The organism is Tatumella saanichensis (assembly GCF_000439375.1).
GTDB classification, from domain to species: domain Bacteria; phylum Pseudomonadota; class Gammaproteobacteria; order Enterobacterales; family Enterobacteriaceae; genus Tatumella; species Tatumella saanichensis.
Map to the genome: position 1 here is coordinate 57,672 of NZ_ATMI01000001.1, position 192,428 is coordinate 250,099.

The 192,428-nt window shown below is 51.9% G+C and carries 169 protein-coding genes, 4 tRNA genes and 1 other RNA gene (1 of these 174 only partly in view); 115 read left to right on the forward strand and 59 right to left on the reverse strand.

Annotation, left to right across the window (positions count from 1 at the left end; translation table 11 throughout):
• Window positions 1-40, forward strand: the end of a protein-coding gene (locus DW47_RS0100275; protein ID WP_029684307.1) for a LacI family DNA-binding transcriptional regulator. It extends 959 nt beyond the left edge of the window; the window shows 40 of its 999 coding nt (coding positions 960-999); its start codon lies off the left edge, out of view; the stop codon is at window positions 38-40.
• Window positions 41-74: 34 nt separating this feature from the next.
• Here the strand turns inward: DW47_RS0100275 and narI are convergent, their stop codons facing one another.
• The 7 genes from narI to nirB all read right to left on the reverse strand — a co-directional run bounded on the left by narI (window position 75) and on the right by nirB (window position 11,172).
• Entirely contained in the window at window positions 75-755 is a 681-nt protein-coding gene (gene narI / locus DW47_RS0100280) for a respiratory nitrate reductase subunit gamma (RefSeq protein ID WP_029684308.1), read from the reverse strand.
• The gene (narJ, locus tag DW47_RS0100285) at window positions 752-1,441 is read right to left on the reverse strand and encodes a nitrate reductase molybdenum cofactor assembly chaperone (protein WP_029684309.1); all 690 of its coding nucleotides are present in this window, start codon (window positions 1,439-1,441) and stop codon (window positions 752-754) included. The genes narI and narJ overlap by 4 nt, the downstream gene beginning before the upstream one ends.
• Window positions 1,438-2,973, reverse strand: coding sequence for a nitrate reductase subunit beta (gene narH / locus DW47_RS0100290; protein WP_029684310.1), 1,536 nt, complete (start codon window positions 2,971-2,973; stop codon window positions 1,438-1,440). Before narH ends, narJ begins: the two co-directional genes overlap by 4 nt.
• The gene (locus DW47_RS0100295) at window positions 2,970-6,710 is read right to left on the reverse strand and encodes a nitrate reductase subunit alpha (protein ID WP_029684311.1); all 3,741 of its coding nucleotides are present in this window, start codon (window positions 6,708-6,710) and stop codon (window positions 2,970-2,972) included. Before DW47_RS0100295 ends, narH begins: the two co-directional genes overlap by 4 nt.
• Window positions 6,711-6,790: 80 nt before the next feature.
• A complete protein-coding gene (locus tag DW47_RS0100300; RefSeq protein ID WP_029684312.1) occupies window positions 6,791-8,182 on the reverse strand; it encodes a NarK family nitrate/nitrite MFS transporter in 1,392 nt (463 codons plus the stop codon).
• A gap of 114 nt (window positions 8,183-8,296) precedes the next feature.
• On the reverse strand, window positions 8,297-8,638 hold the full coding sequence (gene nirD / locus DW47_RS0100305; protein ID WP_029684313.1) for a nitrite reductase small subunit NirD: 342 nt from the start codon (window positions 8,636-8,638) through the stop codon (window positions 8,297-8,299).
• Window positions 8,635-11,172 carry a nitrite reductase large subunit NirB gene (gene nirB / locus DW47_RS0100310; protein WP_029684314.1) on the reverse strand — a complete coding sequence of 846 codons (2,538 nt, stop codon included), beginning with the start codon at window positions 11,170-11,172 and terminating at the stop codon, window positions 8,635-8,637. The genes nirD and nirB overlap by 4 nt, the downstream gene beginning before the upstream one ends.
• Window positions 11,173-11,377: 205 nt before the next feature.
• Between nirB and DW47_RS16155 the strand changes: the two genes are divergently transcribed.
• The gene (locus tag DW47_RS16155) at window positions 11,378-11,803 is read left to right on the forward strand and encodes a hypothetical protein (protein ID WP_038026898.1); all 426 of its coding nucleotides are present in this window, start codon (window positions 11,378-11,380) and stop codon (window positions 11,801-11,803) included.
• An 82-nt stretch (window positions 11,804-11,885) separates the two neighbouring features.
• Here DW47_RS16155 and treF read toward each other — a convergent pair whose 3' ends face one another.
• Together treF and DW47_RS0100325 are read right to left on the reverse strand one after the other, a co-directional pair.
• Window positions 11,886-13,544 (reverse strand): alpha,alpha-trehalase TreF, encoded by a 1,659-nt coding sequence (gene treF / locus DW47_RS0100320; RefSeq protein ID WP_152473120.1) that lies wholly within the window; start codon window positions 13,542-13,544, stop codon window positions 11,886-11,888.
• Between the two features lie 170 nt (window positions 13,545-13,714).
• Window positions 13,715-14,566, reverse strand: coding sequence for an SDR family oxidoreductase (locus tag DW47_RS0100325; RefSeq protein ID WP_029684317.1), 852 nt, complete (start codon window positions 14,564-14,566; stop codon window positions 13,715-13,717).
• A gap of 92 nt (window positions 14,567-14,658) precedes the next feature.
• Here DW47_RS0100325 and DW47_RS0100330 point away from each other — a divergent pair, with 92 nt between their 5' ends.
• The 3 genes from DW47_RS0100330 (at window position 14,659) to DW47_RS0100340 (ending at window position 16,603) form a co-directional block, all read left to right on the forward strand.
• Window positions 14,659-15,072: a winged helix-turn-helix transcriptional regulator gene (locus DW47_RS0100330; protein ID WP_029684318.1), complete on the forward strand. Its 414-nt coding sequence runs from the start codon at window positions 14,659-14,661 to the stop codon at window positions 15,070-15,072.
• A gap of 217 nt (window positions 15,073-15,289) precedes the next feature.
• Window positions 15,290-16,087: a siderophore-interacting protein gene (locus tag DW47_RS0100335; RefSeq protein WP_029684319.1), complete on the forward strand. Its 798-nt coding sequence runs from the start codon at window positions 15,290-15,292 to the stop codon at window positions 16,085-16,087.
• 15 nt (window positions 16,088-16,102) lie between these two features.
• On the forward strand, window positions 16,103-16,603 hold the full coding sequence (locus DW47_RS0100340) for a PadR family transcriptional regulator (protein ID WP_029684320.1): 501 nt from the start codon (window positions 16,103-16,105) through the stop codon (window positions 16,601-16,603).
• Window positions 16,604-16,610: 7 nt separating this feature from the next.
• Here the strand turns inward: DW47_RS0100340 and DW47_RS0100345 are convergent, their stop codons facing one another.
• Both DW47_RS0100345 and acuI read right to left on the reverse strand, forming a co-directional pair.
• Window positions 16,611-16,901, reverse strand: a complete 291-nt coding sequence (locus DW47_RS0100345) for an Rdx family protein (protein ID WP_029684321.1) — start codon at window positions 16,899-16,901, stop codon at window positions 16,611-16,613.
• A gap of 35 nt (window positions 16,902-16,936) precedes the next feature.
• Window positions 16,937-17,932, reverse strand: a complete 996-nt coding sequence (gene acuI, locus DW47_RS0100350) for an acrylyl-CoA reductase (NADPH) (protein ID WP_029684322.1) — start codon at window positions 17,930-17,932, stop codon at window positions 16,937-16,939.
• Between the two features lie 535 nt (window positions 17,933-18,467).
• Between acuI and DW47_RS0100355 the strand changes: the two genes are divergently transcribed.
• Complete coding sequence (locus DW47_RS0100355) at window positions 18,468-20,618, forward strand: ornithine decarboxylase (RefSeq protein WP_029684323.1); 2,151 nt, start codon at window positions 18,468-18,470, stop codon at window positions 20,616-20,618.
• A 38-nt stretch (window positions 20,619-20,656) separates the two neighbouring features.
• On the opposite strand, the gene mltC is transcribed toward DW47_RS0100355, so the two are convergent.
• From mltC to mutY, 3 genes are all read right to left on the reverse strand, one after another.
• Window positions 20,657-21,733, reverse strand: coding sequence for a membrane-bound lytic murein transglycosylase MltC (gene mltC / locus DW47_RS0100360; protein WP_029684324.1), 1,077 nt, complete (start codon window positions 21,731-21,733; stop codon window positions 20,657-20,659).
• A 67-nt stretch (window positions 21,734-21,800) separates the two neighbouring features.
• Window positions 21,801-22,073, reverse strand: a complete 273-nt coding sequence (locus tag DW47_RS0100365; RefSeq protein ID WP_029684325.1) for an oxidative damage protection protein — start codon at window positions 22,071-22,073, stop codon at window positions 21,801-21,803.
• Entirely contained in the window at window positions 22,073-23,158 is a 1,086-nt protein-coding gene (mutY, locus tag DW47_RS0100370) for an A/G-specific adenine glycosylase (protein WP_029684326.1), read from the reverse strand. Before mutY ends, DW47_RS0100365 begins: the two co-directional genes overlap by 1 nt.
• Window positions 23,159-23,318: 160 nt before the next feature.
• Here mutY and trmB point away from each other — a divergent pair, with 160 nt between their 5' ends.
• The 3 genes from trmB to DW47_RS0100385 all read left to right on the forward strand — a co-directional run bounded on the left by trmB (window position 23,319) and on the right by DW47_RS0100385 (window position 25,162).
• Window positions 23,319-24,038: a tRNA (guanosine(46)-N7)-methyltransferase TrmB gene (trmB, locus tag DW47_RS0100375; protein ID WP_029684327.1), complete on the forward strand. Its 720-nt coding sequence runs from the start codon at window positions 23,319-23,321 to the stop codon at window positions 24,036-24,038.
• On the forward strand, window positions 24,038-24,379 hold the full coding sequence (locus DW47_RS0100380; RefSeq protein WP_029684328.1) for a YggL family protein: 342 nt from the start codon (window positions 24,038-24,040) through the stop codon (window positions 24,377-24,379). The genes trmB and DW47_RS0100380 overlap by 1 nt, the downstream gene beginning before the upstream one ends.
• 66 nt (window positions 24,380-24,445) lie before the next feature.
• Window positions 24,446-25,162, forward strand: coding sequence for a DUF2884 family protein (locus DW47_RS0100385; protein ID WP_029684329.1), 717 nt, complete (start codon window positions 24,446-24,448; stop codon window positions 25,160-25,162).
• Between the two features lie 43 nt (window positions 25,163-25,205).
• On the opposite strand, the gene hemW is transcribed toward DW47_RS0100385, so the two are convergent.
• The 12 genes from hemW to metK all read right to left on the reverse strand — a co-directional run bounded on the left by hemW (window position 25,206) and on the right by metK (window position 35,830).
• Window positions 25,206-26,345, reverse strand: a complete 1,140-nt coding sequence (gene hemW, locus DW47_RS0100390) for a radical SAM family heme chaperone HemW (protein WP_029684330.1) — start codon at window positions 26,343-26,345, stop codon at window positions 25,206-25,208.
• Entirely contained in the window at window positions 26,338-26,931 is a 594-nt protein-coding gene (rdgB, locus tag DW47_RS0100395) for an RdgB/HAM1 family non-canonical purine NTP pyrophosphatase (protein WP_029684331.1), read from the reverse strand. The genes hemW and rdgB overlap by 8 nt, the downstream gene beginning before the upstream one ends.
• A gap of 19 nt (window positions 26,932-26,950) precedes the next feature.
• Window positions 26,951-27,505 carry a YggT family protein gene (locus DW47_RS0100400; RefSeq protein WP_029684332.1) on the reverse strand — a complete coding sequence of 185 codons (555 nt, stop codon included), beginning with the start codon at window positions 27,503-27,505 and terminating at the stop codon, window positions 26,951-26,953.
• A gap of 14 nt (window positions 27,506-27,519) precedes the next feature.
• On the reverse strand, window positions 27,520-28,224 hold the full coding sequence (locus DW47_RS0100405) for a YggS family pyridoxal phosphate-dependent enzyme (RefSeq protein ID WP_029684333.1): 705 nt from the start codon (window positions 28,222-28,224) through the stop codon (window positions 27,520-27,522).
• Window positions 28,225-28,824: 600 nt separating this feature from the next.
• Entirely contained in the window at window positions 28,825-29,208 is a 384-nt protein-coding gene (locus DW47_RS0100410) for a protease inhibitor I42 family protein (protein WP_051150779.1), read from the reverse strand.
• 87 nt (window positions 29,209-29,295) lie between these two features.
• On the reverse strand, window positions 29,296-29,712 hold the full coding sequence (gene ruvX / locus DW47_RS0100415; protein ID WP_029684335.1) for a Holliday junction resolvase RuvX: 417 nt from the start codon (window positions 29,710-29,712) through the stop codon (window positions 29,296-29,298).
• Window positions 29,712-30,275, reverse strand: a complete 564-nt coding sequence (locus DW47_RS0100420) for a YqgE/AlgH family protein (RefSeq protein ID WP_029684336.1) — start codon at window positions 30,273-30,275, stop codon at window positions 29,712-29,714. The genes ruvX and DW47_RS0100420 overlap by 1 nt, the downstream gene beginning before the upstream one ends.
• 69 nt (window positions 30,276-30,344) lie before the next feature.
• The gene (gene gshB / locus DW47_RS0100425) at window positions 30,345-31,292 is read right to left on the reverse strand and encodes a glutathione synthase (RefSeq protein WP_029684337.1); all 948 of its coding nucleotides are present in this window, start codon (window positions 31,290-31,292) and stop codon (window positions 30,345-30,347) included.
• Window positions 31,293-31,382: 90 nt separating this feature from the next.
• Complete coding sequence (gene rsmE / locus DW47_RS0100430; RefSeq protein ID WP_029684338.1) at window positions 31,383-32,114, reverse strand: 16S rRNA (uracil(1498)-N(3))-methyltransferase; 732 nt, start codon at window positions 32,112-32,114, stop codon at window positions 31,383-31,385.
• A gap of 128 nt (window positions 32,115-32,242) precedes the next feature.
• Complete coding sequence (locus tag DW47_RS0100435; protein WP_029684339.1) at window positions 32,243-32,752, reverse strand: SprT family zinc-dependent metalloprotease; 510 nt, start codon at window positions 32,750-32,752, stop codon at window positions 32,243-32,245.
• Window positions 32,753-32,844: 92 nt separating this feature from the next.
• Complete coding sequence (locus DW47_RS0100440; protein ID WP_029684340.1) at window positions 32,845-34,242, reverse strand: sugar porter family MFS transporter; 1,398 nt, start codon at window positions 34,240-34,242, stop codon at window positions 32,845-32,847.
• Window positions 34,243-34,678: 436 nt separating this feature from the next.
• Complete coding sequence (gene metK, locus DW47_RS0100450) at window positions 34,679-35,830, reverse strand: methionine adenosyltransferase (RefSeq protein WP_029684341.1); 1,152 nt, start codon at window positions 35,828-35,830, stop codon at window positions 34,679-34,681.
• A 611-nt stretch (window positions 35,831-36,441) separates the two neighbouring features.
• Here metK and speA point away from each other — a divergent pair.
• The 10 genes from speA to DW47_RS0100500 all read left to right on the forward strand — a co-directional run bounded on the left by speA (window position 36,442) and on the right by DW47_RS0100500 (window position 48,840).
• Entirely contained in the window at window positions 36,442-38,418 is a 1,977-nt protein-coding gene (gene speA, locus DW47_RS0100455; RefSeq protein ID WP_029684342.1) for a biosynthetic arginine decarboxylase, read from the forward strand.
• Window positions 38,419-38,613: 195 nt separating this feature from the next.
• Window positions 38,614-39,534, forward strand: coding sequence for an agmatinase (speB, locus tag DW47_RS0100460; protein WP_029684344.1), 921 nt, complete (start codon window positions 38,614-38,616; stop codon window positions 39,532-39,534).
• 64 nt (window positions 39,535-39,598) lie between these two features.
• Window positions 39,599-40,006, forward strand: coding sequence for a YidB family protein (locus tag DW47_RS0100465; RefSeq protein ID WP_029684345.1), 408 nt, complete (start codon window positions 39,599-39,601; stop codon window positions 40,004-40,006).
• A gap of 350 nt (window positions 40,007-40,356) precedes the next feature.
• Window positions 40,357-42,348 (forward strand): transketolase, encoded by a 1,992-nt coding sequence (tkt, locus tag DW47_RS0100470; RefSeq protein ID WP_029684346.1) that lies wholly within the window; start codon window positions 40,357-40,359, stop codon window positions 42,346-42,348.
• Window positions 42,349-42,655: 307 nt separating this feature from the next.
• Window positions 42,656-43,678 (forward strand): erythrose-4-phosphate dehydrogenase, encoded by a 1,023-nt coding sequence (gene epd, locus DW47_RS0100475; RefSeq protein ID WP_029684347.1) that lies wholly within the window; start codon window positions 42,656-42,658, stop codon window positions 43,676-43,678.
• A 50-nt stretch (window positions 43,679-43,728) separates the two neighbouring features.
• Window positions 43,729-44,892 (forward strand): phosphoglycerate kinase, encoded by a 1,164-nt coding sequence (pgk, locus tag DW47_RS0100480; protein ID WP_029684348.1) that lies wholly within the window; start codon window positions 43,729-43,731, stop codon window positions 44,890-44,892.
• Between the two features lie 93 nt (window positions 44,893-44,985).
• Window positions 44,986-46,065: a class II fructose-bisphosphate aldolase gene (fbaA, locus tag DW47_RS0100485; protein ID WP_029684349.1), complete on the forward strand. Its 1,080-nt coding sequence runs from the start codon at window positions 44,986-44,988 to the stop codon at window positions 46,063-46,065.
• 284 nt (window positions 46,066-46,349) lie between these two features.
• The gene (mscS, locus tag DW47_RS0100490) at window positions 46,350-47,219 is read left to right on the forward strand and encodes a small-conductance mechanosensitive channel MscS (protein WP_029684350.1); all 870 of its coding nucleotides are present in this window, start codon (window positions 46,350-46,352) and stop codon (window positions 47,217-47,219) included.
• A 143-nt stretch (window positions 47,220-47,362) separates the two neighbouring features.
• Window positions 47,363-47,986 (forward strand): LysE family transporter, encoded by a 624-nt coding sequence (locus tag DW47_RS0100495; RefSeq protein WP_029684351.1) that lies wholly within the window; start codon window positions 47,363-47,365, stop codon window positions 47,984-47,986.
• 101 nt (window positions 47,987-48,087) lie between these two features.
• Window positions 48,088-48,840 (forward strand): oxidative stress defense protein, encoded by a 753-nt coding sequence (locus DW47_RS0100500; protein WP_029684352.1) that lies wholly within the window; start codon window positions 48,088-48,090, stop codon window positions 48,838-48,840.
• A gap of 19 nt (window positions 48,841-48,859) precedes the next feature.
• Here the strand turns inward: DW47_RS0100500 and DW47_RS0100505 are convergent, their stop codons facing one another.
• Entirely contained in the window at window positions 48,860-49,774 is a 915-nt protein-coding gene (locus tag DW47_RS0100505) for a LysR family transcriptional regulator ArgP (RefSeq protein ID WP_029684353.1), read from the reverse strand.
• Window positions 49,775-49,960: 186 nt separating this feature from the next.
• Between DW47_RS0100505 and rpiA the strand changes: the two genes are divergently transcribed.
• Window positions 49,961-50,626: a ribose-5-phosphate isomerase RpiA gene (rpiA, locus tag DW47_RS0100510; protein ID WP_029684354.1), complete on the forward strand. Its 666-nt coding sequence runs from the start codon at window positions 49,961-49,963 to the stop codon at window positions 50,624-50,626.
• 233 nt (window positions 50,627-50,859) lie between these two features.
• A complete protein-coding gene (gene serA, locus DW47_RS0100515) occupies window positions 50,860-52,098 on the forward strand; it encodes a phosphoglycerate dehydrogenase (protein WP_029684355.1) in 1,239 nt (412 codons plus the stop codon).
• 51 nt (window positions 52,099-52,149) lie between these two features.
• Here the strand turns inward: serA and DW47_RS0100520 are convergent, their stop codons facing one another.
• The 3 genes from DW47_RS0100520 to zapA all read right to left on the reverse strand — a co-directional run bounded on the left by DW47_RS0100520 (window position 52,150) and on the right by zapA (window position 53,396).
• A complete protein-coding gene (locus DW47_RS0100520; protein ID WP_029684356.1) occupies window positions 52,150-52,761 on the reverse strand; it encodes a 5-formyltetrahydrofolate cyclo-ligase in 612 nt (203 codons plus the stop codon).
• 82 nt (window positions 52,762-52,843) lie between these two features.
• Window positions 52,844-53,027, reverse strand: a non-coding RNA gene (gene ssrS, locus DW47_RS16760) — 6S RNA.
• A 39-nt stretch (window positions 53,028-53,066) separates the two neighbouring features.
• Entirely contained in the window at window positions 53,067-53,396 is a 330-nt protein-coding gene (gene zapA / locus DW47_RS0100525; protein ID WP_029684357.1) for a cell division protein ZapA, read from the reverse strand.
• A gap of 165 nt (window positions 53,397-53,561) precedes the next feature.
• Here zapA and DW47_RS0100530 point away from each other — a divergent pair, with 165 nt between their 5' ends.
• The 14 genes from DW47_RS0100530 (at window position 53,562) to trhA (ending at window position 68,844) form a co-directional block, all read left to right on the forward strand.
• Window positions 53,562-54,140, forward strand: a complete 579-nt coding sequence (locus DW47_RS0100530; protein WP_029684358.1) for a YecA/YgfB family protein — start codon at window positions 53,562-53,564, stop codon at window positions 54,138-54,140.
• Window positions 54,141-54,189: 49 nt separating this feature from the next.
• A complete protein-coding gene (pepP, locus tag DW47_RS0100535) occupies window positions 54,190-55,515 on the forward strand; it encodes a Xaa-Pro aminopeptidase (protein ID WP_029684359.1) in 1,326 nt (441 codons plus the stop codon).
• Between the two features lie 18 nt (window positions 55,516-55,533).
• Window positions 55,534-56,712, forward strand: a complete 1,179-nt coding sequence (ubiH, locus tag DW47_RS0100540) for a 2-octaprenyl-6-methoxyphenyl hydroxylase (RefSeq protein ID WP_029684360.1) — start codon at window positions 55,534-55,536, stop codon at window positions 56,710-56,712.
• A gap of 12 nt (window positions 56,713-56,724) precedes the next feature.
• On the forward strand, window positions 56,725-57,933 hold the full coding sequence (ubiI, locus tag DW47_RS0100545; protein ID WP_029684362.1) for an FAD-dependent 2-octaprenylphenol hydroxylase: 1,209 nt from the start codon (window positions 56,725-56,727) through the stop codon (window positions 57,931-57,933).
• Window positions 57,934-58,151: 218 nt separating this feature from the next.
• Entirely contained in the window at window positions 58,152-58,808 is a 657-nt protein-coding gene (pncA, locus tag DW47_RS0100550) for a bifunctional nicotinamidase/pyrazinamidase (RefSeq protein WP_029684363.1), read from the forward strand.
• A gap of 15 nt (window positions 58,809-58,823) precedes the next feature.
• A complete protein-coding gene (locus DW47_RS0100555; protein ID WP_084689008.1) occupies window positions 58,824-59,642 on the forward strand; it encodes an ABC transporter ATP-binding protein in 819 nt (272 codons plus the stop codon).
• Entirely contained in the window at window positions 59,635-60,426 is a 792-nt protein-coding gene (locus tag DW47_RS0100560) for an ABC transporter permease (protein WP_029684365.1), read from the forward strand. Before DW47_RS0100555 ends, DW47_RS0100560 begins: the two co-directional genes overlap by 8 nt.
• A 50-nt stretch (window positions 60,427-60,476) precedes the next feature.
• The gene (locus DW47_RS0100565) at window positions 60,477-61,454 is read left to right on the forward strand and encodes an ABC transporter substrate-binding protein (protein ID WP_029684366.1); all 978 of its coding nucleotides are present in this window, start codon (window positions 60,477-60,479) and stop codon (window positions 61,452-61,454) included.
• Window positions 61,455-61,507: 53 nt separating this feature from the next.
• On the forward strand, window positions 61,508-62,419 hold the full coding sequence (locus DW47_RS0100570) for a nucleoside hydrolase (protein ID WP_029684367.1): 912 nt from the start codon (window positions 61,508-61,510) through the stop codon (window positions 62,417-62,419).
• A gap of 371 nt (window positions 62,420-62,790) precedes the next feature.
• Window positions 62,791-63,885, forward strand: a complete 1,095-nt coding sequence (gene gcvT / locus DW47_RS0100580; protein ID WP_029684368.1) for a glycine cleavage system aminomethyltransferase GcvT — start codon at window positions 62,791-62,793, stop codon at window positions 63,883-63,885.
• A 23-nt stretch (window positions 63,886-63,908) separates the two neighbouring features.
• Window positions 63,909-64,292: a glycine cleavage system protein GcvH gene (gene gcvH / locus DW47_RS0100585; RefSeq protein WP_029684369.1), complete on the forward strand. Its 384-nt coding sequence runs from the start codon at window positions 63,909-63,911 to the stop codon at window positions 64,290-64,292.
• Window positions 64,293-64,392: 100 nt separating this feature from the next.
• The gene (gcvP, locus tag DW47_RS0100590; protein ID WP_029684370.1) at window positions 64,393-67,269 is read left to right on the forward strand and encodes an aminomethyl-transferring glycine dehydrogenase; all 2,877 of its coding nucleotides are present in this window, start codon (window positions 64,393-64,395) and stop codon (window positions 67,267-67,269) included.
• A 246-nt stretch (window positions 67,270-67,515) separates the two neighbouring features.
• Window positions 67,516-68,046 (forward strand): GNAT family N-acetyltransferase, encoded by a 531-nt coding sequence (locus DW47_RS0100595; protein WP_029684371.1) that lies wholly within the window; start codon window positions 67,516-67,518, stop codon window positions 68,044-68,046.
• A gap of 144 nt (window positions 68,047-68,190) precedes the next feature.
• Complete coding sequence (trhA, locus tag DW47_RS0100600; RefSeq protein WP_029684372.1) at window positions 68,191-68,844, forward strand: PAQR family membrane homeostasis protein TrhA; 654 nt, start codon at window positions 68,191-68,193, stop codon at window positions 68,842-68,844.
• A 186-nt stretch (window positions 68,845-69,030) separates the two neighbouring features.
• On the opposite strand, the gene ygfZ is transcribed toward trhA, so the two are convergent.
• Window positions 69,031-70,011, reverse strand: coding sequence for a tRNA-modifying protein YgfZ (gene ygfZ, locus DW47_RS0100605; RefSeq protein ID WP_029684373.1), 981 nt, complete (start codon window positions 70,009-70,011; stop codon window positions 69,031-69,033).
• A 407-nt stretch (window positions 70,012-70,418) separates the two neighbouring features.
• Here ygfZ and sdhE point away from each other — a divergent pair, with 407 nt between their 5' ends.
• Window positions 70,419-70,703, forward strand: a complete 285-nt coding sequence (sdhE, locus tag DW47_RS0100610; protein ID WP_029684374.1) for an FAD assembly factor SdhE — start codon at window positions 70,419-70,421, stop codon at window positions 70,701-70,703.
• The gene (locus DW47_RS0100615; protein WP_071846596.1) at window positions 70,666-71,094 is read left to right on the forward strand and encodes a protein YgfX; all 429 of its coding nucleotides are present in this window, start codon (window positions 70,666-70,668) and stop codon (window positions 71,092-71,094) included. Before sdhE ends, DW47_RS0100615 begins: the two co-directional genes overlap by 38 nt.
• Window positions 71,095-71,100: 6 nt before the next feature.
• Here the strand turns inward: DW47_RS0100615 and fldB are convergent, their stop codons facing one another.
• Both fldB and DW47_RS17775 read right to left on the reverse strand, forming a co-directional pair.
• Complete coding sequence (fldB, locus tag DW47_RS0100620) at window positions 71,101-71,619, reverse strand: flavodoxin FldB (RefSeq protein WP_029684376.1); 519 nt, start codon at window positions 71,617-71,619, stop codon at window positions 71,101-71,103.
• 245 nt (window positions 71,620-71,864) lie between these two features.
• Entirely contained in the window at window positions 71,865-71,999 is a 135-nt protein-coding gene (locus DW47_RS17775; RefSeq protein WP_277618929.1) for a hypothetical protein, read from the reverse strand.
• Between the two features lie 48 nt (window positions 72,000-72,047).
• On the opposite strand from DW47_RS17775, the gene xerD reads away from it, so the two are divergent.
• The 23 genes from xerD to DW47_RS0100735 all read left to right on the forward strand — a co-directional run bounded on the left by xerD (window position 72,048) and on the right by DW47_RS0100735 (window position 100,002).
• Window positions 72,048-72,962 (forward strand): site-specific tyrosine recombinase XerD, encoded by a 915-nt coding sequence (xerD, locus tag DW47_RS0100625; protein WP_029684377.1) that lies wholly within the window; start codon window positions 72,048-72,050, stop codon window positions 72,960-72,962.
• 28 nt (window positions 72,963-72,990) lie between these two features.
• Window positions 72,991-73,695 (forward strand): bifunctional protein-disulfide isomerase/oxidoreductase DsbC, encoded by a 705-nt coding sequence (gene dsbC / locus DW47_RS0100630; protein ID WP_029684378.1) that lies wholly within the window; start codon window positions 72,991-72,993, stop codon window positions 73,693-73,695.
• A gap of 3 nt (window positions 73,696-73,698) precedes the next feature.
• Window positions 73,699-75,435, forward strand: a complete 1,737-nt coding sequence (gene recJ, locus DW47_RS0100635; RefSeq protein WP_029684379.1) for a single-stranded-DNA-specific exonuclease RecJ — start codon at window positions 73,699-73,701, stop codon at window positions 75,433-75,435.
• 140 nt (window positions 75,436-75,575) lie between these two features.
• A protein-coding gene (gene prfB, locus DW47_RS0100640) for a peptide chain release factor 2 (protein ID WP_161606684.1) occupies window positions 75,576-76,674 on the forward strand; the annotation gives its coding sequence in 2 pieces (ribosomal slippage) (window positions 75,576-75,650 and window positions 75,652-76,674; 1,098 coding nt in all).
• A gap of 9 nt (window positions 76,675-76,683) precedes the next feature.
• A complete protein-coding gene (lysS, locus tag DW47_RS0100645; protein WP_029684381.1) occupies window positions 76,684-78,204 on the forward strand; it encodes a lysine--tRNA ligase in 1,521 nt (506 codons plus the stop codon).
• A gap of 907 nt (window positions 78,205-79,111) precedes the next feature.
• On the forward strand, window positions 79,112-80,248 hold the full coding sequence (locus tag DW47_RS0100650; RefSeq protein WP_029684382.1) for a polysaccharide export protein: 1,137 nt from the start codon (window positions 79,112-79,114) through the stop codon (window positions 80,246-80,248).
• Window positions 80,248-80,682, forward strand: a complete 435-nt coding sequence (locus tag DW47_RS0100655) for an arsenate reductase/protein-tyrosine-phosphatase family protein (RefSeq protein WP_029684383.1) — start codon at window positions 80,248-80,250, stop codon at window positions 80,680-80,682. The genes DW47_RS0100650 and DW47_RS0100655 overlap by 1 nt, the downstream gene beginning before the upstream one ends.
• Before the next feature lie 18 nt (window positions 80,683-80,700).
• On the forward strand, window positions 80,701-82,857 hold the full coding sequence (locus tag DW47_RS0100660; protein ID WP_029684384.1) for a polysaccharide biosynthesis tyrosine autokinase: 2,157 nt from the start codon (window positions 80,701-80,703) through the stop codon (window positions 82,855-82,857).
• 115 nt (window positions 82,858-82,972) lie between these two features.
• A complete protein-coding gene (gene wbaP / locus DW47_RS0100665) occupies window positions 82,973-84,403 on the forward strand; it encodes an undecaprenyl-phosphate galactose phosphotransferase WbaP (protein ID WP_029684385.1) in 1,431 nt (476 codons plus the stop codon).
• Between the two features lie 17 nt (window positions 84,404-84,420).
• Window positions 84,421-85,650 (forward strand): EpsG family protein, encoded by a 1,230-nt coding sequence (locus DW47_RS0100670; RefSeq protein WP_071846598.1) that lies wholly within the window; start codon window positions 84,421-84,423, stop codon window positions 85,648-85,650.
• A complete protein-coding gene (locus DW47_RS0100675) occupies window positions 85,637-86,542 on the forward strand; it encodes a capsular polysaccharide synthesis protein (protein ID WP_161606685.1) in 906 nt (301 codons plus the stop codon). Before DW47_RS0100670 ends, DW47_RS0100675 begins: the two co-directional genes overlap by 14 nt.
• Entirely contained in the window at window positions 86,539-87,519 is a 981-nt protein-coding gene (locus DW47_RS0100680; protein WP_029684389.1) for a glycosyltransferase family 2 protein, read from the forward strand. Before DW47_RS0100675 ends, DW47_RS0100680 begins: the two co-directional genes overlap by 4 nt.
• 8 nt (window positions 87,520-87,527) lie before the next feature.
• On the forward strand, window positions 87,528-88,286 hold the full coding sequence (locus DW47_RS0100685) for a glycosyltransferase family 2 protein (RefSeq protein WP_038026934.1): 759 nt from the start codon (window positions 87,528-87,530) through the stop codon (window positions 88,284-88,286).
• Window positions 88,279-89,340, forward strand: a complete 1,062-nt coding sequence (locus tag DW47_RS0100690) for a glycosyltransferase family 4 protein (RefSeq protein WP_051150782.1) — start codon at window positions 88,279-88,281, stop codon at window positions 89,338-89,340. Before DW47_RS0100685 ends, DW47_RS0100690 begins: the two co-directional genes overlap by 8 nt.
• A 1-nt stretch (window position 89,341) precedes the next feature.
• On the forward strand, window positions 89,342-90,226 hold the full coding sequence (locus DW47_RS0100695; RefSeq protein WP_029684392.1) for a beta-1,6-N-acetylglucosaminyltransferase: 885 nt from the start codon (window positions 89,342-89,344) through the stop codon (window positions 90,224-90,226).
• 6 nt (window positions 90,227-90,232) lie between these two features.
• Window positions 90,233-91,147, forward strand: a complete 915-nt coding sequence (locus DW47_RS0100700) for a GT-D fold domain-containing glycosyltransferase (protein WP_051150783.1) — start codon at window positions 90,233-90,235, stop codon at window positions 91,145-91,147.
• A 38-nt stretch (window positions 91,148-91,185) separates the two neighbouring features.
• Window positions 91,186-92,475 carry an MATE family efflux transporter gene (locus tag DW47_RS0100705; protein ID WP_029684395.1) on the forward strand — a complete coding sequence of 430 codons (1,290 nt, stop codon included), beginning with the start codon at window positions 91,186-91,188 and terminating at the stop codon, window positions 92,473-92,475.
• 193 nt (window positions 92,476-92,668) lie between these two features.
• Window positions 92,669-93,676, forward strand: a complete 1,008-nt coding sequence (locus tag DW47_RS0100710; protein ID WP_029684397.1) for an NAD-dependent epimerase — start codon at window positions 92,669-92,671, stop codon at window positions 93,674-93,676.
• 611 nt (window positions 93,677-94,287) lie between these two features.
• Window positions 94,288-95,493, forward strand: coding sequence for a mannose-6-phosphate isomerase, class I (gene manA, locus DW47_RS0100715; RefSeq protein ID WP_051150788.1), 1,206 nt, complete (start codon window positions 94,288-94,290; stop codon window positions 95,491-95,493).
• A gap of 320 nt (window positions 95,494-95,813) precedes the next feature.
• The gene (gene manX / locus DW47_RS0100720) at window positions 95,814-96,776 is read left to right on the forward strand and encodes a PTS mannose transporter subunit IIAB (RefSeq protein ID WP_029684399.1); all 963 of its coding nucleotides are present in this window, start codon (window positions 95,814-95,816) and stop codon (window positions 96,774-96,776) included.
• Between the two features lie 44 nt (window positions 96,777-96,820).
• On the forward strand, window positions 96,821-97,621 hold the full coding sequence (locus DW47_RS0100725; RefSeq protein ID WP_029684400.1) for a PTS mannose/fructose/sorbose transporter subunit IIC: 801 nt from the start codon (window positions 96,821-96,823) through the stop codon (window positions 97,619-97,621).
• Window positions 97,622-97,633: 12 nt separating this feature from the next.
• The gene (locus DW47_RS0100730) at window positions 97,634-98,482 is read left to right on the forward strand and encodes a PTS mannose transporter subunit IID (RefSeq protein WP_029684401.1); all 849 of its coding nucleotides are present in this window, start codon (window positions 97,634-97,636) and stop codon (window positions 98,480-98,482) included.
• A 353-nt stretch (window positions 98,483-98,835) separates the two neighbouring features.
• Window positions 98,836-100,002 (forward strand): nucleotide sugar dehydrogenase, encoded by a 1,167-nt coding sequence (locus tag DW47_RS0100735; RefSeq protein WP_029684402.1) that lies wholly within the window; start codon window positions 98,836-98,838, stop codon window positions 100,000-100,002.
• Window positions 100,003-100,162: 160 nt separating this feature from the next.
• Here DW47_RS0100735 and rfbA read toward each other — a convergent pair whose 3' ends face one another.
• From rfbA to DW47_RS0100765, 6 genes are all read right to left on the reverse strand, one after another.
• On the reverse strand, window positions 100,163-101,032 hold the full coding sequence (gene rfbA / locus DW47_RS0100740) for a glucose-1-phosphate thymidylyltransferase RfbA (protein WP_029684404.1): 870 nt from the start codon (window positions 101,030-101,032) through the stop codon (window positions 100,163-100,165).
• 10 nt (window positions 101,033-101,042) lie between these two features.
• Window positions 101,043-102,110, reverse strand: a complete 1,068-nt coding sequence (gene rfbB / locus DW47_RS0100745; protein WP_029684405.1) for a dTDP-glucose 4,6-dehydratase — start codon at window positions 102,108-102,110, stop codon at window positions 101,043-101,045.
• 292 nt (window positions 102,111-102,402) lie between these two features.
• On the reverse strand, window positions 102,403-103,794 hold the full coding sequence (locus DW47_RS0100750) for a 6-phospho-beta-glucosidase (protein ID WP_029684406.1): 1,392 nt from the start codon (window positions 103,792-103,794) through the stop codon (window positions 102,403-102,405).
• Window positions 103,791-104,129 (reverse strand): PTS lactose/cellobiose transporter subunit IIA, encoded by a 339-nt coding sequence (locus tag DW47_RS0100755; RefSeq protein ID WP_029684407.1) that lies wholly within the window; start codon window positions 104,127-104,129, stop codon window positions 103,791-103,793. Before DW47_RS0100755 ends, DW47_RS0100750 begins: the two co-directional genes overlap by 4 nt.
• Complete coding sequence (locus DW47_RS0100760) at window positions 104,116-105,417, reverse strand: PTS sugar transporter subunit IIC (RefSeq protein WP_029684408.1); 1,302 nt, start codon at window positions 105,415-105,417, stop codon at window positions 104,116-104,118. The genes DW47_RS0100755 and DW47_RS0100760 overlap by 14 nt, the downstream gene beginning before the upstream one ends.
• A gap of 15 nt (window positions 105,418-105,432) precedes the next feature.
• Window positions 105,433-105,735: a PTS sugar transporter subunit IIB gene (locus tag DW47_RS0100765; RefSeq protein ID WP_029684409.1), complete on the reverse strand. Its 303-nt coding sequence runs from the start codon at window positions 105,733-105,735 to the stop codon at window positions 105,433-105,435.
• Between the two features lie 438 nt (window positions 105,736-106,173).
• Between DW47_RS0100765 and DW47_RS0100770 the strand changes: the two genes are divergently transcribed.
• Window positions 106,174-107,361, forward strand: coding sequence for an MFS transporter (locus DW47_RS0100770; protein ID WP_051150784.1), 1,188 nt, complete (start codon window positions 106,174-106,176; stop codon window positions 107,359-107,361).
• On the opposite strand, the gene DW47_RS0100775 is transcribed toward DW47_RS0100770, so the two are convergent.
• Complete coding sequence (locus DW47_RS0100775; protein ID WP_029684412.1) at window positions 107,352-108,278, reverse strand: LysR family transcriptional regulator; 927 nt, start codon at window positions 108,276-108,278, stop codon at window positions 107,352-107,354. The genes DW47_RS0100770 and DW47_RS0100775 overlap by 10 nt on opposite strands.
• An 87-nt stretch (window positions 108,279-108,365) precedes the next feature.
• On the reverse strand, window positions 108,366-108,854 hold the full coding sequence (locus DW47_RS0100780; RefSeq protein ID WP_029684413.1) for a nuclear transport factor 2 family protein: 489 nt from the start codon (window positions 108,852-108,854) through the stop codon (window positions 108,366-108,368).
• Between the two features lie 223 nt (window positions 108,855-109,077).
• Between DW47_RS0100780 and lysA the strand changes: the two genes are divergently transcribed.
• On the forward strand, window positions 109,078-110,343 hold the full coding sequence (gene lysA, locus DW47_RS0100785; protein WP_029684414.1) for a diaminopimelate decarboxylase: 1,266 nt from the start codon (window positions 109,078-109,080) through the stop codon (window positions 110,341-110,343).
• Between the two features lie 16 nt (window positions 110,344-110,359).
• Here lysA and galR read toward each other — a convergent pair whose 3' ends face one another.
• On the reverse strand, window positions 110,360-111,376 hold the full coding sequence (gene galR / locus DW47_RS0100790) for an HTH-type transcriptional regulator GalR (protein WP_029684415.1): 1,017 nt from the start codon (window positions 111,374-111,376) through the stop codon (window positions 110,360-110,362).
• A 515-nt stretch (window positions 111,377-111,891) separates the two neighbouring features.
• Here galR and DW47_RS0100795 point away from each other — a divergent pair.
• The 7 genes from DW47_RS0100795 (at window position 111,892) to lplT (ending at window position 126,358) form a co-directional block, all read left to right on the forward strand.
• The gene (locus DW47_RS0100795) at window positions 111,892-113,625 is read left to right on the forward strand and encodes a penicillin-binding transpeptidase domain-containing protein (RefSeq protein ID WP_029684416.1); all 1,734 of its coding nucleotides are present in this window, start codon (window positions 111,892-111,894) and stop codon (window positions 113,623-113,625) included.
• A gap of 243 nt (window positions 113,626-113,868) precedes the next feature.
• On the forward strand, window positions 113,869-115,107 hold the full coding sequence (locus DW47_RS0100800; RefSeq protein WP_038026910.1) for an efflux RND transporter periplasmic adaptor subunit: 1,239 nt from the start codon (window positions 113,869-113,871) through the stop codon (window positions 115,105-115,107).
• Complete coding sequence (locus DW47_RS0100805) at window positions 115,107-118,295, forward strand: efflux RND transporter permease subunit (RefSeq protein WP_029684418.1); 3,189 nt, start codon at window positions 115,107-115,109, stop codon at window positions 118,293-118,295. Before DW47_RS0100800 ends, DW47_RS0100805 begins: the two co-directional genes overlap by 1 nt.
• On the forward strand, window positions 118,292-121,384 hold the full coding sequence (locus tag DW47_RS0100810) for an efflux RND transporter permease subunit (RefSeq protein ID WP_029684419.1): 3,093 nt from the start codon (window positions 118,292-118,294) through the stop codon (window positions 121,382-121,384). The genes DW47_RS0100805 and DW47_RS0100810 overlap by 4 nt, the downstream gene beginning before the upstream one ends.
• 12 nt (window positions 121,385-121,396) lie before the next feature.
• On the forward strand, window positions 121,397-122,836 hold the full coding sequence (locus DW47_RS0100815) for an efflux transporter outer membrane subunit (protein ID WP_051150785.1): 1,440 nt from the start codon (window positions 121,397-121,399) through the stop codon (window positions 122,834-122,836).
• Window positions 122,837-122,991: 155 nt separating this feature from the next.
• Window positions 122,992-125,169: a bifunctional acyl-ACP--phospholipid O-acyltransferase/long-chain-fatty-acid--ACP ligase gene (gene aas, locus DW47_RS0100820; RefSeq protein WP_029684422.1), complete on the forward strand. Its 2,178-nt coding sequence runs from the start codon at window positions 122,992-122,994 to the stop codon at window positions 125,167-125,169.
• Complete coding sequence (gene lplT, locus DW47_RS0100825; protein ID WP_029684423.1) at window positions 125,156-126,358, forward strand: lysophospholipid transporter LplT; 1,203 nt, start codon at window positions 125,156-125,158, stop codon at window positions 126,356-126,358. The genes aas and lplT overlap by 14 nt, the downstream gene beginning before the upstream one ends.
• Before the next feature lie 35 nt (window positions 126,359-126,393).
• Here lplT and DW47_RS0100830 read toward each other — a convergent pair whose 3' ends face one another.
• The 4 genes from DW47_RS0100830 to mutH all read right to left on the reverse strand — a co-directional run bounded on the left by DW47_RS0100830 (window position 126,394) and on the right by mutH (window position 129,513).
• Complete coding sequence (locus DW47_RS0100830; protein ID WP_029684424.1) at window positions 126,394-127,434, reverse strand: NADP(H)-dependent aldo-keto reductase; 1,041 nt, start codon at window positions 127,432-127,434, stop codon at window positions 126,394-126,396.
• A gap of 229 nt (window positions 127,435-127,663) precedes the next feature.
• A complete protein-coding gene (locus DW47_RS0100835; protein ID WP_029684425.1) occupies window positions 127,664-127,888 on the reverse strand; it encodes a YgdI/YgdR family lipoprotein in 225 nt (74 codons plus the stop codon).
• Window positions 127,889-128,037: 149 nt separating this feature from the next.
• Window positions 128,038-128,754: a TerC family protein gene (locus DW47_RS0100840; RefSeq protein WP_029684426.1), complete on the reverse strand. Its 717-nt coding sequence runs from the start codon at window positions 128,752-128,754 to the stop codon at window positions 128,038-128,040.
• Window positions 128,755-128,826: 72 nt separating this feature from the next.
• Entirely contained in the window at window positions 128,827-129,513 is a 687-nt protein-coding gene (gene mutH / locus DW47_RS0100845; protein WP_029684427.1) for a DNA mismatch repair endonuclease MutH, read from the reverse strand.
• Between the two features lie 684 nt (window positions 129,514-130,197).
• On the opposite strand from mutH, the gene rppH reads away from it, so the two are divergent.
• The 11 genes from rppH (at window position 130,198) to recD (ending at window position 145,618) form a co-directional block, all read left to right on the forward strand.
• The gene (gene rppH / locus DW47_RS0100855; protein ID WP_029684429.1) at window positions 130,198-130,725 is read left to right on the forward strand and encodes an RNA pyrophosphohydrolase; all 528 of its coding nucleotides are present in this window, start codon (window positions 130,198-130,200) and stop codon (window positions 130,723-130,725) included.
• A gap of 12 nt (window positions 130,726-130,737) precedes the next feature.
• A complete protein-coding gene (ptsP, locus tag DW47_RS0100860; RefSeq protein ID WP_029684430.1) occupies window positions 130,738-132,984 on the forward strand; it encodes a phosphoenolpyruvate--protein phosphotransferase in 2,247 nt (748 codons plus the stop codon).
• Window positions 132,985-133,119: 135 nt separating this feature from the next.
• Window positions 133,120-134,001, forward strand: coding sequence for a prolipoprotein diacylglyceryl transferase (lgt, locus tag DW47_RS0100865; RefSeq protein ID WP_029684431.1), 882 nt, complete (start codon window positions 133,120-133,122; stop codon window positions 133,999-134,001).
• Window positions 133,998-134,792, forward strand: coding sequence for a thymidylate synthase (gene thyA, locus DW47_RS0100870; RefSeq protein WP_029684432.1), 795 nt, complete (start codon window positions 133,998-134,000; stop codon window positions 134,790-134,792). Before lgt ends, thyA begins: the two co-directional genes overlap by 4 nt.
• 189 nt (window positions 134,793-134,981) lie before the next feature.
• Window positions 134,982-135,440, forward strand: a complete 459-nt coding sequence (locus tag DW47_RS0100875) for a prepilin-type N-terminal cleavage/methylation domain-containing protein (RefSeq protein WP_161606686.1) — start codon at window positions 134,982-134,984, stop codon at window positions 135,438-135,440.
• On the forward strand, window positions 135,440-135,997 hold the full coding sequence (locus tag DW47_RS16160; RefSeq protein ID WP_038026914.1) for a prepilin peptidase-dependent protein: 558 nt from the start codon (window positions 135,440-135,442) through the stop codon (window positions 135,995-135,997). The genes DW47_RS0100875 and DW47_RS16160 overlap by 1 nt, the downstream gene beginning before the upstream one ends.
• Entirely contained in the window at window positions 135,994-136,443 is a 450-nt protein-coding gene (locus tag DW47_RS0100885; RefSeq protein WP_029684435.1) for a DUF2509 family protein, read from the forward strand. Before DW47_RS16160 ends, DW47_RS0100885 begins: the two co-directional genes overlap by 4 nt.
• Window positions 136,406-136,723: a prepilin-type N-terminal cleavage/methylation domain-containing protein gene (locus tag DW47_RS0100890; protein ID WP_029684436.1), complete on the forward strand. Its 318-nt coding sequence runs from the start codon at window positions 136,406-136,408 to the stop codon at window positions 136,721-136,723. The genes DW47_RS0100885 and DW47_RS0100890 overlap by 38 nt, the downstream gene beginning before the upstream one ends.
• Before the next feature lie 86 nt (window positions 136,724-136,809).
• Window positions 136,810-140,181: an exodeoxyribonuclease V subunit gamma gene (gene recC, locus DW47_RS0100895; protein WP_029684437.1), complete on the forward strand. Its 3,372-nt coding sequence runs from the start codon at window positions 136,810-136,812 to the stop codon at window positions 140,179-140,181.
• 39 nt (window positions 140,182-140,220) lie between these two features.
• Window positions 140,221-143,775: an exodeoxyribonuclease V subunit beta gene (gene recB, locus DW47_RS0100900; RefSeq protein ID WP_029684438.1), complete on the forward strand. Its 3,555-nt coding sequence runs from the start codon at window positions 140,221-140,223 to the stop codon at window positions 143,773-143,775.
• Entirely contained in the window at window positions 143,768-145,618 is a 1,851-nt protein-coding gene (gene recD, locus DW47_RS0100905; RefSeq protein ID WP_029684440.1) for an exodeoxyribonuclease V subunit alpha, read from the forward strand. Before recB ends, recD begins: the two co-directional genes overlap by 8 nt.
• Window positions 145,619-145,662: 44 nt before the next feature.
• Here recD and argA read toward each other — a convergent pair whose 3' ends face one another.
• From argA to DW47_RS0100930, 5 genes are all read right to left on the reverse strand, one after another.
• Window positions 145,663-146,991: an amino-acid N-acetyltransferase gene (gene argA / locus DW47_RS0100910; protein ID WP_029684441.1), complete on the reverse strand. Its 1,329-nt coding sequence runs from the start codon at window positions 146,989-146,991 to the stop codon at window positions 145,663-145,665.
• A gap of 263 nt (window positions 146,992-147,254) precedes the next feature.
• Window positions 147,255-147,331 (reverse strand) — tRNA-Met (locus tag DW47_RS0100915).
• A gap of 28 nt (window positions 147,332-147,359) precedes the next feature.
• Window positions 147,360-147,436: transfer RNA gene (locus DW47_RS0100920), tRNA-Met, on the reverse strand.
• Between the two features lie 29 nt (window positions 147,437-147,465).
• Window positions 147,466-147,542, reverse strand: a tRNA-Met gene (locus DW47_RS0100925).
• Between the two features lie 33 nt (window positions 147,543-147,575).
• Window positions 147,576-147,652, reverse strand: a tRNA-Met gene (locus DW47_RS0100930).
• A 199-nt stretch (window positions 147,653-147,851) separates the two neighbouring features.
• Between DW47_RS0100930 and mltA the strand changes: the two genes are divergently transcribed.
• The gene (gene mltA / locus DW47_RS0100935) at window positions 147,852-148,952 is read left to right on the forward strand and encodes a murein transglycosylase A (protein ID WP_051150787.1); all 1,101 of its coding nucleotides are present in this window, start codon (window positions 147,852-147,854) and stop codon (window positions 148,950-148,952) included.
• 87 nt (window positions 148,953-149,039) lie between these two features.
• Window positions 149,040-149,855 (forward strand): tRNA cyclic N6-threonylcarbamoyladenosine(37) synthase TcdA, encoded by an 816-nt coding sequence (gene tcdA, locus DW47_RS0100940; protein ID WP_029684443.1) that lies wholly within the window; start codon window positions 149,040-149,042, stop codon window positions 149,853-149,855.
• On the opposite strand, the gene csdE is transcribed toward tcdA, so the two are convergent.
• Entirely contained in the window at window positions 149,834-150,274 is a 441-nt protein-coding gene (gene csdE, locus DW47_RS0100945) for a cysteine desulfurase sulfur acceptor subunit CsdE (RefSeq protein WP_029684444.1), read from the reverse strand. The genes tcdA and csdE overlap by 22 nt on opposite strands.
• A gap of 4 nt (window positions 150,275-150,278) precedes the next feature.
• The gene (gene csdA, locus DW47_RS0100950; RefSeq protein WP_029684445.1) at window positions 150,279-151,484 is read right to left on the reverse strand and encodes a cysteine desulfurase CsdA; all 1,206 of its coding nucleotides are present in this window, start codon (window positions 151,482-151,484) and stop codon (window positions 150,279-150,281) included.
• Between the two features lie 206 nt (window positions 151,485-151,690).
• Between csdA and DW47_RS0100955 the strand changes: the two genes are divergently transcribed.
• The 4 genes from DW47_RS0100955 to rlmM all read left to right on the forward strand — a co-directional run bounded on the left by DW47_RS0100955 (window position 151,691) and on the right by rlmM (window position 154,897).
• On the forward strand, window positions 151,691-151,918 hold the full coding sequence (locus DW47_RS0100955) for a YgdI/YgdR family lipoprotein (protein WP_029684446.1): 228 nt from the start codon (window positions 151,691-151,693) through the stop codon (window positions 151,916-151,918).
• A gap of 541 nt (window positions 151,919-152,459) precedes the next feature.
• Window positions 152,460-153,374, forward strand: coding sequence for a transcriptional regulator GcvA (locus tag DW47_RS0100960; protein ID WP_029684447.1), 915 nt, complete (start codon window positions 152,460-152,462; stop codon window positions 153,372-153,374).
• Window positions 153,375-153,411: 37 nt separating this feature from the next.
• Window positions 153,412-153,801, forward strand: coding sequence for a DUF423 domain-containing protein (locus DW47_RS0100965; protein WP_029684448.1), 390 nt, complete (start codon window positions 153,412-153,414; stop codon window positions 153,799-153,801).
• Window positions 153,794-154,897 (forward strand): 23S rRNA (cytidine(2498)-2'-O)-methyltransferase RlmM, encoded by a 1,104-nt coding sequence (gene rlmM, locus DW47_RS0100970; protein ID WP_029684449.1) that lies wholly within the window; start codon window positions 153,794-153,796, stop codon window positions 154,895-154,897. Before DW47_RS0100965 ends, rlmM begins: the two co-directional genes overlap by 8 nt.
• Before the next feature lie 3 nt (window positions 154,898-154,900).
• Here the strand turns inward: rlmM and xni are convergent, their stop codons facing one another.
• From xni to queF, 3 genes are all read right to left on the reverse strand, one after another.
• The gene (xni, locus tag DW47_RS0100975; RefSeq protein WP_029684450.1) at window positions 154,901-155,665 is read right to left on the reverse strand and encodes a flap endonuclease Xni; all 765 of its coding nucleotides are present in this window, start codon (window positions 155,663-155,665) and stop codon (window positions 154,901-154,903) included.
• Window positions 155,666-155,738: 73 nt separating this feature from the next.
• Window positions 155,739-157,103, reverse strand: coding sequence for a nucleotide 5'-monophosphate nucleosidase PpnN (gene ppnN, locus DW47_RS0100980; RefSeq protein ID WP_029684451.1), 1,365 nt, complete (start codon window positions 157,101-157,103; stop codon window positions 155,739-155,741).
• Window positions 157,104-157,285: 182 nt separating this feature from the next.
• The gene (gene queF / locus DW47_RS0100985; protein ID WP_029684452.1) at window positions 157,286-158,131 is read right to left on the reverse strand and encodes an NADPH-dependent 7-cyano-7-deazaguanine reductase QueF; all 846 of its coding nucleotides are present in this window, start codon (window positions 158,129-158,131) and stop codon (window positions 157,286-157,288) included.
• A 60-nt stretch (window positions 158,132-158,191) separates the two neighbouring features.
• Here queF and syd point away from each other — a divergent pair, with 60 nt between their 5' ends.
• The 7 genes from syd to mazG all read left to right on the forward strand — a co-directional run bounded on the left by syd (window position 158,192) and on the right by mazG (window position 165,582).
• Window positions 158,192-158,743, forward strand: a complete 552-nt coding sequence (syd, locus tag DW47_RS0100990; protein WP_029684453.1) for a SecY-interacting protein — start codon at window positions 158,192-158,194, stop codon at window positions 158,741-158,743.
• Window positions 158,744-159,321: 578 nt separating this feature from the next.
• Complete coding sequence (locus DW47_RS0100995; RefSeq protein WP_029684454.1) at window positions 159,322-159,651, forward strand: YqcC family protein; 330 nt, start codon at window positions 159,322-159,324, stop codon at window positions 159,649-159,651.
• Window positions 159,651-160,424 (forward strand): tRNA pseudouridine(65) synthase TruC, encoded by a 774-nt coding sequence (truC, locus tag DW47_RS0101000; RefSeq protein WP_029684455.1) that lies wholly within the window; start codon window positions 159,651-159,653, stop codon window positions 160,422-160,424. The genes DW47_RS0100995 and truC overlap by 1 nt, the downstream gene beginning before the upstream one ends.
• On the forward strand, window positions 160,424-160,870 hold the full coding sequence (locus DW47_RS0101005) for a flavodoxin (RefSeq protein WP_029684456.1): 447 nt from the start codon (window positions 160,424-160,426) through the stop codon (window positions 160,868-160,870). Before truC ends, DW47_RS0101005 begins: the two co-directional genes overlap by 1 nt.
• A 267-nt stretch (window positions 160,871-161,137) precedes the next feature.
• Window positions 161,138-162,454: a 23S rRNA (uracil(1939)-C(5))-methyltransferase RlmD gene (gene rlmD, locus DW47_RS0101010; protein ID WP_029684457.1), complete on the forward strand. Its 1,317-nt coding sequence runs from the start codon at window positions 161,138-161,140 to the stop codon at window positions 162,452-162,454.
• 32 nt (window positions 162,455-162,486) lie between these two features.
• Window positions 162,487-164,721 carry a GTP diphosphokinase gene (relA, locus tag DW47_RS0101015; RefSeq protein WP_029684458.1) on the forward strand — a complete coding sequence of 745 codons (2,235 nt, stop codon included), beginning with the start codon at window positions 162,487-162,489 and terminating at the stop codon, window positions 164,719-164,721.
• 60 nt (window positions 164,722-164,781) lie between these two features.
• On the forward strand, window positions 164,782-165,582 hold the full coding sequence (gene mazG, locus DW47_RS0101020; RefSeq protein WP_029684459.1) for a nucleoside triphosphate pyrophosphohydrolase: 801 nt from the start codon (window positions 164,782-164,784) through the stop codon (window positions 165,580-165,582).
• A 66-nt stretch (window positions 165,583-165,648) separates the two neighbouring features.
• Here mazG and DW47_RS0101025 read toward each other — a convergent pair whose 3' ends face one another.
• Window positions 165,649-166,101, reverse strand: a complete 453-nt coding sequence (locus tag DW47_RS0101025; RefSeq protein WP_029684460.1) for a cupin domain-containing protein — start codon at window positions 166,099-166,101, stop codon at window positions 165,649-165,651.
• Between the two features lie 428 nt (window positions 166,102-166,529).
• On the opposite strand from DW47_RS0101025, the gene pyrG reads away from it, so the two are divergent.
• From pyrG to queE, 3 genes are all read left to right on the forward strand, one after another.
• A complete protein-coding gene (pyrG, locus tag DW47_RS0101030; RefSeq protein ID WP_029684461.1) occupies window positions 166,530-168,167 on the forward strand; it encodes a glutamine hydrolyzing CTP synthase in 1,638 nt (545 codons plus the stop codon).
• 87 nt (window positions 168,168-168,254) lie between these two features.
• A complete protein-coding gene (eno, locus tag DW47_RS0101035; protein ID WP_029684462.1) occupies window positions 168,255-169,556 on the forward strand; it encodes a phosphopyruvate hydratase in 1,302 nt (433 codons plus the stop codon).
• Window positions 169,557-169,748: 192 nt separating this feature from the next.
• Window positions 169,749-170,420 carry a 7-carboxy-7-deazaguanine synthase QueE gene (queE, locus tag DW47_RS0101040; RefSeq protein ID WP_029684463.1) on the forward strand — a complete coding sequence of 224 codons (672 nt, stop codon included), beginning with the start codon at window positions 169,749-169,751 and terminating at the stop codon, window positions 170,418-170,420.
• A gap of 46 nt (window positions 170,421-170,466) precedes the next feature.
• Here queE and queD read toward each other — a convergent pair whose 3' ends face one another.
• The gene (queD, locus tag DW47_RS0101045; RefSeq protein ID WP_029684464.1) at window positions 170,467-170,829 is read right to left on the reverse strand and encodes a 6-carboxytetrahydropterin synthase QueD; all 363 of its coding nucleotides are present in this window, start codon (window positions 170,827-170,829) and stop codon (window positions 170,467-170,469) included.
• Window positions 170,830-171,109: 280 nt separating this feature from the next.
• Between queD and cysJ the strand changes: the two genes are divergently transcribed.
• From cysJ to rpoS, 16 genes are all read left to right on the forward strand, one after another.
• Window positions 171,110-172,924: an NADPH-dependent assimilatory sulfite reductase flavoprotein subunit gene (cysJ, locus tag DW47_RS0101050; protein ID WP_029684465.1), complete on the forward strand. Its 1,815-nt coding sequence runs from the start codon at window positions 171,110-171,112 to the stop codon at window positions 172,922-172,924.
• On the forward strand, window positions 172,924-174,636 hold the full coding sequence (gene cysI, locus DW47_RS0101055) for an assimilatory sulfite reductase (NADPH) hemoprotein subunit (protein WP_029684466.1): 1,713 nt from the start codon (window positions 172,924-172,926) through the stop codon (window positions 174,634-174,636). The genes cysJ and cysI overlap by 1 nt, the downstream gene beginning before the upstream one ends.
• An 11-nt stretch (window positions 174,637-174,647) precedes the next feature.
• Window positions 174,648-175,379 carry a phosphoadenylyl-sulfate reductase gene (locus DW47_RS0101060; protein WP_029684467.1) on the forward strand — a complete coding sequence of 244 codons (732 nt, stop codon included), beginning with the start codon at window positions 174,648-174,650 and terminating at the stop codon, window positions 175,377-175,379.
• Between the two features lie 170 nt (window positions 175,380-175,549).
• Window positions 175,550-176,962: a siroheme synthase CysG gene (cysG, locus tag DW47_RS0101065; RefSeq protein WP_029684468.1), complete on the forward strand. Its 1,413-nt coding sequence runs from the start codon at window positions 175,550-175,552 to the stop codon at window positions 176,960-176,962.
• Window positions 176,963-176,972: 10 nt separating this feature from the next.
• Window positions 176,973-177,881 (forward strand): sulfate adenylyltransferase subunit CysD, encoded by a 909-nt coding sequence (gene cysD / locus DW47_RS0101070; RefSeq protein WP_029684469.1) that lies wholly within the window; start codon window positions 176,973-176,975, stop codon window positions 177,879-177,881.
• Between the two features lie 10 nt (window positions 177,882-177,891).
• Window positions 177,892-179,322: a sulfate adenylyltransferase subunit CysN gene (gene cysN, locus DW47_RS0101075; RefSeq protein ID WP_029684470.1), complete on the forward strand. Its 1,431-nt coding sequence runs from the start codon at window positions 177,892-177,894 to the stop codon at window positions 179,320-179,322.
• Entirely contained in the window at window positions 179,322-179,927 is a 606-nt protein-coding gene (gene cysC / locus DW47_RS0101080; RefSeq protein WP_029684471.1) for an adenylyl-sulfate kinase, read from the forward strand. The genes cysN and cysC overlap by 1 nt, the downstream gene beginning before the upstream one ends.
• A gap of 46 nt (window positions 179,928-179,973) precedes the next feature.
• A complete protein-coding gene (locus tag DW47_RS0101085) occupies window positions 179,974-180,297 on the forward strand; it encodes a DUF3561 family protein (protein ID WP_029684473.1) in 324 nt (107 codons plus the stop codon).
• Window positions 180,298-180,457: 160 nt separating this feature from the next.
• Window positions 180,458-180,775, forward strand: a complete 318-nt coding sequence (gene ftsB, locus DW47_RS0101090; RefSeq protein WP_029684474.1) for a cell division protein FtsB — start codon at window positions 180,458-180,460, stop codon at window positions 180,773-180,775.
• Window positions 180,776-180,784: 9 nt separating this feature from the next.
• Window positions 180,785-181,501, forward strand: a complete 717-nt coding sequence (gene ispD, locus DW47_RS0101095) for a 2-C-methyl-D-erythritol 4-phosphate cytidylyltransferase (RefSeq protein WP_029684475.1) — start codon at window positions 180,785-180,787, stop codon at window positions 181,499-181,501.
• Window positions 181,501-181,980 carry a 2-C-methyl-D-erythritol 2,4-cyclodiphosphate synthase gene (ispF, locus tag DW47_RS0101100; protein WP_029684476.1) on the forward strand — a complete coding sequence of 160 codons (480 nt, stop codon included), beginning with the start codon at window positions 181,501-181,503 and terminating at the stop codon, window positions 181,978-181,980. The genes ispD and ispF overlap by 1 nt, the downstream gene beginning before the upstream one ends.
• Window positions 181,977-183,026: a tRNA pseudouridine(13) synthase TruD gene (gene truD, locus DW47_RS0101105; RefSeq protein ID WP_029684478.1), complete on the forward strand. Its 1,050-nt coding sequence runs from the start codon at window positions 181,977-181,979 to the stop codon at window positions 183,024-183,026. Before ispF ends, truD begins: the two co-directional genes overlap by 4 nt.
• Window positions 183,007-183,768 (forward strand): 5'/3'-nucleotidase SurE, encoded by a 762-nt coding sequence (surE, locus tag DW47_RS0101110; RefSeq protein WP_029684479.1) that lies wholly within the window; start codon window positions 183,007-183,009, stop codon window positions 183,766-183,768. The genes truD and surE overlap by 20 nt, the downstream gene beginning before the upstream one ends.
• The gene (locus DW47_RS0101115) at window positions 183,762-184,388 is read left to right on the forward strand and encodes a protein-L-isoaspartate(D-aspartate) O-methyltransferase (protein WP_029684480.1); all 627 of its coding nucleotides are present in this window, start codon (window positions 183,762-183,764) and stop codon (window positions 184,386-184,388) included. The genes surE and DW47_RS0101115 overlap by 7 nt, the downstream gene beginning before the upstream one ends.
• 146 nt (window positions 184,389-184,534) lie before the next feature.
• A complete protein-coding gene (gene nlpD, locus DW47_RS0101120) occupies window positions 184,535-185,686 on the forward strand; it encodes a murein hydrolase activator NlpD (RefSeq protein WP_029684481.1) in 1,152 nt (383 codons plus the stop codon).
• Window positions 185,687-185,734: 48 nt separating this feature from the next.
• Entirely contained in the window at window positions 185,735-186,724 is a 990-nt protein-coding gene (rpoS, locus tag DW47_RS0101125; protein ID WP_029684482.1) for an RNA polymerase sigma factor RpoS, read from the forward strand.
• Window positions 186,725-186,848: 124 nt separating this feature from the next.
• On the opposite strand, the gene mutS is transcribed toward rpoS, so the two are convergent.
• Window positions 186,849-189,410 (reverse strand): DNA mismatch repair protein MutS, encoded by a 2,562-nt coding sequence (mutS, locus tag DW47_RS0101130; protein WP_029684483.1) that lies wholly within the window; start codon window positions 189,408-189,410, stop codon window positions 186,849-186,851.
• Between the two features lie 1,014 nt (window positions 189,411-190,424).
• On the opposite strand from mutS, the gene DW47_RS0101135 reads away from it, so the two are divergent.
• From DW47_RS0101135 to DW47_RS0101145, 3 genes are read left to right on the forward strand one after another with little or no spacing between them, the layout of a single operon-like run.
• The gene (locus DW47_RS0101135) at window positions 190,425-190,889 is read left to right on the forward strand and encodes an STM2901 family protein (protein ID WP_029684484.1); all 465 of its coding nucleotides are present in this window, start codon (window positions 190,425-190,427) and stop codon (window positions 190,887-190,889) included.
• On the forward strand, window positions 190,883-191,209 hold the full coding sequence (locus DW47_RS0101140; protein WP_029684485.1) for a DUF1493 family protein: 327 nt from the start codon (window positions 190,883-190,885) through the stop codon (window positions 191,207-191,209). The genes DW47_RS0101135 and DW47_RS0101140 overlap by 7 nt, the downstream gene beginning before the upstream one ends.
• Window positions 191,210-191,227: 18 nt before the next feature.
• Window positions 191,228-191,713: an Hcp family type VI secretion system effector gene (locus tag DW47_RS0101145; RefSeq protein ID WP_029684486.1), complete on the forward strand. Its 486-nt coding sequence runs from the start codon at window positions 191,228-191,230 to the stop codon at window positions 191,711-191,713.
• Window positions 191,714-192,428: the final 715 nt, after the last annotated feature.

Here is a 192,428-nt window from a genome sequence, read left to right on the forward strand (position 1 = left end):
GGATCTCGGCTACACAATATTCCGCGGCGATACCCTGTAAAACGCAGGCAACATTCGCGCTGCCTGCGGACGGTTCAGCGCCGGGAGCGTACCAGCTGATAGCGGCGGGTAAGATACTCCAGCGGCACACTCCAGATATGGACCAGTCGGGTGAACGGGAACAGCAGAAACAGCGTCATTCCCAATACCAGATGCACGCGGAAAATCAGTGCCACGCCGTCCAACGACTGGGCGGCATTCCCACGGAACGTCACAATGCGTTGTGCCCAGCTTGCCAGCTTCATCATTTCCGTACCGTCTAGGTGTTGGGCTGAGAAAAACAGCGTACTTAATCCGAGTATCCCCTGAATTAACAGCAATGCGAGGATTAAAATATCGGCAGGAGTTGACGTGGCACGCACCCGGGGCCGGAACAGTCGCCGTTTCAGTAGCAGTAATCCACCGATCACTGTCAGCAGACCAAACAGACCACCCACCGACATCGCCAGCATCTGTTTGGTTGCCGCAGACATCAACGGCTCATAGAGCCAGTGCGGTGTCAGTAACCCGACCAGATGGCCGAAGAAGATCCCGAGAATACCGATATGGAACAGGTTGGATACCAGTGTCAGTCCTTTTTTATCCAGCATCTGGCTAGAGGCTGCCCGCCAGCTGTACTGACCATAATCGTAGCGTAACACGCTGCCGACCAGAAATACCGTACCGCACAGGTAGGGGTAGAGGTTAAACAGAAATCCGTTCAGCCAGTCGCTCATTTAACACCTCCTGAAGATAAGTCGAGATAACGGGGCGCAACCTGATGGCGAAAGCGTTGACGGTGCTGTTGCTCCGCACTCTGTTGACATTGCGGGTCTCCGATAAATTTCACCTGTTCTTCTTCCCACAGAGCATCCAGTGCTTGCGGAGTATCGTCACGGGCTTCAGAGGCGATAGTTTGCTTTAGCATTTCACGTTTATTCGCCTGACCACAAAATGCCAGTAGCGGTTCAAAAAGTTCCTGGAACGGGCTTTCTCGCTGACTAAGACGGGCACTGAGCAGTGCCAGTAATGGCGCGATATCTTCCAGTCCTTGGCGACAGTGTTCAGTCTCACACAAAGACAGATATTCGAGATAGACAGGCAGGTAATCCGGCAGCTCACGGCTAGCGGGTTGCAGCCCCGCAGCCTGATATTGTTCCATCAGATCGACCATCGCTTGACCCCGATCCCGGGATTCTGCATGAACATGTTCAAACAGCAGTAGCGAGGTCGCACGTCCGCGATCAAAGGTGTCACACCACTCTTGCTGGCGATCGAGCAGTGGGGCACTGAAATAGTCGCTGCTGAAGGTCAGTAGAGACGGGCAATGTTCTGCGGTCAGGGCAATCAATGCTTGCTGCTCTTCCCAGAGTTCCTCTGTTGGGTAGTCCAGCAACAGACTGATCAGCTTGATCATGGTCATGGGCGATCTCCTGTTTTACCAGAGACATCAATGGCATCAATGCGGCGACTATTAAACAGATTAAACCGACTGTCACTGCCCTGGCAGCCATCACCAAAGCTGAATCCGCAACCGTTTTTCTCCGCAAAGGCATCCCCGCCCATCTCACGGTGGCCTGAGGGCACCACAAAACGGTCTTCATAATTGGCGATAGCCAGATAGCGATACATCTCTTCCGCCTGTGCCACACTCAGACCGGTTTCCACCAGTGCCCGGGTGTCCTCACAACCTTCCACCGTCTGCGCCCGTTTATAATGGCGCATTGCCATCATCCGTTTCAGGGCAGACAGGACTGGTGCAGTATCTCCGGCAGTCAGCAGGTTAGCCAGATATTGCAGCGGGATACGCAATGCTTCTACGGCCGGTAAAACGCCCTGATAGTCAATGGCTCCTGATTCTGCCGCTGACTGAAGCGGTGACAATGGCGGGACATACCAGACCATCGGCAGGGTGCGGTATTCTGGGTGCAACGGCAGGGCTAACTGCCACTCCATCGCCAGCTTCCATACCGGTGAACGTTGTGCCGCATCAAGGACATTTTCCGGGATCCCCTGACGACGGGCTTCGCGCAAGATGTCCGGATCATTAGGATCGAGGAAAATATCCCGCTGGCGATGATAAAGATCCTGTGGGCTCTCTGTGCTGGCGGCGTCGGCGATTTTATCGGCGTCATACAGCATCACCCCCAGATAACGGATACGCCCGACGCAGGTTTCGGAACAGACCGTCGGCATGCCGGCTTCGATACGCGGATAACAGAAAATACACTTTTCCGACTTACCGCTTTTCCAATTGAAATAGATCTTTTTATAGGGACAGCCGCTGATGCAAAGCCGCCAGCCCCGGCAGCGATCTTGATCGATCAGCACAATGCCATCTTCTTCGCGTTTATAAATTGCCCCGCTCGGGCAGGTTGCCACACATGAAGGATTTAGGCAGTGTTCACAGAGACGCGGTAGGTACATCATAAATGTGTGTTCGAACTGGCCGTAGATCGCTTTTTCAATATTGGTAAAGTTTTGATCCGCAGAGCGTTTGGCAAATTCGCCCCCGAGGATCTCTTCCCAGTTCGGGCCGGATTCGATCTTATCCATCCGCTGACCGGTGATCAGGGAGCGTGGCCGAGCGGTGGGCTGATGTTTACCCTGTACAGCGTGATGCAGATGCTGATAATCGAAGGTAAAAGGCTCGTAATAGTCATCGATCCCCGGCAGGTATGGATTGGCGAAAATCTTACTCAACACGCCGACTTTGCTACCGAGGCGTGGCGCCAACTTGCCGTTGATTTTTCTGATCCATCCTCCCTGCCATTTTTCCTGATCTTCCCAAGCACCGGGGTAGCCGGTACCCGGCTTACTTTCAACGTTATTAAACCAGGCATATTCCATCCCTTCACGGCTGGTCCAGACGTTTTTGCAGGTAACGGAGCAGGTATGGCAACCGATACATTTATCGAGGTTCAGTACCATGCCGATCTGTGAACGTATCTTCATTGATGATCCTCCTGTACCTGATCCCTGCCTTCATCATCCAGCCACTGAATATTTTTCATTTTGCGCACCACAATAAATTCATCACGGTTAGAGCCGACGGTACCGTAGTAATTGAAGCCGTAGCTTTGCTGAACATAACCGCCGATCATATGGGTCGGTTTAGGACTGATGCGGGTCACCGAGTTGTGGATCCCGCCGCGCATCCCCGTGATTTCCGAGCCGGGAATATTGGTGATGCGTTCCTGTGCGTGGTACATCATGGTCATCCCTGCCGGAACACGCTGGCTAACCACCGCGCGGGCGGTGAGCGCACCGTTACTGTTGAAGGCCTCTATCCAGTCGTTATCCGCGATCCCCATTTCCCGGGCATCCTCCTCGCTCATCCAGACAATGGGTCCGCCCCGCGATAAGGTCAGCATCAGCAGGTTTTCGCTGTAGGTGGAATGGATCCCCCATTTCTGATGCGGGGTCAGGAAGTTAAGGACTTTTTCCGGATAACCGTTGGAAGGAATATGCTGCATATCTTCCACACTGCGGGTATTAACCGGCGGCCGGTAGCTCACCAAGCTTTCGCCGAAGGCCCGCATCCACGGATGGTCTTGATAGAGTTGTTGGCGACCACTGAGAGTGCGCCACGGGATCAGTTGATGCACGTTGGTATAGCAGGCGTTATAAGAGACGTGTTCGTCCTCAAGGCCAGACCAAGTAGGACTGGAAATGATTTTCCGCGGTTGGGCCTGAATATCACGGAAACGGATTTTCTCTTCCTGCTTGGGCAATGCCAGTGGGGTATGATCACGCCCGGTCAGTTCACCTAACGCTTTCCAGGCTTTGACGGCGACCTGTCCGTTGGTTTCCGGGGCTAGCGTCAATATCATCTCTGCGGCATTGATCGCCGTTTCCAGCTGTGGTTGCCCTTTACCGGCACCTTCACTGCGGCACAGGTTGAGTTCACGTAACAACGCAACTTCAGGGTCGGTATTCCAACTGATCCCCTTACCGCCATTACCGAGTTTTTCCAGCAGCGGTCCGACGGCGCCGAAACGTTCGCTGAGGGCAGGATAATCACGTTCCACCACCATCATATGCGGGGCCGTTTTACCCGGCTGTAGCTCACACTCTCCCTTATGCCACTCTTTGACATCGTAGGGCTGTGCCAACTCCGCAGGGGAATCATGCTGTATTGGCAGTAATACCAGATCTTTTTCCACGCCGAGATGACCGGGGCAGAGGGCAGAGAACTGACGAGCTAGTCCTTTGTAGATATCCCAGTCACTGCGGGATCCCCACACCGGATCAACGGCCGCAGACAGTGGATGAATAAACGGATGCATATCCGAGGTATTCATATCGTCTTTTTCATACCAGGTCGCGGTCGGTAATACGATATCGGAGAACAGGCAGGTACTGGACATCCTGAAATCCAGTGTCACGAGAAGGTCCAGTTTGCCTTCCCGGGCCGGGGTCTGCCAGTCCACCTCCTGCGGTGACAGTCCTGGCTGATCCACGGTCTGTTGTCCCTGAATACCACTGTCGATTCCCAGCAGATATTTCAGCAGATATTCATGGCCTTTTGCAGAGGAGCCTAGTAGATTCGAGCGCCAGACAAACAGGTTACGCGGATGGTTATTACCGCTGTCCGGTTGTTCGCTGGCAAAGCGTAACTGACCCTTTTTGAGCGCCTGACAAGTGAAGTCTTCCGGGCTCATACCGGCGCTGGCGGCACGAGCTGCCAGCGTTAGTGGGTTAGTATTCAGCTGCGGTGAAGAGGGCAGCCAGCCCATACGTTCGGCACGGACATTGAAGTCGACCAGCTGGCCACGGAACGCTTTAGGATCGGCCAGTGGTGACAGTAATTCCTCAACTTTGAGTTTTTCATAGCGCCATTGGGAAGAGTGATTGTAGAAATACGAGGTACTGTTCATATGACGTGGCGGGCGTGACCAGTCGAGAGCAAATGCCAGCGGCTGCCAACCGGTCTGCGGTCGCAGTTTCTCTTGGCCGACATAGTGGGCCCAGCCGCCGCCGCTTTGACCGATACAACCGCAGAAGATCAGCAGGTTGATCAGACCACGGTAGTTCATATCCATATGATACCAGTGGTTCATCCCGGCCCCGACGATGATCATCGAACGACCATGGGTTTTATGGGCCGTCTCGGCAAACTCTCTGGCGATACGGATGATTTGATCGCGGGGCACGCCGCACAGCGCTTCTGCCCAAGCAGGGGTACAGGCGCTGACGTGGTCATAACCCGCCGTCGCCTGTGCGGGTTCCAGCCCGCGATCAACACCGTAATTAGCCATCACCAGATCATAGACCAACACCACCGGCTGTTGTGTCCCGTCTGCCAGTGTTAGCCAGCGGGCAGGAACGTTACGGCGGATCAGCGGCGACTGCTCGACATGTCGGAAATGGGGCGATGGCTGACCGCCAAAGTAAGGAAAATCGACCTCTGCCAGATGCTGAGAGTGATCGCGCAGGGTCAGCAGTAACTCACAGGACTCACCGGCGGCGCTGGCTTCAAGGTTCCATTTACCTTTCTCACCCCAGCGGAAACCGGCAGAGCCATTCGGGACCACCGGTTCCCCTCGGGTGTCCAGAGCCACCGTTTTCCAGTCCGGATTATTGCTCTCGCCGAGGTTATCCACCAGATCTGCGGCTCTCAGTAAGCGTCCGGCACTGTAATGACCTCCCTCCTGGGGTTCTAGCATCACCAGCATTGGCATATCGGTATAGCGGCGGCAGTAATTCAGGAAGTAATCGCTGGGATTCTGCTGGTGAAATTCGCTCAGAATGACATGACCCATCGCCATCGCCAGTGCGGCATCGGTGCCCTGTTTCGGCGCCAGCCACTGGTCGCTGAGTTTGGCCACTTCTGAGTAATCGGGAGTGATCGCCACCGTTTTGCAGCCCTTGTAGCGGACTTCGGTAAAAAAGTGCGCGTCCGGAGTCCGGGTCTGAGGCACATTTGAACCCCAAGCAATAATGTAAGACGCGTTATACCAGTCTGCTGACTCCGGCACGTCGGTCTGTTCACCCCAAGTCATCGGTGATGCTGGTGGCAGGTCACAGTACCAGTCGTAAAAACTGAGACAGGTTCCGCCCATCAATGACAGATAGCGACTCCCGGCGGCATAGGAGACCATCGACATGGCAGGGATCGGTGAAAAGCCGGCTACCCGATCCGGACCATAGGTTTTGACGGTCCAGATATTGGCGGCCGCGATCAGTTCATTGACTTCCTGCCAGTCGGCACGGACGAAGCCTCCTTTACCACGGGCACGCTTAAACGCCGCCGCTTTCTGATCATCATTGATAATACTTTGCCAAGCATCCACCGGATCGCTGAACTGCTGTTTTGCTTCGCGCCATAGGCTGACCAGAGCTTTACGGATCAGCGGATATTTCAGACGGTTGGCACTGTAGATATACCAAGAATAACTGGCACCGCGCGGGCAGCCTCGCGGTTCGTGGTCCGGCATATCGGGCCGGGTACGCGGATAATCCGTTTGCTGGGTTTCCCAGGTCACCAACCCGTTTTTGACATAGATTTTCCAGCTACATGAGCCGGTGCAGTTGACGCCGTGAGTTGAACGTACCACTTTGTCGTGCTGCCAGCGCTGGCGATATCCCTGTTCCCAGTCACGATTACTGTTCAGGGTCTGGCCGTGATCGCCGGCGAAGGTGCTCTGTTTCTGTTTAAAATAACGCAGTTTATCCAGTAACTTACTCATATTGTTCTCCGTACACTCCCGGACTGTTGATCATCAGGCAACGCCTGACACCGGAACAATGTCGCCCTCTGGCGGCAGGGTTATTGCTGCGCATTCTGTTTCCTGCCATAGACACACCAGGTCACCAGCAGGCAGATCACATAGAACAGTAAAAAAAGTTTCATCGCGCCCACCGGCGAACCGGTCATCGCTAACGATGTGCCAAAGGCTTTAGGAATAAAAAAGCCGCCAAAAGCGCCGATAGCGGAAATAAAGCCGAGGGCCGAGGCTGTTTCGGTGACCGCAGTCTGTTGTGCCTGAGCGTCATCCGCACCGGCATGGCGACAGCGAGTCAGGGTTAACTGGCGGAAAATCACCGCAATCATCTGGAAGGTGGAGCCGCTGCCCAGCCCGGCGGTGAGGAATAGCCCCATAAATAGGAGGTAGAATGCGATAAAATGCCCCGAACCCGGTGCCGCATCAGGCAGGGTGAAAAATAGGGCGGCACTGAATAGCGCCATAAACAGATAGTTGACCAAGGTGACACGCACACCGCCGAATTTATCGGAAATCATGCCGCCAAACGAGCGGGCCAGTGCGCCGATAAAAGGCCCAAAGAAGGCCAGTTTCAGGATATCAACCTCCGGAAACTGCGTTCTGGCCAGCATTGCGAACCCGGCTGAGAAACCGATGAAAGAGCCAAAGGTTGTCAGATAAAGCAGACTCAACAGCCACATATGCCCGCGTTTCAGTACCGGCAGTTGTTGACGAATCGACATCCGGGTACCGGGTATATCATTCATTCCGAACCAAGCGGCGAGGGTCGCGATAATCAGTAACGGCACCCATACCCAGGGCGCATTGGCCAGCCACATGATCGAACCGTCTTCTAAGGGGATACCTTTACCGCCCATCAGCGAAAACAACGGCAGAAATAACACCAGCGGCGCAGTCATCTGCATCACGCTGACCCCCAGATTCCCTAGCCCCCCGTTGATGCCCAGTGCGCTGCCCTGACGTGCTTTGGGAAAGAAGAAGCTGATATTTCCCATGCTGGACGCAAAATTAGCGCCAGCAAAACCGCATAACAGGGAAATCACGATAAACGTGGAATAAGCGGTAGCGGTATCCTGAACGGCATAGCCTAGCCACAGGCAGGGGATGATCAAAATGAGTGTCGAAATAGCCGTCCACTTACGGCCACCGATCAGCGGCACCATAAACGAGTAGGGAATGCGTAGGATGGCACCGGATAAGGCGGGCAGGGCGGTCAGTAGAAATAGCTGGTCGGTGGTAAAGCGGAAACCGGCTTTATTCAGGTTAACCGAGACGGCGCTGAAGAGCATCCAGACGCAGAAGGACAGTAGTAGTGCAAATACTGAGATCCACAGATTGCGCTGTGCAATTTTTTTTCCGGTTTGCTCCCAGAATACCGGGTCTTCCGGTTGCCACTGACGGAGCAGTCCGGAACATGCTTTCTCTGATGATGACATAAGTAGCCTGTAAAAAGATGAACAGAAATTCCGGACGCCTTTTACGCCGGGGCTAAGGTTGCAGGCTGTTGGTGTTATAGTTATCGGAGAGCGCTCATCGGCCCTCTCTCGGGATTACTCAGGGTTGGTCGTTAGGGCGATCTGCACCTGATGGTCGCAGACCCGCACCGGGTAAGCGGTGACCGAAAACTCCCTCTCCTCAAGGCAGTAACCATCATGTAGCCGAAAACGCTGTTTTTTCAGCGGGCTGGCGACCCACAGTTCTCCCTGGTGTTCGGCAATGAGGCCGCGGCTCAGTACACTGGCAGCAAAAAACGGGTCAATATTACTCAGGGCAAATATCTGCTCATCCGAATAAGGACGAAACAGGGCGATCTGCCGGTCAGCGATCAGGGCGCAGACACCGGTGCCCGGCAGAATATCGTCTACCGGACAGACGGTTTTCCAGATGCTCATTGGCTCTCCTCTTCTCTGATGGCGATCCGCTCCTCTGGTCTGGCCGGACGGTGCTGCATCCCGACCGGGACGCTCTGTACCAGGCTGTCGCGTAACGGACTGTTAATAAAGTGGTGGAAGCGCTTGAGGGCCTGTGGCTGGTTAAGGGTTTCCTGCCATTCGCAGCGGTAGCTTTCACGCAGGGTCTGCATCAGCTGTTCAGCCGATTCCGCCATCGATAGATGATCTTCGATGATCACCTTTTGCAGATAGCGGATGCCGCCCTCCAGATTTTCCAGCCATACCGAAGTCCGCTGTAATTTATCGGCCGTTCGCAGGTAAAAGAACATAAAGCGGTCGATATAGCGCAGCAGGGTGGCTTCATCGAGATCGGCGGCCAGCAGATCGGCATGGCGGGGTTTCATCCCCCCGTTGCCGCAGACAAACAGGTTCCAGCCTTTCTCTGTGGCAATCACACCGATGTCTTTACTTTGAGCTTCGGCACACTCTCGGATACAGCCCGAGACGCCAAACTTCATCTTATGAGGAGTGCGGATACCTTTGTAACGGTTCTCTAGCATGACCCCCAGGCGGGTACTGTCACCGACACCGAAACGACACCAGCGATTACCGACACAGGTTTTCGCCATCCGTAATGCCTTAGCATAGGCATGGCCTGTTTCGAAACCGGCGGCCAGCAGCTGTTGCCAGATCGCCGGTAAGTCATCCTGATGTGCGCCGAACAGCGCAATTCGCTGGGAACCGGTGATTTTGCTATAGAGGGAATATTGCTGTGAGACCTCACCGAGGATCATCAGCTGGTGCGGCGTAATCTCACCGCCGGGGCTGCGTGGGATCACCGAATAGGTGCCATCTTTTTGCAGGTTAGCGAGGAAGTTATCGTTACTGTCCTGTAACGGGACCAACGCAGGTTGCAAGATAAACTCATTCCAAGCAGAGGCTAGCAGGCTGGCGACGACCGGTTTACAGACTTCGCAGCCATAGCCTTGTCCGTGCTCTGCCAGTAAGGCGTCAAAGGTACGGAGATTACCGGTACGGATCAGATGAAACAGTTGCTGACGTGACCAGGGAAAATGCTCACACAGATGCTGACTTACCTCGACTCCCTGACGGGAAAGTTCTGTATTCAAGACCCGGGTCAGCAGCGGCAAACAGCCACCGCATCCAGTTCCTGCCCGGGTCGCCGATTTCAGCGCCTCAACGGTATGATGACCTGCGGCGATCCCTTTGAGCAGCTCCCCTTTGCTGACATCATAACAACAGCAGATCTGAGCGCTGTCAGGCAGGCTGTCAGTACCAGAAAGGGCTCGTGGTGCGCCATTATTTTCTGGCAGGATCAGTTGTTCAGGATTATCGGGTAACAGACTACGGTTTTGGAGACGTTGGGCAAAATCGGCATAGTCAGCGGTATCTCCCACCAGTACTGCTCCCAGCAGTTGTTGCTGGTCAGCACTGACGATCAGACGCTTATAGATCCCTTTCTGTTCATTAAGATAGACATAGCTCAGAGAGTCAGCACTGCACCCTTGAGTATCCCCCAGACCGGCAACATCCACGCCTAATAATTTCAGTTTGGCATGGGTTTCCGCGCCCTGAAACAGGGCGCGCTCACCGCATAGGTTGGCTGCCGCTATGCGTGCCATCTGATAGCCAGGCGCGACCAGACCATAACATTGTTGCCGCCAACAGGCACATTCGCCAATCGCATAAATGGCAGGATCTTCTGTCTGACAGTGGTCGTTGATCAGGATCCCGCCGCGTTCTCCGATCGGCAGTCCACACTGACGAGCCAGATCATCCCGTGGCCGGATCCCGGCGGAGAAGACGATAAAGTCAGTCTCGAGCTGACAGCCATCGGCAAAATGGAGGGTTTTGCGTGGCTGATCGTGGTGTGAGGTGATTTGCAGGGTATTTTTTCCGGTATGCACCCGTACCCCGAGTTGTTCGATCTTTTTACCTAGATGTTTCCCCCCGGCACTGTCCAACTGTTCAGCCATCAGGACTGGGGCAAATTCTACGACATGGGTTTCCATACCAAGATTTTGCAAGGCACCTGCGGCCTCCAGCCCCAGTAATCCCCCGCCGATCACCACACCGCTTTGGCTGCGGGCAGCACAGGCTTTAATAGCCTGTAAATCTTCGATAGTTCGGTAAACAAAACAGTCACTGTCTTCCCGTCCGGGAATTGGAGGGACGAAGGGAGAAGAACCGGTGGCGATCACCAGCAGGTCATAAGGGGTGATACGGCCCTGAGCGGAATGGATCTCTTTACGCTGCCGGTCGATCGCCACTATCGGTTCATGACTAAAAACGCGGATGGCGTATTTTTCATAGAATCCGTCATCCACCAGCGATAGCGCTTCTTCGTCAGGGAGGGTAAACCAGGAGGAGAGATGCACCCGATCATAGGCTGGGCGCGGCTCTTCACCAAACAGAGTGATATCAGGAAGTGGGTCGCAACGTTCGGTAAGTTCTTCGAGAAAACGGTGGGCGACCATACCGTTACCTATGATACACAGCCGGATATTACGCATCAGGGCCTCGGGGAAATGAGCAGAATATGCACAGTACGACAGACCCGGATAAGCAGTATTGATGCAAGTCAAATGCCATTTTAATTGGGGTTATTACTGTAAAATGGCGATTAGGTAAGAGAATTCCGTATTATCCGAGGCTAACTTGTCAGGATCAGGATTGGCTGCTAGGTTTTTTATAGAACCTCATAACAAGGACATAATGATGAAAAAGACATTAACCGCAGTTGCTATTTCTATGACTTTCTTCACAGCGCACGTATTTGCAGAAACAACTTCTCAGCAGTTGCAGGAGCAAACGCAGCAGCTGAAGAATAGTGCATCAGAAACCTCGCAGCAGGCACAGGACCGTACCAGCGAAGCGGCCCAGAAAGCGAAACACCGCCTGCAGGAAAAAAATGAGCAGACTGTCAATAAGCTGAAAAACGGTGGCCACACCAGCAATACTGATGCGATGAAAGAGAAGTCGCAGAAAGCGTGGAACCGCACTAAAGAGCACACGCAGAAAGGCTGGAACAAAACCAAAGAAACCACCCATGAGGCTGCAAACAGTACTCAGGAAGGTGCCACTAAGCTGTGGAACAAAACCAAAGACGCGGCCAACAGCGCTAAAAGCTCTGTCACTAACTAATATTACCCGCTCGGTCGTGACCGAGCCCAAAAGCCTCCGCAGGTACTGCCTGCGGGGGCTTTTTTATGGCTGACCGCTAGCCTTATTTCAGATAGCGTCCGTAAGTTTTCATCAACTGACGGGTCACACCGTTGGTCCAGCCAAAGCCGTCCTGGAGGGCGTACTCACCGCCACCGCCGCCGGTGGCGGTTTCACTGCCGATATTGTATTTCTCAACCAATTTATCGTGTTGATCATAGAAACGGGTCACCGTTTTAAGCCAATTCACGGCGATGTCCTGGGCAAGTCGGGTTTCGCCGTAGGCTTTCAGCCCTTCGATCGCCATCCATTGCAGGGGCGCCCAGCCATTCGGTTTGTCCCATTGCTCGCCGCTCTCCACTAATGAGGAGAGCAGTCCACCAGGACTGAGTAATTGTTCACGTACCGCTTTGGCCAGTCTTTTCGCGTGGGCGGGTGTGGCAACTCCGGTAAACAGCGGCACCAGTGCCGCGGCAGAGAAGGTGCCCGCTCTGGCCTGTCGCCAATCATAGTCAATATAGACACCCTGTTGTTCATCCCACAAATAATGGTGCATCGCTTTGCGGCGGGCATCCGCTTTTGCTTGCCAGGCTCGGGAAGTGAGGATCTCCCCTTCGTCTTCCGCCAGTCGGACAATGGTGGTTTCCAGTTTGTAGAGAAACGCATTCAGGTCGACAGGGATAAACTGGGTGGTTCGAATACTGGCTAAGCGGTCTGGCTCTCTCAGCCAACGGGAGGAGTAGTCCCAGCCTGAAGCCGCGCCAGCGCGCAGATCACGATAGACTTCATTGGCGGGACGGCCGGAGGATTTAGCGGTGGCAATATCTTCCCGCCAAGCTTCGTCACGCGGGGTGTCGCGGTCGTCCCAATAGCGATTAAGCAGCGAACCGTCAGGCATGCGAACCACATACCGGTAAGCCTGGTCGGGCATTAGGGAACCGGCACCGTCCATCCAGTAGTGATATTCTTTGATCAGGTTTTCCAGATAGCCGCTGCTGCCTGTCAGCCCGGCATCCTCAAATAACTCCACCATCAGCGCAAACACCGGTGGCTGGGAACGACTGAGATAATAGGTACGGTTACCGTTTGGCACATGCCCGTAATTGCCGATCAGCCAGGAAAAGTTATCGGCCATATCCTTAAGCAAATCTAGTCTGCCACTCTCCGCCAGTCCCAGCATGGTGAAGTAAGAATCCCAATAATAGACTTCGCTAAAGCGACCGCCAGGGACCACATAAGGTTTCGGCAGCGGCAGTAACGAAGACCAGGGCTGATGTTTCAAAGGTTCGCGCACCAACACCGGCCAGAGATCATCGATATGCTGGCAGATCGGTTTACCCGGTTGCTGGTGGTTGTAAACATCATGGTCTGAAGGTGGGGTAAAGTGTTGCTTAACAAAATCCTCTAAGTCGAACTCTTTACCGCTACGCCGAAGGTCGCGGTAGAGGATCAGGATATCGAGCGGATCACCCACCGGCGAACAGTCGGCAAAGGTTTTACTGTCCGGAAAAATATGCGCATTTTGTACATGCTCAAACAGTTCCAGATAGCGATCGGAGGGGGTGAGGGCGTCAGCCGCCGGCATACCATCGATAATACCGGGTTCTGGTTCGTAATCGTTCATCCCTTCGAAATGTAATTCATGGGGATCGTTCAGATACTCCGGTTCGTAGTCCGGATCCTGCGGATCATCAGACTGATGTTTTGGTAATGTAGTAATAATTGCCTCCTCATCAGTATCGTCGCTCAATCGTTCAAATATTAAACATTAAGTATAGACAATCCTGAATCGCCGCTAGCACTAAAGTCTAAAACTGTGTAATAAATCGTAGCGGTGGTGCGGAGATAGTGATTACAGACAGCCGATGACCGGCTGCCCGCAGTAGGGAAAAATTATTTTAGGGTATCGCGGATGGTGTCGGCGTAAGGGGTAGTGGCTCGGCCAATCAGCGCACTTAGGGTATAACTGTCATCATAAAGCCCACCCTGTGCTGCGCCGTGATCGGAATCGGCTAGTAGGTCCGCCAGTGCCTCCGGTAATCCGGCCTGTTTCAGGGCGGCGGCAAATTCTGTCTGTGACAGGTTAACGTATTCCACTTTTTTTCCGCTCTGGCGGGCAATTTCGGCAGTGAACTCGCTGAGGGTATAGGCATTATCTCCGGCTAACTCATAGATCTTACCCGTCTGATCGTCCGCCAGCAGGACTTTAGCGGCCGCTTCGGCGTAATCTTGGCGCGAAGCGGAGGCAATTTTGCCGTCCGCGGCGGCACCGATAAAGGCATGATGCTCCAGTGCCGGGGCAATGCTGGCGGCGTAGTTCTCACTGTACCAGCCATTACGCAGTAAGGCGTAGCCGATACCGGAAGCCGCCAGTTTGGCTTCGGTGGCACGGTGTTCGGTGGCTAAGCCGAGTGGCGAGCGGTCGGCATGCAGCAGACTAGTGTAGGCGATAAACTGCACACCGGCGGCTTTGGCGGCGTCGATCACTGCCGCATGTTGTGCTTCGCGCTGGCCGACTTCACTGGAGGAGATCAACAGCAAACGGGTGACACCTTCTAAGGCCGGTTGCAGGGTCTCTGGACGGTTATAATCAGCCTCGCGGAGTATTAAACCGTCCGGCAAGTGTTTAGCCGCCTGCTGTGGCTGGCGGACCAGCGCAGTCACACGGTCGGCAGGCAGAGTTTTCAGCAGTTCATGAATCACTTTACGGCCCAGTTGGCCGGTTGCTCCAGTAATCGCAATCATCATTTTTTCCTTAACAGATGTGGTTAACTGCGGATCACTATAGAATAGACAATTACTTTTAGTAAGTACTTACACAAAGGTTAGTTCACTCAATGACAGACACTTTGCACCAGAAATTTTTACGCGGCGAATTGCTCAATGCCCGCTGCCCGTCACGGGATATGCTGAAAAGGGTCACCAGCCGCTGGAGTTTGCTGATATTGCTGGCCCTAAAGCAGGAGGTACTGCGGTTCAGCGAATTACGCCGACGCATCGGTGGTGTCAGTGAAAGGATGCTGGCCCAGACTCTGCGTAATATGGAACAAGACGGCTATATTCAGCGTAATGACTACCAAGAGGTCCCGCCACGGGTGGAGTATTCGCTGACCCCTTTTGGTCGAGAGGCGGAACAGAAGATCTCTGCGCTGGCGGAATGGATGGAAGACAATGTGTCGGTGATTACTCAGCACCGTCAGCAGTTTGAGCAACGCCAACAACAGGAGCAGACGGACGTGACGCAGTCCTAAGCTGAAAAAGCACATAAAATGCGATCTAAATTGGTTTGGATTTAAGTTAACTCACTGTAATTAAGGTTTTTTTACACGATGAGAGCTAATCGAGGTCATTATCTTTGGCTAGGGTTATTGATTCTAAGATATATCATAGATAGATTATGGTAAGTAAATGAGAATCATTAACATATCCAGGCATCAATCACCGCCTGGTGTCGAGGAGCAGAATTTTATGGCTGATGAGTTAACTTCAGGTCGCCGTTTACCGAAGCGGGTACGTAACGAACTTCATTTCCGCCGTATGAGCGTGGCGGATAAACAACTGATCGCCGATCAATTTTGGCGTGTCACCTTTCACAGTGAACAACTGGCGGGCTTTGATTCACCGGGCTTTGATGATCACAGTAAACTGTTCTTTCCTCATCCGCAGAGCGGAGAACTGCTGCTGCCGCAGGCCACTGAAGAGGGGATCCTGTGGCCGGAAGGGGAGCGTCCAGTGGCCCGTGACTATACGCCGCTGTTTTTCGATGGGACATCAACGCTAACCATCGATTTTTATCGCCATGAAGCGGGCGTCGCCAGCGAGTGGGCTGAGCAGGCTGCGGTGGGTGATCAGTTAGCGGTCGGTGGCCCACGGGGTTCTCTGATTGTCCCCGTAGACTATGCGACCCAAGTGTACGTGTTTGATGAAACCGGCTTACCGGCGATGCAGCGGCGTTTGGCGCAGGTGCAAGGTAACAAACAGTTACTGCTGGCTTTTTGCGATGAGACGTTGGCAGAGGCGTACCTCGGTGAGTTGCCCGCTGGGACGGAACTGATCTGTCTGGGGCATGGCCGCATGGACAGTGACGGCGTGGCGGAATGTCTGACTCATGTTCAGGGGCTGACATTACCCACAGACGATTATTTTATCTGGTTGACCGGAGAAGGCGACTCAGTAAAAGCGCTAAGTGACTACTTTACCGAGCAACGCAACTGTCACCCTAGCCTGGTTCGGGCTGTGGCCTACTGGCACCGCAAAGAGGAATAACCCCAGGATGCGCCTATGAATATTGTCAGAAATGGTCTGCTGCAACGCAAGCGCCGTGAAAAACTCTTAGATGCCGCAGAAATGCGGCTGTTGATCCTCAGTATGTTGCATCAGCAACCGGCCCACGGCTATGAGTTGATCAAAGCTATCGAAGCCCTAGCCCAAGGGGAATATAGCCCCAGTCCGGGGATCATCTATCCGGCGCTGATGTTACTGGAAGAGATGGAGGCCATTGTCCCAGTGGACAGTGACAGTGCCCGTAAATGCTTCCGTCTTACGGCAGCGGGTGAGCAGCAACTGACTGATAATCAGTCGCAGCTTGCGCAGATCAGCGAACGTCTAAAAATGCTGGCAGTGGTGGGGAAACATCGGCGCACACCGCAGATGGAGAGGGCTGTCCATAACTTGAAGATGGCGCTCAATACCCGTTTGGCAGAGGCAGAAATTTCACAGCAAAGCTTGTATGCGATCATTGATGCGCTAGATGAGGCCGCCAAACGTATCGAACGTGCCTGACACCCAGTTATTTGCTGGCCGGTTTATCGTTATGCCCAAGTTCCCGTTGTGGCCAGCAAAGGTCGCGTACCCGCTGTTTCAGCACTTTTGCCTCCGGGAAGCCACCGTCGCGCTTTCTCTCCCACAGCAGGGTGTCTGCGGCGTAGATTTCAAATACGCCGCCTCGGCCCGGTTGCAGGGTCACTGCTGCCAGATCATCGCCGAAGGTACTCAACAGTTCTTGCGCCATCCAAGCAGCACGTAGCAGCCACTGACATTGGCTGCAGTAATGGATCCGTATTGCCGGTTTTTCTGTCATCATTATTCTCCAAGATAGGTTTTTAGCCCGCTGGGCTATTCGTCGACCCGCTGACAATCGACGACTCGTCGGCCACGGATTTTACCGTTTAATAGCTGATCAGCAGTGCAGATTGCCTGTGATAGCGGGATCACCTCGGCAATCTGCGTGGTGAGATCTGGGGTTAGCACGCCAGCCAGTCGCTGCCAGGCCTGCAAGCGTAACGGCATCGGACACATCACACTGTCGACACCGCACAGGGTAACGCCACGTAGGATAAACGGAGCCACGCTGGTAGGCAGATCGAGTCCTTGTGCCATGCCGCAGGCGGCCACCACGCCGTTACGCACGGTCCCGGCCAGTACATTACTGAGGGTATGGCTGCCAGCAGTATCAATGGCAGCCGCCCATTGTTCACGGGCCAGCGGTTTAGCCGGTTGACTGAACATCTCTCGAGGCAGAACACGACTGGCCCCAAGGGTGTCACACAGATAAGCATGATTTTCGCTACGGCCGCTGACTGCCGCAACGTGATAGCCAGCTCTCGCCAGCAGCAGGGTGGCAAAGCTACCGACCCCGCCACTGGCTCCGGTAACCAGTACCTCACCACTCTGTGGGGTAATGCCTTGGCGTTCCAGCGCCATCACACACAACATGGCGGTTAAGCCCGCAGTCCCGACAGCTATCGCCATCAGCGGTGTCAGGGCATCAGGTAACGGCGCCAGCCAGTCGCCACTGACCGCAGCCCGTTGGGCGAGACCTCCGGGATGACTTTCGCCCACCCCGTAACCGGTCACGATCACCTGATCACCCGCTTTCCAGCGTGGGTCGGCACTGGCAGTGACTTCTCCCACGAAATCAATGCCTGGCACCATTGGAAAGTGGCGGATCACCGGGGCTCGGCCACTGATCGCCAGTGCATCTTTATAGTTGAGGGCCGAGTAGAGAACCTTAACCGAAACCGGCGCATCCGGCAGCTGTGTGGTGGCTAATGTTGTCAGTGCAGCCCGATAACCTTGGTCATCATTGTCAATCCATATTGCCTGATACATAACTGCTCCGTAAATTGAGTGGTCGCCCCACTAGCCGCTTAGTGAGGAAAATATGCATAGATAATCATTATGAATGAAAAATAATCGGCTGTGAATTTTAATTATCATTAATAATCAATCATTTAAGATGATGTATGGTGGGTCGGGAGGGGTGATTATCCCTTGCCTGTACCCTATAAAGGTGACATGATGAGCGCCGCTTATTTTATGACATCATCACCGACTCTGAGAGGCTGTTAGGTTGAACGTTGCCCTTAGTGCTGCACCACATCGATTAACCCTACAGCGCGACCCGTTAGCGTGGCTCTCGGGTATCTGCCGGAAAACCCGTTCTTTCACCATGCGGTGAGGCCAGTCTTTGGCTGCCTGTTGGGCATGAGTAAAAACAGAGGCTATTCTGATTTTACTGATGTCTATCATCCCTGACTGTATTTCAGTTCACAGCCGGAAAAAATCTGACATTATTCGCCGAGGAATTTTCCTCATGCCGTGCCGTTGCGCACCCACTCATCCTTGACCTTTGGGGATTTGTGTCATGACAGTTTTGAAAATTGCGGCCAGTGCCGTTCTGCTCCCGCAGATTTCCTCCGCCCGCCCGCTAGTGGCGCTGGACGAGACCGATTTTACCGATATCGCTGCCGTGGTCCTGACCCCGGCTGACGCCAGCCGTGGAATGTTAGCCCTGCTGAATCGCAGCGGCTTTGAGTTACCGGTGTTTATTGCCAGCGATGATCCGGAGACAGCATTACCCGCTGGCATCCAGGCAGTCTATCAGCCCACTGAGAGCGGCCACCTCGCCCTAGAGCAAGCCGCCAGCGATTATCAGGAAAACTTACTGCCGCCGTTTTTCGATACTTTGACCCGTTACGTGGCGATGAAAAACAGCACTTTTGCCTGCCCAGGACACCAAGGTGGCGAATTTTTCCGTCGTCATCCGGCTGGCCGTCAGTTCTATGATTTTTACGGTGAGAATGTTTTCCGTTCGGACATGTGTAACGCCGATGTACGCCTCGGGGATCTACTGATCCACGAAGGATCTGCCAAAGATGCGCAGAAATTTGCGGCCAAAGTGTTTAATGCCGATAAAACCTACTTTGTGCTGAATGGCACCTCCAGTGCCAATAAAGTGGTCACCAATGCCCTGCTGACCCCGGGGGATCTGGTGCTGTTCGACCGGAATAACCATAAGTCGAATCACCACGGCGCACTGCTCCAAGCCGGGGCGACACCGGTCTATCTGGAAGCGGCCCGCAATCCGTTTGGATTTATCGGCGGCATCGATGCCCACTGTTTCGATGAAGGCTATTTACGCCAGCAACTGGAAAAAGTGGCTCCGCAGCGTGCCCATGAAGCGCGGCCTTTCCGGCTGGCGATCATTCAGCTCGGTACTTATGACGGCACCGTATACAACGCCCGTCAGGTGGTGGATAAAATTGGCCACCTGTGTGACTACATTCTGTTTGATTCTGCTTGGCTCGGCTATGAGCAGTTCATTCCGATGATGGCCGACTGTTCGCCGCTGTTATTGGAACTGAATGAAAATGATCCGGGGATCTTTGTGACCCAGTCCGTGCACAAACAGTTGGCCGGTTTTTCACAGACCTCGCAGATCCATAAAAAAGATAACCACATCCGCGGTCAGCGCCGTTTCTGTCCACATAAGCGGCTGAATAATGCCTTTATGTTGCACGCTTCCACCAGTCCATTTTATCCGCTGTTTGCGGCCTTGGATGTGAATGCCAAGATCCATCAGGGGCAGGCTGGACGCCGTATGTGGCAGGAGTGCGTGACCCTAGGCATTGACGCCCGTAAAGCGATTATCCGCCGCTGCCAGATGATCCAGCCGTTTGTGCCGGAAACCGTGGATGGACAGCGCTGGGAAGAGATTGCTACCGAAACCCTGGCAACCGATCGTCGTTATTTCAGTTTTGAACCGGCGGCCCGATGGCACGGTTTCTCGGGGTATGCCCGCGACCAATATCTGATTGATCCCTGCAAGTTGTTACTGACCACGCCGGGCATCGATGCCGCCACCGGTGAATACAGCGAGTTTGGTATTCCAGCGACTATTCTGGCCCATTACCTGCGTGAAAACGGGATCGTCCCAGAAAAATGTGACCTGAACTCGATCCTGTTTCTGCTGACGCCAGCAGAAACCCCGCAGAAGATGGCACATCTGGTGGAGATGCTGGCGCAATTTGAGCAGCATGTGGCCGACGACGCCTTGCTGGAGGAGGTGTTGCCGACGGTTTACCGCAAGTATCAACAGCGTTATCAGGGCTACACTCTGCGCCGACTGTGCCAAGAGATGCATGACCTCTATGTGAGCTATCAGGTAAAAGATCTGCAAAAAGCCATGTTCCGAGAACAGAGTCTGCCAGCAGTGGCGATGAATGCGCAACAGGCTCATCATCAGTACCTACGCGGAGAAGTGGAGCTGGTTCCCCTCAGTGAGGCGGCTGGGCGCATTGCGGCAGAAGGGGCGTTACCTTACCCGCCGGGCGTGTTGTGTGTGGTACCGGGCGAAGTGTGGGGCGGAGCAGTACAGCACTATTTCTTGGCGCTTGAAGCAGGCATTAATCTGTTACCAGGCTTCTCGCCGGAACTGCAGGGTGTGTATATCCGCGAGGATGAACAGCACCATGAGCGTTTATATGGTTGGGTACTGCTGGAGGCTAACGGCTGACCGCCAAGCTGCCGGACCCGAGGTCCGGCAGCCGTTGATCAGTAGCGGTAGTAGCTGCGCTCAGCGCTATTCACTTTATACAGGTAGCGACGCGATTCCATCGCCGGGTGGTTGTTGACCAAGGTCTGGTAAACCTCATCCGGTGACATGGCGTTGATCATATCCAGTGCGCGGCTTTTATTGGATGAAAACACCTTCAACACGCTGCCAGCTCCGCCATTGTAGGCGGTGATCACCGCATAACGACGGGAAACCGGGTTCTGGATCCCTGCCAGATAGCTTTTCTGCAATATCGACAGATAAGCGGTCCCAGCATCAATATTATTTTCTGGGTCCAGCAGATAGCCGCGGCTCGGTTTACCCCATTTTCCTTTCATGCGGAACACATCCACACCGGCGGTATGCTGTACCACCTGCATCAGCCCCAGCGCATCGGAATTACTCACCGCATAGGGGTTGAAACTCGATTCAATCTGCATAATCGCCAAGATCAGTGACGCATCAACGCCATAAAGCTCAGAGGCACGGCGCACCAGCGGCAAGTATTTATGGGCACGTTTATTCAGGTGGTTCGGGACCATCGGAATATCGACGGACCAGATCACATGCAACCCAGACATGCGGCGTTTCAGCTTGTACTTAATTAAGTAGTCAGCAAAGTTGGCGGCCCGGCCCGGCCAGCGAATGGCATGACCGGTATTATCTACCACTTCACCGTACAGCAGCGGCTGCTGGCTGAGTTTGATATCGTTAGCATCAGAGTAAAGGTCGACATTACCGGGGTTTTCACTGACCAACAGGGTGTTGATAATGGCCTGACGGAGGCTGGCCATCGGGTCAGTTCCGGAAATGGTCTCGATAGTAATATTACCGCTTTCGAAGTTAATATGGCTGCGGGTGTAGTAGTTATCGCTGTATTTCACATAGTCCTTAGGACCGGCGATAAGCACTTCGTTGATCCCCCAGATATTCTCAATGTTATGGGCAAACTGGCCCATAAGAATATCAAAACCATTGGTATCCTTGACCCAAGCTTCGTTAAACGCGGGGGGCTTATGGCTGGAACAGGAAACCAGTAACGGGGCAATGACCAGGAGCGGATACAGTTTTTTCATAGTTTCTGTGTTTCAGTCTATCTGGCTGGGGGAGATAACAAACAGCCCCCGCTAAGAGGGCATCCGGTCAGGGGGCCGGCGGTGTATAACCTTCAATATGAACGTCTTTACCTTCAAACAAAAAATTCACCATTTCCTGCTCCAGCACTTTACGGTCATCGGCATTCATCATATTGAGCTTTTTTTCATTGATCAGCATGGTCTGCTTCTTCATCCATTCCTGCCACGCCGGTTTGGAGATCTCCTGAAAAATACGCTTACCCAGCTCGCCGGGATACAGTTGAAAATCTTGGCCTTCGGCATCGCGTTGCAGGTAGGTACAAAAGATTGTGCGGCTCATTATTCTTCCTCTTTAGGCTTACGCGAATGTAAGGCCAGTTGCTGCGGGTGTTTCAGTTCATGTAACAGGCGTTCTACCGGGGCGGCCAGTCCTACCGCGGGAGCCCGGGCTAAGTTATACCAGAGCGCGCCGCTTTCATCCATCGCGGAGCCAAATTCCGCATCCTGTAGCAATAAGGGAATAATCTCCAAGTGAAAATGGCTGAAGGTATGCCGGAAGGCGGTCATTGGCTGTAATTCGCCACGGATGCCACGCTCATCCAGCCAAGCCTGCATGCCTTGCTGATGGTCAAATTGCGGAAAGCTGTATAAACCGCCCCAGATCCCGGTTGGGGGACGCTGTTGCAGCAGCACATTGTCGCCTTGTTGTAGCAGTAAAAACCATGCCGTTTTCACCGGAAGGACCTTTTTCGGTTTTTTCCCAGGGAAGTTAGACCATGACTGATTAGCATAGGCGATACATCCCGACTGTAACGGACAGAGTTCGCACTTAGGCTTCGAGCGGGTACAGACCATGGCGCCGAGGTCCATCATCGCTTGGTTGAATTGGCTGACGCCTTCCGCCGGGGTAACTTGTTCACTGAGTGTCCACAATTTTGTTTCGACCTCACGTTTACCGGGCCAACCTGCCACTGCATAGCAGCGAGCCAGTACCCGTTTGACGTTTCCATCGAGGATCGGGTAGTGCTGTCCAAGGGAAAGTGACAGGATTGCACCCGCCGTTGAACGGCCAACGCCGGGTAAGGCGGCGACATCGTCAAAGTTTTGTGGGAAAATACCTTGGTGTTTCTCTGCAACCTGACAGGCGGCTTTGTGCAGGTTACGGGCGCGGGCGTAATAGCCGAGCCCGGTCCACAGGTGCAGAACCTCATCCAGCGGGGCGGCAGCTAGGTCGTTCACCGTCGGAAACTGCGACATAAAACGTTGGAAATAGGGGATCACAGTCGTAACCTGAGTCTGCTGTAGCATCACCTCAGAGAGCCAGACTTTATAGGGAGTTTTGTCCTGCTGCCATGGCAGGGTCTTGCGCCCGTACTGCTGGTACCAGTCTAGGGTGTATTGCGCAAAAAGCGAAGGTTGCATCATAACAGCAAATATTTCCACAGAAGCTAAGCTAAGATCAGGGCAGGAATTCCAGCACAGACCTGCCGGAGAGTAAACATACAGTTTGCAAAGGCTTGCTTCCGTGGCCGAACTTTGCATAATTCCCGCTTTTCCCGAATAAGGTAAACAAACAGGCATTCTTATGATCAATGATGTCATCACGCCGGAATTTGACGAAGAAGGGCGTCCGCTACGTCGTATCCGTAGCTTCGTCCGTCGTCAGGGACGGCTGACGAAAGGCCAGCAACACGCACTGGATCACTACTGGCCGCAGATGGGCGTGGAATTCACGCCACAGCCGCTCAACTTTGCCGAACTGTTTGGCCGTGAGTCACCGGTAGTTCTGGAAATCGGTTTTGGTATGGGGGCATCGCTGGTCACCATGGCTGAGCAGAATCCGCATCAGGATTTTCTTGGCATTGAAGTGCATGCACCGGGTGTCGGTGCCTGCCTTGGGAGCGCCCATGAAGCAGGGGTCAGTAATCTACGCGTGATGTGCCATGACGCGATGGAAGTGCTGGAGACCATGATCCCCGATAACTCGCTGCGCATGGTGCAGCTGTTTTTCCCAGATCCGTGGCATAAAGCACGGCATAACAAACGGCGTATTGTGCAGGTGCCTTTTGCTGAACTGATACTGCGCAAACTGAAACTTGGCGGGGTGTTCCATATGGCCACTGACTGGGAAAACTATGCAGAGCATATGCTGGAAGTGATGAGCAGCATTCCCGGTTATCGCAACCAGTCTGCAGAAGGAAATTATGTACCCCGTCCGGACAGCCGTCCATTGACGAAATTTGAACAGCGTGGTCATCGTCTTGGTCACGGTGTTTGGGATTTGATGTTTGAGAGGATTAAATAATGGCAGTACAACGCAGTCGTCGTCTACGTAAGAAAATGCACCTCGGCGAGTTTCAGGAACTGGGCTTCTCCGTTAGCTGGAAATTCGCCGCGGGCACCTCTGAAGCAGATATTGATGCGACTTTAGATGCCTTTGTCGATGAAGTGATTGAACCAAACGGCCTGGCTTACGATGGTAGCGGCTACCTGCAGTGGGAAGGCTTAATCTGCCTGCAGAAAACCGGCAAATGCACCGATGAACAGCGTAAAGTGGTACGCGAATGGCTGGAAGCCCGTCAGCTGTCTGACGTTAAAGTGACTGAGCTTTTTGATGTTTGGTGGGATGAAGCGGCAGAGATCTGATCCGTTTTTGCGGTGACCGGTACTGATAGGTCACCGCACCCGTTAATCGCCGCAACAGGAGTGAGCATGCTACGTAACCTTATTGCCGTTGGAGTTCTTCTGGCTTTTGCTCAGGGTGCCCGCGCGGATTATGAATGTCCTGTTAAACCGCAGGATGATATTACTGTCACTCAGGCCAGTGTAGAGGCCAGCGGCAGCGACGGTGATCTGGTGATCACGCCACAGGGCTCCATCACCTTCAATGGCCATGCGGTCCAGGCGGATGCAACCCTGCGTCAGCAGGCGATTAACTGGCAGGCGGCGGTGCGCAAGGACCTGCCGTGGATCGATCAGGGGGCGCACACCCGCCTAGATAACGCCCGCGCGGCACTGGATAAAATCATCGTTGAGAAGCTAGGGGCCGACAGCCATGTCCGTACCCGGCTGACCACGCTGGATACGCAACTGAAAGCGCAGATGAACCGGGTGATCGAGCATCGTAGTGACGGTTTGATGTTCCATCATCAGGCGATTGATCAAGTTCGCTCTGAAGGGGATAAACTGGTGCAGAGTACCATGGGCGGCATCCTGCAGGATAGCCTGAATGAATTGGGCAGCAGCCAGTCATCAGGCAGTAATCCCCTACAAGCACTGATGGGGAATCTCGGTGGTTTGCAGCAATCAGTGCGCAGTCAGATGAAAACCCAAGAAGCGGATTTCCGTCAGTTCGGCGAGCAGGTCTGCCAGCGGGTGACCGTGCTTGAGAAACAGCGCACGGCAATTTTTCAGCAATTGAAAAAATAACCGCTACTCTGGCAGCCTCCATTGGGAGACTGCCGTTTATCAATTATTCCCCTTCGAGAAATAATTCCAGCAGGCTATTTAGGAACAGGCGTCCTTTTTCAGTTACCTGCCAATGATGGGGCGTTTCGGTCAGGTAACCCTGTGCCAATGCACTGTCTAAGGCCGGACGAATATAGCTCTCTTCAAGGCCAGTATAACGACTGAATTCTTCGCGCGGGCAGGGCTCGGTCAGTCGGAAACGGTTCATAAAATACTCGAACGGCTTCTCATCATCGGTCACCGTATAACGCTTATCCAGATACTCGCCGCGCATAAAACCGCGTGGATGACGGGTTTTCACGCTGCGGATGATCTCACCGTCAGGCTGAGTTAATTTACCGTGGGCGCCACAGCCAATCCCCAGATAGTCACCAAAACGCCAGTAGTTAAGGTTATGTTCACATTTTAAGCCTGGTTTGGCATACGCAGAGGTTTCATACTGCTGATAACCGGCTTCGGTGAGTAAGCGGTGCCCCTGTTCGAAAATATCCCAGAGGTCATCTTCGTCTGGCAGAACCGGCGGACGTGAGGCAAACAAGGTATTTGGCTCGATAGTGAGCTGATACCAAGAGAGGTGTGGCGGAGATAACTCAATGGCTTGACGCAGATCCTCCAACGCCTCTAGCAATGACTGGTCCGGAAGACCGTGCATCAGGTCGAGGTTAAAACTGCGCAGGCCCAGACCTGCCGCCAAGTGTGCGGCGCGCTTTGCTTCATCTGGGCCATGGATACGCCCCAAGCGGGTCAGTTTTGGCTGGCTAAAGCTCTGCACGCCGATGGAAATACGGTTAACCCCTGCCCGTTGATAGCCACTGAAACGGTCGGCTTCGACGGTACCTGGGTTAGCTTCCATGGTGATCTCTGCCTGCGGAGAGACCGGCAGCCGCTGGCGGACGCCATCCAGCAGCATCTGCATCGCCTCACTGCTTAACAGGCTCGGGGTACCGCCACCGATAAAAATAGTGGCGATTTCGCGCCCGGAGGTCAGGGCAATATCGTTATCCAGATCAGCCAGTAAATGGCTGACGTACTCGCTGTGCGGCACTTCCCCTTTCAGTGCATGGGAGTTGAAGTCACAGTATGGGCACTTCTGTACACACCAGGGGATATGGATATACAGGCTCAGCGGTGGCAGGTTACCCATCTCGCAGCGCATCCAATAGCAGTGCTAGCGCTTGGCCACGATGAGACACCGCCAGTTTCTCAGGCTTGGTCATTTCGGCAGCCGTTTTGCCCTGTTGGGGCACAAAGAATACCGGGTCATAGCCGAAGCCGCCTTCACCGACAGGCTGGCGGGTGATCATCCCCGGCCAGCGTCCATGAAATACCAGCGGTGTCGGGTCATCCGCATGGCGCAGATAGACCAGTACACAGTGGAACGCTGCCTGACGCTGCGCATCGGCCACGTCCTGTAGGGCTTCTAGTAACTTTTCCACATTCTGCTGATCGCTGGCTTCAGTGCCTGCGTAACGGGCAGAGTAGATCCCCGGCGCGCCGCCGAGACTCTCCACCGCCAGTCCAGAGTCATCGGCAATAGCCGGTAATCCGGTTTCACGGGCGGCATGGCGTGCTTTCAGCAGCGCATTTTCGATAAAGGTCAGGCCGGTCTCTTCCGGGCCTTCCACGCCGAGATCGGTCTGGGCAACAATTTCCAGACCAAATTCTGCCAGCGGCTCTGCCAGCTCACGGACTTTTCCGGCATTACCGGTTGCCAGGACGACTTTTTGCATCATTATTCAGCCTTCAGAATTACAGCAGGTACCACAGTCCTGGGAAGATATCCATGCCCAGGAAATTCAGTGCGTAGAGGATCAGCACAACGATCATGGCAGAGAAATCAATACCGCCCATCGCTGGCAGAAAACGGCGGATCGGTGCCATCAGCGGTTCGGTCAATTGGATCAGCACCAGATCCATAGCGCCGCGTCCCTGACTCACCCAGCTCATTAATGAGCGCACCAATATTACCCAGAACACCAAGTTACCGGCAGCTTTCAGCAGCGACAACACGCCGATCACTAGGTTGAACAGGCTTAGGGAGAAGCCACCTGACTGGATCAATACCAGCAGCGGGAATTTAAGGGTAGTCAGCACCAATGCTAGCAGCAGCGAGGCGGTATCCACAGGGCCGATGGCGGGGATCAACCGGCGTAGCGGGCGGATCACCGGTTGGGTTAGTTTAACGATAAACTGGCTCAGTGGGTTATAAAAGTCACAGCGGGCGATCTGCATCCAAATGCGCAGCAGTAGCACCATCACATAGAGATCAATAACCGTTTGCACCAGAAATGTCAGAGTGTTCATGTAAGTCCTCAGTGTCAGGAAGCAGCATCTGGATAATGGCGGGCGCCAAAAATGGCAGACCCGACACGTACCAGGGTGCTTCCGGCTTCAATTGCGGCTTCCATATCGTCACTCATCCCCAGAGACAGGGTATCAATGCCGGGGTAAGCCGCCTGTAATGTCTGTAACGCCTCAGCCATTTGCCGGCAGACAGCCAGCTGAGCCTGATACTCTTTTTCCGGTGCCGGGATCGCCATCAGGCCCCGTAACCGTAGATTCGGCAAAGCGTTAATTTCCGCCGCCAGTCCCTCAACGTCATGCAAGGCAATACCTGACTTGCTGCTTTCGTCGCTAATATTCACCTGGATCAGCACATTCAATGGCGGTAGCGCCGCCGGGCGCTGATCGTTCAAGCGCTGTGCTAATTTCAGTCGGTCGAGGGTATGGCACCAGTGAAAATTCTCGGCCACTAATCGGCTCTTATTCGACTGTAGTGGCCCGATAAAATGCCATTCTGTATCGGTCAGGTCACCGGTTTGGGCGATTTTATCGACCCCTTCCTGGACGTAGTTTTCACCGAAGCAGCGTTGACCTGCCTGCCAGGCTTCCCGGATATCACTCACAGGTTTGGTTTTACTCACGGCCAGCAGGGTGATCTGTTGGCGATCACGGCCGCAATGCTCGGCAGCGCGGCTGATACGCTGCTGGACTTGCTGTAAATTATGCTGAATGGACGTCATAACCGGACTGTTTACTGGAATTGGAGGAAATTGTGGCCCTTAGTGTAAAGCATAATGCCTGATGGTGAAGTGTTATCTGCACTGTGACTAAGTGAACCGCTGTATAGTAAAAATCATACCATACGGCAATCGGTGTGTCTCAAGCTTGGAATAGGGAGCGTATATCGGCGTTATGCATAGTATGAGGACTGAAGCAGAGACGCTTGAGGGAACTGAGGGGCTTAATCTCGTCGCGGAATGGGTTTCTTGAACGAGTCCCCAGTAACTCCGTCTCGCAACATGAATCGAAGGTTTGTGACGAGGCTAATTTAAATGGCATACATCATTGGCTATTATTTCGACAATTCTGGGACAGTTGATGAGGAACTCTGATATGCCAACTCGCGAAGTTGAGTAATCTTTGACTTAATAAAGCGAATAATCAGTTTTTTCTGCACGATAAAAATATTTTTGGTAACTCCCGAAACGTAGTCTCAGAACACAAAACGCTGTAGCGGCAATCGTATTCCGCTAGACGGCCTCTAGAAGAGGTTTCAGACCGGCAGGGTAGCCGGTTTCCGATTGAGAGTAAGCCGCGGGCTATGCTGAGCGGCCCTAGAGTTACTTTTGTGAGTTGGCGGCACTGAACTCTAGGCGGATCTGTTTTTCTTGCCAGCTACTGCGGTCAAACGGGCGACCATAAACCAGCTTTAGGGTCGAGTTGCCCGGTTTTTCCGCCAGTAGATAGAAACGCTGCTGACCGCTGCAGCCGGTCATACCCGGTTGGCAGTGTGCCGCGGCTTGGTAGCTGCCGGGAACCAGTAATATTCCTTCAGGCAGACCGCTGATCATCCATTGATAGCCGGTACTCGGGTTGGCCTCCAGTGACAGTTCGGCTTGTTTGCCGACCACGCCCTGTACTCGGGCAGGGACCTCTGCGGCTAGCGCGCTAACACTGCTGAAAGCGGCCAATAGGCTGACTGCGGCACTAAGATAACCTTTCATCGTAAATCTCCTTCCTTGAACAATGAGGTGACAGATCTCCGCGCTATGCGGCGGCGGGCAGGACAAGTATACGGCGGTTCGGCCGATTCAGTGATAGTCGAACCAGCTTTCCAGAATAATTACCGCAGATCCGGAGTCCACATTGCCTTTGCTGAGGGCACGATAACCGCCTTGCTCGAACAGTCCGGCGCGGGCTTCGACGGTACTTAATCGCTCATCCTGTAATTCCACCGCAACACCAAAGCGACCATGCAGACGATTGGCAAATTTGCGCGCTCGGGCAGTGAGTGGCTGTTCGGTGCCATCCATGTTCAACGGCAGACCGACGACTACTAAATCGGGCTGCCACTCTTTCAATAGTTTTTCGATCAGCGCCCAGTCTGGCACACCGTCCTGGGCCTTGAGGGCTTTCAACGGACGCGCGGTGCCGGTCAGTTGCTGGCCGACGGCCACACCAATGCTTTTAGTGCCGAAGTCAAATCCAAGCAGAGTTTTCGCTGACATCAGGCATGTCCTGCATGAGCGGCGATCTGCGCGATATCTACGCCGAGGCTTTTCGCCGCGCTGCGCCAGCGTTCAGAAATAGGGGTGTTGAACAGGATATCGGTGTTAGCCGGGACGATGAGCCACGCATTATCCAAGATCTCTTGCTCCAACTGCTCTTCTTCCCAGGTACAGTAACCCAAGGCGACGATCACATTTTCCGGTTTCTGTTCGCTACCCAGTGACTCCAGTACATCTTTGGAGGTGGTCAAAATAGTGTTGTCAGAAATCGTGATACTGGATGAGAACGACTGGGCAGGGGTGTGCAGAATAAAACCACGATCTTCTGCCACCGGGCCGCCGTTATACACCGGATAATCTAGGGTCCGCTGGTGTTCCGCATAGTCGGGGGTGATCTCTAATTTGTCCAGTATGCCCTCGATCGTCAGGTCTTCCATCGGCTTATTGACGATAAGGCCCATTGCACCCTCGTCATTGTGCTCGCACACATAGACAACGGTACGTTTAAATACTGGGTCCTCGAGGGATGGCATCGCGATAAGGAAATGGTGTTGTAAATTCATGCTGGCTCAGTGTGGTAATTTCAGACAATCAACCGGCAGCGAAGGGCTGCCGGTCAGGGGTGACAGACATCAGCCTTTGAGGCGTTTTTCAATCGCATCCATCAACATGCCGGTCACTGAGATCGGGAAAGCCGCTTCGATTTCGCGGACACAGGTTGGGCTGGTGACGTTAATTTCTGTCAGGCGGTCACCAATAATGTCCAGGCCGACAAAGATCAGGCCTTTCTCTTTCAGTACCGGTGCCACTTTACGGGCAATCGCTAAGTCAGTGTCGCTCAGCGGACGGGCTTCCCCGCGACCACCGGCCGCTAGGTTACCACGGGTTTCTCCCGATTTCGGGATACGGGCCAGGCAGTAAGGCACAGGTTCACCGTCCACTACCAATACGCGCTTATCACCTTCTTTGATAGCAGGTAGATAGTTCTGCGCCATACAGTAGGTGGTCGCCTCATGGGTCAGCGCTTCACAAATCACCGAAAAGTTAGGGTCATCTTGTTTCACACGGAAGATTGAGGTGCCGCCCATACCATCCAGTGGCTTCATGATGATATCGCCATGTTCCTGCCAGAACTCGCGCAGTTTATCCTGACTGCGGGTCACCAGGGTGTCCGGGGTTAGATCGGCAAACCAAGCAGTGAACAGTTTTTCGTTGCAGTCACGCAGGCTCTGCGGTTTGTTGACGATCAGTGTGCCTTGTTCTTCAGCACGCTCAAGGATATAGGTCGCGTAAATAAACTCGGTGTCAAACGGCGGATCCTTACGCATCAGGATAACATTCAGGTCCGCCAGTTTGATCTCCTGTTCGCTGCCAAACTGGTACCAATTATCGTAATTCTGCTCGACGGTCAGTATCCGAGTCCGTGCCGAGGCAACACCGCCACGCAGGTGCAGGTCATTCATTTCCATATAATGGATTTCATAGCCACGACGCTGTGCTTCCAGCAGCATTGCAAAGCTGGTGTCTTTCTTAATATTGATGTCCGCAATCGGGTCCATCACGATGCCAAGCTTAATCATTATTTTCTCCTCGGAAGGCAGCACTGACTACCTTAATCTTCACTGATAGTACCCTTTCAGCCACAGCGGGGTTTTACCGCAGGTGCCGGGTTATCCTAAGTCGCCGAACCTTACCTGCAGGGCAGTGATCACGGTCAGCGCGGCGGTTTCGGTACGTAGTACCCGTGGCCCCAATAAAATATCGGTAAACCCTTGTCCGGCAGCCATCTCGATCTCATCACTGCTCAGTCCCCCTTCAGGACCGATCAGCAGACGCACACGACTGACCGGTAGCGGCAGAGTATTGATACTTTGGCTAGCCCGCGGGTGCAGGTTGAGCTTCAAGCCGGTTTCGGGTTCGGCGCACCAGTCGCTGAGTGACATCACAGGACGAATTTCCGGCACCCGGTTACGCCCAGATTGTTCGCAGGCGGCAATGGCAATTTTCTGCCACTGTTGACGTTTTTTCTCAAGACGTTCGGCGTCCAATTTTACGCCACAGCGTTCAGACAGCAGTGGGGTGATTTGGTTAACCCCCAGCTCAATGGATTTCTGGATAGTAAATTCCATTTTCTCACCCCGTGACATCACCTGGCCGAGATGCAGAGACAGCGGTGATTCACGATCATCGCTGACGGCGTCGGCCAACTGCACGGTGACACGCTTTTTATCTGCGTGGACAATGGTTGCAGGGAATACCTGATTACTGCCATCAAACAACTCTAGAGATTGACCACGGATCATTCTCAATACCCGGCCGACATGGTTTGCGGCGTCTTCACTCAATTCAGTTTCACAGTGACTGACTAAGGTTTCAGGGTGATAAATGCGGGGGATACGCATGAAAAATCTACCAGTTCAGGGCCGCCACATAGCGTGCAGCCAGTAATAAATGTTAAGGATGTCCAGTGTCCCTGTCCCTGAGGATAAGGTCAACCGTCGGACAGGTTTTTTTGGTGTCCGCTGGCGGCTTAGGCGGAGTCAGTAGGATCTGGCTTCAGTTCGCCATTGCAGTCATTACAGCGATAACGGGTCTCGCCGCGCAATACTTTGTTATGGCGACGCACGGTCAGCCGATGGCGACGACAGGCGCACCGATAAGCAAAGGTTTTTTGTAGGGACTCGGTATCAAAACGGTGGGTACTCTTGGCGGGGACACCCAGTACGGTCTGCATCATCCATTTCCATTCCCGGCCATGGGGAGCCACCCGGCCAAAGTGTTTCCACACCAACAGGTGAGCCAGTTCGTGCGGCACTACTTCATCGACAAAGGCTTGGCCGTTTTCCATCAATAACACCGGATTAAGGCGGATCTGCCAAGACTGCAGCCAGGCAGTGCCAGCCGTGGTCCCCCGTTGCTGATACAGCACTTCGGGTAACGGATACTCTTTTTCCAAATGTTGATTGGCGAGGCTGAGGTGATGGCGCAATGAGCGCATCACCGCCTGCTGCAGGGCGATGGGCAGACGCAGAGTTTTCATCGGGGCAGCATAATCCCCGGACGGGCGGAATTCAATGGGGCAGAAACAACACAGGCAACGTTGCCGTTGCCTGTGAGAGGGGGCGGGACTGGTTAATCCTGCTGACCGATGTGACGTAATTTCTTACCTTGCATCAGGTTACGTTCAATGTGTTCCAGTGAAACGTTTTTAGTTTCAGGGATCAACCACAGGGTCAGTACGATAAACGCCAAGTTCAGCAGCGCATACACACCGAAGGTCGGTGCGTTACCCAAGGTATTGAGCAGCGTCAGGAAGGTGGCGCCGACAATCATGTTGGCGATCCAGTTGGTGGTCGTGGAGACAGTGATCCCGAAATCGCGGCCTTTCAGCGGCTGAATTTCTGAACACAGTACCCAGATCAGCGGACCGGCGCTCATAGCAAAGCCGATAATAAACATCAGCAGCATGGCAATTGCGAAGTACTGCGCACCGACAGAATGGATACCAAAGTGCAGCATACTGCCGAGGATACCCATACCGGCTGCCATAACGATAAAGCCTAAAATCAGGGTTGGTTTACGGCCCCAACGGTCAACCAGACCGATTGCGATAAAGGTCGACAGTACGTTGATCAGACCGACGATCACGGTGCCCCACATTTGCTGATTGGTGTCAGCAAAACCGGCGATTTCGAAAATTTTCGGCGCGTAGTACATGATGACGTTCATGCCGGTAAACTGCTGCATCACCTGTAACAGGATGCCTAGGTAAACCGCACGGCGGAAGTTACCGTTATTTTTAAACAACGACCAGCCGGTTTGTTTAACTTTCAGGCTTTCACGGATCTCATCAAGCTCACGTTTCGCCTGCTCGCTGGTGTCACGCAGACGGTCGAGTACCCGTTTGGCATCTTGGAAGTTACCGCGAGCCGCCAGCCAGCGAGGGCTGTTCGGCAGGAAAATCACCCCGATGAGCAGCAGCAGGGCAGGGATAGTGATCACTCCCAGCATCCAGCGCCAGTTACCGGTATAGCTCAGCGCGGTATCTGATAGGTAGGCCCCAAGAATACCGATGGTGATCATTAACTGATAAAGGGAAATCATACTGCCGCGGATATTTCCCGGCGCGATTTCAGACAAATATAGCGGTGCCGTATAGGATGCTACACCTACCGCCAGCCCCAGCAGCACACGGGCAGCGATCAGCATTTCCGGGCTAGTGGAGAGTGCAGAGAACAGCGAGCCGACGACAAACAGGATAGCCCCTGCCATCAGACTCTTTTTACGTCCTAGGTGCGAAGACATCCAGCCACTGCCGATAGCACCGATAGCGGCACCAAACATCATTGAGCTGACGATCCATTCCTGCTGGTGTGCGGAAACATTAAATTCTTTGGCAATGAATGGCAGGGCCCCGGCGATGACGCCGATATCCAAACCAAACAGTAAACCTGCTAGGGCCGCAAGGAAGCAGACGAACAAGGTCATCATTTTGTTCGATGTTCTGCGTTTGTGGGTGTTATCAGGCATTTGAGCCTCCACTATTAACAATCATTATTGTAGTAATGTTAAAGAAAATTTCCGGATTTTGCCGTGAGCAGGATCACAGTGATGTAATCGGTTACATCTGCTAAACGGTTATTCAGGATAATTTATGGTGAAAAACACGATCAGTACCCGGCTTGGTCAGACAATGTGCCGGAATAATAAAGTTCCGGATTATAAACTTGCAGTAGCGGGCCTATGCAACCTGTTTTTTTGACCGGAATTCTCTTGTTATAGACCGGAATAAAGCAGAATGAAAGTGGCTGTGAGATGTAAACGCTACCACGCTTAATAATTCACAAATATTAGCCTGAAATTCACAGCAAACGCCGATCACTGTGATCGTCGGAGGTTCGGAAAAAAGCAGAAATTTCTCAGGAGAGATAACAACAGGGCAGAGAAATCTGCCCTGTGAGGGGGATTACAGACCGGCAGCTTCGCGTAATGCGTCAGCTTTGTCGGTTTTTTCCCATGGGAAGTGCTCACGACCAAAGTGACCGTAGGCAGCCGTATCGCGGTAGATTGGGTGCAGCAGATCCAGCATCTGGATCAGTCCGTAAGGACGCAGGTCGAAGAACTCGCGCACTAACAGGGTCAGCTGCTCAGCAGGCACTTTTTCGGTACCGAAAGTTTCAACCATGATAGAGGTTGGTTCGGCAACACCGATGGCATAAGACACTTGGATCTCACAGCGGTCAGCTAGGCCGGCCGCCACGATGTTTTTCGCGACATAACGTGCCGCATAGGCCGCCGAGCGGTCAACTTTTGATGGGTCCTTACCGGAGAAAGCACCGCCACCGTGACGGGCCATACCGCCGTAGGTATCAACGATAATTTTACGACCAGTCAGACCACAGTCACCCATTGGGCCGCCGATCACAAAGCGTCCGGTCGGGTTGATAAAATATTTGGTGGCGCTGTTCAGCCACTCAGCAGGCAGTACTGGTTTGATGATGGTTTCCATCACCGCTTCCTGGAGATCTTTCTGACCGATTTCTTCTGCATGCTGGGTAGACAATACTACCGCATCGATACCGACAATTTTGCCGTCATCGTACTGGAAGGTCACTTGGCTTTTCGCATCCGGACGTAACCACGGCAGGGTACCGTCTTTACGGACTTCCGCTTGGCGCTGCACCAGACGGTGTGCATAGGTGACTGGCGCTGGCATCAGCACATCGGTCTCGTTGGTGGCATAACCGAACATCAGACCCTGGTCACCGGCACCCTGTTCCAGCGGATCAGCGCGGTCAACACCTTGGTTAATATCTGGAGACTGCTTACCGATGGTGCTCAGGACCGCACAAGAGTTAGCATCAAAGCCCATATCGGAGTGAACATAACCGATATCGCGGACGGTTTTACGGGTGATATCTTCGATATCCACCCATGCGCTGGTAGTGACTTCACCACCGACCAGCACCATACCGGTTTTTACGTAGGTTTCGCAGGCGACACGTGCCTTAGGATCTTGCTCCAGAATGGCATCCAGCACTGCATCAGAGATCTGATCAGCAATTTTATCGGGATGCCCTTCTGATACGGACTCGGATGTAAATAGGTGTTTTGCCATGAGTTCTTTACCTTACTCTGTGGTTTCAATTCTACAGCATAGCGAACATCAGCAGTGCTCAGTTTCGCTTCTTAAGACAAAGCCGTGAGCGGTTCAGGGTGCGCCTTACGGCACAGGCTGGATACACTGCCAGGTAGTTATTACGTGCAGAGAGCGATTATTAGACGGAAAACCATCCGGACGTCTATTTTAGGTCACAGTTTTGGGGAAACGCCACCCCTTTTTAAATATTAAGGCGTTACAGGCTGTAAACATAATGGCACAGCCAGCCGCAACAGGGCGTTTTGGTCGGTGATCAGCCGCGCCAAAGACAGAATTTTCTGGTTGTTAGCAAAACGGGGCAGAGATTTGGCAAGGCTCTCCCTGCTGCTGACTCGCGTTGGGGGATATCCCCCGTGAGGGCAGCACTGTTGGCAGACAGCGGACCGTCGCCTCCTTGTATTATTCGGCAACAGAAATCGCGCCGCTCAGCAAAGAGATAGCGTGTTTTCCTCTCTTTTCCGCCGGGACTCTGTGCTATAAATGATGCATGAAACTGTTACTGCAATCAGGAGAAGCCTCCATGCGGAATAACAGCCGTTTGACTTATTCATCAACACTCGAGGTTCGCAATGTCTGACGACATGAAAACGATCAAGGGTTCGTCAGCAGGCGAACAGGGGGAATTGCGTTCCATGCAGGAAGTCGCGATTAACGATACCGAAGCCAGCCGCATGCTGAAGACCTACAACATTGCCTGGTGGGGGAATAACTACTACGACGTCAATGAACTGGGCCATATCAGCGTCTGCCCGAATCCGGAACAACCGGAGGTGCGTGTTGACCTAGCTAAACTGGTGAAAGAGCGGGAAGCTCAGGGCCAGCGCCTGCCAGCACTGTTCTGTTTCCCGCAAATTCTACAACACCGTCTGCGCTCCATTAACGCCGCGTTCAGCCGTGCCCGCGAATCTTTCGGTTATAAAGGGGACTACTTCCTAGTCTATCCGATCAAGGTTAACCAGCATAAACGGGTGATCGAGTCACTGATTAATTCCGGTGAGCCGCTCGGACTGGAAGCTGGCTCCAAAGCCGAGCTGATGGCGGTATTGGCCCATGCCGGTCAGACCCGTTCGGTGATCGTCTGTAACGGCTATAAAGACCGTGAATACATCCGCTTGGCATTGATCGGTGAAAAACTGGGCCACAAAGTCTATCTGGTGATCGAGAAGATGACCGAGGTGCGTCTGGTATTAGAAGAAGCTGAACGTCTCAACGTGACCCCGCGTTTGGGCATTCGCGCCCGTCTGGCCTCACAGGGCTCCGGCAAATGGCAGTCCAGCGGCGGCGAGAAATCTAAATTTGGACTGTCAGCCACCCAGGTCTTGCAGTTGGTAGACATTATGCGCAACGCGGGCCGCCTCGACAGCCTGCAACTGCTGCATTTCCACCTTGGCTCACAGATGGCGAATATCCGTGACATCTCCACCGGGGTGCGTGAATCTGCGCGTTTCTATGTGGAACTGGCGAAACTGGGCGTTAATATCAAATGTTTCGATGTCGGCGGCGGTCTAGGTGTCGATTACGAAGGTACACGTTCTCAGTCTGACTGCTCGGTCAACTATGGCTTGAATGAATACGCCAATAACGTGATCTGGGCCATAGGTGATGCCTGTGACGAGCATGGTCTTGAGCACCCAACAGTGATAACTGAATCTGGGCGTGCCGTCACGGCACACCACACGGTACTGGTGTCGAACATCATCGGTGTGGAACGTAACGAATTCACTACGCCACAGGCGCCAGCAGAAGATTCACCGCGCCCAATTGTCAGCCTGTGGGAAACGTGGCAGGAGATGCACGAGCCGAACGTACGTCGTTCGCTGCGTGAATGGCTGCATGACAGCCAAATGGACCTGCACGATATTCATACCGGCTATTCGGCGGGCACTTACGACCTCACCCAGCGGGCCTGGGCGGAGCAGTTGTATCTGAGTATCTGCCACTATACCCGCCTGCACCTGGACCCGAGCAACCGTGCCCACCGTCCGATTATCGACGAACTGCAGGAGCGGATGGCGGACAAAATTTACGTCAACTTCTCATTGTTCCAGTCGATGCCGGATGCTTGGGGGATCGACCAGTTATTCCCTGTACTGCCGCTGGAAGGCCTGAATAAGTCTCCGGAGCGCCGTGCGGTACTGCTGGATATCACCTGTGACTCGGACGGCACTATCGATCATTATATCGACGGTGACGGTATCGCCACCACCATGCCGATGCCGGATTATGATCCAGAGGACCCACCGATGCTGGGCTTCTTTATGGTCGGCGCGTACCAAGAAATCCTTGGGAATATGCATAACCTGTTCGGCGATACCGAAGCGGTAAATGTCTATGCCTATGATAACGGTGAAGTAGACGTGGAAATCTCCGATGAAGGGGATACCGTGGCGGACATGCTGGAATATGTGCAGCTCAATCCACGCAAGCTGCTGGATCTGTTCCAGAAGCAGGTGAAAGAGACCGATATCGAGGCCGAATTGCGTGAGCAGTTCCTGTCGGAATTCGAAAGCGGTCTCTATGGTTACACCTATCTGGAAGACGAGTGATCGCTCAGTGATGACCGGCGGTAAGCGGACGCACGCTTAGCCATTGTGGTTATCACTGTGAATGACGATAATCAGTCTATCGCCCTTGTGCATCGGGTTTAACGACACACAAGGGCTTTTTTTCGCCGTAGTCTATTCAGGCGGCGGCATCTCTGCGGCGGCATAGTCCGTCGTAGAAAGGAGAGAGGAACCACTATGTACCATACCCTGGGTAATGAATACGATAACTCCCTAGTGTCTAACGCCTTTGGATTTATGCGCTTCCCCCTGAATTTTCAGCCTTATGACAGTGATGCGGAATGGGTGATCACCGGGGTCCCGTTTGACGCCGCCACCTCTGGTCGTCCGGGCAGCCGTCTTGGACCGGGTGCCATCCGCCAGATTTCCACAAACTTGGCCTGGGAAGGTTGCCGCTGGCCGTGGGATTTTGACCTGCGTCAGCGCCTAAAGGTGATCGACTGCGGCGACCTGGTCTACGCATTTGGTGATTCTCAGGATATGTCCAGCAAACTGCAGGCCCATGCGGAAAAGCTGCTGGCCAGCGGCAAGCGTATGCTGACCTTTGGTGGCGACCACTATATCTCCCTGCCACTGTTGCGTGCCCATGCTAAGCATTTCGGAAAAATGGCGCTGGTGCATTTTGACGCCCATACCGATACTTATTCTAACGGCCCGACCTTCGATCACGGCACCATGTTCTACCATGCGCCGAATGAAGGGCTGATTGATCCGAACCACTCGGTGCAGATCGGTATCCGTACCGAGTACGATAAAAATCTCGGCTTTAACGTGCTGGATGCGGCGCAGGTTAACGACAGCTCGGTGGCGGATATCCTCGCGGAAATTAAAAAGACCGTTGGTGATTTACCGATTTACCTGACCTTTGATATCGACTGTCTGGACCCAGCTCATGCACCGGGCACCGGCACCCCGGTGATTGGCGGCTTGACGTCGGATAAAGCCACTAAGCTTATCCGTGGCCTACAGGGCATGAACATTGTCGGGATGGATCTGGTGGAAGTGGCTCCGGGTTATGACCATGCCGACCTGACGTCACTGGCGGCCGCCACCCTGGCACTGGATATGTTACATGTACAGGCTGCGTCAAAACCATGATCCGCAGTCTGTGCTATGCTAGCCACGTTGAACTATTCGCGAGCAATTAAACAAGGAGAACGCCATGGGTTTACTGGATGATGTATTAGGCTCTCTGACCGGCGGTCAGCAGAACAAACTGGGACAATTACAGGCTGTCTGGAACTGGGTTCAGGAGCAGGGCGGCGTAGAAGTGCTGATCCAGAAGTTTCAGCAGGGCGGTCTGGGAGAGATTATCTCAAGCTGGCTGAGCAACGGCTCTAACCAGTCGGTTAGCAGTGACGATATTAAATCCTCGCTGCCGACGCAGGATCTGGAGTCACTGGCCGGTAAGTTGGGAACTGACGTCAGCGGCGCTTCAGGTGTCCTGGCCCAGCTGCTGCCAGAACTGCTGGACAAAATCTCACCACAGGGCGAAGTTCACCCAGAAGCCAGCGGCAGCAACAGTCAGCTGGATTTAGGATCTCTGGTTAACAGCATCTTTAAGAGCTAAAAAACTGACCGAGCCTATGGCGTACTCAAGGTATGCCACGACGACAGGGTGCCACAGCCGACTGTGGCACCGTGCTAACCACTGTGAAATCAGGGGCAGTTAGCAGATAACTGACCGTGCAGCGCCGGGCACTAGCATAATCTTTTGTGATCTCCGGCGCTTTTTCTCCCGCATTTCAGAGGCCTCTGATCTCCTGCACTTTCAGCCGCACAATTCGCCCGTTACGGCATATACTTTTGCCCCGTTTTTCATGTACATTGAAGGACGAACGTTTTTCGGCCTTGCCTGATAATTGTTGATTTTCAATGTATTGGTAAAGGGAAGGCCATTATCCGATCTGGAGCTTACGCATGCCCTCACATAAAGAACTCGCCAATGCGATTCGTGCCCTCAGTATGGACGCAGTACAGAAAGCCAAATCCGGTCACCCGGGTGCCCCTATGGGTATGGCTGATATCGCCGAAGTGTTATGGCGTGATTTCCTGAACCACAACCCGCAGAACCCATCATGGGCTGACCGCGACCGCTTCGTGCTGTCTAACGGCCACGGCTCAATGCTGATTTACAGCCTGCTGCACCTCACCGGTTATGATCTGCCGATCACCGAACTGGAAAACTTCCGTCAGCTGCACTCCCGTACCCCGGGTCACCCAGAATACGGTTATACGCCGGGCGTGGAAACCACCACCGGTCCTCTGGGACAGGGTATCGCCAATGCTGTCGGTTTCGCGATTGCAGAGCGCACCCTGGCTGCACAGTTTAACCGTCCGGGTCACGACATCGTTGACCACTATACTTATGCCTTTATGGGTGACGGCTGCATGATGGAAGGTATTTCCCATGAAGCCTGTTCACTGGCAGGGACCTTAAAACTGGGCAAGCTGGTCGCGTTCTATGATGACAACGGTATCTCTATCGATGGTCACACCGATGGCTGGTTCACCGATGATACTGGGATGCGTTTTGAAGCCTACGGCTGGCATGTGATCCGTGGTGTTGATGGTCATGATCACGATGCAATCCGTCGCGCCGTTGAAGAAGCGCGCAGCGTTACCGATAAGCCGTCACTGCTGATCTGTAAAACAGTGATCGGTTTCGGTTCGCCGAACAAAGCCGGTACCCATGACTCTCATGGTGCGCCGCTGGGTGATGACGAAATTGCACTGACCCGTAAGCAACTGGGTTGGAACTATCCTCCTTTTGAAATTCCTGCAGACATCTACTCTGCCTGGGACGCGAAAACTGCGGGTCAGGAAAAAGAGCAGGCGTGGGATAAGAAATTTGCCGCCTACAGCGCCGAATTCCCAGAGTTGGCGAAAGAGTTCAGCCGTCGTACCTCTGACAAACTGCCGGAAAACTGGCAGCAAGAATCGCAGAAGTACATCGAAGAACTGCAGGCAAACCCTGCCAGCATCGCCAGCCGTAAAGCTTCTCAGAACGCCATTGAAGCCTTCGGTAAACTGCTGCCAGAATACCTGGGCGGCTCTGCTGACTTGGCACCAAGTAACCTGACTATGTGGTCCGGCTCTAAACCGATTAACACTGACGCTGCGGGTAACTATATCCATTACGGTGTGCGTGAGTTCGGTATGACTGCCATTGCTAACGGTATCGCTTTGCACGGTGGTTTCCTGCCGTACACCGCGACTTTCCTAATGTTTGTGGAATACGCCCGTAACGCCACCCGTATGGCAGCCCTGATGAAAATTCGTCAGGTGCTGGTCTATACCCATGACTCTATCGGTCTGGGTGAAGACGGCCCGACCCACCAGCCGGTTGAGCAGCTGGCCAGCCTGCGTACCACACCAAACATGAGCACTTGGCGTCCTTGTGATCAGGTCGAATCTGCAGTGGCGTGGAAATACGCGATTGAACGTCAGGACGGGCCTACCGCGCTGATCTTCTCTCGTCAGAACCTGACTCAGCAGCCTCGTGATGCTCAGCAGTTAGCCAACGTTGCCCGCGGCGGTTACGTACTGAAAGACTGTGACGGTCAGCCAGAACTGATCCTGATCGCCACCGGTTCAGAAGTGGGCCTGGCGGTGGATGCTGCTGCGAAACTGAGCGAGCAGGGCCGTAAAGTACGAGTCGTCTCCATGCCTTCGACCGATGCGTTCGACAAGCAGGATGCGGCGTACCGCGAATCTGTACTGCCGGCAGCGGTGACCGCTCGTGTGGCTATCGAAGCAGCTATCGCTGACTTCTGGTACAAATACACCGGTCTGAACGGCGCTATTGTTGGCATGACCAGCTTTGGTGAATCTGCGCCAGCGGATCTGCTGTTTAAAGAGTTTGGTTTCACCGTCGATAACGTGGTGGCGAAAGCCAACGCATTGCTGTAAGGCGATCGCGTTTAACGGTTTACATAAAGCATGGCAGTGACTGCCATGCTTTTTTTTCATCTGGTGTAAGCCGTTAGTGCCGATGTTTTTTTATGCAGTCAGCGGGGGAAAGTGTGAGGTGGCTCTGATAAAAACAATTACAGTTGATCTCAGTCATTCCCGTTGCCGGCCGCATCCTTTATTCTCGGCTGAAGCGTTTCAGTCGGGGTTTTGCAACGGGCTGCCTAGGGTAGGACGTTGTGTTCACTGGTTGCCGCTCATGCCTCTTGTTAGAGGGTGATGCCGCAGAGAAAGTAATGGTAGTCAAATGACCCTCAGAATAGCGATTAATGGTTTTGGCCGGATCGGCCGCAGTGTGCTGCGGGCCTTGTATGAAACCGGTCGTCATATGGAAGTGACCGTGGTGGCCATTAATGAACTGGCTGACAACGAAGGCATTGCCCATCTCCTGAAATATGACACCAGCCATGGTCGCTTTGCCTATGACGTCCATCTGGAAGAGGATGATTTACTACGTGTTGGGCGTGACCACATCCGCCTGCTGCATGAAGCATCCATTGCTGACCTGCCGTGGCAAGAACTCGATATCGATATCGTGCTGGACTGTACCGGCGTCTATGGCAGTCGCGCCGACGGGGAAGCCCATTTGACCGCTGGGGCAAAAAAAGTGCTGTTCTCTCATCCCGGCGGAAACGATCTCGACCGTACTGTGGTCTATGGTGTTAATCACCATGAATTACAGGCGGATGATCGGATTGTCTCCAATGCCTCCTGTACCACCAACTGTATTATTCCGGTGATTAAACTGTTGGATGATGCATTCACTATTTTGTCTGGGACGGTCACTACTATCCATTCATCGATGCATGATCAGCAGGTGTTGGATGCGTACCACCCAGACTTGCGCCGGACACGTGCCGCCAGCCAGTCGATTATTCCGGTGGATACGAAATTGGCGGCTGGGATTTCACGTATTTTCCCTAAGTTTTCAGACTGTTTTGAAGCGATTGCGGTGCGTGTTCCCGTGATCAATGTCACTGCGATTGACCTGAGTGTGACATTGGAAAGCGCCGTGACCGCGGGGCAGGTTAATGAGCTGTTGCAAAACGCATCCGGCGGAATTTTTCGTGGTATAGTCGATTACACGGAGCTGCCGTTGGTATCGATTGATTTTAATCATGATCCGCACAGTGCCATCGTCGACGGTACTCAGACACGGGTCAGCGGAAAGCACCTGGTGAAAACCCTGGTATGGTGCGACAACGAATGGGGCTTTGCTAACCGTATGTTAGATACCACTTTAGCGATGGCCGCAGGTAATTTCAGGTAAGGCGCGACAGCGCTGGATAAAACTTACGAGAATCAATAAGAGGATTCACCATGTCTGTAATCAAAATGACCGATCTGGATCTAGCAGGTAAACGTGTACTGATCCGTGCCGACCTTAACGTGCCGGTGAAAGAGGGTAAGGTGACCTCTGATGCCCGTATCCGTGCCTCATTACCGACCATTGAATCTGCCCTGAAGCAGGGTGCCAAAGTTATGGTAACCTCGCACTTGGGTCGTCCGGTGGAAGGCGAATACAACGAAGAATTCTCTCTGCTGCCGGTGGTGAATTATCTGAAAGATAAACTGGGTGGCGCCAAGGTGACCTTGGCAAAAGATTACCTCGATGGCGTCAATCTGGAAGCTGGTGAGCTGGTGGTTCTGGAGAACGTTCGCTTCAACAAAGGCGAGAAAAAAGACGACGAAACCCTATCCAAAAAATACGCGGCACTCTGCGATGTGTTCGTGATGGATGCATTTGGTACTGCTCATCGTGCGCAGGCCTCCACCCACGGTGTCGGCAAATTCGCCCCTATCGCCTGTGCCGGTCCACTGCTGTCAGCGGAGCTGGAAGCGCTGGGCAAAGCTATGAGCAATCCGGCCCGTCCGATGGTGGCAGTGGTCGGTGGCTCTAAGGTCTCTACCAAGTTTGATGTACTGCAGTCACTGGTGGGTATTGCGGATACCGTGATTGTCGGTGGCGGTATTGCCAACACCTTCGTCGCCATTGATAACAATGTCGGCAAATCTCTGTACGAACCTGATTTTGTCGAGGCAGCGAAAAAACTGCGTGACCAATACGGCATCCCAGTGCCGACAGATTCTCGCGTTGGCACAGAGTTCTCCGAAACTGCGCCAGCAACCGTGAAGAAAGTCAGCGAAATCAAAGATGAAGAAGAGATCATGGATTTCGGTGATGAAACCGCTCAGGCGATGGCGACAATCCTCAAAGAGGCGAAAACCATCCTGTGGAACGGTCCGGTCGGGGTATTTGAGTTCCCTAATTTCCGCAAAGGCACCGAAATTGTGGCCAATGCGATTGCAGACAGCGATGCCTTCTCGGTCGCCGGTGGCGGCGATACCTTGGCAGCCATCGACCTGTTCGGTATCGAAGATAAAATCTCGTATATTTCCACCGGTGGTGGTGCCTTCTTGGAATTTGTCGAAGGTAAAAAATTACCGGCAGTAGCCATGCTGGAAGAACGCGCAAAACAGTAATTGTGGCAGGTCACGGCCGAGTAATACCGGTGGTGACCGATTTCAGCCCGCTGGTCGGGCTTCCGTTTACGGCCAACGAAACAGGACAACCCTATGTCTAAAATTTTTGATTTCGTAAAACCAGGTGTAGTGACCGGTGAAGATGTTCAGAAAATCTTCCAGGTAGCTAAAGAAAATCACTTCGCACTGCCAGCGGTAAACTGTGTCGGTACCGACTCAATTAACGCTGCACTGGAAACTGCCGCTAAAGTGAAAGCGCCGGTGATTGTCCAATTCTCTAACGGCGGTGCCGCGTTTATCGCCGGTAAAGGCTACACGTCTGATAAACCTCAGGCGGCGGCCATTATGGGGGCGATAGCCGGTGCTCATCATGTCCATCTGATGGCGGAAGCTTACGGTGTGCCGGTGATCCTGCATACCGACCACTGCGCCAAAAAATTACTGCCGTGGATCGACGGTCTGCTGGATGCCGGTGAAGCGCACTTTGCCAAAACCGGTAAACCGCTGTTCTCCTCTCATATGATTGACCTGTCAGAAGAGTCGCTGGAAGAGAACATCGAAATCAGCGGTAAATACCTGGCGCGTATGGCGAAAATGGGGATGACCCTGGAGATCGAACTGGGTTGTACCGGCGGTGAAGAAGATGGCGTGGATAACTCCCACCTGGATAACTCGGCGCTCTACACTCAGCCGGAAGACGTGGATTACGCCTACCAGAAACTGAATGCGATCAGCCCGAATTTCACCATCGCCGCCTCATTCGGTAACGTACACGGTGTCTACAAACCCGGTAACGTCCAGTTAACGCCGAAAATTTTGCGTAACTCTCAGGATTATGTCAGCGAAAAACATGGCCTGCCACACAACGCCCTGAACTTCGTGTTCCATGGCGGCTCCGGCTCTTCTGCAGAAGAGATCAAAGAGTCTATCGGCTACGGTGTTATCAAAATGAACATCGACACCGATACTCAGTGGGCCACCTGGGACGGGATCCTGCAGTACTACAAAAAGAACGAAGGCTACCTGCAGTCTCAGCTGGGTAACCCGGAAGGCGATGATAAGCCAAATAAAAAATACTACGATCCACGTGTTTGGCTGCGCGCCGCACAGAGTTCCATGGTGACCCGCCTTGAGCAGGCATTCCATGAACTGAACGCGGTTGATCGCCTGTAATCTGACGAAAATAAAACAAGGTCTGCCTGCGGGTGGACCTTTTTTGTTTCAGCGCAGAAGATGGCGAGGCTGTGCTGGTAGGTTTGATAGCGGACAATCACCGCCCCCAGTTCATAGGCTTGCAAGCTCCCTCGGCGGCAGTCTGGGGTAATAATTTCTGAAAGCGCCCCCTTAGGGAGTCTCGCGGTTTGGCATTCGACCATTTATTGTTTACCCTTTGCCACAAGCTGCCGGATTAGCAGTTTAACGATCAAACCTCAGGAATATTAAAACAGGATCATCCCATGCAAGACTTAAATGTCGCAAACAGCCTGCATAGCGCTGGCTCTTGGTTGGAACGTAATCAGGAGTTGCTGCTGAGCTACGCGGTCAATATTGCCGCCGCTATTGCCATTCTTTTTGTTGGTTTCATTGTCGCCCGAGTGATTTCTAACGGTCTAAACAAGGTGCTACGCGCCCGCAGTATTGATCAGACCGTCGCTGACTTTCTGTCAGTACTGGCTCGTTATGTGATCATTGCCTTTACTGTGATTGCCGCACTGAGCCGTGTTGGCGTGCAGACCGCTTCGGTGATCGCGGTATTAGGTGCTGTCGGTTTAGCCGTCGGCCTGGCACTGCAAGGTTCACTGTCAAACTTTGCGGCCGGTGTCCTGCTGGTGACTTTCCGTCCGTTCCGTGTCGGCGAATATGTGGATATCAGCGGTGCTGCCGGGACCGTACTCAGCGTGCAAATCTTCTCAACAACACTGCAGACCTCTGATGGCAACATCGTGGTGGTGCCTAACGGTAGCATCATTTCCGGTAAGATCATTAACTACAGCCGCGAGCCGTTGAGCCGCAGCCAGTTTATTATCGGGGTTTCTTACGAGTCTGACATTGATGAAGTGTTTACGGTGCTGCGCAACGTGGTTGCAGCAGAAAAGCGTGTCATCAAAGAAAAACCAGTAGTGGTTGCCCTGAATGAAATGGGGGCCTCTTCCCTGAATATTGTCGTCCGTTGCTGGACCACCTATAACGACCAAACTCAGACCTATTATGATCTGATGGCGGCGTTCAAACGTGCGTTAGATGCGAATAATATTGGTCTGCCTTACCCGCAGATGGATGTGCATCTTTACAACCCGTCAGCATCCAAGGCGGACAGCGCGGAATAAGCCCGTGACCAGCCTGCAGGCCCCTGTAGGCTGGTCTTTCTCGCTGATTATTATTTTTTCTGATTGCCGATAAGTTTTTTCCATTTCCTTTTTCTGTTCGATCCCGCGACACTCTGCCGATTTTCTTAGTGTAGAGGTGCTCGATGTTATTCTGGCTACAAGGTTTTACCCTAGGCGCGGCCCTTATCCTGCCTCTCGGCCCGCAAAATACCTTAGTGCTGAATCAGGGGATCTTGCGCCAGCACGCCCTGACTGCGGCGTCCTTCTGTACTCTCAGCGATATGCTACTGATCGGCGCAGGGGTATTTGGCGGCAGTACGCTGCTACAGCACTCACCGCTGGCCTTACAGCTGATTAGCTGGGCCGGAGTGCTGTTTCTGCTGTGGTATGGCTGGGGTCGGCTTAAACAGCTGTTTGTCAGCACCGATGCGGCTTCGGCAACACCCCCGGTCTCTCGGCAGCGGCTGCGACTGTTAGTTACCTTAATGGCGGTCACCTGGCTCAACCCGCATGTCTATCTGGATACTTTTGTGGTGCTGGGCAGCTTGGGGAGCCAAGTCCCAGACGCACAACGGCTGTGGTTTGCCGCCGGGGCGATGAGTGCCTCAGTGCTGTGGTTTTATGCGCTGGCGCTGCTATCGGGGATACTTTCCCCTTGGTTGCAACGCCCATTGGCTCGCCAAGGGATTAATCTGCTGGTCGCGGTGATGATGTTTTGGCTAGCGATACACTTGGCACTGGATGCTTTGGCTATGCTCACCGCCTGATGTAAAGCTTTGTCTGACGACGAACTTTCTTGCGTGGTCTGACTCCAATAACCGGTAACCGCCCGCCGGAGGTCCGGACGGGGTTAACAGGGAGGATCTACATGAAACTGAACCCTTGGCTCACCTGTGTAATAGTGGCGGGTAGCCTCACTGCCGTACCGGCGCTGGCCATTGATGTGCCAAACAAGCCGCATATCAGTACCTCTGGTCGGGGACTGGTTGAAGTCGCACCGGATATGGCAATCCTCAATATTGTGGTTGAACTGACCGCCTCGACGTCCAGCAATGCCAAGCAGCAGGTGGATCAGCGGGTTGCCCGCTACTTTGACTTTCTGCAGCAACAGGGAGTGGCGAAGCAGGATATTGATGCCGCCAATATCAATACTCAGCCGCAATATGATTACAGCAAACAGAGTAAGCCGATATTAACGGGCTATCAGGCCACCCGCCAGATCACGGTAAAGGTACGGCAGATCGACAAACTCAATGATCTGCTTAACGGGGCGTTGAAGCAGGGGCTAAATGAGATCCGTTCGGTGACGCCGCAGGTCACTGATCCGGGGCGTTATCAGCAGCAGGCACGAGATTTAGCCATTAAGGATGCCATTGCGCAGGGCAGGGCGCTGGCGGTCGGTTTCGGCGATCAGCTAGGGCCGGTATGGAGCATTGACTACAATGCCCGTGCGCTGGCTGCACGTCCGGAACCGCGGATGTACGGGCTGGCGAAAGCCAGTGCCGATACGACTCCGCAACAGACCTACCAGAAAAATGCCATCAGCTTTGATGATAAAGTGAATGTGGTGTTTGAATTGCTGCCGAGCAAAGCAAGCACTTCGGCACAGTCACAGCCCTGAATAGGGCCGTGACAGCCAATTAGATGGTCGCTGCCGGATACTCGTCCTGACGCAGCACTCGATGGCCATGTTCCAGTAGCGCATCGGTGACACTGCGCATTAAGCGGCTTTCTGGCGCAAAGCGGTGCCAGTAGAGCATTCGCCGCTGATAGAGCCCAGGGGTGAGGTCGACTAGCTCTTCCCGGGCCAGTTCATTACCGATTTGCAGGTGTGGGATCATACAGCAGACCGAACTCTGTCTAGCCAATTGCACAAAGGCTTCTGAGGAGTTAACGATGTGGCAGGGCACACTGCCCGGCGGTAAATCAAAATACTGCTGTAAAAAGGCTTGATGCATATCATCCAAATGGTCAAACGCCACCGCAGGGGCTTTCAGCAGCGCGTTGCGTGTCACCCCGTTAGGGAAATAGCGGCTGGCAAACTCCGGTGAGGCGACAAACAGGTAATCCAGCGCTCCTAATTGATCCACCAAACAACTCGGCAGGGCTTGGGGTTGAATACTGACCGCACCCACTACTTCGCCACGCCGCAGACGCTCCTGGGTACGGCTCTCATCTTCGACCTGTAAATTGAGGCGTACCGGTGAATCCGCCAGCACATCCTTGAGGGCCGGTAACAGCCAGGTTGCCAAACTGTCTGCGTTGACTGCAATCGACAGCAGCAGCGGGGTGGTGCTGCCGGATCCGTCCGCCAACCACTGCTCTTCCAGCATTTCCACCTGATGAAGCAAAGCCAGCAATTTCTGGCCTTGTTCGGTCGGGCGCGGCGGCACGGTACGCACCAGCAACGGCTGACCAAACAGGTTCTCCAACTGCTTGATACGTTGCGAAACTGCTGACTGGGTTATACATAATTTTTGCGCAGCGCGTTCAAAGCCGCGCTCTCGTATCACAGCATCCAGGGCCTGAAGGGTTCGATAATCCGGGCGTTTCATGTTGTTTTTTATTCTCTTTTCAGGGAGATGCTCCCTGGCTGTGGCTCGGTTGTGTGCAAACAGGCGCTGTCTGATACTGGCCAGCCGACCGCGAGCTAAAACACAGAATCCGTCACCGGAGTGCGTTTTTTCCTGTCGCTTGCTTTATACTGGTGCCTCGATCAGCGCCTACAGGTTTAACATATCATGACCCGGGATGAATTAAAAAAAGCAGTGGGATGGGCAGCACTGAAGTATGTCCGCCCTGGAAGTGTGGTGGGTGTCGGCACCGGTACCACCGCTGCACATTTTATCGATGCACTGGCCAGCATTAAACACGATATCGAAGGGGCAGTGTCCAGTTCTGAAGCCTCCACCGAAAAACTCCGTGCTTACGGTATTCCGGTATTTGACCTCAATAATATCGACCAGCTGTCCGTGTATGTGGACGGTGCCGATGAGATCAACCCACAGATGCAGATGATTAAAGGAGGCGGTGCTGCGCTGACCCGTGAAAAGATCATCGCCGCGGTGGCAGAGACCTTTGTCTGTATCGCCGACCAGACCAAACAAGTGGATGTGCTGGGGCATTTTCCCTTGCCGGTCGAAGTGATCCCGATGGCCCGTGCCTATGTCGCCCGTCAGTTGGTGAAAATGGGTGGCCTGCCGGAGTATCGCCAAGATGTGGTCACGGATAACGGAAACTGTATCTTGGATGTCTATAATCTGAGCATTGTTAATCCGGCCGAGCTGGAGCGAAAAATTAATGCCCTACCTGGGGTGGTGACTGTCGGGTTATTTGCTGACCGTGGTGCCGATGTGGCGCTGATCGGCACCGACAACGGAGTGCTCACTCTGACCCGAGGTGGATGAGAAGGTTTTTTTTACGGCAAATTTTAGTGATTTATATCAGGTTAAAAGCAGGAGGTAACTCATCCTGCTTTTTTTTATAGGTAAACGTTTTCTTTTTATCAAATTCTGCTAAAAGGGCAGCATAGTGCTCACTGCCAGCGCTGCGGGTTTCTGTTGCTGATGGCGTAGATTTTGTTATGTTGACAGAAGAAATTCTTATAATCGTCTTAATCTCGTCAAAATAAGGTCAGGCAATGGCAAAGGTATCACTGGAAAAAGATAAAATTAAGTTCCTGCTGGTGGAAGGTGTTCACCAGACAGCGCTGGATAATCTTCGTGCTGCAGGCTATACCAACATCGAATTTCACAAAAGTGCGCTGGACAGCGAGTCACTGAAAGAGGCGATTCGTGATGCACACTTTATCGGTATCCGTTCTCGTACCCACCTGACCGAAGAGATCCTCGCCGCGGCAGAAAAACTGGTCGCTGTCGGTTGTTTCTGCATCGGGACTAACCAGGTTGATCTGGACGCCGCTGCCAAACGTGGCATCCCAGTGTTTAACGCGCCGTTCTCTAACACCCGTTCTGTCGCTGAACTGGTGATCGGTGAACTGCTGCTGTTACTTCGCGGTATCCCTGAAGCTAACGCCAAAGCACACCGTGGTATCTGGAACAAAAATGCCAAAGGGTCTTTTGAAGCCCGTGGTAAAAAACTGGGTATCATCGGTTACGGTCACATCGGTATGCAGCTGGGCGTACTAGCCGAAAGCCTCGGCATGCACGTATTCTTCTATGACGTGGAAGATAAACTGCCGTTAGGTAACGCGACTCAAGTTAAACAGCTAAACGACCTGCTGGGCATGAGCGATGTGGTTACCCTGCATGTGCCTGAAACCCCGAACACCCAGAATATGATCAGCACTGAACAACTGGCAGCGATGAAAAAAGGCGGCCTGCTGATCAATGCCTCCCGCGGTACCGTGATTGATATCCCAGCACTGTGCGAAGCGCTGGCCAGCAAACACCTGAGCGGGGCGGCGATCGACGTCTATCCGGAAGAGCCTGCCAGCAACAACGATCCGTTCCTGTCACCGCTGCGTGAGTTTGATAATGTCATCCTGACGCCGCATATCGGGGGTTCCACCGAAGAAGCTCAGGAAAACATCGGGGTTGAAGTCTCCGGCAAATTGATTAAGTACTCTGATAACGGTTCAACCCTGTCAGCGGTGAACTTTCCAGAAGTTTCTCTGCCGGCACCGGCCGCCAGCGCCAGTCGTCTGCTGCACATCCACGAAAACCGTCCAGGTGTGCTGACCGCGATTAACCAGATTTTTGCCGAACAGGGTATCAACATTGTCGGCCAGTATCTGCAAACCACGCCGTACATGGGTTATGTTGTCATCGATATTGATGCGCCTCAGGACGTGGCGGATAACGCACTGCAACTGATGAAAGGCATTCAGGGTACCCTGCGTGCTCGCCTGCTGTACTGATTAGCCAGACTGCGCTGAGTATCTGCAAAGCGGGGACATTGTCCCCGTTTTTTATGCCCGTTTTTCAGAGGCGGGCGGCCACTGATGGATAGCCGAAGGCGTGATGACCGCCGGCAGAGGAATATCCCAGTGCTCCACGGGTAAGCTGTCCACTTGCTGGCAGTCATGGGCCAGCCCCACCGGTTGAAAATGATAGTCTTGGTATTGCTGTAGGGTACGGTCATAAAAGCCACCGCCCATCCCCAGCCGTTGCCCTTGTAAATCAAAAGCCACCAGCGGAACCAACATCACATCCAGTTTATTCAGCGGGATCACCTGACGAACGTCGGTCAGCGGTTCTTGAATGCCAAAGCGGTTAGGGCGCATTACCGACTGCGGGGTATAGCGTAAAAATAGCAGTTGCCCGGCAGAGAAGGGGTGCAGGATCGGTAAACAGACTTGCTGGCCGCGCTGCCATAACGCTTCGATCAACGGGCGGGTATCCAGCTCGCCATCAAAAGAGAGAAACAGGGCCACGCAGCAAGCCTGCTGCAGGGGCGGATACGCGAGCGCCTGAGCGGCGGCCTGCTGTGCGGCGACCTGCTGCTGCAAAGGCGTAAGTGCCTGACGCTGACGGCGAACGGTTTCACGGATCTGTTGGCGAAGAGACGGTGTTGTAGTCACGAGGTATGCCTGAGGGCAGGGAACAAGTGAAATTACTGTAGCACAGGGAAAAGACTGACTGAAGGACTCAGGGGGAAGCGTTGGGATCTCCGGAATGCCGCTGCAGGCTGTAACCCTTGAACCCTTGGTTCAAGGTGAACATGTCGTCATTAAAATTAGGCTTCCCGGACGGACCGGGCATGCACACAGATAATGAGGCGCCACATTCTGTTGGTATGAAATATCGGCTCAGGGGACTGGCCCGCTCGCAAACATTCCAGAGAAAATGGACTTCAAGAAAAGTGTAGCACAGGTTCCTTGAAGTGTTATTCGAATTTTGAACCCGGACGGTCGCTGATCCTGCCCTGCTCAACCAGTGCCTGTTCAATGGTCTGTTGCAGCATACGGATACGCTGTTCCATATTGGCAGCATAATCACGGGTTTTGTTTTTTTCCTGGGCCAGCTCATGGCAGATATTTAACGCTGCAATAAACACAAGCTGTTCAGTATTGTTCACCCGGGTACGGACCTTAAGGTCCTGCAACCGCTGGTCAAGGTCAGCTGCAGCCGCGTTCAGCGCTTCTTGCTGTTCAGGCGGACAGTTAACTCGTAAAGAACGACCAAAAATTTCAATATCTACTGGTTGCGCAGACATGTCACCTTCCTGACTGATTACATTGCCCGCCACCGGGATACGCTATCGGGGAACGGGGGCCACTATATAGACCTGAATAATAACTTACAACCCCTTTTCTGGAATCCTTCAGGCTGCTAGTGGTAGCATACCATGAACTTAACTTTCCAACATTGATGAATAACTATGTCCTTACAGAACGCACTACCATCCTACGCTGCACTGTCTGCCACCCTCGCGTCTCAAGGCGTAGGGATGACAGCGGCAGAAATGCACGGCTTGATCAGTGGCATTATCTGTGGTGGCAATCAGGATCACAGCTGGAAAACCTTACTCCATGACCTAGCGAACGACGGCCTGGCCTTTTCTCAAACCCTGTCACAGCCCCTGCAGGAGATGCGGGATGCAGTGCGTCAGACCTTGGAAGATGACGGCTTTATGTTCCGCCTCTATATGCCGGATGATAGCCAGACCAGCGTCTTCGAACGAGCAGATGCCTTGGCAGGCTGGGTCAATCACTTCTTACTGGGGCTTGGTGTGACGCAACCTAAACTGGATAAAGTTACCGGTGAAGCCGGAGAGGCCATCGACGACCTGCGCACAATCGCCCAGTTAGGCTACGATGAAGACGAGGATCAAGAAGAGCTCGAACAGTCGTTGGAAGAAGTGCTCGAATATGTCCGTATGGCGGCGGTACTCTGCTTTGAGACCTTTAACCGTCCGCAGCCCACTGCGCCAGAAGTCCGTAAACCGACCTTGCACTAATTGACCGCCGGTGTCGCAACGACCGGTGTAACAGGGAGTGATAACGATGATTACCCAGGAAAATTACCAGCGCCGCCGTCAGGCCTTATTGTCACAGATGGTGCCGGGCAGTGCCGCGTTAATTTTTGCTGCACCGGAAGTGACTCGCAGCCGCGATACAGAGTATCTGTTCCGCCAGAACAGTGATTTCTGGTACTTCACGGGTTTTAACGAACCTGAAGCATTGCTGGTATTGATCAAAAGTGATGAAAATCATAACCACAGCGTGTTGTTTAACCGTGTGCGTGACCTGAATGCAGAAATCTGGTTTGGCCGCCGTCTCGGGCAAGACGCCGCTCCGCAACAGCTGGGTGTCGATAAAGCACTGCCTTGGGACGATATCGGCGAGCAACTCGGACAGTTACTCAACGGCCTGGATGTGGTCTACCACGCACAGGGCGAATATCCGTTTGCCGACACACTGCTATTCACTGCTTTGGAAAAACTGCGCAACGGCAGCCGCCAGAATTTGTCAGCGCCTGTGACCCTCACCGACTGGCGTCCGCTGGTGCATGAGATGCGTCTGTTTAAAGATGCAGAAGAGGTCGCCATCCTGCGTCAGACCGGCAAAATCAGTGCACTGGCCCATCAGCGGGCGATGGAAGTGTGCCGTCCGGGGATGTACGAATACCAGCTGGAAGGGGAAATTCACCACGAATTTAGTCGTCACGGTTCCCGCTATCCTGCCTACGGCACCATTGTCGGTGGCGGAGAGAACGCTTGTATCCTGCACTATACGGAAAACGAAAGTGAGTTGCGTGACGGCGATCTGGTGCTGATCGATGCTGGCTGTGAGTTACACGGTTACGCCGGTGATATTACCCGAACCTTCCCAGTGAACGGCCGTTTCAGCCCAGCGCAGCGCGAAATCTATGACATTGTGTTGGATTCGTTGCAGACCGCACTGTCACTGTTCCGCCCTGGCGTCAGTATCCGTGAGGTGAACGACCAAGTGGTACGGGTGATGGTCACGGGGTTAGTGAAGCTCGGGATTATGCAAGGGGATATCGACACCCTGATCGCCGAAAATGCACACCGCCAATTCTATATGCATGGCCTTGGTCACTGGATGGGGCTGGATGTGCATGATGTCGGGGATTACGGCTCTCCGGCACGGGAACGTCTGCTGGAGCCAGGAATGGTGCTGACCGTCGAACCTGGCCTGTATATTGCCCCAGATGCTGAGGTTCCCGCGTGCTACCGGGGGATCGGTATCCGTGTTGAAGATGATATCCTGATCACTGATCAAGGCCATGAAAACCTGACCGATTCTGTAGTAAAAACAGCAGACGATATTGAAGCGCTGATGGCCCGCGCCAAACAGTCGCATCACTGACAGGGTAAATAACGCAGCATGAGCATGATTATTGCCGGAGGAGGGATGGCAGGCGCGACACTGGCGTTGGCGATCTCTCATCTTACACGGGGCCGACTGCCGGTGACCCTGATTGAAGCCTCTACTCCCGGGGAACGTACCCATCCGGGCTTTGATGGCCGGGCGATTGCCCTGGCGGCCGGAACCTGCCAACAACTGAATGATATCGGTGCCTGGGCCGATCTAGCGGACTGTGCCACGGCAATCACCGATATCCATGTCAGTGACCGCGGTTTTCCCGGCCAAGTTGGCATGACGCGCGGGGAGTATGGTTTACCTGCCCTCGGCTATGTGATTGAACTACACAATGCCGGTCAGCGGCTGTTTAACCGCTTACAACAGGCTGCGGGAGTCACTCTAGTCTGTCCGGCGCGGGTCGAGAAAGTCAATCGCACTTCAGAGCAGGTGACAGTTACCTTGGATAACGGCCAGCAGCATTCGGCACAATTATTGGCCGTAGCGAATGGCTCTGGCTCGGCACTGGCGGCCAGCTGCGGTATTCGCTGGCAGCGTGAGGATTATCAGCAACTGGCAGTGATTGCCAATGTGACCACCAGTGAATTACCCGCCGGTAGAGCTTACGAGCGTTTTACTGATCAAGGGCCGTTGGCGCTGTTACCGATGTCCGGAGATCGTTACTCTCTGGTGTGGTCGCATCCGTTGGAGAAACGTGATGACGTCATGGCCTGGAGTGACCAGCGGTTCCTCAGCGAGTTACAGCAGGCTTTCGGCTGGCGTCAGGGGCGTTTTACCCATTGCGGTAAGCGAGATTATTATCCACTGACCTTGCAGCGGGCCGAACAGGTCACCAGTCACCGCTTGGTGGTCACCGGCAATGCGGCGCAGACCCTGCACCCAATCGCCGGACAGGGGTTTAACCTGGGGCTACGTGATGTGATGACACTGGCGGAAACTGTAGCACAGGCCAGCGCCGCTGGGCGAGATATTGGCGACTATGCGGCCTTGCAGCACTACCGTGAACGTCGCGGGCCGGATCGTCATAAAACCATCGCCATTACCGACGGGTTGGTGCGGCTGTTCTCCAATCAGGATCTGCCGCTGGTGGCTGCACGGAATATAGGATTAGCAGTCATGGATAATCTGCCATGGCTGAAACATCAGCTGGCCGGGCGTACCCTGGGCTGGGTAAAACGTTAAGAGAGAGTACTGATGCAGAGCTATGATGTTGTGATCGCCGGTGGCGGAATGGTAGGACTGGCGGTTGCCTGCGGACTGCAGGGCAGCGGGCTGCGTATTGCCGTGCTGGAAAAGACCGCTTATACCCCGACGCCGTTAGCAGATACCCCGTCGCTACGGGTGTCGGCGATTAACCGTGCCAGCGAAAAACTGCTCAGTCACTTAGGGGTCTGGCAGGATATTCTGGCGATGCGTGCCAGCGCTTACCACGGCATGGAAGTGTGGGAAAAAGACAGCTTTGGGCATATCCGTTTTGATGATCAACATCAGGGGATGACCAGCTTGGGGTATATCGTCGAAAACCAGGTGATCCGTCAGGCACTGTGGCAACGCGCCAGCCAGAGCAGCGATATCACCCTGATTACTCCAGCTAGCCTACAACAGGTCGCCTTTGGTGATAACGAAGCCTTTGTAACCCTGGAAGACGGCAGTATGTTGACTGCTCGCTTACTGGTTGCGGCGGACGGTGCCGACTCTTGGTTGCGGAAAAAAGCCGATATCCCGTTGCTATTCCGTGACTATCAGCATCATGCACTGGTAGCGAATATCCGCACTGAACAGCCCCACGATGCGGTTGCCCGGCAGATCTTCTACGGAGAAGGTATCTTGGCGTTTTTGCCAATGAGTGATCCGCATTTGAGTTCTATTGTTTGGTCCTGTGAACCGCAGCAGGCAGAGCGGCTGCGCGGCATGTCCGACGCAGAGTTTAATCAAACCTTGTCGGTGGCGTTTGATATGAAGCTGGGATTATGTCAGGTCGAGAGCGAACGTCAGACCTTCCCTCTAATGGCCCGCTATGCACGACAATTTGCCGCCCACCGGCTGGCACTGGTGGGTGACTCGGCGCATACCATTCATCCGCTGGCCGGGCAGGGGGTGAACCTCGGCTTTATGGATGCAGCTGAGCTGATCGGCGAGGTTCGTCGCCTTCAGCAGCAGGGTAAAGATATCGGTCAGCACCTTTATCTGCGCCGTTATGAGCGTAGCCGTAAGCACAGTGCCGCCACCATGCTGGCATCGATGCAGGGTTTCCGTCAGCTGTTTGCCGGTAATAACCCTGGGCTAAAACTGTTGCGCGATATCGGCCTGAAAATGGCAGATACGCTACCGGGGGTAAAACCGCAGTTACTGCAACAGGCGATGGGGTTGCATGATCTTCCCGATTGGCTAAAACAGCAATAATCCTCAATAGCCTGCCGATGTGGCAGGCTTTTTATTACCCACCAGTACTCCCGTTCGTTCCTTAGATAAGAAAATCCTGTTACGACAATCAGTTAACCTGCTGGCATACTGCTGTGTATAAGTTAATCGCTTTACCGGCTGAGCTCTGGTTATACTGCCAGAGTGATATCACACCGGCCAACGGCGGCGGACGTGTTTTGCGTTACGGGGATCGAGCTATGTCGTTATCTGATACCACTGCGCCCCGGGTCAGCATTGACCGGCACAGTGCCTTAATCGTTGTAGATGTACAAAACTGCTTTGTCACTGGGGGAAGCTTAGCGGTTCCCGGCGGCGAGACCATTATCCCGTTGATTAACCAGCTGGCATCCCAGTTCAGTCAGGTGGTTCTGACCCAGGATTGGCATCCGCACAATCATCTCTCTTTTGCGGCCAATCATGCTGGCAAACAACCGGGGGAGAGTATTGATACCGCCTATGGCCTGCAGCAACTGTGGCCGGTGCATGCGGTGTGGGAAACAGAAGGGGCGGCACTGCATGCTGATCTGGATATCCCCCACGCTGGGCTGATTATCCGCAAAGGTTGTGACCCGCAGATCGACAGTTACTCGGCATTTACCGAGGCTGATCGTACCACCACTACCGGCTTGGCCGCTTACCTGACAGCCCGTGGCATCACTTCGGTATTTGTGGTGGGGCTGGCGACAGACTTCTGTGTGGCAATGACCGCCATTGATGCTTGCCTAGCTGGTTTCACTACCACCGTGTTGGAGAATGCCTGCAAAGGTATCGATGTTCACGGCTCACTGGCGGCGGCCCGCGAGCAGATGCGCAATCAGGGTGTGATATTGGCTGACTCCTCAGCCATTCTGTGACGAGAGGAGACGATAATGAGGACATTAACTGAATCGACAGTAGAGACAGTGCCACAGCCACGAGCGCAGCGGCTAGAGATCCGTAATCTGACGGTCCGTTACGGCGAGATCACTGCTCTCAATGATGTCAGCCTGCAGGTGGAGGATGGCGAGTTTATCTGCATCCTCGGAGCTTCCGGTTGCGGTAAAAGTACTTTATTTAACGTCATTTCCGGGCTGTTACCGGCCACTTCAGGGCAAATCTATCTCGATGGCGAGGATGTCACCCGCAAGCCCGGGCAGGTCGGTTATATGCTGCAAAAAGATCTGATGCTGCCGTGGCGCACCGTGCGCGGCAACATTACCCTTTCGGCGGCACTGACTCGCGGCGTCAATGCCGCTGATAATCAACAGGCAGAAACCCTGGCCCGCCGTTATGGGCTCGGCGATTTCCTCGACCACTATCCCCATGCGCTGTCTGGGGGAATGCGCCAGCGAGTCGCGATGATGCGCACCGTCGCGGCCGGTAAAGAGGTGATGCTGCTGGATGAACCCTTCGGGGCGCTGGATGCACAGACGCGCTTCAGTATGCAGGAGTGGTTGCTGCAAATCTGGCGCGACCTGAAACGTACCGTGCTGTTTGTCACCCATGATGTCGACGAAGCCATCTTTCTGGCAGATCGCATTGTCGTGATGACCCCACGGCCTGGACGTATTGCCGAAATTATTCCGGTTACCTTGCCGCGGCCACGCACCCTCACTGATCTCACCGATGATCGCTTTGTTGCCTTGAAACGGCGCATTATGGGCAGACTCTATCAGGACGAACAGGCCGCAGGAGGTCAGCATGGGTGAGAAACCGTTATCCACCGGACGCGCCATCTTGGTATGGCTGGTCTCCCTGTGTCTCATTATCGTGGCTTGGCAGGCAGTGATCTGGATCTCCGGGTTACCAGCCTATGTGATCCCGTCACCGGCCAGTGCCTTTCATACCTTGCTAGCTAATGGTCAGCGCCTGAAAATTCTCACCGTACAGACCCTAAGCGAAACGGCCATGGGCTATTTACTAGGGGCGGTGGCCGGTTTTGTGTTGGCACTGGTGATGGGGCAGATTGCCCTGGTACGGCGGCTGATCATGCCAGCACTGATCGTCTCACAGGCGGTACCGATTGTGGCGATTGCGGCACCGCTGGTGATTATCTTCGGCTTTGGCATGATGCCGAAATTGATCATCGTTGCTTGGATTGTGTTTTTCCCTGTGCTGGTCAGCGTGCTGGACGGTATGGCCGGGATTGATCGTGACTTACTTAACCTAGCACGCTTAATGGGCGGTACACCGCTGCGGGTATTTCTCAAGGTGAAGCTCCCCGCCTGTGTCGGGCCGCTATTTTCTGGCCTGAAAATCGGTGCCACTTATGCCGTCACCGGGGCGGTGATCGGCGAGTGGACGGCCTCGGCCAATCAAGGGCTTGGCACCTATCTGCTGAGCGCCAATGCGCGCATGGATACCGCCGGAGTTTACGCGGCGATGATCCTGTTGACCGCCATTGGTGTCGGCTCCTTTCTGATTGTTCTCGGGCTGGAAAAACTGGCAACCCCGTGGCGCAGCCGTACCAAGGCCCCTTCCTATTTGCGTTAATACAGAGGGGCGGTGCCCCTCGTGACGTCCCTCTGACAGGAGTAATTACCGTGAAAGCAGCGATAACAGGTAGTCTAGTAGTCAGTGCATTACTTTGCGGGCTGAGTGCCGGGGTCGCCCGCGCCGACGCTCTGACCCCCATCCGGTTTGTTTACGATTGGGCCGGTGCCGATCATGAACTGATCCCGCTGGTGGTTGGACAGGAAAAAGGTTTTTATCAGCAGGCTGGGCTGGATGTAAAAGTGATTTTCCCGCCGGACTCCCAAACTACGGCGCGGATGTTGGCGCTAGGTCAGGCTGATGTCGGCCTGAATGCCACCACCGATGTAGTGTTTGCTGCCGATCAGGGCCTGCCGGTGATTGCTGTCGGCCTTTACTCACAGCATAACAACTGGGGGCTGTTTACCCGTCCGGGTGTACCGATATCGCTTAAGGATTTGAAAGGCAAATCCATCGCCATTTATACCGACTCTTGGAGCAAGGCGATGTTACCGTTTGTGCTGAAAGCGGCCGGTTTGCAGGAGAACGATGTTCGGCTGATTATCGCTCAGGACGATGACGTGCCGTTACTGCTCTCCGGGAAAGTGGACATCGCCACTAATACCAGCAACTTTCTGATCCCGTCAGTCGAACTGGCGCAGAGCAAAACCCCGGGCGCGTTGATCGGTAAACAGGCCGGAGTACCAGATGTGCCGGTATGGGCCTATACCGCCTCCACCCGCTATCTGCAGGAACATCCGGATACCGCCAAAAAATGGATGCAGGCTACCATCAAAGCCACCGAATGGGCAGCCGCCCATCCGCAGCAGGCGGCTGAAATGCTGCATACTGCCTATCCAGATAGTGGTTCTGTGGCCCTCAGTACCCGTGCTTGGCAGATCATTGCGCCGGACATGAAAGGCCCACAGGGCTATATGATGCAGAATGATGACAACTGGCTGCCGATCGCCCGCGCTCTTAAGGCGACCGGTCAGATCAACAGCGTACTGCCTGCCAATAAATACTATACCAATCAGCTTGTTAAATAATCAGCTAGCCTAAACAGCCCCTGTGACCTACTGGTCACAGGGTTGGAGGGAATATGGAGAAAATCATTATCGACTGCGATCCCGGCGTGGATGACGCGGTGGCGTTAATGCTGGCGTTTTCGGCTCCAGAGCGGTTACAGGTGCTGGGGATCACCACGGTGGCGGGCAATTTGCCCTTGCCGCAAGTGACCGAAAATGCACTGCGAGTACTGACGTTTCTGCAAGTGGAGCAGGTCGACGTTTATGCCGGGTGTTCACGGGCAATCTTTCCTGGGCCACCATTATACTCGTCGGTACACGGCGATGATGGACTGGGAAACAGTTCCTTAGCTGCGGCGAGCCGCCAGACTGCGACACAGCACGCCGTCGATTTTATTATCGATGCCGTGCAAGCCATGCCAGGGGAGATCACTCTGTGTATGCTTGGGCCGATGACTAACCTTGCACTGGCGCTGATTAAAACTCCGGAGATTGCGGGCAGTCTCAAACAGGTTGTCGCCATGGGCGGGGCGCTGTTTTGTCCGGGTAATATCACCCCGGCAGCGGAATTTAATATCGCCTGTGATCCCCATGCAGCGCAGGTAGTCCTCTCTTCGGGAGTGCCACTGACCCTTTACGGGCTGGATGTCACTCGCCAAGCGCTGATCACCCCAGAACGGCTGGCGGCACTGCGCCAATCGGGTTCCCGACAAGCTGAGGTGGCAGCAGAAATGCTGACTGCGTATGGCGCCGGCGATCCCTGTCTGCACGATCCTTGTGTGATTGCTGGCCTACTCGAACCGGACTGCTTTACCCTGTTACCGGCGCGGGTGGTGGTGGACTGTCAGCAGGGGATTAACTACGGCAGAACCGTAGCTTGGTCTGGGGCCAAATACCTGGCAGATAGCCAGCCAAACCTGCGGGCGGCCACCGCCATGGATGATAATAAACTGTTCCAGTTACTGACATCGGCACTGAGCCACTGATTGCACCAATTTTGTTCTTCGTTTGATTTATTCTAATTTTACCCGTGGCTTTGCCTTAGTTTTTCTAATCCTAAAAAACCTATTGGCGGAGTGATCTTATGGCGGGTAATTTTTTTTATGAGAAGCAGATCCTGAAAAAGAGCCAGTTTCAGCGTGGATCCCTGCGTTCCATCACATCTTTACTGTAGTGCCGCGTAAAAAACACCAAGCACTAATTTAGTGCAATGGCCGTTATGGCATTATTTCTCTTATAGTCAAAAAAATCATTCAATGGTAGATTTTTTAGTAAGGGTAACGTTTGCGCGGGCCGATTTTCCGCGAGCAGAGAACGGGACATAGGGCTTCAACCTCTTACTTCTGACAGGATGGTTATGACTCAGCACACCCCATTGTTTGACCAGCATCAGGCCTGTGGCGCGCGGATGGTGGATTTTCATGGCTGGATGATGCCACTGCACTATGGCTCACAGATCGAAGAGCATTTGGCGGTGCGTCAGGATGCCGGCATGTTCGATGTTTCCCATATGACCATCGTTGACCTCACTGGCGTACAGGCCCGTGAATTCCTGCGCTATCTGCTGGCCAACGATGTGGCGCGTCTTACCCAACCAGGTAAAGCCCTGTATACGGCGATGCTGAACGCCTCCGGTGGCGTGATTGATGACCTGATTGTCTACTTTATGACGGAAGATTTCTTTCGCTTGGTGGTCAATTCCGCTACCCGTGACAAAGATCTGGCCTGGATCGCGCAGCATGCTGCCGCTTACGGCGTTAGTCTCCAAGAGCGCCGAGACTTGGCCTTAATTGCTGTTCAAGGGCCACAGGCGCAGCAAAAGGCGCAGACCTTACTGACTGACAGCCAGCGCCAAGCGGTTGAAGGACTGGCACCGTTCTATGGAGTGCAGGCAGATGACCTGTTTATCGCCACCACTGGTTATACCGGTGAATGCGGTTACGAAATTGCCCTTCCGGCAGAGCAGGCGGCAGACTTCTGGCAGCGTCTGCTGGTCGCCGGTGTCAGACCGGCGGGACTGGGAGCACGGGATACCTTACGCCTCGAAGCAGGGTTGAACCTGTATGGTCAGGAGATGGACGAAGGGGTTTCCCCTCTGGCCGCTAATATGGGCTGGACCATTGCTTGGCAGCCGGAAGACCGTCAGTTTATTGGCCGCGAGGCCCTCGAATTTCAACGCCAGCACAGCAGCGAAAAGCTGGTGGGCTTACTGCTTAAAGAGAAAGGGGTACTGCGCAATGAATTACCAGTACTGTTCACCGGTGAAGACGGAGTGCAATATCAGGGGGTTATCACCAGCGGATCTTACTCGCCAACTTTGGGCTACAGTATCGCACTGGCCCGCGTACCGGCGGCCATTGGCGATCACGCGGTGGTACAGATAAGACAGCGTGAAATGCCTGTCAGCGTCTGCAAACCGGTATTTGTCCGCGCTGGCAAAGCGTTAGTTTAAAACTTTATTTCAGGAGAACAGTGATGAGCAATGTCCCGGCTGAATTAAAATACCGTGAAAGTCATGAATGGGTGCGTCAGGAAGCGGACGGTAGCGTGACCGTCGGTATTACCGAGCACGCACAAGAGTTGCTGGGCGACATGGTGTTTGTCGACCTACCCGACGTCGGGGCGAGCTTTGCACAGGGCGATGACTGCGCGGTCGCGGAGTCGGTCAAAGCTGCTTCAGATATTTATGCGCCGTTAAGCGGTGAGGTATTGAGCGTCAACGAAGCCCTGCGCGATCAGCCAGAGCTGGTGAACAGCGCCCCTTATACCGCCGGTTGGTTATTTACCCTCAAACCTGACAGCGACAGCCTAGACGGTCTGATGGACGCCGAGGCGTATAAAGCGTCTATCGATGAATAACTGACCGTGACATCCGGCGGTACGCCTGTTACCGCCGTTTCTGCCAGCAGGCCTGTGACGGCCTTGCTGCATGTTTCTAGCCCGATCCAGGACCTATCGCATGACCCGCACACTCAGCCAGCTTGAAAACCAACATCAATTTGTCGCCCGCCATATCGGCCCGTCAGCAGCCCAGCAGCAACAGATGCTGGAGACCGTCGGTGCCCGCTCATTGTCGGAACTGCTCGATGCGATAGTGCCAGCGGATATCCGTCTGCCGGAACCGCCAGCGGTAGGTGAGGCAGTCACTGAACAGCAGGCGCTGGCGGAGCTGAAAGCGATTGCTGGGCGTAATAAGCGCTTCAAATCCTGGATCGGCATGGGCTACAGTGCAGTGATCACCCCGCCGGTGATTTTACGTAACCTGTTGGAAAATCCGGGCTGGTACACGGCCTACACCCCTTATCAGCCGGAAGTTTCCCAAGGGCGTTTGGAAGCACTGCTTAACTTCCAGCAGACCACCCTCGACCTGACCGGTATGGACATTGCCTCCGCGTCGCTACTAGATGAAGCGACGGCGGCTGCCGAAGCCATGACGATGGCAAAACGCATCAGTAAGCTGAAAAATGCCAATAAATTTTTTGTCGCCGACGATGTTCACCCGCAGACACTGGACGTGGTGCGCACTCGCGCCGAAACCTTCGGTTTTGAATTGATCATTGACGCGGCAGAGCGGGCAGCTGACCATCAGGATTTATTTGGGGTACTGCTGCAATATTGCGGTACCCGCGGTCACCTGCACGATTACCGTGAACTGATTGCGCAACTGAAACAACGTAATATTGTGGTCAGCATGGCGGCCGATTTTATGGCGCTGGTGCTGCTGACCTCTCCAGGGGATCAGGGCGCAGATATTGTGTTTGGTTCCTCCCAGCGCTTCGGGGTACCGATGGGTTACGGCGGCCCACATGCCGCTTTTTTTGCCAGCCGTGATGCTCATAAAAGGGCGATGCCGGGACGGATCATCGGTGTTTCTCGAGACGCCAGCGGTCACCAAGCCCTGCGCATGGCAATGCAGACTCGTGAGCAACATATCCGCCGTGAGAAAGCCAACTCCAATATCTGTACCTCCCAGGTACTGCTGGCTAATATCGCCGGGATGTATGCGGTCTATCATGGGCCGCAGGGGCTGAAGCGTATTGCAGAACGTATCCATCGTATGACGGATATCTTGGCGACGGCCTTGCAGCAGCACGGCATCAACGTGCGTAATCAGCACTACTTTGACACCTTGATGGTGGAGGTGAAAGACAAAGCTGCCGTGCTGAAGCGCGCCGCGGAGGCTCAGGTTAACCTGCGCACCGATCTGCCTAATGCCGTCGGCATTACCCTTGATGAAACCACCGGGCGTGACGATCTACAGACGTTAGTCGCCATCCTGACGGGTGAACAGACAGACCTTGATATCGACGCGCTGGACCAACAACTTGCCAACGGCAGTGCCTCGATCCCCGATGCTCTGTTGCGCACCGATGCCATCCTGACCCATCCGGTGTTTAACCGTTATCACAGCGAAACGGAAATGATGCGTTATATGCATCAGTTAGAGAAAAAAGATCTGGCCCTCAACCAGTCGATGATCCCGCTGGGTTCCTGCACCATGAAACTGAATGCCGCGGCGGAGATGCTACCGATCACCTGGCCGGAGTTTGCGGAATTGCATCCATTCTGCCCGACCTCGCAGGCCGCCGGTTATCTGGAAATGATCGCCATGTTGTCACGCTGGTTGGTACAGCTGACGGGTTATGATGCACTCTGCATGCAGCCAAACTCGGGCGCGCAGGGCGAGTATGCCGGATTGCTGGCGATCCGCCGTTATCATGAAAGCCGTCGCCAACCAGAGCGTCATATCTGTTTGATCCCCGCCTCAGCCCATGGCACTAACCCGGCCTCGGCACAGATGGCCGGTATGTCAGTAGTGGTAGTGGCCTGTGACAAGCAGGGCAATATCGATCTCACCGATCTACGGGCTAAAGCAGAACAGGCCGGTGAGCAGCTGTCCTGTATTATGGTGACGTATCCGTCCACCCACGGGGTGTATGAATCTACCATCCGTGAAGTCTGTAATGTGGTGCATCAGTACGGCGGACAGGTCTATCTGGATGGCGCTAATATGAATGCCCAGGTGGGCTTGACCTCTCCGGGCTTTATTGGCGCAGACGTGTCACACCTTAACCTGCACAAAACTTTCTGCATTCCCCACGGTGGTGGCGGGCCGGGCATGGGGCCTATAGGTGTAAAAGCGCACCTAGCACCGTTCGTACCGGGGCACAGTGTGGTCCAGCTTGATGGGCTACTGACACGTGAAGGGGCGGTGTCTGCGGCACCGTTCGGCAGCGCCTCTATCCTGCCTATCAGTTGGATGTATATCCGCATGATGGGGGCAGAAGGGCTGCGTCAGGCCAGTTCGCTGGCGATCCTCAATGCCAACTATATTGCCCGCCGTCTGTCTGGGGCTTACCCGATCCTCTATACCGGTGAGCAGGGGCATGTGGCCCATGAATGCATTCTCGATATCCGTCCGCTGAAAGAGCAGACCGGCATCAGTGAGTTGGACATCGCTAAGCGACTGATGGATTACGGCTTCCATGCCCCGACCATGTCCTTCCCGGTGGCCGGAACCCTGATGGTGGAGCCGACGGAATCTGAAAGTCAGCAAGAGCTGGACCGTTTTATTGATGCGATGTTAGCTATCCGCCAAGAGATTGACCGTGTCGCCAGCGGTGAATGGCCAGCGGAAGATAATCCGCTGATCAACGCTCCGCATACTCAGCAGGAAGTGGTGGCCGACTGGCAGCACTGTTACTCCCGTGAGCAGGCGGTGTTCCCGGCAGGTTCACAGAATAAATACTGGCCAACGGTCAAACGGCTAGACGATGTCTACGGGGATCGTAATCTGTTCTGTTCCTGTGTGCCGCTGAGTGACTATCAATCATAACGGTTGTTAGCCTGACAATAAGCCGTCGTTCTTCAGGGAGCGGCGGCTTTTTTGTCTATGTGTCCCTGTCACCCGTAAGCCCGCTTACACGCTGGCTCCTCAACTGTCTGACACCGCAATCGAACACCCGGAGTAGACAGCAGCTTAGTGGCTCGCCACTACAGGTACAGTTTTCGTGTATTGTTGGCGTGATAGCTTTATGGGTTAAGCCCTATGACTGTGTTCATCGATAAATCCGGAGCAATAATGGTTTCGCTGAGTACCTCGCGGCTAAACATCAGGCCGCTGACCGAACAAGACTGGCCGTTTTTCCTGAGTCTTTACCGTGACCCGCAGCTAATGCGTTATATCTGTGACCCGCTAAGTGATGCACAGATCCGCCAGCGCTTTGAGGCGCGGCTGATACCTTGGCAACGGCACAGCGAACACTGGCTATGCCTGCTGGTCAGTGAGCAGCACAGTGCCCAGCCGGTCGGGGTAACTGGGTTTTGTCTACGGCAGGGGATCGGTGAGGCCGGTTTTATCTTCGCGCCTCAGGGGCAGGGCAAAGGGTATGGCAAGGGATCACTAATGAGTTTAACGCAGCACTTTTTTGAGCAGCAATACGGGCACCGCCTGTTTTGCCAAGTGACCGCCGGTAATGAAGCCTGTATCAGGCTGATGGCGGCATGCGGTTTTCGCCAAGAGGCGCGGTTACGACAAAATTTCCGGTTGGCAGGGCAGTGGTACGATGATTTGGTCTTTGCCCGTCTGGCCAGCGACCCGCAGCCGAACTGATGGATAAACCTGTTTGTCAGAGAATGCGGCCTTCAGACACAGCCATACATAGATTATTTTCAGCGTACAGCTGTACACTCAAAATAATCTTCGCTACGCTAGTCCTGCTTTATCCAAAAAATGTACAGAAATTAGGAAGTCTGCATGACACAACATCGAATCTTTCCGAAAGGCTATTCCCTCGGGGAAGAGGTCGCTAACAGCATCAGCCACGGGCTGGGGTGTCTGTTCGGTATCGTCGGTCTGGTCCTGCTGTTGGTCCGCGCAGTGGAGGACAATGCCGGGCCGATAACCATTACCAGTTACAGCCTGTATGGCGGCAGCATGATCCTGCTATTTTTGGCCTCTACGCTGTATCACGCCATTCCTTCGGCAAGGGCGAAACCTTGGTTGAAAAAGTTTGACCATTGCGCGATCTATTTATTGATTGCCGGGACCTATACCCCGTTTCTGCTGGTGGGGCTGAAATCACCGCTGGCTTACGGCTTAATGGTGGTAATCTGGGCGCTGGCACTGGCGGGGGTGCTGTTTAAACTGACCTTCGGCCACCGCTTTAAAATATTGTCGCTGGTTACCTATCTACTGATGGGCTGGTTATCACTGATTGTGATTTATCAACTGGCAACACGCTTATCGGCGGCCAGTGTCTGGCTGCTGGCCGCGGGGGGGATTGTCTACTCGCTGGGGGTGATTTTCTATGTCTCACGGCGTATTCCTTATAACCACGCCATCTGGCACGCCTTTGTACTGGGTGGGGCAATCTGCCACTTCTGTGCCATCTACTTTTATGTGCGCTAACACCGCTGTGGGCGAATAGAGGCCCCCCGCCTCACACTTAAACATCCAGCCCCCTACGGCGACATAATGCCGCCGTAGGGGGCTTAGTCTGGCGGTTCAGTCACGATCCATCATCACCACACTCTCAGTCATCACTGGCCAGCACAGTCCGCCACTTGGCAACACGCCATTGCTAGCTTTCAGTGATCAGTCGTTGCTTTCCAGTGAGTAAGGCAATGGCTGAATATTCAGCGAACCACTGTCATCACCTTCCGGGCGCAGGACCGCATCGGCTTCGAGGTCATTATTGAGGACCGCTTGCAGCGAGAGGGTACCGTCATCCAGTTTTACCGCAGCCAATACCGTGCCGGTCTTGCGCCATCTGTCTCCCATCTGTAGCTCAAGGGCATCACCGGCCTGCGGCACTGTGGTTCCTGCTCCGGCTAACCAGTAGAGCGCGCGTTTATTGGCTCCGCGGTATTTGGCTCGTGCCACCATTTCCTGGCCGGTGTAACAGCCTTTTTTAAAGCTGATGGCATCCAGCGCCTGCAGGTTAGTGGCCTGTGGAATAAATTCCCCGGCAGTCGCTGGGTCAATCACCGGCAGACCGGCTGCAATATCTAGTGCCAGCCACTGATGGCTTTCCGCCAACTGGGCATGATTCAGTTCCTGGCACAGAGATGCGGTGGTCTCTTCGCCAGCAATCAGCAGAAAACGCTCTGTTGGGGCTGGCAGCCACAGCAATAGGTTATCGCCGGCAATCACCCGTGGCCTATTACTGTCTGGCAACTGCGGGAAATGCGGGGCCAATGCTTCACGGGCTCCGGCTCCGGCGATGCCAGTCAGCATCCGGCTGTCATCGGCACTCAGAGTAACTTTGGCGAACACCGCATACTTTTTCAGTTGGGTGAGTTGCTGTTCACGAACCTGGCGACGCAGCAGATAGCCGTAGCCTTCGGTATCGTGAAACAGGCGTAGGCTGCTCCACATTTTCCCTTTGGCATCACAATGGCCTGCTAACCGGTGATCATCTTCGGCCAAGGCGGCGACGTCGAGGGTCAATTGCCCCTGTAAATAACTAGTACTGTCTTGACCGCGGGCGGTGACCAGTGCCCAGTCATCCAGTGCGATCACGGTCAGTGGCAGCGCTTCTGCGACTGCCGGGGGCGTAATTTTTGTCTCGGTCATAGGGCATCCTGTGGCTTAAGGGTATGTCTGCACACGCTGAACTGACTCAGCGTTAATATTAACAGCATTATTCACCAATCACTTCTGGCTGAAAAGAGTGAAACCACGCGCTTAATGCGCAACAACGGTGAATGCTTCGCGATACAGAGGGAATTCAGCGCTATCCGCAGGTTGTTGTTGGTGCATAGCGCTGTTTTAGCATAGACGGTTATGTCACTGCAGACAGGTAGGAGATGAAAGGTTGAGAGTTGCGAGTGGCTTTCGACACTGCCGAGGGCCGCTAAGCTGTTTTGTAGAACTAATGCGAGGCAGCCCGTAACTTTAACCTTTACGTAACCTCAGTACTCGCCGCCAGCACAGGTAAGGGATACACTTAGGCCTCTTGCGAACACTATTAAGGACTGATTATGCAACCACAAGCTCTACCCGCTATTGATGAGAAAGCACGTATTCAATGGGCGTGCCGTCGCGGTATGCTGGAGTTGGATATCGCCATTATGCCGTTCTTTAAATATGACTATGACTCGCTAAATGATACCGACAAGCAGACTTTTATTCGCTTGCTGGGTGCTGATGATCCTGATCTGTTTAACTGGATGATGGAACACGGTAAGCCAGCAGACCCTGCCCTCAAACACATGGTGGATCTGATACGTGAACGTAACCGACAGCGCGGTCCGGTGGCAGAGTGAACTAAAGCCATCACGTTTAGCCGCTCAAATTCAGTGGAGTGCCCAGGGCATAGTATTACTGGTGATCGTCGTCAGCCCGTGGTCATGGGCTTGGGGGCTAGGTAAATTGCTGGCTGCGGTGGTGGTCTGCCGAGAAGGTCAGCAAGCCCGACGGCGTTTCCAGCAGCACATTGGGCGTATAAGCCTTAATAATCAGGATATCTGGGAATGGCGTCAGCAACAGTGGCAAACACGCGGGCAACTGGGGTGGTTACCCTTTACGGTGCTGTTGTCACTGGAAAGTGAGTATGGCAAGCGTTACCGTTTTTGGCTGATGAAAGATGCCATGCCACAGGCCGCCTGGCGCGGGCTTAGGATGCACTGGTTTTATGGTCGCCGGAGTCGGCAGTAAACCCAGTTACAGTAGAGCTTCCATCTCCCCAAGGATCTGCTCACACCAGCGTTCGACACGTTCATCGGTCATTTCGAACTGGTTAACATCATCCAGAGCCAGACCAACAAAATGAGTTTCCCCCGGCAGTACGGCTTTCTGGCTGAGAAACTCAAAACCGTCGGTCGGCCAGTAACCGACAAAGCGAACACCCATAGGTTTCAGCAGATCATGGAGCATACCGAGTGCATCCAAGAACCATTCGCTGTAGCCAATTTGATCGCCCATTCCATACAGCGCCACGATTTTACCGTTCAATTGCAGGTCAGGGAGCATCGTCCATACCGCTTCCCAGTCTTCCTGAAGCACACCGAAATCCCAAGTCGGGATGCCCATGATCAACAGATCATAGTGCTGCATCGCTTCCACGGGACCGTCTTTCACATTATGCAGGGTGACTAAGTCGTCACCGATAAAATCACGGATTTTTTCCGCAACCATTTCGGTGTAACAGGTGCTAGAACCATAGAATAGGCCGATTTTCATACCAAGGGTGCTCTGTCATTTCTCAACTGCGATCTATGGTAACAGAAACGTTGGGTGAGCCGTCCAGCAATATTCCCCCGTTAAGCAGTAAGGCGTAATGCGGGGTTAAGCCTATTTGCTAGGCTCAATGGCATCTGGTACCTAGTACCTAGTACCTAGTACCTAGTACCTAGCAGTGTCTGATATTTCAGTGCGGGGCAGGGAAGCGACAGCAGAGGATTTGCAGACTTAAAGCGTTAAGCCGGTTAGTTAGCACTGTTGATGTCAAAAGTTGGCAACACTCCTGCAACAGCAGCCATAATCAAACAGAAAGCAGGCTTTTGGCTTATCTCTGCCAGCGAGAAGGTGGTTTTTCCCCATTTTGTTCCTTTTTCAGGCATAATAGCCGCCTATATCAGTCATAAACCCTGTCAGAACACGGAGTCACAGTGGCAGAACATCCGCAACATGACGAGAATTTGCAACGGGTTGAGCTCTTTCTGGATACCGTCTGGATCGAGCGTAACCTCGCAGAAAATACCCTGTCTTCCTACCGTCAGGATCTGCACCAGCTCACCGACTGGATGAAAACCCGCAATCTCTCTCTGCTCACGGTGACCGCTAGCGACCTGCAGAGTTTCTTGGCTGAACGCCTTGAACATGGCCGAAAGGCGAGCAGTTCCGCAAGACAGCTCAGTGCTATGCGCCGTTTGTTCCAGTACCTTTACCGTGAAAAACTGCGCTCTGATGATCCGACGTCGGTATTGTCATCCCCTAAATTGCCGCAGCGACTGCCAAAAGATCTCAGTGAAGCCCGTATCGAGCGGCTGTTACAGGCTCCTTCCATTGAGATCCCTTTGGAACTTCGCGACAAAGCGATGCTCGAACTGCTGTATGCCACCGGGTTGCGTGTCTCGGAACTGGTCAGCCTGTCCCTCAGCGATATCAGCCTGCGTCAAGGGGTGGTGCGGGTAGTGGGGAAAGGGGACAAAGAACGGCTGGTGCCACTCGGTGAAGAGGCGATCTACTGGCTAGAGCAATACTTGGAATATAGCCGCCCGTGGCTCACCAATGGACAGACACTGGATGTGTTATTTCCCAGTAACCGGGCTAGGCAGATGACCCGCCAGACTTTCTGGCATCGCATTAAACATTATGCCGTACTGGCAGGTATCGACAGTGAAAGCTTGTCACCGCATGTTCTGCGTCATGCATTCGCCACCCATCTGCTAAACCATGGTGCCGACCTACGGGTAGTGCAGATGCTGTTGGGGCACAGCGACCTGTCGACAACTCAGATTTATACCCATGTGGCCAATGAACGGCTACGTCAGTTACATCAACAGCACCATCCCCGGGCCTGAGGCAGGGGTGATAAAGGACATCAGCGTAATGAAAAAATCTCTTTTAGCAGCAGCGTTGTTTTGTGCCGTCTTTTCGGGTCTGGCGCAGGCAGATGACTCCGCCATTCAAAGTACTCTACAGCGGTTAGGCGTCAAAGTGACCGATATTCAGCCTTCGCCGCTGCCTGGCATGAAAACAGTGTTGACTGATAATGGTGTCTTTTATGTCACTAATGACGGTAAGCAGATGATCCAGGGGCCACTGTACGATGTCAGTGGTCCGCGTCCGGTCAACAGCACCTTCCGCCTGCTGGACAAAAAAGTTGAGCAGATGGTTCCGGATATGATCGTCTACAAGGCACCGAAGCAGCAACATGTTGTGACCGTGTTTACGGACATTACCTGTGGCTACTGTCATAAACTTCATCAGCAGATGGCGGACTATAACGCCTTAGGGATCACCGTCCGTTATCTGGCCTTCCCGCGTGAAGGGATGGGTGGCGACGTCGCCAAAGCGATGACCTCTGTGTGGTGTGCGGCTGATCGTAAAAAAGCCTTCGACGCCGCAATGGACGGTAAGACCCCGGCAGCTGCCACCTGTAATATCGATCTCTCCCGCCAATATCAACTGGGTGTGATGTACGGTATTCAGGGGACGCCAGCGATCCTTACCGACAGTGGTGTACTGATCCCAGGTTACCAGGGACCGCAGGAGTTGAAACAGTATCTCGACAGTCTCAAAGCAGGGCAGTAACTTTTGACAGCACAACAGGCTTCACAACTTCGCCGCCGCTCTTCCGACGGCGAATCCTCATTGCCGGCGACGTTGCCGGCTTTATTACGTCGGCTCTATCACCTGCGCGGGATCACCGCAGACAGCGAACTGGAGCGTGGTGCCGCCTCACTACTGCCTTGGCAACAACTGAACGGTATCGAAACGGCAGCGCAGATTTTACATCAGGCGCTGGCAAGCCAGCAGCGGATCCTAATTGTTGGTGATTTCGATGCTGACGGGGCGACCAGCACCGCATTGTCGATGTTGGCGCTGAAAGCCATGGGCGCGGAAAATATCGCGTTTCTGGTGCCCAACCGTTTTGAGGATGGCTACGGCCTCAGCCCGGAAGTGGTGGAGCAGGCCAAAGCCCGAGGTGCCGAACTGATCCTGACAGTGGATAACGGTATTTCCTCATACGCTGGCGTTGACTTGGCGAATCAGTATGGGATGCAGGTTGTAGTCACCGATCACCATCTACCGGGGGAAACCCTACCTGCGGCAGCCGCTATCGTTAATCCGAACCTGAATGATTGTGTTTTTCCATCACGGGCGCTGGCGGGTGTTGGCGTGGCTTTTTACTTGATGATGGCACTGAGGGTGCGGCTGCGTGAACAGGGCTGGTTTCAGGATCGGCCACAGCCAAATTTGGCAGCGTGGCTGGACTTGGTGGCATTGGGGACAGTGGCCGATGTGGTGCCACTGGATGCCAATAACCGAATTTTAGTGTGGCAGGGCTTACAGCGGATCCGCGCCGGAAAATGTCGACCCGGGATCCGCGCGTTGCTGGAGGTGGCTAACCGCTCGTCATCAAAGCTGGTAGCCAGTGATCTCGGTTTTGCCCTCGGTCCGCGCCTCAATGCGGCTGGACGTCTTGATGATATGTCGGTCGGGGTTTCATTACTGCTCACTGAGGATATTCAGCAGGCCCGTATGCTGGCCAGTGAACTGGATGCCCTTAATCAGACCCGTAAAGAAATTGAGCAGGGCATGCAGGCGGAAGCACTGAGCCTATGTGATTCTCTGGTGCAGCAGCATCAGGAACTGCCCCACGGCTTGGCGTTTTATCATCCGCAATGGCATCAGGGCGTGGTCGGGATTGTCGCCTCGCGTCTTAAAGAGCGTTTTCACCGGCCGGTATTTGCCTTTGCTCCGGCAGGGGACGGCACCCTAAAAGGTTCTGGTCGGTCGGTGGCGGGGTTACACCTGCGGGATGTGCTGGAACGCTTGGATACCCTTAACCCGGGGCTTATCCTTAAATTTGGCGGCCATGCCATGGCGGCGGGGCTGTCTTTGGATGAAAACCAGTTTGACGCCTTCCGTCAGGCGTTTGCCGAGATCGCCGCCGAGTGGCTGGATGCCAGTCAGTTACAGGGCGTGGTGTGGTCAGACGGTGAACTCAGCGGCAATGATATGACGTTACCGGTCGCCGAAATGCTGCGCGAAGCCGGGCCTTGGGGACAGATGTTTCCCGAACCGGTGTTTGACGGTAAATTCCGCATCCTTCAGCAACGGCTGGTGGGGGAGCGGCACCTGAAACTGATGCTGGAACCGGTAGACGGTGGGCCGCTACTGGATGGGATTGCCTTCAATATCGATACCCGCCTTTGGCCGGATAACAGTATTCGCCAAGCCGAAGTGGCCTATAAACTCGACATTAATGAGTTCCGCGGACAGCGCAATGTTCAGCTACTGATTGAGCATCTCTGGCCGCTAAGTTGAGTGGCAGTGTCCGTTTTCTGATTATCCCTTAAACAAAAGTGTTTCGCGGATGCTTAAGGGATACCCGAATCAGCCCCTTTCCGGTAGACTATATGGCCTTAATTATGCCATTAACCGTCCAACTAAAAGATATCTGAGCCATGTTTGAAATTAATCCGGTGAAAAATCGCATCCAGGACCTCACTGATCGCAGCCAGCTGCTTCGGGGGTATCTTTGACTATGATGCTAAAAACGAACGTCTCGAAGAAGTAAACGCTGAGCTTGAACAATCAGACGTCTGGAATGATCCGGAGCGTGCCCAGGCACTGGGTAAAGAGCGCTCTTCTCTGGAGGCGGTTGTCGGTACTCTGGACCAGATGAACCAGGGGCTGGAAGATGTTAACGGCCTGCTGGAACTGGCAATTGAAGCGGATGACGAAGAGACCTTTAACGAAGCCGTAGCCGAACTGGATGAGCTGGATAAAAAACTGGCTGAACTGGAATTCCGCCGTATGTTCTCCGGTGAATATGACAGCGCAGATTGCTATATCGACCTGCAGGCCGGTTCCGGCGGTACCGAAGCGCAGGATTGGGCCAATATGCTGCTGCGTATGTACTTGCGCTGGGCGGAAGATAAGGGCTTTAAGACCGAAGTGATCGAAGAGTCGGAAGGAGATGTGGCAGGGATTAAATCTGCCACCATCCGCATTTCTGGCGAGTATGCCTTTGGCTGGCTGCGCACCGAAACCGGTGTACACCGTTTAGTGCGTAAGAGCCCGTTCGACTCCGGCGGCCGTCGTCATACCTCGTTCAGTTCTGCGTTTGTCTACCCAGAAGTGGATGACGATATCGATATCGATATCAACCCCGCGGACCTGCGTATTGACGTCTATCGCGCCTCCGGTGCCGGTGGTCAGCACGTTAACCGTACCGAATCCGCAGTGCGTATTACCCACGTTCCCACCGGTACTGTTACCCAGTGTCAGAACGACCGTTCGCAGCATAAGAACAAAGATCAGGCCATGAAGCAGATGAAAGCGAAGTTATACGAGCTGGAAATGCAGAAGAAAAATGCTGAGAAGCAGGCGCTGGAAGATAACAAATCCGACATCGGTTGGGGCAGCCAGATCCGTTCTTATGTGCTCGATGATTCGCGGATCAAAGATCTGCGCACCGGGGTTGAAACCCGTAATACCCAGGCAGTGCTGGACGGCGACCTGGACCGTTTTATTGAAGCCAGCCTGAAAGCAGGCTTATAAGGAAACATCATGTCAGAACAACAACCACAGCAGGCTGATGCCATCCGCGAACTCAATAACGAACTGAAAAATCGTCGCGAAAAACTGTCTGCGCTGCGCCAGAATGGCGTGGCTTTCCCTAACGATTTCCGCCGTGACACTCAGTCAGACAAACTGCATGCTGAGTATGATGCCAAGGAAAACGAAGAACTGGAAGCGACCGGCATCGAAGTCAGCGTTGCTGGCCGTATGATGACCCGCCGTATTATGGGTAAAGCCGCGTTCGTAACCCTGCAGGATGCCGGTGGCCGTATTCAGCTGTACGTGTCCCGTGATGATCTGCCGGAAGGCTATTATAACGAACAGTTTAAAAAGTGGGACCTCGGCGATATTCTTGGGGCGCGCGGTAAACTGTTTAAGACCAAAACCGGTGAGCTCTCCATTCACTGTACTGAACTGCGTCTACTGACCAAAGCCCTGCGCCCGCTGCCGGATAAGTTCCACGGCCTTGCAGATCAGGAAACCCGTTACCGTCAGCGTTACCTTGACCTGATCGCCAATGAAGAGTCACGTAACACCTTCCAAATCCGCTCAAAAATTATGGCTGGTATTCGTCAGTTTATGGTTGAGCGTGAGTTTATGGAAGTGGAAACACCAATGATGCAGGTGATCCCTGGCGGTGCATCTGCCCGTCCGTTTATCACCCACCATAATGCGCTGGATATCGATATGTATCTGCGTATCGCCCCAGAGCTGTACCTGAAGCGTCTGGTGGTCGGTGGCTTTGACCGTGTGTTTGAGATCAACCGTAACTTCCGTAACGAAGGGATCTCGCCGCGGCATAACCCAGAGTTCACCATGATGGAACTCTATATGGCCTACGCCGATTACAACGATCTGATCGAATTGACCGAAAGCCTGTTCCGTACCTTGGCGGAAAAGGTGCTGGGTCATACCGCAGTGACTTACGGTGATCAGGTCTTCGATTTCGGTAAACCGTTTGCCCGCCTGACCATGCGTGAAGCGATCAAAAAATACCGTCCAGAAACCGAACTCAGCGATCTGGATGACTTTGATAAAGCGGTAGCCATTGCGGGCTCACTGGGGATCAAAGTGGAGAAAAGCTGGGGCCTGGGACGGGTTGTCACGGAAATTTTCGAAGAGACTGCCGAAAGCCAGCTGATCCAGCCGACCTTTATTACCGAATATCCGGCGGAAGTTTCGCCACTGGCGCGTCGTAACGATGAAAACCCGGAAATTACCGACCGCTTTGAGTTCTTTATCGGTGGACGTGAAATCGGTAATGGTTTCTCTGAGCTGAACGATGCTGAAGACCAAGCACAACGTTTCCAGGATCAGGTTAACGCCAAAGATGCCGGCGATGATGAAGCCATGTTCTACGACGAAGACTATGTCACCGCACTGGAGCATGGCCTGCCACCGACCGCAGGCCTAGGAATTGGTATTGACCGTATGGTGATGCTGTTTACCGACAGCCACACTATCCGTGATGTGATCCTGTTCCCGGCGCTGCGCCCGGAAAGCAAGTAAGTTCTTCTCTAAACCAGCCGGGCGATATGCCCGGCTTTTTTGTGGATTGATATCAGGAGTCTGAGCAGCCGGTTATTCCGATTTTTATTCAACCCCCCTTTCTGACACACCCGCAATCGCAGCCTAAGTTTGGCTCATCGATCACCCTCCTGAATAGGCCGTTGATACTGATCTTGAATTAAGAAATATCTCTGACGGATGATAACCTTGCCCAAGTCGCTTCTGGCGGTGTCGGCACCTTTCCCAATCTACGTCTTATAACATTGAGCTAGCGATTCTAGCGAAAAATTATTTAGCCTTTTCATAACCTTCGGGTATTTTTCTTATGAAAAAGCCATGCTACTAGCCTTGCCTCGTTGGCTGTTGGCTAAGACGTCAGTTTTTGTAAAAAACCAGGAATTTATCTATATCTTTAGCCCCAAGAATTACTGATACTCGAAATCATTCTCAGGATCAGCAATGTAAACAGTTTTTGCTGGCGGTAAGTAGAACCGTCAAAGTGTACTGGACAGTCCATTGGTAGCTGTAAGCCAAGGGCGGTAGCGTGCCTAATTACTGAGATAACCGTCTGTCATGACGAAGAATTCTCCATTACTGTTCACCCAGCCCGTGCGGCTTAAGCTATTTAACCGTCATACAGCATGTGGATGCTCACCCTGAGTAAGGCCTGAGTCAGTAGATAAAACAGGCTTTTTGGTGGAAATCATGGTTTACACTGCTATTATCAGCCGATTGGCGTGCCGGATGGCCGACAGTATTCACTGTTAAGCTTGCTTCCGGATCCATAGTTGTTAGCCAGTAGGGCCAGGCTGCCACGATGATTTCAATGATGATCTTTAAACTGTAACCGACGGGCGCTCACCGTAAGTGGCCCGGAGTGTCTTTCCATAAGTGATGATATAAATTGATGAAAACAACTGCACTGAAACTGACAGCTGCAGCGGCTCTGGTAGCACTACTGAGTGGCTGTACTATCGTCCCCGGACAGCATTTAAGCACCGGCTCTAAACACGTGGTCGAACAGCCGGACAGTAACACTGACTGGAATAAAATGGTCAATGTCTATCCGATGACCCCTGATTTGATCGATAAACTGAGACCGGCCCCGGTAATGGCGCAGCCTAACCCACAGCTAGACAGCTTACTGCGCAGCTATCAGTACCGTATCGGTCCCGGGGATGTGCTGATGGTCACCGTCTATGATCACCCTGAATTGACCAACCCAGCCGGGACTTATCGCAGCGCCAGCGATACCGGTAACTGGGTAGGTGCCGATGGTAATATTTTCTACCCTTATATCGGTAAAGTGCATGTCGCCGGCCGCACCCTTGATGAAGTGCGTGTAGAAATTGCCCGCCGCTTAGCGACTTATATTGAGAGCCCTCAGGTGGATGTGGCGGTCGCGGCTTTCCGTTCACAGAAAGCCTATGTGACCGGTGAAGTGAATAAGTCCGGTCAGCAGGCGATCACCAATGTGCCGCTAACGGTGATGGATGCGATAAATGCTGCCGGGGGACTGGCCGCCGATGCTGATTGGCGGCATGTGGTGCTAACCCATAACGGTACCGATCAAATTATCTCACTGCAGTCACTGATGCAGAAGGGCGACCTGCTGCAAAACCATCTGCTGTATCCTGGCGATATTCTGTATGTGCCGCGTAATGATGACCAAAAAGTGTTTGTGATGGGTGAAGTCGGTCAGCAAAGTACCCTGAAGATGGATCGTAGTGGCATGACCCTGGCGGAAGCGCTGGGCAGTGCCCAAGGGATTAATCAGCAATATGCTAATGCCTCCGGTATCTTTGTGATCCGCCAGATCCCTAAAGATAAAGACGGACGGATCGCCAATATTTATCAGTTAGATGCTAAAGACGCTTCTACCATGGTGCTGTCCACCGAGTTCCAGCTGCAGCCTTACGATATTGTCTATGTCACTACCGCTCCAGTGGTCCGTTGGGGCCGTGTGATTTCACAATTGGTACCGACTATCAGCGGTGTACACGATATGACCGAAACGGTCCGCTATATCAGGACCTGGCCATAATGTTTAACTCTATTTTAGTGGTCTGTACCGGTAATATCTGCCGCTCTCCGATCGGTGAGCGTTTACTAAGGCAGAAATTACCGAGCAAAAAAATTGATTCTGCCGGGGTCGGAGCCTTAGTCGACCATGCGGCCGATAACTCTGCTATCGCGGTTGCAGATGAGCATGGCTTGTCGCTGGAAGGGCATAAAGGGCAGCAGTTTACTGGCCGGCTGGGACGGCAATATGATCTGATCCTGGTGATGGAAAAACAGCATATCGAACAGGTCACCCGTATTGCTCCGGAAGCTCGAGGTAAAACTTTACTATTCGGCCATTGGTTGGGAAATAAAGAGATCCCGGACCCTTACCGGCAGAGTATGGAAGCATTTGAATTTGTCTATCAGTTACTGGAACAGTCTGCGACGGGCTGGACTTCAAAACTGGGTGGTTAACTTTTAGGAAGTAAATGCATGTCTTCGATAGTTAAAAATAAGCCGGTCACGCCGGACAGTGATGAAATCGATCTGGGACGGTTGTTGGGTGAACTGCTAGACCATAAAAAACTGATAATCAGTGTCACCGCGCTGTTTACGGTACTGGCCATACTCTATGCGCTGTTTGCCACCCCAGTCTATCAAGCAGATGCCCTGGTCCAGGTGGAAGAGAAACAGGGTAATGCCCTGTTAAATAGCCTCAGTCAGATGCTGCCGAACAGCCAGCCACAGTCGGCCCCGGAAATTGCGCTATTACAGTCACGAATGATCCTCGGTAAAACCGTCGATGACCTTAATCTACAAGCCCAAATTGAGCAGAAATATTTCCCAGTATTCGGTCGCGGCTGGGCACGACTCACCGGTCACCAGCCAGGTCGAGTGACCGTGGGACGTATTTATGTTGCCGCACAACAGGGTAAGGTTCCTGAACTGACTTTGACGCAGCAAGATAACGGCAACTATCGCCTAACCGGTGGTGGTTATAATTTACAAGGGCATATCGGTCAGCTATTAGAAGATAAAGGACTTTCTTTGCTGATAAACGATATTCAGGCACCGGTCGGTACAGCCTTTTCGGTTAATTATATTAGCTGGTTGAATGCGATTAATAATCTGCAACAGTCATTTAGTGCTGTTGATCAGGGCAAAGACTCTGGAATGTTAAATCTAACATTAATCGGCAATGACCCTGAGTTAGTTCAGCAGACATTACGCAGTATCAGTGATAACTATCTGGCACAAAATATTGATCTGCAGGCGGCCCAAGACTCTAAAAGCCTGCAGTTTTTGGATCAGCAGCTGCCACAGGTGCGTGCACAGCTGGACAGCGCAGAAGATAAACTCAGTGCTTACCGTAAGCGCAGCGATTCCGTTGACCTCAATATCCAAGCCCGTTCAACATTGGAACAGGTAGTAAACGTTGATAACCAGTTAAATCAGCTGACTTTCCGCGAAGCCGAAATATCGCAATTATATACCAAGGACCATCCGACCTATAAAGCCTTGCTGGAAAAGCGTAAGACCCTAGAACAGGAAAAGGCTAAGCTTAACCAACAGGTCTCCGGGATGCCAGCCACCCAACAGGAAGTATTACGCCTAAGCCGTGATGTGGATTCCGGTCGAGCGGTATATATGCAGTTACTGAACCGTCAACAGGAACTGAATATTGCTAAAAATAGTGCTATTGGTAATGTACGTATTGTTGATAATGCCATTACTGAACCAGCTCCGGTTAAACCTAAAAAGCAACTGATAGTACTGATTGGATTTGTATTCGGTATTTTTGTTTCAGTAGGACTAGTACTGCTACGAGTATTTTTACGTCGTGGTATCGACTCTCCGGAGCAACTCGAAGAAGCGGGAATCAATGTCTATGCCAGTGTGCCGGTTTCGGAATGGATGCAGCGTAGTGCACCTAAAATTAAATTAAAAGGGAATAAACAGGAAAATATCAGTTTTCTGGCGATTGATAACCCAGCAGATTTGGCCATTGAAGCGATCCGCAGCTTACGTACCAGCTTGCACTTTGCGATGATGGAAGCCAAAAATAATGTGCTGATGATTTCTGGTGCCAGCCCCGATGTCGGTAAGACCTTTATTAGCAGTAACCTAGCAGCGGTGATTGCCCAGACCGGTCAGAAAGTGCTGTTTATTGATGCGGATATGCGCAAAGGTTATGTGCATAAAGTGTTTAAGGCAGGCACCGAGCATGGACTATCAGATATTCTTTCCGGCAAATCCACTGCTGAGCAAGGGGTAAAAAAGGTCAGCGAAGCTGGGTTTGATTTTATCTCCCGTGGAGCTGCACCTCCTAACCCGGCAGAATTACTGATGAACCCACGTTTTGAACAACTGATCGATTGGGCGAGCCAAAATTATGACTTGGTTCTAATCGATACTCCGCCGGTATTGGCAGTCACCGATGCGGCCATTATTGGGCGTTATGCCGGGGCTAGTTTGGTAGTGGCACGTTTTGAACAGAGTACCGTGAAAGAAATGGAAGTCAGTATTAAACGCTTTGAACAGAGCGGTATTGAAGTTAAAGGCTGTATCCTAAATGGCATTGTGAAAAAAGCCAGCAGTTATTATGGCTATGGTTATAGCCATTACGGGTATTCCTACGATAATAAATAAAAATAATCAGCCCCTAATGGGGCTGTTTACCCTCCTAGATTACTGATCCTCATTATTAATTCTAATCTATAAACCTTTAACACTTTGTCCTAATAGGGCGTTGGTGAGGGAAATCATGACGCGTGTAGCACGTAACTTCTGGGTCAGTACCTTACTGATCTTATCAGACTTTATCGGTTTTACTTTAGCCATTTATATTGCTAAAGGGATCTTATTACTCAGTTTTAGCCACTTTAAACAACGTATCCCGGATATCCCTACCGAAGGCTGGATCAGCCTACACTGGGGGCTGGCATTTTGCTGCATTGGTTGGTTTGCCTTCCGTTTGCGCCATTACTTTTACCGTAAAACCTTCTGGTTTGAACTTAAAGAGATCCTACGGACCCTGATTATTTTCGCCATTTTTGAAATAGCCATTGTTGCCTTTGCTAAATGGTATTTCTCCCGTTACCTTTGGGTATTAACTTGGTTACTTATCCTGATTATGGTACCGGCTCTGAGAATGATTAGTAAGAAGCTGCTAGATAAAGCTGGATTATGGCAACGGGATACTTTGATTATCGGCAGCGGTAAAAATGCTATTGATGCTTACCATGCGATCACCAGTGAAAAAAACCTCGGTTTTCGGGTGATTGGCTTTATCAGTAGTGATCATACTGACACTGCGGTCAAAGAAATTAATGGAGTAGCAGTTAAGTACTATAGCAGTGACTGGTTATCGAAAAATATGGATAAACAGATGCAGTTTATCGTGGCACTAGAAAATGAACAGGCGGAGCTACGCAATAACTGGCTACGAGAAATGATGATCAAAGGTTACCGCTATGTGGCAGTGATCCCAACCTTACGCGGCATGCCGTTAGACAGTACTGATATGTCGTTTATCTTTAGCCATGAAGTGATGATTTTCCGCGTACATCAGAACTTAGCCAAATGGTCATCACGCTTCCTGAAACGATCTTTTGATATTATCGCCTCGCTGGCAATTATTACTCTATTATCGCCACTGTTACTGTATATTCGCAGTAAAGTGACCAAAGACGGCGGTCCGGCTATCTATGGACATGAGCGTATTGGGAAAAATGGTAAGCCGTTTAAATGCTTGAAATTCCGTTCGATGGCGGTTAATTCCAAAGAATTATTGGCTGAATTACTGGCTAATGATCCAGAGGCTAAAGCCGAATGGGACGAGACTTTTAAATTAAAAAATGATCCGCGGGTCACTAAAATCGGTGATTTACTGCGTCGAACCAGCATGGACGAACTGCCACAATTATTTAATGTGCTAAAAGGTGAAATGAGTTTAGTAGGGCCGAGACCAATCATCCATGAAGAACTAGAACGTTACCATGAACAGGTTGACTACTATCTTATGAGTAAACCGGGCATGACCGGACTCTGGCAGGTCAGTGGCCGTAGCGATGTCGACTATGAAACTCGAGTGTATTTTGACGCTTGGTATGTAAAAAACTGGTCGATGTGGAATGATATTGCTATTTTATTCAAAACGATAAATGTTGTTCTTAAACGTGATGGTGCATATTAATTAAAAAAGAGTAAGATATGAAAATAAACCTAAGAACTTTGAGAACATTCATTTTATTGATGTTATGCCCATTAGTTGGTGGCTTGGCAACAATTTTTTCTGTTAACAGAGAAAATAGGAAGAGTTCTATTTTTTTACTTTCTTTGTTTTCTGCTGTGATGGTTTTTTACGTTCCTCCATTTCAAGATTTATATCGAAGGTTTTTAGAAACATATAGTATCTACAATGCAAATACAAGCTACTCTAGTGTTATGTCAGGAGAAGTGGATGTTGTATTTTATGTAATGTCTCTGTTTTTTAAAAAAAATGGTATCCCATTTTTTTATATAAGTGTACTAGTTGTTTTTTCATCTGTTTGGAACCACCTCAACGCATTGTCAGTTATCTTGGAAGGCAAGAAATATAATGTTTCTAACGAAAGATTACTCTTCATTTTTTATTTTTGCTTCATTAATATTATTGTTATTTCGTTAGGAATTAGAATGGGGTGGGCTGTTTCATTTGCAGTAAGGGGAGTGGTATCATACTTCTTCATAGAGACAAGGAAATGGCGAACTTCGATACCGCTACTCTTATTTTCTGCACTAATTCATTTTTCAATGTTTTATGTGATTGCTATTTTTATAGCATCGAATTTTATAAAAATAAGTAAAAAACTCCTCCCAGTTTGTCTAGTTTTATCATTGGTTTTTGGGAAGACAATTATTCCTATAGTACTCGGGAAATTTGGCTTTGGAGGCTTGAGTGAATATGCATTGGATGGTTATATAAATAACTCCACATTCGCTAACCAAGGTGATAGCACACATGAATTTATAGTTTACGCTTATTACTATTTAGTTGTAGCGGCTATGACAGTATATTATTTCTTATTCTCTGATCGTAAGGATCATAAGTATACAAATTTTTTATGTATATATATATCTTCTTGTTTCCTTCTTTCTTCATTTTATGTGGCTTTTAATCGATATTTCGTTGAGACAGGGGTTTATTTTTATATTGTCGGTATTGCGAGTATGAATGATATTTATATTAAAAGGGCTAAATACCTTATATTACTACTTGCTGTTTTTAATCTGTCTTTTGCCAATATATATCTACAAAGAAGACCTATTTTATTCGGTAATATGTGGGTGTCTTTATTTAAACCGCCTGTTTTGTACGCATTTAGAACTGAAAAGGATTTTGAAGATAAATTGCAATATGTCAACTTAGATGGGAATTGGATCGGCCATGATATACAATAACTACAATTTTCTAAAGGCTCTAAAGATTTTAAGGTTTATATCGTATCGACTTTTTGGGAAAAAAAAGTTATTTAATTATATTAATGAATTGGTAAAGAATAGGATAAGAAAAGATTTTAGCCGTGGTGTACATAAAAGTAATAATAACCATATAGTAAATGCCTCTACCGGAACTGGAGTAAATACCATATGGGTATGTTGGCTACAAGGTGAAGCAAGGGCCCCACGTATAGTTGAAAATTGTATAAGATCTATAAGGAGGAATTCTCCAGACGGTTATAAAGTGATTGTTATAGATAATGATAACTATAAAAATTTTGTTGAAATTCCAGAAGAGATAACAAATAAATACGAGTCAGGTATCATAACCAAAACACATTTTAGTGATATTCTAAGGTGGTCATTGTTATCAATGTATGGCGGTTTTTGGATGGATTCAACAATTTATATAAATAGAAATATAAATTTCATTTCATCTATGGATTTTTTTACACTGAAAGAAAAAAATTATTCAGAGGAGTATATAACAAAAGGGCGTTGGAGTGGTTTTTTCATCAAATGTCCTTATAACTATCATCCGGCCAAATTGATATATAGTCACCTGATAAGATATTGGAAAGAAAATAATGAAATGATAGATTATTTCTTAATTGATTACATATTAGATTATGTATATGAAGAATCTATTGATTTTAGGAAAGATGTAGATGCGCTTCCTTATTATGGTGATTGTATATATAAGATAATGAATTCAGTTAACAATAATGAATGCAATGAATGCAATGAAGATATAGGGATATATAAGTTGTCTTATAAGATAACGACTGAAGATGAGGATTTAATACTAAAGCGAGTATCAAGCCTTATAGATAACTCAGGAGAACTCCATTGAAAGTATCTATTTGTATAGCCGCGTATAATGTAGCGGGGTTCATCGAGGATTGCCTTAATTCTATTATCGAACAGACTCATCAAAACTTTGAGGTTATAATAGTAAACGATGGGTCGACTGATGACACTGAAAGCATAATAAAAAATAAAATTAATTCTGATGAAAGGTTTTTACTTATCAATACAGAGAATGAAGGAGTTGCGAACGCAAGGAACATAGCACTAAAAAATTCCACTGGGGAATATATTATTATATTGGATAGTGATGATTATTTGGATAAGGAATGCCTTCAAGTTGCTATTGATAATATATCTGATAGTGACATTTTAATATTTAATTACAAGAAAGATGATGGTTTTAAAATAACTGAAAATAAGGAATTCCCTCAAAGATGCTTTGATCCTTCTTATGGGAATGTCGAAGGCCTCGCAATCGAAGCCATTGAGATTGAGCCAAATCCATGGGGTAAATTATATAAAAAAAATGTATTTGATAATATAGAATATCCAAGAGGTTTGTATTACGAAGATTATGCGGTTTTTTATAATATTTTGTCTGGAAGAAAAATAAAAATAATCCAAGACTGTTTGTATTTTTACAGGATTAGGAAAGGGTCGATCATGCGTTCATTTTCTAGAAAACATATCGATGATAAAGTAAAAATAATGAATAAGTTGAAGAGTGATGTTTGTGAGGATGAATTATCATATCACACACATAGTAAATCCTATATAGATTCATATAATTTCCACTTAGTATTCGTGACTGCAAATATAATATTCAACAGTAGGGATTCTATCAGGGATGGGGTTTTATACTTAAATGGCTTTATAGATCGAAATATTTTTAATTATAAAAACATAATCTCCTCCAATGTGTTATCAAAACAGGTTAAGTTTTTTTTGATTGCTTACTTAGTAAGCCCAAGGTTTAGCTATCTTCTGAAAATGTTTAGGAAGACTCTGTCGAGGTCATAATGGGAAATATGAATAAGGAAAACCCTTCTGTCGCAATAATTATGCCAGCTTATAATTCTGAGAACACAATCAGGAAGGCTATAGATTCAGTTGTACTCCAAACATATAAAAACTGGGTGCTCTATGTAATTGATGATAAGTCAACAGATGATACTTTGGATGTGATTTCAGAGTATTCTAGTTATGAGAATATAAAGATAATCAAAAAAGTAACTAATGGTGGTGCTGCCTTAGCTAGAAATTTAGGGTTAGAAAAATCGATAGAAGATATTATTTGCTTTCTTGATAGTGATGATGTTTGGCATAGTCGTAAACTTGAATTGCAAGTAAAAGAGATTACAAAGGGTGCAAGATTTGTTATCTCTGCATATAATTATATTTCTGATGGAAAAGTTAAAGTTAATTATAGTAAAGCAAATTTAACTAAAGATGATTTCATTAAAAAAAAATACAGGGTTTGTTTTTCCTCAGTTTGTTTTGTGAATGAAGAAAAGAAGCGAAAGTTTGAAGCTCTTGGTCATGAGGATTTCATTTTTTTGGTTGATCTTTTTGATTCCTATAATAGTTGTATTGTTTTGCCGGAAGTTTTAGTTGATTACTACGCTCAGAATGGTTCATTATCAAGTAATAAAATAGTTGCTTCTAAGTGGCACTTCCTAGCCTTAAGTTTTATGTTTACAAACAAGGTTAAAGTGATTTATTTGTTTTTATTTTATGTCATTAATTCATTTAAGTTCATGAGGTTAGTGAGAAAGAATAATGCTTAATATCGCTATAGTTATCAAGAGTGTCTACTCATATGCTGGTACCGAAAATATATGTAACTTCATGTCAGATTGCTTTGGTGCCGATCATAACGTAACAATATATTCTTTAGAAGGAGGAGGGACTCCTTTTTATCCTTTTGAAAAAGTTTCAGAAATAAAAAATTTAAGTAACAAAAAAAAACCCTTGATATCTTCTGTTATAGATATAAAAAAACGAAACTATGATATCGTCTATGTGATTAGTATGGGGAAGCTTAGCGTTATTTTTTCAATGTTAGCTTTAACTTTTTTGGATAAGAAAAAAACGAAGTTTGTAGCTTGCGAACATGTTGCGTATCAATCCTTTAGTCCTGCTGTTAAAGCTCTCAAAGGTATTTTTCTAAAGTTTTACGATAAAGTCGTGGTTTTAACCAAAGCGGATGAAAAAAAATACAAAGAATTAAATATTAACTCGCAGTTTATATCTAACCCTATCGAATATCATGGTTTATCAAAAAATTTTCGAACTAAAATAGCTTTTTCCGCAGGCCGTTTCAGCGAGCAAAAGGGATTTGATATGCTGATTGATATATGGAGCAAAGTGGTTGAAAGATCACCTGAGTGGAAGCTAATGATTGCTGGTGATGGGGATAAGTTTTCAGAAATAAATAATAAGATAAAAGCTTTGAACCTAAGTGAAAGTGTATGTTTATTAGGTAAAGTTACTGAGATGGAAAAGTACTATAAAAACTGTGACGTATACCTGATGACCTCGAGGTATGAGGGATTACCGCTTGTTTTACTTGAGGCTCAATCATGGGGAGTCCCTGTTATAGCTTTCGATTGTCCAACCGGCCCTAAGGAAGTCATCTCAAATGGTGTGAATGGATTTCTAGTCGATATGTTCAATATCGATAAGTATGCAGATCGAGTATGTTCCCTCGATGATGATAATATGTTTTTTAATTTGAGTGAAAACTCAACATCAAACTCGAAAAATTATGATTCAAATCTTATCAAAAGTAAGTGGCTTTCTTTAACGAGTGAGTTAATCGATACCGATCGAGGTAAATAAATTGAATGTTATATTTGGAATAATTTGTCATAGGCCAAGTGCTCCTTTGATTTATACTTTGCATAAACTTTCCAGTAATAAAAGCAATAAAATAATATTACATGTAGATAGTAAATCAAACTTGGATGAGTTTGATATACCCATAAAAGATAATATTGTTGTTGTACATAACCGTATTGATATTCATTGGGGTACAGTAACCCAAATAAATGCTACTTTAAATATTTTGAGTTTAGCTAATGAGTATGAATATGATTATTTTTTCCTGTTGTCCGGGGATGAAATACCAATCACATCTCAATCCAAGTTTCATGATTTCCTAATGGAAAATTCCGAGTTCGATTTTTTCGAGTTTCAAGGGGTTAATGATGTTTATGTCAACCCCCTCAATAGGGTGAAATATAGATATCCTGAATGGTATTTTAATAGAGAAAAAAGCTTACTCATGAAAGTTAGAAGTAGGTTGTTTAATGTGGTTAAGGATTTTTTTTATGAAAATAAAAAATTTTCAGATAACAAATATAGATTTCCTAAGCTATATAAAGGAAGTAATTGGTTTGGTGTAAAAAAAACAACAGCTCAATATATAATGGAGTTTATATCTTCTAACTATTGGTATCTTGAGTCTTTTGAACACTCATTCTGTGCTGATGAGGTCTTCTTTCATTCTATCATTAAAACTAACGAAAAAATATTAATATACAATGATCCCAAAATATCGTCTTCATCTTTAAGATATATAGATTGGAAGTCTGGACCAGAATTTCCGAAGGTGTTGGGTATAGCGGATGCTAAAAAAGTTAAGTCTAGCGGCTGCTTTTTTGCTAGGAAAATACCCCCAGCATCATCTGAAGATATTATTGAATCCTTCCAAGTCATGGAGTGAAAGTAAATGAATGTAGCTAACAATATTTTAAGGAAAATTAGATTTCCATTTAAGTTTTTTTATGCGGCGATCCAATACCTTTTTGTTTACAAAAGAGTAAGGAAAGTAGGAATAAGAAGTATACATGAGACATCTGAGTTTCTATTAAATAATCCAACTGTGTCGCTCGCTAGATTCGGAGATGGTGAGTTAGAAATGCTATCTTATAAAAATATTGGTTTTCAAAGTTATGATATAAAATTATCATTGGCTTTGAAGAATATTTTGTTAGAGGTGGAGAGTAATAAGAATTGCTTAGTTTGTATGCCTGATGGATTTAATAATACACGTTCAATGAACTTTGGTCCCGCATTATTCTGGTTTTTTCATAAGTCATTTTTTTTTAGGAAATATAGTGAATATCTTTCCAGTGAGTATTTATATGGCAATACATCAGTTACCCGGCCTTATAATGATTACAAGGTAAAAACTCAGGCAAAAAAAACATTTGATGACTTTAAACTTATTATAAAAGATTTGAATGTTTTGGTTGTTGAAGGTGCAGGCACAAAGTTGGGTGTAGGTAACGATCTTCTTAAGCAGGCTAAAAAGGTAATCCGGATCACAACTGTTAATGCTAACGCATTCAGTTTTTATAATGAAATATTTAACAGTATAGTTAAAAGAAAAAGTGAATATGATATTGTTCTTATTTCATTAGGCCCAACTGCTACCATTTTATCATTTGAATTAAGTAAACTAGGTATTAGATGTTTTGATACTGGGCATGTTGATATTGAATATGAATGGATGTTAAAAAATGCCAAGAAAAAAATAGCTATTTCGGGAAAGAATGTTAACGAAGCAGGAGTGATTTCATCATCAGAAAGTATTTTTATGAACAAAGTTTATGCATCTCAAATTATTGAGCATATTTCATAATTATAATTATAATTATAATTTTTATTTAAGGTTGAATTATGTTTGTGTTAATATTTAGAAAACTTAAAAATGCACACGCGCTAAAGAATTCTTTTTGGATGATGTCAGAAAAAATAGTTTCAATTTTTGGCTTGGTTTTTGTAACTTCTTTCGTCGCTAAGTACCTTGGCCCTACAAATTTTGGTAAGTTAACTTATGCAGCTTCTTTATTTGCTATAATAAGAGCTGTTGCTATGCTTGGTACTGATGATGTTATTTTTCAACGGACAAGTAGAAATGTGGTACTAGGGGAAAAGATAATTCATGCTACAAAAAAAACACGTGAGGTTATTTTTTTTGTTACAGGGTTTTCTTTGTTGTTATATATCTACACCACCGCTGATTATTTGACTTTTGTTTTTTCAATCTCTTCTTTTACTGCTGTTTATTTTTTAACTAAAGACGTATTTTCTATATATTTCAATGCTAGATTGAAATCGAAGGTAAATACTGTTTGTAATGTAAGTGGAGTAGTTGCCTCTCTCATTTTTAGATATTTCATAGCATACTTTAAATTTCCAGTTGAGTTTTTATCCATCCCTATTGTGTTAGTGACATTAATTCCATTTTCTCTTCGCTACATCTGGTTTAAAAGAGTGAGTTTACTTAACCGAGAAAAAATTCATCGGCGTGAAAAATTCATATCCGGATCTATGATACTTATTGGTAAACGCTTAGTGTTTTATACTCTTTCAGTAGAGATATTTACTAAGATATCTCAACTTTTCTTAGGTTATCACTCCAAATATGAGCTTGGGATATATACCGTCGCTGCTACTTTAGGAACAAGTTTTCATTTTGTTCTGAACGCTCTCATTTCATCATTTATGATTAAGGTATATAATGAGAGAGATATTAATATGGCTAGGAAGTTAGTGGCGAGAATTAATGGCATAATATTATCTATCTCCTTATTATGCTTGGTTTTTTTTGCTATTTTTGGGGGGGATATCATTTCATTGCTGTATGGAGATAAATATGATGGCGCTAATGAGATTTTAATCCCTATGGTTCTGGTGTGCCTCTTTTCCGGTCTCAGTACTGTTTCGGAAAAGTATATAATGAAATTCAATAGCTATGTGTATTTACAGCGTAAAACTAATGTCTTAATGGTTTTTAATATATTGGTGTCTTTTGCAATGATTCGTTACTTTGGGTTGAAAGGTGCAGTTTATTCTCTCCTGGCTACAGAAGTTTTATCAACTACACTCCTAAACTACTTATTCAGATCTGGTGAGATTTTTAAAATTCATATAAATACATTCAGTCCTAAAACTTATCTTAATTAGTTCTTTGCAATAAACCGCGTAGTTATAAATAATTTTAATTTTTTCCCAGCTACGGGTATTGTTTTATTATATTTTGGTATGTTTTTTTAAATTTCATTATATGTTATATTCAGTATCGTTTGTTATTGCAAAGTGATGCCCATCTCTGTCATGCATTAACAGTTACGTCACTTACAAAGATTGCAGGTTGCTGATGAACGTTTTGATTACAGGTGCGGCGGGTTTTATCGGATTCCATTTGGCGAACAGGTTGTTAACTGAAGGCCATACTGTTATCGGCGTCGATAACATGAATGACTACTATGATGTGGCGCTTAAGCAGTCGCGACTGGATAGGTTAAAACAGCATTCAGCCTTTACCTTTTATCAGACTGATCTGGCTGACCTTACTGGGCTGATGTCGGTGTTTGATAGCCATCCTTTGGATGTGGTGGTCAATATGGCCGCTCAGGCCGGGGTTCGTTTCTCTATCGAAAATCCGCAGGAATATTTGAAATCAAATATGCAGGGTTTTTTGAACCTGCTGGAGTGTTGCCGTAAGGTCAAGATCGGGCATCTAATCTATGCCTCTTCAAGCTCAGTTTATGGCCTTAATAAGAAGATGCCGCTGTCGACGGAAGATTCGGTGGACCATCCGGTGTCGTTCTATGCCGCCACCAAAAAATCTAATGAGTTGATGGCGCATACCTATTCGCACCTCTATTCCATCCCGACCACCGGTCTGCGCTTCTTTACCGTCTATGGTCCTTGGGGTCGTCCGGATATGGCGCTGTTCAAATTTACCAAGTCTATCTTGGCCGGTCAGCCTATCGATGTGTATAACCATGGCGAGATGTACCGTGATTTCACCTATATCGATGATATTGTCGAGTCTATGGTGAGGTTGTTGGATAAGGCTCCGCAACCTGATCCAAGCTGGTCGGTTGAGCAGGGTGGGGTGGCAAGCAGTTCAGCGCCTTACGCGTTGTACAATATCGGTAACAGTCATCCGGTGAAGTTATTGGATTACATCAAAACCTTGGAAGAGGCGTTGGGGATCAAAGCGCAACTTAATCTGATGCCCATGCAGCCAGGGGATGTGATGAATACCAGCGCCGATACTGCGCCGTTGTATCAGAAAATCGATTACAAACCTTCAACGCCGATTGATCGCGGGGTCGCTGAGTTTGTCCGCTGGTACAAAGATTATTATCAGGTCTGATCATTGAAAGAGCCTTAGTCTCGGTGAACTTATCGCGGCTAAGGCGATAACTTGTCCGTCGGTCCTCCCAACCGCATAAAATCCTCCAGTAATGATGGCTTAGTCAGCTTGGTTGGCGAACGGTATTTTCGTCCGTTGACCAAACCTTTTTTCTCCTCATTCTGCAACCACGCTGGTTGTGCATAATCTGCCTGCTTCTTGCTTCTAACCGCTTCTACCCCAGCTCCTCGTCACACTCTCCATACCCTTAGCTACCCCAAATCTTGCTGATCTGTCCGGCTCTGGGATCCTTGGGGGGCTAAACGAGTCCACTCGCCCAGGCTATATTTTTGGGTTGGTAAGTATTCCTGAATATTTTCATCTTTAAAATTGGTCAATTTTTCTGGTTATTAGGATAGGTATTTAAAAATAAACAGAATTGTTACCCACTTACTAGTTTATTAAAATTTAATTCATCAGGAGTATTGAACTTTAATCTGATGGCCGGGATTAATCTATGCTGAATATTTTGCGTTACCTCTCATTTATAAAAAACTCTTCCGCGTACAGGATCCCGACGAGGAGTTAATCCGCTAATGTGATCTGCGATGATTTATTTCGGGCAGAGAAAAATGTGGAAACTGATTAATCCAATTCAGCACTACAGCTGGGGAAGTAAAACGGCACTGACGCATTTATTTGGTATTGAGAACTCGACAGGGCTGCCGATGGCTGAATTATGGATGGGCGCTCATCCGCAAGGTAGTTCGCAACTGAATATCAACGGTGAAACCCTGACCCTGGAGCGTTTTATTCAGCGTGAACCCGAACGGTTACTTGGCCGACATCTGGCCGGAGAACATGCAAGGTTGCCATTTTTATTTAAAGTGCTGTGTGCCGAGCAGGCATTATCGATTCAGGTACATCCTGATAAAGCGGCGGCAGAACAGGGGTTTAGAGACGAAAATCAGCGAGGGATCCCGCTCGATGTCGCTGAACGTAACTATAAGGATGACAATCATAAACCGGAACTGCTGTATGCACTAACGCCGTTTCAGGGGATGAATGGCTTCCGGCCATTGAATAATATCGCCGCGTTACTGGCCCCTTTTTCGGCAACGGCTGCCCCATTCCGCACATTTATTATCTCGCCAGACGAAGCGCAGTTACGTCAGCTGTTGGGCTGGTTACTGACATTGCAGCAACAGCCCCTGCAGCGAGTGCTAAAGCAGCTTGATAGCCTCAGCCAGGCATCTCAACAACCTCCCTGGCCCACGGTTAGCCGATTATTAGCGGATTTTCCTGGGGATATCGGGGCCATAATGCCGCTATTGCTCAATCTGATTACGCTACAGCCCGGAGAGGCGATGTTCCTCAGTCCCGGTACTCCCCATGCCTATCTGCAGGGGAGCGGGTTGGAGATTATGGCTAACTCAGACAATGTGCTGCGCGCGGGGCTGACCTGTAAGCATATTGATAGTGACCAACTGCTGGCGCATACCCGTTTTTCCGGCCTTAGTGTGGCCGAATGCCGAGTACACCCCCGGGTACTGGACGGTGAAATTCGCTTTCCGGTACCGGTGGAGGATTTCAGCCTAGCGATCTTACCCTTAGACGGGTCTGTACACCTGTTACAACAGCGTGGCCCTCTGATTTTGTTCTGCATTCAAGGGAAAGTCAGCTGTGAGTCTGGTAGCACAATACTGATTTTGCTGCCCGGTGAGTCATTATTCGTGGCAGCGGACGACAGTCAGGTAGCGGTGTATGGCTATGGCGAAATAGCCATTGCCGGGGGGGCGATCGATAATTTAAAAATAAGATTTCTATCACAGAATTAATACTCTTTTCTCAGGAAACATCATATTACTGGACACGATGATGGCCGCTGAGATACCAGATTTTTTTGGTTATAAATTTTTCTTCTTAATAATATTAAAAGCTGAATCGATTAACCGATGTAACTGGAGTTCATCGAGTGTCGGTTTTTGTGATCGACTTAAATAATATGCCGATAAATTACCGTACTGCATCACATATTTTGTTTTTTTTAAGAAATAAAATAAGGGCGAAAACCATTCTCGTTCCTGTTGTATGCCTCGTTTCTGATCCACCCAGTGCAGCGACAGGATTTTAAAAAGTGTTGAGACGGAGGCAGCAGGTGACTATTGCTATTGTCATTGCTACGCACGGTTGGGCTGCTGAACAGCTGCTCAAAACCACTGAAATGCTGTTAGGTCAGCAGGAAAATGCTGGCTGGATCGATTTTGTTCCCGGTGAGAATGCCGAAAACCTGATTGAGAAATACCAGCAGTGTCTCGCTGGACTGGAGACCAGTGATGGGGTGCTTTTCTTGGTGGATACTTGGGGCGGTAGTCCGTTTAACGCTGCCAGCCGTATTGTGACCGATAAGGCTGATTTTCAGTTGGTCACCGGAGTAAATGTGCCGATGCTGGCAGAAGTGTTTATGGGACGCGATGATGGCCCGACAGTCAAACAGCTGGCTGCTATTGCCTTGGAAACCGGCAGGCAGGGGGTTAGGTCACTGAATAACGACTCGTCGCCTGTAGATGCGGTGGCAGCGACAGCTACTGCACAGACTCCAGCGGTCACCCCGATGTCAGCCAGTGATTATATGACCATCGCCTTGGCACGTATCGATGACCGGTTGATCCACGGCCAGGTAGCCACCCGTTGGACCAAAGAAACCAATGTGTCGCGCATTATTGTGGTCAGTGATGAGGTGGCTGCCGACACGGTACGTAAGACCCTACTAACCCAGGTGGCTCCACCCGGCGTCACCGCCCATGTGGTGGATGTCGCCAAAATGATCCGTGTCTATAACAACCCTAAATATGCCGGTCAGCGAGTCATGTTGCTGTTTACTAATCCGCTTGATGTTGAACGCTTAGTCGAGGCAGGCGTGAAGATTGTGTCAGTGAATATCGGGGGAATGGCTTTCCGGGAAGGTAAGGCCCAGGTGACTAATGCAGTGTCGGTGGATCAACAGGATATCGCCGCGTTCCGTCAATTGCATGACAGAGGGATCGAGCTGGAAGTCCGTAAAGTGTCTGGAGATCCGAAACTTAAGATGATGGATCTTATCAATAAAATCTCAGGGTAACAGCCCTTTAGCTAATGCTCGTTTAACTTCGCAGGAGAAGGTCAATGGAAATCACCACCCTTCAGATTGTACTGATATTTATCGTCGCCTGTATTGCCGGTATGGAATCGATCCTTGATGAGTTCCAATTTCACCGTCCACTGGTCGCCTGTACGCTAGTAGGAGCGGTACTGGGAGACATGAAAACCGGTATTATCATCGGCGGTACCCTAGAAATGATCGCGCTGGGCTGGATGAATATCGGCGCAGCGGTGGCACCGGATGCGGCACTGGCCTCGATTATCTCCACCATCTTGGTGATCGCCGGGCACCAGGGGATTGGTGCAGGTATTGCGCTGGCCATCCCGCTGGCAGCGACAGGGCAGGTACTGACCATACTGGTGCGTACTGTGACGGTGGCTTTCCAGCACGCCGCGGATAACGCCGCACGTAACGGTAACCTAAGCGCCATCACCCGAATACATATCTCGGCACTGTTTTTACAAGCCATGCGTATTGCTATCCCTGCACTGGTGGTGGCGGTCTCTGTTGGTACCAGCCAGGTGCAGCATATGCTTGAATCAATTCCTGAGGTGGTCAGTAACGGTCTGAATATTGCCGGTGGAATGATTGTGGTGGTGGGCTACGCCATGGTGATCAATATGATGCGTGCCGGTTACCTGATGCCATTCTTCTATCTGGGGTTTGTCACCGCCGCCTTTACCGACTTTAACTTAGTGGCGCTCGGGGTGATTGGCACCGTGATGGCGATTTTGTATATCCAACTTAGCCCCAAATACCAGCGCGGCGCAGCTGCCAGCAGTGCGACACCCGCTACCAATAACCTTGATAACGAATTAGACTAAGAGGTGAGTAACATGGTTGATTCCGTTGGTTCGACAGTAAAAAAACTCACCCCGAGTGATATTCGTGGGGTGTTCATTCGCTCGAATTTGTTTCAGGGGTCTTGGAACTTCGAACGTATGCAAGCGTTGGGTTTCTGTTTCTCAATGGTTCCAGCGATCCGCCGTCTCTATCCGGAGAACGATGAGGCCCGTAAGCAGGCCATTAAGCGTCATTTAGAGTTTTTTAATACCCATCCCTATGTGGCCGCACCGGTTCTGGGGGTGACCCTGGCGATGGAAGAGCAGCGCGCCAACGGGGCCGCCATTGATGACGGTGCCATTAACGGTATTAAGGTCGGGCTGATGGGGCCACTGGCCGGGGTGGGGGACCCGATCTACTGGGGAACCGTTCGTCCAGTGTTTGCAGCCTTAGGGGCCGGTATTGCCATGAGCGGCAGCCTACTGGGGCCACTGTTGTTCTTTGTATTGTTTAATATGGTGCGTTTGCTGACTCGCTATTACGGGGTAGCCTATGGCTATCGCAAAGGGGTCAATATTGTCAAAGATATGGGCGGCGGTTTCCTGCAAAAGCTGACCGAGGGGGCTTCGATCCTCGGGTTGTTTGTAATGGGAGCGCTGGTCAATAAGTGGACCCATGTGGATATTCCGGTGGTGGTTTCCAGTATCACCGATTCGACTGGCGCAACCAAGGTCACCACCGCCCAATCGATACTGGACCAGCTGATGCCGGGCCTGGTGCCGTTACTGCTGACCTTTGGCTGTATGTGGCTGTTACGCCGAAAAGTAAACCCTTTGCTGCTGATTATTGGCTTTTTTATTATCGGCATCGCCGGTTATGCCAGCGGACTGCTAGGTGTTTGAGTGTTTGACGGTGGGGGGCTCCCCTGCCGTTACTACCGGGGGGAATCATTATTAATGTAGATTGCATATAGGGTATAAATTGAGCGCAAAAAATTAAGACAAACTAGATCCTGATTAGCAGTTTATTTATGATTAAATTATTAATTTTATTTAAGTCTACGCAAATGTAGATAGCGCTGATAGGGGGCAACTTGTCTAGCGCGATAACCTTCTCTCGCTCTGAAAAACAGAAAAAGAACATAATTCATTTGATGGTTTAGGCTAGCGAAAGCACAATAGTCACCATTATTTTTTGTCTGAGCGACTGTGAATTTTGCCCTGCTGTGCTCACACCTATAACGGATTTCAGTACAATGAAAATTGCAATTGCCGGTACTGGCTATGTTGGACTTTCAAACGGTATTTTACTGGCGCAGCACCATCAGGTGGTGGCTTTGGATATTGATCCCCAAAAAGTTGAGAAACTGAATCGAAACGTTTCTCCTATCGCAGATCAAGATATTGAAACCTATCTGACAACTAAGGCACTGAATTTTACCGCCACCACGGATAAGCAGCAGGCTTACCAGGGTGCAGAATTTGTGATCGTCGCGACCCCGACAGACTACGATCCAGTGACTAACTATTTTAATACCCGCAGTGTCGAGTCGGTGATCAGTGATGTGTTGGCGATCAATCCGCAGGCGACCATTATTATCAAATCCACGATCCCGGTAGGCTTTACCCGCGAGCTGAAACAGCGGCTCGGTGTCGAAAACATTATCTTTTCCCCAGAGTTTCTCCGTGAAGGGCGTGCGCTGTACGATAACCTGCATCCATCACGGATTGTGGTCGGCAGCCAGTCGCCACAGGCAAAAGTGTTCGCTGACTTGCTGGTAGAAGGCGCCGAGAAACAGGATATCCCGGTGCTGTTCACTGACGATACGGAAGCCGAAGCGATTAAGCTGTTCGCCAATACCTATCTGGCGTTACGTATCTCTTATTTTAACGAGCTGGACAGCTATGCCGAGCATCATGGCCTCAACAGCCGTCAAATCATTGAAGGTATCGGCCTCGACCCGCGGATCGGTACCCACTACAACAACCCATCCTTTGGTTACGGCGGTTACTGCCTGCCGAAAGATACCAAACAGTTACTGGCAAACTATGAAAGTGTGCCGAATAACATTATCGGCGCGATTGTCGACGCTAACCGCACCCGCAAAGATTTTATCGCCGACAGTATCCTTAAGCGTCAGCCGAAAAAGGTGGGGATTTACCGCCTAGTGATGAAGTCAGGTTCCGATAACTTCCGTGCCTCGGCGGTGCAGGGCATTATGAAGCGACTTAAGGCGAAAGGGGTTGATATCCTGGTGTATGAACCGGTGCTTGATGAGCCACAGTTCTTTAATTCTCCGGTGACCCATGATGTGGAACAACTCAAGCAAGAGTGTGACGTCATCATTGCCAACCGCTTGGTCGATGAACTGAAAGACGTCAGTGATAAAGTCTATACCCGTGATCTGTTTGGAAACGATTGAGGATAGACTCAGTGCTGCCGGCCCAATGCCGGCAGTGTTTTGTTGTGCTGTGGTTTTCATCAGTGAGTGGGCAGTGTTACCGGCCACAGTTCTCGTCAGCCCTGGGTTACAGGCTGTAACACTTGGCTGAATGTGAAAAGGCGCACATCCATCTCTGCTGTCACTGCCCGTTGATCAGACTGGAAAGGTATTCGCCGTAGCGAGTTTTTTCTAGCCGTTTTGCCTGTTCTGCCACCTGCTCTACAGTGAGCCAGCTATTGCGATAAGCTATCTCTTCCAAGCAAGCCACTTTAAACCCTTGGCGTTCCTCAATAGTGTGAATAAATTGTGAGGCATCCAGCAGGCTTTCGTGGGTGCCGGTATCCAGCCAAGCAAAGCCCCTGCCTAGGCGTTCCACATTGAGCAAACCAGCCTCCAAGTACAGCTGATTAATACTGGTTATCTCTAACTCGCCGCGGGCCGAAGGGGTCACCTGTCTTGCCATTTCAGTGACTTGTGAGTCATAAAAGTAAAGCCCTGTTACCGCCCAGTTAGAGCGGGGAATGGCAGGCTTTTCTTCCAGCGATAGGGCGACTGTATGTTGGTCAAACTCCACAACACCATAACGCTGAGGATCTTTCACCTGATAACCAAACACTGTCGCACCAACTGTTCTTTCTACCACCGACAGCAGTTTGCTGCCAAAGCCTTGACCAAAAAAGATATTATCACCCAGTACCAGGGAACAGTTTTCACCGGCAATAAAATCTTCGGCGATCAGAAACGCTTGTGCAACACCGGCTGGATGCTGTTGGACTCGGTAGCTAAGCCGGATCCCAAACTGTTGCCCTTCGCCTAACAGCCTCTGAAAGGAGGGCAGATCTTCGGCTGTGGTGATGATCAGAATATCGCGGATACCGGATAACATCAGTACTGATATCGGGTAATAGATCATCGGTTTGTCGTAAACCGGTAACAGCTGCTTGGACACTCCTTGGGTAATGGGATAGAGCCTACTGCCGGTTCCACCGGCCAGCACAATTCCTTTCATGATCGTATCCTCATTTTTTCACGATATTTTGGCGTTGCCAGCCATCGTTTTTATCCTGAACCTTCTGCCACCATTGTCGGTTATTCAAGTACCATTCAACGGTTTTACGCAGCCCGGTGTCGAAGGTTTCCCTAGGGGTCCAGTGAAGCTCCGACATGATCTTACTGGCATCAATGGCATAACGTTTATCATGGCCCGGCCGGTCAGCGACAAAGGTAATCAGTTCACTATAACTGTGAGCCTCGGTGCCAGTGCAGGGGTGCAGCTCATCCAGTATTTGGCAGATCCTCTGTACAACGTCCAAGTTAGTGTGTTCGTTGTTGCCCCCGATATTATAGGTTTCACCCTGTTTACCCTGAGTGATCACCGTCCAGAGCGCTCTAGCATGATCATCCACATATAACCAATCACGTATCTGCTGACCGTCTCCATACACTGGGAGAGGGTTACCGTTAAGGGCATTAATGATGGTCAGTGGGATTAATTTTTCCGGATAATGGTGGGGGCCATAATTATTGGAGCAGTTAGTCACAATGACCGGCAAGCCATAGGTTCGTCCCCAGGCTCTGACCAGATGATCACTGGCAGCCTTGGAAGCAGAATAAGGACTACTTGGCGCATAGGGGGTATCTTCGCGGAAAAAGTCATCACGGCTGTGCAGGTCACCATAGACTTCATCGGTAGAGATATGATGGAAGATAAATCTGTGCTCTGACGGCTGGCGGACCGAGTGTAGATAATACCTAGCCGCCTCAAGTAAGTGGTAAGTACCGAGAATATTGGTATTGATAAAAGCCGCCGGTCCGTCGATTGAACGGTCAACATGGCTTTCTGCTGCCAGATGCATAATGGCATCCGGCTGGATTTCTGCAAGTAATCGGTCAACACCTGCGCGATCACAGATATCCAGCAGTTCAAAGCGGAAGCGCTTATCGTCGCTAACAGGGGCCAGTGAATCAGGATTACCGGCATAGGTCAGGCTATCAACAACGGTGACCTCAGCGCTGGTAGTATGGATCAGGTGGCGAACGACGGCCGAGCCGATAAATCCTGCGCCGCCAGTCACAATAATTTTCATGGTCATTATTCACTTAATACAGAATATGGCAGCAACGGGGTGCTGTTGCGGACTGAGAAATCTCAAACTATGCAGGCTCAGCCCGACCTTAAAAGCGTTGTGCTGATTGTCCCACACTTTTCCGCATAACCCGCATTTTATCCGCAAGCAGAGAGACGATCGCATCAGACGAGGATGATTATTCAACATGCGTAGCTATTCAGGAAGGCGGCGCAATGGATTTTGTGGGTTACTCGACGAGGGCAGCAGAGAGTGCGGTGACAACAACAGCAATGCCACCGCAGAGGGAATATTATGTTGTATGCAACTGACGATCCGCCAACAACTTATCGACATACAGGGTGTCTTGCGGTTGCTGCGCTTCGATGCGGGCGATGGCCTGACTGAATTGTGGCAGGTAGCGTTTATGGGCGTAGAGTAACTGGTCGAGTACCTGTCGGGCGGTATCTCCGCTGCGGATCAAAGGGTTGATGGTAAAGGCATGCAGGGCTGCGCCATAATCACCGCTGATTGCCGCTTCAATGACTGTCTGCTCCATCCCTTTCATGATCTGCAACATACCTCGTGCCGCCGGTGGGAACGCCCCCCAGTTCAGGGGTTCGGCACCGTGTGAGGTAATGACGGCACTGACCTCGGCAATACTGTCTGCCGGTAGGTCACTGAGCGCGCCGTTATTACGGGTACTGACCACCATAATCCGCCGACTGTCGTTGTAAATCGACTCAATCAAATCACAGGCCGCATCACTGTAATGGGCACCGCCACGCTCTGCCAGTTCGGCCGGTTTCTCTTTAAGGTCAGGGTTTTTATACATCTCAAACAGCCGTTTCTCGGTGGCTTTAACTACCTCAGCCCGGGTGGCGTACTTTGCAAAATCAGAGACCGAGTGCTCCAGCATCTGCTGCTCTAAATAATAATAGCGGTGATAACCGCAGGGCAGTAGGCCGAGATGTTTTATCATGTCGACGTTAAAGGGCACTTGGTGAATATTACGCAGCCCTTCATTCTGCTGGTGGCTGGCATAGATAGCCTCGATCAGTCTCTGGGTCTGTTCATTACCACGGGCATCCCAGACTCGGTGCCAGTGGAAATGGTTAAGGCCTGCAAATTTAAAGAACAGCGACTCTTCCGGCTGGTTCAGAAGCTTTTTGGCCTGTTCAATATGGCTGAACGGCACATTACACAGGCCGATGGTTTTTTCCCATTGCCCGCAGCGGATAGCAGCTTCGGTGACCATACCGGCCGGGTTAGTAAAGTTCACCAGCCACGCATTCGGGCACTGCTGGCGCATATCTTCGATAATTTGCAGGATCACCGGAATGGTACGGAAAGCCTTGAGAATACCCCCTGCACCATTGGTTTCCTGACCGAGAAAGCCGTGGGAAAGGGGAATACATTCATCCTTCTGCCGCGCTTCCAGCAGTCCGACCCGGAATTGGGTGGTAACAAAGTCCGCCTGTTTCAAGGCGGCTTTACGGTCGAGGGTGAGATGAATTTTCCATGGCAGGCCGGCAGCTTCAATCATGCGGCGGGCCAGGGTGCCTACAATTTCTAATTTCTCTTTGCCTTCCTCAATATCTGTCAGCCAGATCTCACGGATGGGCAGTTTATCTTGACGCAGGATCAGGCCTTCGATCAGTTCCGGGGTGTAACTGGAGCCACCTCCGATAGTGACAATTTTCATCGGGTATCCTTACTCTGTGAAGTGAATGAATCGAATTTACGGTATAGGCGGACAATTTCCTCGGCCATTTCACGGCAAAGTTGGGCGTTCATAATGTGGTCTTGGGCATGCACCATAATCAGGCTGACCGGCGTGCGACCACTGCCTTGGTCTTCGCCGATAAGCTGTGTTTGCGTCTGGTGACAGTGGTGGGCGGCTTCATCTGATTGGTGCAGAAAAGCCGCAGCACTCTCCCAGCGGCCATCGCGGGCTGCTTGAATGGCTTCCATAGCACAGGACTTTGACTCGCCGGCGGTGACAATTAAGCTGATGATAAGCTCTTCATTGATTTCCATGAGGATCGTTCTCCAAGGTTTCTGCGGCCAACAGACTGCGTTCGTAGATCCTGAAAAACGGGTAGTAGATCACAATCGAAGTAAAGATCAGCAGGATCGCCAGCAGGGCAGCATTGATATCCCAACCCGCCGCCCAGGCCGCACCGACCGGTGCCGGTGCAGTCCAAGGGACGATAGAGACAATATGTTCGATCAGCCCGTATTTAATGGCATACCAACCCAACAGACCATTAACCATTGGGCTGAGGATAAACGGGATAAAGAACAAGGTATTCATGACGATGGGTGAACCGAAAATCACCGGTTCGTTGATATTAAAAATTGCCGGAACCAGTGAGATTTTACCGATAGAGCGTAGGTGGGCAGATTTACTGCGTAGGTAGAGCAGTACCAAGCCGATGGTTGCACCGGAACCTCCCATCAGTACGAAGAACGCCCAGAAAGGCTCCACAAAGATACGATCTGGAGGTAGCCCGTTGGCCATATTGATCTGATTGAGACCAATGTTGGTCAGCCAAAAGGCTTGAAAGAAGCCACCGACAATGCTGGCTCCGTGAATGCCAGCAAACCACAGCATATGGCAGAGCACCACTGCCAGGATCACCGCCGGTAACGAATCAGAGGCAGAAAGCAGCGGATTGAACAATGCCATAATGGCTTGCGGGATCAGCATACCGCTTACCGCCTGTATTCCCAGGCTGAGGGGAAACAGCAGTAACAATACCAGTGTCATAGGGATCAACTGATTAAAGGATTTGCGGATATTGTCGGGAACCTGCTCGGGTAGACGAATACCAATATTACGTTGATGCAGCATCCGGCAGAGTTCGGTGACCAGCAGTGCAACAATAATGGCCGTGAAGATGCCGGTCCCACCGAGGTAAGTGGCTGACATCACGCCGTCTGTTAGCGGACAGCACAATAATAGAAACGCCCCCAGTGCCAGCAGGGCAATATTTAATTCCGCGAGTTTATAATGACGAGCGAGACAATAGGCAATGGCAGGACAGATATAGACCGAAATGATACCCATGGTCATATTATAAGGCGTCAGTAATTGCTGTTTATATTCTGCGGCGAACCACAGCCAGCCGCGGGCGAGGAAAAAGCGGTTATCTTCGGCAAAGGGTGGGTAGGCAAATATCAATACAAATGAACCGATGATCATAAAAGGCATCACCATGACGAAACCGTCACGAATGGCCATAATATGCCGCTGTGCGGCAATCTTCCCAGCCATTGGTAACATAACGGTTTCCAGCGAGGCAAATATCCTGCTGATAGCCATAATAACCCTCCGTGGTTATTCGAGTGCCAGGGCCGTTTCCAGCACTCTGTCACCGCGCATCATGCCGTAATCCAGGGTATTAATCACCGCTACGGGGATATTGAGCGGTGCCAGCTTCTCTTTCATTTCGGCCAATTTATATTTGATCTGTGGACCCAGCAGGCAGCAGTCACAGTGGGGCGTTTCGGTGTCAAACTCATTGATACTGATTGCGGTAATGTCCACCGAAAGTCCCTTTTGTTCGGCATATTTTCGCATACGGGAGACCAGCATACTGGTCGACATACCTGAGGCACAACACAACACGATCCGTTTCATGGTTGACATCCTGTTATCCTGAAAAAGGTGATGATTTCGGTTGCTGCATAGGTTTTATACCCCGGCGGATAAAAGGATTGTGTGCGGCTAATCACAACCAAAAATAACAAATCCAGAACCTTCGGATAAATGTCAGTATTCGCAAGCTACTTCAAAAATAAAGACTAAAATAGCCGAGCGTAGTAGGAGTAAATAGACAGAGTCAGCGGGGGGTTATATTAAAGATTATTAATCAGTGAAGGTGACGGCTTGGTCTTCTCAGCAAACGCTGAGCGGGGATGGAAACACTTTTGTTGCGAATGGCGCAATTATCCTTTGCATCCGCGGATATTTGTGGTTCCGCTCAGTTATGCTTTACTGACCGCTATCCGTAGACCGCCACTCAGGGTACTGAGTGGCGTTTTTTACGACAATAAAAGAATAACAGGAGTCGATACTATGCCCATCGCGTTGCTGGCTTTGGCACTCAGTGCCTTTGCTATCGGTACTACCGAATTTGTCATTATGGGGTTATTACCCGAGGTAGCGGGTAATCTGTCGGTGTCTGTTCCCGCAGCCGGCTGGCTGATCAGCGGCTATGCGCTAGGGGTGGCCTTTGGCGCACCGGTGATGGCGTTGATCACCGCTCGCTTGCCGCGTAAACGGACACTACTGTTACTGATGCTGATTTTTATCCTTGGTAACCTGATGTGCGCGCTGGCCGGTGACTATCACTGGTTGATGTTGGCACGGGTGGTGACGGCGTTATGCCATGGGGCATTCTTCGGCATCGGCTCGGTAGTGGCGGCCCGACTGGTGGCTCCGCATCGACAGGCATCGGCAGTGGCGCTGATGTTTACCGGCCTGACGTTGGCCAATGTACTCGGGGTGCCACTGGGCACCTGGTTTGGCCAATTATATGGTTGGCGGGCCACCTTTTGGGCGGTCAGTGTCATCGGTGTGTTGGCCTTTATTGCACTGTGGGTCAGCCTGCCAGCGGATCGGCAGGAGAAGCCAGTGGATTTGCTCAGTGAAGTGCGAGCGTTACGTGGTGGTAAACTGTGGCTGTCGTTGCTGACCACTGTCTGGTTTTCTGCCGCTATGTTTGCGCTGTTCAGCTATATCGCGCCGTTGTTATTACAGGTGACCGGTATTAGTCAGCGAGGTGTTAGCTGGACCCTATTTTTGATCGGTGCTGGGCTGACGGTGGGAAATACCCTAGGGGGACGTCTGGCAGATCGTAATCTTCGCCTTAGCCTGATATTAAGTTTCAGCCTGCTGACGCTACTGTCGCTGTTATTTCGCTGGACCAGCCTGACGGTAACCTTGGCAGAGATCACCTTGTTTCTGTGGGCGATGGCGGCATTTTCTCTGGTGCCTGCTTTACAGATTAATGTGGTGCGCTACGGTCAGGACGCCCCGCATTTGGTCTCAACCTTAAATATTTCTGCCTTTAACCTCGGTAATGCCCTAGGGGCTTGGCTGGGAGGCGTGATGATTGCCAGCGGAGCCGGTTTAGCCACCGTCCCATTGATGGCGGCAGCGCTGGCGCTGGCAGGGGTGATCACCACCCTGATGATTTTCCGTCGACCGGTAGACCGTCATCTCGGTTCTGACGCCAGAGAACCTCGCCGCGATCAGTGCTGATGATGCTGGGCTTCAATCTCGGTGATTAACTGTCCGGCCTGTTGGTGCAGATGACGAATAAACGCCCCGCTTAACGAAGAGGCGGGGCGGTGCAGCGGGCGGATCAGACTGACGGTAAAGGGCACGCTGATACTGAAAGGACGGATCACTACTCCCTGAGCGGTATAGTCCAAGGCAGTCAGCGGGTTAATAATCGAAACCCCAACACCGGCCCTGACCATGGCACAGACCGAGGCTGCACTGTGAGTTTCCATTCGCAACTGGCGGTTAACCTGATGCTCCTGAAACAACCGGTCAAGTAACTGCCGATAACTGTCTTCCCGGGACAGGCTGATAAAGGGTAAGCCGCTAAAATCCTGTGGGGTTAATCGCGGTTTGTCCGCCAGCGGGTGGCCAGCCGGTAACACACAGACTTCGTCTACGGTCAGCAGGGGGATCAATTCGGTTCCCGGTGGTTGCTGGCGGGTTTCGGTCAGACCGAGATCGTAACGTTGGGCTGAGAGCCACTCTTCCAACAGTGGCGATTCACGGGGAATAATATTCATAGTCACCGAGGGATAACGTTGCAGAAACGGTTGGCACAACGCCGGCAGTAACGATTGGCTGAACGCCGGTAAACAGGCTACAGACAACTCCGCTTGGTGAAAATCCCGCAGTCCTTCTGCGGCTTCGCGTATCCGCTCCATGCCATACCAGCTGCGCTCCACCTCCTCGAACAGACGCAGTGCCTGTACTGTCGGTTGTAAGCGCCCACGTACCCGGCTGAATAGGGTGACACCGAGCTGTTGTTCAAAACGGGCCAGTTCGCGGCTTAAGGTCGGCTGGGAGGTATGAAGAAACTCAGCGGCCTGGGTCAGATTTCCCCGAGTCATAATGGCGTGGAAAATTTCGATCTGACGCCAGTGAATTTTTTGCATGGACAAGGCTCGTTGCGACAGGATCCCCTGCCTGAAAGCAGGGAGCCCGGTAAGTAAGTCCCTGCTCAGTAATAGAGCAGGGGAATATCAGAACATGGTATTGCTGTTCGCCGAGGTGGTCGGGACATCTTGCACCGAGTCCCAATGCTCGACAATTTTGCCGTCTTTCACACGGAAAATATCCACAATGGCACGGCCACGGTCACCCGGTTTCGCTATCGAGTGGACCCGCAGGAAGACGCGATCACCGTAAGTGCCGTACTGGCTGATCTCTGAACGGGCCTGCGGATTGGCCTTAAAGTAACCAGCGAAGTAATTCACAAAAGGCGCTCGGCCGTCCGGCACATGGGGATTATGCTGCTTATAATCCGCAGCTAGGTCGCGGTCAGCGGCTTTCAGATCATGCTGCGTAAAAAACTGTTGGTAGAAGTTATACACCAGTTGCAGGTTTTTATTTTCCTGAGCCAAGTTCCGTGCCGGACTATGGTCGGTGGGCGCCGGTAGTGGCTTGCTGGGACCGGCAAAGGCCGCCAATGGGCCAAGTAATCCGGCTATCAGTACCAATACTTTCTTCATCACTGCTCTCCTGCTGTGCCAATGTCGGGAAATAATGTGTGGCGCTGGCGACCCTCGTGGCCGCACGGCGACCGCACAGCTTCAGTGTAGCCGAAAAGTCTGGCTATCGACGCCGTTGGTTTAATGTATATCACAAATGAATAGGTATACGATAAAATGATATTTTTCAATATAGCAAGGCTGTGGCTTACTGACACGCTGATTACAGGAGAATGACACTATTATGCCACGCCCGCTGACTACCACTGACACTGCCCTTAACCGTAAACATCTGCTACCGCTGACTCAGCGTTACACTGGTCCTTTCTGGGCTTATGATGCCGAGGTTATCCTACAACAGATTGAAAAACTGCGGGATTTTGATGTGATCCGTTTTGCGCAGAAAGCCTGTTCGAATATCCATATTCTGCGGCTAATGCGTACCGCTGGGGTGCGGGTAGATTCGGTGTCGCTGGGGGAAATTGAGCGCGCGCTGGTGGCTGGTTATCAGGCCGAAGGGGACGAGATTGTGTTTACCGCCGATGTGCTGGATATCCCTGTGCTGCAACGGATCGCCGAGCTGAAAATTGCCGTCAATGCGGGCTCCATCGATATGCTGCATCAGTTGGCAGAGGTTTCTCCTGGCCACCGTGTCTGGTTACGCATTAATCCAGGCTTTGGTCATGGTCACAGCCAAAAGACCAATACCGGCGGGGAAAACAGTAAGCACGGGATCTGGTATCAGGATCTGGAAGAAGCATTGCGGGTGATTGCCGAAAAAGGCCTGACCCTAGCGGGGCTGCATATGCATATCGGTTCCGGCGTCGATTACCAGCACCTGCAACAGGTCTGTGATGCGATGGTGGCACAGGTGATAGACAGCGGGGCAGATGTTCACGCCATCTCTGCTGGCGGCGGCTTATCGATTCCGTACCATTATGGTGAGGAAGAGATCGATACCCGTCACTACTACAGCCTGTGGAACCGCGCCCGTCAGCAGATTGCGGAGCACCTCGGCCATCCAGTGACCTTAGAAATTGAGCCGGGCCGTTTCTTAGTAGCTCAGTCAGGGGTGTTGGTCTCGCAGGTACGGGCGGTTAAAGATATGGGCAGCCGTCACTTTGTGCTGGTGGATGCCGGTTTCAGTGATCTGATGCGGCCGGCGATGTACGGCAGCTATCACGAGATTTCGCTGATGAGCGCAGCTGAACGCCAGACCGATGAGGATCCCCTGGTGCCGACAGTGGTCGCCGGGCCGCTGTGCGAATCCGGAGATGTGTTTACCCAGAAAGAGGGCGGCACTGTCGACCCCCGTCCGTTACCAGCTGCACAGGTCGGCGATTACTTGGTGTTCCATGATACCGGTGCCTACGGGGCGACGATGTCATCCTGCTATAACAGCCGCCCGATGATCCCTGAAGTGCTATTTGAACAGGGCGTGCCAAGGGAAATCCGTCGTGCGCAGACCTTCAGTGAGTTACTGGCGGCAGAGTTGGATGCCGGTCAGTAAGGGGTCACTCGCCGGGTCAAACCGGCGATATCTGTTTACAAGGGCCGACGGAATGGCGGATCACCAGAGTCGGATGAAACAGGTTGGTGATGGTGGGTAACGGCTGTTTTTTCGACAATGCCAGTGCTAGCGATGCCGCCTGCTGTGCCATGGTCACTACTGGGTAGCGGATGGTGGTTAGCCTAGGGCGCACATAGCGCGATACCAGTACATCATCAAACCCCATCAGCGACATCTGCTGCGGGACCTGAATGCTGTTATCGTTTAACGCCGCCAACGCTCCTGCCGCCATCGAGTCATTATAACAGGCGACTGCACTAAAACTTTTCCCCATCCCCAGTAGGCTAATCATCGCTTTTTCACCGCCGGTTTCATCCGGTTCACCGAAAGCCACAAGTTGCGGGTTGTCCGGTAAATGATGATCCTGCAAGGCTCGGTGATAGCCGGCTAAGCGATCGCCAGCATCGGAAATGGCATGATCTGAACAGATAAAGGCAATATTTTCATGGCCCTGCTGGATAAGATGCCGGGTCGCCAGCCAGCTGCCGTAATTATCGTCCAGCGCAATACAGCGTGATTCGAAACCAGGCAGCGTGCGGTTAATCAACACGACCCCCGGGATTTGGGTCATCAGTGCGGCCAGTTCTGCATCCGGAATTTTTTTAACGTGCAGCACCAGCGCTTCACACTGATGGCGGATCAACTGCTCGATGGCCAGCCGTTCCTGCTGCTCATCGTGGTATCCGTTACCAATCAGTAAGAAGTTACCGGTTTGACGGGCAACTTCATCCACGGCTTTGACCATCACGCCGAAAAACGGGTCGGCCACATCCGCTACAATCAGACCAATGGTGGCAGTGGTCTGCTGTGCCAAGGCGCGAGCATTGGCATTAGGCTGGTAGTGCAGTTGCTGCACGGCATCGTTGACCGCCTTACGAGAGGCTTCACTGGCTTTAGGGGAGTGGTTTAATACTCTTGAGACAGTGGCAACTGAAACGCCGGCAAGCTTAGCAACATCTTTAATGGTAGCCATTTCAGTATTCCGGGTGAGTAGCAGATCCGGGAAGTGTTACGGAAAAAACCAGAGACTGCAAGCAGCATCACGGCTAATCCTGGTCGTTTTTCACTTAAACCAACGGTCCGCAAGGCTTGGGACGCCTGAGGTAGCCTGGGAGACGTGTGGGGATTAGTTGCGAAGAGGGCAGTAAAAGGCACTCCAAAAGTAATAACAGCGTAAATAGCTACTTACATTTTGCCAGCAATTGTTGCGTTTGTCTGGTAGAGAAAAAAGTTGTTCGGCTGCTAAGTTAAAAGTCCCAGAGGTATTGATGGGTGAACATCAAGAAAATTTTGATTACACCGACCTGCGCAGATGTGCAGGTTTTTTTTGCCTCCAGTTTCTCATTTCTCTGATGCCCCTGATATGCTATCACTGTGCCGTAATAGGGACGATTACCAACTGATACACACTTTCGCTGTGATTTTGGGGGTTAATTCATTATAAAACATCGTCAGTTTGCCTAATTTATCTTACTTCAGCGGAATGTTATGCCCCGGATAAAAAAGATACTGGGAAAAGACCAGATCAATACCACCTTCAACCCTTTCCGATTTCGCCTAGTATGCTTGGGTGTCGTATGCTGTCTGGCTTTTCTACTATTGCGGGTCGGTGATCTGCAATTGCTCGATCATCCGATGCTGGAGCGCCAAGCAGACCAGCGTTCTTTGCGTACCGTGATACTGCCCACCAACCGCGGTACCTTATTAGACCGTAATGGCGATACCTTGGCTTTGAGTGTGCCGGCACGAGATATCATCGCGGACCCCTTGAAAGTACTGGAAGCAAACCCGAATTTTTACAGTCCTAAATGGGCCTATCTGGCTTCAGCGCTGAATATGCGTCCAGAGCAGTTGGCCGCGGAGATCACTGCCAATCCGAAAAAACGTTTCCTCTATTTGGGCCGTAAAATTGAGCTGGGTATCGCTAAAGATATCGCCCAACTGCGCCTGACAGGGATCACCTCGGTGTATGATGACAGCCGTTTCTACCCGATGGCAGATGCCGCGGCACCGTTAATCGGCATTGTCGGTGCCGATAACACCGGACTTAACGGAATAGAGCACAGTTTCGATAAAATCTTGCAGGGTGTGCCGGGTAAAGAGAAATACCGCCAAGATGGTCAGGGGCATATTATTTCGATGCTTAGCTACCAGCCGCCCTCCCAGCCGCCGAATGTGCAGTTGAGTATCGATAAATTTATTCAGTACACCATGTACAGCAAATTGCGTGATGGCGTGCTGCTGAACAAAGCGGACTCTGGTGCCGCCGTAATGGTGCGGGTCGATACCGGCGAAGTCTTGGGGATGGCCTCCTATCCGTCCTACAACCCGAATAATTATGATGATGCCACACCGGTACAGATGCGTAACGTGGCGATTAACGACAGCTTTGAGCCCGGCTCGACAGTGAAACCGCTGGTGGTGATGGAAGGTTTACAGCGCCATTTGGTACGTCCAGATTCAGTACTGGATACCACTCCTTATGTGGTGAATGGGCACTTGATCCGTGACGTCGGTAACTGGCCGCGACTGACTATGACAGGCATCCTACAGAAATCCAGTGATATCGGGGTTTCACACATTGCCCTGGCGATGCCAGCTGAAGTGTTAGTGAATACTTACCGTTCCTTTGGTTTGGGCAGACCGACCGACCTTGGTCTTACGGGGGAAAGTACTGGTTACTTCCCGCTGCACCGTCAGCGTTGGGCCGATATTGAACGTGCTACCTTCTCCTTTGGTTACGGGCTACGTATCACGCCGCTGCAGATGGCGCGGGAATATGCCACCCTCGGCTCTTTCGGGATCTACCGTCCGTTGTCGATCACCAAAGTGACGCCACCAGTTGAAGGACAGCGGGTCGCCGACGAGGATGTGGTGCGCAGCGTGGTCCATATGATGGAAAGTGATGCATTGCCTGGTGGCTCTGGGGTGCGTGCGGCAGTGCCGGGTTATCGTCTGGCGATTAAAACCGGTACTGCAGAAAAAATGGGCAGCAATGGCAAATATGATGGCGGTTATATCAACTATACCGCGGGAGTGGCTCCGGCGAGCCATCCGGTGGTGGCGTTGGTGATTATGATCAACCACCCGACTGCTGGTGCCCACTTTGGGGGCTCGGTGGCCTCACCGATCTTCGGCAATATTATCGGCCCAGTGCTTAAGTATATGAATGTGGCCCCGGATGCGTTGTATAACGTCAATACTCCGGTCACTACGCCGTAACCTGAACCACTGCCCTGAAAAGGGCAGTGGTTTTTTCTTTCTCACGCTGTTTTTATGCAGAAATCTTAGCTGATAGTGATCTCACCCGAGCATTAGCTATCCTCTTAACAAAACTCTTACGTTTTACCGGTAGAAATATAATGCCGCGAGTGCCCATAATTGGCTAAGCGTCCGAAATATTGACTTGATTGCACAACGATTCTGTCTGCGTGTGTCCACTTCCTCTGATAACCACGAAATCCGATGACTAAAAACACTGAAAAAACTGTTCGTTCTCACTGGCTGCGATGGTTGCTTGTTGCGATTTTCTGTCTGATTGTTGCCGGGGTTATCTGGCGGGTGTGGTTTTCCTCGCCAGCGGGAACTGGAATGCCAGGCCCCGGTGGCCGTCACGGCAGACCCGGGGCGGGGGCGACTACCTTGGTGCATGCCGGGGTGGCTTCACAGGCGAATGTGCCGGTTTATTTGACCTCACCAGGCACCGTGATCCCCAATGCTAGCGTCACAGTGACCAGCCGTGTCGATGGCGAACTGCAGAAAGTCTACTTTACCGAAGGACAGCAGGTGACTGCCGGTCAGCTACTGGCGCAGATTGATGATCGCAGCTATCAAGCATCTTTAGCCCAATATGAAGGGGCACTGCAACAAAATAAAGCCTTGCTGACCAGTGCTCGCCTGACTCTGGCGCGTTATCGAAAACTCTATGCAGAAGATTCTTTGGCAAAACAGGATTTGGAAAGCCAAATGGCGACCGTTGGGCAGTACAGCGGTGCGGTCAAAGAAGATGAAGCGCAGATCAACAGCGCCAAAGTGAACATCAGTTACTCACGTATTACCGCGCCAGTCAGCGGCCGGGTAGGGTTACGTTTGGTTGACCCGGGGAACGTGGTCAGTGCGTCCTCGACCTCGCTGGTGACCATCACCCAGATGCAGCCGGCGGCCGTTACTTTCAGCGTGCCGCAGAGCAATATCCCAATGCTGGTTAAAAAGTTGCACCACGGACAGGCCATGCCTGCCACGGCCTTTGATCAAGATGGGAAAACCGTGCTGGCACAGGGGGAAGTCCGTTTTATCAGTAATGAAATCGATACCAGCACCGGCAGTGTCGAAATGAAAGCCATGTTCCCGAATACCAATGAGGCTCTGTACGCTAACCAGTTCGTGGATCTGCGCCTACAGACTGAAACTCTCAATCAGGCGACGGTGATCCCCGCTGAAGCACTGCAGCTTAGCAGCGACGGTAGCTTTGTGTTTGTGATCAACACCGATAATACCGTCACCCGTCGCAGTGTCAGCGCCGGACCGGTGTACGGCAGTGACCAGCAGGTGATCCTCAGTGGGGTTAAACCAGGGGATAAAGTGGTCACCGAAGGGATTGACCGTCTGACGACCGGTGCCAAAGTCTCGGTGGTCTCAGAGAATGAAACTGAGGCGGCGAGTGGCAGCGATACCTCTAAAGCGAACCCACAGGCGAAGCAGTAATGAATCCTTCCAGGCTGTTTATTCAACGCCCGGTCGCCACCATTCTGCTGATGACCGGTATTTTACTGTCCGGGATCTTCGCTTACCGTTTTCTGTCGGTATCTGCGTTACCCCAGGTCGATTATCCCACCATTCAGGTGACCACTCTCTATCCTGGGGCCAGCCCGGAGGTGATCTCCACCTCTGTGACTGCGCCGCTGGAGCGTGATCTTGGCGAGATGAGTGGCCTTAGCCAGATGACCTCCGAGAGTTCCGGCGGCTCATCGATCATTACTTTACGCTTCGGGTTAGACACCTCCCTCGACGTGGCAGAGCAGGATGTGCAGGCAGCGATTAACTCCGCGGACAGCCTCTTACCTTCGGATCTGCCTAACCCGCCGACCTATAAAAAGGTCAATCCGGCGGATACGGCGGTGATCACTCTGGCAGCGACCTCCAATAACCTGCCGTTGAGCCGGGTTCAGGACTTAGTGAACACCCGTATCGCCCTAAAATTGGCGCAGATCAACGGAGTGGGGATGGTGACTCTGGCAGGGGGGAATCAGCCAGCCATCCGCGTTCAACTGGATCCCACGGCACTGGCGGCCCATGGTCTGACCCTGTCTGACGTCAATACTCTGATCAATAACAGCAACGTTAACGGTTCTAAAGGCGGCTTTGACGGTCAGTTTCACTCGGTCACCATTGATGCCAATGACCAGCTACGCACGCCAACGGAATATGGCAACCTGATCCTCACTTGGCAAAATGGCTCGGCATTACGTCTCAAGGATATCGCCACCATTACCCAAGGGGCAGAAAACCGCTTCCAGTCAGCGTGGGCGAATAAGCAACCGGCTATTATTGTTAGCGTGCAGCGTCAGCCCGGCGCGAATGTTATCCAAGTGGTCGATAGCATTAAGGATCAGATCAAGACTTTGCAGTCGGCGTTGCCGGATGGGGTGAAGCTGAGCGTGGTCTCTGACCGTACCCAGACCATCCGTGCCTCTATCCATGATGTGCAGTTTGAACTGCTGCTGTCTGTAGCCCTGGTGGTGATGGTGACCTTCCTATTCCTGCGTAACCTTTCTGCCACGCTGATCCCCAGTGTGGCGGTGCCGTTATCGCTGGTCGGTACCTTCGGGGTGATGTACTTGATGGGCTTTAGCCTGAATAACCTATCACTGATGGCTCTTACCATCGCTACCGGCTTTGTTATCGATGATGCCATCGTGATGGTAGAGAATATCTCTAGACGATTGGAAGAGGGCGAGCCGCCGCTGCAGGCCGCACTGAAAGGCTCCCAGCAGATCGGTTTTACCCTGATCTCTTTGACGTTCTCGCTGATTGCGGTACTGATCCCGTTGTTATTTATGGGGGACGTGGTTGGGCGCTTATTCCGCGAATTTGCCATTACTCTGGCGGTCTCTATTCTGGTGTCTCTGGTGGTATCATTGACCCTGACGCCGATGCTGTGTGCCTACTTACTCCGTCATCAGCCTGAGGAAAAACAGTCACGCTTTGCCCGTAAAGGCGGCGAATTTTTTGAGCGGATCATCCGTGGTTATGACCGTCTGCTGACGATAGTCCTGAATCATCAGAAAATTACCCTGCTGGTGGCACTGGCGACTTTTGTGCTGACAGCCCTACTATATGTGCTGGTGCCAAAAGGCTTCTTCCCGCCGCAGGATACCGGCCTGATCGAAGCCACCACTATTGCCTCTCAGGATATCTCTTTCCAAGATATGGCGAAGCGTCAGCAGGCGCTGGCAGATATCGTACTGAAAAATCCGTCAGTGGAGTCGTTGACCTCGACTATCGGTATCGATGGCACCAACACCAGCCTTAATAGCGGCCGCTTTCAGATCAACCTCAAGCCTTTCTCTGAGCGCAGCGACAGCGGTGAACAAGTCGCTAAGCAGCTCCAGCAAGCCGCCCGCCAAGTGCCCGGTATCAGCCTGTATATGCAGCAGGCGCAGGATCTGACCGTCAATGATCAGGTCACCCCAAGTCAGTATCAGTTCACACTGGCGTCACTGGACAGCGAAGATTTGGTGAAGTGGACGCCACAGATCGTCGCCGCAATGGCTAAGCGGCCGGAGTTTAACAGTGTGGTCAGTAATCTACAGGATCAGGGACGGATTGCTTATGTCGACCTGGACCGGGACAAAGCCTCACGGCTGGGGATCACTGCCTCAGACGTCGATACAGCCCTGTACAATGCATTCGGACAGCGTCTGGTCTCGACTATTTTTACCCAGTCCAACCAGTATCGTGTGGTGCTGGAAGTGGCTCCGCAATACCAAGCCAGCCCGAGTGCCCTCGGTGATATTTATCTGAAATCCTCGGTGACGGACAGTAGTTCGTCGTCCGATACCACCAGTACCACTAGTAGTAGTTCTACGGATAAGGTGACAGACAGTGCCACCCGTAGCGGTATGGTGAAACTGAGTTCGATTGCCACTATTCATCAGCGGCTTGGCTCGCTAATGAATATGCGCTTGAACCAGTACCCGGCGGTGATGATGTCGTTTAACCTCAATGACGGTTATTCCATTGAGCAGGGGCAGCAGGCGGTCAGCGAGATCACTCAGCAGCTTAAGCTGCCATCCTCGATCACCTTGGCATGGCAGGGGGAGGCCTCGGCCTTTAAAAATGCGACCGGAAACACCCTATGGCTGATCCTGGCTGCGCTACTGACCATGTATCTGGTGCTGGGGATCCTCTATGAGAGCTTTATTCATCCAGTCACTATCCTGTCGACACTGCCCTCGGCAGCGATAGGCGCATTACTGGCACTGTTACTGACCGGTACTGAATTTAGTCTGATCGCCTTGATTGGGGTGATCCTGCTGATCGGTATCGTCAAGAAAAACGCCATTATGATGATCGATTTTGCGCTAGAGGCTGAAAATGAGCAGCGTTTGTCGCCGCGTGACGCTATCCATCAGGCTTGTCTGTTACGTTTCCGACCGATACTGATGACCACCATGGCAGCGTTACTGGGGGCGTTACCGCTGATGCTCTCTAGCGGATCCGGTTCGGAATTACGCCAGCCGATGGGGCTGGTGATTGTCGGTGGCCTGATCGTCAGTCAGGTCCTGACCCTGTTCTCGACCCCGGTAATTTACCTGTGGTTTGATGGACTGTCGCAGCGCGGTAAACGCATTATTCAGCGTCGTCGTGATGCCAGTAAGGGGGCGTCATGAATATGACCCGGCTGTTTATTTTCCGGCCGGTCGCAACAGTATTGCTAACCCTAGCAATACTGTTGCTGGGAGGATTGGGCTACCGACTATTGCCGGTAGCACCACTGCCGCAGGTGGACTTTCCGACCATAATAGTCAGCGCCAGCTTACCAGGAGCTAACCCAGAAACGATGGCCGCGACGGTCGCGACTCCGCTGGAGCGGACGCTTGGACAGATTTCGGGTGTCACCCAGATGACCTCCAGCAGTTCCCAGGGCTCGACCTCGGTCATCTTACAGTTTGACCTAAGCCGTAACATTAATGGTGCGGCGCGAGATGTACAGGCTGCGATCAATGCATCACGCAGTTTGCTGCCCAGCAGCATGCCGTCTTTACCCACTTACCGTAAGGCTAACCCTTCGGATGCGCCGATTGTGATGTTAGCCCTTACTTCGCCGAGCCGTGCCCCTGGAGCGCTCTACGATCTGGCGGAAAGTAAAATCGAGCAGGTACTATCCCAGGTGAAAGGGGTCGGTGAAGTGTCGCTGATGGGCAGTGCGCTGCCGGCGGTACGTATCGACCTGCAACCAGAGAAGTTGACGCAGTATGGCATCTCACTGGATGCAGTACGCAGTGCCGTGGCGGATAGCACGACTAACTTGCCAAAAGGGATTCTAGAGGGCAAAAATTTTGCTTGGTCTATCGACAGTAACAGCCAGTTAGAAAGCGCCGCCCATTATCAGAACCTGATTATCCGCTATCAGAACGGTAAAGCGGTTCGGCTGCATGACGTGGCAACGGTGTATGACAATGTCCAAGATAAATACAGTGCTGGCTATTTGAACGGTAACCCGGCGGTGATGATTGGTGTCACCCGTCAGGCTGGGGCAAATATGTTGCAGACCATTGATGCTATCAAAGCGCAAATCCCGGCGCTACGGGCTTCACTGCCAGCAGATACCTCCCTCAAGCTGGTGATTGACCGTGCTCCGACAGTTCGGGCCTCGCTGTATGACACCGAAGAGACCTTATTTACGGCCATGCTGCTGGTGATTGCGGTGGTATTCGTATTTCTGCGTAACTGGCGGGCGGTGCTGATCCCCGCATTGGCCTTACCGGTCTCTCTGGTCGGCACCTGTATGGTGATGTACCTGCTTGGTTACAGCCTGGATAACCTGTCACTGATGGCGATTATTATCGCCACCGGATTTGTGGTCGATGATGCGATTGTGGTGCTGGAAAATATCATGCGCCACATTGAGGCGGGTTTAGGACCGTTCAGGGCAGCAATACGTGGAGCCAGAGAGGTCAGTTTTACCGTCCTGTCGATGACCGTATCATTGATTGCCGTGTTTATACCGATACTGTTGATGGGCAGTATCGTCGGTCGGTTATTCCGTGAGTTTGCGGTCACACTCAGTATCTCGCTGGTGATCTCGATGTTTGTCTCCCTGAGTCTGACACCGATGCTCTGTTCCCGGCTGCTGAAACGCCAGCCGCCGGTAGCCCAGCGTCCACATCCGCTATTTCGTTGGATAGAAACACAACTGAACCGTCTACTGGCCGCCTATAGCCGTGGTTTATCCTGGGTGATGGCCCATCAGAAACTGACCATGTTCAGCTTGTTACTGACGGTGCTTCTCAACCTGTTCCTCTATTCGGTGGTGCAGAAAGGTTTTTTCCCTAATCAGGACACTGGGCTGTTGATGGGGATGGTGCGGGCCGACCAGAATATCTCTTTTCAGGCCATGAAACCGAAAGTGAAGCAGTTTACTGAGCTGATAATGGCTGATCCGGCAGTAGAAGATGTGATGTCCTCTACCGGTGGCGGCCGTTTTGGCTCGCGCAATACCGCCAGCTTTTTTATCCGTCTGAAAGATTACAATCAGCGCAGCGCTACGGCCACGGAGGTCGCGAACCGCTTGACTGCCAAAGCCAGCCATGTGGCCGGGGCGCAGATGTTCCTGATGGCGGCACAGGATCTGCATATTGGTGGGCGCAGTGCAAACGCCACCTATCAGTACAGCCTGCAAGCGGATGACCTTGATCTGCTGCGTACCTGGACATCGAAAGCGGCGGCGGCGCTGCGAGCATTGCCAGAATTGACCAGTGTCGATTCAGATTCGCAAACCGGCGGCCAAGAGGTAATGATCACTATCGACCGTGACCGCGCCAGCCGATTAGGGGTGAATGTCAGTATGCTGGATACCCTACTGAACAATGCGTTTAGTCAGCGACAGATTGCGACCATTTATAAAACCCTGAATCAGTATCATGTGGTGATGATGCTACAGGGCAGTGATACCCAAGACCCGTCAGAACTGAAAAAACTGTATGTGATCAATGACAGTGGCGACCGAGTACCGCTGTCTGCCTTTGCAACCTTCAGTGGTGGTAATGCGCCGTTATCCGTTAACCATCAGGGTCAGTCGGCCACCAGTACCCTGGCTTTTAACTTGGCGGATGGGGTATCGCTGGAGCAAGCACAGGCTGCCATTAAGGTGGCGATGGCAAAAATTGGGTTACCGGATACCATTCAGGCCGGTTTCCAGGGCACCGCAGCTGCCTTCAGTGAATTGACGGCCACCATGCCGTGGTTGATCCTAGCGGCGCTGGCGGCGGTTTATATCGTGTTGGGGATGCTTTATGAAAGTTATGTGCATCCGCTGACCATACTATCGACACTGCCTTCCGCCGGGGTGGGAGCACTGTTATTACTGCTGCTCACCAATACCCAACTTACGGTGATTGCGCTGATCGGTATTGTTTTACTGATCGGTATCGTCAAGAAGAACGCCATTATGATGATTGACTTCGCACTGGAGGCTGAACGTAAGCAAGGACTTACCCCACAGCAGGCGATTACCCAAGCCTGTATCCAGCGTTTTCGGCCGATTATGATGACGACCCTAGCGGCGTTTTTCGGCGCACTACCGCTGGCGCTGGGCAGTGGCGGCGATGCTGATCTCCGCAGTCCGTTGGGGATCGCCATTGCCGGTGGATTGGCGCTGAGTCAGTTGCTGACCCTGTTTACTACGCCGGTTGTTTATCTCTGGCTGGACCGGTTAAGCCGGGCGACGAAACGACAATGGCACCGCCTACGGGCCTGAGGAACCTGATTGATGAAAACACTAAAAACACTGACTCCTATCTGCTTGGCGCTGCTACTCAGTGGCTGTATGGTCGGTCCGGATTATCATCGTCCTTCGGCAGATGTGCCGCTGCAGTATAAAGAGGCTAAAGGCTGGCAACGAGCGACGCCATTGGATGCGCAGCCGAAAGGGGAGTGGTGGCGGGTGTTCAATGACCCAGAGCTGAACCTCCTGATGCCACAAGTGGTCCTATCGAACCAGAATATTGCGATGTATGCGGCGCAATACCGTCAGGCGCAGGCGCTGGCGGCGCAGTCTAAAGCAGCTCTGTTTCCATCGCTGGGGATCAGTGCTGACTCAACCCGTTCGGGATCCCATACCAACAGTCGTCCGGTGACCCGAACGGTGTCTAATAGTCACTCTGCAGAGTTGACCGCCAGTTGGGAAGTGGATCTATGGGGACGGTTACGCCGTCAACGTCAGGAAGATCAGGCCAGTGCCTCAGCCAGTGCGGCAGAACTGGCTAATGCTACCTTGAGTGCTCAGTCAGAACTGGCTCAAGACTACTTTCAGCTACGTTTCCTTGATCAGCGTATCGCCCTTTATCAGCAGAGTATTACGGCCTATCAAGGATACCTGCGGGTGATCACTAATCAGTACAACGCTGGAAGTGTCGACCGTGGCACTTTGGCACAGGCTCAGATGCAGTTATCCAGCACCCGTTCTACCGCCCTCGATTATCAGTGGCAACGGGCACAGCTAGAACATGCCATTGCCTTACTGGTCGGTAAGACCCCGGCACAATTCTCGCTTCCCCCGGCTCCGCTGCAGGCGAGCTTACCGCAGATACCGGTCAGTGTGCCGGGCAGTCTGCTGCAGCGTCGCCCGGATATCGCCTATGCAGAGCGCAATATGGCCGCGGCCAATGCTGCCGTCGGTGTCGCCATTGCTGGCTATTATCCGGACCTGACCCTCAGCGCCAGCGGCGGTTTCAGCTCCTCGGTATTACATAACCTGTTTAGCTTACCGGAGCGGGTCTGGTCGTTGGGGCCATCACTGAGTGGCACGGTGCTGGATTTCGGCGCAACCTCCGCCAGCGTCGAGCAGGCCAAGGCGTCTTATGATGCCAGCGTGGCCAGTTACCGTCAGGCAGTGCTGACGGCCATGCAGGATGTGGAAGATAACCTAGTGGAACTCAATACGCTGCACCAGGAAATTGATGCCCAGCAGCAGGCGACACAGGCGGCCATCGATTCTGCCCGCGTTACCCGTAATCAGTACAATGCTGGCATGATCGACTACCTGGATGTCGCGACCACCGAAAACAGCAGTCTTAGCGCCCGTCAGAGCCTGATCTCCCTGCAAAGCAGTCAGTGGCTGACTAGTGTGGCGCTGATCGCCGCCTTGGGTGGCGGATGGGACAGTTCGCAACTGCCGGATGCCCCGTCCAATAGTCATCCCTCTCAATAATTCTGCCTACTTCTGTACCGTAAAATCGGCAGACCAAAGCGTCTGCCGGTTCACAAAGCCCAAAAAAAATCAGACATTTTGCCGTCGGTAATTGTTTCGCAGGAAACAAACGTGTTTAATCCTGCCCATTACTGTCTGAAATTTAAGGAGAGGGGATGACTGGATTTTTACGTGGACTTTGCCGGCTGTTTTGGCGGGTCAGGGTTCACGGGGATTTATCCTGTTTGCACCAAGATAAATTGTTGATCACCCCGAATCATACCTCTTTCCTGGATGGTATCTTGCTGGCGCTGTTTTTACCGGTAAAACCGGTGTTTGCTGTCTGGTCAGGGCTTTCTGATCACTGGTATATGCGCATTGTTCGCTCGATGGTTGAGGTAGTGCCCCTCGATCCGCTGAAGCCGATGTCGGTGAAGCACTTGATTCGATTGATCAATCAGGGACGTCCAGTGGTGGTGTTCCCGGAAGGGCGGATCACGGTGACCGGTTCACTGATGAAAGTCTATAGCGGCGCCGGTTTCCTAGCAGCTAAAACCGGGGCGACGGTGGTACCGGTACGTATTGAAGGGGCTGAATTCAGCTGGTTTGCTCGGCAGTGGGGTAGCGTCAAACGGCGGCCATTCCCTTCTATTCAGTTGCATATTCTGCCGCCGACCACGCTACCCATGCCGGTTGCGGCCAGTGCCCGTCAGCGGCGTGTGTTGGCCGGAGAACACCTGCAGCATATTATGATGGAAGCTCGGATGGCAGCCCGCCCTCGGCAAACGTTGTTTGAGGCCTATCTCAGTGCCATGCACCGTTATGGCCGAGGGACGCCCTGTATCGGTGATGTATTTACTCCAGCGGACAGTTACCAGGGCTTACTGAAAAAGATGCTTGGTGTGGCCCGGCTACTGGAAAAACACTGCCCGCCCGCGGCGACGCCGGGGTTGTTACTGCCAAACGCGGCAGTCACTCCGGCGGTAATTCTCGGCGCGGTGATGCGTGGCCGGACACCCGCGATGCTTAACTACTCAGCCGGTGTTCGTGGCCTACAGGTTGCCGTGGATGCGGCGCAGATCACCACCATTTTTACGTCGCGACGCTTTCTCGAAAAAGGGAAGCTGACGGCGTTGACCGAGCAACTGACGGGGGTGAACTGGGTTTATCTGGAAGATCTCAAAGGCAGTCTGACGGCAGGTGATAAATTGTGGATCCTCCGTCACCTGCTGCAGCCACTCAAGGCCCAGACCGCGCAGCAGCCGGAAGACGCGGCGATGATCCTCTTCACTTCCGGCTCAGAAGGGGCACCTAAGGGAGTGGTCCATAGCCACAAAAGCCTGTTGGCGAATGTGGAACAGATCCGTACCGTAGCAGATTTCCACCCCGGGGACAGGTTTATGTCCTCGCTACCATTGTTCCACGCTTTTGGCCTGACGGTAGGCTTATTTACCCCGCTGATGACCGGTGCCGAAGCCTTACTCTATCCAAGCCCGCTGCATTATCGTGTGATCCCTGAACTGGTGTATGACCGTAACTGTACCGTGTTGTTCGGCACCCCTACCTTTTTGGCACAGTATGCCCGCTTTGCCCATCCTTATGATTTTTCAAGGGTCCGTTATGTGGTCTCCGGTGCTGACCGCCTGCCAGAGTCCACACAGGCACTCTATCTGGAAAAATTTGGCCTGCGGATCCTCGAAGGCTATGGTGCGACCGAATGTGCGCCGGTATTATCGATAAACGTCCCGTTGGCCGCTCGCCCTCATACTGTTGGGCGACTGTTACCGGCCATGGATTGTCGGTTGATCTCAGTGCCGGGTATCGAGCAAGGGGGACGATTACAGGTCACCGGTCCTAACCTGATGAAAGGTTATCTACGTCATACCGCGCCTGGGGTGATTGAGCCGCCGGTGGCCGATAACGGCGAAGGGGGGGAACAGGCTGGCTGGTATGATACCGGCGATATCGTCAGTTTTGATGATGATGGTTTTTGCCAGATCCAAGGGCGCGTAAAACGTTTTGCTAAGATTGCCGGTGAAATGGTATCACTGGAAGTCGTTGAACAGCTGGCGTTGCAGGCTTCGCCGGACTATCAGCATGCGACAGTGGTGAAAGCGGATCCCCAACGCGGAGAAGCATTGGTGCTGTTTACCACCGATCCACAATTACGCCGTGAGTCGTTGCTGGAAGTCAGTCGCCGTAGCGGACATAACGAGATGAGTGTGCCGCGGGATATCCGCTTTATTGCTGAGTTACCGCTGCTTGGCAGTGGTAAGCCCGATTATCAAGAACTGAAACGACAGCTGACTGCCGACACCGACAGTCAGGCAGGAGCAAGCGATGGGTCAAAGTAGTCACGTTATCCCTCCTAATGCTGACGGGCTACGGCCGGTATTATTGGCTCAGTTTTTCTCAGCGTGCGGCGATAACGCGTTGTTGTTTGCCACCTTGGCATTGATAAAACAGGATGGTTGGGCGAGCTGGACACAGCCGTTGCTACAGATGGTATTTGTGCTGGCTTATATTGTCCTCGCCCCTTTTGCCGGACAGATTGCCGACAGCTTTCCCAAGGGGCGGGTGATGATGGTTGCTAATGCCCTAAAATTGATTGGTGCCGCACTGATTACCATTGATGTGAACCCTTTCATCGGATACGGGCTGGTGGGGATCGGTGCTGCCGCGTATTCTCCGGCGAAATATGGCATTCTCGGTGAACTGATGGACAAACAGCGTCTGATCCGTGGCAATGGTCTGATGGAGAGCTCGACTATTGTGGCAATACTGCTCGGTTCGCTCAGCGGCGGTGTGCTGGCAGATTGGCATGTCTCTACGGCGCTGCTGTTATGCGTGATTATTTATGCGGTGGCGGTACTGGCCAACCTACTAATCCCTTCATTACCTGCCGCCTTGCCGTCCCCACAGTGGCACTGGCGTAAAATGCTGACTAGCTTTCGCAGCGCCACCCTGACCCTATGGCAAGACAGTGAAACCCGTTTTTCGCTGATCGGAACTAGCCTGTTTTGGGGGGCGGGCGTAACATTGCGTCTGCTCTTGGTACTTTGGGTGCCAGTGGCGCTGGGGATCACTGATAACAGCACGCCATCACTATTGAATGCATTAGTGGCAGTCGGCATCGTCGGCGGCGCTTTGCTGGCAGAGAAGTTAATTACCTTGAGCAATACTCGGCGCTGTATGCCCGCAGGTTTGTTGCTGGGCATCGTGGTGATCCTGTTTACCCTGACTCATCATATCTGGAGCGCAGGTTTCTGGCTGATCCTGACCGGCTTATGCGGTGGCATATTTGTGGTGCCATTGAATGCATTATTACAGGTGCGCGGCAAAGAATCCGTGGGGGCAGGGGCTGCTGTGGCGGTACAGAACCTTGGGGAAAATGTGGCCATGCTAGGAATGTTAGCGCTGTACACCTTGGCGGTGAAAGCAGGGCTGCCTGCGGTAGCGACTGGCTGTGCTTTCGGCGGTCTGTTCGCAGTGGCGATTGCGGTGCTGTGGATGTGGCAGCGGATGCAAGTAGCAAAACGCTGAATGGCCTGTCCCTTGAGGACAGGCCGTAGACCGACTTAAGGGGCCGGATAGGTAAAGCGGCGATGAATGGCTTCTAACTCCGCCATGATTTCTTCATTTAGCGTCAATTTTTGACTGTCGATATTGATCTTCAGCTGCTCCAAACTGGTCGCGCCCAGTAGCGTACTGGCAACAAACGGCTGTTGGCGGACAAATGCCAGCGCCAACTGTGACGGATCTAGGCCGTGTTTCTCCGCCAACCCAACATAGGCTTCAATCGCTAAGCACGACTGTTCGCCGGAGTAACGGGTAAAGCGGCTGAACAAGGTGTTACGGGCACCCTCAGGTTTACGACCGTTGAGGTATTTCCCACTCAGGGTGCCGAAAGCCAGCGATGAGTAGGCCAGTAATTCCACACCTTCGTATTGACTAATTTCCGCCAGACCCACTTCAAAACTGCGGTTCAGCAGGCTGTAAGGGTTCTGAATGCTGACAATTCGTGGTAGATCATGCTTTTCTGCCAGCTGCAGATAACGCATCACTCCCCACGGAGTCTCATTCGAGACCCCGATATAGCGGATCTTACCGGCACGTACCTGTTCAGACAGGGCTTCAAGGGTTTCCAGCAGCGTTACTGGGACATTTTCATCGGTGTATTCATAGCCGAGACGGCCGAAGAAGTTGGCTGGACGTTGTGGCCAGTGTAATTGATATAAATCGATATAATCGGTGTTCAACCGTTGTAGGCTGGCATCTAAGGCTGCACGGATATTTTTGCGGTCCAGCGCCTGGCCGGGACGGATAGAGGCATCGTTACCGCGCACCGGGCCTGCCACTTTGCTGGCCAGAATAATCCGCTCGCGGTTGCCGGTTTTTTTCAACCAACTGCCGATATATTTTTCGGTCAACCCTTGGGTTTCAGGGCGTGGTGGCACCGGATACATCTCTGCGGTATCAATCAGGTTAATGCCCTGACTGAGGGCATAATCCAGTTGCTGGTGGGCATCTGCTTCGCTGTTCTGTTCGCCAAAAGTCATAGTACCCAGCCCCAATCGACTCACTTCTAGGGAACTGTGGGGAATGCGATGATAGTGCATTGCTTGCTTCCTTTTGTCGTTATAAGTTTAAGAAAATCTACACTCCCCCTTAGCGCAAGTCCAGAATAAGGGCAGATGGTCCCAGGATTAGTCGTAACAGAACGGGGAAGCGGCGATAAGGCTACGGGGAGTCAGCGGCAGAGGAGAGCCCCGCAGTCAAAAACGGCACTGCGTAGTGACAACAGCAGCGGTTAGCATCAGTGGCTGTAGTTATTAGGTGAACCGCCTGTTAGCGCTCAATAATGCCTGAGATCTCATCACTATTAATCAGCTTATGTTCACCGGCTTCATCAGTATACCCGAGTAACCCAGTTTCGCTGTCAATCTCTGGCTTACCGTCGGTCATAATCATCTGTCCGTCTTTGGTCGCCATTACATAATGGCTGCTGCAACCGGCCAGCAGCAATGTCCCTACCAGTAGGCCGCAGCCTGTGGCTATCTGTAACCTTTTCATGGCGCTCCTCAGCACTGTTCTCCTGATCGTCAGTATAGTAATAAATGATTTATCGTCAGTAGACAAAGGGGAGCGGTCTTAAAGTGATATTACAGGGGAAATATCCGGCGTATTCTGGCATAGAGGGCCTATGCTACGCCGGATGGAGGTTATCCGTGGGACTTTTTCTTTTTACCACGCAGTAGATTCAGCATTTCTACGGCCATTGAGAAGAACATGGCAAAGTAGATATAGCCTTTAGGGATCTCAATGTGCACGCTTTCCAAAATCAGGGTAAAACCGACCAGGATCAAAAACGCCAGCGCCAGCATTTTTATGGTCGGATGACGGTCAACGAATTCACCAATGGCTTTGGCCGCAAACATCATCAGCACTACCGCCACCACGACGGCTGCCATCATAATAAATAGATGGTCGGACAGGCCGACAGCGGTGATCACTGAGTCGAGGCTGAAAATAATGTCCAGCAACATAATTTGCAGGATCGCTCCGGCAAAAGAGTGCACCTTACTGTCATGGGCGGTCTCGCCCCCTTCGATGGTTTCATGAATTTCGCCAGCGGATTTCCAGATCAAGAACAGTCCTCCACCCAGCAATATCAGGTCGCGGACCGAAAAATCATGGCCATAGAGTGTAAACAGCGGATGCGTTAAGCGTACCACCCAGGCAATTGAGGCCAGTAATGCCAGACGCATGAGCATGGCGGCTACTAGGCCAAGACGCCGAGCTTTATTCTGTTGCTGTGCGGGGAGCTTAGCCACCACCAAGGACAGAAAAATAATATTATCGATCCCCAGTACTACTTCCAGAACAATCAGTGTTCCGAGCGCCAACCAAGCGTTGGGATCCGCAATCCACTCAAACATATCGATATCAATCCTAAACGAAAACTAAACAAAGAGTATAACCGGACAGGATTAAACCATTGTAGTAAAAATTTACAATAAAAAATGGCGTGCCAATAATGCGCCGGTAAAGGTTTTTTTCAGATAAAAACCACGGGGCAGGGTCATTATTGGTCTGCCGTCTGGGCCAATCGCATCTGTTAGGGCTTTGCGGTTTGCCGCTTTGGGGCGGATTTGCAGGTACTGGCCATGTCGGGCCGTGATTTTTTCTACCTCGCCCAGCACAATCATATCCATCAGTTCCTCCCAGTCTGCCCGTAACTGCTGCTCTTCTTCAGCGGACGGGGTCCACAGCAATGGACTACCAATCCGACGGCTCCCCAAGGGTAATGCACGGTCTCCTTCCACGGGGATCCACAGCACCCTTGAAAGTTTGTACCGTAAATGGCTGTTCTGCCAGTTAACCCCGCTGTTACCGGTCAGAGGGGCGACACAGACAAAGGTGGTTTCCAGCGGTTGACCGCGGCTGTCGACCGGAATAGTTTTCAGTTCGATGCCCAGATGGGCGAAATCCTGCTCTGCTTTACTGCCGGCTGTAGCCCCCAGGTGTTGTTCAATAAGGGTACCTACCCAGCCTTTATCTCGGCGTAAGTCAGCGGGGATAGGGAGCCCCAACGCTGCTGCCAGTTCGGATAGCGATTGTCCAGCCAGTGCAGTGGCCCGCTCCATTAAGATAGCTTCATTTTCCGGCGGTGGAACGGGAGCGCAGGGATGGTACATAACACCTCTTTTGGTTGGTTAAAAAGCATACGGCAATGTGGGGCAATTAATTGCTTATAAAACGCTGGGGGGATAAACGCAATAATAGCATGATTACTCTTACTTTTTTATCCCACTCTGGTCTGTATCAGCGCAGTGGATGCCGGGTTATACCCCTTTGTCATCGACAATAAACAGGATTATACGCAGAGTTATCCACAGAAAAATGGGATAACTGTGAATGAACCTGACTACTGGTTCGATTTACAGCCTTGACTTTACCTTCTTGTGTCATTTTTTTGCGTAGGGTGGATAACATATCACCATAAACTGTGGATAAAAATACCGTTGGTTGTTTTTTGCGCATTGCGTTAAGTGGTGGCGAGCGCAGGTCTACTTGTAGGGGGGTAGATACTGTGAGATTTACATTAAGGTTATGATTTTAATATGAAAGTAAAGCATCCCCTGAAAGGGGGGGAGAAATGGTTGATCGTGATTATTCAGGGAAATCCCGTGTTCTACACAAAGCTATCCACAGAAAAGGTGCATAAAATTCCCCTTGAAGAGGGCTCTCTGTTTATAAGTAGGTACTTTTTTGTGAGTTATCTTCAATTTATTCTGACAAAAGGCGCTCAGCCAATGGTTTACCGCCTGTAAGGAGTATGAAACAATCAGGCTATCTGAATATAGCTTTGAGGTAGTCTGGTGATCGATGATGATGGCTACCGCCCGAATGTTGGGATTGTAATCTGTAACAGGCAAGGACAGGTTCTGTGGGCCAGGCGTTTTGGACAACACTCTTGGCAATTTCCCCAGGGAGGCATTAATCCCGGAGAGACCCCGGAACAGGCGATGTATCGGGAATTATACGAAGAAGTCGGGTTACATCGTAAAGATGTACGGATCATTGCCTCAACCCGTAACTGGTTGCGTTACAAATTGCCCAAACGTTTGGTGCGTTGGGATACCCGGCCGGTGTGTATCGGCCAGAAGCAAAAATGGTTTTTGCTGCAACTGCAATGCCATGATGGTGCGATTAATGTTCAGGGCAGCAGCACACCTGAATTTGATGGCTGGCGCTGGGTAAGTTTTTGGTATCCGGTGCGACAGGTTGTCTCTTTTAAACGGGATGTTTATCGTCGTGTAATGAAAGAGTTTGCCACGGTAGTCATGTCTGCTCCGGAAAATGCGCCGCAACGCAGTCCACAGGCAAACCGCAGAAAGAGAGGATAGTGCATGGCGCTGATGCTCACCCGGTTACGTGATATTGTTGAGAAGGTGGCCAGTGCGTCGCGGCTGAATGATGCGCTGGAAATACTGGTCAATGAAATCTGTCAGGCCATGGAAACGGAGGTCTGCTCCGTCTACCTTGCGGATCATGAGCGTCAGTGTTACTACCTTATGGCGACCCGCGGCCTGAAAAAACCCAAAGGTCGCACTATTACTCTGGCATTGGACGAAGGGATTGTCGGCTTGGTGGGACGTCTTGCCGAACCGATTAACCTCGCCGATGCCCAGAGTCACCCCAGTTTTAAATTTATTCCCTCAGTTAAAGAAGAAAATTACCGTTCCTTCCTCGGTGCGCCGATTATCAACCGCCGCCAGCTAATGGGCGTGCTGGTAGTCCAGCAGCGTGAACTCCGCTCTTTTGATGAATCAGAAGAGTCCTTTCTGGTAACCCTGGCGACCCAGGTCGGTACTTTACTCTCGCAGTCGCAGATAGGTCAGCTGTTTGGCGTGTTCCGCCAAAGCCGTATCCGTGCCATTGCCGCTTCGCCGGGCGTAGCCGTTGCACCGGGCTGGGTGGATCATATTCAGCCAACACTGGAACAGGTGACTCAGGCCTCCACCCTGGATACCGGACAGGAGCGTGAGCGTCTGTTGTTGGCAATGAGTGAAGCCGGCGATGAGTTTCGCCGCTACAGTAAGCGTTTTTCCAGTAGCGTACAGAAAGAGACGGCGGCGATTTTCGACCTTTACTCGCATCTGCTCAGTGACCCACGCCTGAAAAAAGACCTAATGGCTGAAGTGGAGCGGGGCTCGGTTGCCGAGTGGGCCGTTAAAACGGTGATTGAGCAGTATGCCGGACAGTTTGCCGACCTGAAAGATGCCTACCTGCGAGAACGCAGTGGCGATATCCGCGAACTGGGTCAGCGACTGTTATTCCATCTTGACGACAGCTTACAGGGCGCCAATACCTGGCCGGAAAGGTTCGTGCTGGTGGCCGATGAGTTAACGGCCACTGCTCTGGCGGAAGTGCCGCCGGAACGCCTAGCCGGAGTGGTGGTACGCGACGGTGCTGCTAACTCCCATGCAGCGATCCTCACCCGGGCAATGGGGATCCCGGCGGTGATGGGGGCGGATATCCGCCCTGAACAGCTAAACAAACATCTGCTGATTGTGGATGGCTACCGCGGTGAGTTATTGGTCGATCCGGAACCGATCCTGATCAAAGAGTATCAGCGTCTGATCCGCGAAGAAAATGCCCTCAGTGAAACTGCCGAACGGGTCGCCGAGCAGCCCGGGGAGATGAAAAGCGGAGAGAACATTCATATCCTGCTGAATGCAGGGCTGAGTGCTGAGCTGGAACAAGCCATGGATAAGCGGGTAGACGGTGTCGGGCTGTACCGTACCGAAGTGCCGTTTATGCTGCAAAGCGGGTTTCCCTCTGAAGAGGAGCAAGTTGCTCAGTATCAGGGCATGTTGCAGGTGTTCAACAACAAACCGGTAACGTTGCGCACCTTGGATATCGGCGCTGATAAGCAACTGCCGTATATGCCGATCAGTGAAGAGAACCCTAGCCTCGGCTGGCGGGGGATCCGCCTAACACTGGATCAGCCGGAAATCTTCCTGGTACAGGTCCGTGCCATGCTGCGTGCCAACGCGGCCTCCGGAAACCTGAATATCCTGTTGCCGATGATCACCAGCGTCGATGAAATCGATGAAGCCCGTAAATTGATTGAGCGTGCCGGCCACGAAGTGGAAGAGATGCTCGGTTATCCGATCCCGCGTCCTAACGTCGGCTGTATGATCGAAGTGCCGTCGATGATTTTCCTGATCCCGCAGGTGGCCCGTATCATCGATTTTATCTCGGTGGGGACCAATGACCTGACGCAGTATCTGCTGGCGGTGGACCGCAACAATACTCGGGTTGCTAATCTGTATGACTCACTACATCCGTCGGTACTACGGGCTATCTACCAGATTAACCTCGAAGCGCGCCGCCATAACTTGCCGGTCAGTGTCTGCGGGGAAATGGCCGGGGACCCGATGAGCGTTCCGCTACTGACCGGTATGGGGTACCGTCATTTGAGTATGAATGGCAAGAACGTACCGCGGGTGAAGTATCTATTACGTCATCTTGAGTGTAATGAAACCGAGCAACTGGTAGCGCAGGTGTTACAAGCCAGTACCGCCAGTGAAGTACGCTATCAGGTGGCAGTCTTTATGGAGCGTCGCGGCCTAGGAGGATTGATCCGCGGCGGCCGTTAACGGCTCATGCTCGTTTACAATTAGCAACCTCTGTGCGGACTGCCTGTGATACTATGCGCAACGCTTTGTACAGGAGTTGCCGGTGAAATGGTTTTGCCGGAACAGACATTCAGATAGAAAGAATAATGGTGAAAGATGACTAACGGATATCTTGCTTTTCCAAAATTTGACCCGGTGATTTTTTCTATCGGTCCGGTATCGCTTCACTGGTACGGCCTGATGTACCTGATTGGTTTTATCTTTGCCATGTGGCTGGCAGGACGTCGTGCCGACAAGCCTGGCAGTGGCTGGACACGTAACGAAGTCGAAAATCTGCTGTATGCCGGTTTTCTTGGGGTGTTCCTCGGTGGGCGTATCGGTTATGTGTTGTTCTACAACCTGCCGCTATTCTTACAAAATCCCCTCTATCTGTTTAAAGTCTGGGATGGCGGGATGTCATTCCACGGCGGTCTGATCGGTGTCATTATTGTGATGCTGGTGTTTGCACACCGTACTAAACGTACCTTTTTCCAAGTTTCTGATTTTATTGCACCGTTGATCCCTTTCGGGCTGGGTGCGGGGCGTCTGGGTAACTTTATTAACGGTGAACTCTGGGGGCGTGTGGATCCTAGCTGCCCATGGGCGATGCTGTTCCCGGGATCACGACAGGAAGATCTTGCATTGGTGGTTACCCATCCTCAGTGGCAGCCATTGCTGGATAAGTATGGTGTCTTACCGCGACATCCGTCACAATTGTATGAACTGCTGCTGGAAGGGGTGATCCTGTTTATCATCCTCAACCTGTTTATTCGCAAGCCACGCCCGCTGGGAAGTGTATCGGGTCTGTTCCTGATTGGTTACGGCGCTTTCCGGATCATCGTTGAATTCTTCCGTCAGCCGGATGCCCAGTTGGGCCTGTTTGATGGGGTGATCAGTATGGGACAAATACTCTCTATTCCGATGATCTTAGCCGGTGTGATTGTTATGATTTGGGCTTACCGTAAAAGTCCGCAGAAACAACCGGGTGAAGTAAAATGAAACAGTATCAGGAACTGATGCAGAAAGTGTTAAATGAAGGCGCGGCCAAAGATGACCGCACCGGAACCGGCACCTTGTCGATTTTCGGTCATCAGATGCGCTTCGATCTGCAGCAGGGCTTTCCGCTGGTCACCACTAAAAAGTGCCATATTCGCTCGATCATCCATGAGCTATTGTGGTTCCTGAAAGGGGACACCAATATTGCCTACCTGAAAGAGAATAAGGTGACTATTTGGGACGAATGGGCCGATGAAAATGGCGACCTGGGACCGGTCTATGGCCGCCAATGGCGCAGTTGGCCAGCGGCTGATGGTCGTCATATCGACCAGATCAGCGAAGTGATCCGTCAGCTCAAAGAAGACCCGGACTCACGGCGCATTATTGTTTCCGCGTGGAACGTTGGCGAACTGGACAAGATGGCATTGGCACCTTGCCATGCGTTTTTCCAGTTCTATGTGGTCAATGGTCGTCTGAGTTGCCAGCTGTATCAGCGCTCTTGTGATGTGTTCCTCGGCCTGCCGTTTAATATTGCTAGCTATGCACTGTTGGTACATATGGTGGCCCAGCAATGTTCACTGGAAGTCGGTGATTTTGTCTGGACCGGTGGTGATACGCACCTGTACAACAACCATCTGGAACAGGCGAATCTGCAACTGAGCCGTGAGCCGCGTCCATTGCCAACGCTGAAGATCAAGCGTAAGCCGGACTCTATCTTTGATTATCAGTTCGATGATTTTGAGATTGAAGGCTACGATCCGCATCCGGCCATCAAGGCACCGGTTGCGGTCTAAACGACTCTATTGGTAACGCGAACGGCAGTGCTATCCAGCACTGCCGTTTTTATTTGTGCATCACTCCGCTAAATATTAATTCCCGCTGCAATACACCGCTGCTTTTCCCAAGGCTGCCCGCAGTTTTGCTGCTTATACGTATCCGTCTCTGATGCCTTTTGTCAGACTGCCGACATGATGAAATCCTCCGTGACGAACAGCCAGGGATTCACCCTGACTGAGCTAATGCTGGTACTGCTGCTCACAGCCTTACTGGCGACCAGTGGCCGCTTGATGTGGCAGGATATTCGCCAGCAATTGCAGTTGACGGAAACCGCCACGCAGTTACAACTTTTCCTGATTGGTGTACGGGAATATGCCAATAGCCGTAACCGGGATCTGACCTTGCGGGTGATAACCACCGACAGTGGCTGGTGTGTAGATGCCAGGCCTGACCCGATTACTGCCCCTTGTAACCGCCGCGGGCGTCTGGTGTGGCAGGCACCCTATCCGGATATCCGATTACTGTCGGTAAGCGGTGAGCCGGGGTTCTTTGGCCGCCGTAACTTGGCTCGCGGGGGTAACATTGCGTTTGGGCCAGCACAAGTCCCTTGGCGTATAGTGGTCTCCTCGCGGGCAAGAATACGGATCTGTCAGGAGGCCTGTTAATGAGCAGTGGTAAGAAATGTCCGCAACAAGGGTTCAGCCTGATAGAGATGCTGCTGGCATTGCTGATATGTAGTCTGCTGTTTCTTAGCGCAGCCCGTTTTTTTCCGTGGTTATTGAATAACAGCGCTCGGTTGCAGCAGCAGATTGTTCGCACTCAAGAGGTCAGACAGTTGCTGCTGACACTGGAAAAATACCTGCGTCGGGCGGGTTACTGCGAACAGCCCCCCTGTGTGGGGCCGGCGTTGAGCATCAGCCCGACAGGGGAGTGCCTGTTGGTGCGCCTGCAATCACGTCGCTATGTGGCGGGAGGCGTCTCAGGTCCCCTGATAAACGACAGCTATGGCTTTCGCCTGAATAACGGGCAGATTGAAGTGCGACGGGGGGCCGACAGCTGTGTTGGGCAGGGCTGGGAAAGTCTTACTGACCCGCAGCGGCTACCGATCACGGCATTACGCTTTCAACGTCAGGGGAACCTACTGGGGGTAGAAATTGGTACCGCTAATGACGATAAACTGTCTTTCGCAGAGAGCTACTGGATCCGCGGAGAAAACCTGTGAACGCGCGTGGCAGTTCGCCGTTACTGATGGTGATGATACTGCTACTCGCAGGGGGCGCGGTATTGCAGATTAACGGTAAGTTATTGATGTCCGCCACAGTGAGGATCAACGATGAATACCAGACGCTACAAGGGTTCAGTGATGCACAAACGTCCTTGGCCCAAGGACTGCAACTTCGTTGGCCGCAGCAAAAAGGCTGGCAGTGTCGTCAATTACCCCCTCCCGGTGGCCGAAGCTGCCTGTACCGACAAGGTCTGCAACAGGGCATTTTACGGGGTGAATCTCCTGACGGTGAAAAGGTACTGTGGCGACGGGTTAGCTGGCTGGCCGATACGGATGATGACCAAGCGCAAAGCGGTCGCATCCAGGCACTGCCCGCGGGCTGGAGTGACCTCTGTCCGCTGGCGGATGAACGGTTGTGCCGACCCGCCGGACGCGGGATTTAGCCTAGCAGAATGTCTGGTGGCGCTGGCATTGCTTTCTCTGGGGATGGTGGCCCTCGGTCAATATCACCGACAGCTGGTCGATAGCCTGCAGGTACAATGGGCACACCGTAATACCCTGCTGGCTGCGGCGCAAACACTGATTGGCAAGCCGGTTACCGGCTTTGACAGCCAACTTATCGCACAGCCGCAGCAGGGAGGATGTGTGCTGCTCATCGCCAAGGCTTCAGGTCCACGCGGGCGGCGGGCACAGCTGCAGCAGCTGAGTTGTCCACGACGCTGACGTAATAAGTTACGGCTAACACTTGCAACCGATGGACGAGCAGGTAGAGTGACCAGGCAAAGACGGCCCCCGTCGCAGGAGAGAGTATGTTCAGGGTTTATCATTCAAATCAGTTGGATATTTTAAAAGATCTGACCGCACATATTATCCGGCTGCAGCCCTTAGCGGATCCGCTGACTAAAGAGGTGGTTCTGGTGCAGAGCCCGGGTATGGCGCAGTGGCTACAAATGTCGCTGGCTGAGCAGTTTTCCATTGCCGCCAATATCGAGTTTCCCCTACCGGCTAGCTTTATCTGGCAGATGTTTGTCACCGTGTTACCGGGTATCCCCAAACAGAGTGCTTTTAATAAAAGTGCCATGAGCTGGAAACTGATGGCATTGCTACCGGAGATGCTGCCGCAGAAAGCTTTTGAGCCTTTACGCCACTATCTGAATGATGACGATGATAAACGCAAACTGTTCCAGTTATGTAGCCGCATTGCCGATCTGTTCGACCAATACTTGGTCTATCGTCCTGACTGGCTCAATCTTTGGCAACAGGAGCAGTCTGTTGAAGGCTTAGGGGAGGCGCAGTCATGGCAGGCTCCCTTATGGCGGGCGGTGGTGGAGTACACCCATCAACTGGAGCAGCCGGAATGGCACCGTGCCAACCTGTATGCCCGCTTTATCGAGACCTTAGAAAATTGTGACCAGCCGCCGCCTGGCCTACCGCCACGGGTATTTATTTGCGGTATTTCGGCGCTGCCGCCGGTCTATTTACAGGCCCTGCAGGCGCTGGGGCGTCATATCGACATTCACCTGTTGTTCACCAACCCCTGCCGTGATTATTGGGGTGATCTTCGTGACCCGGCTTTTCTTGCTAAGCTGCAAAGCCGTCAGCGTCAACTGCACCGTTCGCAGGATACTCGACCGCTGTTCCGTGATCCTGCGGGGGCCTCTTCGCTGTTTTCTGAAAGTGGTGAGCAGCAACTGACTCAGCCGTTGTTGGCGTCCTGGGGTAAGCTGGGACGTGACAACCTGTTGTTACTGGCACAGATGGATGCGTTGGATAATGAAATCGATGCCTTCGTCGAGCCGGGCCATGACAACCTGCTGCATAGCCTGCAGCAGGATATTCTGACCCTCGAAGACCACTCGGTAATGGGACTCAGTGCCGAAGAGTATGAAGACTGTAGCCGTCGGCGTCTGCTAGATCCACAGGATGAATCGCTGGTACTGCGGTCCTGCCACAGTCCGCAACGTGAGGTGGAGGTGCTGCAGGATTACCTGCTGTCGCTAATGGAAGCGGACCCGACCCTGAAGCCGCGCGATATTATTGTGATGGTCTCGGATATCGACAGTTACTCGCCATTTATTCAGTCGGTGTTCAGCGATGTGAGCCGTGAACGCTATTTGCCGTTTGCGATCTCCGACCGTAAAGCGACACGCGCCCATCCGGTGATCCAAGCCTTCTTACAACTGTTATCACTACCAGACAGCCGCTTTACCTCTGAAGATATTCTGGCACTGCTGGAAGTGCCCGCATTGGCCCAACGTTTCGCCATCGATGAACAGGGGCTGCGTACCCTGCGCCACTGGGTAGATGAATCGGGGATCCGCTGGGGATTGGATGACAGCAGTGTCAGTGACCTGGCACTGCCGGTCACCGGACAACACACTTGGCAGTTTGGCTTGAAGCGCATGCTACTCGGTTATGCACTGGAAAGTGAGCAGGGCGATTGGCAGGGGATCCTGCCTTATGATGAATCTGCCGGTCTGTTAGCGGAATTGGCGGGGCAGCTTGCCGAACTTCTGTACTGCTTATCGTTATGGCGGCAGCGTCTGCGGCAAGCGATGACCTTGGCGGAATGGCAGCCTTGTTGCCGAGAAATGATCGACATGTTCTTTAGCGGTGATACCGATAGCGAAGCTGCGCTGGCGATGATCGAAGAACAGTGGCGTCAACTGCTAGAGCAGGGCACGGCGGCCAAATATCAGCAGTCGATCCCGGTGACCGTGTTACGGGATGAACTGCGTGGCCGTCTTGATCAGCAACGTATCAGTCAGCGTTTCCTGGCGGGACAAGTCAATTTCTGTACCCTGATGCCGATGCGTTCGATCCCGTTCCGCGTGGTCTGCCTGCTGGGAATGAATGATGGGATCTATCCACGCACCTTGATCCCCTCCGGCTTTGACCTAATGCACCAGTCGCCGCGCCGTGGCGACCGCAGCCGTCGCGATGATGACCGTTATCTGTTTCTGGAAGCTTTTATCTCAGCCCGGGACCGCTTTTATATCAGCTATATTGGCCGCAGCATTCAGGATAATGCCGAACGGCTACCGTCGGTATTGGTCAGCGAACTCTGTGAGTATATTGCCCAGAGCTTCCGTCTGCCGGGCAGTGAAGGGCTTAATGTCGATCAGAGCGCCCAGCAAGTCCAGGCGCATCTACTGCATCAGCACAGCCGTACGCCCTTTGCCGCAGAAAACTTTGCTGCACAGGCCCGCCAGCACAGTTTTGCCGGAGAATGGTTACCGGCGGCGTTGGGCCAAGGGCTGCCGCCATCACCTTTTGTGCAACCGCTCGAGCCCTATGTGACCGAGGAAATCGCTGTCGATGAGTTATTGCGTTTCTGGCGGCATCCGGTAAGGGCCTGGTTTAACCGGCGGCTGGGTGTTAATTACTTAGCTGAGGAAGACCAACTGCCGGATACCGAGCCGTTTGAACTGGATAACTTACAGCGCTATCAGATAAACCGTGAACTGCTCAATACCTTGGTCAGTCAGCAGGACAGTGAACAGTTTTTCAGTCGTCAGCGCTTGGCGGGGCACTTACCCTACGGCGCATTTGGCGCACTGTTTCGCGAAAAGCAGCTTAGCGAAATGCAGGCTATCGCTGCCCGGGTCAGCGATCAGATCGCCGAAACTCGTACCCTAGAGGTCGACCTGCCGCTCTCCGTTCGGCTCACTGGTTGGCTGAGCGGTGTACAGGACGACGGCCTGTTACGTTGGCGACCGGGAGAGTTGAACCACAGTGACGGATTACTGCTGCATATTGAACATCTGATTTGTTGTGCGCTGGGTGAGGGGGGCATCAGCCGGATGTATGGGCGTCATGATAGCTGTTGGCGCTTTATACCGCTGCCTGCTGCCGAGGCGTTGCAGCAGCTTCAAGGGCTGGTGGACGGTTATCTACAGGGAATGAGTAGCCCGCTGTTGTTGCTTAACCGCAGTGGCGGTAGCTGGCTGAAAACCCTGCTGACGGCAGATAATCAGTTAAGTGACGACCCGCAGGTTCGTAGTAAAGCATTGCACAAGCTCGCCGACAGTTGGCAAGGCTCGGTGCTGGTCCCGGGAGAAGGGGACGACCCTTACCTGCAACGTCTGTGCCCGGAACTGACGGAACAGGCGGTTGCTGACATTTGTATGGCCGCTGAACGCTGGTATCTGTCGGTGATCCTTAGCCATGTGCCGGAGTAAGCCACAGATGAGCCTGACTAACCTGATGAGTATTAACTGATGAATGTGCAACAGACTGAAGCCCTGGACCCGTTAGTTCTGCCCCTACAGGGAGAAAGACTGATCGAGGCTTCTGCCGGTACCGGAAAAACCTTTACCATTGGTCTTCTTTATCTGCGCCTGTTACTGGGGCTTGGCGGCGAGCATGCCTTTCCGCGGCCGTTGAGCGTCGAAGAGATTTTAGTGGTGACCTTTACCGAAGCGGCCACCGCAGAGCTGCGTGGACGTATCCGCAGCAATATCCACGACCTACGGGTAGCCTGTCTGCGCCAGCAGGCCTCCGCGACGCCGTTGCCTTCACTGTGGCAAAGCTTGCTGGAACAAATCAGTGACCTGCAACAGGCCGCAGAATTACTCCTGGCTGCCGAACGGCAGATGGACAGCGCCTCGGTGTATACCATCCACGGCTTCTGTCAGCGTATGCTGAATATGAATGCCTTTGAATCGGGCATGCTGTTTGAGCAACAGCTGGTGGAGAACGAACAGGCGCTGCTCAGTCAGGCGGCGGCGGATTTCTGGCGACGTTATTGCTACCCGTTATCTGAACAGGCCGCGCGTGAAGTCCTGAGAGTGTTCAGCGGCCCAGAGCATCTGTTGGCCTCCCTGCAACCTTGGCTACAGGGGGAGATGCCAGCCATTGTTCCGGCCCCCGATGATAACGAAAGCCTGAGTGAGCGGCATGAAAATAACATAGCGCAGATCGCTCGGATCAAGCTGGCCTGGATCGAGGCATCTGAAGATCTTCTGCCACTGATCCAGAATTCGGGGGTGGATAAACGCAGTTACAGTGCTAAGCACCTTCCCAACTGGGTCACCGCCGTCAGCGAGTGGGCACAGGCCCCGGTAGAGGATTATCTGATCCCCAAAGAGCTGGAACGGTTTCGGCAATCGGTCCTCACAGAGAAAACCAAAAAAGGGGAGGTCCCACAGCATCCGCTATTCAGCCAGATAGACGACTTTCTGCAAACACCGCCGGGGCTGTATGACTGTTTGGTCTGCCATGGCTTGCGTGAAATCCGTGTCTCTTTGTCAGCACAAAAACGTCAGCAGGCGTTGCTCAGTTTTGATGATTTACTGAGTCGCTTTGATCACGCCCTCGGCCAACAGGCTGGGCAAGCACTGGCCGCTTCTGTACGTCAGCGCTACCCGGTGGCGATGATCGATGAATTTCAGGATACCGACCCGCTGCAATACCGGATTTTCCGTGCGATTTATCGCCAGCAGCCGGAGACAGCGATGCTGTTGATCGGTGACCCTAAACAGGCTATTTACGCGTTTCGCGGCGCCGATATTTTTACCTATATTGGTGCGCGTAACGATGTCAGCGCACACTATACGCTCGGCACCAACTGGCGCTCTTCCCCGTCAATGGTCAACAGTGTCAACCGGTTGTTTTCCGGTAGCCAGAACCCATTTATCTTCCAACAGATCCCGTTTTTGCCGGTGGCCTCTGCCACCAAAAATCAGTCACTACGGCTGGAGTTTGACGGCGACACTCAACCGGCGATGCGCTTCTGGATCCCACACACCGAAGGGATCAAAGTCAGTGACTATCAGCAGTTGATGGCCCGCCAGGCCGCTGCCGATATCGCGCGCTGGCTGACCGCTGGGCAGCAGGGAACCGCCTACTTTGTCGATGGGCAGCAGCGGCGAGCGGTAACTGCGGCAGATATCACCGTATTGGTGCGCAGTCGTCAGGAAGCGAGGTTGATCCGCGAGGCGTTACAAAATAAAGGTATCCACTCGGTTTATCTCTCCGGGCGTGATAGCGTCTACCAGACCGCGGAGGCGCGGGAGTTGTTGTGGCTGTTACAGGCAATCCTAGCACCGGAGCAGGAGCGTTTACTGCGTACCGCATTATCGACATCAGTCATGGGGCTCAGTGCCGCAGAGTTGGAAGCGATCAGTCAGGACAGCGATGCCTGGGATGCGATGACCGATCGTTTTGCTGGCTGGCAGCAACTGTGGCGTAAATCGGGGATTTTACCGATGCTGCGCCAACTGATGATCCGCCAGCAATTGGCCGAAAACCTACTGGCCTGTGAGGGGGGAGAACGGCGGTTGACGGATATTATGCATCTCAGCGAATTGCTACAAGAAGCTGCGGCAGAGCTGGACAGCCCCCATGCACTGGTACGTTATCTGTCGCGGCAGATCCTGAGGCCGGATCTTAACGGAGGCAACCAGCAGCTACGCTTGGAAAGTGATCGTCATCTGGTGCAGATCGTGACCATCCACAAATCCAAAGGTCTTGAATATCCGCTGGTGTGGCTGCCGTTTGTCGCCGCCTATCGTCCCACCGATGCCGCTCTCTACCATGATCGTGATAGCTTCGGTGCGGTGCTGGATCTGAATAAGCAACCCGACAGTTTGCTCCTTGCCGAAGAAGAGCGTCTTGCGGAAGATTTACGTCTGCTGTATGTGGCGCTGACCCGCTCGGTATGGCACTGCAGTATCGGTATCGCGCCGTTATTCCGTGGTAACCGCAAACTGGAAGGTCAGACTGATCTGCACCATAGTGCCATCGGCTATCTGTTACAGAAAGGGGAAGCACTGACCGCTGAGGAGTTACGTCACTGTTTGGCAGATATTTGCGATAACGACATTGCCGTGCAGATCACCGAAGACAGTGATGTGCCGTCGTTTAGCGATAGTCGTCCGGCGGACCCGCAACTGAGTAGCCGCCGGGTCACACGGACACTGAATGATTTCTGGCGAGTGACCAGTTATTCGGGGCTGCAGAAACATCACAGCAGTCGCTGGTCAGAGATGATGCCTGGCTTTGATATTGATGCGGCGGGAGAGCAGCAGTCCGCCGAGCCTACCGCACTTACCGCCCATGATTTCCCGAGGGGCGCTGGCCCCGGCACCTTTATGCATAGCCTGTTTGAGCAACTGGATTTTACCCAACCGATAGATGAAGGCTGGCTGGCAGAGCAGGTCGCCGCTTACGGTTATCCTGAATATTGGGTGCCGGTGCTCAGTCATTGGTTGACCCAGGCGTTGAGCACGCCGCTGTCTGATCAGGGACTGAGCCTGTCGGCACTGTCACCGCAAGAGATGCTGGTGGAAATGGAGTTCTATCTGCCTATCGGCCAGTTACTGCAACCGCAGGCCCTCAATGCCATGATGCAGCAGTATGATCCGTTATCGGGTCAGGCCCCGGCGGTGGATTTTCACCAAGTAAAAGGCATGCTGAAAGGCTTTATCGACTTGGTGTTCCGCTGGCAAGGGAAATATTATTTACTGGATTACAAATCTAACTGGCTAGGGGAAAACAGTGACGCTTACACCCCAGAGGCCATGGCGCAGGCGATGATCGACCATCGCTACGATATGCAGTACCAGCTGTATACCCTGGCCTTGCATCGCTATCTGGGCCACCGTATTGCCGATTACGATTATCAACAGCATTTCGGGGGCGTCTATTACCTGTTTCTTCGCGGGATGGGGGGCGAGTCCGCAGGCAATGGGGTGTTCTTCACCCGTCCGCAACCGGAGTTTATTCAACAGTTAGACCGCCTGTTTACCGGCACAGAGGGTGACCATGAGTGAGTTTGAAACGTTACTGAAACAGGCGCAAGAGCTGCAAATGTTCCGTTCCCTCGACCTACGCTTTGCGGAACTGGTAGAAGAGGGGCACAGTGCTGCCCGACGCCTGGCGGCGGCGTGTGTCAGCAGCAGTACCGGTGAAGGCCATGTCTGTTTACCACTGTCGCTGTTATCACCGCAGGAGCTATTTTCAGGCCGTCAACAGATGCTGGCCGAAGCATTATGGGAGGCTGCTGAGGCACCCCGCACCGCAGCCGGATGGCTTACGATGCTCGAAGGCTGGTCAGCCCTGAGCCGCGACGCTCAACCAGCACCGTTGGTACTCTCTGCGGAGAAACTGTACCTGCACCGTATGTGGTTCAGTGAGCGACAGGTCGCCGATTTTTTCTCAGCCGGTCAATCCTCAATCCCGGGGGATGCGGGGCAGGTCCGGCAGGTTCTTGACCGGCTGTTTGGCGCAGAGGGAGATAACGGGCAAAAGGTTGCCGCCGCCGTGGCACTGACCCGTCAATACTCGGTGATTTCCGGTGGTCCGGGAACCGGTAAAACCACCACGGTTGCCCGGCTACTGGCGGCGTTATTACTGCTGGAACCCACGGCGCTGCGTATCCGCATGGCAGCGCCTACCGGTAAGGCCGCGGCACGTTTGACGGAGTCTTTAGGGAAAGCCCTACAGGCGCTGCCGGTTGACGCCTCCTTAAAAGCCCGTTTTCCCGCGGAAGCGACCACCCTGCACCGTCTGCTGGGGGCCCGTCCAGCGACCCGTAAGTTACGTTATCATGCCGGTAACCCGCTGCACCTGGATGTATTAGTGGTGGACGAAGCTTCAATGGTCGACCTCACCATGATGGCAGCGCTGACAGCAGCGCTACCGCCCCACGCTCGGGTGATCTTTCTTGGTGACCGTGACCAGTTGGCTTCGGTGGAAGCGGGGGCGGTACTCGGTGATATTTGTCGTAATGCCGAATATGGTTACAGCGCATCCCGGGCGGCAGAGCTAAATGCCCTGACCGGTGCTAGCCTTACTGGTAAAACCATTGCCGAGGCACCGACGGTGCGGGATAGCCTTTGTCTGCTTCAACACAGTTACCGCTTTGATGCCAATTCGGGTATCGGTCAATTGGCGGAGGCCGTTAATCACGGAGATGTCCGTCGTGTGGAAGCTGTCCGTCAGCAGGGGTTCGGTGATATCCGTCTGTTACCGCTCTCCTCGAAGGAGCAGTGGCAGTCAATGCTAGAGGATATCAGCGCTGGGTATGCACCAGTGTTGGAAAAGGTGAAACAGCGCTGTGATGCAGCGGAAATACTGCGAGAGTTCGGTCGTTACCAGTTACTCTGTGCGTTGCGGGAAGGGCCGTTTGGGGTCAACGGGCTTAATCAGCGTATCGAGCAGCGTCTGCGCCAGCAGGGACGTTTACCCCCAGTAGGAGGGGCGGCTCATCTCTATCCAGGACGGCCACTGATGATCACCCGTAATGACAGTTCGCTGGGACTATTTAATGGAGATATCGGTGTGCTGCTGTTTGATGATCAACAACAACTGAAAGCCCACTTTATGTTGCCTGATGGCAATATTAAAGCGGTACAGCCGAGCCGTCTGCCGCCCCATGAAACGGCTTGGGCGATGACCGTCCATAAGTCGCAGGGGTCCGAGTTCGAGCATACCGCGCTGGTGTTACCGGCACAGTTCAGTCCAGTGTTGACCCGAGAACTGGTTTACACGGCGATCACCCGTGCGCGTCGGCAGCTGACCCTCTACAGTGATGAGCAACTTTTCAGCCGGGCGATACGTTCCCGCACCCGCCGACGTAGCGGATTAAGTGAACAACTGCGCAGAGAAACCTGAGTCTACTTGCAGAGGTCCCATTGTTAGGGACCTTTGCGGCAGGATCACACTAGGCTTAGCATCAGCACTTTAGAGCGACGCTGATAGTTGTACATTTTCTTTTTCGTTTCCGGCAGGGATTCGATGTCCACCGGCATAAATCCGCGTTCTTGGAACCAGTGGATACTACGGGTCGTCAGGACGAAAATTTTCTCAAGCCCCATGGTTTTTGCTTGCTGACAGATATGCTGCAGCAGCAATTCTCCCCGTGAAGAACTGCGGTATTCCGGGTGGACCGCCACACAAGCCATCTCACCGATTTTCTCATCTGGGAAAGGGTAGAGTGCGGCACAGGCAATAGTGAGATTATCGCGAACCACCACGGTGAACTTACTGATCTCCATCTCCAGTTGTTCGCGAGAGCGGCGTACCAAGATCCCTTGTTCTTCCAGCGGACGGATCAGTTCTAGGATACCGCCAATATCATCGATAGTGGCTTTACGGATCTTCTCGGCAGACTCCATTACCACCTGGGTACCGATACCGTCACGGGAGAACAACTCCTGTAACAGGGTTCCGTCTTCCAGATAACTGATCAGGTGACTGCGCGGCACTCCGCTGCGGCAGGCTTGGACCGCACCGCGTAGGAATCGTACTGTACCTGATAGGTATTCACCTTGTCCGGCAAAATGATCAATATGCGCTTGCGCTTGGTCAGGAAACATTTCGGAAATGATGCGACCATTTTCATCACTGACGCCCTGTTCGGAACAGAAACCGATCATTTTTTCTGCTTTCAGCTTAATGGCGACCTGAGTGGCAATCTCCTCAGAGGTGAGGTTAAAGCTTTCACCGGTCACTGAGACCGCTACCGGCCCGAGCAACACGATGGCATTGTTATCTAATTGACGATGGATCGCGGCATGATCAATGCGACGAATGCGCCCGGAATGGCAGTAATCGACCCCGTCATCAACACCCAATGGCTGGGCAATAATGAAGTTACCGCTGACCACATTAATATGAGCACCCTGCAACGGCGTATTGTTGAGACTCATGGATAGACGGGCAGTAATATCTAACTGCAGTCGACCGGCGGCCTGCTTTACCAGTTCCAGAGATTCCGCATCGGTGACACGGGTAAATTTATGGTAACGCGGCTCTAGGTGGTGGTCGGCCAAGTTAGCATCAATCTGTGGGCGTGCTCCATAAACCAGTACCAGACGGATGCCGAGGCTATGAAGTAATCCGATATCGTTCACAATGCCGGAGAAGTTAGCATGTTCGATCGCTTCTCCACCCAGCATAATGACAAAGGTCTTGCCGCGGTGGGCATTAATGTAGGGGGCGGTATGACGAAAACCCTGAACTAATTCGGTACTACGTTCCTTCACAGCAATCTCCGGGTGAATTGTTATTCGCTTTTTATGTATTTTTATTCTTTTATGCAGGCCATTGCAAGTCTGATTGTTAAATAACCTTACTTCACTCAGGGCACAGGGAAGGCTTCGGTAAGGGTGAATACTGTACAGAGGACAGGGGAAGGCGGGAAGATCACCGAGAGAAATACCTGGTTGCGAGCCAGTCATAAAGGAAGATTGCTGGATAACAGGCATAAAAAAAAGCTTATCAAAAAGATTTTGATAAGCTTTCTTATTGGTTGCGGGGGCCGGATTTGAACCGACGACCTTCGGGTTATGAGCCCGACGAGCTACCAGGCTGCTCCACCCCGCGTCCGTGCTGTTACTGCTTTATATTGTATTGGTTGCGGGGGCCGGATTTGAACCGACGACCTTCGGGTTATGAGCCCGACGAGCTACCAGGCTGCTCCACCCCGCGTCCGTACAGATACTATTTCACATTATAATTGGTTGCGGGGGCCGGATTTGAACCGACGACCTTCGGGTTATGAGCCCGACGAGCTACCAGGCTGCTCCACCCCGCGTCCGCGATATTACTGGTACTGCTTAATGTGAATTGGTTGCGGGGGCCGGATTTGAACCGACGACCTTCGGGTTATGAGCCCGACGAGCTACCAGGCTGCTCCACCCCGCGTCCGTGGATGCGCACTATACTCTCCATAGCTTCTGATGCAACCCATTTATGAAAAAAAAGTGAAAAATCGCTATAGGGTGCTGGTTTTTGCGCCAGTTTTCTTTTTTTATGTAAATCAGAGGCGTGCATCCTGTCGACGATTTAAATCTGACCCGGCCTCTGCTATCTTCGCCTCAGATAACTCAGCGAAGGCAACCTAATGAAAGGAAAATGGGCGAAGTATGCACTGACGGGTGCATTTCTGGCATTACTGGCCGGATGTTCCTCAAAACCCACAGATCGCGGACAACAATATAAAGACGGCAAACTGGAACAGCCTTTTGCTCTGGTAAATCAGCCTAATGCGCAGGGGACGCCGGTGAATGCCCGCGACTTCGCCGAGCAGGTCCGGCAGATCCAGGGGGCGTCTTCTGGGTTGTTCAACCGCAATAGCACCACTTACCGGGCCATTGAACACTGGCTGGTGGCAGGGGGAAATACTCGGCAACTGCGGCAGTACGGCCTGAATGCTTGGCAGATGGAAGGTACTGACAATTACGGTAACGTTCAATTTACTGGTTATTATACCCCGGTGATCCAGGCCCGTTATACCCGCCAGGGCGAGTTTCAGTATCCGATCTACCGGATGCCGCCGCGTAAACGCGGGTACAAATTGCCAAGCCGTGCAGAGATTTATGCGGGTGCCCTGAGCAATCGTTATGTCATTGGCTGGAGTAATTCATTAATCGATAACTTTATGATGGATGTTCAAGGCAGTGGTTACGTTGATTATGGTGACGGACGGCCTTTGACCTTCTTTGGTTATGGCGGTAAAAACGGTTGGGCTTATCACAGTATCGGTAAAGAGCTTATCGATCGTGGGGAAGTGAAACGCGAAGATATGTCGATGCAAGCCATCCGTGACTGGGCGCAGCAGCACTCTTATACAGAGGTGCGTCAGTTACTGGAAACTAACCCGTCGTTTGTGTTCTTTAAACCGGAAGAGTACACCCCAGTTCGTGGCGCCAGTGCAGTGCCTTTAGTAGCTAAAGCCTCGGTGGCTGCCGATCGGGCACTGATCCCACCGGGTACCGTTTTACTGGCAGAAGTGCCGCAATTGGATAATAAAGGCAAGTTTAACGGTTCCTATAAAATGCGTCTGATGGTTGCCCTAGATGTCGGTGGGGCAATTAAAGGACAACATTTCGATATTTATCAGGGGATTGGGCAAGAAGCTGCCCACTTGGCTGGTTTTTATAATCACTATGGGCGCGTCTGGGTGTTAAAATCAGCCCCCGGTAGCGGGCTGATAACCCGTTAAGGTTGTTACTGAACATCCGCTGAACGACAGTAAAGCCAGCCTCCCGAGGCTGGCTTTGTTTCGGTGGTGAGAGAATAAAGAGGAATTATGCCGGAAGTGACTGAAGCCTGGCGTCAGCGGTTTGGCGGTACAGGTAGGCTGTATGGCCAGCAGGCGATGAAGTGGTTTGCAGATGCTCGGTTCTGTGTGGTGGGGATCGGTGGGGTGGGTTCCTGGGCCGCCGAAGCCTTGGCCCGTACCGGTATCGGCCAGATCACGCTTATCGATATGGATGATGTCTGTGTGACCAACACTAATCGCCAGATCCATGCATTACGTGGCCATGTGGGCCAATCAAAGACAGCGGTCATGGCAGAGCGACTACGGCAGATCAATCCGGAGGCGGAAGTGGTGGCGATTGACGATTTTATCACCCCACAGAATGTGGCGCAGATGCTGGACCAAGACTTTGATTATGTGATCGATGCGATTGACAGTGTGCGGCCAAAAGCGGCGCTGATCGCCTATTGCCGACGCAATAAAATTCCGCTGATCACCACTGGTGGTGCTGGTGGCCAGATTGACCCCACGCAGATATCGGTGGTGGATCTGGCGAAAACCATTCAGGATCCGTTAGCGGCTAAACTGCGTGAGCGGTTGAAATCTGATTTTTCGGTAGTAAAAAACAGTAAGGGAAAACTGGGGATTGATTGCGTCTTCTCGACCGAGGCGTTGGTTTATCCTCAACCGGACGGATCGGTATGTGCCTCACGCAGTACCGCCGAAGGCCCTAAACGGATGGATTGCGCCGCCGGTTTCGGGGCGGCCACCATGGTGACCGCCAGTTTCGGCTTTATCGCAGTGTCCCACGCACTGAAGAAATTTATTGCCCGCAAACAGCGTCAGGCAGACAGCGCCGCCTGATGGATCGCCGCAGCCAAGGCTTCTAGCCCTTGGCTGCGGCTCGCACTGAGCTGATCTTGCAGCCCTAATGTGGCGAATATCGCCAGTTGATCGCTGTGTGTAATCTGATCGGGGGTTTTTCCTTCACTGACCGTCAACAGTATGGCCAGCAGTCCTTTCACAATTCTTCCTTCACTGTCGCCGTAAAAATGCAGTCGTCCATCGTCCAGTCGCTGGCAGCCGAGCCATACTCGGTTTTCACAGCCGCTAATTTCGATCTCGGCGCTCTTCAATGCGTCCGGCAGCGGCGGTAATTTTCGACTGAGTAGCATCAGCTGGCGGTAACGCTCTTCCCAGTGGCTGAACGCGGAAAATTCCTGTAACAGGCTGGCTTCAGTGATTTGATCGCCAAAAGGATGGGGGGCAATAATGGCACTCATCGTGTTACTCACTTAACAAAGAAACTGCCGTGGTGACGGCATTCACCAAGGCATCAACGTCTTGGGCATTATTATAGGCCGCAAAAGAGGCCCGTAAACAGCCATCAGGATAGCCTAGGGCGGCCATCAGCGGCTGGGCGCAGTGTTGGCCCGCGCGGATAGCAATATTCTGCTCTGCCAATAGGGTCACAATATCGGCCGGATGAATACCGTCAACCGTAAAGGAGAGCAGTGAGCTGTGCTGCTGACGAAAACTGCGGAACCCCGGCAGTTGTGCCAGACGCTGTTCGGCCTGTTGCGCCAGTGTCTCACTCCACTGTGCCGCGGCACGCAGATCGATCCCCTCGAGAAAATTAAGGGTTGCGGCAAAACCACAGACGCCGGCAATGTTGGGTGTCCCTGGTTCGAGGCCCTGTGGAGCCGGTAGGGCACTGAATCCGTCAAAGCTGACCTGGTCGATCATCTTGCCGCCGCCCAGCCAAGGTGTCATCTCATCCAGACATCTTGGGCTGACATAGAGCACGCCAAGCCCGGTCGGTCCATACAGCTTATGGCAAGAAAAGGCATAAAAGTCGGCTCCCAGTGTCCGCATATCCACCGGCTGATGGACGATCCCCTGGGCTCCATCCACCAGCACCCGTACGCCAGCAGCCTGGGCCGTGGCAATAATGGCGGTTAAGTTCGGCATTAGGCCGGTGACATTCGACATCTGACTGATTGCCAACAGCCGAGTGCGGGGGGTCATCAACTCAGAAAGTTGCTGTTCATCCAAGCATCCGTTGGCATCTGTCGGCCACTCGCGGACCCGAGCGCCATGCGCCTGTGCCACCATTAACCAAGGGATCAGGTTAGCGTGATGTTCCATCCCAGTAACCAAAATTTCATCGCCTGGTTGCAGGCGGGGTGCCAGCCAGCTATGAGCAACTAAGTTAATCGATTCAGTTGTGCCTTTGGTCCACAGTACCTGTCGAGCATCTTCGGCACCGATAAACCTAGCCACCTGCTGGCGGGTATGTTCATACTCGGCGGTAAGTTTGCGGGCCTGACGGTGCTGACTGCGGTGGACCGTGCCAGCACTGTGGTAAAATTCCGAAATAGCGGTGATCATTGCCTGCGGTTTTAATGCTGTCGCAGCACTGTCGAGATAGACATCATCACCGGTCAGGGCAGGGAACTGTTGCCGGAAAGCCGCGGCATTAAAACCATTCATAACATTCTCTTGTCAGATAAATTTAAGATAAGACTGAAATCAAACTGGCCGCTGGCAAATAGCAAAATTTGTCATATGCTTTATTGGCAGGCTTCAAACACGTAACAGCATGATGTTGATGACCCCAGTCTATAGGGTACAACACGGACTGCGTTCGCGCAGGTTAGCTGACAGTTTAAGGTATTCTTATCTGTAGGAGTAATAAAATGAAAAAACAACTTGCAGCAGCATTCGCCGTTTCCGCTCTGGTTTTCACCCTAGCAGGCTGTTCCTCTAACTACGTGATGCACACCAATGATGGTCGTACTATCGTAGCACAGGGCAAGCCTTCAGTGGATGATGATACCGGAATGATTGTCTACAAAGACAGCAATGGCATTAAACAGCAGATTAACCGCGCTGACGTGAAAGAAATGACAGAGATGGGTCAGTAATCTCCCTGTTTTCTGGCAGCTGTGAGCCTTCATGGCTGCCTTTCCTCCCAGACTTTCCTGTATTTCCTCCCCTTGGCTTATTGCTTAATTATGCCTTTATTATCACTGCTTATGCATAAGTAGGATCTATCCCAAAAAAACGCGCAAACGATTGGCTTTCGGATAAGCTGGCTTTATTACAGGCTGTCCTGCGTTAGCTTCCTACAGCAGCATAATCTTCGGCATTGAATATTTTAGGCAAAAAAAAGCACCGCTAGAAGCGGTGCTGAAAAAATATAAACTATGGACAGACAGGGTATATCACAGGAAATAAATCAGGTCTGAACAACAGACCAAATGCAAACACAACATCACCACCCAAAGCCAAAAGCCACTGATATGAAGGGTCAGTCGCTTTTCGTTCCGGCTCAGGAAGTGCGTGAACTATAGGTATTTGCTGGCGCTTCCTCAAGGGACAATTTATAATGCCTCGGATAAAAAAAACTAATGCCTGTTGGCGATAGCCGTCAGGTCTCTTTCGCTGATATCTCCGGGAACAGAAATGTCGAAACGCCTTCCGCCGTTAAATGCCCTCAAAGTCTTTGATGCCGCGGCCCGCCACCTGAGCTTTACCCGAGCTGCTGAAGAACTCTTCGTGACACAGGCTGCTGTCAGTCATCAAATTAAATCTCTGGAAGATTTTCTGGGACTGAAACTGTTTCGCCGTCGTAACCGTTCATTGTTATTGACCGAAGAGGGGCAGAGTTACTCGCTGGATATTAAAGAGATTTTCGCCTCGCTGAATGACGCGACCCGCAAATTACAGGCACGCAGTGCCAAAGGGGCCCTGACGGTCAGTCTGTTGCCGAGTTTCGCTATCCAGTGGTTGGTGCCCCGGCTCTCCAGTTTTAATCAGGATTGCCCGGGTATCGATGTGCGTATCCAAGCGGTGGATCGCGAAGAGGACAAGTTAGCAGACGATGTGGATGTGGCCATTTTCTACGGTCGTGGTAACTGGCCGGGCCTAAGAGTTGAAAAACTGTATGCCGAGTACCTGCTGCCAGTCTGCTCGCCAGCGCTGCTGGCCGGTGAACATGCACTGAAGAGTCCGGCGGATCTGGTGAACTTTACCTTGTTACATGATGCCTCCCGTCGCGATTGGCAGAGCTATACCCGGCAATTGGGTTTGGGAGAGGTCAATGTGCAGCAGGGACCGATTTTTAGCCATACCGCTATGGTGTTACAGGCGGCAATCCATGGCCAGGGTATTGCGTTGGCGAATAACGTCATGGTGCAGAGCGAGCTGGAAAGCGGGCGGCTGGTGTCGCCATTTACCGATGTTTTAGCCAGTCACAACGCTTTTTATCTGGTTTGTCATGACAGTCAGGCAGATCTGGGTAAAATAGCCGCTTTCAGGCAGTGGATCCTGGCAAGGGCTGCCAGTGAGCAGGAAAATTTCCGCTTCCGTTATGATTAGCAAGACACAACGTCGCCAAGAGGATGAGGGATCCATTATGTCCAGCCGTAGCAAGTTACTCTTTGTGGCGATCAGCGGATTTTTGCTGGTAGCTTTTGGGGCCTTTGGTGCCCATGTACTCAGTAAAATCCTTGGTACTCAGGAGATGGCGTGGATCCACACCGGGCTTGAGTACCAAGCTTGGCATACACTGGCAATCTTGGGGTTATCCTGTATTCGGCCAGCCAGCCGCTGGTTTGAGCGTAGTGCCGGGTTATTGGCATTAGGTGTGGTGTTATTCAGTGGCAGCCTGTATGCGCTGGCGCTGACACACCTGAAGTTTTGGGTATTTATTACGCCGCTTGGAGGTCTATGCTTCCTGGCGGGATGGTTATTGATGTTGATTGGCGCTCTGCGTCTGAAACAAAGGGCAGACTGCCATGAATAAAGTTTTACTCTATTGTCGTACTGGGTTTGAAAAAGAGTGTGCAGCGGAGATTACCGCCCGTGCCACCGCACTGGAAGTGTTCGGTTTTGCCAGGGTGAAAGATAACTCTGGATATGTGATCTTTGAATGCTATCAGTATGAAGATGCTGACAAGCTGATCCGTAGCATCCCGTTCCAGTCGTTGATTTTTGCCCGCCAGATGATTGTAGTCGGCGAATTACTGCGCGATCTGCCGGCCGAGGATCGAGTAACACCGATCACCGGTATGCTGACCGGGGCGGTGGAGAAGGGCGGTGAACTGCGCGTTGAAGTGCCGGATACCAACGAAGCCAAAGAGTTACTCAAATTCTGCCGTAAATTTACTGTGCCGTTGCGGGCGGCACTGCGTCAGGCCGGGATCTTGCTGAACTATGAAAGTGCAAAGCGTCCGGTGGTGCATGTCTTCTTTATCGCTTCCGGTACCTGCTATGTGGGTTATTCCTACCCAGAGAATAACTCGGCGCTGTTTATGGGGATCCCGCGGCTCAAGTTTCCAGCCGATGCCCCAAGCCGCTCAACGCTGAAATTGGAAGAGGCTTTCCATACCTTTGTACCACCGGATGAGTGGGACGAACGCCTGGGCAGCGGCATGTATGCCGTGGATCTGGGGGCCTGCCCGGGGGGCTGGACCTATCAATTGGTGAAGCGCAGCATGATGGTCTATGCCGTGGATAACGGTCCTATGGCCCCGTCACTGATGGATACCGGGCAGGTTATGCATTACCGCGAAGATGGTTTTAAATTCCGTCCACCGAAAAGTAACGTGACTTGGCTGGTGTGCGATATGGTGGAAAAACCGGTTCGGGTCGCCTCGCTGATGACTGACTGGCTGGTGAATGGCTGGTGCCGCGAGGCGATTTTTAACCTCAAGCTGCCAATGAAAAAGCGTTATGAAGAAGTGACACAAAACTTGCAAATGATGCAGGAGCGGCTGACGGAAAATGGGATTAACGCGCAGATCCAAGCGCGCCATCTCTACCACGATCGTGAGGAAATTACCGTGCATGTGCGCCGTATCTGGGGGGCTACCCCTGGCCGTCGCGATGAGCGTGACTGAGGGTTACTCCCCGCTCGGTTGATAACGTAAGCTGCTTAAATTGCCCTGTAAGTCCAGACCGGTAGCCAGTGTGGCAACCTGTCTGGACAGCAGGGCAATCTGTTCTGCCCCTGCCAATTTTTTCTGCCATTTCTCTGGTAGCTGTTCATTGTGCTGGAACACCGCTTCCAGACTGCCGTACTCGGTGATCAGTTCCGCCGCACTTTTAGGCCCGATACCGGCCACGCCTGGGATTTTACTACTACTGATGCCACACAGTCCCCAATAATCGGGTAATTGCTGCGGCGTGACGCCGTATTGCTGACGGATAAAGGGGACATCCAGCCAACGTTTCTGAAAGTAATCCCGTATCCGAATGTCCGGCGCCAACAACTGACAGTAGCCTTTATCGGTCGAGACAATGGTAGTCTGATGCCCCGCCTGTGCCATTTTCGTCGCTAAGGTCGCCGCCAGATCATCCGCTTCGTCTTTGTCGGCATGCCAGCAGCGGATCCCTGACTCGGTGAACAACTGCTGTAACTCCGGCATCATCTGACGCAAATCGTCTGGCATTTCTGCCCGTCCGGCTTTATAGCCGGCCATCAACTGATGACGCCAACCTTCACGCTGCTGGGGGTTATCAAACACCGCCACCACATGGGTCGGTTGGCTATGTTGCAGCAATTGATGTAGCGCAGAGCGGATACCGGTGCGGCATTGGGTACCCTGTACGGCATGGATACGGCGGATTAGGTTAAGGGCATCGATAATCAGTAAGTGCAAAGTCATCATGGTCGGCAGGTCAGGGGAAACGCGGTTAGTCAGCAGAGAGTTACCGGCATTACGCCGGTAACTCTCCGTGTTATTTGATGATTTCGTAGCAGGGAACGTAGGCCGTGCCCGGCAGCTTCATGCGGTGCTGGGCGATAAAGCCCTGCAGCATCTCATCCATACGGTGCATGATATCGGCATCACCGTGAATTTTAAACGGCCCGTGATTGCGAATTTCCCGAATGCCAAACTCTTTGACATTTCCGGCAACGATCCCAGAGAACATTCGCCGTAGGTCAGCGGCCAGTTTCTCCTTTGGCTGATCCTGATTAAGATTGAGCGCAGACATGTTGGCATGGGTCGGCTGAAACGGCAATTGCAGGTCAGGTTCAATATGCAAGGACCAGTTAAAGCTGTAGGCATCACCGGTCTGACGACGATATTCTTTTACCGCGGGCATCGCCTGTTTGATGGTTTTTGCCACTTCCGCTGCATCATCAATAATGATTTGATAATGACGGGTGGCTTCCTCGCCGAGGGTATTCACAATAAAGTCATTGAGGACGCGGAAATAATCAGCGCTTTCTTTCGGTCCGGTTAGGATCAGCGGCAATACTTGCTGCCGATTCTGCGGGTGCATCATAATGCCAAGCAGATAGAGTAATTCTTCGGCCGTGCCGACCCCCCCTGGGAAAATAATAATGCCGTGTGCGATACGCACAAAGGCTTCGAGGCGCTTTTCGATGTCCGGCATGATGATCAGCTCATTGACCAGCGGATTCGGTGGCTCTGCGGCAATGATGGATGGCTCGGTCAGCCCGATAAAGCGGCTATCACGGTAACGTTGTTGTGCGTGGCCGACTGCTGCCCCTTTCATCGGCGCTTCCATGACTCCCGGCCCACAGCCAGTACAGATATTCAATTCACGCAACCCTAACTGGGTGCCAACATCACGGCAATATTGGTACTCGCCGGCATTGACCGAGTGCCCCCCCCAACACACCACCGTGTTCGGCAGTTCACCGACATGCAGGGCCCGAGCGTTTCGCAGAATCGAAAACACCATATTGGTGATATACGCTGAATCTTTTTGCGCCGGTTCACGAAAGCGCGGCGAATGATTCAATTGGCCGGTAACAAACAGAATATCGCGTAATACCGCGAACAGGTTGGCTTGCAGTGAGCGGATAATCTGCCCATCGACAAAGGCATTTTCTGGCGGATTAATCAGTTCAAGTTTTACCCCACGCTGGCGGGGCAACACATTGATATCAAAATCGGTAAACTGGGAGAGCAGTTGCTGACTGCTATCAGTCTGACTGCCGGAGTTCAGCACGGCCAGCGAGCAGTTACGGAATAACTGATAGAGATCACTGCTGGCGGTTCTTTTCAGCATATCCACTTCCAGTTGCGAAAGCAGATCCATGGCCCCGAGAGGGCTTACGTGTGTAATCAAGAGAACTCCTTATTCCCCGCAGGGGGACTGCAACTTCACACAGCGCGGGTAACTCATTACCGTGACGCCGGTTCCCTGTCCGGTGCTGTCTGACAGCGACCGGTCATTCAGAGTATCGTCGGCGTACGGTTTTTCACAAGCATTAAGTGTGTACAGCTGTGAGCAGAGCAGGGAGCTGGGCGTTACTGACGGGCTAAACGGGCTACCGGAGCGTCAAAAGGTACATTGCTGCGCCACGGATTAATATCTAATCCGCCACGGCGGGTATAACGGGCGTAAACAGTTAGGGCCTGCGGCTGGCAAAATTGCAGTAAGTCATTGAAGATACGCTCCACACATTGCTCATGGAATTCGTTATGCTGCCGGAAAGAGAGTAGGTAACGCAGCAGGGCTTCGCGATCAATACGGGGTCCGCGGTAACGGATCATTACCGACCCCCAATCCGGCTGCTGGGTGATGAGACAATTGGATTTCAGTAAATGGCTGACCAGAGTCTCTTCGACAATTTCCGTGGAAGTAGCCCCTGACAGTAGGGAATTATCAAAGCTATAGTTATCCACGGTGATCGGCAAATCATCAATGCACTCACCGTCGAAGGCGCCGACGGCTTCACCCTCCACATCGCTCAGGCTACACAGCCTGACCATGACCTGCCCTTGTGCACAGCCACTGAGATCCTGTTCCAGTGTCTGACGGACGGTTTCACGATCGGCAAACTTGGTCTGATTGAAGCTATTTAGGTAGAGCTTGAAGCTTTTCGATTCGATCAAATTCAGGCTGTTAGCGGCCAAGGAGACATAGCCGATCGCCACTTGAGGAACACCCTGTGGGTTCAGCCAGGAGAGCTCATAGAGCGTCCAAAGATCTTCGCCGCTAAAGGGGAGGTTATCTTGATGCAGAGCCAGCGCATCACGGTTGAGGCTGCGGGGCACCGCTTGCAGTAATTCTGGGGCATAATGCTCGATATAAGCAGTTTTTTTGCCCAGAGTCAGTCCCTCTAGGGCCTGATGTTGGTCATAATAAGTCATAGGAGTACCACGAAAATAAAGTGTTGTGCTCAGTGTACCCTATCAGAGATGAGAAAATGAATGATGCAGCATAGCTTAGATGCGATACATAACTTTACCCGCCGCTTCTGTGATAGTTGGCAGCAGCAAACCGGTCACCTACCGGTCAGTATCGGCCTGGCAGATATCGACTCCCCCTGTGTACAGCAGCGAGCAGAACACGGGGTTTATTGGCTGCCACAGCCTTTTACGCTGCCAGCTCACCTCGACGCAGTAGAGCGTGGTGTTGAGATAGCACTACAACCGTCAGTGGTGGCTTGGTATACCGCTCAGTTTGCAGCGGATATGGCGGTTTCCTTTCGTGGTCAGTCTATCACTCTGCTGCAGGTCTGGAATGAAGAGGATTTCCAGCGGGTCCAAGAGAATCTGATCGGTCATCTGGTGATGAAACGCCGGCTTAAACAGACACCGACCTTGTTTATTGGCGCCACCGATCATGACACCGAAATTATCTCTGTCTGTAATCTCACCGGAGAAGTGATCCGCGAGGCGCTAGGCAGCAAAAAACGTGAGATCCTCAGCGAAAACCTAGCAGACTTTCTGGCTGAATGTGAAATCGTTATTGTGAAATAACGGATTACGGTAAAAATTCAGAGAAACGCTCTGTTTCTTAATTTGATCTGGATCAAGAAAACCTAATATTGTCTCAAATTTGTATTTATATAAAGCTCCCTGCTTTCAGGTAGTTACTGTTAAAGTTGTTGAAATATAACGTTTAATAAGATTTTTACAGTAAAAATTTCGTTGCGAAAAGTCATTACTCTGACAAAATACGCATCACTGGCAGGAGGCCATGGACGTCACAGGTTTTCAGGATGGAAACTGATCAGGGACGGTGGTATCAGTACAGGATGTTCGGATACCCTAAGGTTGTTTCAGGATGAAGTAACCGGCTCTTATGGGCAAAAAACCTTCACCAGAAGGAGAGTCGCAGTTGTGGAGTAATTGTGGCGCTAAGGACCAGATAACCGGTCAGGATGACTGGTGACTACTGATAAAGTCCTGTGAATGCAGGGAGCACTAATGTAGCCGGATTGCTGCTAACGGATTGGGAGTACTGTTTTTACAGTACTCCCTTTTTTTCGTGCCAGCCTTTTTGCTGCGATAATGGTATGCTGACGCGTTTTCATCCGTAAAAAAGGAGACAGTCAGTGGCTGAACATCACCTCGTCCGGCTGCGCTTGTCGCAACTAGAACAGATCCTGCGTGATCACGAACTTTGGCAGAGTTCCCCCCCAGCAGAAGAGGCCTTGAAAAGCGACCAGCCTTTCAGCCTTGATACCCTTGAGCCACTCGAATGGCTGCAGTGGATTTTTATCCCGCGCATGACTCAGTTGATGGATGCTGGACGGCCGTTACCGGTTAATCTAGCCGTGGCCCCTTATTTTGAAATGGCGCTGCAACCACAGCTTAACGTTCGTCCGGTGTTGCTGCTGACTCTGTCGCAACTGGATGGCCTTTTTATACAAGAAACTCGTTAATGCTTGAAATCATCTATCAGGACTCATGGATTGTCGCTGTCAATAAACCGGCCGGGATGCTGGTCCACCGTAGCTGGCTGGACCGCCATGAGACGGTTTTTGTGATGCAGACTCTGAGAGATCAGTTAGGGCAACATGTGTTTACCGTACACCGGCTCGACCGCCCGACGTCAGGGGTGCTGTTGTTTGCTCTCTCCTCAGAGGTGGCCCGGCAACTGTCGCAGCAATTTGAACAGCATCAATTACAGAAAACCTACCATGCTATCGTTCGTGGCTGGTTAGAACAGGCGGGCACCCTTGATTATCCGCTGACCGAAGAACGAGATAAAATCGCTGATAAACACGCCAGCGAGGTCCGTGAGCCGCAGGCGGCGGTGACCCACTATCAACCGTTGGCGAAAGTGGAAATGCCGGTTCCCATCGGGCGTTATGATAGCTGCCGGTATACACTGATGGAGCTGGCCCCGGAAACCGGGCGTAAACATCAGCTGCGACGTCATATGTCACACCTGCGTCACCCGATAATCGGTGACACAAACCACGGTGACTTGCGCCAAAACCGCGGTGCGGCACAACACTTTGGTATCAGTCATCTGATGCTGCACGCCTCTCGACTGACGTTGAACCATCCGGTGACCGGCCAGGCACTGCTCCTCGAAGCGGGATTAGATGGGGTTTGGCAACAGGCGTTACGACATTTTGGTTGGCAAGATCAGTTAGCCGAGCTGCCGCGTACCGCGACTGTGACAGACAGCGAAATAGGGGAGGCCTAATGGCACGCATTGGTATCTTTATCGGTACGGTCTACGGTAATTCACAATTGATCGCCGAGGAGGCTCAGCCCCTGCTGGAGGCCGCCGGCCATCAGGTGGAGCTATTTGAAGAGCCTACCCTTAGCAACTGGCTGGAAAATAGCCTTGAGATCCATCTGATCATTACTTCAACCACCGGACAGGGCGATTTCCCGGACAGTATTGCCGGGCTGTATAACAGCCTTCGTACCGAACACGGTTATCAGCCGCAACGGCGTTACGGCATTATTGCCCTCGGTGACAGCAGTTACAGTGACTACTGTGCTGCCGGTCTAGCGTTTGATCAGTTGCTGCAGGAGCACCAGGCTCAGCGTATCGGCGAGGTATTATTGGTGGATGCCCAGGAAACCCCTCTGCCGGAAGAGGCGGCGTTACCTTGGTTACAGCACTGGATCACCGTGTTGTAATCTTTTTTGGCACTCAACGATGTCGGGCAGCACGGAATAACCGTTGTTGCCCGTTTTTTTGCGCCCGAGTTGGGTGTCGCAGCGGCCCTCGGGCAGTGAAAAAGTATTCATGAATGTTATGATATTTAAGATATTTATGTTTTTTAGCTTTTTCACACCACAACCGCGCTGTTTTTCCGTATCATTGTCTTCAGAATATTACCGGATAGAGGAAACCTTGCCATCTTACTGGCATTTTCTCTGTCACAGTACGGGAACCAATGACCGATGGTGCAATTTTACTCTTCTGCCAAGCGAGCGGCCCCGCGTAAAGAGCTGACCGTGACCATAGAAGCTTTGGATGGCTTCGGGCAGGGAGTCGCCAAACATCAGGGTAAGACCCTATTTGTCGCTGGCGCACTGCCGGGGGAAAAGGTACAGGTACTGCTCAGTGAAGATAAGCGTCACTATGCGCGTGGCAAGGCGACGCGTATTTTAACTCGCAGTCCTGAGCGCCAGTCTCCTGTTTGCCCCCACTTTGGGGTGTGCGGCGGATGCCAGCAGCAACATGTCAGTGAAAAGTTACAACAGCAGAGTAAGCGTGAGGCCCTAGAACGCCAATTGAGCCATGCCTGCGGCCAGCCGCTGCAGGTTGATGAGATCATCCGTGGTGATAGCTGGCACTATCGGCGGCGGGCGAGACTGAGCTTGCGTTGGGATCCTCGGCAGCAGGTTTTGGAGATGGGCTTTCGCCGTCAGGGCAGTAATGCCATCGTTAGCATCGCGCAATGCCCTGTGATGGTGCAACCCCTCAGTGAGTTGCTCCCAGAGATCCAAGCTTGCTTGAGTGACTTAGAGGCGGTCCGGGATCTTGGACACCTTGAGCTGGTGCAGGCTGACAACACTCGGGTGATGGTGTTACGCCATTTAAAACCCCTCTCTGCAAGCGACCAGCAAAAACTGGAACGATTTTCGCAAAGTCATCAACTGACACTCTTTTTTGCACCGGACAGTGACAGTCTGCAACTTCTATGCGGGGAAATACCTTACTATCAGTCGGATAAGCTGAAGCTATACTTCAGCCCGCAGGATTTCATCCAAGTTAACGATAAGGTGAACCAGCAGATGGTGGCGACTGCGCTACGTTGGCTGGACCTGCAACCGGGAGATCGGGTCCTTGACCTGTTCTGTGGTATGGGGAACTTCACTTTACCGCTGGGAAGAGTGGCAGAAAGTATTGTCGGGGTGGAAGGTGTCAGCGCGTTAGTGCGTCAGGGCACCTATAATGCACAGCAGAATGGGATGCAAAATGTCACTTTCTGGCAGCATGATTTAGACCAAGACGTCAGCGGACAGCCCTGGGCTGAGCAAGGGTTTACCAAAGTCTTGCTCGACCCGGCCCGTGGCGGCGCTGCAGGAATACTGTCCCATATTATCGCGTTGGCACCACAGCGGATTGTCTATGTGTCCTGTAATCCGGCCACTTTAGCACGTGACAGTGAACCTTTATTAGCCGCAGGATATACCGCGGAACAGGTGGTGATGTTGGATATGTTCCCACATACCAGCCATCTGGAATCTATGGTGCTTTTCAGTAGACCTTAAACGATCGGACGCGTCATTATTCAGGAGAAGATATGGTTGCGGTAAGAAGTGCGCACATGAACACGGCGGGTGAGTTTGACCCGGAGCAGTGGATAGCGAGTCTCGGGATTGCCAATGAGCAATCCTGTCAGCGACTAGCAGACTGCTGGCGTTATTGCGAAACCGAGACCCGCCATCATCCTCTGCAGCCGATGCTCTTATGGCGCGGTATTGAGATGGTGGAAATCCTCTCCGAACTGAGCATGGATAACGATACCCTGCGCGCCGCGTTGCTGTTCCCTCTAGCCAATGAAAATGTGGTCAGCGAAGAACAACTGGAAGAGCGGTTCGGTAAGGGGATTGTTTTTCTGGTGCACGGCGTGCGCGATATGGACGCCATTCGCCAGCTTAAAGCGACCCACAATGACTCCATGGCCTCTGAGCAGGTGGATAATGTCCGCCGTATGCTATTGGCGATGGTCGAGGACTTCCGTTGTGTAGTCATTAAACTGGCGGAGCGGGTCGCGCATCTACGTGAAATGAAAGATGCGCCAGAAGACGAACGGGTGCTGGCCGCCAAAGAGAGCACCAATATCTATGCGCCGCTGGCCAACCGTTTAGGGATCGGTCAGCTGAAATGGGAGTTGGAAGACTACTGCTTCCGCTATCTGCATCCAGACGAATATAAACGTATCGCCAAATTGCTGCATGAGCGACGCGTCGATCGTGAACACTATATTGATGACTTCGTTAATAATCTGCGCCAGGAAATGACCCGCGAAGGGGTCCGCGCCGAAGTGTATGGCCGACCTAAACATATCTACAGCATCTGGCGTAAGATGCAGAAAAAATCCTTGTCCTTTGACGAACTCTTTGATGTCCGTGCGGTACGTATCGTTGCGGAACGTTTACAGGATTGCTATGGAGCCTTAGGCATCGTCCATACTTTGTATCGTCACTTACCGAGTGAATTCGATGACTATGTGGCTAACCCAAAACCCAACGGTTATCAGTCGATCCATACCGTGGTACTGGGGCCGCAGGGCAAAACGGTGGAAATTCAAATCCGTACCCGACAGATGCACGAAGATGCAGAGCTGGGGGTGGCAGCACACTGGAAGTACAAAGAGGGGCCGGGGGTCAGTAGTGCCCGCGGTGCCGCCGGTCATGAAGAGCGTATCGCTTGGCTGCGTAAGTTAATTGCGTGGCAGGAAGAGATGGCTGACAGCGGCGAGATGCTCGAAGAGGTCCGCAGCCAAGTTTTCGATGACCGTGTCTATGTGTTTACCCCGAAAGGGGACGTTATTGACCTGCCTGCCGGCTCAACACCGTTGGATTTTGCCTACCATATCCACAGTGATATCGGCCACCGTTGTATCGGCGCCAAAATCAGTGGTCGCATCGTACCCTTTACCTATCAGTTACAGATGGGCGACCAGGTTGAAGTCATCACCCAAAAGCAGCCGAATCCGAGCCGTGATTGGCTGAATCCTAACCTCGGCTATATCACTACTAGCCGTGGCCGGGCCAAAGTGCATGCCTGGTTCAGAAAGCAGGATCGCGATAAAAATATCCTCGCAGGTAGGCAGATCCTCGACAGCGAACTCAGTCAGATGGATATCAGCCTTAAAGAGGCCGAAAAGCTGCTGCTGCCGCGCTATAACATGACCTCGATTGACGAGGTGTTAGCCGCGATCGGTGGGGGCGATATCCGTCTTAACCAGATGGTCAACTTCCTGCAGGGCAAACTGAATAAGCCCACCGCAGAAGAGCAGGATCGTGAAGCACTGCGCCAGCTGACACAGAAATCTCACAGCCATCAGCAAAGCGGTAAAGACAGTGGTCGTGTGGTGGTTGAAGGTGTCGGTAATCTGATGCACCACATCGCCCGCTGCTGTCAGCCCATCCCTGGGGATGATATTGTCGGTTTTATTACCCAAGGGCGAGGGATCTCCATCCACCGTGCCGACTGTGATCAACTGGCTGAGTTGACCAACCATGCGCCAGAGCGCATTGTCGATGCGGTGTGGGGCGAGAGTTACTCTAGCGGCTATTCGCTGGTGGTTAGAGTGGTCGCCAACGATCGTAGCGGCCTATTGCGTGATATCACCACCATTTTGGCCAATGAAAAAGTGAATGTCCTCGGGGTGTCCAGCCACAGCGACACCAAAAATCAGCTGGCGACCATCGATATGGATATCGAAATCTATAATCAGCAGGTATTGAGCCGCATTTTGGCCCGCCTCAACCAGTTACCTGACGTCATTGATGCAAAACGCCGTCACTGAGTTTACTCCGGTATCCGTCGCCCCGCGGCGGAGACCTTTATCCCCTCGCGAGACCCGTTTATGACCCCAGCAGAACCCGCTATTACCCGTTTGATCACCATTATGCAGCAGCTACGTGACCCGCAGCAGGGCTGCCCATGGGATAAACAGCAGACGTTTGCCAGTATTGCCCCTTACACCCTCGAAGAGACCTATGAGGTTATCGATGCGATCCAGCGTGGCGATTATCGCGATTTGCGCGAAGAGCTGGGAGATCTGCTTTTTCAAGTGGTGTTCTACGGTCAGATGGCCGCCGAGCAACAGTTATTCGATTTTGAGGATATCTGTCAGAGTATTTGCGACAAGCTGGAACGCCGCCATCCGCACATCTTTGCCGCCGTTCAGACAGAGGATGTGGCAGAGATTAATCAGCGCTGGGAACAGCTTAAGCAGCAGGAACGGGCTGAGAAGTCGATGAATTCCGCGCTGGACGATATCCCTCGTGCGATGCCGGCGCTAATGCGCGCCCATAAAATACAGAAGCGCTGTAGTAATGTCGGGTTTGACTGGAATGAGACCGCACCGGTGCTCGCTAAGGTCCATGAAGAAATTGCGGAAGTGATGGAAGAAGCCAACAGGGCGGTGATCGACCCGCAGCGATTGGAAGAGGAGATTGGTGATCTATTATTTGCCACGGTAAATTTATCTCGTCATCTAGGCAGTAAAGCGGAAATTGCCTTACAGAAAGCCAATGACAAATTTGAAAAGCGTTTTCGTCAGGTCGAGGCGATTATCGCCGCTCAGGGACTGACCATGCCCGATGCCAGCCTAGAGCAGATGGAAGCTGCTTGGCAGCAGGTCAAGCAACAGGAAAAGGCCTAACCTCACGATAGGTTTCGCGACAGGACGGCGCTGACGCATCGCACCGTCCTCTGGCATCACAGAGAATCAATACTCTGCTTTTTCACCAGGAGCAGGAACAAAGGTCGGCTCACCTTTCACCCCTGAATAGGTCAGCAACAATACCGTTTCTTCTGGGCCGCTGACACCACGGTGAATATCACCCACTGACTCGGCAAAAGCCTGTCCCTGTTTGAAGGTTTCGGATTTCCCAGAGGCTCTGTCCTGCAGGGTCAACTGGCCCTTAAGCACGTACCCCGCATTAGGGAAGTTATGCTGGTGCCAAGGGAGAGCCGAATTCGCCGGAATAGTCATACGGATCACGGTCAATTCAGGCCGTTGGGTCGGGTAGTGCACGTAGGGTTTATTGTTCCAAGATGACTGGCTTTGAACCAGAATATCGGCTTTACCGGATACCGTTGGTGGATCTGCTGCCAGAGCCAGTGCTGATGTTGATAATAATGCAGTAGCAAGTAGCGACAGGGTAAGTTTCGATCTCATAACAACCTCTCATCACAGTTATCCTGAATTTCACTATAGTCCGGCGGTGAAAGAAGTACCTATCACTAAAAAGTGGCCTCCAGTATTCACTTTCTGATTCATTAGTTATTCTTAATAATATCTTCGATGCAAGTCAGGCGATGAACTCGGAGGGGGAAAGAGTACAGATTTCCGACTCTCCTCTGTGAAAATAGACAGAAAGCTGAAAAAACACCGTTCTTAGAAAGCTAACTCGTTTCAGCTTTTTGCCAAAAAGGCTGAAAAATGTGATGAAAATCAACAATTGCTGGCACAGATTCACGTAAGGTGTCGGTTAAGCAGAGTGAAGAGTAAATGAATCATCAATTGTCGCCGAGAAGGCTTTCGGGTATACTATTTTCCCGTCCTGGTGATTCCACCGTCTTTAAACCTTAACTCTCAGGTTCAGCATGACAACGAACTATATTTTTGTGACCGGCGGGGTCGTATCCTCTCTGGGTAAAGGCATTGCTGCAGCCTCCCTGGCAGCTATTCTTGAAGCTCGTGGTCTGAAAGTGACCATTATGAAGCTCGACCCTTATATTAACGTCGATCCAGGCACCATGAGCCCGACACAGCATGGTGAAGTCTTTGTCACTGATGATGGTGCAGAAACGGATCTCGACCTGGGCCATTACGAGCGTTTTATCCGTACCCGGATGTCCCGCCGTAATAACTTCACCACCGGCCGTATTTACTCCGAAGTCCTGCGCAAAGAGCGCCGTGGTGACTACTTGGGTGCCACGATCCAGGTGATCCCACATATCACTAATGCCATCAAAGAGCGCATTATTGAAGGCGGCGAAGGCCACGATGTGGTACTGGTTGAAATCGGCGGAACCGTCGGTGATATCGAGTCACTGCCGTTCCTGGAAGCGATTCGCCAGATGGCCGTCGATGTTGGTCGTGAGCACACCCTGTATATGCATCTGACGCTGGTTCCTTATATGGCGGCGGCAGGTGAAGTGAAAACCAAGCCGACTCAGCACTCGGTCAAAGAATTACTGTCTATCGGTATTCAGCCAGATGTGCTGATTTGTCGTTCAGACCGTGCAGTCCCGGCCAACGAACGTGCTAAAATTGCCCTGTTCTGTAACGTGGCAGAGAAAGCAGTTATTTCACTGAAAGATGTCGACTCTATCTACAAAATCCCCGGTATGCTGAAATCCCAGGGGCTGGATGAGTTTATCTGTAAACGCTTCAACCTGAGCGCGCCACAGGCGGACCTGTCTGAGTGGGAACAGGTGATTTACGAAGAAGCCAATCCGGGCGGTGAAGTCACCATCGGCATGGTCGGTAAGTACGTCGAACTGCCAGATGCCTATAAATCAGTGATTGAAGCACTGAAGCATGCGGGCCTGAAAAACCGCGTCACCGTGAATATCAAGCTGATCGACTCTCAGGATATTGAAACCCGTGGTGTTGAGCTGCTGGGTGGTCTGGATGCTATTCTGATCCCAGGTGGCTTCGGTTCCCGTGGTATCGAAGGGAAAATCATGGCGGCACAGTATGCCCGTGAGAACAAAATCCCTTACTTAGGCATTTGTCTGGGAATGCAGATTGCCCTGATCGAGTTTGCCCGTAATGTGGCAGGTATGGCGGACGCAAGTTCTACCGAGTTCGATCCGGGTTGTAAATATCCGGTGGTTGCGCTGATCACTGAATGGCGCGACGAAGAAGGTAACGTGGAAGTCCGTGATGAGAAGAGCGATCTGGGCGGCACTATGCGTCTGGGTAGTCAGGCCTGCCAGCTGTCTGATGATAGCCTGGTGCGTCAGATGTACGGCTCTGATACTATCGTCGAGCGTCACCGTCACCGTTATGAAGTGAACAATCTGTTACTGAAGCCTATCGAAGCCGCAGGATTACGGATTGCCGGTCGTTCCGGAGATGACCAGCTGGTAGAAATCATCGAAAATCCGAACCACCCGTGGTTTGTGGCCTGCCAGTTCCATCCGGAATTTACCTCGACCCCGCGTGATGGTCACCCGCTGTTTGCAGGATTTATTAAAGCATCGGTTGAGCATCAGAAAAGTCTGGCGAAGTAAGCTTATCACTGCAACGCGCGAACTTTTCGCGCGTTGCTTGTCTTAGGATTAAGAAGTTTTAGCTTAACTTGTACTGAGGAAAAACGAATGTCCAAAATCGTAAAAGTCATCGGTCGCGAAATCATCGACTCACGTGGTAACCCGACTGTTGAAGCAGAAGTGCACCTGGAAGGTGGTTTCGTTGGACTGGCCGCGGCTCCTTCTGGCGCTTCCACGGGTTCACGTGAAGCACTGGAACTGCGTGATGGCGATAAATCTCGTTTCCTGGGCAAAGGGGTCACTAAAGCCGTTGCTGCCGTAAACGGCCCAATTGCTGACGCGGTCACTGGCAAAGATGCGAAAGACCAGGCGAATATCGATAAGATCATGATCGAGCTCGACGGTACCGACAACAAATCCAAGTTCGGTGCTAACGCCATCCTGGCCGTCTCTCTGGCCGTGGCCAAAGCCGCAGCAGCCTCTAAAGGCCTGCCACTGTACGCACACATTGCTGAGCTAAACGGTACTGCCGGTAAGTTCTCTATGCCGCTGCCGATGATGAACATCATCAATGGTGGTGAGCACGCCGACAACAACGTCGATATTCAAGAATTTATGATCCAACCGGTGGGCGCTGCCAGCATCAAAGACGCGATCCGCATCGGTTCTGAAGTGTTCCATCACTTGGCGAAAGTGCTGAAGGCGAAAGGCCTGAATACCGCCGTCGGTGACGAGGGCGGTTACGCACCTAACCTCTCTTCTAACGCCGAAGCACTGGCAGTGATCGCTGAAGCGGTGAAGGCCGCCGGTTACGAGTTAGGCAAAGATATCACCCTGGCGATGGACTGTGCCGCCTCTGAGTTCTACAACAAAGAAACCGGTAACTATGAACTGAAAGGCGAGGGTAAAACCTTCACTTCTCAGGAATTCACTCATTACCTGGAAGAGTTGACCAAAGAGTATCCGATCGTCTCGATTGAAGATGGTCTGGACGAATCTGACTGGGACGGCTTTGCTTACCAGACGAAAGTACTGGGCGACAAGCTGCAGCTGGTCGGTGATGATCTGTTTGTGACTAATACTAAGATCCTGAAAGAAGGTATCGAAAAAGGTATCGCAAACTCCATCCTGATCAAATTCAACCAGATCGGTTCACTGACCGAAACCCTGGCCGCGATCAAAATGGCGAAAGATGCCGGTTACACTGCCGTGATCTCTCACCGCTCCGGTGAAACCGAAGATGCGACTATCGCTGACTTGGCGGTAGGGACTGCTGCGGGCCAGATCAAAACCGGTTCAATGAGCCGTTCTGACCGTGTTGCTAAGTACAACCAGCTGATCCGTATCGAAGAAGCACTGGGCCACAAAGCACAGTTCAACGGACGTAAAGAGATCAAAGGCCAAGCATAACCGCCGCTGCTCTCTGTGTCTTAAGCCTCTTGGGGAAACCCGAGGGGCTTTTTTGTGTCTGTAAAAACTCCCCCCCGCCCTCCTAATTTCGGCAAACCGCCCCGAAAGTGCGCTCTAAAGGTATCGGACATGATCTGATCGGCAGGATCTGCAATAATAGCCGATTATTGAACCGTTCAGACTGAGTGAGTGATGCAGTACCCGATAAACGAAATGTTTCAGACCCTTCAGGGCGAAGGCTATTACACCGGCGTGCCGGCCATTTTTATCCGTCTGCAAGGCTGCCCAGTAGGATGCAGTTGGTGTGATACCAAGCATACTTGGGAGATGACGGCAGAAAATGAAGTCCCGGTGGGCGATATTCTGGTGAAAACCGTGGAAAGCGAACAGTGGGGGAATGCCGAAGCGCTCACCATCCTGAAGATGATCTTTGATCAGCAGTGGACCGCTAAGCACGTGGTGATCACCGGTGGTGAGCCGGCCATCTATGATTTGCGTCCGCTCACCGAGGCACTAGAAGCCTTCGGCTACAGCTGTCAGATCGAAACCAGCGGTACCCACCCGATCCGTTGTTCCGAACAAACCTGGGTCACTGTCTCACCGAAAGTGAATATGCGTGGCGGTTACGATGTGCTGTTACCGGCCCTGCAACGCGCCAATGAAATCAAGCATCCGGTGGCTCGCCAGCGTGATGTCGAGGCGTTAGAGGCACTGCTATCACAACTGGATGATGAGAAGTCGCGTATCATTGCGCTGCAGCCAATCAGCTGTAAAAAAGAGGCGACAGAACTCTGCATTGCGACCTGTATCGAGCGTAACTGGCGTCTGTCGATGCAGACCCATAAATACCTGAATATTGCCTGAGTTATTCGCCTGTTGGCAGGTGCGGATCACTGTGCGATCCGCCCTGTTATCCGCGATAGACACAACCGGCGGTGCAAGTCTCTTTGATCATCACTGCACTCAGCAGTGGCAATTCTGGCTTCATCTTCTGCCAGATCCAGGCTGCCAACACTTCACTGGTCGGGTTTTCTAATCCGTCAATCTCGTTCAGATAATGATGATCTAACTGATCATACAGGGGCTTGAAGCGTGCTTTCAGCTCAGCGAAGTCCATCACCCAGCCAGTATGCGGGTCCACTTCGCCGGTAATTTCTAAACGAACCAGAAAAGAGTGCCCGTGAAGGCGACCGCATTTGTGTCCTGCAGGAACATGCGGCAGATAGTGAGCCGCCTCGAACTGAAATTCTTTAAATAGCGTTGTAACAGACATAATTTACCCTGGTGATTAAAGCCGCAGATTCTACCGCAAAACCACAGATATCTCACATTTTTCCCGACCTTTTACGCTGCAACCGATCCCATTCTTCTGTTATAGCCCGTCGGCGTTCTACTTACCACTTTTAGTGGTTAATAATAGTTATAAAACCCGTTAGGTAATTTGGTTATGTGATATGCACAACCTGTCTTTTACGGGCATACTCTCTCCGTTAACCTTACAGTCTGTATTTCTTTTTTCTTTTTCCGCCGATGATACTGGAATCATAAACGTAATGACCAATCAGGCCCCTCAGCTTCCGCTTTCGGCGGAACAACTCACACAATTGCAATCTGCGACTCAGGATTTCTCTGTTACGCAACTGGCATGGCTTTCCGGCTATTTTTGGGGACGTATCAGTGGTGATCCCCAGGACAATACGGCTTCCGCCCTGACGGCTAAGACCCCGCAGGCGGCAGCCCCGACGCCGACCGTCACGCTGTTATCGGCCTCTCAGACCGGTAATGCCCGTCGTTTGGCGGAGCAGGTCCGTGATGATCTACTGGCCCATGACATTGCGGTGAATCTGATTAACGCCGGTGACTACAAATTCAAGCAGATCGCCCAGGAAAAATGGTTGGTGGTGGTGACCTCTACCCAAGGGGAAGGTGAGCCACCAGAAGAAGCGGTCGCGTTACATAAATATTTGATGTCGAAAAAAGCCCCTAAGCTGAATGAGACCGCCTTTGCGGTGTTTGGCTTGGGTGACAGCTCCTACGAATTTTTCTGCCAAGCCGGTAAAGACTTCGACCAACGTCTGGCTGACCTCGGCGCAGAGCGTCTGTTGGATCGGGGTGATGCGGACGTCGATTATCAGGCGGCGGCGGATGCTTGGCGTGAGCAGGTGGTAGCGACCCTTAAGCAGCGTCTGCCAGCCTCTAGCGCCAGTCAGGTGTCTCAGGCGGCGGCGGGTGCCAGCGATGAAATCGACAGCACGCCATACACTAAAGAGCAGCCACTGGTGGCGACGCTCTCCGTTAGCCAGAAAATTACCGGTGACGACTCACAGAAAGATATCCGTCACTTGGAAATTGATCTCGGTGAATCCGGTCTGCGCTATACCCCGGGCGATGCCTTGGGGGTCTGGTTTGATAACGACCCGGCATTGGTTCAGGAACTGCTGGATCTGCTGGTGCTGGATGGCAGCCAGAGCATCAGCCTGAACGGTGAACCGCTGCCGCTGGCACAGGCCTTACAGAAACACTTAGAACTGACGGTGAATACTGCACAGATCGTCGAAAAATATGCACACCTGTCCGCTAACAGTGAACTGTTGGCGTTGGTCGGTGACAAAGCCTCGTTACAGGCTTATGCCCAGCAATGGCCAATTGTCGATATGGTGCGCCACGCACCGGCAGAGCTGAGTGCGGAACAACTGACCGAACTGCTGCGTCCTCTGACGCCACGCCTGTACTCGATTGCCTCTTCTCAGGCAGAGACCGCCGATGAAGTGCATATCACGGTCGGTGCCGTGCGTTATGAAATTGAAGGCCGTGAGCGTACCGGTGGGGCTTCAGGCTTCCTAGCAGACCGTCTGGCTGAAGATGAGGAAGTGCGGATCTTTATCGAGCATAACGATAACTTCCGTCTGCCAGCAAACCCACAGGCACCGGTGATTATGATCGGTCCAGGTACTGGGATTGCACCGTTTCGTGCCTTTATCCAGCAGCGCGACAATGACGGTGCTGAAGGTAAAAACTGGTTATTCTTCGGTAATCCGCACTTCACTGAAGACTTCCTCTATCAGGTTGAATGGCAGAAATACGTCAAGGATGGCGTGTTGACCAATATTGACCTGGCCTGGTCTCGTGATCAGCAGGAAAAAATCTATGTGCAGGATAAGCTGCGCGAGAAAGGGGCTGAAGTCTGGCGCTGGATCCAAGATGGCGCCCATCTGTATGTGTGTGGGGATGCTACCCGCATGGCCCGCGACGTTGAGCAGGCGCTGATCGATATCATTGCTGAGCATGGTCAGATGGACCCAGAGTCAGCGGACGAATATTTGAGTGAGCTGCGCGTAGCGCGCCGTTACCAGCGAGATGTGTACTAATGAGTAATCAAAATCCCGGCCCGTTAGTGGTGGAAGGCAAACTGACCGATGCAGAGCGCCTGAAAAAAGAGAGTAACTTTCTGCGTGGCACCATCACTGACGACCTGACCGATGGTCTGACCGGTGGCTTTCGCGGCGATAACTTCCTGCTGATCCGTTTCCACGGCATGTACCAGCAGGATGACCGTGATATTCGTGCTGCCCGTGCTGAGCAGAAGCTGGAGCCGCGTCATGCCATGATGCTGCGTTGTCGCTTGCCTGGCGGGATCATCACGCCACAGCAGTGGCTGGCGATCGATAAGTTTGCCACCGACAAAACCCTATATGGCAGCATTCGTCTGACCAACCGTCAGACCTTCCAGTTCCACGGTATTCTGAAAAAGAACGTGAAGCCGGTACATCAGATGCTGCACGAAATCGGTCTGGATGCCCTGGCGACAGCCAATGACGTTAACCGTAACGTGCTCTGCACCTCTAACCCGGTGGAGTCTGAACTGCACCAGGAAGCGTACCAATGGGCCAAGCGTATTTCTGAGCATTTGTTACCTCAGACCCGCGCCTATGCGGAAATTTGGTGGGATCAGGAAAAAGTTGCCACCACCGATGTTGAGCCGATCCTCGGTGAAACCTATCTGCCGCGTAAATTCAAAACTACGGTAGTGATCCCGCCGAACAATGATGTCGATTTGCACGCCAATGACATGAACTTTGTGGCGGTGGCCGAAAACGGCAAGCTGGTAGGCTTTAACCTGTTGCTGGGCGGTGGCTTATCCATCGATCACGGTAACAAAGCGACCTATGCCCGCACCGCCAGTGAGATCGGTTTCCTGCCTTTAGACAAGACGCTGGACGTGGCCGAAGCGGTTGTAACCACGCAGCGTGATTGGGGTAACCGTACCGATCGTAAAAACGCCAAGACCAAGTACACCCTTGAGCGTGTCGGTGTCGAGGTGTTTAAAGCGGAAGTTGAGAAGCGTGCTGGCCTGAGCTTTGAGGCGATCCGTCCTTACGAATTCACCACCCGTGGTGACCGCTTTGGCTGGATCAAGGGTATTGATAATCAGTGGCACCTGACCCTGTTTATCGAGAATGGCCGTCTGCTCGACTATCCGGGCCGTCCGCTGAAAAGCGGTATTGCCGAGATCGCCAAAATCCACACAGGGGATTTCCGCCTAACGGCCAACCAAAACCTGATTGTCGCCGGTGTTTCGGAACAGAATAAACAGGCTATCGACGATCTGGCCCGCCAACACGGCCTGATGGAATCGGTCACGGCACAGCGTGAGAACTCCATGGCCTGTGTTGCTTTCCCGACCTGTCCGCTGGCGATGGCCGAAGCTGAGCGCTTCCTGCCATCCTTTGTCGGGCATGTGGAAGGCATCATGCAGCACCATGGCGTCGGTGACGAACATATTGTCCTGCGTGTCACCGGTTGCCCGAACGGTTGTGGACGTGCACTGCTGGCAGAAGTTGGATTGGTGGGGAAAGCGCCGGGGCGCTATAATTTACACCTTGGTGGTAACCGTATCGGTACTCGCATACCGCGTATGTACCGTGAGAATATTAACGAGCAGGAAATTCTGTCGATCCTCGATGAATTGATCGGCCGCTGGGCCACCGAGCGTCAGCCTGAAGAAGGCTTCGGGGACTTTGTGATCCGCGCCGGTGTGATCCGTCCGGTTCTCGACCCGGCCCGTGATTTCTGGGAATAACGGAGGTAAAGATGTCTCTTGAGTTATCTGAACTGAAAAAACTGGATAAAACCCAGCAGCAGCAGGCACTCAGCGAGGTGAATCAGCAGCTGGAAACCCTGACTGCGGAACAGCGTGTCAGCTGGGCGCTGGAAAACTTGCCGGGTCAGTTTGTACTGAGTTCCAGTTTTGGGATCCAGGCGGCGGTCTGTCTGCATCTGGTCACCCGTCAGCAGCCGGATATTCCGGTGATCCTGACCGATACCGGCTATCTGTTCCCGGAGACCTATCAGTTTATCGACAGTCTTACCGAAAAGTTGAAGCTGAACCTGCAAATATTTAAAGCTAAAGAGTCACCGGCTTGGCAGGAAGCTCGCTACGGCAAGCTGTGGGAGCAGGGCGTTGAGGGGATTGAGCAATACAATACCTTGAATAAGGTTGAACCGATGAATCGTGCACTGGAAAGCCTGAATGCCGGTACTTGGTTCGCCGGCTTGCGCCGTGAGCAATCCGAAAGCCGCGCGCATCTGCCGGTACTCTCTGTGCAGCGTGGAGTGTTTAAAATTCTGCCGATTATCGATTGGGACAACCGCCAGGTATATCAGTACCTGAAACAGCATGGACTGGAATACCATCCGCTGTGGGAGCAGGGTTACTTGTCGGTTGGCGATACCCACACTACCCGTAAATGGGAACCGGGTATGGCAGAAGAAGAAACCCGCTTCTTCGGCCTGAAGCGTGAGTGTGGTCTGCACGAAGGTTAAATGCCTATGCCGTACAGTGATGCTGTACGGCATTTTTTATGGCTGTCCCGATCCCGCCAGTAGCGGGGGTATATTCCATTCAGTTACTGCTCATTCCAAATCGACATTTCAAACCTGCGTCAGCAGTCGTATAGTCAATAATATTCTAAGTTAAGAACAATAAGGTGCCTGTGGATTACCTTCCCCTGTTTGCAGAGCTCTCCGGCCGACCCGTGCTAGTGGTCGGCGGCGGAGAAATTGCTGCACGTAAAATTAGCCTGCTACGCCGGGCCGGGGCGCGCATTTCTGTCGTAACCCGCGAATTTGGCACCGAACTGAATGCCCTGTATCAACAGCAGCAAATCAGCTGGCTGGCAACGGAATTTGAGCCTTCGCAGCTGGATAATGTCTTTCTAGTGATCGCTGCGACCAATGATAATGAACTGAACCAACATGTCTATGATGCCGCGCAACAACGTCATAAATTTGTGAACGTGGTCGATGATCAGGCACGTTGCAGCTTTATTTTTCCGTCGATTGTCGATCGTTCACCGTTGATTGTGGCGATCTCTTCGGCGGGCAAAGCCCCGGTACTGGCACGTTTCTGGCGCGAAAAACTGGAGGCATTGCTGCCTTCAAGCCTGGGAGAGGTCGCGCGTATTGCCGGAGAATGGCGTGATCGTGTTAAGCAGACCTTGCCGGATGTCACTCGTCGTCGTTATTTTTGGGAGCGGTTATTCAGTGGCCGTTTCTCCGCCTTGATTGCTAGCGGACAGATTGAGGCGGCCCAACAGATTGCTGAACAGGAGCTCAACCAGCAGCAAAGCCCACAGGGTGAGATTTACTTGGTAGGCGCAGGGCCGGGTGATCCAGGGCTACTGACGCTACGCGGATTGCAGGTGCTGCAACTCGCGGACGTGGTGCTTTACGATTATCTTGTCAGCGATGAGATCCTCGACCTGACACGCCGCGATGCGGAACGTATCTGCGTCGGCAAGCGCGCTGGTGCTCACTTGGTGATCCAAGATGAGACCAACCGCCTGCTGGTTAAATTGGCACAGGAAGGCAAACGGGTGGTGCGGCTAAAAGGTGGTGATCCCTTTATATTCGGCCGTGGTGGGGAAGAGTTGCAGGTGGCAGCTCAGGCCGGTATCCCTTTTCAGGTGGTACCAGGGATCACCGCTGCCTCCGGTGCAACGGCTTATGCCGGTATTCCGTTAACCCACCGCGATCACTCTCAGAGTGTACTGTTTATTACCGGCCATTGCCGTCCGGGTAGTGAACTGGACTGGCCATCGCTGGCCAGAGCTCGGCAGACACTGGCGATTTATATGGGGGCAGTCAATGCGGAAACCATTAGCCGCGAACTGATCGCCCATGGCCGTGATGGCTCGACGCCGGTGGCCATTATTAGCCGCGGGACCCGTGCCGATCAACAGGTGCTCAAAGGCACTCTCGCCGGATTGAATGACCTGGCGCAACAGGCCCCGTCTCCGGCATTACTGGTTATTGGTGAGGTGGTTCTATTACAGGATCAGCTTGCCTGGTTTCAAACTTCATCTGCGCAGGATAACGATACCCTGCCAATGCCCCCTTCTGTTTGAGGAAAGTTGTATGGATCAGAAACGATTGACTCATCTGCGCCAGCTGGAAGCAGAGAGTATTCATATCATCCGTGAGGTGGCTGCTGAGTTCAGCAACCCTGTGATGATGTATTCCATTGGTAAAGATTCCTCAGTGATGCTGCACCTGGCCCGCAAAGCCTTCTATCCGGGAACCTTGCCATTCCCGCTGTTGCATGTGGATACCGGTTGGAAATTCCGTGAAATGTACGAGTTCCGTGATCGCACCGTGAAAAATATCGGTGCCGAGCTACTGGTACACCGTAATCCGGAAGGTGTGGCAATGGGGATTAACCCCTTTGTTCACGGCAGTGCCAAGCATACTGACATTATGAAAACCGAAGGTCTGAAACAGGCCCTGAATAAATACGGTTTTGATGCCGCCTTCGGCGGTGCTCGCCGCGACGAAGAGAAATCGCGCGCTAAAGAGCGTATCTACTCGTTCCGTGATCGTTTCCACCGCTGGGACCCGAAAAATCAGCGTCCGGAGTTATGGCACAACTATAACGGCCAAATCAATAAAGGCGAGAGCATCCGTGTGTTCCCGTTATCGAACTGGACCGAGTTAGATATCTGGCAGTACATCTTCTTGGAAAATATCGAAATTGTTCCACTTTACCTGGCAGCAGAGCGTCCGGTGTTGGAACGTGACGGGATGCTGATGATGATCGATGATGATCGTATCGACCTGCAACCTGGCGAAGAGATCAAAAACCGCATGGTGCGCTTTCGTACCCTCGGCTGCTGGCCACTGACCGGTGCCGTGGAATCTCAGGCAGAAACTTTGCCAGAGATTATCGAAGAGATGCTGGTTTCGACCACCAGTGAACGCCAGGGCCGAGTGATTGACCGTGATCAGTCAGGCTCTATGGAACTGAAAAAACGCCAAGGATATTTCTAAGGAAACCGCCATGAACGAAGTATTAGCACAAGAAATTGCCGCTCAGGGGGGCGTAGAAGCCTGGCTGACCGCTCAGCAACATAAAAGCCTGCTGCGTTTTCTGACCTGCGGCAGTGTCGATGATGGCAAAAGTACCCTGATTGGCCGTCTGTTACATGACACTCGTCAGATTTACGAAGATCAGCTGTCTTCACTGCAAAACGACAGTAAGCGTCACGGTACCCAAGGCGAAAAATTGGATTTGGCACTGCTGGTGGATGGCTTACAGGCAGAACGTGAGCAGGGCATCACTATCGATGTGGCGTACCGCTATTTTTCGACCGAAAAGCGTAAGTTTATTATTGCCGATACCCCAGGCCACGAGCAGTACACGCGGAATATGGCAACCGGTGCTTCAACCTGTGACCTGTCGATTCTACTGATCGATGCCCGTAAAGGGGTACTCGACCAGACCCGTCGTCACAGCTATATCTCCACTCTGCTAGGGATCAAACACTTGGTGGTGGCAGTCAACAAAATGGACTTGGTCGATTTCCAAGAGCAGGTATTTGAGGATATCCGTCAGGATTACCTCGACTTTGCCAGCCAGTTGCCGGATGACCTGGATATCCGCTTTGTGCCACTGTCTGCACTAACCGGCGACAATGTTGCCAGCAATAGCGAAAACATGCCTTGGTATACTGGCCCGACGCTGCTAGAAATTCTGGAAACCGTTGAGGTGATCCCACCGACTGCCGAGCAGCCGATGCGTTTCCCAGTGCAGTACGTCAACCGTCCTAACCTCGATTTCCGTGGTTATGCTGGGACTTTGGCTGCCGGTACAGTGACCGTCGGTCAAAAGGTCAAAGTGCTACCGTCCGGAGTCAGTTCCTCTATCGCTCGTATTGTCACCTTTGATGGTGATCTGCAACAGGCGTCGGTGGGCGAGGCGGTGACCTTGGTGTTGAATGATGAAGTGGACATCAGCCGTGGCGATCTGCTGGTGGATGCAGGGGAAACCCTGAACGCGGTGCAATCTGCGGAAGTGGAAGTGGTGTGGATGGCTGAGCAATCCCTGAAAGCGGGCAGCTCCTACCAGATCAAAGTGGCCGGGAAACAGGCCCGTGCTACCGTTGACCGTATCTTGCATCAGGTAAATATCAACACCCTAGAAACCTCAGAAACTGATGAGTTACCGCTCAATGGTATCGGTCGTGTGGTCCTGACGTTTGACGAACCGATGGTCCTGGATAGCTATCAGCAAAACCCTGTCACCGGTGGACTGATCTTTATCGATCGTCTGAGCAATGTCACTGTGGGGGCTGGCATGGTGTCTGCACTGCTGGAAGATGACACGGCCAGCGCCGGTTCAGCATACGGTGCCTTTGAACTGGAGTTAAATGCCCTGGTTCGTAAGCACTTCCCACACTGGGGTGCCCGTGATCTGACCGGAGGCCGTTAATGGCCTCCCATGATGAAAACGTGGTCTGGCATGCGCACAGCATCACCCGCGACGACCGTCAGCAACGGCAGGGACATCGCGGTGGGGTCATCTGGTTTACTGGGCTGTCTGGCTCCGGTAAATCGACCCTGGCGGATGAGGTCGAGCAGCGCCTGTTTCAGCAGGGAGTGAGTACCTTCCTGCTGGACGGGGACAACGTCCGCCATGGACTGTGCCGGGATCTCGGTTTTAGCGATGCAGACCGTAAAGAAAATATCCGCCGTGTTGGCGAAGTGGCGAAATTGATGGCGGATGCTGGCTTGCTGGTATTGACCGCGTTCATTTCGCCGCATCGCAGTGAGCGGCAGATGGTCAGAGAGTTGCTGGAACCAGGACAGTTTATCGAGGTATTTGTCGATACCCCTTTGGCAGTATGCGAAGCCCGTGATCCGAAAGGGCTGTACCGCAAAGCCCGTGCGGGGGAATTGACCAATTTCACCGGTATTGATGCCGTCTATGAAGCGCCGGAGCAACCGGAACTGCATCTTGACGGAGAACAATTGGTTACAAAACTGAGTGATGAAATCATCGATCTGCTACGTAGGAAAGATATTATCGATCTCTGAGATTACAGGGCGGTTTTCAGCCCTGTAACGAGTTAACAGGATCGCTATGCAGAACGTCACTCCATTACTTACCAGACAACCCGTTCCCCCCGAAGATCGAGGCGGTGCCTCACTCTCCGGTGGAGTGATCGGGCTGTTTGCCTACCTTTTCGCGCTGATTACACCGTTTTTCTACTTCGGTGCCAGTGTGCTATTTTTCTTTCTGTATACTTGGCCTTTCTTCCTGGCATTGCTGCCGGTGTCTGTGATTGTTGGGATTGCACTGAGTATTTGGCTGAATCGTCGGCTAGTGCTGACCTTGCTGTTTACCCTCCTGATTGTGATTTGTTGTTTCTGGCTGTTATTTTCTTGCCTTGCCGGGTGGAATTAACCGGTTTTCTAAGGCTTGCAGTGGCTGAAATGACCGTCAACAGCCATACTCACCGCCATATTTCATACAGAATTATCATCAAAAGCACGACATTTTGGCTGACGCAGTGGAGTCCGGCGAAAAGTTATGGGATGATTGAGCGGTTTTTCAGGGGGCTGGGATGGGAAAACTGACAATATTGTTACTGATTTTACTCGGCTGGTTACAATACTCATTGTGGCTGGGTAAAAACGGTATTCATGATTACACCACGGTGGATCAGGAAGTCGCGGTACAGCAGGCGAGTAACGCAAAACTAAAATCGCGTAATGATCAGCTGTTCGCGGAAATCGATGACCTGAACGAAGGTTCTGAGGCCATTGAAGAGCGGGCACGTAATGAGCTAGGAATGATACGTCCTGGCGAAACGTTCTATCGTCTGGTGACAGAGCAGAATAAACACACTGCACAATCTGCGGTACCAAACCAACAACAATAAAAGACCACAATGAATAGCACCGTATCCTTTCCGGATGTGATTGCTGTCGTTCCGGCTGCCGGTATCGGTAGCCGGATGCAATCCGATCGTCCGAAACAGTACATGACTATCGGTCAGCGTACTTTGCTTGAATACAGCATTGCCTCGTTATTCAGTCATCCAGCCATTACCAAAGTGGTCGTCGCGTTACATCCACAGGATGATCAGTTTCTGACCTTGCCGTTGGCGGCAGACCCACGAGTGATCACCGTAATCGGTGGTGATACCCGTGCAGAGTCGGTGGCGGCCGGTCTCGGCGTGATTAACGATGCTGACTGGGTGCTGGTTCATGATGCCGCCCGGCCCTGCCTACACCCGCGGGACTTAGCACGCTTAATCGCCCTGACCGCTGAAAGCCCTGTCGGCGGGATCCTGGCCGCCCCGGTGAATGACACCATGAAACGTGCCACCGCGGATCGCCGTGATATTGCCCATACGGTGGACCGTGAATCGCTGTGGCATGCACTGACGCCGCAACTTTTTCCACGGCAACTGTTGATTCAGTGCTTAAGCCGAGCGATGTCCGACGGGGCGGAAATCACTGATGAAGCCTCCGCCCTCGAATACTGCGGTTATCACCCGCAACTGGTGCCTGGACGCAGTGATAATATTAAGGTTACCCGTCCTGAAGACCTGGCACTGGCAGATTTCTTTTTAACCCGCAGACAGACAGAGGAGAACCCCTGATGCGTATCGGTCATGGTTTTGATGTTCACGCTTTTGGCGGAGAAGGTCCGCTGGTCATCGGCGGAGTGAGAGTTCCTTTTGAGCAGGGCTTCCTCGCCCATTCAGACGGTGATGTGGCGCTGCACGCACTGACTGACGCATTATTAGGCGCGGTCGCGATGGGGGATATAGGCAAACTGTTCCCAGATACCGATCCGGCATTTAAAGGTGCCGACAGTCGTGGTCTGCTGCGTGAAGCATGGTCACGGATCCGTGAAAAAGGCTATCAGATTGGTAATGTCGATGTGACACTGATTGCTCAAGCACCCAAGATGTTACCGCATATTCCGCAGATGCGGGTCAATATTGCTGAAGATCTCGGTTGCCATATGGACCAGGTTAATGTGAAAGCCACCACTACCGAAAAGTTAGGCTTTACTGGCCGTGGCGAAGGTATTGCCTGTGAAGCGGTGGCGCTACTGACCAAGGTGTCTGCATGACGCTCAGTGAACTTCACTATTTGCACGGTAAACCACAGGCCAGTGGTGTGCTGCGTGCCAGTGCCGATGACTTCCGTGTTATTGAGGACTTAGGTTATTCCCCAGATGGGGAAGGGGAGCAATTGCTGGTACGGCTACGTAAGACCGGCTGCAATACCCGTTTTGTTGCCGATGCGCTGGCTCGCTATCTGAAAATTCCGGCCCGTGAAGTGAGCTTTGCCGGCATGAAAGATCGCCATGCTGTCACAGAGCAGACGTTTTGTCTGCGACTGCCCGGTAAAGAGATGCCGGACATGAGCGGTTTTAGCCTCGAAGGCTGTGAGATCCTACAGGTGACTCGCCATAAGCGTAAAATCCGTACCGGTGCGCTGGCGGGCAATGCGTTTAGTCTTGTCTTGAGGGAGATCAGTGACCGTCAAGCCACAGAGGCGCGGTTAGCGCTGATCCGCGAGGCCGGTGCGGTAAACTATTTCGGCGAGCAGCGTTTTGGTCGCAATGGTCACAACTTGACGATGGTCGATCAGTGGGCGCGTGGCGAGATCACCGTTCGTGATCGGAATAAACGCAGCCTACTACTTTCTGCGGCGCGCAGTGCTATCTTTAATCAGGTAACCAGTGCGCGACTGGCGGCACAGGGGGATCTCCAGACACTGTTACCCGGTGACTGTGTCCAACTGACCGGACGGGGCAGCTGGTTTGTGGCGATCCCTGAAGAGATGGACGATATCCGCCAGCGCCTCGACCGCCAAGAACTCCGTCTGACTGCGCCGCTAGCCGGACGAGGGGAGGTGGGGCCTAGAGAGCAAGCACAACAGTTCGAGCAACAGATCCTTGACCAGTATCCGCAACTGTTGACGCTACTGTGTAACGAGAAAACCGATGCTGCCCGCCGCGCCATGCTGGTGGTCCCGCAAAATATGGTCTGGCAATGGCTGGATGATGCCACGCTGGTCCTAGAATTTTGGCTACCAGCAGGTAGCTTTGCCACCAGTGTGGTCCGTGAACTACTACAACAGGGAGGTGCGATTGAGGATCTTGCTGAGTAATGACGATGGCGTATTTGCGCCAGGGATCCAGACGCTGGCGACGGCACTCCGTCGCATGGCGGAAGTACAGATTGTGGCACCTGACCGCAACCGCAGCGGGGCCTCTAATGCGCTGACTCTTGAAGCGCCACTGCGGACATTTACCCATGGTAACGGGGATATCGCCGTGCAGATGGGCACCCCCACGGACTGTGTGTTTCTGGGGGTCAATGCGCTGGTGCAACCTAAACCCGATATCGTGGTCTCAGGCATTAACGCTGGGGCGAATCTCGGTGATGATGTGATCTACTCAGGCACGGTGGCCGCGGCGATGGAGGGCCGTCATCTGGGGCTGCCAGCCCTAGCAGTGTCACTGTGCGGACAACATCATTATGAAACCGCGGCGGCGGCGACCTGCGCTATTTTGCAGGCACTACAACGTGTGCCATTACGTACTGGACGGATACTGAATATCAATGTGCCTGATCTGCCTTTATCAGAGATAAAAGGTTATCAGGTGACCCGTTGCGGTCGCCGTCATCCGGCAGACCAGGTAATCACCCAACAGGATCCTCGTGGCGAAACCATTTATTGGATCGGACCTCTGGGGAGCACCTTGGATGCGGGGCCAGGTACCGACTTTGCGGCGATTGAGCAGGGATATATTTCTGTGACTGCCCTGGATGCTGACCTGACCGCACATCGTGCTCAGGAAAAACTGGCAGACTGGCTCAACCAGGCCGAGGTGGCATTGCCATGCTAAACAAACGCATTGAGATGTTGCTGGAACAACTGCGTCGGCAGGGGATCAGCGATGAGCATATTTTACGTGCCATCGCTGAGGTTCCGCGTGATCATTTCATTGACGAAGCGTTTGAACATAAAGCCTGGGACAACAATGCGTTGCCTATTGGCTACGGGCAGACCATTTCTCAGCCCTATATGGTGGCGAGAATGACCGAGTTGTTGGGGTTAACCCCGCAATCACGGGTGCTAGAAATCGGCACAGGATCCGGTTATCAGACTGCGATACTGGCTCATCTGGTGGATCATGTTTATTCTGTTGAACGAATCAAGGGATTGCAGTGGCATGCCAAACGGCGGTTGAAGCATCTCGACTTGCACAACATCTCTACCCGTCATGGTGACGGCTGGCTGGGATGGCCGTCGCGAGGTCCATTTGATGCTATTATTGTGACCGCGGCGCCACCGGAAGTCCCCGTTGAGCTGTGTAAGCAGCTGAATGAACAAGGGATAATGGTTTTACCGGTCGGCGAAGAGCAGCAGGTTTTGCGAAGAATTCAGCGCAGCGGTGACACCTTTAGCGATGATGTGATAGAGCCGGTGCGTTTTGTCCCATTGATTCAGGGGGATCTCGCCTGACAGGCGACTCCTCACTATTACAGGTTGCGATGTCTGAGGCTGACCGGAATGTCAGCCTCAGCCGCCTTTTCTCTGGCTGTACCGGCGTTCACAGTTGAGGCTGTCCGGTAGGGCCATACCTTTTCCTAATGTATTCCGGGGGATCGATGAGCACGGGAAGCACGCTTTTTCAGTCATTTCCACTACGCCGTCTGGCGACTTTAACTCTGGCGGCTATTGCCCTCGCAGGATGCAGTTCCGGCGACAATGCCGGTGCACCGATTTCGGCGATCAATGGCAGTGCCGGGGGACACCGTTCTACCGCAGAGAGCAACAGCGTTACCCCGGCACCAGTGATTAATAATACTGTACCAACAGGCCCTGGCAGCAGTATGTCGGTAAGCCCACAGCGAGAGGTTGTGTCACAACCTGTTACACAATCCAATATTCAGACACCAGTCCAGACTGACAACGGGCATATCGTCTACAACCGCTCTTATGGGAATATTCCCAAAGGCAGCTATAATGGACCAACCTACACCGTAAAACGCGGCGATACCCTGTTCTATATCGCTTGGATCACCGGTAATGATTTTCGTGATCTCGCCCAGCGTAACAATGTTGCCGCGCCCTATGCCTTGAGCGTCGGGCAGGTTCTTCAAGTGGGTAACAGTAGCGGACAACCTCTGACCGGAAATAATGCATTATCAATCGCTGATTCCTCTCAGCAAACGACATCTCAATCGGTTAAACCTATAGCACGCCCGGTTGCGCAGCAACCTGTTATTACGTATTCTGATGATTCAGGTGACGAAACACACAGCACCGTAAGCAGTGGAAGTAAGCTGTTACCGTCGAAATCGCCGGTGGTAGGAAGTGCCTCCGCACCCATTACCGCACCGACAACTCCGCCGACAGCTAGCAGTACCTCTGTCAGTTCAGCACCTATTACCACCTGGCGCTGGCCGACCGAAGGCCGGATCATAGACAACTTCTCCGCAGCGGAAGGCGGCAATAAAGGTATCGATATTGCCGGGACACGAGGTCAGCCAGTGCTGGCGACAGCTGCCGGTAGAGTGGTATATGCCGGTAATGCTCTCAGAGGGTACGGAAACTTGATCATTATTAAACATAATGATGATTATCTGAGTGCTTACGCCCACAACGATACGATGCTGGTCCGCGAGCAGCAGGAAGTCAGCGCCGGACAGAAAATTGCGACCATGGGGAGCACAGGAACCAGTTCCACCAGACTGCATTTTGAAATTCGTTACAAAGGAAAATCCGTCAATCCGCTACGGTACTTACCGCAGCGATAGCTGGCAGAGCTGAGATGGCTCTGCCCGGGATAAGGGGAGGAGCCATTGATGAGCCGGAACACACTTAAAGTTGATGAGTTACAAGAAGATGCTTTTGACGAGAATGGCAATGAAGTTTTCGATGAAAATGCACTGGTAGCAAATGACTCTAAAGAAGACAACGCAGCTGATGAAGAAGCGCTGTCTCAGGTAACCACTCAACGTGCATTGGATGCGACACAGCTCTACCTTGGGGAAATCGGATTTTCTCCGTTACTGACTGCAGAAGAAGAGGTGTTCTTCGCACGTCGAGCTTTACGCGGTGATGTGGCAGCACGTCGTCGTATGATTGAAAGTAACCTACGCCTGGTAGTGAAAATTTCCCGGCGTTACAGCAATCGCGGACTGGCCCTTCTGGATCTTATCGAAGAAGGTAACTTGGGTTTAATCCGTGCGGTTGAAAAGTTTGACCCTGAAAAAGGGTTCCGTTTTTCAACGTATGCAACCTGGTGGATCCGTCAGACCATTGAGCGGGCAATTATGAACCAGACTCGTACTATTCGTCTGCCGATTCATATTGTTAAAGAGCTGAATGTCTATCTGCGTACCGCCCGTGAACTGGCCCATGTGCTGGATCATGAACCGAGTGCCGAAGAGATTGCTGAACAACTGGATAAACCGGTTGATGATGTCAGCAGAATGCTGAAATTAAACGAACGAATTACCTCTGTTGATACTCCGTTAGGAGGGGATTCAGACAAGGCACTGTTGGATATTTTGTCAGATGACAATGACACCGGGCCTGAAGATCGTACCCAGAACAATGATATGAAACAGAGCATTGTGAAATGGTTGTACGAATTGAATCCGAAACAGCGTGAAGTTCTGGCCCGCCGCTTTGGGCTGCTGGGCTATGAAGCCGCGACACTGGAAGATGTCGGGCAGGAAATTTCTCTGACCCGTGAACGTGTCCGCCAAATCCAGGTGGAAGGTTTGCGTCGGTTACGAGAGATCTTACAGGGACAGGGTCTTAGCATTGAAGCTTTGTTCCGCGAGTAACAGGATGTTATCGCGAAACGGACCGTTTTCAAGGATGAGATAAGAGAGCAGCCTGTGTAAACAGGCTGTTTTTTTTTTGTCTATTCCCCGATCCGCCGTATCTACTGGCGGCCAGGGAGACCGACTAGACCAAGTTTTTCAAACGATACAACCATTCCAGCGCCTGACGCGGGGTCAGACTGTCCGGGTCCAGGGCTTCCAACGCTTCTACCGCTGGGGAGACCTCAGCACTGAGCAGCGGTAATTGAGGGCCTTGCGTAGACTGCGCAGGCTGTTGCGCTGACAACACTTCCAGTTCCCGTAACTTCTGGCGGGCACGTTTAATCACATCTTTAGGCACACCTGCCAGTGCCGCGACGGCCAACCCGTAACTTTTGCTGGCCGGTCCCTCTTGCACGCTATGCATAAAAGCAATGCTGTCACCGTGTTCAGTGGCGTTGAGATGGACGTTGACGACCCCTTCCAGATTTTCGGGCAAAGCTGTCAATTCAAAATAGTGGGTCGCGAACAGGGTCATTGCTTTGATCCGGTTTGCCAAACTTTCCGCACAGGCCCAGGCCAGGGACAGACCATCATAGGTTGAGGTACCGCGGCCAATTTCATCCATCAGCACTAAGCTATTTGCGGTGGCATTGTGCAGAATATTCGCGGTCTCGGTCATCTCCACCATAAAGGTAGAACGGCCGGAAGCCAGATCATCCGCAGCCCCGACACGGGTAAAAATACGGTCGATGGGGCCCAGTGTGACCGCTTCTGCCGGGACATAGCTACCGGTCCAAGCCAGCAGCGCAATCAGGGCCGTCTGGCGCATATAGGTACTTTTACCGCCCATATTTGGGCCGGTAATGATCAGCATCCGCCGTTGTGGTGACAGCGCCAGCGGGTTAGCAATAAATGGCTCTTTTAAGACCTGTTCGACCACGGGGTGGCGGCCCTCACGCAGGCTGATCCCTGGCGTTTCCTGTAGCTGGGGGCAGCAGTAATTTAAAGTCAGTGCGCGTTCTGCCAAGTTGGCTAAGACATCCAGTTCCGAGAGCGCAGCTGCACTGCGCTGTAGGGCTTCGAGATGCGGCAGTAGCTGATCGAACAGGGCATCATACAGTTGCTTCTCCAAGGCCAAGGCTTTGCCTTTGGAGGTCAGGACTTTATCTTCGTATTCTTTCAGCTCAGGAATAATATAACGTTCGGCGTTCTTCAGGGTCTGACGGCGTACATAGTGCATCGGCACCAGATGGCTCTGCCCGCGACTGACCTGAATAAAGTAGCCATGGACCGCATTAAAGCCGACTTTGAGGGTATCCAGCCCCAGCTTTTCACGCTCACGGATTTCCAGTTTATCCAGGTAATCGGTAGCGCCGTCGGCCAGCGCCCGCCATTCGTCCAACTCTTCATGATAGCCGGGGGCGATCACCCCCCCGTCCCTGACCAAAACTGGCGGAGTTTCAATGATGGCGCGTTCCAGCAACTCACGCAGCTCTGAGAAATCACCACTCTGTTGGGCCAGTTTATTCAGCCCCGGGCTACTCACCTCTGCCAAGCAGTGCTGGATCTCAGGCAGCTGACGGAAGGCATGGCGCATCCGTGCGAGATCACGGGGACGCGCCGTTCGCAGCGCCAGACGTGCCAAGATCCGCTCGAGATCACCGACTTGGTGTAAAAGTGGCTGGAGATCGTCGCTGATCTCTTGCAGTTCAGCGATAGAGGTTTGCCGTTGTCTGATGATATCGGCATCACGCAGCGGCATATGCAGCCAGCGTTTCAGCATACGGCTACCCATCGGTGTGACGGTTTTATCCATCACCGCCGCCAAGGTGTTATCGGTGCCCCCGGCCATATTCAAGGTAATTTCCAGGTTACGGCGGGTCGCCGCATCCATAATAATCGTATCCTGCTGACGTAGCATACTCAGCGAACGAATATGAGGTAAGGAAGTGCGCTGAGTATCGCGGGCATACTGCAATAAGCAACCGGCGGCAGGTAAGGCCAACTGCGCCTGCTCGACCCCAAAGCCCCGTAAATCACGGGTGCCAAATTGCAGGTTAAGTTGCTGACGGGCCGTGCTGATATCAAACTCCCAAATAGGACGGCGACGCAGCCCACGACGCCCCTCAACCAGCGCCATCGCGCTAAAGTCCTCAGGATAAAGCAGTTCAGAGGGATTGGTACGCTGTAGCTCTGCCGCTAAGGCTTGCTCATCCTCCGGTTCGGTCAGCAGAAAGCGACCCGAACTGATATCCAGGGTGGCATAACCAAAGCCCTGACCTTTTTGGCTGTGATAGACCGCAGCCAACAGGTTATCCTGTCGCTCGTTGAGCAGGGCTTCGTCACTGATGGTGCCGGGCGTGACAATGCGCACCACTTTGCGCTCTACCGGCCCCTTGCTCAGTGCCGGATCACCGGTCTGTTCACAGATAGCCACTGACTCACCCAACTGCACCAACTTCGCCAGATAGCCTTCAACGGCATGATAGGGCACTCCCGCCATCGGGATCGGTTGTCCGGCGGAAGCGCCGCGTTTGGTCAGTGAGATATCCAGTAACTGCGAAGCCTTACGGGCATCATCAAAGAACAGTTCATAGAAATCCCCCATCCGGTAGAACAGTAAAATGTCCGGATGCTCGGCTTTTAGCCGTAGGTACTGCTGCATCATCGGGGTGTGGGAATCAAGGTTCTCTAAGGTACTCATAGTGTTGAGATGTCCATTACTTTAAATGAGAGCGTTAAGCGATTTTATGATTATGATGGATTATCGGCTTAAGTCGCCGGGTCTTATGAATTATCCGCCAAGCACTGCACAGTAAGCAGTTATCGGCCGCTAGAATGATCCATAAGTACATGCCGCGTATGATAACGGAGAGCGCTGGACAGGAAAACCAGTGACGAGTCGGTTTTACGACAGTGCTCGAAATAAAGGACATTTCACGGTGATGCCTAATCGCTGAGCATCTGGCGCGATAACGGGCTATCTGGCATTGTTGGGAAGCCGCATCACCAATAGTTATTCAGCCGCGTGAAAAATGGGCTTAACTCTGACAGTATTATCATCAATAAAGCAAGCCACCGCCCTGACCAAACTACCGCTTGTTCTCGGTTTTGTCCTCGTTATCTCGCCAGCCGTTAAGGTGGTCACTGCTGTAAACCCCTACACATTGGTGGTTCGTCTGTAAGCGGGAAGAGCAGGCCGTAACTGCTTGCGGTTACGCTGTGCAGGCTATTAAATCCCCTTCGTTAACAGCGACCACCGCGGGTCGTATCTCTCCCACGCTCTGGTTACATCTCATTCCCTAAAGGTTTTATTGTTGGTGGGTCACGACAGATGACTTTATTAGTGAAAAAATCTTAATTGGTTTTCTTCGTTCGACTAAATAACTGCAACTGTGATCGGTTTCGGGTCTTTGTTCTGCCGTTGTGTGTAGAGTGCTTCAAGTTGCAAGGAATGCACAGTTACAACGCGAAGGATAAAGCGATGACAGTAACTGTTCGACAGGATGTGCCTAACACACCGAACACCCCGCAGCGTGGCCTGCTTATTGGCAATATCCCCCGAAAACTTAATAGCCTCAGCTAGTTAGGTTCGACTCCTATTATCGCCCTCATTTCGTTATGCAAAACCAGACTTTTCTCGGAGGGAATTTTTCTCCTATTTTATTGCGTAGGTGTACGGTAAGTGAGCAAATCATTAAAGATTATAAGGTTACTGATGGATACAGTAGAAGAGCTGAACGGAACGTACTTTTATGCGGGAAAATCGAATCTAAGTGCTGCCGAACTTCTGTTTATGATTTTTTGTGAGAATACCGCCAGCCAGTTTGGGATCGGTGTTGCGGATTTTGGGGCAGTCGTTGCCCTTGTTGCGGGAAGAAATAATTTAGGGACGAGGGGGAAATTTGCCAATACGACAAAAGGAACCTCTTACGCTTCAAAGGCTGCACGAGCTGTTTTTAAGAAGAATAAATTCCCCTTTGGTCTCTCACTTCCGACCTGGTTAGGAGGTTATACACCCTGGACGGCTCGTCGTGTTATGGTTCGTAACATTGCGTCGTTTGTTGGCCGTTCAATTCCCTTGATTGGTCAAATTATACTTGCTTCTGATGTGTCGCAAATTGCCTACCGCACACTACTCGATTACAACACCTTAGCACGGGGCAACGATAAGTTATGGTAGAGAGTATCGAACAGCGCGTTTATGAGCTTGTACAACCTTATGCTGGCACGTATCTGTTCACCATTAAGCAGGTGAAGCTAACCCCTGAAACTGATCTCGATACCGATTTAGGTATTGATGAGCTTGAAGCCGAAGATCTCATGAATGAATTTTTCGAGAAACTCAACGTTGAGCGCGACAACTTCAAGATAGAAACCTACTTTCCCAATCTCCCTTTTTCATGGAATCCGTTCAAGAAAACGGAACCCGTACCCGTTCCAGATTTTACTATCGGTATGCTGATCGAGTCAGCTAAAGCTGGGAAATGGTTGTACGACTAATAGCAAGGAGCTTAATAAATGGCTGTACCTGTTCACCTCATTTTAAAAGACGATGGCGGTTCTCAGATTATGGGATCTTGTGATGTTCACGGACGTGATGGAAGCATAGAGTTACGCAGTTTGCAGCATGGCGTTGTTATTCCAACGGATCCCCTCACTGGTAAAGTTACAGGTAGCCGTCAACACTGCTCTTTTAATTTCACCAAAGAGATCGATAGTTCATCACCTTACCTGTTTAAAGCAGTTGCAACAGGCCAAACACTTAAAAGTGCTGAATTTCAGTTCTACCGGATTAATTACAGTGGGCAAGAGGAAATTTATTACACGATCACTTTAGAAAATGTGAAAGTGGTTAGCCATAGCCCTGTTATGCACGATACCCGCAACGTAACAGGTACAGGACATATGGAAGATGTTTCCTTGAGCTATGAGAAAATCAGCCATCTTTATCAAGACGGTAACATTCTTCATTCTGATGCGTGGAACGAGAAGAAACAAGCCTAACCGCATAAACAAAGGGGGCATTGCGCCTATTCGATTATTCATCCACATCATAAGTAAATGTAGCTAGCTGCCTGTCATCGCCGGAATCTGCTCTGATGTTGCGAAGCGCGAGCGCTAAACCATTATGGGTAAAATACTGCAAGGTGAGTAAATTGCACTCAATAGCACTTTGCACGGGCTTTGTTGAATAAATCAGATTTCGGGTAAGTATCTCCGTAGCTGTTTGTTTTTTCAGGCAGTACGCACGTTTTCAAGTATGCCTGCCTTGGTTATTTTGTATTCAACTGCGGGAAAAACTTTTATAACTCTGACAGTATTATCATCAATAAAGCAAGCCACCGCCCTGACCAAACTACCGCTTGTTCTCGGTTTTGTCCTCGTCATCTCGCCACCCGTTAAGGTGGTCGCTGCAGTAAACCCCGACATATCATTGATAGTTCAGTCTGTTAGCGTGAAGAGCACTCCGTGAGTGCTTGCGGTTACGCTGTTCAGGCTTATTGATGATCTAAAATCCGATTCGGTAACAGCGACCACCGCGGGTCGTATCTCTCCCACGCTCTGGTTACATCTCATTCCCTAAAGGTTTTATTGTTGGTGGGTCACGACAGATGACTTTATTAGTGAAAAAATCTTAATTGGTTTTCTTTGTTCGACTAAATAACTGCAACTGTGATCGGTTTCGGGTCTTTATGCTGATGTTGTGTGTAGAGTATAT

Coding starts and splice junctions, on each gene's coding strand:
- narI (WP_029684308.1), bottom strand. CDS start 755: ATGAGCGACTGGCTGAACGGATTTCTGTTTAACCTCTACCCCTACCTG.
- narJ (WP_029684309.1), bottom strand. CDS start 1,441: ATGACCATGATCAAGCTGATCAGTCTGTTGCTGGACTACCCAACAGAG.
- narH (WP_029684310.1), bottom strand. CDS start 2,973: ATGAAGATACGTTCACAGATCGGCATGGTACTGAACCTCGATAAATGT.
- DW47_RS0100295 (WP_029684311.1), bottom strand. CDS start 6,710: ATGAGTAAGTTACTGGATAAACTGCGTTATTTTAAACAGAAACAGAGC.
- DW47_RS0100300 (WP_029684312.1), bottom strand. CDS start 8,182: ATGTCATCATCAGAGAAAGCATGTTCCGGACTGCTCCGTCAGTGGCAA.
- nirD (WP_029684313.1), bottom strand. CDS start 8,638: ATGAGCATCTGGAAAACCGTCTGTCCGGTAGACGATATTCTGCCGGGC.
- nirB (WP_029684314.1), bottom strand. CDS start 11,172: ATGCGTAATATCCGGCTGTGTATCATAGGTAACGGTATGGTCGCCCAC.
- DW47_RS16155 (WP_038026898.1), top strand. CDS start 11,378: ATGAAAAAGACATTAACCGCAGTTGCTATTTCTATGACTTTCTTCACA.
- DW47_RS0100325 (WP_029684317.1), bottom strand. CDS start 14,566: ATGATTGCGATTACTGGAGCAACCGGCCAACTGGGCCGTAAAGTGATT.
- DW47_RS0100330 (WP_029684318.1), top strand. CDS start 14,659: ATGACAGACACTTTGCACCAGAAATTTTTACGCGGCGAATTGCTCAAT.
- DW47_RS0100335 (WP_029684319.1), top strand. CDS start 15,290: ATGGCTGATGAGTTAACTTCAGGTCGCCGTTTACCGAAGCGGGTACGT.
- DW47_RS0100340 (WP_029684320.1), top strand. CDS start 16,103: ATGAATATTGTCAGAAATGGTCTGCTGCAACGCAAGCGCCGTGAAAAA.
- DW47_RS0100345 (WP_029684321.1), bottom strand. CDS start 16,901: ATGACAGAAAAACCGGCAATACGGATCCATTACTGCAGCCAATGTCAG.
- acuI (WP_029684322.1), bottom strand. CDS start 17,932: ATGTATCAGGCAATATGGATTGACAATGATGACCAAGGTTATCGGGCT.
- DW47_RS0100355 (WP_029684323.1), top strand. CDS start 18,468: ATGACAGTTTTGAAAATTGCGGCCAGTGCCGTTCTGCTCCCGCAGATT.
- mltC (WP_029684324.1), bottom strand. CDS start 21,733: ATGAAAAAACTGTATCCGCTCCTGGTCATTGCCCCGTTACTGGTTTCC.
- DW47_RS0100365 (WP_029684325.1), bottom strand. CDS start 22,073: ATGAGCCGCACAATCTTTTGTACCTACCTGCAACGCGATGCCGAAGGC.
- mutY (WP_029684326.1), bottom strand. CDS start 23,158: ATGATGCAACCTTCGCTTTTTGCGCAATACACCCTAGACTGGTACCAG.
- trmB (WP_029684327.1), top strand. CDS start 23,319: ATGATCAATGATGTCATCACGCCGGAATTTGACGAAGAAGGGCGTCCG.
- DW47_RS0100380 (WP_029684328.1), top strand. CDS start 24,038: ATGGCAGTACAACGCAGTCGTCGTCTACGTAAGAAAATGCACCTCGGC.
- DW47_RS0100385 (WP_029684329.1), top strand. CDS start 24,446: ATGCTACGTAACCTTATTGCCGTTGGAGTTCTTCTGGCTTTTGCTCAG.
- hemW (WP_029684330.1), bottom strand. CDS start 26,345: ATGGGTAACCTGCCACCGCTGAGCCTGTATATCCATATCCCCTGGTGT.
- rdgB (WP_029684331.1), bottom strand. CDS start 26,931: ATGCAAAAAGTCGTCCTGGCAACCGGTAATGCCGGAAAAGTCCGTGAG.
- DW47_RS0100400 (WP_029684332.1), bottom strand. CDS start 27,505: ATGAACACTCTGACATTTCTGGTGCAAACGGTTATTGATCTCTATGTG.
- DW47_RS0100405 (WP_029684333.1), bottom strand. CDS start 28,224: ATGACGTCCATTCAGCATAATTTACAGCAAGTCCAGCAGCGTATCAGC.
- DW47_RS0100410 (WP_051150779.1), bottom strand. CDS start 29,208: ATGAAAGGTTATCTTAGTGCCGCAGTCAGCCTATTGGCCGCTTTCAGC.
- ruvX (WP_029684335.1), bottom strand. CDS start 29,712: ATGTCAGCGAAAACTCTGCTTGGATTTGACTTCGGCACTAAAAGCATT.
- DW47_RS0100420 (WP_029684336.1), bottom strand. CDS start 30,275: ATGAATTTACAACACCATTTCCTTATCGCGATGCCATCCCTCGAGGAC.
- gshB (WP_029684337.1), bottom strand. CDS start 31,292: ATGATTAAGCTTGGCATCGTGATGGACCCGATTGCGGACATCAATATT.
- rsmE (WP_029684338.1), bottom strand. CDS start 32,114: ATGCGTATCCCCCGCATTTATCACCCTGAAACCTTAGTCAGTCACTGT.
- DW47_RS0100435 (WP_029684339.1), bottom strand. CDS start 32,752: ATGAAAACTCTGCGTCTGCCCATCGCCCTGCAGCAGGCGGTGATGCGC.
- DW47_RS0100440 (WP_029684340.1), bottom strand. CDS start 34,242: ATGCCTGATAACACCCACAAACGCAGAACATCGAACAAAATGATGACC.
- metK (WP_029684341.1), bottom strand. CDS start 35,830: ATGGCAAAACACCTATTTACATCCGAGTCCGTATCAGAAGGGCATCCC.
- speA (WP_029684342.1), top strand. CDS start 36,442: ATGTCTGACGACATGAAAACGATCAAGGGTTCGTCAGCAGGCGAACAG.
- speB (WP_029684344.1), top strand. CDS start 38,614: ATGTACCATACCCTGGGTAATGAATACGATAACTCCCTAGTGTCTAAC.
- DW47_RS0100465 (WP_029684345.1), top strand. CDS start 39,599: ATGGGTTTACTGGATGATGTATTAGGCTCTCTGACCGGCGGTCAGCAG.
- tkt (WP_029684346.1), top strand. CDS start 40,357: ATGCCCTCACATAAAGAACTCGCCAATGCGATTCGTGCCCTCAGTATG.
- epd (WP_029684347.1), top strand. CDS start 42,656: ATGACCCTCAGAATAGCGATTAATGGTTTTGGCCGGATCGGCCGCAGT.
- pgk (WP_029684348.1), top strand. CDS start 43,729: ATGTCTGTAATCAAAATGACCGATCTGGATCTAGCAGGTAAACGTGTA.
- fbaA (WP_029684349.1), top strand. CDS start 44,986: ATGTCTAAAATTTTTGATTTCGTAAAACCAGGTGTAGTGACCGGTGAA.
- mscS (WP_029684350.1), top strand. CDS start 46,350: ATGCAAGACTTAAATGTCGCAAACAGCCTGCATAGCGCTGGCTCTTGG.
- DW47_RS0100495 (WP_029684351.1), top strand. CDS start 47,363: ATGTTATTCTGGCTACAAGGTTTTACCCTAGGCGCGGCCCTTATCCTG.
- DW47_RS0100500 (WP_029684352.1), top strand. CDS start 48,088: ATGAAACTGAACCCTTGGCTCACCTGTGTAATAGTGGCGGGTAGCCTC.
- DW47_RS0100505 (WP_029684353.1), bottom strand. CDS start 49,774: ATGAAACGCCCGGATTATCGAACCCTTCAGGCCCTGGATGCTGTGATA.
- rpiA (WP_029684354.1), top strand. CDS start 49,961: ATGACCCGGGATGAATTAAAAAAAGCAGTGGGATGGGCAGCACTGAAG.
- serA (WP_029684355.1), top strand. CDS start 50,860: ATGGCAAAGGTATCACTGGAAAAAGATAAAATTAAGTTCCTGCTGGTG.
- zapA (WP_029684357.1), bottom strand. CDS start 53,396: ATGTCTGCGCAACCAGTAGATATTGAAATTTTTGGTCGTTCTTTACGA.
- DW47_RS0100530 (WP_029684358.1), top strand. CDS start 53,562: ATGTCCTTACAGAACGCACTACCATCCTACGCTGCACTGTCTGCCACC.
- ubiH (WP_029684360.1), top strand. CDS start 55,534: ATGAGCATGATTATTGCCGGAGGAGGGATGGCAGGCGCGACACTGGCG.
- ubiI (WP_029684362.1), top strand. CDS start 56,725: ATGCAGAGCTATGATGTTGTGATCGCCGGTGGCGGAATGGTAGGACTG.
- pncA (WP_029684363.1), top strand. CDS start 58,152: ATGTCGTTATCTGATACCACTGCGCCCCGGGTCAGCATTGACCGGCAC.
- DW47_RS0100555 (WP_084689008.1), top strand. CDS start 58,824: ATGAGGACATTAACTGAATCGACAGTAGAGACAGTGCCACAGCCACGA.
- DW47_RS0100560 (WP_029684365.1), top strand. CDS start 59,635: ATGGGTGAGAAACCGTTATCCACCGGACGCGCCATCTTGGTATGGCTG.
- DW47_RS0100570 (WP_029684367.1), top strand. CDS start 61,508: ATGGAGAAAATCATTATCGACTGCGATCCCGGCGTGGATGACGCGGTG.
- gcvT (WP_029684368.1), top strand. CDS start 62,791: ATGACTCAGCACACCCCATTGTTTGACCAGCATCAGGCCTGTGGCGCG.
- gcvH (WP_029684369.1), top strand. CDS start 63,909: ATGAGCAATGTCCCGGCTGAATTAAAATACCGTGAAAGTCATGAATGG.
- gcvP (WP_029684370.1), top strand. CDS start 64,393: ATGACCCGCACACTCAGCCAGCTTGAAAACCAACATCAATTTGTCGCC.
- DW47_RS0100595 (WP_029684371.1), top strand. CDS start 67,516: ATGGTTTCGCTGAGTACCTCGCGGCTAAACATCAGGCCGCTGACCGAA.
- trhA (WP_029684372.1), top strand. CDS start 68,191: ATGACACAACATCGAATCTTTCCGAAAGGCTATTCCCTCGGGGAAGAG.
- ygfZ (WP_029684373.1), bottom strand. CDS start 70,011: ATGACCGAGACAAAAATTACGCCCCCGGCAGTCGCAGAAGCGCTGCCA.
- sdhE (WP_029684374.1), top strand. CDS start 70,419: ATGCAACCACAAGCTCTACCCGCTATTGATGAGAAAGCACGTATTCAA.
- fldB (WP_029684376.1), bottom strand. CDS start 71,619: ATGAAAATCGGCCTATTCTATGGTTCTAGCACCTGTTACACCGAAATG.
- DW47_RS17775 (WP_277618929.1), bottom strand. CDS start 71,999: ATGCCTGAAAAAGGAACAAAATGGGGAAAAACCACCTTCTCGCTGGCA.
- dsbC (WP_029684378.1), top strand. CDS start 72,991: ATGAAAAAATCTCTTTTAGCAGCAGCGTTGTTTTGTGCCGTCTTTTCG.
- lysS (WP_029684381.1), top strand. CDS start 76,684: ATGTCAGAACAACAACCACAGCAGGCTGATGCCATCCGCGAACTCAAT.
- DW47_RS0100650 (WP_029684382.1), top strand. CDS start 79,112: ATGAAAACAACTGCACTGAAACTGACAGCTGCAGCGGCTCTGGTAGCA.
- DW47_RS0100655 (WP_029684383.1), top strand. CDS start 80,248: ATGTTTAACTCTATTTTAGTGGTCTGTACCGGTAATATCTGCCGCTCT.
- DW47_RS0100660 (WP_029684384.1), top strand. CDS start 80,701: ATGTCTTCGATAGTTAAAAATAAGCCGGTCACGCCGGACAGTGATGAA.
- wbaP (WP_029684385.1), top strand. CDS start 82,973: ATGACGCGTGTAGCACGTAACTTCTGGGTCAGTACCTTACTGATCTTA.
- DW47_RS0100670 (WP_071846598.1), top strand. CDS start 84,421: ATGAAAATAAACCTAAGAACTTTGAGAACATTCATTTTATTGATGTTA.
- DW47_RS0100675 (WP_161606685.1), top strand. CDS start 85,637: ATGATATACAATAACTACAATTTTCTAAAGGCTCTAAAGATTTTAAGG.
- DW47_RS0100685 (WP_038026934.1), top strand. CDS start 87,528: ATGAATAAGGAAAACCCTTCTGTCGCAATAATTATGCCAGCTTATAAT.
- DW47_RS0100690 (WP_051150782.1), top strand. CDS start 88,279: ATGCTTAATATCGCTATAGTTATCAAGAGTGTCTACTCATATGCTGGT.
- DW47_RS0100700 (WP_051150783.1), top strand. CDS start 90,233: ATGAATGTAGCTAACAATATTTTAAGGAAAATTAGATTTCCATTTAAG.
- DW47_RS0100705 (WP_029684395.1), top strand. CDS start 91,186: ATGTTTGTGTTAATATTTAGAAAACTTAAAAATGCACACGCGCTAAAG.
- DW47_RS0100710 (WP_029684397.1), top strand. CDS start 92,669: ATGAACGTTTTGATTACAGGTGCGGCGGGTTTTATCGGATTCCATTTG.
- manA (WP_051150788.1), top strand. CDS start 94,288: ATGTGGAAACTGATTAATCCAATTCAGCACTACAGCTGGGGAAGTAAA.
- DW47_RS0100725 (WP_029684400.1), top strand. CDS start 96,821: ATGGAAATCACCACCCTTCAGATTGTACTGATATTTATCGTCGCCTGT.
- DW47_RS0100730 (WP_029684401.1), top strand. CDS start 97,634: ATGGTTGATTCCGTTGGTTCGACAGTAAAAAAACTCACCCCGAGTGAT.
- DW47_RS0100735 (WP_029684402.1), top strand. CDS start 98,836: ATGAAAATTGCAATTGCCGGTACTGGCTATGTTGGACTTTCAAACGGT.
- rfbA (WP_029684404.1), bottom strand. CDS start 101,032: ATGAAAGGAATTGTGCTGGCCGGTGGAACCGGCAGTAGGCTCTATCCC.
- rfbB (WP_029684405.1), bottom strand. CDS start 102,110: ATGAAAATTATTGTGACTGGCGGCGCAGGATTTATCGGCTCGGCCGTC.
- DW47_RS0100750 (WP_029684406.1), bottom strand. CDS start 103,794: ATGAAAATTGTCACTATCGGAGGTGGCTCCAGTTACACCCCGGAACTG.
- DW47_RS0100755 (WP_029684407.1), bottom strand. CDS start 104,129: ATGGAAATCAATGAAGAGCTTATCATCAGCTTAATTGTCACCGCCGGC.
- DW47_RS0100760 (WP_029684408.1), bottom strand. CDS start 105,417: ATGGCTATCAGCAGGATATTTGCCTCGCTGGAAACCGTTATGTTACCA.
- DW47_RS0100765 (WP_029684409.1), bottom strand. CDS start 105,735: ATGAAACGGATCGTGTTGTGTTGTGCCTCAGGTATGTCGACCAGTATG.
- DW47_RS0100770 (WP_051150784.1), top strand. CDS start 106,174: ATGCCCATCGCGTTGCTGGCTTTGGCACTCAGTGCCTTTGCTATCGGT.
- DW47_RS0100775 (WP_029684412.1), bottom strand. CDS start 108,278: ATGCAAAAAATTCACTGGCGTCAGATCGAAATTTTCCACGCCATTATG.
- DW47_RS0100780 (WP_029684413.1), bottom strand. CDS start 108,854: ATGAAGAAAGTATTGGTACTGATAGCCGGATTACTTGGCCCATTGGCG.
- lysA (WP_029684414.1), top strand. CDS start 109,078: ATGCCACGCCCGCTGACTACCACTGACACTGCCCTTAACCGTAAACAT.
- galR (WP_029684415.1), bottom strand. CDS start 111,376: ATGGCTACCATTAAAGATGTTGCTAAGCTTGCCGGCGTTTCAGTTGCC.
- DW47_RS0100795 (WP_029684416.1), top strand. CDS start 111,892: ATGCCCCGGATAAAAAAGATACTGGGAAAAGACCAGATCAATACCACC.
- DW47_RS0100800 (WP_038026910.1), top strand. CDS start 113,869: ATGACTAAAAACACTGAAAAAACTGTTCGTTCTCACTGGCTGCGATGG.
- DW47_RS0100805 (WP_029684418.1), top strand. CDS start 115,107: ATGAATCCTTCCAGGCTGTTTATTCAACGCCCGGTCGCCACCATTCTG.
- DW47_RS0100810 (WP_029684419.1), top strand. CDS start 118,292: ATGAATATGACCCGGCTGTTTATTTTCCGGCCGGTCGCAACAGTATTG.
- DW47_RS0100815 (WP_051150785.1), top strand. CDS start 121,397: ATGAAAACACTAAAAACACTGACTCCTATCTGCTTGGCGCTGCTACTC.
- aas (WP_029684422.1), top strand. CDS start 122,992: ATGACTGGATTTTTACGTGGACTTTGCCGGCTGTTTTGGCGGGTCAGG.
- lplT (WP_029684423.1), top strand. CDS start 125,156: ATGGGTCAAAGTAGTCACGTTATCCCTCCTAATGCTGACGGGCTACGG.
- DW47_RS0100830 (WP_029684424.1), bottom strand. CDS start 127,434: ATGCACTATCATCGCATTCCCCACAGTTCCCTAGAAGTGAGTCGATTG.
- DW47_RS0100835 (WP_029684425.1), bottom strand. CDS start 127,888: ATGAAAAGGTTACAGATAGCCACAGGCTGCGGCCTACTGGTAGGGACA.
- DW47_RS0100840 (WP_029684426.1), bottom strand. CDS start 128,754: ATGTTTGAGTGGATTGCGGATCCCAACGCTTGGTTGGCGCTCGGAACA.
- mutH (WP_029684427.1), bottom strand. CDS start 129,513: ATGTACCATCCCTGCGCTCCCGTTCCACCGCCGGAAAATGAAGCTATC.
- ptsP (WP_029684430.1), top strand. CDS start 130,738: ATGCTCACCCGGTTACGTGATATTGTTGAGAAGGTGGCCAGTGCGTCG.
- lgt (WP_029684431.1), top strand. CDS start 133,120: ATGACTAACGGATATCTTGCTTTTCCAAAATTTGACCCGGTGATTTTT.
- thyA (WP_029684432.1), top strand. CDS start 133,998: ATGAAACAGTATCAGGAACTGATGCAGAAAGTGTTAAATGAAGGCGCG.
- DW47_RS16160 (WP_038026914.1), top strand. CDS start 135,440: ATGAGCAGTGGTAAGAAATGTCCGCAACAAGGGTTCAGCCTGATAGAG.
- DW47_RS0100890 (WP_029684436.1), top strand. CDS start 136,406: ATGAACGGTTGTGCCGACCCGCCGGACGCGGGATTTAGCCTAGCAGAA.
- recC (WP_029684437.1), top strand. CDS start 136,810: ATGTTCAGGGTTTATCATTCAAATCAGTTGGATATTTTAAAAGATCTG.
- recB (WP_029684438.1), top strand. CDS start 140,221: ATGAATGTGCAACAGACTGAAGCCCTGGACCCGTTAGTTCTGCCCCTA.
- recD (WP_029684440.1), top strand. CDS start 143,768: ATGAGTGAGTTTGAAACGTTACTGAAACAGGCGCAAGAGCTGCAAATG.
- mltA (WP_051150787.1), top strand. CDS start 147,852: ATGAAAGGAAAATGGGCGAAGTATGCACTGACGGGTGCATTTCTGGCA.
- tcdA (WP_029684443.1), top strand. CDS start 149,040: ATGCCGGAAGTGACTGAAGCCTGGCGTCAGCGGTTTGGCGGTACAGGT.
- csdE (WP_029684444.1), bottom strand. CDS start 150,274: ATGAGTGCCATTATTGCCCCCCATCCTTTTGGCGATCAAATCACTGAA.
- csdA (WP_029684445.1), bottom strand. CDS start 151,484: ATGAATGGTTTTAATGCCGCGGCTTTCCGGCAACAGTTCCCTGCCCTG.
- DW47_RS0100955 (WP_029684446.1), top strand. CDS start 151,691: ATGAAAAAACAACTTGCAGCAGCATTCGCCGTTTCCGCTCTGGTTTTC.
- DW47_RS0100960 (WP_029684447.1), top strand. CDS start 152,460: ATGTCGAAACGCCTTCCGCCGTTAAATGCCCTCAAAGTCTTTGATGCC.
- DW47_RS0100965 (WP_029684448.1), top strand. CDS start 153,412: ATGTCCAGCCGTAGCAAGTTACTCTTTGTGGCGATCAGCGGATTTTTG.
- rlmM (WP_029684449.1), top strand. CDS start 153,794: ATGAATAAAGTTTTACTCTATTGTCGTACTGGGTTTGAAAAAGAGTGT.
- xni (WP_029684450.1), bottom strand. CDS start 155,665: ATGACTTTGCACTTACTGATTATCGATGCCCTTAACCTAATCCGCCGT.
- queF (WP_029684452.1), bottom strand. CDS start 158,131: ATGACTTATTATGACCAACATCAGGCCCTAGAGGGACTGACTCTGGGC.
- syd (WP_029684453.1), top strand. CDS start 158,192: ATGATGCAGCATAGCTTAGATGCGATACATAACTTTACCCGCCGCTTC.
- truC (WP_029684455.1), top strand. CDS start 159,651: ATGCTTGAAATCATCTATCAGGACTCATGGATTGTCGCTGTCAATAAA.
- DW47_RS0101005 (WP_029684456.1), top strand. CDS start 160,424: ATGGCACGCATTGGTATCTTTATCGGTACGGTCTACGGTAATTCACAA.
- rlmD (WP_029684457.1), top strand. CDS start 161,138: ATGGTGCAATTTTACTCTTCTGCCAAGCGAGCGGCCCCGCGTAAAGAG.
- relA (WP_029684458.1), top strand. CDS start 162,487: ATGGTTGCGGTAAGAAGTGCGCACATGAACACGGCGGGTGAGTTTGAC.
- mazG (WP_029684459.1), top strand. CDS start 164,782: ATGACCCCAGCAGAACCCGCTATTACCCGTTTGATCACCATTATGCAG.
- DW47_RS0101025 (WP_029684460.1), bottom strand. CDS start 166,101: ATGAGATCGAAACTTACCCTGTCGCTACTTGCTACTGCATTATTATCA.
- pyrG (WP_029684461.1), top strand. CDS start 166,530: ATGACAACGAACTATATTTTTGTGACCGGCGGGGTCGTATCCTCTCTG.
- eno (WP_029684462.1), top strand. CDS start 168,255: ATGTCCAAAATCGTAAAAGTCATCGGTCGCGAAATCATCGACTCACGT.
- queE (WP_029684463.1), top strand. CDS start 169,749: ATGCAGTACCCGATAAACGAAATGTTTCAGACCCTTCAGGGCGAAGGC.
- queD (WP_029684464.1), bottom strand. CDS start 170,829: ATGTCTGTTACAACGCTATTTAAAGAATTTCAGTTCGAGGCGGCTCAC.
- cysJ (WP_029684465.1), top strand. CDS start 171,110: ATGACCAATCAGGCCCCTCAGCTTCCGCTTTCGGCGGAACAACTCACA.
- cysI (WP_029684466.1), top strand. CDS start 172,924: ATGAGTAATCAAAATCCCGGCCCGTTAGTGGTGGAAGGCAAACTGACC.
- DW47_RS0101060 (WP_029684467.1), top strand. CDS start 174,648: ATGTCTCTTGAGTTATCTGAACTGAAAAAACTGGATAAAACCCAGCAG.
- cysD (WP_029684469.1), top strand. CDS start 176,973: ATGGATCAGAAACGATTGACTCATCTGCGCCAGCTGGAAGCAGAGAGT.
- cysN (WP_029684470.1), top strand. CDS start 177,892: ATGAACGAAGTATTAGCACAAGAAATTGCCGCTCAGGGGGGCGTAGAA.
- cysC (WP_029684471.1), top strand. CDS start 179,322: ATGGCCTCCCATGATGAAAACGTGGTCTGGCATGCGCACAGCATCACC.
- DW47_RS0101085 (WP_029684473.1), top strand. CDS start 179,974: ATGCAGAACGTCACTCCATTACTTACCAGACAACCCGTTCCCCCCGAA.
- ftsB (WP_029684474.1), top strand. CDS start 180,458: ATGGGAAAACTGACAATATTGTTACTGATTTTACTCGGCTGGTTACAA.
- ispD (WP_029684475.1), top strand. CDS start 180,785: ATGAATAGCACCGTATCCTTTCCGGATGTGATTGCTGTCGTTCCGGCT.
- ispF (WP_029684476.1), top strand. CDS start 181,501: ATGCGTATCGGTCATGGTTTTGATGTTCACGCTTTTGGCGGAGAAGGT.
- truD (WP_029684478.1), top strand. CDS start 181,977: ATGACGCTCAGTGAACTTCACTATTTGCACGGTAAACCACAGGCCAGT.
- DW47_RS0101115 (WP_029684480.1), top strand. CDS start 183,762: ATGCTAAACAAACGCATTGAGATGTTGCTGGAACAACTGCGTCGGCAG.
- nlpD (WP_029684481.1), top strand. CDS start 184,535: ATGAGCACGGGAAGCACGCTTTTTCAGTCATTTCCACTACGCCGTCTG.
- rpoS (WP_029684482.1), top strand. CDS start 185,735: ATGAGCCGGAACACACTTAAAGTTGATGAGTTACAAGAAGATGCTTTT.
- mutS (WP_029684483.1), bottom strand. CDS start 189,410: ATGAGTACCTTAGAGAACCTTGATTCCCACACCCCGATGATGCAGCAG.
- DW47_RS0101135 (WP_029684484.1), top strand. CDS start 190,425: ATGGATACAGTAGAAGAGCTGAACGGAACGTACTTTTATGCGGGAAAA.
- DW47_RS0101140 (WP_029684485.1), top strand. CDS start 190,883: ATGGTAGAGAGTATCGAACAGCGCGTTTATGAGCTTGTACAACCTTAT.
- DW47_RS0101145 (WP_029684486.1), top strand. CDS start 191,228: ATGGCTGTACCTGTTCACCTCATTTTAAAAGACGATGGCGGTTCTCAG.